General features: G+C 70.1%; 183 protein-coding genes, 1 tRNA gene, 3 rRNA genes and 2 pseudogenes (1 of these 189 only partly in view). 128 read left to right on the top strand and 61 right to left on the bottom strand.

The features are described from left to right. Positions 1-111: 111 nt before the first annotated feature. Positions 112-1,077 (top strand): thiamine-phosphate kinase, encoded by a 966-nt coding sequence (locus OG758_RS18100; RefSeq protein WP_266559630.1) that lies wholly within the window; start codon positions 112-114, stop codon positions 1,075-1,077. A gap of 5 nt (positions 1,078-1,082) precedes the next feature. On the opposite strand, the gene OG758_RS18095 is transcribed toward OG758_RS18100, so the two are convergent. The 3 genes from OG758_RS18095 to rpmB all read right to left on the bottom strand — a co-directional run bounded on the left by OG758_RS18095 (position 1,083) and on the right by rpmB (position 5,806). After that, on the bottom strand, positions 1,083-2,339 hold the full coding sequence (locus OG758_RS18095) for an FAD-dependent monooxygenase (protein WP_326710969.1): 1,257 nt from the start codon (positions 2,337-2,339) through the stop codon (positions 1,083-1,085). Positions 2,340-2,374: 35 nt separating this feature from the next. Then, on the bottom strand, positions 2,375-5,395 hold the full coding sequence (locus OG758_RS18090) for a BTAD domain-containing putative transcriptional regulator (RefSeq protein WP_326710968.1): 3,021 nt from the start codon (positions 5,393-5,395) through the stop codon (positions 2,375-2,377). 225 nt (positions 5,396-5,620) lie between these two features. After that, on the bottom strand, positions 5,621-5,806 hold the full coding sequence (gene rpmB, locus OG758_RS18085) for a 50S ribosomal protein L28 (RefSeq protein WP_003951095.1): 186 nt from the start codon (positions 5,804-5,806) through the stop codon (positions 5,621-5,623). 247 nt (positions 5,807-6,053) lie between these two features. Between rpmB and OG758_RS18080 the strand changes: the two genes are divergently transcribed. The 9 genes from OG758_RS18080 (at position 6,054) to mutM (ending at position 15,017) form a co-directional block, all read left to right on the top strand. Further along, positions 6,054-7,715, top strand: coding sequence for a DAK2 domain-containing protein (locus OG758_RS18080; protein WP_326710967.1), 1,662 nt, complete (start codon positions 6,054-6,056; stop codon positions 7,713-7,715). Between the two features lie 38 nt (positions 7,716-7,753). Then, a complete protein-coding gene (recG, locus tag OG758_RS18075) occupies positions 7,754-9,970 on the top strand; it encodes an ATP-dependent DNA helicase RecG (RefSeq protein ID WP_326710966.1) in 2,217 nt (738 codons plus the stop codon). Between the two features lie 52 nt (positions 9,971-10,022). Next, a complete protein-coding gene (rsmD, locus tag OG758_RS18070) occupies positions 10,023-10,622 on the top strand; it encodes a 16S rRNA (guanine(966)-N(2))-methyltransferase RsmD (protein ID WP_326710965.1) in 600 nt (199 codons plus the stop codon). A gap of 26 nt (positions 10,623-10,648) precedes the next feature. Continuing rightward, positions 10,649-11,128, top strand: coding sequence for a pantetheine-phosphate adenylyltransferase (gene coaD, locus OG758_RS18065; RefSeq protein WP_227300596.1), 480 nt, complete (start codon positions 10,649-10,651; stop codon positions 11,126-11,128). Positions 11,129-11,201: 73 nt separating this feature from the next. Continuing rightward, entirely contained in the window at positions 11,202-12,269 is a 1,068-nt protein-coding gene (locus tag OG758_RS18060) for an ATP synthase F0 subunit B (RefSeq protein ID WP_326710964.1), read from the top strand. Positions 12,270-12,421: 152 nt separating this feature from the next. Next, positions 12,422-13,057: a YceD family protein gene (locus OG758_RS18055; RefSeq protein ID WP_326715953.1), complete on the top strand. Its 636-nt coding sequence runs from the start codon at positions 12,422-12,424 to the stop codon at positions 13,055-13,057. A 2-nt stretch (positions 13,058-13,059) separates the two neighbouring features. After that, complete coding sequence (rpmF, locus tag OG758_RS18050; RefSeq protein ID WP_006139588.1) at positions 13,060-13,233, top strand: 50S ribosomal protein L32; 174 nt, start codon at positions 13,060-13,062, stop codon at positions 13,231-13,233. A gap of 19 nt (positions 13,234-13,252) precedes the next feature. Beyond that, entirely contained in the window at positions 13,253-14,053 is an 801-nt protein-coding gene (gene rnc / locus OG758_RS18045) for a ribonuclease III (RefSeq protein ID WP_100595043.1), read from the top strand. A gap of 97 nt (positions 14,054-14,150) precedes the next feature. Next, positions 14,151-15,017, top strand: coding sequence for a bifunctional DNA-formamidopyrimidine glycosylase/DNA-(apurinic or apyrimidinic site) lyase (mutM, locus tag OG758_RS18040; protein ID WP_326710963.1), 867 nt, complete (start codon positions 14,151-14,153; stop codon positions 15,015-15,017). Here the strand turns inward: mutM and OG758_RS18035 are convergent. Beyond that, on the bottom strand, positions 14,984-15,376 hold the full coding sequence (locus tag OG758_RS18035; RefSeq protein ID WP_266559609.1) for a winged helix-turn-helix transcriptional regulator: 393 nt from the start codon (positions 15,374-15,376) through the stop codon (positions 14,984-14,986). The two genes, mutM and OG758_RS18035, sit on opposite strands and share 34 nt — an antisense overlap. Positions 15,377-15,447: 71 nt before the next feature. Beyond that, complete coding sequence (locus OG758_RS18030; protein ID WP_326715952.1) at positions 15,448-16,545, bottom strand: CAP domain-containing protein; 1,098 nt, start codon at positions 16,543-16,545, stop codon at positions 15,448-15,450. Between the two features lie 153 nt (positions 16,546-16,698). On the opposite strand from OG758_RS18030, the gene OG758_RS18025 reads away from it, so the two are divergent. From OG758_RS18025 to OG758_RS18010, 4 genes are all read left to right on the top strand, one after another. After that, positions 16,699-16,980: an acylphosphatase gene (locus tag OG758_RS18025; protein WP_266559605.1), complete on the top strand. Its 282-nt coding sequence runs from the start codon at positions 16,699-16,701 to the stop codon at positions 16,978-16,980. 381 nt (positions 16,981-17,361) lie between these two features. Next, complete coding sequence (locus OG758_RS18020; protein WP_116509408.1) at positions 17,362-17,565, top strand: hypothetical protein; 204 nt, start codon at positions 17,362-17,364, stop codon at positions 17,563-17,565. Between the two features lie 267 nt (positions 17,566-17,832). Further along, the gene (locus OG758_RS18015) at positions 17,833-21,561 is read left to right on the top strand and encodes an AAA family ATPase (RefSeq protein WP_326710962.1); all 3,729 of its coding nucleotides are present in this window, start codon (positions 17,833-17,835) and stop codon (positions 21,559-21,561) included. Positions 21,562-21,861: 300 nt separating this feature from the next. After that, entirely contained in the window at positions 21,862-23,286 is a 1,425-nt protein-coding gene (locus OG758_RS18010; protein ID WP_326710961.1) for a sugar porter family MFS transporter, read from the top strand. 40 nt (positions 23,287-23,326) lie between these two features. On the opposite strand, the gene OG758_RS18005 is transcribed toward OG758_RS18010, so the two are convergent. Next, on the bottom strand, positions 23,327-24,307 hold the full coding sequence (locus OG758_RS18005) for an LLM class flavin-dependent oxidoreductase (RefSeq protein ID WP_326710960.1): 981 nt from the start codon (positions 24,305-24,307) through the stop codon (positions 23,327-23,329). Between the two features lie 65 nt (positions 24,308-24,372). Next, a complete protein-coding gene (locus OG758_RS18000; RefSeq protein ID WP_326710959.1) occupies positions 24,373-25,821 on the bottom strand; it encodes a cytosine permease in 1,449 nt (482 codons plus the stop codon). 213 nt (positions 25,822-26,034) lie between these two features. Between OG758_RS18000 and ftsY the strand changes: the two genes are divergently transcribed. Continuing rightward, complete coding sequence (gene ftsY, locus OG758_RS17995; protein WP_326710958.1) at positions 26,035-27,249, top strand: signal recognition particle-docking protein FtsY; 1,215 nt, start codon at positions 26,035-26,037, stop codon at positions 27,247-27,249. Positions 27,250-27,362: 113 nt separating this feature from the next. Here ftsY and OG758_RS17990 read toward each other — a convergent pair whose 3' ends face one another. Further along, positions 27,363-28,040, bottom strand: coding sequence for a bifunctional DNA primase/polymerase (locus OG758_RS17990; RefSeq protein WP_326710957.1), 678 nt, complete (start codon positions 28,038-28,040; stop codon positions 27,363-27,365). Between the two features lie 470 nt (positions 28,041-28,510). Between OG758_RS17990 and nsdA the strand changes: the two genes are divergently transcribed. From nsdA to ffh, 5 genes are all read left to right on the top strand, one after another. After that, positions 28,511-29,983 (top strand): transcriptional repressor NsdA, encoded by a 1,473-nt coding sequence (gene nsdA / locus OG758_RS17985; RefSeq protein WP_326710956.1) that lies wholly within the window; start codon positions 28,511-28,513, stop codon positions 29,981-29,983. A gap of 303 nt (positions 29,984-30,286) precedes the next feature. Further along, the gene (locus tag OG758_RS17980; protein ID WP_326710955.1) at positions 30,287-31,630 is read left to right on the top strand and encodes an ammonium transporter; all 1,344 of its coding nucleotides are present in this window, start codon (positions 30,287-30,289) and stop codon (positions 31,628-31,630) included. Beyond that, complete coding sequence (locus OG758_RS17975; RefSeq protein WP_116509391.1) at positions 31,627-31,965, top strand: P-II family nitrogen regulator; 339 nt, start codon at positions 31,627-31,629, stop codon at positions 31,963-31,965. The genes OG758_RS17980 and OG758_RS17975 overlap by 4 nt, the downstream gene beginning before the upstream one ends. A 21-nt stretch (positions 31,966-31,986) precedes the next feature. After that, complete coding sequence (locus OG758_RS17970) at positions 31,987-34,476, top strand: [protein-PII] uridylyltransferase (RefSeq protein WP_326710954.1); 2,490 nt, start codon at positions 31,987-31,989, stop codon at positions 34,474-34,476. A gap of 168 nt (positions 34,477-34,644) precedes the next feature. Then, positions 34,645-36,198: a signal recognition particle protein gene (ffh, locus tag OG758_RS17965; RefSeq protein WP_326710953.1), complete on the top strand. Its 1,554-nt coding sequence runs from the start codon at positions 34,645-34,647 to the stop codon at positions 36,196-36,198. Between the two features lie 66 nt (positions 36,199-36,264). On the opposite strand, the gene OG758_RS17960 is transcribed toward ffh, so the two are convergent. The 8 genes from OG758_RS17960 to yhfZ all read right to left on the bottom strand — a co-directional run bounded on the left by OG758_RS17960 (position 36,265) and on the right by yhfZ (position 43,971). Continuing rightward, positions 36,265-37,500 (bottom strand): phosphopentomutase, encoded by a 1,236-nt coding sequence (locus tag OG758_RS17960; protein ID WP_326710952.1) that lies wholly within the window; start codon positions 37,498-37,500, stop codon positions 36,265-36,267. Next, positions 37,500-38,663: a YhfX family PLP-dependent enzyme gene (locus OG758_RS17955; RefSeq protein ID WP_326710951.1), complete on the bottom strand. Its 1,164-nt coding sequence runs from the start codon at positions 38,661-38,663 to the stop codon at positions 37,500-37,502. The genes OG758_RS17960 and OG758_RS17955 overlap by 1 nt, the downstream gene beginning before the upstream one ends. A gap of 2 nt (positions 38,664-38,665) precedes the next feature. After that, positions 38,666-39,802 (bottom strand): aminotransferase class V-fold PLP-dependent enzyme, encoded by a 1,137-nt coding sequence (locus tag OG758_RS17950; RefSeq protein WP_326710950.1) that lies wholly within the window; start codon positions 39,800-39,802, stop codon positions 38,666-38,668. Positions 39,803-39,804: 2 nt separating this feature from the next. Beyond that, a complete protein-coding gene (locus OG758_RS17945; protein ID WP_326710949.1) occupies positions 39,805-40,755 on the bottom strand; it encodes a phosphotriesterase family protein in 951 nt (316 codons plus the stop codon). Positions 40,756-40,793: 38 nt separating this feature from the next. Then, positions 40,794-42,134 carry a YhfT family protein gene (locus OG758_RS17940; protein ID WP_326710948.1) on the bottom strand — a complete coding sequence of 447 codons (1,341 nt, stop codon included), beginning with the start codon at positions 42,132-42,134 and terminating at the stop codon, positions 40,794-40,796. A 40-nt stretch (positions 42,135-42,174) separates the two neighbouring features. Continuing rightward, positions 42,175-42,531, bottom strand: a complete 357-nt coding sequence (locus tag OG758_RS17935) for a DUF2620 domain-containing protein (protein ID WP_326710947.1) — start codon at positions 42,529-42,531, stop codon at positions 42,175-42,177. After that, the gene (locus OG758_RS17930; RefSeq protein ID WP_326710946.1) at positions 42,528-42,929 is read right to left on the bottom strand and encodes a PRD domain-containing protein; all 402 of its coding nucleotides are present in this window, start codon (positions 42,927-42,929) and stop codon (positions 42,528-42,530) included. Before OG758_RS17930 ends, OG758_RS17935 begins: the two co-directional genes overlap by 4 nt. Positions 42,930-43,032: 103 nt before the next feature. Then, entirely contained in the window at positions 43,033-43,971 is a 939-nt protein-coding gene (yhfZ, locus tag OG758_RS17925; protein ID WP_326710945.1) for a GntR family transcriptional regulator YhfZ, read from the bottom strand. Positions 43,972-44,064: 93 nt separating this feature from the next. Between yhfZ and ftsH the strand changes: the two genes are divergently transcribed. Continuing rightward, complete coding sequence (gene ftsH / locus OG758_RS17920) at positions 44,065-46,092, top strand: ATP-dependent zinc metalloprotease FtsH (RefSeq protein ID WP_326710944.1); 2,028 nt, start codon at positions 44,065-44,067, stop codon at positions 46,090-46,092. 6 nt (positions 46,093-46,098) lie between these two features. Here the strand turns inward: ftsH and OG758_RS17915 are convergent, their stop codons facing one another. Then, positions 46,099-46,962 (bottom strand): SAM-dependent methyltransferase, encoded by an 864-nt coding sequence (locus OG758_RS17915; RefSeq protein WP_326710943.1) that lies wholly within the window; start codon positions 46,960-46,962, stop codon positions 46,099-46,101. Between the two features lie 233 nt (positions 46,963-47,195). Here OG758_RS17915 and proS point away from each other — a divergent pair, with 233 nt between their 5' ends. The 18 genes from proS to OG758_RS17825 all read left to right on the top strand — a co-directional run bounded on the left by proS (position 47,196) and on the right by OG758_RS17825 (position 61,922). Then, the gene (gene proS / locus OG758_RS17910; RefSeq protein ID WP_326710942.1) at positions 47,196-48,611 is read left to right on the top strand and encodes a proline--tRNA ligase; all 1,416 of its coding nucleotides are present in this window, start codon (positions 47,196-47,198) and stop codon (positions 48,609-48,611) included. A gap of 270 nt (positions 48,612-48,881) precedes the next feature. After that, the gene (locus OG758_RS17905; RefSeq protein ID WP_266559563.1) at positions 48,882-49,478 is read left to right on the top strand and encodes a hypothetical protein; all 597 of its coding nucleotides are present in this window, start codon (positions 48,882-48,884) and stop codon (positions 49,476-49,478) included. 221 nt (positions 49,479-49,699) lie between these two features. After that, positions 49,700-50,137, top strand: coding sequence for a 30S ribosomal protein S16 (rpsP, locus tag OG758_RS17900; protein WP_116509370.1), 438 nt, complete (start codon positions 49,700-49,702; stop codon positions 50,135-50,137). 2 nt (positions 50,138-50,139) lie between these two features. Next, a complete protein-coding gene (locus tag OG758_RS17895; protein WP_014176063.1) occupies positions 50,140-50,379 on the top strand; it encodes an RNA-binding protein in 240 nt (79 codons plus the stop codon). A 101-nt stretch (positions 50,380-50,480) separates the two neighbouring features. Next, entirely contained in the window at positions 50,481-51,071 is a 591-nt protein-coding gene (gene rimM / locus OG758_RS17890; protein WP_326710941.1) for a ribosome maturation factor RimM, read from the top strand. Beyond that, the gene (trmD, locus tag OG758_RS17885; protein ID WP_326710940.1) at positions 51,071-51,892 is read left to right on the top strand and encodes a tRNA (guanosine(37)-N1)-methyltransferase TrmD; all 822 of its coding nucleotides are present in this window, start codon (positions 51,071-51,073) and stop codon (positions 51,890-51,892) included. Before rimM ends, trmD begins: the two co-directional genes overlap by 1 nt. 133 nt (positions 51,893-52,025) lie before the next feature. Beyond that, entirely contained in the window at positions 52,026-52,376 is a 351-nt protein-coding gene (rplS, locus tag OG758_RS17880; RefSeq protein WP_054235359.1) for a 50S ribosomal protein L19, read from the top strand. A 45-nt stretch (positions 52,377-52,421) separates the two neighbouring features. Further along, positions 52,422-53,120 (top strand): signal peptidase I, encoded by a 699-nt coding sequence (lepB, locus tag OG758_RS17875; RefSeq protein WP_326710939.1) that lies wholly within the window; start codon positions 52,422-52,424, stop codon positions 53,118-53,120. Next, positions 53,113-54,198, top strand: coding sequence for a signal peptidase I (lepB, locus tag OG758_RS17870; RefSeq protein ID WP_326710938.1), 1,086 nt, complete (start codon positions 53,113-53,115; stop codon positions 54,196-54,198). Before lepB (OG758_RS17875) ends, lepB (OG758_RS17870) begins: the two co-directional genes overlap by 8 nt. Next, the gene (lepB, locus tag OG758_RS17865) at positions 54,086-55,075 is read left to right on the top strand and encodes a signal peptidase I (protein WP_326710937.1); all 990 of its coding nucleotides are present in this window, start codon (positions 54,086-54,088) and stop codon (positions 55,073-55,075) included. The genes lepB (OG758_RS17870) and lepB (OG758_RS17865) overlap by 113 nt, the downstream gene beginning before the upstream one ends. Positions 55,076-55,134: 59 nt before the next feature. Next, positions 55,135-55,890 (top strand): signal peptidase I, encoded by a 756-nt coding sequence (gene lepB, locus OG758_RS17860; protein ID WP_326710936.1) that lies wholly within the window; start codon positions 55,135-55,137, stop codon positions 55,888-55,890. Next, positions 55,880-56,401, top strand: a complete 522-nt coding sequence (locus tag OG758_RS17855) for an NUDIX hydrolase (RefSeq protein ID WP_116509352.1) — start codon at positions 55,880-55,882, stop codon at positions 56,399-56,401. The genes lepB (OG758_RS17860) and OG758_RS17855 overlap by 11 nt, the downstream gene beginning before the upstream one ends. 55 nt (positions 56,402-56,456) lie before the next feature. Then, positions 56,457-56,765: a DUF2469 domain-containing protein gene (locus OG758_RS17850; RefSeq protein ID WP_003965949.1), complete on the top strand. Its 309-nt coding sequence runs from the start codon at positions 56,457-56,459 to the stop codon at positions 56,763-56,765. A gap of 151 nt (positions 56,766-56,916) precedes the next feature. Then, on the top strand, positions 56,917-57,300 hold the full coding sequence (locus OG758_RS17845) for a YraN family protein (RefSeq protein ID WP_266559537.1): 384 nt from the start codon (positions 56,917-56,919) through the stop codon (positions 57,298-57,300). Next, complete coding sequence (locus tag OG758_RS17840) at positions 57,300-58,919, top strand: YifB family Mg chelatase-like AAA ATPase (protein ID WP_326710935.1); 1,620 nt, start codon at positions 57,300-57,302, stop codon at positions 58,917-58,919. The genes OG758_RS17845 and OG758_RS17840 overlap by 1 nt, the downstream gene beginning before the upstream one ends. Continuing rightward, a complete protein-coding gene (gene dprA, locus OG758_RS17835) occupies positions 58,916-60,076 on the top strand; it encodes a DNA-processing protein DprA (protein ID WP_326710934.1) in 1,161 nt (386 codons plus the stop codon). The genes OG758_RS17840 and dprA overlap by 4 nt, the downstream gene beginning before the upstream one ends. 347 nt (positions 60,077-60,423) lie before the next feature. Beyond that, complete coding sequence (gene whiG, locus OG758_RS17830; RefSeq protein WP_326710933.1) at positions 60,424-61,260, top strand: RNA polymerase sigma factor WhiG; 837 nt, start codon at positions 60,424-60,426, stop codon at positions 61,258-61,260. A 104-nt stretch (positions 61,261-61,364) separates the two neighbouring features. Further along, a complete protein-coding gene (locus OG758_RS17825; RefSeq protein WP_326715951.1) occupies positions 61,365-61,922 on the top strand; it encodes a TetR/AcrR family transcriptional regulator in 558 nt (185 codons plus the stop codon). A gap of 256 nt (positions 61,923-62,178) precedes the next feature. Here the strand turns inward: OG758_RS17825 and OG758_RS17820 are convergent. Next, positions 62,179-62,676 (bottom strand): annotated as a pseudogene (locus OG758_RS17820) (M23 family metallopeptidase); the annotation flags it as partial. Between the two features lie 284 nt (positions 62,677-62,960). On the opposite strand from OG758_RS17820, the gene rpsB reads away from it, so the two are divergent. From rpsB to OG758_RS17795, 5 genes are all read left to right on the top strand, one after another. Next, positions 62,961-63,887 (top strand): 30S ribosomal protein S2, encoded by a 927-nt coding sequence (rpsB, locus tag OG758_RS17815; protein ID WP_326710932.1) that lies wholly within the window; start codon positions 62,961-62,963, stop codon positions 63,885-63,887. A 93-nt stretch (positions 63,888-63,980) separates the two neighbouring features. Further along, positions 63,981-64,817 carry a translation elongation factor Ts gene (tsf, locus tag OG758_RS17810; RefSeq protein ID WP_100595085.1) on the top strand — a complete coding sequence of 279 codons (837 nt, stop codon included), beginning with the start codon at positions 63,981-63,983 and terminating at the stop codon, positions 64,815-64,817. A 210-nt stretch (positions 64,818-65,027) separates the two neighbouring features. Beyond that, positions 65,028-65,801 (top strand): UMP kinase, encoded by a 774-nt coding sequence (gene pyrH, locus OG758_RS17805; RefSeq protein ID WP_266674649.1) that lies wholly within the window; start codon positions 65,028-65,030, stop codon positions 65,799-65,801. A gap of 126 nt (positions 65,802-65,927) precedes the next feature. Continuing rightward, the gene (gene frr / locus OG758_RS17800) at positions 65,928-66,485 is read left to right on the top strand and encodes a ribosome recycling factor (RefSeq protein WP_093780078.1); all 558 of its coding nucleotides are present in this window, start codon (positions 65,928-65,930) and stop codon (positions 66,483-66,485) included. A 7-nt stretch (positions 66,486-66,492) separates the two neighbouring features. Continuing rightward, complete coding sequence (locus tag OG758_RS17795; RefSeq protein ID WP_326710931.1) at positions 66,493-67,788, top strand: phosphatidate cytidylyltransferase; 1,296 nt, start codon at positions 66,493-66,495, stop codon at positions 67,786-67,788. Between the two features lie 436 nt (positions 67,789-68,224). Here the strand turns inward: OG758_RS17795 and OG758_RS17790 are convergent, their stop codons facing one another. Then, a complete protein-coding gene (locus OG758_RS17790) occupies positions 68,225-68,830 on the bottom strand; it encodes a hypothetical protein (RefSeq protein ID WP_326710930.1) in 606 nt (201 codons plus the stop codon). Positions 68,831-69,460: 630 nt separating this feature from the next. Here OG758_RS17790 and rlmN point away from each other — a divergent pair. The 5 genes from rlmN (at position 69,461) to OG758_RS17765 (ending at position 75,498) form a co-directional block, all read left to right on the top strand. Beyond that, entirely contained in the window at positions 69,461-70,567 is a 1,107-nt protein-coding gene (gene rlmN, locus OG758_RS17785; protein WP_326710929.1) for a 23S rRNA (adenine(2503)-C(2))-methyltransferase RlmN, read from the top strand. A 243-nt stretch (positions 70,568-70,810) separates the two neighbouring features. Continuing rightward, a complete protein-coding gene (locus OG758_RS17780) occupies positions 70,811-71,863 on the top strand; it encodes a thiamine ABC transporter substrate-binding protein (protein WP_326715950.1) in 1,053 nt (350 codons plus the stop codon). A gap of 107 nt (positions 71,864-71,970) precedes the next feature. Next, a complete protein-coding gene (locus OG758_RS17775; RefSeq protein WP_326710928.1) occupies positions 71,971-73,617 on the top strand; it encodes an ABC transporter permease in 1,647 nt (548 codons plus the stop codon). Next, positions 73,617-74,675, top strand: coding sequence for an ABC transporter ATP-binding protein (locus OG758_RS17770; protein ID WP_326710927.1), 1,059 nt, complete (start codon positions 73,617-73,619; stop codon positions 74,673-74,675). The genes OG758_RS17775 and OG758_RS17770 overlap by 1 nt, the downstream gene beginning before the upstream one ends. A gap of 10 nt (positions 74,676-74,685) precedes the next feature. After that, on the top strand, positions 74,686-75,498 hold the full coding sequence (locus tag OG758_RS17765) for a maleylpyruvate isomerase family mycothiol-dependent enzyme (protein ID WP_326710926.1): 813 nt from the start codon (positions 74,686-74,688) through the stop codon (positions 75,496-75,498). 52 nt (positions 75,499-75,550) lie between these two features. Here the strand turns inward: OG758_RS17765 and OG758_RS17760 are convergent, their stop codons facing one another. From OG758_RS17760 to OG758_RS17735, 6 genes are all read right to left on the bottom strand, one after another. Then, on the bottom strand, positions 75,551-76,690 hold the full coding sequence (locus tag OG758_RS17760) for an LOG family protein (protein WP_326710925.1): 1,140 nt from the start codon (positions 76,688-76,690) through the stop codon (positions 75,551-75,553). A 32-nt stretch (positions 76,691-76,722) separates the two neighbouring features. Further along, positions 76,723-77,130, bottom strand: a complete 408-nt coding sequence (locus OG758_RS17755) for a VOC family protein (protein WP_326710924.1) — start codon at positions 77,128-77,130, stop codon at positions 76,723-76,725. Between the two features lie 151 nt (positions 77,131-77,281). Then, positions 77,282-78,448, bottom strand: coding sequence for a hypothetical protein (locus OG758_RS17750; RefSeq protein ID WP_326710923.1), 1,167 nt, complete (start codon positions 78,446-78,448; stop codon positions 77,282-77,284). After that, on the bottom strand, positions 78,430-79,176 hold the full coding sequence (locus OG758_RS17745) for an ABC transporter ATP-binding protein (RefSeq protein WP_326710922.1): 747 nt from the start codon (positions 79,174-79,176) through the stop codon (positions 78,430-78,432). The genes OG758_RS17750 and OG758_RS17745 overlap by 19 nt, the downstream gene beginning before the upstream one ends. 194 nt (positions 79,177-79,370) lie before the next feature. Next, positions 79,371-80,750: an aspartate aminotransferase family protein gene (locus OG758_RS17740; RefSeq protein WP_326710921.1), complete on the bottom strand. Its 1,380-nt coding sequence runs from the start codon at positions 80,748-80,750 to the stop codon at positions 79,371-79,373. Beyond that, complete coding sequence (locus OG758_RS17735) at positions 80,735-81,232, bottom strand: Lrp/AsnC family transcriptional regulator (protein WP_100595184.1); 498 nt, start codon at positions 81,230-81,232, stop codon at positions 80,735-80,737. The genes OG758_RS17740 and OG758_RS17735 overlap by 16 nt, the downstream gene beginning before the upstream one ends. Positions 81,233-81,413: 181 nt before the next feature. On the opposite strand from OG758_RS17735, the gene OG758_RS17730 reads away from it, so the two are divergent. After that, entirely contained in the window at positions 81,414-82,853 is a 1,440-nt protein-coding gene (locus tag OG758_RS17730; protein WP_100595095.1) for a gamma-aminobutyraldehyde dehydrogenase, read from the top strand. Between the two features lie 198 nt (positions 82,854-83,051). Next, complete coding sequence (locus OG758_RS17725) at positions 83,052-84,245, top strand: polyamine ABC transporter substrate-binding protein (protein WP_326715949.1); 1,194 nt, start codon at positions 83,052-83,054, stop codon at positions 84,243-84,245. 42 nt (positions 84,246-84,287) lie between these two features. On the opposite strand, the gene OG758_RS17720 is transcribed toward OG758_RS17725, so the two are convergent. The 3 genes from OG758_RS17720 to OG758_RS17710 all read right to left on the bottom strand — a co-directional run bounded on the left by OG758_RS17720 (position 84,288) and on the right by OG758_RS17710 (position 86,659). Then, positions 84,288-84,677, bottom strand: coding sequence for a hypothetical protein (locus tag OG758_RS17720; protein WP_326710920.1), 390 nt, complete (start codon positions 84,675-84,677; stop codon positions 84,288-84,290). Between the two features lie 245 nt (positions 84,678-84,922). Next, on the bottom strand, positions 84,923-85,603 hold the full coding sequence (locus OG758_RS17715; protein WP_326710919.1) for a glycerophosphodiester phosphodiesterase: 681 nt from the start codon (positions 85,601-85,603) through the stop codon (positions 84,923-84,925). 21 nt (positions 85,604-85,624) lie between these two features. After that, positions 85,625-86,659 (bottom strand): adenosine deaminase, encoded by a 1,035-nt coding sequence (locus OG758_RS17710; RefSeq protein WP_326710918.1) that lies wholly within the window; start codon positions 86,657-86,659, stop codon positions 85,625-85,627. Between the two features lie 396 nt (positions 86,660-87,055). On the opposite strand from OG758_RS17710, the gene OG758_RS17705 reads away from it, so the two are divergent. Further along, entirely contained in the window at positions 87,056-87,793 is a 738-nt protein-coding gene (locus OG758_RS17705) for a DUF4190 domain-containing protein (RefSeq protein ID WP_326710917.1), read from the top strand. Between the two features lie 85 nt (positions 87,794-87,878). On the opposite strand, the gene OG758_RS17700 is transcribed toward OG758_RS17705, so the two are convergent. Beyond that, entirely contained in the window at positions 87,879-88,466 is a 588-nt protein-coding gene (locus OG758_RS17700) for an NADAR family protein (RefSeq protein ID WP_326710916.1), read from the bottom strand. A 206-nt stretch (positions 88,467-88,672) separates the two neighbouring features. On the opposite strand from OG758_RS17700, the gene OG758_RS17695 reads away from it, so the two are divergent. From OG758_RS17695 to OG758_RS17665, 7 genes are all read left to right on the top strand, one after another. Continuing rightward, positions 88,673-90,202 (top strand): gamma-aminobutyraldehyde dehydrogenase, encoded by a 1,530-nt coding sequence (locus tag OG758_RS17695; RefSeq protein ID WP_266559484.1) that lies wholly within the window; start codon positions 88,673-88,675, stop codon positions 90,200-90,202. A gap of 70 nt (positions 90,203-90,272) precedes the next feature. Next, positions 90,273-91,520, top strand: a complete 1,248-nt coding sequence (locus tag OG758_RS17690) for a polyamine ABC transporter substrate-binding protein (protein ID WP_326710915.1) — start codon at positions 90,273-90,275, stop codon at positions 91,518-91,520. A gap of 48 nt (positions 91,521-91,568) precedes the next feature. Beyond that, positions 91,569-92,723: an ABC transporter ATP-binding protein gene (locus tag OG758_RS17685; RefSeq protein ID WP_326710914.1), complete on the top strand. Its 1,155-nt coding sequence runs from the start codon at positions 91,569-91,571 to the stop codon at positions 92,721-92,723. Beyond that, entirely contained in the window at positions 92,720-93,652 is a 933-nt protein-coding gene (locus tag OG758_RS17680; protein WP_326710913.1) for an ABC transporter permease, read from the top strand. The genes OG758_RS17685 and OG758_RS17680 overlap by 4 nt, the downstream gene beginning before the upstream one ends. Further along, positions 93,652-94,449: an ABC transporter permease gene (locus OG758_RS17675; protein WP_266559476.1), complete on the top strand. Its 798-nt coding sequence runs from the start codon at positions 93,652-93,654 to the stop codon at positions 94,447-94,449. The genes OG758_RS17680 and OG758_RS17675 overlap by 1 nt, the downstream gene beginning before the upstream one ends. 13 nt (positions 94,450-94,462) lie before the next feature. Continuing rightward, complete coding sequence (locus tag OG758_RS17670) at positions 94,463-95,890, top strand: NAD(P)/FAD-dependent oxidoreductase (protein WP_326710912.1); 1,428 nt, start codon at positions 94,463-94,465, stop codon at positions 95,888-95,890. 116 nt (positions 95,891-96,006) lie between these two features. Continuing rightward, on the top strand, positions 96,007-96,474 hold the full coding sequence (locus OG758_RS17665) for a hypothetical protein (protein ID WP_326710911.1): 468 nt from the start codon (positions 96,007-96,009) through the stop codon (positions 96,472-96,474). Positions 96,475-96,492: 18 nt separating this feature from the next. On the opposite strand, the gene OG758_RS17660 is transcribed toward OG758_RS17665, so the two are convergent. Beyond that, positions 96,493-97,173 (bottom strand): phosphatase PAP2 family protein, encoded by a 681-nt coding sequence (locus tag OG758_RS17660; RefSeq protein ID WP_326710910.1) that lies wholly within the window; start codon positions 97,171-97,173, stop codon positions 96,493-96,495. 271 nt (positions 97,174-97,444) lie between these two features. After that, on the bottom strand, positions 97,445-98,779 hold the full coding sequence (gene gabT, locus OG758_RS17655; RefSeq protein WP_116509281.1) for a 4-aminobutyrate--2-oxoglutarate transaminase: 1,335 nt from the start codon (positions 98,777-98,779) through the stop codon (positions 97,445-97,447). A gap of 229 nt (positions 98,780-99,008) precedes the next feature. On the opposite strand from gabT, the gene OG758_RS17650 reads away from it, so the two are divergent. The 18 genes from OG758_RS17650 to OG758_RS17565 all read left to right on the top strand — a co-directional run bounded on the left by OG758_RS17650 (position 99,009) and on the right by OG758_RS17565 (position 123,590). Beyond that, on the top strand, positions 99,009-101,408 hold the full coding sequence (locus OG758_RS17650; RefSeq protein ID WP_326710909.1) for an ATP/GTP-binding protein: 2,400 nt from the start codon (positions 99,009-99,011) through the stop codon (positions 101,406-101,408). A 140-nt stretch (positions 101,409-101,548) separates the two neighbouring features. Next, positions 101,549-103,246, top strand: coding sequence for a PucR family transcriptional regulator (locus OG758_RS17645; RefSeq protein WP_326710908.1), 1,698 nt, complete (start codon positions 101,549-101,551; stop codon positions 103,244-103,246). 170 nt (positions 103,247-103,416) lie between these two features. Further along, positions 103,417-104,862 carry an aldehyde dehydrogenase family protein gene (locus OG758_RS17640; RefSeq protein ID WP_326710907.1) on the top strand — a complete coding sequence of 482 codons (1,446 nt, stop codon included), beginning with the start codon at positions 103,417-103,419 and terminating at the stop codon, positions 104,860-104,862. Positions 104,863-105,128: 266 nt separating this feature from the next. Next, positions 105,129-107,069: an acyl-CoA dehydrogenase family protein gene (locus OG758_RS17635; RefSeq protein WP_326710906.1), complete on the top strand. Its 1,941-nt coding sequence runs from the start codon at positions 105,129-105,131 to the stop codon at positions 107,067-107,069. 66 nt (positions 107,070-107,135) lie between these two features. Continuing rightward, positions 107,136-107,522: a hypothetical protein gene (locus OG758_RS17630; protein ID WP_326710905.1), complete on the top strand. Its 387-nt coding sequence runs from the start codon at positions 107,136-107,138 to the stop codon at positions 107,520-107,522. 105 nt (positions 107,523-107,627) lie between these two features. Continuing rightward, the gene (secA, locus tag OG758_RS17625; RefSeq protein ID WP_326715948.1) at positions 107,628-110,354 is read left to right on the top strand and encodes a preprotein translocase subunit SecA; all 2,727 of its coding nucleotides are present in this window, start codon (positions 107,628-107,630) and stop codon (positions 110,352-110,354) included. Between the two features lie 58 nt (positions 110,355-110,412). After that, positions 110,413-111,687: a 1-deoxy-D-xylulose-5-phosphate reductoisomerase gene (gene dxr, locus OG758_RS17620; RefSeq protein WP_326710904.1), complete on the top strand. Its 1,275-nt coding sequence runs from the start codon at positions 110,413-110,415 to the stop codon at positions 111,685-111,687. An 8-nt stretch (positions 111,688-111,695) separates the two neighbouring features. Continuing rightward, a complete protein-coding gene (locus OG758_RS17615; RefSeq protein WP_326715947.1) occupies positions 111,696-112,988 on the top strand; it encodes a M50 family metallopeptidase in 1,293 nt (430 codons plus the stop codon). Positions 112,989-113,176: 188 nt separating this feature from the next. After that, positions 113,177-114,331, top strand: coding sequence for a flavodoxin-dependent (E)-4-hydroxy-3-methylbut-2-enyl-diphosphate synthase (gene ispG, locus OG758_RS17610; RefSeq protein ID WP_326710903.1), 1,155 nt, complete (start codon positions 113,177-113,179; stop codon positions 114,329-114,331). Positions 114,332-114,582: 251 nt separating this feature from the next. Beyond that, on the top strand, positions 114,583-115,431 hold the full coding sequence (locus OG758_RS17605) for a GNAT family N-acetyltransferase (RefSeq protein WP_326710902.1): 849 nt from the start codon (positions 114,583-114,585) through the stop codon (positions 115,429-115,431). Between the two features lie 161 nt (positions 115,432-115,592). Then, positions 115,593-116,315 (top strand): DUF1684 domain-containing protein, encoded by a 723-nt coding sequence (locus OG758_RS17600; RefSeq protein WP_326710901.1) that lies wholly within the window; start codon positions 115,593-115,595, stop codon positions 116,313-116,315. Between the two features lie 59 nt (positions 116,316-116,374). Next, a complete protein-coding gene (locus tag OG758_RS17595) occupies positions 116,375-117,895 on the top strand; it encodes an ABC transporter substrate-binding protein (protein WP_326710900.1) in 1,521 nt (506 codons plus the stop codon). Then, entirely contained in the window at positions 117,895-118,860 is a 966-nt protein-coding gene (locus tag OG758_RS17590; RefSeq protein ID WP_326710899.1) for an ABC transporter permease, read from the top strand. The genes OG758_RS17595 and OG758_RS17590 overlap by 1 nt, the downstream gene beginning before the upstream one ends. Beyond that, on the top strand, positions 118,857-119,675 hold the full coding sequence (locus tag OG758_RS17585; protein ID WP_326710898.1) for an ABC transporter permease: 819 nt from the start codon (positions 118,857-118,859) through the stop codon (positions 119,673-119,675). The genes OG758_RS17590 and OG758_RS17585 overlap by 4 nt, the downstream gene beginning before the upstream one ends. Further along, the gene (locus tag OG758_RS17580) at positions 119,672-120,472 is read left to right on the top strand and encodes an ABC transporter ATP-binding protein (RefSeq protein ID WP_326710897.1); all 801 of its coding nucleotides are present in this window, start codon (positions 119,672-119,674) and stop codon (positions 120,470-120,472) included. The genes OG758_RS17585 and OG758_RS17580 overlap by 4 nt, the downstream gene beginning before the upstream one ends. Further along, positions 120,469-121,233 carry an ABC transporter ATP-binding protein gene (locus OG758_RS17575; RefSeq protein WP_326710896.1) on the top strand — a complete coding sequence of 255 codons (765 nt, stop codon included), beginning with the start codon at positions 120,469-120,471 and terminating at the stop codon, positions 121,231-121,233. Before OG758_RS17580 ends, OG758_RS17575 begins: the two co-directional genes overlap by 4 nt. Positions 121,234-121,273: 40 nt before the next feature. Then, complete coding sequence (locus tag OG758_RS17570) at positions 121,274-121,816, top strand: GNAT family N-acetyltransferase (RefSeq protein WP_326710895.1); 543 nt, start codon at positions 121,274-121,276, stop codon at positions 121,814-121,816. Between the two features lie 79 nt (positions 121,817-121,895). Next, positions 121,896-123,590 carry a proline--tRNA ligase gene (locus OG758_RS17565; RefSeq protein WP_326710894.1) on the top strand — a complete coding sequence of 565 codons (1,695 nt, stop codon included), beginning with the start codon at positions 121,896-121,898 and terminating at the stop codon, positions 123,588-123,590. An 86-nt stretch (positions 123,591-123,676) separates the two neighbouring features. Here the strand turns inward: OG758_RS17565 and OG758_RS17560 are convergent, their stop codons facing one another. The 3 genes from OG758_RS17560 to OG758_RS17550 all read right to left on the bottom strand — a co-directional run bounded on the left by OG758_RS17560 (position 123,677) and on the right by OG758_RS17550 (position 125,620). Continuing rightward, positions 123,677-124,570 carry an aminoglycoside phosphotransferase family protein gene (locus tag OG758_RS17560; protein ID WP_326710893.1) on the bottom strand — a complete coding sequence of 298 codons (894 nt, stop codon included), beginning with the start codon at positions 124,568-124,570 and terminating at the stop codon, positions 123,677-123,679. A 65-nt stretch (positions 124,571-124,635) separates the two neighbouring features. Next, a complete protein-coding gene (locus OG758_RS17555; protein WP_326710892.1) occupies positions 124,636-125,118 on the bottom strand; it encodes a ferritin-like domain-containing protein in 483 nt (160 codons plus the stop codon). Position 125,119: 1 nt separating this feature from the next. After that, positions 125,120-125,620 carry a hypothetical protein gene (locus tag OG758_RS17550; protein ID WP_326710891.1) on the bottom strand — a complete coding sequence of 167 codons (501 nt, stop codon included), beginning with the start codon at positions 125,618-125,620 and terminating at the stop codon, positions 125,120-125,122. 183 nt (positions 125,621-125,803) lie between these two features. On the opposite strand from OG758_RS17550, the gene rimP reads away from it, so the two are divergent. The 9 genes from rimP to OG758_RS17505 all read left to right on the top strand — a co-directional run bounded on the left by rimP (position 125,804) and on the right by OG758_RS17505 (position 137,535). Further along, positions 125,804-126,316, top strand: coding sequence for a ribosome maturation factor RimP (gene rimP, locus OG758_RS17545; RefSeq protein ID WP_326710890.1), 513 nt, complete (start codon positions 125,804-125,806; stop codon positions 126,314-126,316). A gap of 2 nt (positions 126,317-126,318) precedes the next feature. Continuing rightward, the gene (gene nusA / locus OG758_RS17540; protein WP_326710889.1) at positions 126,319-127,308 is read left to right on the top strand and encodes a transcription termination factor NusA; all 990 of its coding nucleotides are present in this window, start codon (positions 126,319-126,321) and stop codon (positions 127,306-127,308) included. Between the two features lie 79 nt (positions 127,309-127,387). Further along, positions 127,388-127,666 carry a YlxR family protein gene (locus tag OG758_RS17535; protein ID WP_266559427.1) on the top strand — a complete coding sequence of 93 codons (279 nt, stop codon included), beginning with the start codon at positions 127,388-127,390 and terminating at the stop codon, positions 127,664-127,666. Positions 127,667-127,812: 146 nt separating this feature from the next. Further along, positions 127,813-130,935, top strand: coding sequence for a translation initiation factor IF-2 (infB, locus tag OG758_RS17530; protein ID WP_326710888.1), 3,123 nt, complete (start codon positions 127,813-127,815; stop codon positions 130,933-130,935). A 141-nt stretch (positions 130,936-131,076) separates the two neighbouring features. Beyond that, positions 131,077-131,370: a DUF503 domain-containing protein gene (locus OG758_RS17525; protein ID WP_116509238.1), complete on the top strand. Its 294-nt coding sequence runs from the start codon at positions 131,077-131,079 to the stop codon at positions 131,368-131,370. Between the two features lie 33 nt (positions 131,371-131,403). Next, on the top strand, positions 131,404-131,865 hold the full coding sequence (gene rbfA / locus OG758_RS17520; protein WP_100595134.1) for a 30S ribosome-binding factor RbfA: 462 nt from the start codon (positions 131,404-131,406) through the stop codon (positions 131,863-131,865). After that, entirely contained in the window at positions 131,862-132,770 is a 909-nt protein-coding gene (gene truB / locus OG758_RS17515) for a tRNA pseudouridine(55) synthase TruB (RefSeq protein WP_227297573.1), read from the top strand. Before rbfA ends, truB begins: the two co-directional genes overlap by 4 nt. 226 nt (positions 132,771-132,996) lie before the next feature. Further along, on the top strand, positions 132,997-136,458 hold the full coding sequence (locus OG758_RS17510; RefSeq protein ID WP_326710887.1) for a serine protease: 3,462 nt from the start codon (positions 132,997-132,999) through the stop codon (positions 136,456-136,458). Positions 136,459-136,581: 123 nt separating this feature from the next. Next, complete coding sequence (locus tag OG758_RS17505) at positions 136,582-137,535, top strand: bifunctional riboflavin kinase/FAD synthetase (RefSeq protein WP_326710886.1); 954 nt, start codon at positions 136,582-136,584, stop codon at positions 137,533-137,535. 49 nt (positions 137,536-137,584) lie between these two features. Here the strand turns inward: OG758_RS17505 and OG758_RS17500 are convergent, their stop codons facing one another. The 8 genes from OG758_RS17500 to eccE all read right to left on the bottom strand — a co-directional run bounded on the left by OG758_RS17500 (position 137,585) and on the right by eccE (position 149,442). Next, positions 137,585-138,583: an ABC transporter ATP-binding protein gene (locus OG758_RS17500; protein ID WP_326710885.1), complete on the bottom strand. Its 999-nt coding sequence runs from the start codon at positions 138,581-138,583 to the stop codon at positions 137,585-137,587. Continuing rightward, positions 138,580-139,581 carry an ABC transporter ATP-binding protein gene (locus OG758_RS17495; RefSeq protein WP_326710884.1) on the bottom strand — a complete coding sequence of 334 codons (1,002 nt, stop codon included), beginning with the start codon at positions 139,579-139,581 and terminating at the stop codon, positions 138,580-138,582. Before OG758_RS17495 ends, OG758_RS17500 begins: the two co-directional genes overlap by 4 nt. Continuing rightward, positions 139,578-140,525 carry an ABC transporter permease gene (locus OG758_RS17490; RefSeq protein ID WP_326710883.1) on the bottom strand — a complete coding sequence of 316 codons (948 nt, stop codon included), beginning with the start codon at positions 140,523-140,525 and terminating at the stop codon, positions 139,578-139,580. Before OG758_RS17490 ends, OG758_RS17495 begins: the two co-directional genes overlap by 4 nt. Then, the gene (locus tag OG758_RS17485; protein WP_266559408.1) at positions 140,522-141,598 is read right to left on the bottom strand and encodes an ABC transporter permease; all 1,077 of its coding nucleotides are present in this window, start codon (positions 141,596-141,598) and stop codon (positions 140,522-140,524) included. The genes OG758_RS17490 and OG758_RS17485 overlap by 4 nt, the downstream gene beginning before the upstream one ends. Positions 141,599-141,675: 77 nt before the next feature. Continuing rightward, positions 141,676-143,580 (bottom strand): ABC transporter substrate-binding protein, encoded by a 1,905-nt coding sequence (locus OG758_RS17480; RefSeq protein ID WP_326710882.1) that lies wholly within the window; start codon positions 143,578-143,580, stop codon positions 141,676-141,678. Positions 143,581-143,910: 330 nt separating this feature from the next. Next, on the bottom strand, positions 143,911-146,925 hold the full coding sequence (locus tag OG758_RS17475) for an SCO5717 family growth-regulating ATPase (RefSeq protein ID WP_326710881.1): 3,015 nt from the start codon (positions 146,923-146,925) through the stop codon (positions 143,911-143,913). 337 nt (positions 146,926-147,262) lie between these two features. Beyond that, the gene (locus OG758_RS17470) at positions 147,263-148,081 is read right to left on the bottom strand and encodes a hypothetical protein (protein WP_326710880.1); all 819 of its coding nucleotides are present in this window, start codon (positions 148,079-148,081) and stop codon (positions 147,263-147,265) included. Beyond that, positions 148,081-149,442 (bottom strand): type VII secretion protein EccE, encoded by a 1,362-nt coding sequence (gene eccE, locus OG758_RS17465; RefSeq protein WP_326710879.1) that lies wholly within the window; start codon positions 149,440-149,442, stop codon positions 148,081-148,083. Before eccE ends, OG758_RS17470 begins: the two co-directional genes overlap by 1 nt. 179 nt (positions 149,443-149,621) lie before the next feature. On the opposite strand from eccE, the gene eccB reads away from it, so the two are divergent. From eccB to OG758_RS17450, 3 genes are read left to right on the top strand one after another with little or no spacing between them, the layout of a single operon-like run. After that, entirely contained in the window at positions 149,622-151,157 is a 1,536-nt protein-coding gene (eccB, locus tag OG758_RS17460; RefSeq protein ID WP_326710878.1) for a type VII secretion protein EccB, read from the top strand. A gap of 13 nt (positions 151,158-151,170) precedes the next feature. After that, positions 151,171-152,445, top strand: a complete 1,275-nt coding sequence (gene mycP, locus OG758_RS17455; RefSeq protein ID WP_326710877.1) for a type VII secretion-associated serine protease mycosin — start codon at positions 151,171-151,173, stop codon at positions 152,443-152,445. Positions 152,446-152,450: 5 nt separating this feature from the next. Next, positions 152,451-153,038: a hypothetical protein gene (locus tag OG758_RS17450; protein ID WP_326710876.1), complete on the top strand. Its 588-nt coding sequence runs from the start codon at positions 152,451-152,453 to the stop codon at positions 153,036-153,038. A 6-nt stretch (positions 153,039-153,044) separates the two neighbouring features. Here OG758_RS17450 and OG758_RS17445 read toward each other — a convergent pair whose 3' ends face one another. The 3 genes from OG758_RS17445 to OG758_RS17435 are packed head-to-tail and all read right to left on the bottom strand — an operon-like array spanning position 153,045 to position 156,399. Continuing rightward, positions 153,045-153,587, bottom strand: coding sequence for a hypothetical protein (locus OG758_RS17445; RefSeq protein ID WP_326710875.1), 543 nt, complete (start codon positions 153,585-153,587; stop codon positions 153,045-153,047). Positions 153,588-153,634: 47 nt separating this feature from the next. Next, positions 153,635-155,896 carry a hypothetical protein gene (locus OG758_RS17440; protein WP_326710874.1) on the bottom strand — a complete coding sequence of 754 codons (2,262 nt, stop codon included), beginning with the start codon at positions 155,894-155,896 and terminating at the stop codon, positions 153,635-153,637. Then, on the bottom strand, positions 155,896-156,399 hold the full coding sequence (locus OG758_RS17435; RefSeq protein WP_116509192.1) for a hypothetical protein: 504 nt from the start codon (positions 156,397-156,399) through the stop codon (positions 155,896-155,898). Before OG758_RS17435 ends, OG758_RS17440 begins: the two co-directional genes overlap by 1 nt. A gap of 410 nt (positions 156,400-156,809) precedes the next feature. Between OG758_RS17435 and OG758_RS17430 the strand changes: the two genes are divergently transcribed. The 9 genes from OG758_RS17430 (at position 156,810) to OG758_RS17390 (ending at position 166,372) form a co-directional block, all read left to right on the top strand. Further along, positions 156,810-157,292: a hypothetical protein gene (locus OG758_RS17430; RefSeq protein WP_326710873.1), complete on the top strand. Its 483-nt coding sequence runs from the start codon at positions 156,810-156,812 to the stop codon at positions 157,290-157,292. A gap of 10 nt (positions 157,293-157,302) precedes the next feature. Continuing rightward, positions 157,303-159,588 carry a DUF6571 family protein gene (locus OG758_RS17425; RefSeq protein ID WP_326710872.1) on the top strand — a complete coding sequence of 762 codons (2,286 nt, stop codon included), beginning with the start codon at positions 157,303-157,305 and terminating at the stop codon, positions 159,586-159,588. A gap of 14 nt (positions 159,589-159,602) precedes the next feature. Then, entirely contained in the window at positions 159,603-160,130 is a 528-nt protein-coding gene (locus OG758_RS17420) for a hypothetical protein (RefSeq protein WP_326710871.1), read from the top strand. Between the two features lie 346 nt (positions 160,131-160,476). Beyond that, positions 160,477-160,953, top strand: coding sequence for a hypothetical protein (locus OG758_RS17415; protein ID WP_326710870.1), 477 nt, complete (start codon positions 160,477-160,479; stop codon positions 160,951-160,953). Beyond that, a complete protein-coding gene (locus tag OG758_RS17410; RefSeq protein WP_326710869.1) occupies positions 160,950-162,680 on the top strand; it encodes a hypothetical protein in 1,731 nt (576 codons plus the stop codon). The genes OG758_RS17415 and OG758_RS17410 overlap by 4 nt, the downstream gene beginning before the upstream one ends. 122 nt (positions 162,681-162,802) lie before the next feature. Then, a complete protein-coding gene (locus tag OG758_RS17405; protein ID WP_326710868.1) occupies positions 162,803-163,975 on the top strand; it encodes a S8 family serine peptidase in 1,173 nt (390 codons plus the stop codon). Between the two features lie 97 nt (positions 163,976-164,072). After that, on the top strand, positions 164,073-164,411 hold the full coding sequence (locus OG758_RS17400; RefSeq protein WP_326710867.1) for a WXG100 family type VII secretion target: 339 nt from the start codon (positions 164,073-164,075) through the stop codon (positions 164,409-164,411). Between the two features lie 59 nt (positions 164,412-164,470). Next, the gene (locus OG758_RS17395; protein WP_326710866.1) at positions 164,471-164,770 is read left to right on the top strand and encodes a WXG100 family type VII secretion target; all 300 of its coding nucleotides are present in this window, start codon (positions 164,471-164,473) and stop codon (positions 164,768-164,770) included. Between the two features lie 117 nt (positions 164,771-164,887). Continuing rightward, on the top strand, positions 164,888-166,372 hold the full coding sequence (locus OG758_RS17390) for an outer membrane protein assembly factor BamB family protein (protein WP_326710865.1): 1,485 nt from the start codon (positions 164,888-164,890) through the stop codon (positions 166,370-166,372). A gap of 138 nt (positions 166,373-166,510) precedes the next feature. On the opposite strand, the gene OG758_RS17385 is transcribed toward OG758_RS17390, so the two are convergent. The 5 genes from OG758_RS17385 to eccCa form a co-directional block, all read right to left on the bottom strand. Then, positions 166,511-166,822: a DUF397 domain-containing protein gene (locus tag OG758_RS17385; protein ID WP_326710864.1), complete on the bottom strand. Its 312-nt coding sequence runs from the start codon at positions 166,820-166,822 to the stop codon at positions 166,511-166,513. Between the two features lie 76 nt (positions 166,823-166,898). Next, positions 166,899-168,992 carry a serine/threonine-protein kinase gene (locus OG758_RS17380; protein ID WP_326710863.1) on the bottom strand — a complete coding sequence of 698 codons (2,094 nt, stop codon included), beginning with the start codon at positions 168,990-168,992 and terminating at the stop codon, positions 166,899-166,901. 47 nt (positions 168,993-169,039) lie between these two features. Continuing rightward, a complete protein-coding gene (locus OG758_RS17375; protein ID WP_326710862.1) occupies positions 169,040-171,184 on the bottom strand; it encodes a protein kinase domain-containing protein in 2,145 nt (714 codons plus the stop codon). Positions 171,185-171,192: 8 nt separating this feature from the next. After that, positions 171,193-171,891, bottom strand: a complete 699-nt coding sequence (locus tag OG758_RS17370; protein ID WP_326710861.1) for a serine/threonine protein kinase — start codon at positions 171,889-171,891, stop codon at positions 171,193-171,195. Positions 171,892-172,058: 167 nt separating this feature from the next. After that, positions 172,059-176,030: a type VII secretion protein EccCa gene (eccCa, locus tag OG758_RS17365; protein ID WP_326710860.1), complete on the bottom strand. Its 3,972-nt coding sequence runs from the start codon at positions 176,028-176,030 to the stop codon at positions 172,059-172,061. Between the two features lie 315 nt (positions 176,031-176,345). Between eccCa and eccD the strand changes: the two genes are divergently transcribed. The 6 genes from eccD to OG758_RS17335 all read left to right on the top strand — a co-directional run bounded on the left by eccD (position 176,346) and on the right by OG758_RS17335 (position 183,549). Continuing rightward, complete coding sequence (eccD, locus tag OG758_RS17360; protein WP_326710859.1) at positions 176,346-177,860, top strand: type VII secretion integral membrane protein EccD; 1,515 nt, start codon at positions 176,346-176,348, stop codon at positions 177,858-177,860. A 191-nt stretch (positions 177,861-178,051) separates the two neighbouring features. Then, a complete protein-coding gene (gene rpsO / locus OG758_RS17355; protein ID WP_100595166.1) occupies positions 178,052-178,339 on the top strand; it encodes a 30S ribosomal protein S15 in 288 nt (95 codons plus the stop codon). Between the two features lie 364 nt (positions 178,340-178,703). After that, positions 178,704-180,920: a polyribonucleotide nucleotidyltransferase gene (locus tag OG758_RS17350; RefSeq protein ID WP_326710858.1), complete on the top strand. Its 2,217-nt coding sequence runs from the start codon at positions 178,704-178,706 to the stop codon at positions 180,918-180,920. Further along, positions 180,917-182,296 carry a M16 family metallopeptidase gene (locus OG758_RS17345; protein ID WP_266674804.1) on the top strand — a complete coding sequence of 460 codons (1,380 nt, stop codon included), beginning with the start codon at positions 180,917-180,919 and terminating at the stop codon, positions 182,294-182,296. The genes OG758_RS17350 and OG758_RS17345 overlap by 4 nt, the downstream gene beginning before the upstream one ends. Positions 182,297-182,332: 36 nt before the next feature. Then, positions 182,333-183,088: a 4-hydroxy-tetrahydrodipicolinate reductase gene (gene dapB, locus OG758_RS17340; protein ID WP_326710857.1), complete on the top strand. Its 756-nt coding sequence runs from the start codon at positions 182,333-182,335 to the stop codon at positions 183,086-183,088. A gap of 8 nt (positions 183,089-183,096) precedes the next feature. Beyond that, positions 183,097-183,549, top strand: coding sequence for a hypothetical protein (locus OG758_RS17335; protein WP_326710856.1), 453 nt, complete (start codon positions 183,097-183,099; stop codon positions 183,547-183,549). 72 nt (positions 183,550-183,621) lie between these two features. Here the strand turns inward: OG758_RS17335 and OG758_RS17330 are convergent, their stop codons facing one another. Continuing rightward, on the bottom strand, positions 183,622-184,182 hold the full coding sequence (locus tag OG758_RS17330) for a PH domain-containing protein (RefSeq protein WP_326710855.1): 561 nt from the start codon (positions 184,180-184,182) through the stop codon (positions 183,622-183,624). A 103-nt stretch (positions 184,183-184,285) separates the two neighbouring features. Beyond that, a complete protein-coding gene (locus OG758_RS17325; protein ID WP_326710854.1) occupies positions 184,286-184,525 on the bottom strand; it encodes a hypothetical protein in 240 nt (79 codons plus the stop codon). Positions 184,526-184,781: 256 nt separating this feature from the next. On the opposite strand from OG758_RS17325, the gene thyX reads away from it, so the two are divergent. The 8 genes from thyX to OG758_RS17285 all read left to right on the top strand — a co-directional run bounded on the left by thyX (position 184,782) and on the right by OG758_RS17285 (position 195,087). Beyond that, entirely contained in the window at positions 184,782-185,522 is a 741-nt protein-coding gene (gene thyX / locus OG758_RS17320) for an FAD-dependent thymidylate synthase (RefSeq protein ID WP_100595173.1), read from the top strand. A gap of 208 nt (positions 185,523-185,730) precedes the next feature. Next, positions 185,731-186,630 carry a 4-hydroxy-tetrahydrodipicolinate synthase gene (dapA, locus tag OG758_RS17315; RefSeq protein ID WP_326710853.1) on the top strand — a complete coding sequence of 300 codons (900 nt, stop codon included), beginning with the start codon at positions 185,731-185,733 and terminating at the stop codon, positions 186,628-186,630. A gap of 135 nt (positions 186,631-186,765) precedes the next feature. Further along, the gene (locus tag OG758_RS17310) at positions 186,766-188,451 is read left to right on the top strand and encodes a ribonuclease J (protein ID WP_326710852.1); all 1,686 of its coding nucleotides are present in this window, start codon (positions 186,766-186,768) and stop codon (positions 188,449-188,451) included. Positions 188,452-188,979: 528 nt separating this feature from the next. Further along, positions 188,980-190,506: ribosomal RNA gene (locus tag OG758_RS17305) — 16S ribosomal RNA — on the top strand. 317 nt (positions 190,507-190,823) lie between these two features. Continuing rightward, positions 190,824-193,946 (top strand): 23S ribosomal RNA (locus OG758_RS17300). Positions 193,947-194,035: 89 nt separating this feature from the next. Beyond that, positions 194,036-194,152 (top strand): 5S ribosomal RNA (rrf, locus tag OG758_RS17295). The 16S, 23S and 5S rRNA genes sit together here, the layout of an rRNA operon. Before the next feature lie 114 nt (positions 194,153-194,266). Next, positions 194,267-194,929 carry a DegT/DnrJ/EryC1/StrS family aminotransferase gene (locus tag OG758_RS17290; protein WP_266569136.1) on the top strand — a complete coding sequence of 221 codons (663 nt, stop codon included), beginning with the start codon at positions 194,267-194,269 and terminating at the stop codon, positions 194,927-194,929. Between the two features lie 85 nt (positions 194,930-195,014). Then, positions 195,015-195,087, top strand: a tRNA-Thr gene (locus OG758_RS17285). 52 nt (positions 195,088-195,139) lie between these two features. Here OG758_RS17285 and OG758_RS17280 read toward each other — a convergent pair. Further along, positions 195,140-197,764: a SpoIIE family protein phosphatase gene (locus tag OG758_RS17280; RefSeq protein WP_382060551.1), complete on the bottom strand. Its 2,625-nt coding sequence runs from the start codon at positions 197,762-197,764 to the stop codon at positions 195,140-195,142. Between the two features lie 325 nt (positions 197,765-198,089). Between OG758_RS17280 and OG758_RS17275 the strand changes: the two genes are divergently transcribed. From OG758_RS17275 to OG758_RS17240, 8 genes are all read left to right on the top strand, one after another. Continuing rightward, positions 198,090-203,600, top strand: coding sequence for a HAMP domain-containing protein (locus tag OG758_RS17275; protein WP_326710850.1), 5,511 nt, complete (start codon positions 198,090-198,092; stop codon positions 203,598-203,600). A 274-nt stretch (positions 203,601-203,874) separates the two neighbouring features. After that, positions 203,875-204,558: a response regulator gene (locus OG758_RS17270; RefSeq protein WP_326710849.1), complete on the top strand. Its 684-nt coding sequence runs from the start codon at positions 203,875-203,877 to the stop codon at positions 204,556-204,558. A 115-nt stretch (positions 204,559-204,673) separates the two neighbouring features. Continuing rightward, positions 204,674-207,442, top strand: coding sequence for a DNA translocase FtsK (locus OG758_RS17265; protein WP_326710848.1), 2,769 nt, complete (start codon positions 204,674-204,676; stop codon positions 207,440-207,442). A 278-nt stretch (positions 207,443-207,720) separates the two neighbouring features. Further along, a complete protein-coding gene (locus tag OG758_RS17260; RefSeq protein WP_326710847.1) occupies positions 207,721-208,599 on the top strand; it encodes a helix-turn-helix domain-containing protein in 879 nt (292 codons plus the stop codon). 78 nt (positions 208,600-208,677) lie between these two features. Further along, on the top strand, positions 208,678-210,138 hold the full coding sequence (gene rimO / locus OG758_RS17255; protein WP_326710846.1) for a 30S ribosomal protein S12 methylthiotransferase RimO: 1,461 nt from the start codon (positions 208,678-208,680) through the stop codon (positions 210,136-210,138). Further along, on the top strand, positions 210,135-210,815 hold the full coding sequence (pgsA, locus tag OG758_RS17250; protein ID WP_326710845.1) for a CDP-diacylglycerol--glycerol-3-phosphate 3-phosphatidyltransferase: 681 nt from the start codon (positions 210,135-210,137) through the stop codon (positions 210,813-210,815). The genes rimO and pgsA overlap by 4 nt, the downstream gene beginning before the upstream one ends. Continuing rightward, entirely contained in the window at positions 210,812-211,465 is a 654-nt protein-coding gene (locus tag OG758_RS17245; protein ID WP_326710844.1) for a CinA family protein, read from the top strand. Before pgsA ends, OG758_RS17245 begins: the two co-directional genes overlap by 4 nt. Before the next feature lie 109 nt (positions 211,466-211,574). After that, positions 211,575-211,949: a helix-turn-helix domain-containing protein gene (locus OG758_RS17240; RefSeq protein ID WP_100591071.1), complete on the top strand. Its 375-nt coding sequence runs from the start codon at positions 211,575-211,577 to the stop codon at positions 211,947-211,949. A gap of 693 nt (positions 211,950-212,642) precedes the next feature. Here OG758_RS17240 and OG758_RS17230 read toward each other — a convergent pair. The 3 genes from OG758_RS17230 to OG758_RS17220 all read right to left on the bottom strand — a co-directional run bounded on the left by OG758_RS17230 (position 212,643) and on the right by OG758_RS17220 (position 219,362). After that, positions 212,643-213,419: an SDR family NAD(P)-dependent oxidoreductase gene (locus tag OG758_RS17230; protein ID WP_326710843.1), complete on the bottom strand. Its 777-nt coding sequence runs from the start codon at positions 213,417-213,419 to the stop codon at positions 212,643-212,645. Positions 213,420-213,487: 68 nt separating this feature from the next. Beyond that, a complete protein-coding gene (locus tag OG758_RS17225) occupies positions 213,488-214,321 on the bottom strand; it encodes an Fpg/Nei family DNA glycosylase (protein WP_326710842.1) in 834 nt (277 codons plus the stop codon). A gap of 169 nt (positions 214,322-214,490) precedes the next feature. Beyond that, complete coding sequence (locus tag OG758_RS17220; RefSeq protein WP_326710841.1) at positions 214,491-219,362, bottom strand: ATP-dependent helicase; 4,872 nt, start codon at positions 219,360-219,362, stop codon at positions 214,491-214,493. A 101-nt stretch (positions 219,363-219,463) separates the two neighbouring features. Here OG758_RS17220 and OG758_RS17215 point away from each other — a divergent pair. The 3 genes and pseudogenes from OG758_RS17215 to OG758_RS17205 all read left to right on the top strand — a co-directional run. Then, positions 219,464-220,228: pseudogene (locus OG758_RS17215) on the top strand (AraC family ligand binding domain-containing protein); the annotation flags it as partial. A gap of 113 nt (positions 220,229-220,341) precedes the next feature. Continuing rightward, the gene (locus tag OG758_RS17210) at positions 220,342-221,163 is read left to right on the top strand and encodes an AzlC family ABC transporter permease (RefSeq protein WP_326710840.1); all 822 of its coding nucleotides are present in this window, start codon (positions 220,342-220,344) and stop codon (positions 221,161-221,163) included. Beyond that, positions 221,160-221,468: an AzlD domain-containing protein gene (locus OG758_RS17205; protein WP_326710839.1), complete on the top strand. Its 309-nt coding sequence runs from the start codon at positions 221,160-221,162 to the stop codon at positions 221,466-221,468. Before OG758_RS17210 ends, OG758_RS17205 begins: the two co-directional genes overlap by 4 nt. Positions 221,469-221,512: 44 nt before the next feature. Here the strand turns inward: OG758_RS17205 and OG758_RS17200 are convergent, their stop codons facing one another. Next, positions 221,513-222,814, bottom strand: coding sequence for an MFS transporter (locus OG758_RS17200; RefSeq protein ID WP_326710838.1), 1,302 nt, complete (start codon positions 222,812-222,814; stop codon positions 221,513-221,515). Then, on the bottom strand, positions 222,814-224,217 hold the full coding sequence (locus OG758_RS17195; protein ID WP_326710837.1) for an alkyl sulfatase dimerization domain-containing protein: 1,404 nt from the start codon (positions 224,215-224,217) through the stop codon (positions 222,814-222,816). The genes OG758_RS17200 and OG758_RS17195 overlap by 1 nt, the downstream gene beginning before the upstream one ends. Before the next feature lie 164 nt (positions 224,218-224,381). Between OG758_RS17195 and OG758_RS17190 the strand changes: the two genes are divergently transcribed. After that, positions 224,382-225,566, top strand: a complete 1,185-nt coding sequence (locus OG758_RS17190) for a PucR family transcriptional regulator (RefSeq protein ID WP_326710836.1) — start codon at positions 224,382-224,384, stop codon at positions 225,564-225,566. Positions 225,567-225,585: 19 nt separating this feature from the next. Here OG758_RS17190 and OG758_RS17185 read toward each other — a convergent pair whose 3' ends face one another. After that, positions 225,586-226,539: a hypothetical protein gene (locus OG758_RS17185; RefSeq protein ID WP_326710835.1), complete on the bottom strand. Its 954-nt coding sequence runs from the start codon at positions 226,537-226,539 to the stop codon at positions 225,586-225,588. A gap of 79 nt (positions 226,540-226,618) precedes the next feature. Here OG758_RS17185 and OG758_RS17180 point away from each other — a divergent pair, with 79 nt between their 5' ends. Both OG758_RS17180 and OG758_RS17175 read left to right on the top strand, forming a co-directional pair. Next, the gene (locus OG758_RS17180; RefSeq protein ID WP_116509123.1) at positions 226,619-226,813 is read left to right on the top strand and encodes a DUF3046 domain-containing protein; all 195 of its coding nucleotides are present in this window, start codon (positions 226,619-226,621) and stop codon (positions 226,811-226,813) included. A 59-nt stretch (positions 226,814-226,872) separates the two neighbouring features. Continuing rightward, on the top strand, positions 226,873-228,141 hold the full coding sequence (locus tag OG758_RS17175; protein ID WP_326710834.1) for an AI-2E family transporter: 1,269 nt from the start codon (positions 226,873-226,875) through the stop codon (positions 228,139-228,141). A 21-nt stretch (positions 228,142-228,162) separates the two neighbouring features. Here OG758_RS17175 and OG758_RS17170 read toward each other — a convergent pair whose 3' ends face one another. Beyond that, entirely contained in the window at positions 228,163-229,005 is an 843-nt protein-coding gene (locus OG758_RS17170; protein WP_326710833.1) for a hypothetical protein, read from the bottom strand. Between the two features lie 127 nt (positions 229,006-229,132). Then, on the bottom strand, positions 229,133-229,366 hold the full coding sequence (locus OG758_RS17165; protein WP_326710832.1) for a hypothetical protein: 234 nt from the start codon (positions 229,364-229,366) through the stop codon (positions 229,133-229,135). 6 nt (positions 229,367-229,372) lie between these two features. On the opposite strand from OG758_RS17165, the gene OG758_RS17160 reads away from it, so the two are divergent. Next, the gene (locus tag OG758_RS17160; protein ID WP_326710831.1) at positions 229,373-229,555 is read left to right on the top strand and encodes a hypothetical protein; all 183 of its coding nucleotides are present in this window, start codon (positions 229,373-229,375) and stop codon (positions 229,553-229,555) included. 346 nt (positions 229,556-229,901) lie between these two features. Further along, on the top strand, positions 229,902-230,686 hold the 5' portion of the coding sequence (gene recA / locus OG758_RS17155; protein ID WP_326710830.1) for a recombinase RecA. The gene runs 340 nt beyond the window's last position; only the first 785 of its 1,125 coding nucleotides appear in the window; its start codon is at positions 229,902-229,904; its stop codon lies beyond the right edge, outside the window.

Here is a 230,686-nt window from a genome sequence, read left to right as displayed (position 1 = left end):
CGGACGGCGGGCACCGGTCCACGGGACGGTCCCGCCGATGACAATGACCGTACCGATGACAGAGACGGCTCGCGACCGCAAGCGGACCGGGGCAGAAGGGGCAGTACGCGCATGAAGGGCACCGTCGGCGAGCTGGGCGAGTTCGGGCTCATCCGAGAGCTCACCTCCCGGCTCACCACCACCCCGGCCGTACGACTCGGCCCGGGCGACGACGCGGCCGTGGTGGCCGCGCCGGACCGCAGGGTCGTCGTGAGCACGGACATCCTCCTCGAAGGGCGGCACTTCCGCCGCGACTGGTCCACGGCCTACGACGTCGGGCGCAAGGCGGCCGCGCAGAACCTCGCGGACATCGCCGCCATGGGCGCCGTCCCGACCGCGCTCCTGCTCGGCCTCGTGGTCCCCGCCGAACTCCCCGCCAGCTGGCCGAACGAGCTGATGGACGGCCTGCGCGACGAGTGCCAGGTCGCGGGCGCCGCCGTCGTCGGAGGCGATGTCGTACGCGGCGACACCATCACCGTCGCGATCACCGCGCTCGGCGACATGCGCAACCACGAGCCGGTCACGCGCGCCGGCGCACAGCCCGGCGACGTCGTCGCGGTGACCGGCTGGCTCGGCTGGTCCGCGGCCGGGCACGCGGTCCTCTCGCGCGGTTTCCGCTCGCCCCGCGCCTTCGTCGAGGCCCACCGCCGGCCCGAGCCGCCGTACCACGCGGGCCCCGCGGCCGCCGGGCTCGGCGCCACCGCCATGTGCGACGTCAGCGACGGCCTCATCGCCGACCTGGGGCACATCGCGGAGGCCAGCAAGGTCCGGATCGACATCAAGTCCGGCAAGGTCGACGTGCCTTCGCAGATGAACGACATCGGGCAGGCCGTCGGCGTCGACCCGATCCAGTGGGTGCTCACCGGGGGAGAGGACCACGCGATCGTGGCCACGTTCCCGCCGGACGTGAAGCTGCCCGCCCGCTGGAAGGTGATCGGCGAGGTCCTCAACCCGTCGGCGCTGCCCCAGGTGACGGTCGACGGCGCCCCGTGGACGAACAAGGGCGGCTGGGACCACTTCGGGGACGTAGAGGGCTGACGGGCTCACCGGCCGCGTACCGCCGCGGCCGGTACGTCCAGCAGGGCCGGGTAGTCCTTCAGGTCGAGCGCCGTCGCGGCCTTCTCCGTCAGGCGCTTGAAGAACCCGGCCATCAGGCGGGAGCTGAGCAGCCGGTACATGCGGTCGCGGCTGCGGATCTTCCGCTCGGTGGGCGGGGCGAAGAAGGGGCCCGCGTTGCCCGAGATCTTCTGGCAGCCCTTCGCGAAGTCCCCGATCTGCGCCTCGTAGGCGGCGAACGCGGTGCGGTGTTCGCCGTCGGCCAGGGCCAGTTCACCCGCGAGGACATACGCCCCGACGATCGCGACGCCGGTGCCCATGCCGCCCATCGTGGCGCCGTACCCGGCGTCGCCGAGCAGGACCACGCGGCCCTTGGTGAGCCGGTCGACGTGGATCTGCGCGATCGCGTCGAAGTACAGGTCGTCCGCGTCCTCCAGCGCCTTGAGGACCCGCGGCGCCTCCCAACCCATCCCCGCGAACCGCTCCGCGAGGATCCGCTTCTGCCGGTCCACGTCCTTGCGGTCGTGGTAGAGAAGGTCGGAGCGGAACACCAGGAGCGCGCCCGCGCGGTCCGGGTCACCGTCGTAGTTGCTGACGCAGACCGCCCGGCCCGGGTCGCTGTACAGCCGGCCGGTGCGATCGAGGCCCAGGTGGTTGGGGATGCCGAAGCCGGCCACGTAGTGGTCGAGGAACCGCAGGTAGCGGGACTCGTCGCCGAACACGAGACGGCGGGTGGGGGAGTGCAGTCCGTCGGCCGCCACGACGAGGTCGAAGCGGCGGGGTGCCGCGCGCTCGAAGGTGACGTCGACCCCGCGGTCGTCCTCGGACAGGGTGGCGATCGAGTCACCGAAGACGTACTCCACGGTGTCCCTGCTGTGCTCGTACAGGATGTGGGCGAGGTCGCCGCGGAAGATCTCCACGTCGCCGCTCATCAGCTCCGCCGGCAGGTCGACGCGCGGGGTGCCGTCGGCGTCGACGACCGTCTGGCGGCCCATGCGGGTCTGGCGCGCGTGGATGTCGTCGTGGATGCCGAGGGCGGTCAGGACCGTGCGGTGCACCCAGCCGCGGAAGTCGACCGCGAATCCGCCCTCGCGCAGGTCGGCGGCCTTCTCGACGACGGTGACGCGGGCTCCGTGGAGGGACAGGGCGAGGGCGACGGCGGGGCCGGCGACGCTGGCGCCGGAGACCAGGACGTCGAGGTGGGACAGCCGGGCCGATGCGTACGGGGTGTGTGTGTTCTTCATGTCCCCGAGCCTCGCGGGCGCCCCTGACCACCCGCTTACGGTCGGCTGACCGCCGCTGACCGCATCGCCCGGCCCTCCTCGAACGCCTTCTCGTACGTCTCCGGAGTGAGCGCCGCACGGATCCGCGCCTCTACGGGGGCGACGTCCGGGTCCCCGGCGAGCGCGAGGCCGCGCAGGCCCGCACCGGCCCCGAGCAGCACCGCGGCCTCGCGCGGATCCCGCGCCACGGAGGCCAACGCCTCGGCCGCGTCGGCGAGTTCGAGGGCGCGCGTGGGTCCGTCACAGAGCGCGAGCCCCTGCTCGAACCAGTCGCGCGCCTCGTCGGGCCGTGACACGGCGAGCGCGACGCGGCCCAGACCGATGAGGGTCCGCACGGTCTCGCCGACGCTGAACCAGTTCGCCGCGCACAGTTCGAGAGCCGCTTCGTAGTGCACGCGCGCGTGCTCCGTGTCCCCGCCGATCCGTGCCACATCGCCGAGCCCGCGCCGCGCGCTCGCCACCTTGTCGGGGACGGCAGCCGTGCGGGCCATTGCGGCCGACCGCGTGAAGTGGTCGGCGGCGTCCCGGAGTTGGCCCTGGTGAAGCAGGACACACGCGCGCCGGTGCAGCAGATCGGCGGTCTCCTCCGGGGCTTCGAGCGCGGCCACGTGCGCGAGACCCTCGTCAAGCAGCGCCAGGGCCCGCCCCCGATCACCGCGCCAGTCCGCGAACATGCCCAGCGGATCAAGGCAGTTGGCCATGCCCCACCGGTCCCCGGTCGCCCGGAATCCGGCGAGCGCCCGCTCGAAATGCTCCTCCGACGTGACGGGGCGCCCCGCGAACCACTCCTGGAAGCCCAGGCCGACATCCAGCAGCGCGAGCCCCCAGGGCGCTTCGCCGACCTGCCGGCGCACCCGCTCCTTCACGGCGTACTGCGGCCCGTACGCCACCGACCACAGGACCACCACGAACGGCCGCCGCAGCGCGTGGTCCCGGGATGCGAGCACGGCCTCCGCGCGGGCCAGGCGCTGCGGTTCGCGCGGGTCGTTCCCGTCGCCCGCGACCGTGTTGATCACGCACAGGACGTACTCCTCGGCAAGGTCCTCCGGCGGCTCGTCCCCGAGCGCCGCGAGCAGCTCGCGGGCCAGCGGCACATGCGCGCCGTGCAGCCCGCGCAGCCGCCAGAACCAGGACAGGTCCGCCATCAGCCGCAGCGCCGCGCGCGGGTCAGCGCCCACGAGATGACGCAGGGCCGCCGACAGGTTGTCCCGCTCGGCCCCGAGCGCGGCCAGCCGCGGCAGCTGCCCGCCGCCGCGCAGATACGGCTCGGCCTGCGCCGCCAGTCCCCGGAAGTACGCGGCGTGCGCGTCCCGCAGCCCCGACAGCTCGCCCTCGTCGGCCAGATGCTCCGCGCAGAACGCGCGGATCGTCTGAAGCATCCGGTAGCGCCCGCCGGCCGCTTCCAGGAAGGACTTCTCCGTGAGCGAGGCCAGCAGGTCCTCCGGGTACGGCACTCCGCACACGGCCTCGACCGCGGCGAGCGTCGCGCCCCCGGACGACCCGCCGGCGAACACGGCCATCCGCCGCGCGAGATCCCGCTCCTCCTCGTCGAGCAGCTCCCAGCTCCACTCGACGACCGCGCGCAGCGTGCGGTGCCGGGGCGCCTTGGTGCGGTCGCCGCGGGACAGCAGCCGGAAGCGGTCGCCCAGACGGTCGGCGAGCTCGTCGACGGTGAGCGTGCGCAGCCTGGCCGCGGCGAGTTCGATCGCCAGCGGCAGCCCGTCGAGGGCCTCGCAGATCCCGTGAACGGCCTCCACGCGCGCGTGCAGATCGGCATCGGGCCGTACGGCTGCCGCCCGGTCCATGAACAGACGCGCCGCGGGTCCGGCCGCGAGTGGCGGCACCGGGCACAGTGCCTCACCCGTGATGCCGAGCGCCTCCCGGCTCGTGGCGAGGATCCGCAGCCCGGGACACGCGCCGAGCAGCACGCCGGCGGTGCGGGCCGCCTCGTCGACGAGGTGCTCGCAGTTGTCGAGCACGAGCAGCACCTCGCGTCCCTCCAGCGCGTCGATCAGCCGCTCGACCGGATCTCCCTGGGGCCCCCGGAACCCCTCACGCACCCCGAGCGCCGCGAGCAGCGCGTACGGCACCTGCTCGCCGCCGGCGGGAGGCGCCAGCTCGGCCCAGCACACGTCGGTCCTGTCCCGCGCGGCCTCGGCCGCGAGCCGGGTCTTGCCCGCCCCGCCCGGACCGGTGAGCGTCACGAGCCGCGCCCCGGCGAGCAAGGCGTCGATCCGCGAGAGCTCGTCGGCCCGTCCCACGAACCGGGTCAGCTGCGCCGGAACGCCCCGCCCGCGCGCGGGTTCCCGCCCCCGCAGGAGTTCCAGGTGCAGCGCCGAGAGCTCCGCAGAAGGATCGGCCCCCAGCTCGTCGGCGAGGACGCGCCGCACCTCCGCGTACACGGCGAGCGCCTCGGCGGGCCGCCCGTCCGCGTGGAGGGCGCGCATCAGCTGACCGTAGAGGCGTTCGCTGAGGGGATGGGCGGCGATCAGCTCCCGCAGCCCGGGTACGAGACCGCCACCCGAGCCGAGCGCGAGTTCCGCCTCGATACGGGTCTGGGCGGCGGTGAGCCTGATCTCGTCGAGACGGCTGCCGAAGGCGGCAGGCAGGTCGGCGAGCGCGGGACCGCGCCAGAGCCCGAGTGCCTCTCCGAGGAGCGCGGATGCCTGGGAAGGGTCCCCGGCCGTGAACGCCCGCTCGCCCTCGGCGGCCAGCCGCTCGAAACGGTGCACGTCCACATCGTCCGGACCGACGGCCAGCCGGTAGCCTGCCGGAGTGGCCTCGATGTCGAGGGAGAGCCGCTTGCGCAGCCTTGAGACCTGCGACTGCAGCGCGTTCGCGGCGCCGGCCGGCGGCTCGTCCCCGTACAGGCCGTCGATCAGGCGCTCCGCCGGGACGGTCCGGCCCGCCTCAAGGAGCAGCAGCGTCAGCAACGCCCGCGGGCGCGGACCGCCGGGGTCCAGCGGGGTGCCGTCGGGGGCGCGTACGTCGAGGGGGCCGAGGATGCCGAAGCGCATTGGTCAGATTGTGGCAGGGGTTACGGGGAGCATCCCGGGCCTGTGCCCTTGCGACTCTTCCTGGCATGAAAACGGCACGAAACAGCTGAAAACGTCATGAAGACGGCATGGAGACGGCATGGAGACGGCATGGAGACGTCATGAAGGCGGCATAAAAAAAAGGACCGGCCCCCGAGGGGACCGGTCCTTTAAGCAACCAGCTAGGTGGCCGCGCTACGCGTTACGTCAGCGCGAGACCTTGCCGGCCTTGATGCACGAGGTGCAGACGTTGAGCCGCTTCGGCGTCCGCCCGACCACTGCACGCACACGCTGGATGTTCGGGTTCCAGCGACGGGACGTACGGCGGTGCGAGTGCGAAATGTTGTTGCCGAAGCTCGGCCCCTTGCCGCAGACGTCGCAGTTGGCAGCCACGGGTCACTCCAAGACTTCAGATGCACTTACGGTTGATCCCGGCATGCCGGGATCGGATCGGAGGATCTGAGTGGCGGTGCCAGGGGAAGGCCCGATGGATATCGGGCAACCGGAGCAGCATACAACGGCTGCTTCGGTAGAACGAAACTACCATGGTTGCCCCGGTTGCCGTCCCGGGCCCTCTTCCGGAGGGACCCCCTCCGGGGTCTACGCTGCGATGCCAGTTCGGCTGCTCTAGGAGGCGCAGGTGCCGCAGGTGCTCGACGTCCACGCGGTGCGCGCCTGGTGCGCACTGGCCCTGGAGGCGCTCGGGCGGGACCGCGAGGAGATCGACGCGATCAACGTCTATCCCGTCGCGGACGGGGACACAGGCACCAATCTCTACCTGACCGTCGAGTCCGCGGTGCAGGCGGTCGAAGCGGTCTTCACGGGCCTCGAACCCGCACCGCCCGCGCTGCCCGACGTCGTCCACGCGATGGCTCACGGAGCCCTGATCGGGGCCCGCGGAAACTCCGGAACGATCCTCGCGCAGCTCCTTCGCGGCATGGCCCAGGTCCTCGCGGGCGACGCCGACGGTGAGGCGGATCACAGCGACAGCGCCGTCGGGGACACCCTGCGGCGCGCACTGCGCCGGGCCGCCGAGTCCGCCCGGGAAGCGGTCGCGCACCCCGTGGAGGGCACGGTTCTGACGGTGGCCGCCGCCGCTGCCGACGCCGCCGACGGTCACTCCGGAGACTGCGGTGACGTGGCCCGCGCCGCGTACGACGGCGCCCGTACCGCGCTCGACGCGACGCCGGGACAGCTCGCGGTCCTGGGGCGCGCGGGCGTCGTGGACGCGGGCGGGCGCGGGCTCGTGGCGGTGCTCGGCGCGCTGACGGAGGCGCTCTCGGGCGACCCGGTGGCACCTCCGGGCGGCCGGGGCGTGCACCACGCGCGCGTGGCCGCCGACCAGTCGCTGGACTGCGCGGACGGCGAAGGGCCCGCCTTCGAGGTCATCTACCTCCTGGAGGCCGACGACCAGGCCGTGGCTCGGCTGCGGACCCGGCTCGACGGCCTCGGCGACTCCCTCGTGGTCGTCGGCGGCGACGGACTGTGGAACGTCCATGTGCACGTCGACGACGCGGGCGCCGCAGTCGAGGCGGGCGTCGAGGCCGGCCGCCCGTACCGCATCCGCATCACGCACTTCGCCGCCGGCGACGCCCACACGACGCACCCCACGTCCGGCTCCGCGCCGACAGGGGAGCGCGCCCAGCGCGCGATCGTCGCCGTGGTCCCCGGGGAGGGGCTCGCCGGTCTGTACAGCGAGGCGGGCGCCACCGTCGTACCCGAGCGGCCCGGCGAGGTGCCCGGCAGCGGGGAACTGGTCGAGGCGATCCGGCGGGCGCACGCGCGCGAAGTGGTGCTCCTGCCGAACGACGCCGAACTGCGCCACACCGCCGCGGCAGCGGCCGAGCAGGCCCGCACCGAAGGCGTGCGGGTCGCGCTCATCCCCACCCGGTCCGCGATCCAGGGCATCGCCGCGCTCGCCGTCCACGAGAAGGAGCGGCGCTTCGACGAGGACGTCGTCGCGATGACGTCGGCGGCCGGCGCGACCCGCTACGCCGAACTGGCCGTCGCCGAGCGGCAGTCGTGGACGATGGCCGGCATCTGCCAGGCCGGGGACTTCCTCGGCCTCATCGACGGGGACGTCGCCGTGATCGGCGAAGAGGTGACCCGGACGGCCCGTACGACCCTCGACAGGATGCTGGCCGCGGGCGGCGAGATGGTCACCCTCGTCCTCGGCGACGAGGTGCCCGACGAGGTCGCCGAACGGCTCGAACGGCACGTACGCGAGACGTACCTGGCCGTCGACACCGTGGTCTACCGGGGCGGAAGGAACTCCGCGCTCATGCTCATCGGTGTCGAGTAGCCCACGGTGAGCCCCCTTTGTCAGTGGCGTGGTGTGCAATGGATCTCGTGCCCGCGCTCGAAGAACCGCTGAAGAAAGCGCTCGGTCCCGCCACCGCGAAGGTGATGGCCGAGCACCTGGACCTGCACACGGTCGGTGACCTGCTCCACCACTATCCGCGCAGATACGCGGAGCGCGGCGAGCTCACCCGCCTCGCCGACCTGCCCCTCGACGAGCACGTCACCGTGGTCGCCCAGGTCGCGAGCGCCCGCATCCTGAAGTTCAACGGAGGCACCGGCCAGCGCCTCGAAGTGACCATCACGGACGGCAGCGGCCAGCTCCAGCTGGTCTTCTTCGGCCGTGGCATCCACAAGCCGCACAAGGACCTCCTGCCCGGCACGCGCGCGATGTTCGCGGGCAAGGCCTCCGTCTTCAACCGCAAGATGCAGCTCGCGCACCCGGCGTACGAGCTGCTGCGGACCGACGCCCTGGACGCCGACGAGGCCGACGAGGCGATCGGCTCCTGGGCCGGCGCCCTCATCCCGATCTACCCGGCCACCGCCAAGCTGGAGTCGTGGAAGATCGCCAAGGCCGTCGACATGGTGCTGCCCAGCGCCCAGGAGGCCCTCGACCCCCTGCCGGACTCGCTGCGCGAGGGCCGCGGCCTCGTCCCGCTGCCCGAAGCGCTCCTGAAGGTCCACCGGCCCCACACGAAGGCGGACATCGCCGACGCCCGCGCCCGCCTCAAGTGGGACGAGGCGTTCGTCCTCCAAGTCGCCCTCGCCAGGCGGAGGTTCGCCGACGCGCAGCTGCCCGCCGTGGCCCGCGTCCCCCGCCCCGACGGCCTGCTCACGGCGTTCGACGCGAAGCTCCCCTTCACCCTCACCGACGGCCAGCAGAAGGTCTCCAAGGAAATCTTCGACGGCCTCGCCACCGAACACCCGATGCACCGCCTGCTCCAGGGAGAGGTCGGTTCCGGGAAGACGATGGTCGCCCTGCGCGCCATGCTCGCCGTCGTCGACGCGGGCGGGCAGGCCGCGATGCTCGCGCCGACCGAGGTCCTCGCCCAGCAGCACCACCGGTCCATCACCGAGATGATGGGCGAGCTCGCCGAGGGCGGGATGCTCGGGGGTGCCGAGCACTCCACCAAGGTCGTTCTGCTCACCGGCTCCATGGGCGTCGCGGCCCGCCGCCAGGCACTTCTCGACCTCGTCACGGGCGACGCGGGCATCGTCATCGGGACGCACGCCCTGATCGAGGACAAGGTCCAGTTCCACGACCTGGGACTGGTCGTCGTCGACGAGCAGCACCGCTTCGGCGTCGAGCAGCGCGACGCCCTGCGCGGCAAGGGCAAGCAGCCCCCGCACCTGCTGGTCATGACGGCCACCCCCATTCCCCGTACGGTCGCGATGACGGTCTTCGGCGACCTGGAGACCTCCGTCCTCGATCAGCTGCCCGCCGGGCGATCGCCGATCGCCACCCACGTCGTGCCCGCCGCCGACAAGCCGCACTTCCTCGCGCGCGCCTGGGAGCGCGTACGCGAGGAAGTGGAGAACGGGCATCAGGCGTACGTCGTCTGCCCCCGCATCGGAGACGAGGAGGAGCAGGGCAAGAAGGGCAAGGGGGCCAAGAAGGAGTCCGCCGAGGACGCGGCCGAGAAGCGGCCTCCGCTCGCCGTCCTGGACGTCGCCGAGGAGCTGGCCCACGGCGCCCTGCGCGGGCTGAAGGTGGAGGTTCTGCACGGCAGGATGCAGCCCGACGACAAGGACGCCGTGATGCGCCGCTTCGCCGCGGGCGAGACGGACGTCCTGGTCGCGACCACGGTCATCGAGGTCGGGGTGAACGTGCCGAACGCCACAGCCATGGTGATCATGGACGCCGACCGCTTCGGCGTCTCCCAGCTCCATCAGCTGCGCGGCCGCGTCGGCCGTGGCTCGGCGGCGGGCCTGTGTCTCCTGGTCAGCGAGATGCCGGAGGCCAGCCCCGCCCGCGCCCGTCTCGGCGCCGTCGCCGCCACGCTCGACGGGTTCGAGCTCTCCCGCATCGACCTGGAGCAGCGCCGCGAGGGCGACGTCCTCGGCCAGGCCCAGTCCGGGGTGCGCTCGTCCCTGCGCGTGCTCGCCGTCATCGAGGACGAGGAGATCATCGCCGAGGCCCGCCAGGAGGCGACGGCCGTCGTCGCCGCCGACCCGGACCTGGAGCACCTGCCGGGCCTGCGCACGGCCCTGGACGCGCTCCTGGACGAGGAGCGCGAGCAGTACCTCGACAAGGGCTGACAAACTGGAGGTCCCCGCACCTCCCTTCAGCCCCTTCTCCACTAGGACTCAGATGACCCGCGTGATCGCCGGCCGGGCCGGCGGACGTCGCCTGTCCGTCCCGCCGGGCAACGGCACCCGCCCCACGTCCGACCGGGCGCGCGAAGCCCTCTTCTCCACCTGGCAGTCACTGCTCGGCGGCCCGCTGGACGGCGAGCGTGTGCTCGACCTGTACGGCGGCTCGGGCGCCGTGGGCCTGGAGGCGCTGTCGCGCGGCGCGGGGCACGCGCTCCTGGTGGAGGCCGACGCCCGCGCGGTCCGCACCATCCGCGAGAACGTGAAGTCCCTCGGCCTCCCCGGCGCCGAGGTCAGAGCGGGCAAAGCGGAACAGATCGTCCGGGGCCCGGCCCCCGCCACCCCGTATGACCTGGTCTTTCTCGACCCTCCGTATGTCGTCCCGGACGACGATCTTCGGGAGATTCTGCTCACACTCGCTTCTGGGGGCTGGCTCGCGGACGAAGCGCTCGTCACCGTGGAGCGAAGCACCAGGGGCGGTGTTTTCCCGTGGCCGGACGGATTTGAGGCACTGAGGTCCCGTCGCTACGGCGAGGGAACGTTTTGGTACGGTCGCGCCGCCCTGAAGAGCACCGTCACGTGCGAGGAAGCACCGTGACCGGACCGGAGAGCGAGGGACTCGCGTTGCGCCGCGCCGTCTGTCCGGGGTCGTTCGACCCCATCACCAATGGCCACCTCGACATCATCGGCCGAGCGTCGAAGCTGTACGACGTCGTGCACGTCGCGGTGATGATCAACCAGTCGAAGAAGGGCCTCTTCGAGATCGAGGAGCGGATCGAGCTGATCCGCGAGGTCACCGCCGAGTTCGGCAACGTGGAGGTCGAGTCGTTCCACGGACTGCTCGTCGACTTCTGCAAGCAGCGCGACATCCCGGCCATCGTGAAGGGCCTGCGTGCCGTCAGTGACTTCGACTACGAGCTGCAGATGGCCCAGATGAACAACGGCCTAACGGGCGTGGAGACCCTCTTCGTCCCCACCAACCCGACGTACAGCTTCCTCTCCTCGTCCCTGGTGAAGGAGGTCGCGGCCTGGGGCGGCGACGTCTCCCACCTGGTGCCGCCGGCGGTCTTCGAGGCGCTCACCCAGCGCCTCCCCAAGAAGTGACATCCGGGCGCCAGTTGGCCGTACAGTCGTCCCGTCCGTCTCCAACACCCCTGTAGAGAGTGGCGAGCACACGGTGGACGTGCAGAAGAAGATCGACGAGATCGTCGCCGCGGTCGGCAATGCCCGGTCCATGCCCATGTCGGCCTCGTGTGTGGTCAATCGCGCCGACCTGCTCGCGATGCTCGAAGAGGTGCGCCAGGCGCTGCCCGGCTCCCTCGCGCAGGCCGAGGAGCTGATCGGCGGACGCGCGCAGATGGTCGAGCAGGCCCGCCAGGAGGCCGAGCGGATCATCGAGACGGCGCACGCCGAGCGCGGTTCGCTGATCTCCGACACCGAGGTCGCGCGCCGTTCCCAGGACGAAGGGGAGCGGATCCTCGCCGAGGCCCGCAAGGAGGCCGAGGAGATCCGGGCGGAGGCCGACGACTACGTCGACTCCAAGCTCGCCAACTTCGAGGTCGTCCTCACCAAGACCCTCGGCTCCGTGGGCCGCGGCCGCGAGAAACTCCTCGGCACCGGCCCGGGCGTCGACGACCAGGGCTACGAGGACGAGGACGCTCCCGAGCGCAGCCACGACCCCGAGACCCTGCGCCGCGACGCCGACTCGTACGTCGACGTGAAGCTCGGCGCCTTCGAGGCGGTCCTCGCCAAGACTCTGGAGGCGGTCGGCCGCGGCCGGCACACGCTCCAGGGCCGGGTCGCCAGCGACGAGCTCGGTGCCCTCGGCGACGGCACGGGCGCCCAGCACACCAGTGACGCCGACTACCTCGCCGGTCTCGCGGAGATCGGCAGCGCCCCCGCGGAGCCGGACCGGGAGATCCCCCAGGCCCCGCAGATCCCGGCCCAGCAGCCGGTGTACGCCCAGCAGCAGGACCCGCAGCAGGACGTGTACGGCTACCAGCAGCAGCCCTACGGCCAGCAGGACCCGTACGCCGTCTACCAGCAGGACCCGTACGCGTACCAGCAGCAGCAGGACCTGTACGCCTACCAGCAGCATCAGCAGCAGCAGGGCTACGACCAGGCCCAGGCGGGCTATGCGCAGCCGCAGATGGCACACGAGCCGGCGGCGCTCGACGAGACCAGCCTCTTCGACACCAGCATGATCAGCACGGAGCAGCTGAGGCAGTACGAACAGGGGCGCTGACTCCGGATTGGGCCGTGAGCGAAAGGTCCAGTATCCTGGTTCTTCGGTCGCGCGTACGTCCGCGATCTCAGCTGCCCGGGTTCATTCGGGACAGCGAACCCCTTGAGCAGCTTGAACAACCTGAGCATCGAAAACCGAAAGCAGGACCAGCCCTGAGTACGCACCTCGACCACCGCAACCCTCTCGTGTTCGATACGCACGAGCTGGGACGGCGTCCTGGTGCCCAGCAGCGGCTGACCCGCACGGTCGACGCCCCCAAGGACTTCGGTATCGAAGGGGTCATCGGAGTGCCGGAAGGCGCGCCGATGGAGCTCGAGGTCCGCCTCGAGTCGGTCATGGAAGGGGTGCTTGTCACAGGCACCGCCCGTGCATCGGCTCAGGGGGAGTGCGTAAGGTGTCTGGAGCCGCTCGGCCTCGAGGTCGACGCGGACTTCCAGGAGATGTTCTCGTACCCTGACGCCGACGACCGGGGCCGCACCGCGGAACCGGCCGACGACGCCGAGGAAGACGAGGACAGGCTCTTTCTCGAGGACGGCTTGTTCGACCTCGAGCCTGTGCTGCGTGATGCGGTGGTGCTCGCACTGCCGATGCAGCCGGTGTGCCAGGACGACTGCCCGGGTCTGTGCTCCCAGTGCGGAGCTCGGCTCGCGGACGATCCGGACCACCACCACGACGCCGTCGACATCCGTTGGGCGGCACTGCAGGGACTCGCCGGGACCATCCAGGACGGCGAGAAGGACGAGATGAGCGGCGCCGAAGCTGGCGTCGACGAGAAGCAGGAGAAGTAGCCGTGGCTGTTCCGAAGCGGAAGATGTCGCGCAGCAACACGCGCCACCGCCGGTCGCAGTGGAAGGCTGCGGTCCCCACCCTGGTTGCGTGCGAGCGCTGCCACGAGCCCAAGCTGCAGCACATCGCGTGCCCGGCTTGTGGCACTTACAACAAGCGCCAGGTCCTCGAGGTCTGAGCGGCTGGTGAGAGGCGCAATGTCTGAGTCGAACAAGACGGACAATGCCTCGTCCCACACGCTTCTGGAAGGGCGGCTCGGGTACAAGCTCGAGTCCGCCCTTCTGGTGCGTGCACTGACCCACCGCTCGTACGCGTACGAGAACGGCGGTCTTCCGACGAACGAGCGGCTCGAGTTCCTCGGGGACTCCGTGCTCGGCCTCGTCGTCACGGACACGCTGTACACCACCCACCCCGACCTGCCCGAAGGCCAGCTGGCCAAGTTGCGGGCCGCGGTGGTCAATTCGCGTGCACTTGCGGAGGTCAGCCGTGGGCTCGACCTGGGCTCCTTCATCCGGCTCGGCCGGGGCGAAGAGGGCACGGGCGGCCGGGACAAGGCGTCCATCCTCGCCGACACGCTCGAAGCGGTGATCGGCGCCGTATATCTCGACCAGGGTCTGGACGCGGCGGGCGAACTCGTCCACCGTCTCTTCGATCCCCTGATCGAGAAGTCCTCGAATCTGGGTGCGGGCCTGGACTGGAAGACCAGTCTCCAGGAGCTCACCGCGACCGAGGGGCTCGGCGTTCCCGAGTACCTGGTCTCGGAGACCGGCCCCGACCACGAGAAGACCTTTACTGCTGCCGCCCGCGTCGGAGGCGTCTCGTACGGCACCGGCACCGGCCGCAGCAAGAAGGAAGCGGAGCAGCAGGCCGCTGAATCGGCATGGCGCGCGATCCGCGCGGCTGCCGACGAGCGCGCCGAGGCGGCGAAGACGGCTGATGCCGTCGAGGCCACCGTGGCTGCCGAGGGAAACGCCGACTCCTCCTCGGCGTCTGCCTGACGCCCGCATCCGAACTGTCCGGTGCCGACCGTCCTGAGGGACGGTCGGCACCGTTCGTTTCGTTCCAGAGCTTCCAGAGCCCTCACAAGGAGACACCGTGCCCGAGCTGCCCGAGGTCGAGGTCGTACGGCGCGGACTCGAGCGCTGGGTCGCCCACCGCACCGTCGCCGACGTGGAGGTCCTGCACCCGCGCGCCGTGCGCCGTCACCTCGGGGGCGGCGAGGACTTCGCTAACCGGCTGAAGGACCAGCGCATCGGTGTACCCGAGCGGCGCGGGAAGTATCTGTGGCTGCCGCTGGAGCCGACGGGCGGCGCGGTCCTCGCGCACCTCGGCATGAGCGGACAGCTCCTGGTGCAGCCGGCCGAGGCGCCGGACGAGAAGCATCTGCGGATCCGCGTCCGCTTCGCCGACGAGCTGGGTACGGAGCTGCGCTTCATCGACCAGCGCACCTTCGGCGGCCTCTCGCTGCACGAGACGGGCCCCGACGGGCTGCCGGACGTCATCGCGCACATCGCGCGCGACCCGCTGGACCCGAAGTTCGACGACGCCGCGTTCCACGAGGCGCTGCGCAGGCGCCGTACGACCATCAAGCGGGCCCTGCTCGACCAGTCTCTGATCAGCGGCGTCGGCAACATCTACGCGGACGAGGCGCTGTGGCGCTCGCGGCTCCACTACGAGCGGCCGACCACCGGCTTCACGCGCCCGCGCACGGCCGAACTCCTCGGCCACGTACGGGACGTGATGAACGCGGCCCTGGCCGTCGGCGGCACCAGCTTCGACAGCCTCTACGTGAATGTGAACGGCGAGTCCGGCTACTTCGACCGCTCGCTCGACGCCTACGGGCGCGAGGGTGAGCCGTGCCGGCGCTGCGGCACGATCATTCGCCGGCGCCCCTGGATGAACCGCTCCAGCTACTTCTGCCCGCGCTGTCAGCGCCCGCCGCGCGCCCCGTCCGCGTCGTAGCGGGCGCGTGAGGCGAGCACGTCGTCCATCCGGCCCTCGACGAACTGGATGAGGGTCAGCAGCCGTTCGGAGATCTCGCGCCCGAGCGGCGTCAGCTCGTAGTCCACGCGCGGCGGGTTGGTCGGCTGCGCCTCGCGATGCACGAGGCCGTCGCGCTCCAGTGCGTGCAGGGTCTGCGACAGCATCTTCTCGCTCACGCCGTCCACCCGGCGCCGCAGCTCGTTGAAGCGGAAGCTGCCCTCGTGCAGCGCCCCGAGGGTGAGCGCACCCCAGCGGCCCGTCACGTGCTCGAGGGTGCCGCGGGACGGGCACTGCCGGGAGAACACGTCGTACGCGAGATCGCCGCCGCTCGATTCCATGCGGCAAGCGTACTCCGGCACAGCGCGAACCTCAGGGGTGCGCTAACTGATGGTTAGTGCGCGTAGGGGCTTCAGAAGCCGAAGTCCTGCGTCCACCACGGGCCGCCCGACCCGAAGTGCACGCCGACACCCAGCGTCTTGTAGTCGCAGTTGAGGATGTTCGCGCGGTGGCCCGGGCTGTTCATCCAGGAGTCCATGACGGACTGGGCGTTGGCCTGGCCGCGGGCTATGTTCTCGCCACCGAGGTCCGTTATGCCGGCCTTCTTCGCGCGGTCCCAGGGCGTTGCGCCATCCGGGTCCGTGTGGTCGAAGAAGCCACGTGCGGCCATGTCCTCGCTGAAGTTCCCGGCGAGGGAGGCGAGACCGCTGTCCGCGGCCACCGGGCTGCAGCCGACCTTGGCCCGCTCCGTGTTGACCAGCGCGAGCACCTGGGCCTCGGCCGACGCCTCGCCGGACGGGGCCTTCAGGCTGGGCGCGGCCGCCGGGGGCTTCGGCTTCGTGGTGGCGGTCTTCGAAGGGGTCGCAGTCCTGGGCGAGGTCGCCGTGCCGCCGGAACCGGAATGGGAAGCGGAACTCGAGGACTTGCTCGGTGAAGCCGTCTTCGACGGGGTCGAAGACGGCTTCGACGAAGATTGCGAGGGAGAGCCCGAGCGCTCCGCACCGCGGCTCGCGGAGGAGGGGGCGCGGTCGGCGCTGCCGTCCGTCCCGCCCTGCGTCTGGAGTCCCGAGGGGGAGTCGGCGGCGCGCACCTTGTCGGCGCCGCTGCCGCCGCCCAGCGAGTAGTTGTCCATGCCGGGGATCACCCCGGAGGCCACCGCGACGGCGCCCACCGCCACAGCGGCCGAGACTCCGAGGAGCCCCGCCCGCACCGGCCTGGCGACGTGCTTCCTGCGGCGGTGCGAGCTGCTGCCCGGGCTGCCGGAGGATGTGTACGCGGCCTGGGGCTCGCCCGGGTAGGTGTCGTCGAAGGCCCGACCCAGGTCGCCGTTTGCCGTGGCGTGCGGGCCGGCGAATCCGCCGGCGGCGTACCTCTCCTTGTGCGCGCCGTCGTACGCGCCGGTCTGCCCGGCCTCGTACACACCGTCGTGCCCGGCATACGAACCGGCCGTGCTGTCCGTGGCGCGACCCGTGGCGGCGCGGCCGGCGTCGGAGCGTCGGTGGCGTCCCATCTTGTGGCCTTCCTCGTCCTCGCTGTGGTCAATGCGACTCACCAGTTTCAATGCGACTCGCCCGTACGGGTGACGCACATTGGTCCGGGACGGTACCCCACGACGCAAGGGGGCGAAGTGCTCCGAGTGCAATTGGCCGGTTAGCGTGCCCCTATGAACGAAGACGTACGCATCACCGCCTGGGTGCGCGGACGCGTCCAACGTGTGGGTTTTCGCTGGTTCACGAGGGCGAAGGCTCTTGAGATCGGCGGCCTGAGTGGCTTTGCTCTCAATTTGGACGACGGCCGGGTCCAGGTCGTCGCGGAGGGTTCACGCGAGAGTTGTCAGGGCCTTCTCGACTGGCTCCGCGACGGCGACACACCCGGGAGGGTCGACGGAGTCACGGAGATCTGGGACGCCCCGCGCGGCGGATACGCCGACTTCGCCATTCGCTGAGAAGGACGCGCAGGCCAGGGCCCTGAGAGGCGTTCATGGCATGCCCCGGGCAACTGCGCGGGGCAGGAATGACCTGGTGGTTGCCAATAAGAGCTTGTCGTGGCAGGCTCGCGAAGTAAGGATGATCTCCACGCCCCCAGGGGCCCGAAGTGAGGCCGCGCCGAAGTTTTCACGGTGCCGAGCCCCCGGGCTCACCCGTCGATACGGGGTGTGATCGTGTTGACCGTCAAACTTTTTGGTGAGACTCTGGAAGCCCCGCGCACCTTAGCTGTTTGGCATGTATGAACGGCAGCAAGACAACGAGTGCCAGGCACCGCGGGTGCGAATCCCTCACGACCCACACCGCTTCGGTCGGTCACTCATTGTGGAGGACCATCCATCATGGCAAAGGCGCTTCTCGGTTACGTCGGCGGTTCCGACCCGCGACTCCTCGCCGAGATGCGACGGCTCCAGCAGCGCGTCCAGGACCTTGAGTCCGAACTCGTTCGGATCCAGTCCGAGAACGACGCGCTCGCGGCTGCCGCTTCTCACGAATCGCTCCTCGAGAGCATCGACGTACCCCAGGCGGAGCCTGCGCTCACCTGACCCCATCCCGCCCCCGACACCAGCGGTCAGGCAGCCTTTTCATCAAGCCGCTTGATCACATTTCTCAGATCTGCAAGGGACGCTTTCGCGTCCCTTCCTTCTGACTTTTCGCTCCGCGTGCGCCGCCCCGTACCGCGCCCCCTCGAATGCCCCGTCAATGCTCCGCGCGTCGACGCCTTTCTTTAACGTCTGATGTGCCCTGCACTTTCCTGGGCGAAACCGCGGGTTCATGGAGTGAGACACACGCGGCGGGTAGAGTCCGGCGGCGTGCACCTCAAGGCCCTGACCCTGCGCGGGTTCAAATCGTTCGCCTCGGCCACCACACTGCGGTTCGAGCCGGGCATCACCTGCGTCGTCGGCCCCAATGGCTCGGGCAAGTCCAATGTCGTGGACGCCCTCAGCTGGGTCATGGGCGAGCAGGGTGCGAAGTCGCTGCGCGGCGGCAAGATGGAGGACGTCATCTTCGCCGGCACGACCGGGCGCCCGCCGCTCGGCCGCGCCGAGGTGTCGCTGACCATCGACAACTCCGACGGCGCGCTGCCCATCGAGTACGCCGAGGTCACCATCACGCGGATCATGTTCCGCAACGGCGGCAGCGAATACCAGATCAACGGCGACACATGCCGGCTGCTCGACATCCAGGACTTGCTGTCCGACTCCGGCATCGGCCGCGAGATGCACGTCATCGTCGGCCAGGGCCAGCTCGACTCCGTGCTGCACGCCGACCCGATGGGACGCCGCGCCTTCATCGAAGAGGCCGCCGGTGTCCTCAAGCACCGCAAGCGCAAGGAGAAGGCGCTGCGGAAGCTGGACGCGATGCAGGCCAACCTCGCGCGCGTGCAGGACCTGACGGACGAGTTGCGGCGACAGCTGAAGCCGCTCGGGCGCCAGGCCGCCGTCGCGCGCCGCGCCGCCGTCATCCAGGCCGACCTCCGCGACGCGCGGCTGCGGCTCCTCGCCGACGACCTCGTACGCATGCGGGGTGCGCTGCGCGCCGAGATCGAGGACGAGGCGGCGCTCAAGGAACGCAAGGACGCCGCCGAGGCCGAGCTGAAGAAGGCACTCCAGCGCGAGGCGCTCCTGGAGGCCGAGGTCCGGCAGCTCACGCCGCGGCTCCAGCGTGCCCAGCAGACCTGGTACGAGCTGTCGCAGCTGGCCGAGCGGGTGCGAGGCACCGTCTCGCTGGCCGACGCGCGGGTCAAGAGTGCGACGTCCGCCCCCGCGGAGGAACGGCGCGGACGCGACCCCGAGGACATGGAGCGCGAGGCCGCCCGGATTCGCGAGCAGGAGGCCGAACTGGAGGCCGCCCTCGAAGCGGCCGAGCGCGCCCTCGACGACACGGTGGCCCACCGGGCCGACCTGGAACGGGAGTTGGCGGCCGAGGAGCGCCGGCTCAAGGACGCCGCCCGGGCCATCGCCGACCGGCGCGAGGGGCTCGCGCGGCTGAACGGGCAGGTCAACGCCGCCCGTTCGCGGGCCGCCGCGGCGCAGGCCGAGATCGACCGACTTGCCGCCGCGCGGGACGAGGCGAGAGACCGGGCCGTCGCGGCGCAGGAGGAGTACGAGCAGCTCAAGGCCGAGGTCGACGGGCTCGACGCCGGGGACGCGGAGCTCGGGGACCGGCACGACGCGGCCCGGGCCGCCCTCGCCGACGCGGAGTCCGCGCTGACGGCGGCCCGGGAGGCCCTGACGTCCGCGGAACGCAAGCGGGCGGCGGTTTCGGCCCGGCACGACGCCCTCGCGCTCGGGCTGCGCCGCAAGGACGGCACCGGCGCGCTGCTCGGCGCCCGCGACCGCCTGACGGGAGTCCTCGGCCCCGCGGCCGAACTGCTCTCCGTCACCCCAGGCTTCGAGGTCCCGGTCGCCGCGGCGTTCGGTGCCGCGGCCGACGCCATCGCCGTGACGACACCCGCCTCCGCCGCGGAAGCGATCCGCCTCCTGCGCAAACAGGACGCGGGGCGCGCGGCACTGTTGCTGGCGGGGGAGGAGGACGCGTCCGGTGTGGCCGGGGGCGTGCCCGCGTCGTCGGCTGGGGGGTCCCCTCTTGGCGGCGGGTTCGTGGGTGGTGGGGCTGGTGGTGACGGTGGCGTAGCCCATGCGGAGAGGGGTGCTTCGGCGGCCGGGGCGGTCGGTGACGGCGACGGGCTCGGTGGCTTCGGGAGTGCGTACCCGGGACGGCCCGCGCGGGGCGGGGACGCACCCCTCGTGGCCGATTTCGTGCGGGGGCCCTCCGAGTTGATGCCTGCCGTGCGGCGGTTGCTGCGGGGGATCGTGGTCGTCGGGACGCTCGAGGATGCCGAGGATCTCGTCTACGCGCGGCCCGAGCTGACCGCGGTCACCGCCGAAGGGGACCTGCTCGGGGCGCATTTCGCTCAGGGCGGTTCCGCCGGGGCGCCCAGTCTTCTCGAGGTGCAGGCCTCCGTCGACGAGGCCGCGGGCGAGCTGACCGAGCTCGGGGTGCGGTGCGAGGAGCTGGCCGAGGCGCAGCACAGCGCCGTCGCGCGGCGCGCGGAGGCCGCCGCGCTCGTGGAGGAGCTGGGGGAGCGGCGCCGGGCCGCCGACCGGGAGAAGTCGTCCGTGGCGCAGCAGCTCGGCCGGCTGTCCGGGCAGGCACGGGGCGCCGCCGGGGAGGCCGAGCGCAGCGCCGCCGCGGCCGCCAAGGCGCAGGACGCGCTGGAGAAGGCCGTACAGGACGCCGAGGAGCTGGCCGAACGGCTCGCCGTCGCCGAGGAGATGCCGGCCGACGAGGAGCCGGACACCGCGGTACGCGACCGGCTCGCCGCCGACGGGGCCAATGCCCGTCAGACCGAGATGGAGGCCCGGCTCCAGGCTCGTACGCACGAGGAGCGGGTGAAGGGCCTTGCCGGACGCGCCGATTCGCTGGACCGGGCGGCCCGTGCGGAGCGCGAGGCACGCGCGCGTGCGGAGCGGCAGCGCTCCCGGCTGCGCCACGAGGCGGCCGTGGCCGAGGCAGTGGCCGTCGGCGCCCGGCAGCTCCTCGCCCACGTGGAGGTCTCGGTCGGACGGGCCGAGCGGGAGAGGGCGTCCGCCGAGAGCGCCAAGGGTGAGCGGGAGCGGGAGCTCGTCGCCGAGCGGGCCCGGGGCCGGGACCTGAAGGCGGAGCTCGACAAGCTGACGGACTCGGTGCATCGGGGCGAGGTGCTCGGCGCCGAGAAGCGGCTGCGGATCGAACAGCTGGAGGCCAAGGCGCTGGAGGAACTCGGGGTCGAACCGGCGGGACTCGTGGCGGAGTACGGGCCGCAGCAGCCCGTACCGCCCTCGCTCCCGGCCGAGGGCGAGGAGCTGCCCGAGGACCCCGAGCACCCCCGCAACCAGCCGCGACCGTTCGTGCGCGCGGAGCAGGAGAAGCGGCTCAAGTCAGCCGAACGGGCGTATCAGCTGCTCGGAAAGGTGAATCCGCTGGCTCTTGAGGAGTTCGCCGCACTGGAGGAGCGCCACAAGTTCCTCAGTGAGCAACTCGAGGACCTGAAGAAGACGAGGAGTGATCTCCTTCAGGTGGTGAAGGAAGTCGACGAACGCGTCGAGCAGGTCTTCACCGAGGCGTACCGCGACACGGCCCGGGAGTTCGAGGGTGTCTTCAGCCGGCTCTTCCCCGGCGGCGACGGACGGCTGATCCTGACCGATCCCGACAACATGCTCACCACCGGTGTCGATGTGGAGGCCCGCCCTCCAGGCAAGAAGGTCAAGCGGCTGTCATTGCTCTCCGGTGGCGAGCGCTCCCTGACCGCGGTGGCGCTGCTCGTCTCGATCTTCAAGGCGCGGCCGAGTCCCTTCTACGTGATGGACGAGGTCGAGGCCGCACTCGACGACACCAACCTCCAGCGACTCATCCGCATCATGCAGGAGCTCCAGGAGGCCTCCCAGCTCATCGTGATCACGCACCAGAAGCGCACGATGGAGGTCGCCGACGCGCTCTACGGGGTGTCGATGCAGGGTGATGGCGTGTCGAAGGTGATCAGTCAGCGGCTGCGCTAGCCGCATGCAGGTCCGCCCGGGAATCGATCACCGTCCCGGCCGGATCCCGGTCACCGGTGCCGTGTCGGCTCCAGCGCCAGCCCCAAGATCAACCACAGCTTCATGTTCAATACTTGAACGATGCCCGCCACCAGGGCGTCTGAAGGTCACAGTTACCCCCCTCTTGACTTCGAAACTTGAAGGCATAGTCTCTGCAACGTTGCTTTTACCTTCAGGTGGTGGGCGGCGTGAAGTTGTGCGCCACTGGAAGGGCTCTCACCCCCACCCCCGGCACCGTTGCCGGTGGCCCGAGGAGTACACGTGACCAGCACAGCGAAGCCGCCAAGCGCCCGAGAGGCTCATCCCGACCATCTCGGCCACGTCATCTTCATCACGGCGGCGGCCGCGATGGGCGGCTTTCTCTTCGGCTACGACAGTTCCGTGATCAACGGAGCCGTCGAGGCCATCCGTGACCGGTACGACATCGGCTCCGGAACGCTCGCCCAGGTCATCGCCATCGCCCTGATCGGCTGTGCGATCGGTGCGGCCACCGCCGGCCGGATCGCGGACCGCATCGGCCGTATCCGCTGCATGCAGATCGCGGCCGTCCTCTTCACGATCAGCGCCGTCGGCTCCGCACTGCCCTTCGCCCTCTGGGACCTGGCCTTCTGGCGGATCATCGGCGGCTTCGGTATCGGCATGGCCTCCGTCATCGGCCCGGCCTACATCGCCGAGGTCTCGCCTCCCGCGTACCGCGGCCGCCTCGGCTCCTTCCAGCAGGCCGCGATCGTCGTCGGCATCGCCATCTCGCAGCTCGTCAACTACGGCATCCTGCAGGCCGCCGGCGGCGAGCAGCGCGGTGAGGTCCTGGGCCTCGAGGCCTGGCAGGTCATGCTCGGCGTCATGGTCATCCCGGCCGTCCTCTACGGCATGCTGTCCTTCGCGATCCCCGAGTCGCCGCGCTTCCTCATCTCGGTCGGCAAGGATGCCAAGGCCAAGGAGATCCTCGCCGAGGTCGAGGGCACGAAGGTCGACCTGGACGCCCGCGTCGCCGAGATCGAGCACGCGATGAAGAGCGAGCACAAGTCCACGTTCAAGGACCTGCTCTCCGGCAAGGGCAACGGCGGTCTCTACTTCAAGCCGATCGTCTGGATCGGTATCGGCCTCTCGGTCTTCCAGCAGTTCGTCGGCATCAACGTCGCGTTCTACTACTCCTCGACGCTGTGGCAGTCGGTCGGCGTGAACCCGACCGACTCGTTCTTCTACTCGTTCACCACGTCGATCATCAACATCGTCGGCACCGTGATCGCGATGCTCCTGGTGGACCGCGTCGGCCGTAAGCCGCTGGCCCTGGTCGGTTCCGCCGGCATGGTCATCGGTCTCGCGCTGGAGGCCTGGGCGTTCTCGTACGACCTGGTGGACGGCAAGCTGCCGGCCACGCAGGGCTGGGTCGCCCTGATCGCGGCCCACTTCTTCGTCCTGTTCTTCGCCCTGTCGTGGGGCGTCGTCGTCTGGGTCTTCCTCGGCGAGATGTTCCCGAACAAGATCCGCGCCGCGGCGCTCGGCGTGGCCGCGTCCGCGCAGTGGATCGCCAACTGGGCCATCACCGCGAGCTTCCCGTCGCTGGCCGACTGGAACCTCTCCGGGACGTACGTCATTTACACAATCTTCGCCGCACTCTCGATCCCCTTCGTGCTCAAGTTCGTGAAGGAGACCAAGGGCAAGGCGTTGGAGGAGATGGGTTAAGTCCCCGCTGCCATCTCCTCACCCTCGTCACTGCCCCGGCTCAGACCGCAAGGTCTTCGAGCCGGGGCAGTACGTTTTCGCAGAACAGGTGCAGGCTGCGCCATCCCTCGTCGACCGGCATACCGCCGGACAGCGGGTGCAGCACATAGCTGTCGAGGGCCTGCTCCACGCACTCGTCGGGCGTGAGGATCCGGTAGACGCCCTCGGCGCGCAGCTCGTCGACCGTCGTGGCCCCCGATTTCACCGCCGACTTGATGTCGCCGGACTGCCAGGACGCGTACGTCCGCGCCTCGTGCAGGAAGTGCTCTCCGTGCTCGGCCCACACGCGGTCCGGGTCCTCGGCGACGTGCAGCAGCGGGGTGACCGCCGCGGGCATCATGGTCCAGCCCTCGGTACCGTGCTCGACGAGCTGTTCCTTGTAGTACGCCTCGAGTTCGGGCAGATGCGCGCTCGGGAAGAACGGCAGGCCGAGGCGGGCCGCGCGCCGCGCCGCCGCCCGCGAGGAGCCGCCGACCAGGAGCAGCGGGTGGGGCTGGGTGAACGGGCGCGGCGTGACGCGGACCCTGCGGCCGCGGAAGCTGAACTCCTCGCCCGTCCATGCCTTGAGCAGGGTGTCGAGGAGTTCGTCCTGGAGCTTGCCCCGCTGCTTCCACTCGACGTCGAACTGGCCGTACTCCTCGGGCCGGTAGCCGATTCCGGCCACGGTGACGAGCCGGCCGCCGCTGAGCAGATCGAGTACGGCGATGTCCTCCGCGAGGCGCAGCGGATCGTGCAACGGGCCGATGATCGCGGAGACCGTGACGGCGATGCGCCGGGTCGCGCCGAAGACGGCGCCCGCGAAGGTGAAGGGGGACGGCAGCCAGTTGTTGGCGACGCCGTGGTGCTCCTCGGTCTGGACGGTGGAGATGCCGCGGTCGTCGGCGTACGCCGCCATCTCGACAGCCGCCCTGTAGCGGGCGCTCAGCGATTCGGGTGTCGCCGCGGGATCCACGAGATTGAAGCGCACGACCGTGACGGGCATGAGAAGTCCCCCTTCACAGGGCGGAGTTGGGCCGCTGGTGAAGGGGGACGGTAGCTGACGGAGCGTCAGACAGCCAGGGTCTCGCGCTCCTCTTCGTCACAGACCGCGGACGGGGCGGCGACGGCGGGCTTCGGCAGGACGACGTACAGCAGGCCGGAGATCACGATCGTGGCGACCCAGCCGAGGCCGTACTCGCCGATCGGGTTGTTCGCGGCGAGCGGGCCGGTGAACCAGTCGGACGTGGTGAACATCAGGCCGCCGATGAGGCCGATGGCCCAGGAGGCGACGGCCGCCGGACTGAAGCCGCCCTTGTACCAGTAGGCGCTGGTGCGCGTCGTGTCGACGAGGGCCTCGGCGTCGTACTCCTTGCGCCGCAGCATGTCGGCCCCGAAGACGCCGACCCAGGCCGAGAACGCCACCGCGAGCAGCGACAGGAAGGCGATGAACGAGCCCATGAAGCTGGTCGCGACGAGCATCAGGATGCCGCCGAAGATCAGCGAGATCAGCGCGTTGATCGAGACGGCCCAGTGGCGCGGGACCTTGAAGCCGAGGGTCTGGGCGGTGAAGCCCGCCGAGTACATCGACATCGAGTTGATCAGCAGCATGCCGACCAGGGCGATCAGGAGGTAGGGGACCGCGATCCACAGCGGCAGGATCTCGCCGAGGAAGGAGACCGGGTCGGCGGCCGAGGCCAGGTCGGGCGTGGAGACCGCCATGACGGCGCCCATCAGGACCATCGGCAGGACGACGATGCCGGCGCCGCCGACGGAGTTGCGCACGATCGCGACCGACGAGGCCGTGCGCGGCAGGTAGCGCGTGAAGTCCGGCGACGAGGGGATCCAGCTGACGCCGCCCGCGGCGATCAGTCCGATGCCGGCGACCATCAGCGACATCTTGCCCGCGGGCTGGTCGAAGACGCGGGTCCAGTCGGTGTTGGCGATCAGGTAGACCAGCACGAGGACCGAGAAGAGACCGAAGAGGTACGTCGCGTACTTGTTGCACTTCTGCACGGCGTTGATCCCGAGGCCGGAGATCACGAACGTCGTGACGACGAAGAGCAGCAGCGTGACGATCACCAGCACGTCGTTGCTCTTCACGCCGAAGAGGATGTCCAGGACGGTGAGTACGGCGTAGGCGCCGGTCACCGCGTTGATCGTCTCCCAGCCCCAGCGGGCGACCCAGATGAGCGAGCCGGGCAGCAGATTGCCGCGCTGACCGAAGACCGCGCGTGACAGGGCCATGCCCGGCGCACCGCCGCGCTTGCCGGCGATGCCGATCAGGCCGACGAGGCCGTACGAGACGATGGGGGCGGCGAACGCGACGACGAGCGCCTGCCAGAAGTTGAGCTTGTACGTGACGACCAGGCTCGCGCCCATCGTGAGCAGCAGCACACTGATGTTGGCGGCGACCCAGGTGGGGAACAGCTCGCGGGTCCTGGCGGTGCGCTCGGACTCGGGGACGGGCTCGATGCCGCGGGTCTCGAGTGCGCCTTCGGATTCGGCGGTCTTGCTCATGCGGTGGGGTTCCGTGCCTCTCGCTCGGCTCCGTGGGTGCTGGTGGGGAAGCCGGTGGGGGGTGTGGGGAGGGGACGCTGTGGACTCTACGCGCGTTGCATCATCCTCTTCCATCGTACTTTAGTCCGAGTAATCCACTCAAGTGGCTTATGTTCTTTGGAGGAAGCCACAGGCGGGGTGTCCCGGGGGTCCATGGCTGATACTGGACCCGTTATGGAAATCGTCATCCTTGCTGTAGTCATCGCCGTGGTCGTGATCGGCGCACTCGGCGGGCTCGTGGTCGGCAGCCGCAGAAAGAAGCAGCTGCCCCCGCCGCCCCCCTCCGTGCCCGACATCACCGCCCCTCCGGCCGAGCCGCACGTCGGCGAAGAGGCCGAGACGCCGCGCGACGAACCCCGCCGCACGATCGAGGAGGTCGACCTCCCGCTCGTCGAGCCGGAGCCGTCCGCGCCCATCGCGGTGGAGGAGCCCCCGGCTCCGGCCGCGCCCGAGATCGAGGTTCCGGAGCCGACCGCGGGGCGTCTCGTGCGCCTGCGCTCCCGGCTCTCCCGCTCGCAGAACGCGCTCGGCAAGGGGCTGCTCACGCTCCTCTCGCGCGAGCACCTGGACGAGGACACCTGGGAGGAGATCGAGGACACCCTGCTCACCGCCGACGTCGGTGTGCAGCCCACGCAGGAGCTCGTCGACCGGCTGCGCGAGCGCGTCAAGGTGCTCGGCACCCGCACGACCGACGAGCTGCGCGCGCTGCTGCGCGAGGAGCTGGTCCAGCTCCTCGTCCCGGAGTTCGACCGCTCGGTCAAGACCCACTCGAACCTCGACACCCCGGGCATCGTGATGGTCGTCGGGGTCAACGGCACCGGCAAGACCACCACCACCGGCAAGCTCGCCCGCGTCCTGGTGGCCGACGGCAGGAACGTGGTGCTCGGCGCCGCCGACACCTTCCGCGCCGCCGCCGCCGACCAGCTCCAGACCTGGGGCGAGCGCGTCGGTGCCCGCACCGTGCGCGGCCCCGAGGGCGGCGACCCCGCGTCCATCGCCTTCGACGCCGTCAAGGAGGGCATCGAGGAGGGCGCGGACGTCGTCCTCATCGACACCGCGGGCCGGCTGCACACCAAGACCGGCCTCATGGACGAGCTCGGCAAGGTCAAGCGCGTCGTCGAGAAGCACGCTCCTCTCGACGAGATCCTCCTCGTGCTCGACGCGACGACCGGGCAGAACGGCCTGGTCCAGGCCCGCGTCTTCGCCGAGGTCGTGGACATCACCGGCATCGTGCTCACCAAGCTCGACGGCACGGCCAAGGGCGGCATCGTCATCGCCGTGCAGCGCGAGCTGGGCGTGCCGGTGAAGCTGATCGGCCTGGGCGAGGGCCCCGACGACCTGGCTCCGTTCGAGCCGGAGGCGTTCGTGGACGCGCTGATCGGCGAGTAGCCCTACGGACGTGTCCGCGCACATGGAAGCGCCCGCCCCCTCAGGGGGCGGGCGCTTCCATGTGCGCGGACCGCCGCCAGGGCCTCCCGTTCGGACCAGGCGAACGAAAGGCCCTAGACCGCCGGTGAGCGATGGGCCACGTACGCCAGGGTGCCGAGGACGAGGCGTGCCTGCGGGGGCTGGGGCGCCGAGTCGAGTCCGGGGGAGCGCAGCCACCGGACCGGGCCGAGGCCGCCGCGGTCGGAGGGCGGGGCGGTGATGTGGGTGCCGGGGCCGAGCGCGTGCAGGTCGAGGGCCGCGTCGTCCCAGCCCATCCGGTACAGCAGTGAGCCGAGTTCGGTGGCGGAGCCCGGCGCCACGAAGAAGTGGGCGCGCCCCTCGGGGGTCGCCGTCACGGGGCCGAGCGGCAGCCCCATCCGCTCCAGGCGGACGAGCGCGCGACGGCCGGCCGCCTCGGGTACGTCGATGATGTCGAACGCGCTCCCGACGGGCAGCATCACCGCGGCGCCGGGGAACTGCTCCCAGGTTTCGGTGACCTCGTCGAGCGTGGCCCCGGCGGGGACGGTCGGCGCGTGGTCGATGGGGTGGGCGCCCGGCGAGGGGCAGCCCGCCTTGCCGCAGGAGCAGGCGCCGGCCGAGGCGCGTGTCCCCGGTACCGCCTCCCAGCCCCAGAGCCCGGTGAACTCGGCCACCGAGGTGCAGTCCGACGCGCGGCCCGCAGTGCGGCCGCGGCGACGCGCACCGGACCGGATGTCGAGAATCCCGCGGCTGCCGCCGATCGTGAAGCCCATGCCCCCTCCAACGGGTCCTGCGCACCGGTGGTTACGAGACGGAATCGGATCGTTACCCTCTGCTTCCGCAGGGCCGTGAACCACCGACTCCCGGGGCGGCGCTCGATAGCTTCGGGGGTGGTGCGCCCGGTGCGGCACGCCCCGGCGTACACCGCTCCGCCCACTTTCGGCCGTCCTATGTCAAGTGAATCGTGTGTGGCGCTCCCCTAGTTCATTCGAAGGGGTGGCGAATGGTGGCGTTTCCGGGTTCGCCATGGCCGGAGGGGTGATCGTAGGATTACTTTCAGTACACGAGCCCCTGGGGCGTATGCACTCTTGGGTATGCCGCAGGCAAGTCGGTTTCCTGTTCGAGGAGTGACAACCACCGGACGGGCGGCCGTCGTTGACGGCATGCTGGTAGGGCTTGACGCACATCGCACCCCGCAGCAGCGGGGTGGCGAAGAGGTGGCTTCAGGGATGGGGGCGTTCCAGTGGGCGGCAGCGACGGAAGCGTGACGAACGCTGAGAAGCGCCCCAATGAGCTGCTGAGCTCGTGGTTCCTGCGCAGCGGCTGGTCCAAGGGTGAGCTGGCGCGCCAAGTGAACCGCCGAGCACGGCAGTTGGGCGCCAACCACATCTCCACGGACACCTCGCGCGTGCGCCGCTGGCTCGACGGCGAGAATCCGCGCGAGCCGATCCCGCGGATCCTGTCCGAGCTGTTCTCCGAGCGCTTCGGCTGCGTCGTGGCGGTCGAGGACCTCGGCCTGCGCGCCGCGCACCAGTCGCCCTCCGTGTCCGGCGTCGACCTGCCGTGGACGGGCCCGCAGACGGTGGCGCTGATCGGTGAGTTCTCCCGCAGCGACCTGATGCTGGCGCGCCGCGGGTTCCTCGGCAGCGCCCTCGCGCTCTCCGCGGGCCCCGCGCTCATCGAGCCCATGCAGCGCTGGCTCGTGCCCACGCCCGGAACACCGGTGGCGGAGCCCGACCCGGCGGCCCTGCGCCGGGGGAACCGGCTCTCGAAGCCCGAGCTCGACCTCCTGGAGTCCACGACGGTCATGTTCCGTCAGTGGGACGCCCAGTGCGGCGGGGGGCTGCGCCGCAAGGCCGTGGTCGGCCAGCTGCACGAGGTGACCGACCTGCTCCAGGAGCCCCAGCCGGAGGCCACGACGAAGCGGCTCTTCAAGGTCGCGGCCGAACTGGCCGAGCTGGCGGGCTGGATGAGCTACGACGTGGGCCTCCAGCCCACCGCCCAGAAATACTTCGTCCTCGCCCTGCACGCGGCCAAGGAAGCCGGTGACAAGCCGCTCGGCTCGTACGTCCTGTCCAGCATGAGCCGGCAGATGATCCACCTGGGCCGGCCCGATGACGCGCTGGAACTCATCCATCTCGCGCAGTACGGCAGTCGCGACTGCGCCAGTCCGCGCACGCAGGCCATGCTGTATGCGATGGAGGCCCGCGCGTACGCGAACATCGGGCAGCCCGGCAAGTGCAAGCGGGCCGTCCGGATGGCCGAGGAGACCTTCCACGACGCCGACGACTGGGACGACCCGGACCCCGACTGGATCCGCTTCTTCTCCGAGGCCGAGCTGCACGGGGAGAACTCCCACTCGTACCGCGACCTCGCCTATGTGGCGGGCCGCAGCCCCACGTACGCCTCGATGTCCGAGCCCCTGATGCGGCGCGCCGTCGAGCTCTTCGAGAAGGACGCCGAGCACCAGCGTTCGTACGCGCTGAACCTGATCGGGATGGCCACGGTGCATCTGCTCCAGCGTGAGCCCGAGCAGTCCACGGTGCTCGCCGAGCAGGCCATGATCATCGCCAAGAAGGTGCGCTCCGAGCGGGTCAACACCCGTATCCGCAAGACCGTGGACACCGCGGTCCGTGAGTTCGGGGACGTCGCCGAGGTCGGGCACCTCACCGACCAGCTCGCGATCCACCTGCCGGAGACCGCCGAAGCGGTCTGAACCCATGTCCCCGGCCGCGGCCGGCCGTCCCGGACTGCCCGACCCGGCTCCCCCGTGCCAGGTCAACCGGATGGCCCGCCGCGGCCGGCCTTTCTTGGTTGCGTCACGATAACGATCGCCTCACCCGGTATCAGGCAGTTCATTGACGCGTAACACGCACGACCTCTTCGTCACTGCGGCGAAACATCGAGGGGCGTCCACGGAAACCGCGCTGCACCATTCTCTTGGCGCATAACCGGCCCACCCCTCATGACCGCACAGGCTTCGCCCGCACGGGGCCGTACCAACGACGAGGAGACGCCGATGCCCCCAGGCATCACGCTTGCCGCAGCCACGCCCACGCTGTCTGCCGCCAATACAGGGTTCATGCTGATCTGTTCCGCCCTGGTGATGATCATGACGCCGGGACTCGCCTTCTTCTACGGAGGCATGGTCCGCGTCAAGTCCACCCTGAACATGCTGATGATGAGCTTCATCAGCCTCGGGATCGTCACGATCCTCTGGGTCCTCTACGGCTTCTCCGCCGCCTTCGGCACCGACCACGGCAGCCTGATCGGCTGGTCCTCGGACTACGTCGGGCTTAGCGGCATCGGCCTGACGCAGCTGTGGGACGGCTACACCATCCCGATCTACGTCTTCGCCGTGTTCCAGTTGATGTTCGCGATCATCACGCCCGCCCTGATCAGCGGTGCGCTCGCCGACCGCGTGAAGTTCAGCGCCTGGGCGCTGTTCATCACCCTGTGGGCCACGCTCGTGTACTTCCCCGTCGCGCACTGGGTCTGGGGGACCGGCGGCTGGGCGTTCGACCTCGGCGTCATCGACTTCGCCGGCGGTACCGCGGTCCACATCAACGCGGGTGCGGCCGCTCTCGGTGTGATCCTCGTGATCGGCAAGCGCGTCGGCTTCAAGAAGGACCCGATGCGGCCCCACTCGCTGCCGCTGGTGATGCTCGGCGCCGGTCTGCTGTGGTTCGGCTGGTTCGGGTTCAACGCGGGCTCCTGGCTCGGCAACGACGACGGCGTCGGCGCGCTGATGTTCGTCAACACGCAGGTCGCCACCGCCGCCGCGATGCTCGCCTGGCTGATCTACGAGAAGATCAGGCACGGCGCGTGCACCACCCTCGGCGCCGCCTCCGGCGCGGTCGCCGGCCTCGTCGCGATCACCCCGTCCGGCGGCTCCTGCTCGCCGCTCGGCGCGATCGCCATCGGCGCCATCGCGGGTGTCCTGTGCGCCATGGCGGTCGGCCTCAAGTACAGGTTCGGCTACGACGACTCGCTCGACGTCGTCGGCGTCCACCTCGTCGGCGGGGTCATCGGCTCGCTCCTCATCGGCTTCTTCGCCACCGGCGGCGGCCAGTCCGACGCGAAGGGCCTCTTCTACGGCGGTGGCCTGACGCAGCTGTGGAAGCAGCTCGCCGGCGTCGGCGCGGTGCTCGCGTACTCGCTCATCGCCTCCGCGATCCTGGCCTTCCTGATCGACAGGACGATCGGCATGCGGGTCAGCGAGGACGCCGAGGTCTCCGGCATCGACCAGGTCGAGCACGCCGAGACCGCGTACGACTTCAGCGGCGCGGGCGGCGGCACGGCCCCCCGTTCGGCCGGCCCGGTCCAGGAGGCAGCAGCGCAGACCAAGAAGGTGGACGCATGAAGCTCATCACGGCGGTCGTCAAGCCGCACCGGCTCGACGAGATCAAGGAAGCCCTCCAGGCCTTCGGCGTCCAGGGCCTGACCGTCACCGAGGCCAGCGGCTACGGCCGCCAGCGCGGCCACACCGAGGTCTACCGCGGCGCCGAGTACACCGTCGACCTCGTGCCGAAGATCCGCATCGAGGTCCTCGTCGAGGACGACGACGCCGAACAGCTCATCGATGTCGTGGTCAAGGCCGCCAGGACCGGCAAGATCGGGGACGGCAAGGTCTGGGCCGTCCCGGTGGAGACCGCCGTCAGGGTCCGCACCGGTGAGCGCGGGCCGGACGCGCTGTAAACGGAACAGAGGAGTCGCTGGGTGACGAGTGTGGATGTGCAGACCGGAAAATCGGACGACGACGATTCAGCACCCAGCGGCTATGCGGCGGCCCGGCTGCGCCTCCTCCACGGGGAGGCGCGGTCCGGGCCGCCGCGCCGTTCGGCGCTCGCGGAGCTGACCGACGGCTGGCTCGGCGAGCTGTTCACCGCCGGGGCGCGCGAGCTGACCGGGGTGTCCCTCGTCGCCGTCGGCGGCTACGGACGCGGCGAGCTGTCCCCGCGCAGCGACCTCGACCTGCTGCTCCTGCACGACGGCAACGCCGGCCCCGGTGAGATCGCCTCCCTCGCGGACCACGTCTGGTACCCCGTGTGGGACCTGGGGCTCGCCCTCGACCACTCCGTCCGTACGCCCGCGGAGGCCCGTAAGACGGCGGGCGAGGACCTCAAGGTGCAGCTCGGCCTCCTCGACGCCCGGCACATCGCCGGCGACGTCGGCCTGACGGCGGGCCTGCGCACCGCCGTCCTCGCCGACTGGCGCAACCAGGCGCCCAAACGCCTGCCCGAACTGCGCGACCTGTGCGAAGAACGGGCCGAGCGCCAGGGCGAGTTGCAGTACCTGCTCGAACCCGACCTCAAGGAGGCCAGGGGCGGGCTCCGGGACGCCACCGCGCTGCGCGCCGTCGCCGCGTCGTGGCTCGCGGACGCCCCCAGGGAAGGCCTCGCCGACGCGCGGCGCAGGCTCCTCGACGTACGGGACGCCCTGCACCTGGCCACCGGCCGCGCCACCGACCGCCTCGCCCTCCAGGAGCAGGACCAGGTCGCAGCGGAACTCGGCCTGCTCGACGCCGACACCCTGCTCCGCCAGGTCTACGAGGCCGCGCGCACCGTGTCGTACGCCAGTGACGTCACCTGGCGCGAGGTCGCGCGCGTACTCACGTCGCGGGCCGTGCGGCCCCGGCTGCGCGCCATGCTGGGCGGCGGGAGCAAGCCCGTCACCGAGCGGACACCGCTCGCCGAAGGCGTCGTCGAGCAGGACGGCGAGGCGGTCCTCGCCCGCGCGGCCAGGCCCGAGCGTGACCCGGTGCTGCCGCTTCGCGCAGCCGCGGCCGCCGCCCAGGCCGGACTGCCGTTGTCCCTGCACGCCGTCCGCAGGATGGCCGCCGCCGCGCGCCCCCTGCCCACGCCGTGGCCCGCCGAGGCCCGCGAACAGCTCGTGACGCTGCTCGGCGCGGGCCGGCCGACCGTCGAGGTCTGGGAGGCGCTGGAGGCCGAGGGCCTGATCACGCGGCTGCTGCCCGACTGGGAGCGGGTGCGGTGCAGGCCGCAGCGCAACGCCGTGCACACCTGGACCGTCGACCGGCACCTCGTCGAGACCGCCGTGCGCGCCGCCGAACTCACGCGCCGCGTCGGCCGCCCCGACCTGCTGCTCGTCTCGGCGCTCCTGCACGACATCGGCAAGGGCTGGCCCGGCGACCACTCCGTGGCCGGCGAGATCATCGCGAAGGACGTGGCCGCGCGCATCGGCTTCGACCGCGTGGACGTCGCCGTCGTCGCCACCCTCGTACGCCACCATCTGCTGCTCATCGAGACGGCGACACGGCGCGACCTGGAGGACCCGGCGACGGTGCGGGCCGTCGCGGACGCCGTCGGCTCCGTGGGGACGCTCGAACTGCTGCACGCCCTGACGGAGGCGGACGCGCTCGCCACCGGGCCCGCGGCCTGGTCCTCGTGGCGCGGGTCGCTCGTCACCGACCTCGTCAATCGGGTCGCAGCCGTCCTCGCGGGAGAGGACCCCGACGGCGGCGACGGCCCCGCCGCGGCCGAGCCCACGGCCGAACAGGAGCGACTGGCCCTGGAGGCGTTCCGCACGGGCGGCCCGGTGCTGTCCCTGCGCGCGCAGACCGAGGCACCCGTCGACCGGGACGCGGAAGGCGCCGAGGCCGTGCCCGCCGACCCGGAGCCCCTCGGCGTCGAACTGCTCATCGCCGTCCCCGACCAGCCCGGCGTGCTGCCCGCCGTCGCCGGGGTGCTCGCCATGCACCGGCTCACCGTCCGCACGGCGGAGCTGCGCGCCCTCGACCTGCCCGCCCAGGTGCCGGGCTCGGTCCTGCTCCTCGACTGGCGGGTCGCCGCCGAGTACGGCTCCCTGCCCCAGGCCGCCCGGCTGCGCGCGGATCTCGTACGGGCCCTGGACGGCTCTCTGGACATCACCGCCCGGCTCGCGGAGCGGGACGCCGCGTATCCGAGGCGGCGCGGCACCGTGGCGCCGCCGCCCCGGGTGACGGTCGCCCCCGCCGCCTCGCGGCACGCGACGGTGATCGAGGTCCGGGCGCAGGACGCACCGGGCCTGCTGCACCGCATCGGCCGGGCGCTCGAGACGGCGGACGTACGGGTGCGGTCCGCGCATGTGTCGACCCTCGGGGCGAACGCGGTGGATGCGTTCTATGTCACGCGGGCCGAGGGGGAGCCGCTCCCCGCGGCGGACGCGGCCGCGGTGGCGGGCGCGCTGGAAGGGGCGCTGCGGGGGTAGCGGGGCCGAGGGGAGGGCGGCGGACGGGGGCGCCGGTCTCCCCGGGAGTGCTTCTCACGGCCTCGGGAACGCTTCGTACGAATGGGGTGGAGACCCCACTGGACACCTCCGGATACCCTGGAGGACGACCTGTCCGCCCGCCCTTCAACCCGAGGATTCGCGACCGCCGTGTTCGACACTCTTTCCGACCGCCTCGCAGCGACATTCAAGAACCTCCGCGGCAAGGGGCGCCTCAGCGAGGCGGACATCGACGCCACGGCGCGCGAGATCCGTATCGCCCTGCTCGAAGCGGACGTGGCCCTGCCCGTCGTCCGCGCCTTCATCAAGCAGGTCAAGGAGCGTGCGGCCGGCGCGGAGGTCTCCCAGGCGCTGAACCCCGCCCAGCAGGTCATCAAGATCGTCAACGAGGAGCTCATCGGCATCCTCGGCGGCGAGACCCGGCGCCTGCGGTTCGCCAAGAACCCGCCCACCGTGATCATGCTCGCGGGTCTCCAGGGTGCCGGTAAGACGACCCTCGCCGGAAAGCTCGGCCACTGGCTGAAGGGGCAGGGTCACGCGCCGCTGCTCGTCGCCTGTGACCTCCAGCGCCCCAACGCCGTGAACCAGCTGAGCGTCGTCGCCGAGCGCGCCGGCGTCGGCATCTACGCGCCCGAGCCCGGCAACGGCGTGGGCGACCCGGTCCAGGTCGCCAAGGACTCCGTCGAGTTCGCCCGGCAGAAGCAGTACGACGTCGTCATCGTCGACACCGCCGGCCGCCTGGGTATCGACCAGGAGCTCATGCAGCAGGCCGCGGACATCCGCGACGCCGTCTCGCCCGACGAGGTCCTCTTCGTCGTCGACGCCATGATCGGTCAGGACGCGGTCAACACCGCCGAGGCCTTCCGTGACGGCGTCGGCTTCGACGGCGTGGTGCTCTCCAAGCTCGACGGTGACGCCCGTGGTGGTGCCGCCCTGTCGATCGCGCACGTCACCGGCCGCCAGGTCATGTTCGCCTCGAACGGCGAGAAGCTGGACGACTTCGACGCGTTCCACCCGGACCGCATGGCGTCCCGCATCCTCGGCATGGGCGACATGCTCACGCTGATCGAGAAGGCCGAGCAGACCTTCTCGCAGCAGGAGGCCGAGAAGATGGCCTCCAAGCTGGCCTCCAAGAAGGGCCAGGACTTCACGCTCGACGACTTCCTGGCCCAGATGGAGCAGGTCAGGAAGATGGGCTCCATCTCCAAGCTGCTCGGGATGCTGCCCGGCATGGCGCAGATGAAGGACCAGATCAACAACCTCGACGAGCGTGACGTCGACCGTACGGCCGCCATCATCAAGTCGATGACCCCGGCCGAGCGCGCGGACGCCACGATCATCAACGGTTCGCGCCGTGCCCGTATCGCCCGTGGTTCGGGCGTCGAGGTCAGCGCGGTGAAGAACCTCGTCGAGCGGTTCTTCGAGGCCCGCAAGATGATGTCGCGCATGGCGCAGGGCGGCGGCATGCCGGGGATGCCCGGGATGCCGGGCATGGGCGGCGGCCCCGGCCGGCAGAAGAAGAAGCAGAAGCAGGCCAAGGGCAAGCAGCGCTCCGGCAACCCGATGAAGCGCAAGCAGCAGGAAGAGGAAGAGGTGGCGCGCCGCGAGGCCGCGGGCCAGAGCGGCAACGCGTTCGGCCTGCCCGCCGCCGACCAGGACAAGAACTTCGAACTGCCCGACGAGTTCAAGAAGTTCATGGGCTGACCGGCCACTTCGTAGACATGTGTAAGGGGCGCCCGCCATTGCGGGCGCCCCTTACGCATGGGCGGGTCAGGCTGCTCGCGCCGCCGCCCGGCTGATCTCCGTGCCGTTCGCGAGCCTTGCCGGATCGAGGCCGAGCGCCGCCGCGGCCGTCGCGCCCACGTCCGCCAGGCTGCCCGCGTCCGGCAGCAGTTCGACACCGGCCGCACCCGGGCGGTGGACGAGGACCGGCACGAACTCCCGGGTGTGGAAGGCATGGCCGATCGTCGGGTCGTTGCCGTGGTCGCCGGTCACGATCAGCCGGTCGCCGTCCGCGTCGAGCAGCGAGACGAGCGCCGCGAGCCCCGCGTCGACCTGCTCCAGGACGTGCCCGTAGCGCTCCACGTCCTGCTGGTGCCCGGCCAGATCGCTCTCCTGCACATTGGCCACGACCAGCGCCTCGCCCTCCGCGCGCACGGCTTCGAGCGTGTACGCGAGCACGTCCGCGGTCGGCACGGCCGGGCGCCGCACCGCCTCGTCGCAGGCCAGGATGTCCGCGGCCTTCCCGACGAGCGTGACGGGGATCCCGGCCCGCGCCGCGAGGTCCGGGAGCTGGCGCGTGTGGTCGAGGCCCGCGCCGAGATGCCGCACTTCGAGGCCACCGTTGCGATAGAAGCCGCTCGCCGGGGTGTCGAGGCCGACCGTGCCGCCGTCCCCTTCGCGTACGAAGTCGGAGAGCGGACCGCTCGCGTGGCCGCCCACCGCGATCACCCGCGCGACGGGCGCCACCGCGCGGACCGTGCGCGCGACGGAGAGGATCCCGTCGAAGCCCAGGTCGTCGAGGCGGCCCGAGGCGTTCCAGTTGATACCGGGGTCGGCCTCCAGGTTGTCGTGCACGAGCAGGACCCCGTCGACCACCAACAGGGGCCTGCCACCGAGGAGTTCGACCCGGTGGCCCGCGGCCTCCAGGGCCGCGGTGACCTCGTCGAGGTGGTCGCCGAGCCGCGCCACCGTCACCCGGCCGAAGTCGGCGCCCATCATCGTCTGGTGGCCCGCGTACGTGTCCGCGCCGGGGTAGCCGAGCCCGGCCCGGCCCGCCGCGACCGGCAGATGGGTGTGCCTTGCGAGGTCCGGGTGCGGGTGCACCAGGCCGAGCCCGAGCGCGCCGAGCGCGGGCAGTCGCAGCGGCCGCCCGAACGCCTCGCGGCACCTGTCGAGCACGTGTCCGCAGGTGTCCGCCGCCAGGTCGCCGGGGCGCAGGGCCCCCGCGTCCGGCATGGCGCCGACACCGAATCCGTCGACGACGACGATGACGGTCCTGCTCATCACAGGGCCCTTCCCTGCGCGTCGTACAGGCCGGTCAGGCGCGGCGACCCGGACGACAGGCCCGCCACCACCGCGACCGTCGAGCGGGTCACGAAGATCTGCGTGCGGAACGCGAGCAGCGCCGTGTCGCCCGCCGTGACGGCGTGGCCGGGGGTGGGCGCGTCGAGCAGCCGGTAGTAGTCGATGTTCTCCGCGGGCGCGTCCTGCACCGCGAGGCGCCGGCCCGAGTGGGGCAGCAGCGCCGAACCGATGTGCGCGCGGGGGTAGAAGCCGCCGCCGAACACGGCGGGCCGGCCGTCGGCGAGGGTATGGGCGACCTCGGTGACGTAGACGTACGCGGGCTTCTCGGGCTGGCCGGCGTCGCGGGCGTGCAGGGGTGTGGTGCCGGTGAGCGAGTGGCCCGGCTCGCCGTGGGTCGCGCCGTGCTCGGCGAGGAGGGGGAGACTGGCCATGGAGGTGGCGCTCGGGGCGCTCAGCTTCAGGCTTTCGTAGCCGCGCGAGGTGAGCAACTCCCTTGCCTTGACGGCGAGTTCGAAGTTGGCGGTGAGGTGTGGCGTGCCTGTCGCCGGGTCGCACAGGATGCACGGGAACGCGGTGACGCCCGCGATCCGCACTCCCGGCAACTGTTCGACGGCGGCCGCGAAGTCGTCGAGCGCGCCGAGCGGAAGGCCACCTTCCTGCCCGGGATAGACCGCGCCCTCCGCTCCTTCGAGGCGCACGAGGACGTCCTGGACGAAGCCCTGCGCTCGGGCCGCGTCCGAGACCGCGCGGGCGTTGTCGACGTCGAAGACGGTCACGGTCTCCGGGCGCCAGGCCAGCATCTCGGGCAGCGCGCGGCGCGGGATCTGCGCGAGGTGGCCGAGATTGCCCGCCCGCGCCCCCGCCGCGTGCAGGGTGCGTGCCTCCGGCGCGTCGATGGCCGCGTACTTCGGGATGTGCCGGGCGATCGCCCTGATCAGCTCGGGGTTGCGGCCGAGCTGCTTCACGACGAACCAGAGGGTGAGCCCGAGCCGGTCGGCCTCGGCGGCGAGCAGCGCGGCGTTCGACTCGATCGCGTCGAGATCCATGACGTACGTGTCGGGCGGGATCGCGCCCCGCCGGTGGAGGTCGGCCGCGGCGTCGACGAGCTCGGGGTTGCGGGTGAGCAGACTGTCGAGGAACACGGTCAGTCGTCCTTTGCGTGGTGCTTCAGTACGTCGAGGGAGCGGCGCAGGATGTCGATCACGAGGTCGGCGCCCGCCCGCATCGGATTGATCCGCACCGTCCAGTCCGCGAGCCCGGGGGAGTCGTCGAGGGACGAGCTGGACATGCGGTAGAACAGCGGCGCGATCTCGTAACGGGAGTTGGAGCCGACGGGATAGGGCGCGGCGCCGAACCGGGCGGCGACAGAGGGGAGTTCCCGCGCGACAGGTCGGTCGAGACGCACGAGCAGACACCGGTCCTGGGCGTTCGCGAGCCGCACCTCGGCGACGCCGTCCACCTCACCGGCGGCGAGCCGCTCGGCGACCTGGGCGCCCACCCGCGACTGCACCGCCCACATCACCGGCACGTGCGTCAGGGCGCGCAGCACGTCCAGCGCCTGATGGCCCTGGACCTGACCACCGCCCGAGTAGTTGTCCGCCCGGACCCGTGCGACGAGGTCACGCGCCCCGACGACGATTCCCACGCCTTCGGGCCCGTGCAGCTTGAACAGCGAGAAGCAGGAGGCGTCCGCGCCGAGTTCGACCCCCGACGCGGGCACGCGCAGCACGGCGTAGTTGTCGTCGACGACCGTGCGTACCCCGGCCACCCGGCACGCGGCGAGCACCTCGCCCGGGTCGTACGAGTCGCCGAGCCGCTGCCGGGTGTGCTGGACGTACGCCCACCGGAAGCGCCCCGACGCGAGGGCCTCGCGCAGCGCGCCCAGGTCGTTGAAGTCGACCTCTTCGGTGTGCACGCCGATGCCGCGCAGCGTGACCTCGGTGCTCCGGTACACCGGAGCCCTGTGGATCAGCAGTGGATCGCCCGGGCTCACGGCGGCGTTCAACGCGGCACGGATCGCTCCGGTGCCCGCGCCCTGGACGAACGCGGCGTCCTCGGCCCCGAAGAAGTCGGCGAGCACCGCCTCGGCCTTGGCGGTCGTGCGGGGCCGGCCGAGACCGGGCACGACGCCCGCGTCGGCGCTGAACAGTTCCTCGCCCGCGAAGTGCGCGGCGGTGCACTCGATCAGCCGGAACTGCCGGGCCATCGCCTCGTCGACCGGGATCGTGGCGAGCGGGAACGTCTCGGGGAGCGCGGGTGCGGCCGAGTGGGTGGGTGTCATCGTCAGATCTCCTCCACGCTCGCGCCGGTCAGGAAGCGCAGCGGATTGCGGCGCGTGATCAGGTCCACCAGGGCGTCGTCCACGCCCGCGGCACGCGCCCGGGGCAGGAACGACCGGAACAGATGCCCGTAACCCTGACCGCCCTCGCGCTCCAGATAGCCGTGGCGCGAGATGTCGCAGCTGAGCAGGACACGGTCGGCGTAGCCGGCCTCCAGGAGGGCGAGCAGCAGTCGGAGCCGGACGTCGTCGCTCCGGTAGCTCTCCTTGCCGACCGTGTCGAAGGCGACGTACGCGCCGCTCGCGGCCAGCTCCTTGTGCACGGCCGGATCGTCGAGGAGGTCCTGGTGGCCGACCGAGATCCGGTGCGGGGCGAGGCCCTCGGCCGTGAGCAGCTCCAGCTGGGCGAGCCCGCCGCGGCCGAGCTGCGCGTGCGTGGCGACCGACAGGCCCGTGGCGACGGCGGCCCGCGCCGCGGCGCGCAGCGCACGCGACTCCGGCTCGCTGGGCACGTCACCGTGGCTGCCGACCTCGCCGAGGACGCCCGGCCGGACGCCCGTGGACCCGAGACCGCCGTCGATCTCGAGGACCAGCGTGCCGGCCAGCTGCCCGACCCCCGCGCCGGCCAGCTCGGGCGTGTGGAACGGCTCGTAGTACCAGCCGGTGGCCGCGACGACGGCGACCTGCGCGTCCCGGGAGATCCGGGCCAGGGCGCGCGGGTCGCGCCCCATGCCGCGGCAGGTCAGCTCGATCACCAGGCCGAGGCCGAACTCCTCGCGCAGAGCGGCCAGTTCGGCCGTGACGGCCGGTCCGTGCACCTCGGCGTCGAGGACCGCGCCGCCGTCGCCGCGCCGGTCGAGATCGAGCACCAGATGCTCGTGGGCGAGGGCCGGGCCACGTACGGCAGCCGCGGGGAGCGGGCCGGTGACGGTGTGGATGAGGTGCGGGGTGTGCATGGTGCGGTGGGTTTCCTTCCTGGCGTACGTACCCGCCCTCAGCCCTTGACGGGGGTGAACAGGTCGAGCCAGTACAGGAGGTTGAGCAGGATGCCGCCGACGATCACCGCGGCGGGAGCTGCCGCCATCCGTACGATCGGCCGGCCCATCGCCTCGTTCAGCAGATAGAGCCCGCCGACGACGAGGATGCCGAGACCGGCGCCCATGGCGTTGGCCGCCATCAGCGAACCGAAGAGGATCGCCAGCTGGAGCGTGTCGGTGATGGCACTGCGCAGATGCTCCGACGAGTCGCGCACGCTCGGCAGCTTGCCGAGGAACTTGCCGATGTAGGAGAGGGCGAGCACCTCGACGGCGAACACGGCCGCGCCGACGATCGCCGCGAGGAACGGGTTCGGCAGCAGGTAGCCGATGGGATAGACGAGCGTGAAGCCCGCGATGCCGTACGCCCCCGAGGCGAGCGCCGTCGTCGCGATCAGCGGGATGAAGCCGAACACCCGGTAGAAGTCCACCTGGGCGGCCTCGCTGTAGTGCCCCTTCGCGATCAGGAAGCTGGTGGCCTCGCCACCGCCGAATATGTGCATCTGCGCGAGTACGCAGACACCCGCGCCGAGCACCATGAACAGCGGCAGGAACGTGCGCAGTCTCGCCGCGCTGGAGCTGAACAGCGACACCATCGGGTCGTCCGCGAGGACCACTTCCTCGACACCGCCGCCCTCGGCCCGGGCGGCCTTGCGCTCCCGGACGTCCTTGGCGATCGCGAGGCCGATGAGCATCAGGACACCGACCGCCATGGCGAGCGCGCCCGCGAACATGTTCGGCCAGATCTTCATGGTCATCACGACCAGAGCCAGTTCGAGGACACCCGCGACGCCGCCCCACACGCGCCCGAACTGCTTGGTGATCGCCAGCACCGGGAACAGCGTGAACAGGAACAGGATCGGCGTCGACATCTGCTGCATCGCGGTGAGGAAGTCGACCGGCAGGTCGTGGGCCACGTTGTTCGCGCCGTTCAGGCCGAACACGACGACGGCGCCCCAGGCACCGCCCAGGATCGGGGCGATCCACTTCTTCGGGGCGAGGAGCCCGAGGATGTCCGTGGGCAGGAACAGTAGCCACGGGTTGAGTACGCCGGTGGACAGGGCCATCGGCGCGCCGAGACCGAAGATGAACCCGGCGGAGAGCCCGAAGGAGACCGCGGTGGTGGCGCTGCGGGTGGACCGGCCCTGGATGAAGTCCAGCATGAACGGGCGTACACCGTCGTTGAAGACGGCCAGCGCCATGTGCGAGATGAACGCGGTCAGCGCGCACAGGGCGATCACGGTCAACTGCTGTGCGAGAGAGAAGTCGAGGTTCGCACCTGCGGCGAGAGTGGTGTTCACGGGATCTCCTTCGTGCCCGGGGCGGAGGTGCCTGGTGTGATCAGGCGCGCGCGGCGATGGCGCGGGCGATCAGCGGAGCGATGACGTCGATCTGGTCCATGGAGAAGCCGAAGACCTTCTTGCCCTGGTCGAGCAGGGAGTTGACCTGGTCCTCGGTCGGTACGGAACGTCCGAAGGTGTGGCACGCGGGCCGGCCCATGAGCCCGACGAGGACGCCGAGCGAGGCGCCGGCGCCGGTGTGACAGGTGCCGAGGTAGAAGTCGGCCTGGCCCGCGCGGAGCTTCATCGCGGCGTCCATGTCGCTGGAGACGACGATGTCGACGCCGTCGAGGGCGAGCGCCTTGACGGTCCCGGTGACCTCGACCTTGCCTACGCCGCCGGTGAGGATCTTCATCATGGGGTGGTCCTTGGGGGTTGGGAGTCGGTTGACGGCTGTCCCGCCAGCACCGCGAGATGCATGGCCAGGAAGTTGACCTCGGAGTCGGGCAGGGCGGCGCCGAGCTGTTCGCGGGCGCGGGCGGCGACCTCGCGGGCGCCGGCCACGGCGTGGGGGTGGCCGGCCAGTTCCGCGGCCACCTGCTCGTCGGTGAGGAACTGCTCGATCGGCTCCCCGTCGACGAGCCGGGTCAGCGCCATCATCAGATGGCTGGTGAGCATGCCGGCGGTCTGCTCGGTGACCTCGTTCCCGCGTTCCGCGAGGGCGGTGAGTTCGACGGTCACGAAGTCGGCGACCTCGGGCCTGACCTGGCCGCCTTCGCGGAACAACCGGATGCGGAGGGCGAGTTGGTCGTCCATGGGATCTCCTTCCGGGTTCCACTGAGAATTCGACAATAATCAGGATTCTGGATATTCAGGTCGGGGAAGGGTGGCGGGTTCTTCCGGCCCCACCCCCGCCGGCTCAGTACGACGGCACGCGCTCGCCCCGCAACACCTCGGCCTGCAGTGACGTCACGGTCGACAGGTCGACCGCGTCCCGCACCGCGGAGAGTGCCTTCGCGCCCTCGGTCCTGCCGATGATCGCCGCGCTGGAGTTGCGCAGGGACAGATCACGGGTGACCTCGTCGCCCAGCGGCAGCACCTCCCCGCCCATCCCTGTCCGGCCCTGCACCTCGTCGAGGTTCCAGACGGTGGCGTCGGCCAGCTTCTGCGCGAACAGGTCCCGCAGCTGCATGTACGAGGACTCGACCCACTCGATGTCGGTGCGTCCGGCGAACGCGCGCTCGGCGAGCATCCGCTGGTCCTCGGAGGTGGGGTCCACGGCGACCCGCAGGCCGGGCGCGTCGAGCGAGGCGCCCTCGCGCAGCAGCAGCCCGTGGGCACCGACATACGTGGCTGGGCCCAGGTCGGCGACAAGCTCCACCGGATGTTCCTCGATCAGCCGGTCGGCGGCGAAGCGCGACAGCACGACCAGGTCGACCTTGCCTTCGAGCAGGGCCGTGGTCCGGGCGCCCGCGCCACGCATGAACGTGATCGCGAACGGTGTGCCCGCCTCCTCGAAGGCGGTACGCAGACCGGTGGCCAGGCCCTCGTAGCGGCGGGAGTAGGGGAGGGGCATCGCGGCGAGCAGGGTGCCGAGGCCGGAGAGGCGCCACAGTGTGGAGCGCTCGGAGCGCACCAGGAAGGTGCCCAGGTGGCCGCGTGCGGCGGTCTCGATGGCGCCGGACTCCTCCAGGAGCCGCAGGGCGGCCTGAACCGTGCCGTTTCCGCATCCCAGTTCCTCGGCGAAGTCGCGGACCCGGGGCAGTCGTGTGTCGGGCTCGTGGTTGAGCAGCAGGACCGCGAGCTGGCGGGCCGCGAGGCCGTTGCGCGTAAGGAAGCGCTCGTCGAAACCGTTCACAGCCCGGACAGTAACCAGGATTCTGGATACTGGCAAGGGTCCCGGATGTGTGCGGTCATGGGCGGGAGGCGTGACGGCAGGAGGAGAGCAGGCGTGGCCAACCCCGTACCCCCGCGCGACCGGACAGACCAGCCGTGGCGCTCCGAGGGGGCGCCGCCTCCACAGCCCGCCAAAACGCCGCGGAAGAAGATGCCGGGCGGCTGGGGCGGCCTCATCCTCACCGCCCTGATCGTCTACCTCATCGCCAACCTCGTGCTCTCGTTCTTCAACCAGGGCAACGAGCCGACGATCTCGTACACCGAGTTCAGCAAGCAGGTCGCCGACAACAACGTCGACAAGATCTACTCCAAGGGCGACGCGATCCAGGGCCAGCTCAAGAAGGAACAGCCCACGCCGGACGGCAGTGACAGCTCGAGCAAGAACTACACCAAGTTCAAGACCCAGCGGCCGTCCTTCGCGGACGACAACCTCTGGGCGAACCTGGAGAAGCACAACGTCACCGTGACGGCCTCACCGGTCGTCCAGGAGCGCAGCTTCCTCGCCAACCTCCTCATCTCCCTCGCCCCGATGTTCCTGCTCGTCGTGCTGTGGATCTTCATCGCGCGGCGGATGCGGCAGGGCATGGGCGGCGGCATGGGGGGAGGCATGCTCGGGCGCAAGCAGCCGCCCAAGCCGGTCGAGCTGGAGCCCGGCATGCAGCGCACCACGTTCGCGGACGTCGCCGGCATCGACGAGGTGCAGGGCGAGCTCAGTGACGTCGTCGACTTCCTCAAGAACCCCGACGCCTATCGCGAGATGGGCGCGAAGATGCCTCGCGGCGTCCTCCTGTCGGGCCCGCCGGGAACCGGCAAGACGCTCCTGGCCAGGGCCGTCGCGGGCGAGGCCGGGGTCCCGTTCTTCTCCGCGTCCGCCTCCGAGTTCATCGAGATGATCGTCGGAGTCGGCGCCTCGCGCGTACGCGAACTCTTCGCCGAGGCCCGCAAGGTGGCGCCCTCGATCATCTTCATCGACGAGATCGACACCATCGGCCGGGCCCGCGGCGGCGGCTCCGCCATGGGCGGCCACGACGAGCGCGAACAGACCCTCAACCAGATCCTCACCGAGATGGACGGCTTCTCGGGCTCCGAGGGCGTCATCGTCATCGCGGCCACCAACCGCGCGGACGTCCTCGACCCGGCCCTCACCCGTCCCGGCCGCTTCGACCGCGTCGTGACCGTCAGCCCGCCCGACCGCGGCGGCCGCGAGGCCATCCTCAGGATCCACACCCGGCAGATCCCGCTCGCCCCGGACGTGGACCTGCTGCAGGTCGCCCGCACGACCCCGGGCATGACCGGCGCCGACCTCGCCAACCTCACCAACGAGGCCGCCCTCCTCGCCGTCAAACGCCAGCAGAAGGAAGTCACCCAGACCGACCTCTCCCAGGCACTGGAAAAGGTCCAACTGGGCGCCGAACGGCCCCTCGTCATGCCGGACGAGGAACGCCGCCGCACCGCCTACCACGAGAGCGGCCACGCCCTGCTCGGCATGCTCCAGCCCGGCGCCGACCCCGTCCGCAAGATCACCATCGTGCCGCGCGGCCGCGCACTCGGCGTCACCCTCTCCACGCCCGACATCGACAGATACGCCTACACGGAGGAGTACCTGCGCGGCCGCATCATCGGCGCGCTCGGCGGCATGGCGGCCGAACAGGTCGTATACGGGGTCGTTACCACCGGCGCCGAGAACGACCTCGAGCAGGTCACCAACATCGCGCGCGGCATGGTCGCCCGCTGGGGCATGAGTGACCGGATCGGCCGCCTCTCCGCCCTGCCGAGCGACGCCCAGCAGGCGTACGGGCTCTCCGCCGCACCGCACACCCTCGACACCATCGACCACGAGATGCGCCGCATCGTCGACGAGTGCTACGAGGAGGCCTGCGCCAAACTCCGCGACCACCGCGGCCAGTTGGACGCCCTGGCCGCGGCACTCCTCGCGAACGAGACCCTGGACGAGGCGGAGGCCTACCGCGTCGCCGGCGTCATCCGCCTCACCAAGGACGAGGAGACGCAGGGGACTCAGGGAACTGAGGGGACTGAGGGGACTCAGGACACCGACGGCCAGGGGGCGGCGACGGACCACTAGCGACCGTCACGGGGTGCGCGCGATCACGTAGCGGAACACGTTCGGCATCCACACCGTCCCGTCCTGCCGCTGATGCGGATGCAGCGCCTCCGTCATCTCCTTCTCGACCTGGGACCGGTCCGTCGCGCCGATCGCCGCGTCGAACAGCCCCGTCGACAGCAGCCCGCGCACGGCGCTGTCCACGTCCGCGTAGCCGAACGGACAGGCGACCCGGCCGGAGCCGTCCGGCCTGAGCCCGGCCCGATGTGTGACCTCCTCCAGGTCATCGCGGAGCGCGGGCCGCCAACTGCCCGCGCTGCGCAGCGGATCGGCGAGCTTCGTCGCGACCCGCAGGACCGACGACGTCGCGCACCGCTCCGGCGGACCCCAGCCGGCCAGCACCACGGGAGTACCCCGCTCGGCGAACGGCGACGCCGACTCCAGGAGCGCGCCGAGTCCCTCGGAGTCACCCGCCATGCAGCCGACCGGCTGGAACGCGGTGATCAGGTTGTACGGCGGATCGTCCGGTTCCGCCGCGTCCCCGGGGCCCCCTTCGGTCAGTCGCGTGTCGCCACGCGCGCGTGTGCGCCACGTCTCGCCCTGGAGACGCTCTCTGGCCAGTGCGAGCCGCTCGGGCGCGGCCGCCTCGACGCCCGTGACCGCCGCGCCCCGCGACGCCGCCATCAAAAGGGCGAGCCCCGAGCCGCAGCCGAGGCCGAGAAGCCGGGTGCCGGCCGCTTCGCCGACCTCCAGCCGTTCGTAGACCGCTTCGTAGAGCGGGACCAGCATCCGTTCCTGTATCTCCGCCCAGTCACGCGCGCGTGCGCACAGGTCCACCCGGGGCGCGCGCCCCGGGTGGGGGAGGTGCCGCTGCACGAGCGTAGGTGTCATCGAAAGCGCCCCAATCCGCCGAGAGTTACTGGTGTGGCGTGTTCCTGCGGTTCGTCCGCCCCCGTACATGTGCGCTCGCAGTTCCCCCGTATGCCAGAGAACTCCGCATCCGTCGTCCCGTCTAGGGGGTGTTCCCAAGGGCCTTCGCGCGCTGCGCGCCGGCCTGCGCCGCACGGCCGGACGGGGGTAAAAAGATTGCCGACCGGGCGTAATCGCGCCGTAGCATGCGCGCCATGGCCAAGACACCCGTTCTCACGCCTCAGGCAGAGGACTTCCCGCGCTGGTACCAGGACATCGTCAGCAAGGCCGAACTGGCCGACAACGGTCCAGTGCGCGGCACGATGGTCATCCGACCGTACGGCTACGGCCTGTGGGAGCGGATGCAGCAGGACATGGACACCCGCATCAAGGAGACGGGCACCCAGAACGCGTACTTCCCGCTCCTGATCCCGCAGTCGTACCTCCACAAGGAGGCCGAGCACGTCGAGGGGTTCGCGCCCGAACTCGCCGTGGTCACGCACGGCGGCGGCAAGGAGCTGGAGGAGCCCGCCGTCGTCCGCCCCACCTCCGAGATGATCATCAACGAGTACTTCGCCAAATGGGTGCAGAGCTACCGCGACCTGCCCCTCCTCATCAACCAGTGGGCGAACGTCGTCCGCTGGGAGCTGCGCCCCCGACTCTTCCTGCGCACCACGGAGTTCCTGTGGCAGGAGGGCCACACCGCGCACGCCACGTACGAGGAGGCGCGCGACTTCGCGGCCCGCATCCACCGGCACGTGTACGCGGACTTCATGCAGGACGTCCTCGCGATGGACCTCGTGCTCGGCCGCAAGACCGCCAAGGAGCGCTTCGCCGGCGCCATCAACACCCTCACGCTCGAAGGGATGATGGGCGACGGCAAGGCCCTCCAGCTGGGCACCAGTCACGAACTCGGCCAGAACTTCGCCAGGGCCTTCCACACCCAGTACCTGTCCAAGGAGGGCAAGCAGGAACTGGTCTGGCAGACCTCCTGGGGATCGACCACCCGCATGATCGGCGCGCTCGTGATGATGCACGGCGACGACAACGGCCTGAGGATCCCGCCCCGGCTCGCCCCCACGCAGGTCGTGGTGCTGGCCATCAAGGGGGACGACGCCGTTCTGGCCAAGGTCCACGAGATCGGCGGCGCCCTCGAGGCGGCCGGGATCCGCGTGCATGTCGACGACCGCACGGACACCCCGTTCGGCCGCCGCGCCGTCGACTGGGAACTCAAGGGAGTGCCCGTACGTGTCGAGATCGGCCCGCGCGACCTGGAGAACGGCACGGCGATGCTGGCCAGGCGCATCCCGGGCGGCAAGGAGCCGGTGGCCGTCGAGGCGCTCGCCACGCTGTTGCCCACCGTCCTGGAGGAGGACCAGGCGCTGCTCCTGAAGCAGGCCCGCGAGCGCCGCGAGTCCCGTACGGCCGATGTGACGACGGTCGACGAGGCCGTCGAGGCCGCCGCTTCGGGCGGCTGGGCCCGCATCCCGTGGGCCACGCTCGGCGAGGCGGGCGAGGCCGCGCTGGCCGAGCATTCCGTCTCCGTACGGTGTCTGGTCACCGAGGACGGGGCGGTGCCGGACGCGGATGACGCGGCGGGTAACGTCGCCGTCGTGGCACGCGCGTACTGAGCCACCGCACCTGCGAAGCGAGCGGCGCGAGAGAGGCCGAAAGGCCCCTTGCGCATCAGAGGGACACAGTCGCCCCGGCGTGCGGACATCGTCTACGCGCCGGGGCGTACGTATACCTACGCACCACCTTGGTGTGAGCTGTGAGGCTTCTCCGCAGATCAGCGCACCCGCCCTCGTCCGGACGCATGAGCGGCAACTGACTGGTACGTGCAAATTATTTGGGATGCCCCGGAATAGGAACACAGAGGCATCCCGGCTCGTTGTCACGACGTGAGCACGACACCACCTGTTCTCGCCGCAGAGCTGGCACAGGCGTGGGCCGACATTCAGCGGCACCACCCCGAGCTGCCAGATCTAGCCGCGCCCGAATCCCTGATCGGGGAGTCGTCGTCCGCCTGCGGACACGAACTCTCCTTCGAGCGACTCCTCCATGAGGCAGTCCATGGCATCGCCGCCGCCCGAGGAGTCCGCGACACCTCCCGCGCCGGCCGGTACCACAACCGCAGATTCCTCGCCATCGCCGAAGAGCTGGGCCTCGACCATCCCGAGGAACCGCACCCCAGCAGCGGCTTCTCGCTGGTGACGCTCAACCCCGAGGCGAAGCAGCGTTACCGGCCGACGATCGAGCGGCTCAAGAGCGCCCTCAAGGCGCACACCGTGGCCACGGCCGCGGACACCAAGCGCAGCTTCCGCGGCCCGGCCGCGCGGCACGGCTCCTCCGGGGGCGGCGTCCGCGTCAAGGCGGTCTGCGACTGCGGGCGCAATGTGCGCGTGGTGCCCTCGGTCCTCGCCCAGGCCCCGATCGTCTGCGGCGGCTGCGGCAAGCCGTTCCGCATCCCGGAGGCCGTCGGCGCGGGCGTCGGGTGATCTCCGGCCGGTCTTCGGTGAGGGTGCGCGACCTGCTGCGGGGAGTTCGGACCAGGTTCGGCCGCCCCGCCGGCGTATGGCACAATGGCTAGCTGTACTCGACAGCCGCATAGGAACCCTCTCGCCTCCGGCTGACGCGTCCATCGGGCACTCCGAGTACCGCAACCCCACGTGGCATCCCGTTGTGCCCAACCACGTCAAGACCAGGAGACACCACTCCAGTGGCAGTCAAGATCAAGCTGAAGCGTCTGGGCAAGATCCGTTCGCCTCACTACCGCATCGTCGTCGCCGACTCCCGTACCCGCCGTGACGGCCGGGCCATCGAGGAGATCGGCCTGTACCACCCGGTGCAGAACCCCTCGCGCATCGAGGTCAACTCGGAGCGTGCCCAGTACTGGCTGTCCGTCGGCGCCCAGCCGACCGAGCCGGTCATGGCCATCCTGAAGCTCACCGGTGACTGGCAGAAGCACAAGGGCCTGCCGGCCCCCGCGCCGCTGCTCGTCGCGGAGCCCAAGGACAAGCGCGCCGCGTTCGAGGCCTTCACCAAGGGTCTCGAGGGCGACGACGCCAAGGGCGAGGCCATCACCCCGAAGGCCAAGAAGGCTGACAAGAAGGCGGACGAGGCCCCGGCCGAGTCCACCGAGTCCACCGAGGCCTGAGCATGCTCGAGGAGGCTCTTGAGCACCTCGTGAAGGGCATCGTCGACAACCCCGACGATGTGCAGGTCGCCTCGCGCAACCTGCGCCGTGGGCGCGTGCTCGAGGTCCGGGTTCACCCCGACGACCTCGGCAAGGTGATCGGTCGCAACGGCCGCACCGCGCGTGCCCTGCGTACCGTCGTGGGCGCCATCGGCGGCCGCGGTGTCCGCGTCGACCTCGTCGACGTGGACCAGGTTCGCTGAGCCGGACCAACGGTTCGGCGACAGATGAAGCACCGGCTCGGGCCGGGGAGGGCCTCAGGGCCGTCCCCGGCCCGTGGCCGTATGACAGGAGAGTTGTTCACGTGCAGCTGGTAGTCGCGCGCATCGGCCGCGCCCACGGCATCAAGGGCGAGGTCACCGTCGAGGTACGCACCGACGAGCCCGAGCTGCGGCTCGGCCCCGGTGCCGTGCTCGCCACCGACCCCGCCTCCACGGGGCCGCTGACGATCGAGACCGGCCGCGTGCACAGCGGCCGCCTCCTGCTCCGCTTCGAGGGCGTACGCGACCGTACGGCCGCCGAGGCGCTGCGCAACACGCTCCTCATCGCCGAGGTCGACCCGGAGGAACTGCCGGAGGACGAGGACGAGTACTACGACCACCAGCTGATGGACCTGGACGTGGTCACCACGGACGGTGTCGAGGTCGGCCGGATCACCGAGATCTCGCACCTGCCCTCGCAGGACCTGTTCATCGTGGAGCGCCCCGACGGCAGCGAGGTGTTGATCCCCTTCGTCGAGGAGATCGTCACCGAGATCGACCTCGAGGAGCAGCGGGCGATCATCGACCCGCCGCCCGGACTCATCGACGACCGCGCCGAGATCGCCTCCAGCCGCGACGCGGGCGACGACTCCGGCGACGACTCGGGCAAGGGCTCCGAGGCGGGCGGCGTCTGATGCGGCTCGACGTCGTCACGATCTTTCCCGAGTACCTCGACCCACTGAACGTCTCCCTCGTCGGCAAGGCCCGCGCGCGCGGGCAGCTCGACGTACGGGTGCACGACCTCAGGGAGTGGACGTACGACCGGCACAACACGGTCGACGACACCCCGTACGGCGGCGGCCCCGGCATGGTCATGAAGACCGGCCCCTGGGGCGACGCCCTCGACGACGTGCTCGCCGACGGCTACGAGACCGGGTCCCACGGCCCCGCCCTCGTCGTCCCCACGCCCAGCGGCCGCCCCTTCACCCAAGAACTCGCCGTCGAGCTCTCCGAGCGCCCCTGGCTGGTCTTCACGCCCGCGCGCTACGAAGGCATCGACCGCCGCGTCATCGACGAGTACGCGACCCGGATGCCGGTCTACGAGGTCTCCATCGGCGACTACGTGCTGGCCGGCGGAGAGGCCGCCGTACTTGTCGTCACGGAGGCCGTCGCGCGACTGCTGCCCGGGGTCCTCGGGAACGCCGAGTCCCACCGGGACGACTCGTTCGCGCCCGGCGCCATGGCCAACCTCCTCGAAGGGCCCGTCTACACCAAGCCCCCCGAGTGGCGCGGCCAGGGCATCCCCGACGTGCTGCTCAGTGGCCACCACGGCAAGATCGCGCGCTGGCGCAGGGACGAGGCGCTGCGGCGCACCACCCGCAACAGGCCCGATCTCGTGGAGCGTTGCGACCCCTCGGTCTTCGACAAGAAGGACCGCGAGATGCTCTCCATCCTGGGCTGGCGGCCGGGCCCCGACGGCCGATTTGGGCGAGACCCCGAAGCCGTGGAACAATAGGCCGCTGCTGTACGTCCAGCGTGCGCCCCTGCCACAGGGGGAACGACGCCCGCCCGACGCGATCAGCTACCGAATCCTCATTTCGAACATTCCCGCCGATGACCTGTGGCATCGGTGAAGAAAGCAGACGATCATGTCTCACCTGCTCGACTCCGTCGACAGCGCGTCGCTGCGCAGCGACATCCCGGCCTTCCGCCCGGGTGACACCGTCAACGTCCACGTCCGCGTCATCGAGGGCAACCGCTCCCGTGTGCAGCAGTTCAAGGGCGTAGTCATCCGCCGCCAGGGCGCCGGTGTCCGCGAGACCTTCACGGTCCGCAAGGTCTCCTTCTCCGTCGGCGTCGAGCGCACCTTCCCGGTGCACACCCCGATCGTCGAGAAGATCGAGCTCGTCACCCGCGGTGACGTGCGTCGCGCGAAGCTTTACTACCTGCGCGACCTGCGCGGCAAGGCCGCGAAGATCAAGGAGAAGCGCGACAACTGAGCTCGCGCACGGGGTCACAGCCGGGCCGGATAACATCTGGGCTCGATGGACACCGAAGCACAGACAACGGAACGCGATCGCGCCTCCCAACCCTCCGTACACGAGGGCGGGGAGGAGCGGTCGCGTTTCGCGTTTGTGTCGTGGGCCGCGTCCTGGCTTCCCGGCGGCCGCCTGACCCTGTCGGCGCTGCTCGGCCTCGTTCTGCTGCTCCTGCTGAGCATCTTCGTGATGCAGCCCTTCCAGATCCCCAGCGGTTCCATGGAGCCCGCATTGAGGGTCGGGGACCGCGTTCTCGTAAACAAGTTGGCGTACCGTTTCGGTGCTGAGCCGCAGCGGGGCGACGTCGTGGTCTTCGACGGGACCGGGTACTTCGGTGACGCCGACTACATCAAGCGGGTCGTGGGCGTGGGGGGAGACCATGTGGTCTGCTGCGACAGCAAGGGGAGGATCGGGGTGAACGGCGAACCGGTGGACGAGAGCATGTTCCTGTACCCCGGCAACACCCCCTCCGAGGCCCCCTTCGACCTCGTCGTGCCCGACGGCACTCTCTTCCTGCTCGGTGACCACCGGGGCGACTCCCGGGACTCACGCGACTACCTGGGCTCGCCCGGCGGCGGCATGGTCCCCGTGGACGAAGTGATCGGCAAGGCCCAGTGGATCGCCTGGCCGACGGGTCACTGGGGCTCCCTGTCCCGTAACGACGTCTACGCGCGCGTGCCCGCACCCGGCGGTGCCCATGGGTAACCGCGGACGCTCCCACTCGCGCAGGGGCGGCGGCGACACCCGCCTGCCCACCGGGACGCGCCGCGCCGGCAGCCAGCCGCTGCCGGGCCGTGCCGAGCGGCGCAGGCTGGCGCGCAAGGTGAAGCGACGCCGGCAGCGCTCCGCGCTCAAGGAGATCCCGCTCCTCATAGGTGTGGCGCTGCTGATTGCACTTGTCCTGAAGACGTTCCTCGTCCAGGCCTTCGTGATCCCGTCCGGCTCCATGGAGCAGACGATCAGGATCGGCGACCGGGTCCTCGTCGACAAGTTCACGCCGTGGTTCGGCGCGAAGCCGCACCGCGGCGACGTCGTCGTCTTCAAGGACCCCGGTAAGTGGCTGGAACAGGAACAGGGCACGAAGAAGGACGCCCCTGTCGGAGTCAAGCAGGTGAAGGAAGGTCTCACCTGGATCGGCCTGTTGCCCTCGGACGACGAGCGCGACCTCATCAAGAGGGTCGTCGCGGTCGGCGGTGACACCGTCAAGTGCTGCGACAAACAGGGCCGCGTCACGGTCAACGGAACGCCCCTGAACGAGCCGTACATCCACCCGGGTGACGTGCCGTCAAAGTTCGAGTTCGAGGTCAAGGTGCCCAAGGGGCGGCTGTTCGTGATGGGCGACCACCGCTCCAACTCGGCCGACTCCCGCTTCCACCGCACCGAGGCCTTCAGCGGCACCGTCTCGGAGAAGTCGGTCGTCGGCCGGGCCCGCGTCATCGCCTGGCCGGTCGGTCACTGGAGCACGCTCCCGGAGCCGGGCACCTATGCGACCGTGGCCGCCGCGCAGAACAGGTCGGCCGCAGCCAGGCAACCGTCGCATAGGGTGGCCTCCGAGGATCTGAACGGATTGATCCCTCTCCCGAGCCCTGCGGAACTCCCGCTCGTTATGGGAGTGGTGGGCCTGCATCGCGTATGGGACGACAGGCGGCGGCACGGAGTGAGGAGTGGATGTGGGGGACTTGGCGGTCGGCGCACGGTCAGGGCACGGGCCCGACGAGCAGCCCGGGCGATCCGACGACGGAGCGGCAGCGGCCGCGACGGGCGCCGTGAACCTCGAGAGTGACGGCGCGGACGGCAACGGACACGGTGGTGGCCACGGCGACGGTCCAGGAGAAGGCGCCGCCGGCGACAGCAGGTCGGGCGGCCAGGCGAAGAAGCCCCGCTCCTTCTGGAAGGAGCTTCCGCTCCTCATCGTCATCGCGCTGGTTCTGGCGCTGGTCATCAAGACGTTCCTGGTGCAGGCGTTCTCGATTCCGTCGGCGTCGATGGAGAACACCCTGCAGATCGGCGACCGCGTGCTCGTCGACAAACTGACGCCGTGGTTCGGCTCCGAGCCCGGGCGCGGCGAGGTCATCGTCTTCCACGACCCGGACGGCTGGCTGAAGGACGAGCCGACGGCCGAGCCGAATCCGGTGCAGCGGTTCCTCGGCTGGATCGGCCTCATGCCGTCCACGAACGAGAAGGACCTCATCAAGCGCGTCATCGGCGTCGGCGGCGACACCATCGAGTGCAACGGTACGGGACCGCTCATGGTCAACGGCAAGGCGCTCGACGAGCCGTACGTCTACCCGGGGAACACCCCGTGCAGCGACGACAATGTGGGCGGCAAGTTCAAGGTCACCGTACCCATTGGCAAAGTTTGGGTCATGGGTGACCACCGCCAGGACTCCATGGACTCCCGGTACCACCAGCAGGACAGCAACCAGGGCTTCGTCCCCGTGGACAACGTCGTGGGCCGCGCGATCGTGGTCGCCTGGCCGCCCACCCGCTGGACGACCCTGCCTGTGCCGGACACCTTCGACCAGCCGGGCCTGAGCGCCGCGATGGGAGCGGCCCCCGGCGCGCTCGGGCTCGCGGGCGCCGCGCCGCTCGTGCTGTGGCGCAGGCGTCGGCTTACCCAGGGGAACACCAGGGTTTCTGAGGTGAAGACCGCCGGGTAGGGTGCCGTCCCAGATCGCCGATCTTCCGCGGCGAATCTCCGAGGCGGGGAGCAACTGGGATGAGCAGGACACGTCGTACGGACGAGGGCCAGGGTCGGCTCGGCAGCACGCTGTCGGGCTTGGCCGTGGCCCTCGGCTGTGTGCTGTTCCTGGGCGGGTTCGTGTGGGGCGCGATCGTGTACCAGCCGTACACCGTGCCCACCGAGTCGATGACGCCGACGATCGGCGCCGGCGACCGGGTCCTCGCGCAGCGCATCGACGGCAGTGAGGTCAAGCGCGGCGACGTCGTCGTCTTCACGGAGTCGGCGTGGGGCGACATGCCCATGGTCAAGCGCGTCGTCGGCATCGGCGGCGACAAGATCGCCTGCTGCGAGGCAGGCAAGCTGACCGTCAACGGCAAGGAGATTGCCGAACCGTATCTCCCCAAGGGGCAGGGCCCCTCGGCCACGGGCATCCCGACCACCACGGTCCCCGAGGGCCGTCTCTTCCTGCTCGGTGACGAGCGCAGCGGCTCCCTCGACTCCAGCGTCCACATCGGCGACTCCAGCCACGGAACGGTGCCGCGCAGCGCCGTGGCCGCCCGGGTCGACGCCGTGGCCTGGCCGATGGACGGCATGCTCGCGCGACCCACCGGCTTCGAGGCGCTGCCGGGCGGGCTCTCCCAGCCGGGCCCCCTGGGGCTGGTCCTGGCCGCCGTGGTCGCGGGCGCCGTCCTGGTGCTCGGCGGGGCCGCGTACGGGCCGATCGCCAAGCGCGCGAGCAAGGGCCGCGGCCGGTCGCGTGCGTCGGCGGGGGAACGGGCCCTTGCGGGCTGAGCCGCCCGGCGCCGGCCGGGAGTTGCGGAAGGTGGCACGGGTCGTACTGCTCGACCCCGATGACCGCATTCTGCTGCTGCACGGGCACGAGCCGGGGGACACCGCCGACGACTGGTGGTTCACCCCGGGCGGCGGCCTGGAGGGCGACGAGACCCGCGAACAGGCCGCACTGCGCGAGCTCGCGGAGGAGACGGGCATCACCGACGTCGAGCTCGGCCCGGTCCTGTGGCGGCGCACCTGCTCCTTTCCGTTCGACGGGCGGCGCTGGGACCAGGACGAGTGGTACTTCCTGGCCCGTACGACGGCTGCTGTGGCCGGGGCGGAGATCGCAGGGGCGGGCCTGACCGAGCTGGAACGGCGCAGCGTCGCCGGAGCACGTTGGTGGACGTGCCGGGAACTGACCGAGGCACATGAGACGGTGTATCCGACCAGGCTCGCCGGGCTGCTGGAACGGCTGCTCGACGAGGGTCCCCCGAGTCGTCCCCAAGTCCTCGACACGGAAATCGTCTAGAGGCGTACGGGGCTGACGCACAATAGGGGGACGCACGGCTGAAGGGGAACATGCCATGAGCGCCGAGGACCTCGAGAAGTACGAGACCGAGATGGAGCTGAAGCTCTACCGGGAGTACCGCGACGTCGTCGGTCTGTTCAAATATGTGATCGAGACCGAACGGCGCTTCTATCTCACCAACGACTACGAGATGCAGGTGCACTCGGTCCAGGGTGAGGTTTTCTTCGAGGTGTCCATGGCGGATGCCTGGGTGTGGGACATGTACAGGCCTGCACGGTTCGTGAAGCAGGTCCGGGTGCTCACGTTCAAGGACGTGAACATCGAGGAGCTGAACAAGAGCGATCTGGAGCTGCCGGGCGGGTGATCCGGAGCTGTTCGGCGGGTGATCCGGAGCCCTTGAGCGGGTCGAGCTCGCTGGTTCGGGTGGCTGGGTTGTCCACAACCCGTGAGTAGTTCACCAAGATCCACTTCTTCGGCGCCCATGCCTCAGCGTGGGCGTCGGAGGTGGTGCCGACATGAACGCGTCCAAGGCACGCAGCGCACTCGGAAAGTACGGCGAGGAGCTGGCCGCACGGCGGCTGGCCGAGTCCGGAATGACGGTCATCGAGCGCAACTGGCGCGCGGGCAGAACCGGTGAGATCGACATCGTCGCCCGGGAGGGCGACGCCCTCGTCGTCTGCGAGGTGAAGACCCGCAGGGCGGGCGGCCCGGCCGGGTCCTTCGAGCACCCGATGGCCGCGGTCACACCCGTCAAGGCCCAGCGGCTGCGCGACCTCGCGGAGCGCTGGGTGCAGGAACACGGGGGAGCGCCACCCGGCGGCGTACGCATCGATGTGGTCGGGGTCCTTCTGCCGGAGCGCGGCGCCCCCGTCGTCGAGCATGCGCGGGGGGTGGCCTGATGGGGTTCGCGCGCACCTGCTCCGTGGCCCTCGTCGGTGTCGAGGGCGTGGTCGTCGAGGTTCAGGCCGACCTGGAGCCCGGGGTCGCCGCTTTCACGCTGGTCGGACTGCCCGACAAGAGCCTGTCGGAGAGCCGCGACCGGGTCAGGGCAGCGGTCGTCAACTCCGGCGGGGAGTGGCCGCAGAAGAAACTCACGGTGGGGCTCAGCCCGGCGTCCGTACCCAAGAGCGGCAGCGGATTCGACCTGGCCATCGCCAGCGCGGTGCTGGGCGCGGCCGAGCGGATCGATCCGCGGGTCCTCTCCGAGATCGTGATGATCGGCGAGCTGGGGCTCGACGGCCGGGTCCGGCCCGTTCGTGGGGTGCTTCCGGCCGTCCTGGCGGCGGCCGACGCGGGCTACGAGCAGGTCGTGGTCCCCGAGTGCTCGGCCGGCGAGGCCGCGCTCGTCCCGGGTGTCTCGGTCCTCGGTGTACGGAGCCTGCTTCAGCTCATCGCGGTCCTCACGGACGAGCCGGTGCCGGACGAGCCGCCCGACGAGACCGGACGCCCCGACCCGATGCTCGCCGGCCTGAGCATCCCGGGCCAGGGCCTCGGTGTGGGCCTCGCCGGGATGCCGCACGACGCCCACATCCTCGATCTGGCCGATGTCGTCGGCCAGCGCGCCGCACGCACGGCGATCGAGGTCGCGGCCGCCGGTGTCCATCACGTCCTCCTCCAGGGACCGCCGGGTGCCGGCAAGACCATGCTCGCCGAGCGGCTGCCGCTGGTCATGCCGCCGCTCACCCGCGAGGAAGCCCTCGAAGTGACGGCCATTCACTCGGTGGCGGGCATGCTCCCGCCGGGCAAACCGATGGTCGACGCCGCGCCGTACTGCGCGCCCCACCACTCGGCGACGATGCAGTCGCTCGTCGGCGGCGGACAGGGGATGCCGCGGCCGGGCGCTGTGTCGTTGTCCCACAGAGGAGTGCTCTTTCTGGACGAGGCGCCGGAGTTCAGCGGCCAGGCACTCGACGCACTGCGCCAGCCGCTGGAGTCGGGCCACGTGGTCATCGCCCGCAGTGCCGGGGTGGTGCGGCTGCCCGCCCGCTTTCTGATGGCGCTGGCCGCCAACCCGTGCCCGTGCGGCAACCACGCGCTCGTGGGCGGCGGTTGCGAGTGCCCTCCGGCGGCGGTCCGCCGCTATCAGGCGCGCCTCTCCGGGCCCCTGCTCGACCGCGTCGACCTCAGGGTGGACGTGGAGCCCGTCACGCGTGCCGAGCTGACCGGGAGCGGCGCACAGGGCGAGACCACCGCCGTAGTCCGCGAGCGCGTGCGGGCCGCCAGGGAGCGGGCCGCGGCGCGGCTCGCAGAGACGCCGTGGCGGACGAACAGCGAGGTGCCCGGGCACGCCCTGCGCACCCGATGGCCCGCGGCGCCGGGGGCCATGGACGAGGTCGAGAACGACCTGGAGCGCGGCTTCCTGACCGCCCGGGGCGTCGACCGTGTACTGCGGGTGGCCTGGACCGTCGCCGACCTGTGCGGCCACGACCGGCCACGCGCGCAGGACGTGGGGCTCGCCCTTCAGCTGCGCACCGGGATCTCGCGCGGTGTGGCCGTGGCCATCGGGGGGTCGGGATGAGCGGGGCGGAGGTCTCCGACGGAATCCGGCTGGCCAGGGCCGCCCTCACCCGGATCGTCGAGCCCGGAGACGAGAGGGCGGGGCAGTGGCTCAGGGAGTTCGGTGCGGTGGAGGTCGTGCGGCGCATCGTCGAGGACGGGGAGCCGCTGCCCGGGGTGAGCGAAGGCCGCTGGGCGGGGCTGCGGGCCAGGGCCGCCGACGTGCTGCCCGAGCGGGACCTGGAGCGGGCGGCGGGCGTGGGGGCGCGGATCGTGTGTCCCGGGGACGCCGAGTGGCCGGCCCAGCTGGACGATCTCGGCGACGCGCGGCCCGTCGCCCTATGGGTGCGGGGGCGGCCCTCTCTGCGGATATGGGCGTTGCGGTCCGTCGGGGTCGTGGGGGCGCGGGCCTGCACGGACTACGGGGCGCGGGTGGCGGCGAGCCTCGGCGCGGGACTCGCGGAGCGCGGCAGCGTCGTCGTGTCGGGCGGGGCGTACGGAGTGGACGCTGCCGCGCATCGAGGGACCCTGGGCGCGAGCGGTGCCACCGTGGCGGTCCTTGCCTGCGGGGTCGACCGGGCCTATCCGCGCGGTCACGTCCAGTTGATCGAGCGGATCGCGGAACAGGGGCTCGTCATCGCGGAGTTGCCACCCGGTGATCATCCGACGCGGAGCAGATTCATTCTCCGTAACCGCCTGATCGCCGCGCTCACCCGGGGGACCGTCGTCGTGGAGGCCGCGTACCGCAGCGGTGCTCTCGGTACGGCGCGCTGGGCGCAGCGTCTCGGCCGTCACACGATGGGGGTTCCTGGGCCGGTCACGAGCACCCGTTCGGCGGGGGTGCACGAACTGCTGCGCGGGGAAGCCGTGCTCGTCACCGGCGCGGCGGAAATCATGGAGCTGGTCGGAGACATGGGGGAACTCGCGCCGGCGCGGCGCGGTCCCGTACTGCCGCATGATCTGCTCGCGCCGGACGCCGCGGCGGTCCTGGCGGCGCTGCCCGCCGGCGGAGCTGTCGGGGCAGGGGAAATCGCCCGGGCCGCGGGCACCGGAGTCGACGACGCAATCGCGAGATTGTACGAACTGCGCTCACTGGGGTTCGTCGAACGACACAGCGATGGCTGGCAGTTGACACGCCAGGCGATCCAGCCTGTCTTGCCGGAAGAAGATGATCGGTGACGGAGGGTGTTGCGCCGTCCGGATGACGGCCGAACCCCTTGGCATTACGGGGTGTTGGCGTTTGGCCCCGGTCACTTACAGCGACGGATGTGATCCCGCAAGTCACCCAACGGAACGTATCTGCGCACGTGCGATCCCATAGTCTTCGCACACTGCGACACTCCAGTCACGCTACGCTCACCAGGATTCCGGCTCCTTCGGTTCAATCCGGAATCAGCCCGGCAACGAAGAGCAACCACGATCAGATGGGCAACCGAGCATCAGACAGTTAACTTGGGATCTTTACCATCAGTCCGGCGCCAGGCGCACAAATCACCAGTTCACGGCAGAACGGCACAAGGCGACGAATGCCCCAGCACACCTCCGGGTCTGACCGGGCTGCGGTTCCCCCCGCTGCCCGTGGCAGCGTGCGGCCTCCTGCTCCCTCTTCGCTCGAGGAGCTGTGGAGGTCATACAAGGCGACGGGTGACGGGCGATTGCGCGAGCAGCTCATCCTGCACTACTCGCCGCTGGTCAAGTACGTCGCGGGACGCGTCAGCGTCGGGCTGCCGCCCAATGTCGAACAGGCCGACTTCGTGTCCTCGGGCGTCTTCGGACTGATCGACGCGATCGAGAAGTTCGACATCGAGCGCGAGATCAAGTTCGAGACGTACGCGATCACCCGGATCCGCGGCGCCATGATCGACGAGCTCCGGGCGCTCGACTGGATTCCGCGCTCCGTACGGCAGAAGGCACGCAACGTCGAGCGGGCGTACGCCACGCTCGAGGCGCAGCTGCGGCGCACTCCGTCGGAGAGCGAGGTCGCCGCCGAGCTCGGCATCAAGGTCGAGGAACTGCACGCGGTCTTCAGCCAGTTGTCCCTCGCGAACGTGGTGGCCCTCGAAGAGCTGCTGCACGCCGGCGGCGAGAGCGGCGACCGGCTCAGCCTGATGGACACGCTCGAGGACCAGTCTGCCGACGACCCTGTCGAGGTCGCCGAGGGCCGCGAGCTGCGGCGGTATCTGGCGCGCGCGATCAACACGCTGCCGGAGCGCGAGAAGACCGTGGTGACGCTCTACTACTACGAGGGCCTGACCCTCGCGGAGATCGGCAATGTGCTCGGGGTGACCGAGAGCCGCGTCAGCCAGATCCACACCAAGTCCGTCCTCCAGCTCCGAGCGAAGCTGGCCGGCTTCCGGCGCTGACGATGCGGAATCGTCCCTGCCGGGCCGTGCGTAGGGCGGGACGACTCCCGCGGCGCGCGTCCCGTCCGTAAAGTGGTGGCGTGCCAAGGATTCGAGCGGCCTCAGTGGCCGAGCACCGGTCGATGCAGCGCGGCGCCCTTCTGGACGCGGCGCGCTCCCTGCTGTCCGAGGGCGGGACGGAGGCGCTGACCTTCCCCGCGCTCGCCGAGCGCACCGGGCTCGCCCGGTCCTCCGTGTACGAGTACTTCCGGTCGCGGGCCGCCGTCGTCGAAGAGCTCTGCGAGGTCGACTTCCCCGTCTGGGCGGCGGAGGTCTCCACGGCGATGGAGCGCGCGGGTACGCCCGAGGGCAAGGTCGAGGCGTATGTGCGGGAGCAGCTCTCGCTGGTGGGCGACCGCCGGCACCGCGCCGTCGTGGCCATCTCGGCGAGCGAACTCGACTCAGGGGCGCGCGAGAAGATCCGCGCCGCGCACGGCGGGCTGGTCGCGATGATCGTCGAGGCCCTCGCCGAAATGGGCCACACGGAACCGCGCCTCGCGGCGATGCTCCTTCAGGGGGTCGTGGATGCGGCGGTCCGCCGGATCGAACTGGGCGCGGCGGAAGATCCCTCGGCGATCACCGAGGCGGCCGTGAACATGGCCCTGCGGGGCGTCAGCGGCTGATCCGGGGCGCGAGCCCTGGAGGGGGTAGCGGTACCGGCGACGGCGGAACCGGCCTCGGTACGGCGCCCAGCGCCGTACCGGTGCCAACGCCCGACCGGACCGGCAGCAGCGGGTCCAGTAGCGGTGGGTCAGCCCTCGGCGGGACCGGCAGCGGTGAGTCGGCCCTCGGCGGGACCAGGAGCGGTGAGTCGGCCCCCGGCGGGACCGGCAGCGGTGGGGGAACGGGCGGGACCAGCCCCGGTGCCGCAGCAGCAGGGGGTACCGGCAGCAGTCGCGACGGACCTCGTCGCAGCAGCCGCGGGGGCATTAGTGACAGCGGGTCCAGATAGGTGTCGCCCCGCAGCAAACCCCAGTGCAGGCATGACGTAGGGCCGCAGTGGTTCGTCGGGGGTTCCAGTGCGCCCAGCACCTCGCCCGGCGCTACCAGGGCGCCCTTCTTCACCGATGGCGTCACCGGTTCGTACGTGGTTCGCAGAGGCGCGTCGCCCGTTCCGGACAGTTCCACCGCCACCACCCCTCTGCCCGCCACGCGCCCCGCGAAGGACACCCGGCCGCGCGCCACCGCTCTGACCGGGGAGCCGATGGGCGCGGCCAGGTCCACGCCGCGGTGGCCCGCCCCGTACTCCGTCGCCGGCGGGGCCCAGCCCCGCACGATCGGGGGCCGCGTCCCCACCGGCCAGGCGGCTCCCACGGCGGGTACCGGCGGGGGTGGCACGAGGCCCGCCAGGGCCGCGGACATCGTCAGCATCAGCATCAGTCGCATGCGCTGAACGGTCCCGTCCCGACGCGATCCGCGGGGATCATGGACCGGAACTGTGGACTGCCGGCCGGTTGTGGACAGCGCCGTCACCCGGCACCCCCCGGGTCCCGTACACTTCTGATGGCGATCCGGGTCACCGGATCGACTTCGCACGCCCCAACACCAGTTCATTCGTGACGGTGTCCGCGCTCCTCGGTCCCTCGTGGCACAGCGCGCGGGGCGTCAGGCGCGACAGCAATCCTGCGGTCGCGGCAACCGAGAACCCAAGGAGTACGGCCATGGCCGTCGTCACGATGCGGGAGCTGCTGGAAAGCGGCGTCCACTTCGGTCACCAGACCCGTCGCTGGAACCCGAAGATGAAGCGCTTCATCTTCACCGAGCGCAACGGCATCTACATCATCGACCTGCTCCAGTCGCTGTCGTACATCGACCGCGCCTACGAGTTCGTCAAGGAGACCGTCGCCCACGGCGGCACGGTCATGTTCGTCGGCACGAAGAAGCAGGCGCAGGAGGCGATCGCCGAGCAGGCGACCCGCGTCGGCATGCCCTACGTCAACCAGCGCTGGCTGGGCGGCATGCTCACCAACTTCTCGACCGTCTACAAGCGTCTGCAGCGCCTCAAGGAGCTTGAGCAGATCGACTTCGAGGATGTGGCCGCGTCCGGCCTCACCAAGAAGGAGCTGCTCGTCCTCTCCCGCGAGAAGGCCAAGCTGGAGAAGACCCTCGGCGGTATCCGCGAGATGTCCAAGGTGCCCAGCGCCGTCTGGATCGTGGACACCAAGAAGGAGCACATCGCGGTCGGTGAGGCCCGGAAGCTCAACATCCCGGTCGTCGCCATCCTCGACACCAACTGCGACCCCGACGAGGTCGACTACAAGATCCCGGGCAACGACGACGCGATCCGCTCCGTCACCCTGCTCACCCGCGTGATCGCCGACGCCGTCGCCGAGGGTCTCATCGCCCGCTCCGGTGCCGCCACTGGCGACCAGAAGCCGGGCGAGAAGGCCGCGGGCGAGCCGCTCGCCGAGTGGGAGCGCGACCTGCTCGAGGGTGAGAAGAAGGCCGACGAGCAGCCGGCCGCCGACGCTGAGGTCCAGACCTCCGCCGAGACGGAGAAGGTCGCCGACGCCGAGGCCGAGGTCGTCACCGAGGTTGCCACCGAGGCTGTCGCCGAGGCTCCGGCCGCGGACGCCGAGCAGGCCTGAACCTCACCGGTTCGGTAGTTGACGGCGGGGGCCGAGTCGGCCCCCGCCGTTCACCCGTAGATCTTTCAGACTTCGAGAGAGAATTTCAGGATCATGGCGAACTACACCGCCGCTGACGTCAAGAAGCTCCGCGAGCTCACGGGCGCCGGCATGATGGACTGCAAGAAGGCGCTCGACGAGGCCGACGGCAGCGTCGACAAGGCCGTCGAGGCCCTGCGCATCAAGGGCCAGAAGGGCGTCGCCAAGCGCGAGGGCCGCTCCGCCGAGAACGGCGCCGTGGTCTCCCTCATCGCCGACGACAACACCTCCGGTGTCATCCTCGAGCTGAAGTGCGAAACGGACTTCGTCGCCAAGGGTGAGAAGTTCCAGGCCGTCGCGAACTCCCTCGCCGCCCACGCCGCCAAGACGAACCCGGCCGACATCGCGGCGCTCCTCGCGTCCGAGATCGAGCCCGGCAAGACCGTCCAGGCGTACGTCGACGAGGCCAACGCCAACCTCGGCGAGAAGATCGTCCTGGACCGCTTCGCCCAGTTCTCCGGCGCGTACGTCACCGCGTACATGCACCGCACCATGCCCGACCTGCCCCCGCAGATCGGTGTTCTGGTCGAGCTGGACAAGGCCGACGCCGACCTCGCCAAGGGCATCGCGCAGCACATCGCCGCCTTCGCGCCGAAGTACCTCTCCCGTGAGGATGTTCCGGCCGAGGTCGTCGAGTCCGAGCGTCGCGTCGCCGAGGAGACCACGCGCGCCGAGGGCAAGCCCGAGGCCGCGCTCCCGAAGATCGTCGAGGGTCGCGTCAACGGCTTCTTCAAGGAGGCCACCCTCCTCGGTCAGCCGTACGCGCTGGACAACAAGAAGTCCGTGCAGAAGGTCCTGGACGAGGCCGGTGTCACCCTGAAGCGCTTCTCGCGCATCAAGGTCGGCATCTGAGTCCGTACCGCGACAGCCGGAAGACACCGCTAGGGTCGACGAGATCCCAGTAGGGTCGACAGCAGTCTCCCGCGTACGCCGCCACGCGCGCGTGCGCGTCGGGCGACCGCAGATGTGACGAGGAGGCCATTGCCGAGTATGGGATGCGAACAACACCCCACCGGCAATGGCCTTCTTTGTATGTGTGCCAAGTAAAGAGGCGAGATCACCATGACCACCACCACCAAGGCCGACAAGGGCGACAAGAGCGACGACGGTAAAGGCGCGGGGCGCTTTTTGCTGAAGCTGTCCGGCGAGGCGTTCGCCGGTGGCGGGGGTCTGGGCGTCGACCCCGACGTGGTGCACAAGATCGCCCGTGAGATCGCGGCCGTAGTGCGCGACGGCGCGCAGATCGCCGTCGTCATCGGCGGCGGCAACTTCTTCCGTGGCGCCGAGCTCCAGCAGCGCGGCATGGACCGGGCCCGCTCCGACTACATGGGCATGCTCGGCACCGTCATGAACTGCCTCGCGCTCCAGGACTTCCTGGAGAAGGAGGGCATCGACAGCCGCGTGCAGACCGCGATCACCATGGGCCAGGTCGCCGAGCCGTACATCCCGCTGCGCGCCGTGCGCCACCTGGAGAAGGGCCGCGTCGTCATCTTCGGCGCCGGTATGGGCATGCCGTACTTCTCCACCGACACGACCGCCGCCCAGCGCGCTCTGGAGATCGACGCCGAGGCGCTGCTCATGGGCAAGAACGGTGTGGACGGGGTCTACGACTCCGACCCGAAGACCAACCCCGAGGCCGTGAAGTTCGACGCGCTCAGCTACGGCGAGGTCATCACCCGCGACCTCAAGGTCGCCGACATGACCGCGATCACCCTGTGCCGCGACAACAAGCTGCCCATCCTCGTCTTCGAACTGCTCGCCGAGGGCAATATCGCGCGAGCGGTCAAGGGTGAGAAGATCGGCACGCTCGTGGGCGACCACGGAACGCGGGCCTGACACGACCCCCCCCGCCAGGGGATGGACAATGTCCTGCCGGTCGGACACCGTGCAGGAAAGACACACGACGCAGCCGGCCGCCCTGGGCGCATGCCGGGCCTCACTCAAGACACGCAGGAGCAAGTGGTGATCGAAGAGACCCTCCTCGAGGCCGAGGAGAAGATGGAGAAGGCCGTCGTGGTCGCCAAGGAGGACTTCGCCGCGATCCGCACCGGCCGTGCGCACCCGGCGATGTTCAACAAGATCGTGGCGGACTACTACGGCGCGCTGACCCCGATCAACCAGCTGGCCTCGTTCTCCGTGCCCGAGCCGCGGATGGCCGTGGTGACCCCGTTCGACAAGAGCGCGCTGCGCAACATCGAGCAGGCGATCCGCGACTCCGACCTCGGCGTCAACCCGAGCAACGACGGCAACATCATCCGTGTGACGTTCCCGGAGCTGACCCAGGACCGCCGCAAGGAGTACATCAAGGTCGCCAAGACCAAGGCCGAGGACTCCAAGATCTCGATCCGCTCCATCCGCCGCAAGGCCAAGGAGACGATCGACAAGCTCGTCAAGGACGGCGAGGTCGGCGAGGACGAGGGCCGCCGCGCCGAGAAGGAGCTCGACGACACCACGGCGAAGTACGTCGCCCAGGTGGACGAGCTGCTCAAGCACAAGGAAGCCGAGCTGCTCGAGGTCTGAGGAATCCGTGAACGACTCTTCCTGGGGAGCGCCGACCGGAGCCGGGTACTGGGGGCCGCCCGACCAGGGGCCCTCCCAGGGGGCTTCCCCGGCGGGTCCCGCGTACGAACAGCATGCGGTTGAGGAGACTCGGCCCATGCCTGTCGTGCCCGAAATGCCCGACGTACCCGCCGGTGGTCGTGACCAGGACGACGATCGGGGGGCTGCTCGGCCGAGCGGTCCCCTGTTCCGCGACGAGTCGCCGGGCGGGACGCAGCACGAGCACCCTCAGAGGCCCCGGCACGAGCAGCCTCAGGGGACCCAGCACGAGCAGCCGCGCGGGAACTCTCCGTACGAGCAGCCGCGCGGGGCACAGCACGAACCGCAGCATCCGACACAGCATCAGACGCATCGCCAGACGCCGTATGTGACGCCGCACGAGGCGCAGCACGAGAGCCGGCAGGAGCCCATGCCAAGCGCCGCACAGCCCGCCCCCGCACCGCCGAAGAAGAGCGCGGGCCGTGACCTCGGGGCAGCCATAGGAGTCGGGGTGGGGCTCGGCGCGGTGATCGTCGCCTCGCTCTTCATCGTCAAGGCCGTGTTCATCGGCGTGATAGCAGTGGCCGTCGTCGTCGGCCTCTGGGAGCTCACCTCGCGGCTCGAGGAGCGCAAGGGCATCAAGGCGCCCCTCGTGCCGCTCGCGATCGGCGGCGCGGCGATGGTCGTCGCCGGATACGTCCGCGGCACCGAGGGCGCCTGGGTGGCGATGGCGCTCACCGCGCTCGCGGTCCTGGTCTGGCGCATGACGGAGCCCCCCGAGGGCTACCTCAGGGACGTCACGGCCGGTGTCTTCGCCGCGTTCTACGTGCCGTTCCTCGCGACCTTCGTGGCGCTGATGCTCACCGCGGACGACGGGCCGCAGCGCGTCCTGACGTTCCTGCTGCTCACGGTCGTCAGTGACACCGGCGCGTACGCGATCGGCTGGCGCTTCGGCAAGCACAAGCTCGCCCCGCGCATCAGTCCCGGCAAGACCCGCGAGGGCCTGGTCGGCGCGGTGACGTTCGCGATGGCCGCCGGCGCGCTGTGCATGCAGTTCCTGATCGACGACGGTGTCTGGTGGCAGGGTCTGCTGCTCGGGCTCGCGGTCGCGGCCAGCGCCACGCTCGGCGACCTCGGCGAGTCGATGATCAAGCGCGACCTCGGGATCAAGGACATGGGCACGCTGCTCCCCGGGCACGGCGGGATCATGGACCGCCTCGACTCGCTGCTCCCGACGGCGCCGGTGGTCTGGCTGCTCCTGGTGATCTTCGTCGGGGCCGGCTGACCGGCCCGGACATCCCGGCCGGCCCACGCGGATTCAGGTGACGGGCCCGTTGTCCACAGGGCGGCGGGCCCGTTGTCGTAGTCTGCGACACCAGAAGGGTTGTCTCTAAGCCCGGAGAGCCGGCGGCGATCCGGTGAAACAGGCTCTCTATCTGCGCGTTTGGTGTGTGGAGGGCCTGTTGCGTGTCACTGGGCCGTGTGGGCCGTCAAGCTCGCGCGGGGAGTGGGCGGGAACAGCCGGTCGACCGCGTTCCTCGTGCGCTCCTGACCCGACGGCATGAGGTGCGAGTGCATACACCCGCAGAGTCAGCGCCGGGTCGTGTGCCCCAGGTACTGACCGACGGCCTTGATGCTCTCGCCGGCGTCCAGCAGAGCGGACGCCAGTGGGACGAGGCCGCCATCGCCGGCCCGATTCCGACGGGCCGGCGATGGTGGTGTCACCACTCGCCGTGGTCGTGGATCACCCGGAAACTGCCCACGACTCCGTTGTCGACGAAGACGCCTCCCTGGCCGCCCTCTTGGCCGGTCCGGGGCACGACACCATAAGTAGCGCCGTAGGGGCCGACCGTGGCCACCGGCGCACCGTTGTCGCAGTTGAAACCGCGGTAGACCTCGACGGTCGCGTCGCTGTCGTTGTAGATGCTGAAACTGGTTGAGCCCAGCCCACTGGCAGCGGGGATGCAGCCCTCCATGCGGCCGGAGAAGGTCCGTTCGTTGAATTGGATTCTTCCCTCCCCCTTGCCGCCGTGGCCACGGTCACGGTCCTCGTGGCCACGGCCCTCGTTCCCTCTGCGGTCAGTGCCGTCAGTGCGGTCAGTGCGGTCAGTGCCGTCGGTACCGCGGGGAGCCGTCGCGGGGGCGGCCTGCTTGACGGGCGGGGCGGCCCGTTTGGCCGACGGTGCGGCATGTTCGGCCGACGGCGCGGCTTGTTTGGCCCGCGGGACGGCCTGGGCCGATTCGGATTGCGCGGCATAGGTGATGCCGGTGGCAAGGACCGCTGCGCCTGCCACGGCGGCGGACACGGCGAAGATTCGCGTGGGCATGTCACTCCTTCCTGTCGCAGAGATGCCAGCTGGACAGCCGACCTGCAACGAACGTAATAATCGGCTCATCGCCTGTCATTTCAGGGCATCTCAAGGTGTGACATCAGGCTGCTGAGCGAGTGGAATACCTGCACTTAGTGCATATCTCGGAGTTTTTTGACATAGCGCCAGAATCCGGGTCCAGGGGAGGCCGCGGCGCAGCCGGGGATGACAGCGGTACGGCCCGGCTGCCGTACATCTGACGGCAGCAGTCGGCTGGTGGCCGCGCGGCGGTGGCTCGCGGCCGCTCGGTCGGATGGCCGATCGCGACGGGTCTCCCTCGCCTCGGGCCCGCCGCCGTAGCTCCGCGGGGCTGAGGGGGTAGGCCGCCAGTCGCACGGAGAGGCGGTACAAGCGGAGTCGCAGTGCGATGCGGCCCGGTTGCCCGGCGCGCCGCTCGTATGTCACGGCCCACTCGCGCTGCGTGTTCAGCAGCGCGCCAACCTGCGCAGATGCTGCCGCGTGAGCCGAGAGGCCGGGCCGTCCCTGGGCCGTCCAAGGGTGGCCTACGACGGCCAATGACGACCAGCGACGACCCCTCACTTCTTGGCCTCCAGGTCACGCAAGTCGATCTGCGACACTGGAACGGTTATGCCTAAGCCCGGAGAACTCACTTTCGTTGCCCCGCGCGGAGCCAAGAAGCCGCCGCGGCACCTCGCCGACCTCTCGCCCGCCGAGCGGAAGGAGGCCGTCGCCGCGATCGGTGAGAAGCCGTTCCGCGCCAAGCAGCTGTCGCAGCACTACTTCTCGCGGTTCGCGCACGACCCCGCGGAGTGGACCGACATCCCCGCCGGCTCGCGCAGCAAGCTGCAGGAGGCGCTGCTTCCTGAGCTGATGACGGTCGTCCGGCATCTGTCGACCGACCAGGACACCACCCGCAAGACCCTGTGGCGGCTCTTCGACGGCACGCTCGTCGAGTCCGTACTGATGCGCTACCCGGACCGGGTCACCATGTGCATCAGCTCGCAGGCCGGCTGCGGAATGAACTGCCCGTTCTGCGCCACGGGACAGGCCGGCCTCGACCGGAACCTGTCGACGGGCGAGATCGTGCACCAGATCGTCGACGGCATGCGCGCGCTGCGCGACGGCGAGATCCCGGGCGGCCCGGCGCGCCTGAGCAACATCGTCTTCATGGGCATGGGCGAGCCCCTGGCCAACTACAAGCGCGTCGTCGGCGCCATCCGCGCGCTCACCGACCCCGAGCCGGACGGCGTCGGCCTCTCGCAGCGCGGGATCACCGTCTCGACCGTCGGTCTGGTCCCCGCCATGCACCGGTTCGCCGACGAGGGATTCAAGTGCCGCCTCGCCGTCTCGCTGCACGCCCCCGACGACGAGCTGCGCGACACCCTCGTCCCGGTCAACACCCGCTGGAAGGTCCGCGAGGTCCTCGACGCGGCGTGGGAGTACTCGGAGAAGTCGGGCCGCCGCATCTCCATCGAGTACGCGCTCATCCGGGACATCAACGACCAGGCCTGGCGTGGTGACCGGCTCGGCCGCCTGCTCAAGGGCAAGCGCGTCCACGTCAACCTGATCCCGCTGAACCCGACGCCGGGCTCGAAGTGGACGGCCTCGCGCCCCGAGGACGAGAAGGCGTTCGTCGACGCCATCGCGGCCCACGGCGTGCCGGTCACCGTCCGCGACACCCGTGGCCAGGAGATCGACGGGGCGTGCGGCCAGCTCGCCGCCACCGAGCGGTAACCTGACTGGCGTACTTACATCTTCATATTCCGACAGGGGAGCGCCACAGCGCTGAGAGTGCGGCATCGGCCGCAGACCCTCTGAACCTTGCCCAGGTCATTCTGGGTAGGAAGTTCGGTCGCCACTCAAGCTGTTGTGCCCTGCCCGGGAATTCGTCCGCGATCCCGGGCAGGGCCGCGTCTCTTCCTGGTCACCCAGGAGGGAACTCAAGTGAGCACCATCATCAAGGCCACGGCCGTCGCCATGGCGGCCGGTCTCGGACTCGTCACGCTCTCCGCGTGCGGGGGATCCGACTCCGGCAAGGACTCGGCGGACTCCAAGACCGTCACCCTCGTCAGCCATGACTCGTGGGCCGTGTCCAAGAACGTGCTCAAGGACTTCGAGAAGCGCTCCGGCTACAAGGTCACGGTCCTGAAAGACGGTGACGCGGGCGAGGCCGTGAACAAGGCCATCCTGTCCAAGGACAACCCGCAGGGCGACGTCCTCTTCGGCGTCGACAACACGCTCCTGTCGCGCGCCCTCGGCAACGGCCTCTTCCAGCCGTACGAGGCCAAGGGCCTGGACCAGGTGGGGACCGAGTACCAGCTCGACAAGGACAAGCACCGGGTCACCCCGATCGACACCGGCAACATCTGCGTCAACTACGACAAGAAGTACTTCGCCGATCACAAGCTGACGCCGCCCGCCTCGTTCGACGACCTCGCCAAGCCCGCGTACAAGAACCTGCTGGTCACGGAGAACGTGTCGACGTCGTCGCCCGGCCTCGGCTTCCTGCTGGGCAGCGCCGCGCAGTACGGCGACAACGGATGGCAGGGCTACTGGAAGAAGCTCAAGGCCAACGGCGTGAAGGTCGTCGACGGCTGGGAGCAGGCCTACAACGAGGAGTTCTCGGGCTCCGCCGGTGGCAGGAAGGCAGGCGGCGACCGGCCGCTCGTCGTGTCGTACGCGTCGTCGCCGCCGGCCGAGGCGATCTACTCGGACCCGCAGCCCAAGACCGCCCCGACCGGGGTCGCGACCGGCACCTGCTTCCGCCAGACCGAGTTCGCCGGCCTGCTGAGCAACGCGAAGAACGAGAAGGGCGGCAAGGCGCTCCTCGACTTCCTCATAGCGAAGCAGTTCCAGCAGGACATGCCGCTGAACATGTTCGTGGACCCGGTGACGAAGGACGCGGCGCTGCCCGCCGATTACGCGAAGTACGACGTCAAGGTCGATGCCCCGAAGACCATGGCTCCGAAGAAGATCGCCGACAACCGTGACGCCTGGGTCAAGTCGTGGACCTCACTCGTACTGAAGTGACACCCTCCGGAGGACCTCCGGCAGAGCGCCCGGTGGGGCACCCGGCAAAGCCTCCGGCGGAGCCCCGTAAGGGTCGTCGGCGCGGGAGCGCGGCGCGGCTCGGCCTGATGGCCGTGCCCGTCGCGTTCTTCGCCGTCTTCTTCGCCTATCCGGTCGCGGCGATCGTCTCCCGCGGCCTGAAGGCGGGCGGCCACTGGCAGTTCGGGCGGATCGCCGACGTGCTCGGGCAGTCCGACATCCGGCACGTCCTGTGGTTCACGACCTGGCAGGCGTTCGCCTCGACCGTGCTCACGCTGCTGATCGCGCTCCCCGGCGCGTACGTCTTCGCGCGCTTCGAGTTCAGGGGCAAGCAGGTTCTGAGGGCCGTCGTCACCGTGCCGTTCGTGCTGCCGACCGTCGTCGTCGGCACGGCGTTCCTGGCGCTGGTCGGCCGCGGCGGGCTGCTCGACGGCCTGTGGGGGGTACGCCTCGACACCACGGTGTGGGCGATCCTGCTCGCCCATGTCTTCTTCAACTACGCCGTCGTCGTGCGCACCGTGGGCGGACTGTGGTCGCAGCTCGACCCGCGGCAGGAGGAGGCCGCCCGGATGCTGGGCGCCTCCCGCTGGACGGCGTGGCGGAAGGTGACGCTGCCCGCGCTCGGGCCGGCCGTCGCTGCCGCCGCGCTGATGGTCTTCCTCTTCACGTTCACGTCGTTCGGCGTGGTCCAGATCCTCGGCGGGCCGACGTTCTCCACTCTTGAGGTGGAGATCTACCGGCAGACCGCGCAGATCTTCGACCTCGCCACGGCGGCGGTCCTCACGATCGTGCAGTTCGCCGCCGTGGGGATCATCCTCGCCGTGCACGCCTGGAGCGTGCGCCGGCGGGAGAGCGCACTGCGCCTCGTCGACGCGGCGCACACCGCCCGGCGCCCGCGCGGCGCGGGCCAGTGGGCGCTGCTCGCTGGGGCGGTCGCCACGGTCGCGGTGCTGATCCTGCTGCCGCTCGGGGTGCTGATCCAGAGGTCCTTCGAGGGGTCGGACGGCTTCGGGTTCGCCTACTACAAGGCGCTCACCTCGTCCGACAGCGGTGTGTTCCTGGTGCCGCCGATCGAGGCGATCGGGAACTCCCTCACGTACGCGCTCGCCGCCACCGCCATCGCGGTCGTGATCGGCGGACTCGCCGCCGCGGCCCTGACGCTCCCCGACTCTCGGCTCCGCTCGAGCGGGGGGACCCCCATGGCCGGACGTCTCGTTCGGGGCTTCGACGCGCTCCTCATGCTGCCGCTCGGCGTCTCCGCCGTCACCGTCGGCTTCGGCTTCCTGATCACTCTGGACAAGCCGCCCCTCGACCTGCGCGGGACCTGGATCCTGGTTCCGCTGGCCCAGGCCCTCGTCGGGGTGCCCTTCGTCGTCCGCACCATGCTGCCGGTCCTGCGCGCGGTCGACGGGCGGCTGCGCGAGGCCGCCGCAGTCCTCGGTGCCTCGCCGCTGCGGGCCTGGCGCGAGGTCGATCTGCCGATGGTGCGCAGGGCCCTGCTGATCGCGGCAGGGTTCGCGTTCGCCGTGTCGCTCGGCGAGTTCGGGGCGACCGTCTTCATCGCCCGCCCGGACCACCCGACTCTGCCGGTCGCCGTGGCGCGGCTCCTCGGACGGGCCGGTGACCTCAACTACGGCCAGGCGATGGCCCTTTCGACCATTCTCATGGTGGTGTGCGCGGTGTCGCTGCTGCTGCTCGAACGTATCCGCACGGACCGTACGACGGGGGAGTTCTGATGGCCCTGCTGACCCTGGACGACGCGACCGTGAGGTTCGGCGGTCCGTCCAGAACGGCGCATGCTGCGCTCGACCGGGTCGATCTGGAGGTCGCCGAGCACGAGATCGTGTGCGTGCTCGGCCCCAGCGGCAGCGGCAAGTCGACGCTGCTGCGGGTCGTGGCCGGGCTCCAGGGGCTCGACGGGGGCCGCGTGTTCCTCGACGGCCGTGACCAGTCGGGCGTGCCCGCGCACCGGCGCGGCGTCGGCCTCATGTTCCAGGACCACCAGCTGTTCCCGCAGCGCGACGTGGGCGGCAATGTCGCCTTCGGGCTGCGGATGCACGGCGCCGTACGCTCCGAACAGCTGGACCGCGTACGGGAGTTGCTGGCGCTCGTCGGGCTGCCCGGGGCTGATGGGCGCGCCGTGGCCTCGCTGTCCGGCGGCGAGCAGCAGCGCGTCGCCCTCGCCAGGGCGCTCGCCCCGCGACCCCGTCTGCTCATGCTCGACGAGCCGCTCGGCCAGCTCGACCGCTCGCTGCGGGAGCGTCTGGTCGTCGAACTCAGGGAACTTTTCGGCGAGTTGGGTACGACCGTGCTTGCCGTGACGCACGACCAGGGCGAGGCCTTCGCGCTCGCCGACCGCGTCGTGGTGATGCGCGACGGACGGATCGCCCAGTCCGGTACCCCACTTGAGGTCTGGCAGCACCCGGCCGACGAGTTCGTGGCGCGCTTCCTCGGCTTCGACAACGTGGTCGACGCCACGATCGTCGGGGAGGCGGCCGACACGCCCTGGGGAAAGGTGCCCGTGCCCGCGGGGTCCCCGCAGGGCCGCGGCGCCAAGATCCTGGTCAGGCCCGCGGGCGTACGCCTCGTGCCCGCCGCCGAGGCCCGGTCGACGTGCACGGTCACCGCGCGCACCTTCCGCGGCACGCATGTCGCCGTACACCTCCAGGCCACGGGAGCGCCCCGCCTCGAAGCGGCCTGCGCGCTGCGGGACGCGCCGGAGCCGGGGGACGAGGTCGGGGTGGCGTTCGACGCGGGCGAAATCGTGGTGCTGGACGGCCTGCCCGCCGCATAGAGTCCGCTCCATGACGACGGAGACCGCGGCATCCGGACAGCTCACCCATGACCGCTACTGCGACGAAGTCGTCGCGCAGACCGCCCTGTTGGCCGGGCATCTCGTCGGTGCCGACCTCACGGCGACCGTGCCGACCTGCCCCGACTGGACCCTGCGCGACCTCGTCGTCCACCTCGGCGGCGCGCACCGCTGGGTCGAGGCGATCGTACGGACCGGGGCCACCGAGGAGATCCCCGACGAGAAGGTGCTGGGCTTCGAAGGGCCGGGGAGCGACGACCCGGCCGAGCTCGCGGCCTGGCTCATGGAAGGCGCCGAGCTGACCGCGCGGACGCTGCACGCCGCCGGCCCCGACACCCGGGTATGGGCATGGTCCTGGCAGCACACCACGGGGTTCTGGGCGCGCCGCATGACGCACGAGACCGTGATCCACCGGGCGGACGCGGCGCTCACGGCGCGGGCCGCGTACGAGGTGGCACCCGAGCTCGCCGCCGACGCGATCGACGAGTGGCTGCAGATCGTCGCTCACGCCCAGCGGTCGGACCCGTCCGACACCGCAGCCGAGCTGCGCGACGGCGGGCGCAGCCTGCACCTCCACGCCACGGACGCACCGGCGGAACTGAACGCCGAATGGCTGGTCGAGCTGGGCGAGGACGGGTTCACCTGGCGCCGCGGCCACGAGAAGGCGACCGTCGCCCTGCGGGGGCCGCTGACCGATGTGCTGCTCGCGTTCTATCGGCGCGCGCCCCTCGACGGCGGGCGCGTGGAGGTCCTGGGGGAGCGGGAGCTGCTGGACTTCTGGCTGGCACGGGCGACGTTCGGGTAGCCCAGGCCCGGCGTCCGAGCCGTCCGCCAAGGAGTTCAGCCCGCAGAAGAGCTCAGTCCGGCTTCGCGAGCGCGTCCGCCGCTTCCTCCACCGTGTCCACCAGGGCGATCCGCGCGTCCATCGAGCGTTCGCGGGCCAGGGCGGTGAGCAGCGGCCAGGCCGGCAGGCGCTCCGTCCAGTGGGCGCGGCCGACGAGGACCATGGGGGTGGGCGCGCCCCGGGACTCGTAGTAGTTCGGCGTCGCGTTGTCGAATATCTCCTGGACGGTGCCGGCCGCGCCCGGCAGGAAGACCACGCCCGCGTTCGAGCGGGCCAGGAGGCCGTCCTCGCGGGTGGCGTTCGCGAAGTACTTCGCGATGTGCCCGGCGAAGGCGTTCGGCGGCTCGTGCCCGTAGAACCAGGTGGGGATGCCGACCGAGTCGCCGCCGTCCGGCCAGCGTGAGCGCACCTCGAAGGCGGCCGACGCCCACGCCGTGACGGACGGGGTGAACGAGGGGGCGGCGGACAGGAGCCGGAGCGCCTCGGTCAGCATCCCGTCGTCGAACCGTGCCGCGTACGCGCCCAGGTTCGCCGCCTCCATCGCGCCCGGACCGCCGCCCGTGGCGACGGTGACCCCGGACCGCGCGAGCGTCCTGCCGAGCCGCGCCGCGCCCGCGTACCCGTCCGTGCCGCGCGCCATCGCGTGACCGCCCATGACCCCCACCACCCTTGTGCCGACGAGGAGTTCGTCGAGGGCGTCGGAGACGGAGTCGTCGTGCACGGCCCGCAGCATCGACGCGAAGACGTCGTGGTCGGCCTTGGTCTGCTGGAACCAGTGGTACGCGCGGGCGTCCGGCGTCGACTCGTATCCGCCCTCCGCGAGCCCCGCGAACAGCTCGTCGGGGGAGTAGAGACGGCCCCGGTACGGGTCGAAGGGGAGGCCCGGGACCGGCGGGAAGACCAGGGCGCCGGTGGCGCGGATCCGCGCCGCGGCGTCGGGCCCCATCGGACAGCCGAGGAAGACGGCGCCCTCGGCGTCCAGGGTGAGCAGCTCGTCCGTACGTTCCGTCAGGTCGACGGCCTGCACGCGGCGTCCGGCGAGTGAGCCGTGAGCGGCCACGACCTCGTCGAACTCGTCGAGGGTCTCGATCTCACGGCCGGCGTCCGTGTGCGGGATCGCGGGCCTGCGCGGGGCGGGTTCAGGGGTCTGCACCCGCCCATGCTAGGGCGCCGCACTCCCGAAGATCAGCCCTGGACGGCCGCCGGGTCCATCCACATGATCTCCCAGGTGTGGCCGTCCGGGTCGTCGAAGGCGCGCCCGTACATGAAGCCGTGGTCCTGCTTCTCGCCGGTCTCGGTGCCGCCCGCGGCGATCGCCTTGTCGACGAGCTCGTCGACCTTCTCGCGGCTCTCGGCGCTCAGACACAGGAGCACCTCGGTGTTCTTGGTCGAGTCGACGATCGTCTTCTTCGTGAAGGCGGCGTACTTCTTCTTGGTGAGCAGCATGACCACGATGTGCTCGCTGACCACCACGGAGGCGCAGGTCTCGTCGGAGAACTGCGGGTTGATCGAGTACCCGAGCTCGGTGAAGAACTTCTTCGACGCGTCGAGGTCGTTCACGGCGAGGTTCGGGAAGATCATCTGCTGGTACATGGTGGGGCCGTCTCTTTCGCTCGCTGGTCTCGGTGTTGCGTCGCTGTGCCGTACGCAGGGTTAGACGTGCCGCTCGCCCGTAACTCATCGCCCGCCGCGAACTTTCTTTCGATCTTTTTCGGGGGCCGCAACGAGAGGGTGAGGGCCCCGCTCAGGGCGCGAGCGGCAGCGCCGCCAGTTCGGCGACGGCCCATGTCAGCAGCCCGAACACGGCGAGCAGTGCCGCCGCGCGCAGCCCGGCCGCGCCCCGGAGGAGACTCGTGGGGGCACCGAGCCGGAGCAGGGCGGCCGTGGTGTCGGAGCGGGCGTGCTTGGCCTCGATCGCGGCCGTCAGGAGCGTGGCGACCGTGCAGCCCATGACGAGGACGGCGCCGAGCGCGGACAGCGGGCCGAGGTCGGGCTGACGTCCCGACCAGAGGGTGAGCCCCGCGTACGCGCCGGAGGCCACCGCGCAGACCACGCCCAGGGGGCGGCCGATACGACGGGCCTCCTCCTGGAGCACCCGGCCCGCCAGGAGCCGTGCCGCCCCGGGCCGCACCGACTGAAGGGCCCGGCCGCACTGGTAGGTGAGTCCGGGACCCGCGAGCGCGAGGCCGAGGGCCGTCAGTGTCCAGCCGGCCAGCACACCCGCCGGGCTGCCGCCGAGACCGCCCGGCATGGGGAACCCCGCGGTGCCGTGCGCGTGGGAGGCGTATGTCTCCACGGCGAGGCCCATGGCCAGCAACGCCACGCCCCAGGGCAGGCCGGTCGGCGCGGGCACCGGGGGGGCGGGATCGCGTGGGTCCGGCTGGGGCTCGCCGGCCTTGGCGGCGCGCGGGCGCAGCACGAGGGCGGAGGCGCCGGACGCGGCGAGCGGGACCAGGGCGAGCAGGGTCAGGGTGGCGGGCAGGGGCAGGGGCCGGTCGGCGGCGAGGAGACCGCGTGCCGCGCCGTCGAAGGGCAGTCCGGAGAGGTCGCCACGCAGGTGCAGGAAGACCAGCAGCGCCAGCATCGAGCCGAGCGTGCAGGCGACCGCGGTGGAGATCGCCGAGATGAGCGTGAGGCGTGCCGGGCCGAGGCCGACCGCGGACAGTCCGGGACGCGGCCTGGTGCCCGGGTCGGTGCGGGCTACGGCGACGGCGAGGTGGACGGTCGCGGCGATCGGCACCACGCACCAGGCCAGACGCAGTACGGATCCGGTGGAGGCTTCGGGGTGGCCCATCGCGTAGCCGAGCGTGCACAGCAGGAGGAATCCGGTGCCGGCGGAGGCGGCCGCGACCAGGAACCTGCGGAGCTGGACGACGGGCTGGCCCCCGCGGGCTAGACGGAGAGCGAGCACGCGGCCCGGCCTTCCGCGTCGGTGCTGCCGGGTACCCCGGGCAGATGGACCGTGTTCACGCGGCGCCCGTCGAGGAGCGACATCGTGCTGTCGGCCAGGGCGGCCACCTCGGTGTCGTGCGTGGCGAGGACGACGGTGATGCCGTGCGAGCGGGACGCGGCCATCAGGGTGCGCAGGACGTGGGCGCGGTCGGCGCGGTGCAGGGGCGCGGTGGGCTCGTCGGCGAAGAGCACCGAGGGCGCGGTGACCAGGGCGCGGGCGATGGCGACGCGCTGGCGTTCCGACTGGATCAGGGCGTGCGGGCGCTTGCGGGCGCACATGCCGATGTCGAGGCGCTCCAGCCACTCCAGGGCGCTGGCCTTGGCGGCGCGGCGGCTGCCGCCGCGCATCATCAGGGCGAGTGCCGTGTTCTCCCAGGCGTTCAGCTCGGGCACGAGGTGGGGCTCGGGGTCGATCCAGGCGAAGCGGTCGCGGCGCAGCCGTTCCCTGACGAGCGGGCCCATGGTGTGCACGGGGGTGCTGTTGAACCAGACCTCGCCCTGCTGTGGCAGGAGCTGGCCGGAGAGGCACTGCAGGAGCGTCGTCTTGCCGCTGCCGCGCGGCCCTGTGACGGCGAGGATCTCGCCCTCGCGGACACCGAGCGAGACGCCGGTGAGCGCGGGCGAGCCGTTGTGGGAGAAGTGCAGGGCGCGTGCCCAGAGCACGTCGTTGTCCGGCGGGGCCACCATGGCGAACACCTCGTTCAGAGACTGCAGATCAGAAATGCCGTAAGACGAGCCGTCCCCCTTACGGGGGAACGAAGGCAGGGCCGATCGGTCACTGGGCACGCTAGGTATTCGCCGGCGCGGGTCGGGAAATGACGCGGCCCGGCCGCCCCCATCTCACTCGGATGGGCGCAGCCGGGCCGCGGGAGCCGTCAGGCTCAGATCTTGCTCCAGGCCTCCGTGAGGACCTGGCGGATGATGCCCTCGATCTCGTCGAAGGTGGACTGGTCCGAGATCAGCGGCGGCGACAGCTGGATGACCGGGTCACCACGGTCGTCGGCGCGGCAGTACAGGCCGTACTCGTAGAGCTTCTTGGACACGAAGCCGTAGAGCACGCGCTCCGACTCCTCGTCCGTGAAGGACTCCTTGGTGTCCTTGTCCTTGACGAGCTCGATGCCGTAGAAGAAGCCGTTGCCGCGGACGTCGCCGACGATCGGCAGGTCGTGCAGCTTCTGCAGCGTCTTGAGGAAGCTGGCCTCGTTGTCGAGCACGTGCTGGTTGAGACCCTCGCGCTCGAACAGGTCGAGGTTGGCGAGCGCCACGGCCGAGGAGACCGGGTGGCCACCGAAGGTGTAGCCGTGCAGGAAGGTGTTGTCACCCTGGTAGAACGGCGCCGCGATCCGGTCGGAGACGATGGTCGCACCGATCGGGGAGTAGCCCGAGGTCATGCCCTTGGCGCAGGTGATGATGTCCGGGATGTAGCCGAACTTGTCACAGGCGAACATCGTGCCGAGGCGGCCGAAGGCGCAGATGACCTCGTCCGAGACGAGCAGTACGTCGTACTTGTCGCAGATCTCGCGCACGCGCTCGAAGTAGCCGGGCGGCGGCGGGAAGCAGCCACCGGCGTTCTGCACCGGCTCGAGGAAGACCGCGGCGACGGTCTCGGGGCCCTCGAAGAGGATCTCCTGCTCGATCTGGTCGGCGGCCCAGCGTCCGAAGGCCACCGGGTCGTCGCCGTGGATCGGGGCGCGGTAGATGTTGGTGTTCGGCACCTTGTGCGCGCCCGGGACCAGCGGCTCGAAGGGGGCCTTCAGGGCCGGCAGGCCGGTGATCGACAGGGCGCCCTGCGGGGTGCCGTGGTAGGCGACCGCGCGGGAGATGACCTTGTACTTGGTGTGGTTGCCGTTGAGCTTGTGGTACTGCTTCGCAAGCTTCCAGGCGGTCTCGACGGCCTCGCCACCACCGGTGGAGAAGAAGACCTTGTTGAGGTCACCCGGGGCGTAGTGGGCGAGGCGCTCGGCCAGCTCCACGGCCTTCGGGTGGGCGTACGACCACACGGGGAAGAAAGCCAGCTCGGTCGCCTGCTTGGCGGCGACCTCGGCAAGCTCCCGGCGTCCGTGGCCGGCCTGCACCACGAACAGGCCGGAGAGCCCGTCGAGGTACTTCTTGCCCTGGTCGTCGTAGATGTAGGTGCCCTCGCCACGCACGATGGTGGGAACGGGCGCGTTCTCGTAGGACGACATGCGGGTGAAGTGCATCCACAGGTGGTCGTACGCGGTTCGGCTGAGGTCCTTGCTCACGGCTATCGGGTTCCCCACATATAGGTCTGCTTCTTGAGCTTGAGGTAGACGAAGCTCTCGGTGGAGCGCACGCCGGGAAGGGTCCGGATGCGTTTGTTGATGACGTCCAGGAGTTGGTCGTCGTCCTCACACACGACCTCCGCGAGGAGGTCGAACGAGCCCGCGGTCATGACCACGTACTCGACTTCCGGCATGGCCGTCAGCGCTTCGGCGACGGGGTCGAGGTCACCCTCCGCGTTGATGCCGACCATCGCCTGGCGTCGGAAGCCCACGGTGAGCGGGTCCGTGACGGCGACGATCTGCATCACGCCCTGGTCGAGCAGCTTCTGGACGCGCTGTCGCACGGCCGCTTCCGAGAGGCCCACGGCCTTGCCGATAGCTGCGTACGGCCTACGGCCGTCTTCCTGGAGCTGTTCGATGATGGCGAGGGAAACGGCGTCGAGCGGCGGGGTGCCGGTGCCGTTCCTCGATCCCTTTGGGTCTGCGCTGCGACTGGCCACGTCCCCCACCATGCACGAGGAGTCGACAGTTCCGCAAGCCCGGATCGATGAAATTCGTTGTTTGAGGGCTCGAAGTTCACGGATTTCGCAGATCCGGCAGGTCGGGGGGTGTTGAAAGCGTGGGACTACCGATTAGGGTGGTATCTCATCCAATGGACATCCGACCAGGAGGGCCGCCTCAGTGACCAGCGAGCTGCGTCGTCTGCGCAATTACATCGACGGTGAGTTCCGGGACGCCGCCGACGGACGGACCACCGAGGTGGTCAACCCGGCCAACGGTGAGGCGTACGCGACCGCCCCCCTGTCCGGCGACGCCGACGTGGACGCCGCCATGGCCGCCGCCGCGGCCGCGTTCCCGGCCTGGCGCGACCTCACCCCCAGTGAGCGCCAGAAGGCCCTCCTCAAGATCGCGGACGCGTTCGAGGAGCGGGCCGAGGAGCTCATCGCCGCCGAGGTCGAGAACACCGGCAAGCCGACCGGCCTGACCCGGTCCGAGGAAATCCCGCCCATGGTCGACCAGATCCGCTTCTTCGCGGGTGCGGCGCGCATGCTCGAGGGCCGCTCGGCCGGCGAGTACATGGAGGGCCTGACCTCGATCATCCGCCGCGAGCCCATCGGCGTCTGCGCCCAGGTCGCGCCGTGGAACTACCCGATGATGATGGCTGTATGGAAGTTCGCCCCGGCGCTCGCCGCGGGCAACACGGTCGTCCTGAAGCCGTCGGACACCACCCCGGCCTCCACGGTTCTGATCGCCGAGATCATCGGCTCCATCGTCCCCAAGGGCGTCTTCAACGTCATCTGCGGTGACCGCGAGACCGGCCGCGCGATGGTCGAGCACAAGACCCCGGCGATGGCCTCCATCACCGGCTCCGTGCGCGCCGGCATCTCGGTGGCCGAGTCCGCCGCCAAGGACGTCAAGCGCGTCCACCTGGAGCTCGGCGGCAAGGCCCCGGTCGTCGTCTTCGAGGACACCGACATCGCCAAGGCCGTCGAGGACATCTCGGTGGCGGGCTTCTTCAACGCGGGCCAGGACTGCACCGCAGCCACCCGTGTCCTCGTCCACGAGTCCATCCACGACGAGTTCGTCCAGGCCCTCGCCAAGGCGGCGGCCGACACGAAGACCGGCCAGCCGGACGACGAGGACGTGCTCTACGGCCCCCTCAACAACCCGAACCAGCTCGCCCAGGTCACCGGTTTCATCGAGCGCCTGCCCGCGCACGCCAAGGTCGAGGCCGGCGGCCACCGGGTCGGCGACAAGGGCTACTTCTACGCCCCGACCGTCGTCTCGGGCGTCAAGCAGGACGACGAGATCATCCAGAACGAGGTCTTCGGCCCGGTCATCACCGTCCAGTCCTTCGCGGACGAGGCGCAGGCCGTCGAGTGGGCGAACGGCGTGGAGTACGCGCTGGCCTCCTCGGTCTGGACGAAGGACCACGCGCGCGCGATGCGTATGTCCAAGATCCTCGACTTCGGCTGTGTGTGGATCAACACCCACATCCCGCTGGTCGCCGAGATGCCGCACGGCGGCTTCAAGAAGTCCGGCTACGGCAAGGACCTGTCGGCGTACGGCTTCGACGACTACACGCGCATCAAGCACGTCATGACGTCGATCGAGGGCTGAGCACCGGCACCGACTCGCTCCACCCGCCCCCGCGTGGCTCCGGCCGCGCGGGGGCGGTCGCGTGTCCGGGGCAGGCGGGTGTGCGGCGGGGTGCCGGGTGATCGACAGTGTGTCGGCTCTCACCCCGTCGGCTTGACGCAGCGTCCATTGTCCGGCCCCGCTGGTCACGGGCATCCTGCACAGGTGCGAGCGACCTCGATGAACCCCAAGCCGTCCCTGTCCCGCCGTTCCCTGATGCGTGCCCTGGGCGGAGGTGCCACGGCCGCGGCGGTCGGCGCGCTCGCCTCGGGATGCGGTGTGCCCGCCGCCTACGTCGCGCCGGGGGACCGCGCCGCGACCGACCGCTCCGGCAGCGACAAGCGGCTCGTCTTCGCCAACTGGCCGCTTTACATCGACGTCGACGACGACGATCCGTCGAAGCGACCCACGCTCGACGGCTTCCGGAAGCAGTCCGGGATCGATGTCAAGTACATCGAAGAGATCAACGACAACGACGAGTTCTTCGGCAAGATCAGCCCGTCCCTGATGAACCATCAGAAGACCGGCCGGGACCTCATCGTCATCAGCGACTGGATGTGCGCCAAGTTCGTGACGCTCGGCTGGGTCCAGGAGATGGACCGTGCCCGGCAGCCGCACGTCGCCAAGTACCTCGACCCGCTGCTGCGTTCACCGCATTTCGACCCCGGCCGCAAGTACACCGTGCCGTGGCAGTCGGGCATCACCGGCATCGCGTACAACAAGCGCAGGGTCGGGCGCGAGATCAAGCATGTGTCCGACCTGTGGGCGGCCGACCTCAAGGGCAAGGTCACGCTGCTGTCCGGGCTCGACGAGTCGTTCGCGCTGCTCATGCAGGGCAACGGCGTCGACATCACCCGGTGGACCCCGGACGACTTCCACCGCGTGTGCGACCAGGTCGAGAAGCTCGTCAAGAGCCATCACATCCGCCGCTTCACCGGAAACGACTACATCAAGGACCTCTCCAGCGGCGACGTCCTCGCCTGCCAGGCCTACAGCGGTGACGTCATCCAGCTCAAGGCCGACGACCCGGACATCGAGTTCGTCGTGCCCGAGGAGGGCGGCGAGCTGTGGGCCGAGTCGCTGATGATCCCCAACCTCGCCGACCACAAGCGCAACGCCGAGACCCTCATCGACTACTACTACCGGCCGGAGGTCGCCGCCGAGCTGGCCACCTGGGTCAACTACGTGAGCCCCGTGCCGGCCGCCCGCGAGATCCTCGCCGACTCGAAGGACAAGGACACGGCGGCACTCGCCGAGGACCCGCTGATCTTCCCCGACGACACGATGCGCCGACGCCTCGCGATCGCGCGCGACATCACGTCCGAGGAGCGCCCGGAACTCGCCAAGCGGTGGAACACGATCGCGGGGTTGTGAGATCGCGGGATGGTGCGAGGGGGCCCGCCGGTTCCGGCCCGCTCAGTTCCACAGTGGAGTGGTCGTGACCTGCTGGAACGCGTCCGGGTGGCCGTTCGGGTAGGTGAGCGTGATGCGGGAGTAGTGCTGGGTGTTCCGGTGCTTGGTCCAGGACTGCGGGTGGTCGAGGCGGACCGTGACGGGGTACGAGCGGAACTTGCCCGCGGCGCAGTACGGCTTGCAGTCGTTCACCCAGCTCGTGCCCGTGGCCACCGCCTTGCTCGGGCCCCACTGCGACCAGTGGAGCGAGGCGAGGCGGCTGTTGCCGTCCCCGCACGCGAGCAGGAAGTCCGTGGGTCGCACCTGCGGCTGCCAGGTGCAGCTGACGATCACGGGGGCGCCGGTCCCATGCTGCGGCTTCGGCGCCGCGGCGGAGGCGGAGGCCGGAGCCATGGCTGCTGCGAGGGACGCGGCTGCACAGAGTGCGAGCGCTGCCTTCAGTGAGTTGCTCCGCAAAATATGCTCCCGGCCGATCGGGGGGCCCTGGGCCCCGTGGTGCTCGTTCCGACGCTAAGGCCGTGGCGTGAGATGCGCCACTCGAACAGGCTAACGTCGCACGGACGGGTGCAAGCGGGCAGGTCAGCGCCTGATGACTGCCATGCCGAGGCCCCCGCGACAGGTCGCGGAGGGCCGGGCGATCAGTCGCCGCGCAGCCCGCACAGGACGTCGATGCGGTTCGTCGTGACCGAGTCGACGCCGAGGTCCAGGAGACGCCGCATCGCCGACTTCGTGTCCGGGGTCCACGCGGAGACCAGCAGGCCCTGGCGGTGCACATGGGCCGTCAGCTCCCGACCGACCAGCGGGAAACGGTAGTTGAGCCAGGTGGGCCTGATCGCTTCCAGCACGCCGGGCCGCGGCGGGGCCAGCGTCGTCCAGGTCAGCGCGATCTCGGCGGCCGGGTCCGCGCGCCGCACCGTCAGCATCGTCTCCGCGCCCGCGCAGTAGTAGGCACGCTCGCCGGCGCCGCAGTCACGGATGACGCCGATGACCGTACGGACCGTGCGCACGTCCGCGCCCGGCAGGTCCACCATCACCCGCCGCTCGGCCAGTACCTCAAGGGCCTGTTCGAGGGTGGGCACGCCGCCCGCGGTGACGCCGCGCACCTCGTCGTACGAGAGCGCGGAGAGCGGGCGGTCGTGGTCCCACAGCCGCTTGAGCGTGGAGTCGTGCAGCAGTACGGGCACGCCGTCGCGGGTCAGACGGACGTCGATCTCGACCGCGTCCGCCCCCCGCTCCAGCGCGGAGCGCAGGGAGGCGAGGGTGTTCTCGCGGACGCGGTAGGGGTCGCCCCGGTGGGCCACGGCAGTCACGGTACGCATGGCCCCATTGTGGTCAGCCGGTCACGCCCGGGCGAGCCACGTGTCCGTGTAGGTGTCGATCTCCGCGGCGATACGGGTCTTGCCCGGCTCGTCGAGGAACGACGCGTCCACCGCGTTCCTGGCGAGCGCGGCCACGCCCCGCTCGTCGAGGTCGAGGAGGCGGGCGGCGACGGCGTACTCGGTGTTGAGGTCCGTGCCGAACATCGGCGGGTCGTCGGAGTTGACGGTGACGACGACCCCGGCGTCGACGAACTGCCTGATGGGGTGCTCCTCGAGGGTCTTCACGGCGCGCGTCGCGATGTTCGACGTCGGGCAGACCTCGAGCGGGATGCGGTGCTCGGCGAGGTGGGCGAGGAGCTTCGGGTCCTGGGCGGACGTCGTGCCGTGGCCGATGCGTTCGGCGCCGAGGTGGACCAGCGCGTCCCAGACCGTCCCGGGGCCCGTCGTCTCGCCGGCGTGCGGCACGGAGTGCAGGCCCGCGGCGATCGCGCGATCGAAGTACGGCTTGAACTGGGGTCGCGGCACGCCGATTTCGGGACCGCCGAGCCCGAAGGAGACCAGGCCCTCCGGGCGGATCGTGTCGGTGGTCGCGAGCCGCACGGTCTCCTCGGCGGACTCGAGCCCCGCCTCGCCGGGGATGTCGAAGCACCAGCGCAGCACGGTGCCGAACTCGGCCTCGGCCGCCTTGCGGGCGTCCTCGATGGCCTCCATGAAGGCGTACTCGTCGATGCCGCGGCGGACGGAGGAGTACGGGGTGATGGTCAGCTCGGCGTAGCGCACGTTCTGCCGGGCCATGTCCCGCGCGACCTCGAACGTGAGGAGGCGGACGTCCTCCGGAGTGCGCACGAGATCGACGACCGAGAGGTATACGTCGATGAAGTGCGCGAAGTCCGTGAACGTGAAGTAGTCGGCCAGCGCCTCGGGGTCTGTGGGGACCTTGGAGTCCGGGTGGCGGGCCGCGAGCGTGGAGACGATCCGGGGGGACGCCGAGCCGACGTGGTGCACATGCAGCTCTGCCTTTGGCAGTCCGGCGATGAAGGCATGCAGATCGGTCACGGATTCCTCCCCAGGAACTTGGTTGATCGGCTGATCGGTGGGTCGCAGTCATCGTAGGCGTCCCCCGGCCACGCCCCGGCGGCGGCCGTAGCATGACGGGACGTCTGGGTGGGAGAAGAAGGGGACGAGCGAGCGATGTCCGAGGACACAGAGGGCAGAGAGGGCGCCGAGGGCGCCAACGGTCCGGCCACTTCGCCGGAGCGGGGGACAGGGCCGGGGGGCCGGGGTGCGGGGGACCCGCCTGACGGCAGGGTGTCTCTGGGGAAACGGGAATCGGACCCGTGGGCGGCCCCGGCGGACCCGGGCCCGCGGGACGCGGTGCCGCAGAACGCCGCCGGGCCGGCTGGTCCCGCGCCCGTGCACCCGTTCGCCCCGCCGTCGCAGGGGGAGACACAGGTGGACCCGTTCACGCCGCCGTCCCACGCCGAGACGCAGGTGGACGCCTTCGCCGCGCCTTCGCCCCCGTCCTCGCCCACTCCGCCCGGCGAGCCGTACAACCCGTTCGCCCCGCCGTCCCCGGGCGCCGCGCCGGCCCCCGGCCGCTGGTCACAACAGCCGCAGTACCCGTACTCACCCGCCCAGTCGCCGGGTGCCCCCTACGCGATGCCTCCCGGCTACCCGGCGACGCAGGCCGGGGCCCCCTGGGCGCCGGGGGCCAACCCCTTCGCGCCGCCCGGAGAGCCCGTGCCCCCGCCGCCCGTCTCGCCCGACGGGCCCGGGCAGATGCACTACGGCTACCCGGCCGCCGCGTACGGCTACGGACGCCACGCAGCGACCGGCCCGGCCCCGATGCCCTACGGAGGTCCCGGCTACGGCTGGCCCGGGATGCAGCCGCGGCCCGCGAACGGCATGGGCGTCGCCGCCCTGACGCTCGGGATCATCTCGGCCGTCGGCTTCATCCTGTGGCCGATCGCGATCGTGGTCGGGATCCTCGCCATCATCTTCGGCGCCATCGGCCGCGCGAAGGCGACCCGGGGCGAGGCCACGAACCGCGGCCAGGCGCTGGCCGGACTGATCTGCGGCATCGGCGGACTGGTGCTCGCGCTGGTCCTGATGTTCTTCGTCATCGCCGACAGCGGCTCGTCGAGCGGCAGCGACAGCAGCGACGACAGCGGCTACTCCGCCGCCCGGTAGGACGAAGACACGTAGGACACCGGCACGTAAGGCATCGACACGTAGGACACCGGCAAGCAGAACGCCGGCAACGGGGGCCGGGCCGTCAGGCCCGGTCCGCCAGCCGCTCACGCGCCGCCATCAGCGCGAACCCGAGCAGATTGGGCCCCAGCCACCGTCGCGGGTCGCCGGCGGCCTCCGCGTCGGCCGCGAGTCCGATGCCCCACACGCGGTCGAGCGGGCTGGCCTCGACCAGGACACGCTCGCCCGTCCCGAGCAGGAACTCCCGCAGATCCGCGTGCGCCGCGAACTTGTGCACGCTGCCCTCGACGACGATCCCGAACCGCTCTCGCGCCCAGGTGTCCTCGTCGAAGCCGCGCACGAGACGCCCCGCCTTCTTGGCCTGCGAGGGATGTGCCGCCCCGACGGCTCTGCGCTCGGCCTCCGCGTCCCCGAACAGCCGGGCCTTCGCGGCCATCATCCAGTGCTCGGCCGTCGCGTACTCGACCCCGTCCACCGTGAACGGCGCGACCCACCACTGACTGAGGCAGCTCGCCCCGACCGTGCCGTCCGCCCGCGGTGTGTGCCCCCAGAAGTGCAGGTACTTGACCCGTACACCCGCTTCCACCGCCCTGACCAGCGAGTCCCGGTCGTGGACGGCAGCGTTCCCCTCAAGTCTGTCGGTCTTCCCCATGCACGCGAGTCTGGCATGCACCACGGACACTCCGTCCTTGGTTCTTCAGGGGGACTCGACACCTGGTCGACAGATTCCGTCGCGTAACCAAAAGGCAACAACGGAATCACTTGTTGCAGTACATCGCCTCTGCCAGGATCGGCACTCAAATCGAGCTGGAGCTACGCCGGCCCCGCGGGACGGGGCTCCGGCGGAGGAGAGCGATAATGCACAACCCTGGCAACAGCACCCGCTTCCAGGCCCAGGACCGGTTCGCCGAAGGCGCCCAGTACATCGCGGGCCGTCTCACCAAGGGCACATCCGGCCGCACCCACGCAGTGGTCGACCCGGCCACGGGCCAGGACGTCTACACGTACGAGCTGGCCGGCACCGAGGACGTCGACGCCGCCGTGGCCGCGGCCCGCGAGGCCTTCCCCGGCTGGGCCGGCGCCACGCCGGGCGAGCGTTCCGACGCGATGCACCGCTTCGCGGGCGTCCTGGCCGAGCGCGCCGAGGACCTCGCACAGGCCGAGTCCCTGCAGTGCGGCAAGCCCCTCAAGCTGAGCCGCGAGTTCGACGTCCCCGGGACCGTCGACAACACCGCGTTCTTCGCGGGCGCCGCCCGGCACCTCCAGGGCCAGTCCGCCGGCGAGTACAGCGGCGACCACACCTCGTACGTGCGGCGCGAGCCCATCGGTGTCGTCGGGTCCATCGCTCCCTGGAACTACCCGCTCCAGATGGCCGCCTGGAAGGTCCTTCCGGCGATCGCGGCGGGCAACACCATCGTGCTCAAGCCCGCCGAGCTGACCCCGCTCACCTCCCTCCTGTTCGCGCAGGCCGCGACCGAGGCGGGCATCCCCGACGGTGTCGTCAACATCGTCACGGGCGCGGGCAGGGACGCCGGCGAGCACCTCGTCGGACACCCCGACGTCGCCATGACCTCCTTCACCGGGTCGACGGGCGTCGGCAAGCGCGTCGCCGAGATCGCCACCTCCACCGTGAAGCGGCTGCATCTGGAGCTCGGCGGCAAGGCGCCGTTCGTCGTGTTCGACGACGCCGACCTGGAGGCAGCCGTGCACGGCGCGGTCGCGGGTGCCCTCATCAACACGGGCCAGGACTGCACCGCCGCCACGCGCGCGTACGTGCAGCGCCCCCTCTACGACGCCTTCGTGCAGGGCGTGGCCGACCTCATGGAAGGCATCCGGGTCGGCGACCCGTTCGCCCCGGACACCGACCTCGGCCCGCTGATCTCGCACGCCCAGCGCGACCGCGTCGCCGGATTCGTCGACCGGGCCCGCTCCTACGCGCGCGTGGTCGCCGGCGGTGTCATCCCCCAGGGCGACCTCAAGCAGGGCGCGTACTACCGGCCGACCCTCGTCGCGGACGCCGCCCAGGACAGTGAGATCGTCCAGGCCGAGATCTTCGGCCCGGTACTCGTCGTGCTGCCCTTCGACAGCGACGACGAGGGCATCCGCCTCGCCAACGACACCCCCTACGGCCTGGCCGCCTCGGCCTGGACCAGGGACGTGTTCCGGGCGAACCGCGCCACCCGCGACATCAAGGCCGGCTGCGTCTGGGTCAACGACCACATCCCGATCCTCAGCGAGATGCCGCACGGCGGCTACAAGGCGTCCGGCTTCGGCAAGGACATGTCTGCCTACTCCTTCGAGGAGTACACGCAGATCAAGCACGTCATGTTCGACAACACCGCGGTCGCCCGGAAGGACTGGCACCGCACGATCTTCGGGGACCGATAGTCATCGGGCCGCCCACAGGGCGGCCGCACACCCTCCCGCAAGGGACCCTCCCGAAAGGGCATCCAAGCGCATGGAGCAGTACGAGCCCGACAGCCTGTCCCCGGTACAACTCGCCGCCATGCGGCGCAGTTTCCGCAACGGCAGGGCGGCCATGACCCGCCGTTCCCTGCTGCGCGCCTCCGCGGGCGGCGCGCTCGCCGTCGGCGGGATCGGGTCGCTGAGCGCCTGCGGCATCCCCGCGGCGGGCAAGACCCAGGGCGGCGTCTCGTCCGAGGACCACTCGGACAAGGAGAAGGTGGTCAACTTCTCCAACTGGACCGAGTACATCGACCTCAGCGACGACGAGAAGCACCGGCCCACCCTGGACGCGTTCACCAAGCGCACCGGGATCCAGGTCAAGTACACCGAGGACATCAACGACAACGTCGAGTTCTTCGGCAAGATCAAGCCGCAGCTCGCGGCGGGCCAGGACACCGGCCGGGACCTCATCGTCCTGACCGACTGGCTGGCCGCGCGGCTGATCCGCTTCGGCTGGGTCCAGAAGCTCGACCCCGCCAACCTGCCCCACGCGTACGCGAACCTGTCCCCGCAGTTCCGCAGCCCCGACTGGGACCCGGGCCGCGCCTACTCGTACCCGTGGCAGGGCATCGCCGTGGTCGTCGCGTACAACACCAAGGCCACGAACGGCAGGGAGGTCACCTCGGTCTCGCAGCTGCTCGACGACCCCAAGCTGAAGGGCAAGGTCGGCCTGCTCTCCGAGATGCGCGACACCGTCGGGATGATGCTGCTCGACATGGGCAAGGACCCGGGCACCTTCACCTCCGACGACTTCGACGCGGCGATAGCCCGGATGCAGAAGGCCGTCGACAGCAAGCAGGTCCGCCGCTTCACCGGCAACGACTACATCTCCGACCTGAGCAAGGGCGACCTCGCGGCCTGTCTCGCCTGGTCGGGCGACATCGTGCAGCTCCAGGTGGACAACCCCGACATCAAGTTCCACATCCCCGACAGCGGGTTCATGTACGGGACGGACAACATGCTGATCCCCAACAAGGCCCGTCACAAGACGAACGCCGAAAGGCTCATCGACTACTACTACGAGCCTCCGGTCGCCGCCGAGCTGGCCGCGTGGATCAACTACGTCACCCCCGTCGACGGCGTGAAGCCCGAACTCGCCAAGATCGACAAGAAGATCGCGAACGACCCGCTGATCGTTCCCGACAAGACCATGAGTGCCAAGGCACACGGCTTCCGCTCGCTCACGTCCAAGGAAGACAAGGCGTTCGAGGAGAAGTTCGCCCAGCTCACCGGCGCGTGAGAACCGCAGCACCGAGCCCCCTGACCCCACGACTCCCTGGACTGCACCATGACGACAGAAAACGGCGGCGACGTCCGCCTTGCCGGGATCAGCAAGACCTACGGCTCCTTCACCGCCGTCAAGCCGCTGGACCTGACCGTGCCGCAGGGCTCCTTCTTCGCCCTCCTCGGCGCCTCGGGCTGCGGCAAGACCACGACCCTGCGGATGATCGCGGGGCTCGAGGAGCCCAGCTCCGGCACGGTCATGCTCGGCGACCAGGACGTCACCGCGCTGCCCCCTTACAAGCGCCCGGTGAACACCGTCTTCCAGTCGTACGCGCTCTTCCCGCACCTCGACATCTTCGAGAACGTCGCCTTCGGGCTGCGCCGACGCGGCATCAAGTCCGTGAAGAAGCAGGTCGGGGAGATGCTCGACCTGGTCCAGCTCGGCGAGCAGGCCCGCAAGAAGCCGCACCAGCTCTCCGGCGGCCAGCAGCAGCGCGTCGCCGTGGCGCGCGCCCTGATCAACCACCCCAAGGTGCTGCTCCTCGACGAGCCGCTGGGCGCCCTCGACCTCAAGCTGCGCCGCCAGATGCAGCTCGAACTCAAGCGCATCCAGACCGAGGTGGGCATCACGTTCGTCCATGTCACGCACGACCAGGAGGAGGCCATGACCATGGCCGACACCGTCGCCGTGATGAACGCGGGCCGCGTCGAACAGCTGGGCGCCCCGGCCGACCTGTACGAGAACCCGGGTTCCACGTTCGTCGCCAACTTCCTCGGCACGTCGAACTTCATCGAGGCCGAGGTGGCCGGCCGCAGCGGCGAGGACCTCACCCTGAAGGCCGGCGGCGGCAAGCTCGTACTGCCCGCAGCCCGCTGTACGGCCGCCACCGCCACCGGCGGGAAGGTCCTCGTCGGCGTGCGCCCCGAGAAGATCTCCCTCACCCACGCCGACGACGCGGGCTCCATACCCGACGGCCGTAACCGCATCACCGGCCGCGTCGCGGACAGCAGTTTCATCGGCGTCTCCACGCAGTACGTCATCGACAGCCCGCTCTGCGACGCCTTCGAGGTCTACTCCCAGAACATCGAGCGCGACAGCAGGCTCGCCCCCGGCGCCGAGGTCGTCCTGCACTGGAACCCCGCGCACACCTTCGGCCTCGACGCCGCCCAGGACATTGAGGCGGGCGCCGCGAAGGTCGAGGAGGACGCTGCCGCATGACGACCGTCACCAAGACGCCGGCGGCGCCGATCGACGCCCCGGTTCAAGCACCCCGCAGGCCCCGCAAGCGCGGTCGCCTCGTCCCCTACTGGCTGCTGCTGCCCGGCCTGCTCTGGCTGGTCGTCTTCTTCGCCCTGCCGATGGTCTACCAGGCGTCCACGTCGATCCAGACGGGCTCCCTGGAGGACGGCTTCAAGGTCACCTGGCACTTCGCGACCTACTGGGACGCGCTCGGCGACTACTGGCCGCAGTTCCTGCGCTCGGTGCTGTACGCGGGCGCGGCCACGATCCTGTGCCTGGCGCTCGGCTACCCGCTGGCCTACCTCATCGCCTTTCGCGCGGGACGCTGGCGCAACGTCGTCCTCATCCTCGTCATCGCGCCGTTCTTCACCAGCTTCCTGATCCGCACGCTGGCCTGGAAGACGATCCTGTCCGACAGCGGCCCGGTCGTCAGCACGCTGAACGCCCTGCACATCCTGGATGTCACGAGCTGGATCGGCATGACGGACGGCGACCGCGTCCTCGCGACCCCGCTCGCCGTGATCTGCGGACTCACGTACAACTTCCTGCCCTTCATGATCCTGCCGCTCTACACCTCGCTGGAGCGCATCGACGGCCGGCTGCACGAGGCCGCGGGTGACCTGTACGCCACGCCCGCCACCACCTTCCGCAAGGTGACGTTCCCGCTCTCCATGCCGGGCGTCGTCTCCGGCACGCTGCTCACCTTCATCCCCGCCGCCGGTGACTACGTCAACGCGGACCTGCTCGGCTCCACCGACACCCGCATGGTCGGCAACGTCATCCAGACGCAGTTCCTGCGCATCCTGGACTACCCGACGGCGGCGGCGCTCTCCTTCATCCTGATGGCCGCGATCCTGATCATGGTCACCGTCTATATCCGCCGGTCCGGAACGGAGGACTTGGTCTGATGCCCTTCGTACGCTGGCTGCGCCGCAATCTCGTCGTCATCGCGGGTCTGGTCACCCTCGGCTATCTGCTCCTGCCCAACGTCGTCGTGACGGTGTTCTCCTTCAACAAGCCGAAGGGACGCTTCAACTACGAGTGGCAGCAGTTCTCGCTCGACGCGTGGACGAACCCCTGCGGCGTTGCCGACATGTGCGGCTCACTGTCGCTGAGCCTCCAGATCGCCCTGTGGGCGACCATCGGCGCCACCGTCCTCGGCACGATGATCGCCTTCGCCCTGGTCCGCTACCGCTTCCGCGCCCGCGGCGCCGTGAACTCGCTGATCTTCCTGCCGATGGCGATGCCCGAGGTCGTCATGGCCGCCTCGCTGCTCACGCTCTTCCTCAACATGGGCGCGCAGCTCGGCTTCTGGACGATCCTCATTGCCCACATCATGTTCTGCCTCAGCTTCGTCGTGACGGCCGTCAAGGCGCGCGTCATGTCGATGGACCCGCGCCTCGAACAGGCCGCCCAGGACCTCTACGCCGGTCCCGTCCAGACCTTCGTACGGGTCACTCTGCCGATCGCCGCGCCGGGCATCGCCGCAGGCGCGCTGCTCGCCTTCGCGCTCTCCTTCGACGACTTCATCATCACCAACTTCAACGCGGGCTCGACCGTGACCTTCCCCATGTTCGTCTGGGGATCGGCGCAGCGCGGTACGCCCGTTCAGATCAATGTCATCGGTACGGCGATGTTCATCGTCGCCGTGCTGCTCGTCCTTGCCGCGATGCTGGTCGGCAAGCGTAAGAACAAGGCAGTTTGAGGGAGTTGAAATCATGGCCGCACGTGCCATGAACCGTGGTACCGACTGGATCAAGTCACTGGCGGACGCCAAGCCGCTGTCCTACTGGCTGGACGACCCCGGCAGGCCCGAGGCCCGGCCGGCGCTGACCGGTGACGAACGCTGCGACCTGCTGGTCGTCGGCGGCGGCTACAGCGGCCTGTGGACCGCGCTCCTCGCCAAGGAGCGCGACCCCGGGCGCGATGTGGTCCTGCTCGAAGGGCAGGAGGTGGGCTGGGCGGCGTCCGGCCGCAACGGAGGCTTCTGCGCCGCCTCCCTCACGCACGGCGTCGCGAACGGACTGGCCCGCTGGCCCGGCGAGATCGGGAAGCTGGAGGAGCTCGGCAACCGCAACCTCGACGCGATCGAGGACGCGGTCGCCCGCTACTCCATCGACTGCGACTTCGAGCGCACCGGCGAACTGGACGTGGCCACCGAGCCGCACCAGGTCACCGAACTCCAGGAGTTCCACCAGGAACTGACCGAGGCCGGGCTCGCCGGCGGCACCGAGCTGCTCGACGCCGACGCGACCCGCGAACAGGTCGACTCGCCGACCTTCCTCGGCGCCCTGTACGACCGGCGCGGTGTCGCGATGCTGCATCCCGCCAAGCTCGCCTGGGGGCTCAAGCAGGCCTGCCTCGACCTCGGCGTGCGCATCCACGAGCACACCCCCGCGCTCAAACTCTCCTCGTCAGGCGCCGGGACCGCGGTCCGCACCCCCTACGGGCGCGTCTTCGCCCAGCACGTCGCGCTCGGCACGAACGTCTTCCCGTCCCTGGTCAAGCGCGTGCGCTCGTACACCGTCCCGGTCTACGACTACGCGCTCATGACCGAGCCCCTGACCGACGAGCAGCTGGCCTCCATCGGCTGGAAGAACCGCCAGGGCCTCGGCGACTCGGCCAACCAGTTCCATTACTTCCGGCTGTCCGCGGACAACCGGATCCTGTGGGGCGGTTACGACGCGATCTATCCCTACGGCGGCCGGGTGCGCGCCGAGTACGACCACAGGCCCGAGACGTACGCGAAGCTCGCCGGCCAGTTCTTCACCTGCTTTCCGCAGCTGGAAGGGGTGCGCTTCAGTCACGCGTGGGGCGGCGCCATCGACACGTGCTCCCGCTTCTCGGCGTTCTTCGGTACGGCCCACAAGGGCCGCGTCGCGTACGCCGCCGGATACACCGGCCTCGGCGTGGGCGCGACCCGCTTCGGCGCGGACGTGATGCTCGACCTGCTCTCCGGCGAGCGCACGGAGCGTACGGAACTGGAGATGGTCCGCACGAAGCCGCTACCCTTCCCGCCCGAGCCGTTCGCCTACACCGGGATCGCGCTCACCAAGTGGTCCCTGGCGCGCGCCGACGACAACGGCGGCCGGCGCAACCTGTGGCTGAAGGCGATGGACAAGGCGGGCCTCGGCTTCGACAGCTGACCCGAGTCCGCGACAACCAGTGGGCAGAACCCGCGTAATGCTCGCGGCCCGGCCTCCTCTCCCTGGTGACACGCACAGCTTTCGGCAACTGCGTACCAGGAAGAGGAGGTCCCGCCATGACTGGCTCGGGGGCGAAGTCGGCGGTCGAGTGGCTGGCGTCCGTGGCGCCTGACCCGGACGCCTGCCGCTGGGAATGGGAGCGCAACCCCCTCGGGGTCGCGCTCCTTCCCGCGGGCAGGCTCTGGGACGTACTGATCCTCCCCGGCGAGCTGGGGTATCCGACGCTGGACGTGCTCACCCGCGTCATAGACCGGCCGGGCCCCGTGCTCGCCGACTTCGGTGACGCCCGCATGGGCTTCTTCGTGCCCTCCGGCACGGCCACCCGCTGGCTCGGCACGGGGGTGCGGGGCGCCGGCCGCGGCACCTGGATCGTCGTGCCGCATCCCTTTCCGGGTCGCGCCGCCGGCGGGGTCCGCTGGCTGATCCCGCCCGACGGCTCGGGCACCCTCACCGACCCGACCGTCCTGGAACTGGCGATGCACGAGGCGGCGGCGCAGCTCGCGCGGGACGACCCGCACGAGTAGCCCGATGGGCCGGCCGGGTCAGCCGCGCGGCGCCCGGCCCGCCCACACCGCGCACATCACGTACAGCAGGACCACCGAGAGGCACCAGCCGCCGACGACGTCCAGCGGCCAGTGGTAGCCGCGCCGCACCAGGCCGAGACCGACGGCCGCGTTCAGGACGGTGTAGCCGATGACGAGTTCGCGGCGAACGTAGGCGCCGCGCACGTACGGCAGCAGGAGCAGCAGGCAGGCGCCGTACGCGACCGCCGCCGTCGTCGCGTGTCCCGACGGGTAGAAGCCGGTGCCGGGGCCCATCACGGCAGGGCCCGTCCGGGCGACGGTCTCCTTGATCGGGACGACCAGGAGCGGGACGGCGGTCATCGTGAGCGCGGCGGTGCCGGGGCGCGTCCACCAGCGGGGCACGCCGTCGCGGCGGGCGCGCCAGGCGGCGTAGCCGAGGACGGCGGCGAGGACCGGGAGGGCGACGGTGATGTTGCCGAGGTCGGCGAGGAGCTCGGCGGCCCGCTTCGACAGGCCGCTGGATCCGATCGCGTCACCGAGGCGTTCGTCCGCGCGGCGCAGCGCACCGCCGACGGCGATCTGCCAGGTGAGGAAGAGGAAGAACAGGGCGCTCAGAACGGCGGCCCACCGGAAAATGATCGGCCGCCCCGGAACAGGGGGGGTAGTTCCGAGACGGCCGATCTGACCGGTTTGCCGCACGCCCCGGGGGGTTTGGGGCGGGCGGCCATCCGATCGGTGAGGAGTTCCGGAGCCAGAAGCTCCGGGTGTGTGCGCGAGGGCACGACCAGGGCGGGGCTGGGGAGGCTCCGTCCCGGTTTCGCCCACAGTCCCCTGTGGGCGGGGTGTTTCTCTCATCTGCAGAAACCGTACGGCAGGGCGTGGGTGTCCGACAGCCGGAACGGCAACCCGTCATCGGCCCCGCACACGTTCTTCACACGCCCTGACCGTTGCCTGAAGTCGCCGGAGCGGCTCAGACGCCCGCGAACGCGGTCTCGATGATGTCCAGGCCCTCGTTGAGCAGGTCGTCACCGATGACGAGCGGGGGAAGGAAGCGCAGCACGTTGCCGTAGGTGCCGCAGGTGAGGACCAGCAGACCCTCGGCGTGGCAGGCCTTGGCGAGCGCGGCGGCGGCCGCCGGGTGCGGCTCCTTGGTGCCCTTGTCCTTGACGAGCTCGATGGCGATCATCGCGCCACGGCCACGGATGTCACCGATGATGTCGAACTTCTCGGCCATGGTGGCGAGGCGGGCCTTCATGATGGCCTCGATGTTCTTCGCCTTGGCGTTGAGGTCGAGCTCCTTCATGGTCTCGATGGCGCCGAGCGCACCGGCGCAGGCCACCGGGTTGCCGCCGTAGGTGCCGCCGAGGCCGCCCGCGTGCGCGGCGTCCATGATCTCGGCGCGGCCCGTCACGGCGGCGAGCGGCAGACCGCCCGCGATGCCCTTGGCGGTCGTGATCAGGTCGGGGACGATGCCCTCGTCCTCGCACGCGAACCACTGGCCGGTGCGGCAGAAGCCGGACTGGATCTCGTCCGCGACGAAGACGATGCCGTTGTCCGCGGCGAACTGGCGGATCGCGGGCAGGAAGCCCTTCGCCGGCTCGATGAAGCCGCCCTCGCCGAGGACCGGCTCGATGATGATCGCGGCGACATTGTCGGCGCCGATCTGCTTGGTGATCTGGTCGATCGCCTGGGCGGAGGCCTCGGCGCCCGCGTTCTCCGCGCCGGTCAGCCAGCGGTAGCCGTAGGCCACCGGCACGCGGTAGACCTCGGGCGCGAACGGGCCGAAGCCGTTCTTGTACGGCATGTTCTTGCTGGTCAGCGCCATCGTCAGGTTCGTACGGCCGTGGTAGCCGTGGTCGAAGACGACGACGGCCTGGCGCTTGGTGTACGCACGGGCGATCTTGACGGCGTTCTCGACGGCCTCGGCGCCCGAGTTGAACAGCGCGGACTTCTTGGCGTGGTCACCCGGCGTGAGCTCGGCCAGCGCCTCGGCGACGGCCACGTAGCCCTCGTACGGGGTGACCATGAAACAGGTGTGGGTGAAGTCCTGCAGCTGGGCGGAGGCGCGGCGCACGACGGCCTCGGCGGAGGCGCCGACCGAGGTCACGGCGATGCCGGAACCGAAGTCGATCAGGCGGTTGCCGTCGACGTCCTCGATGATGCCGCCGCCGGCGCGGGCGGTGAAGACCGGCAGCGTGGAGCCCACGCCGGCCGCGACCACGGCGGTACGTCGGGCCTGCAGCTCCTGCGACTTCGGACCGGGGATGGCGGTGACGACGCGGCGCTCCTGCGGGACTGCGCTCATGCGGGGCTCCTGGGGGTGTTTCGGGTGCTTTCTTCGCAGGTTAGGGGCGAGGGGCGGGGTGGGGCATGCTCCATCCGGGCGCGGTTCGCGGATTGCGTTGTCCGTGGTGGACATAGGGCGGCGCCGCCGGGATCGCCCCAGGTCCGGGCGCGTAACCGGTGAACTCCCCATGCCGGGGCACTAGATTGACCCGCGGACACACAGACCGGCAGGTCAGGGGGCAAGGGCAATGGACACCGACGGCACGCAGGGCACACACGACCCGGTCGGCGGGCGGCTGCGCGGGTCGGTGCCCCGCCCCGCGCAGCCGCCCCGCCCGGCCACGCCGCCGATGCCCCGGCAGGCGCCCGCCGCCGGCGGCGGTTCCGTGGCCGAGTGGCTTTCGGCGCGCCGCCCCAAGGCCGGTCCGGGAGTGTGGCGCTACGGGTACGTCCCGCGGCCGCCCGAGCAGAACACCGCCGCCGTCGGGCGTCGGCTGCTGGCCTGGATGGCGGGCTCGTTCATCGTCGGTGTGTTCCTGTGGGGCCTGTGGCGGGAAGGCACCCTCCCGTACCAGTGGGTGCCGCTGAAGGTGCTGACGCCGGACAGGTGGTGGTGGACCGGCACCACGACCCCCAAGGAGCAGGAGGCAGTCGACGCGCTGGTCGTGTACCAAGGCGTGGCCTTCGCGGCCATGGTCTTCCTGGTCGGACGCTTCGGCGCCTGGGCGGAGGGCATCCGGCACTTCGTGACCGACCGCCCCCAGCCCGCCCGCGCCGTCACGGCGTCGGTCGCCGCGGTGGGCGTGCTGATCTTCGTGTGGCCGGACGCCCTGGGGCTGGACTGGCGCCCCTTGCCGATCGCCGACCCGGTCCTCTCTCTCGTCGCCCTGGTCACGGGCGGCAGCGGGTTCTTCAAGGTCCCGGTCCTCGCCTACACGCTGTACGCCCTGATCACCCTGGCCGTCCTGTGGCCGTTCGCCCGTATGGGAGGCTGGCTCGACGCCTGGTCGGGGCGGCCCCGGAAGGGGTCGCGCAAGGCCCCGCCGCGGCCCGGCGCGTCGCCCCTCGCCCGCGCCCAGTGGGCCGAGGTGCGGGCGGCCGGGCAGGACCGGGCCGCCGACGTGCTCACGGCGGAGGTCGCGGGCGGCCGGATGAACGACGTCGATTGCGTCCGTGTCGCCCATGTGTGGCGGGATGCCGCGGCGCGGCCGGACGGCTCCGTCACTTTCACCGACACCGTGGTCAGGCAGGGAGGGGCTGCCTGGACGCACCCCTCCGGTCAGCGGGACCTTCCTGGCCGCGCCGCTGAGCACGACCTATTGGTCGGCCAGGTGCGGATCGGCCGGTACGCGCGCGACGAGCGCAATCCGTACGTCGTGCGCGGTGCCGGAGCTGCCCTGGACCCGGGCGTGCTCGGCACCTCAATGCTCGCCGTCGGCCCGTCCGGCGCGGGCAAGACCGTCGGCGTCGTGCAGCCGGTGGTCGAATCGCTCGCCCTGCAGGCACTCACCGGCCAGTGCGCCGTCATCGCCGTTTGCGCGGCCGGTACCCGACTCGGGCCCGACGACGCGTACGACGTTGTCGTCAAGCCCGGTGACCCCGCCTCGGTGCACGACCTCGACCTGTACGCCGGCTCCACGGACCCGGACGAGGCAGCCGGCTTCCTCGCTGAAGGACTGGTCGGCGACCTGGAGACCGTCGACACGCGCCGCGCCGCCATCGCGCTCGCTCAACTGCTCGGGCCGTATCGCACTGTGCACGGCAGGTTCCCCGCGGTACCTGTGCTGCGGGAGCTGCTGGAAGGGGAGCCGGGTGCGATCGCCGACCTCAGGACACGGCTCACGGGCGACCCTGAGGAGGACGCGCGACGCTCCGCGATGCGCCGCGAGCTGGAGGCCCGCCTGCGTCAGTCGGGCACCGTGAACGATCCGGGGCCGAGCCTCGCGGACCGGCTCGGCCTGCTGGACCGGCCGGTGTTCGCCGGCTTCTTCGACGTCGGCGACGCGGGACGCCCGTTCTCCGTCCGTGCCGTCACTCACCACCCGCTGCGGGTCCGCGTCGACCTGCCCGAGCAGGGCCACGAGGAGGCGTCGCGACTGCTCGCCCGACTGCTGCTCGCCCAGTTCACCTCCGTCGTGCGCAGTCGGCCGCAGCGCTCCCACTTCGCTTGCCTGATCCTCGACGACGCGTCGCGGACCCTGACCGCGGAGACAGTGCGGGCCATTCAGCGGCTCCGTTCGACGAACGCCGGAGTCGTGCTCGGCCTGCGGACGATCGGCGAGGTCTCCGAGTCCTTGCAGGGGCCCTTGTACGCAGCGGTCGGCTGCCGCATGGCGTTCTCCGGCGTCACCACATGGGACGGGCGGCGCTTCGCCGAGGCCTGGGGCACGGAGTGGGTAGAGGCCGAGGAGGTAGCCCAGCACACGGTCTTCGCGAACCAGCCGGTGACCCGCGCCCTGCACAAACTGCGCAAGATGGTCACCGGGAAAGCCGTGACGACCGACGCCGTCACCGTCCGCCAGGTCGAGCGCGAGCGCTGGTCCGCCTCCGAACTGGCGCACGCCGTGCCGCCCGGCCACGCCGTCCTGTCCCTGACGACGGTGCGGGGCGAACACGCGCCCCCGCTCCTGGTGGACCTGCGCGACTGAGGCGGCCCGCTGAGTGGGGGAGGCCGCAGACGTACGTACGGTGAGGCAGAATCGACACTGGTCGTTCATACGTACCGGCCAAAAGATCCACAGGATCCACCCCTCACCCGAGCACCACCTGTCGCACACCTGAAGGCCTCATGCCGCCCACGCTCGCCTCCCTCGTCCACCACTCCGCGCTCAAGCTGACCGTGCGCGCCGGGGAGGAACGGCTGGACACCGCCGTGCGCTGGGCCCACGTCAGTGAGCTCGCCGACCCCGTGCCGTACATGGAGGGCGGCGAGCTGCTCCTGTTCACCGCGCTCAAGCTGGACGCGGAGGACCCGGAGGCGATGCGCCGCTACGTGAAGCGGCTCGCGGGCGCCGGGGTCGTCGGGCTCGGTTTCGCCGTCGGCGTCAACTACGACGCGGTGCCGCAGGCCCTCGTCGACGCGGCGCGCGAGGAGGAGTTCCCGCTCCTCGAAGTGCCGCGCCGCACTCCCTTCATCGCCATCAGCAAGGCCGTCTCCGCCGCCATCGCCGCCGACCAGTACCGCGCCGTCACCGCCGGGTTCGCCGCTCAGCGCGAGCTGACCAAGCAGGCGCTGAGCGGCGGCCCTGAGGGACTGCTCGGCGCGCTCGCAGGCCAGGTCGACGGCTGGGCCGCGCTGTACGACGCCTCGGGCGCCGTGGTCGCCGCCGCGCCGGAGTGGGCCGGGCGCCGGGCGGCCCGGCTCGTCGCCGACGTCGAGCGGCTGCGCGAGCGGCCCGCCCCGGCCAGCGCCGTGGTGGGCGGCAGCGAACAGCACGGCGGCGGCGACGAGGACCGCGTGGAACTGCACTCGCTCGGCACCGGACGCAGACCCCGCGCCGCGCTCGCCGTGGGCACCGCGGCGGCCCTCGGCACCGCCGAGCGCTACGCGCTGCACTCCGCCATCGCCCTGCTCACCCTCACCACCGAGCGCTCCCGCTCGCTGCACTCCGCCGAGCAGCGCATCGGCGCCGCGGTCCTGCGGATGCTTCTCGCGGGGGAGCCCGAGCACGCCAGGACCGTCGCGGGGGACCTTTACGGGGGGCTCCTCGACGCGCCCTTCCGGATGATCGTCGCCGAGGTCGCGTCCGCGTCGGCGGGCCGTGCGCACGCCGACGGGCACGCGCGCGTGGCCCTCGACAAGCCGGAGCGGCCCGCGCCGGGCACGGGGGCGGCGGCCGTCGCCGCCTCCGGCGACCCGCTCACCGGGCTCGCCGACGTCGTGGAGGCCGCCGCGGCCCGCTCCGGCGAGGCCGTCCTCGTGGTGCCGGACGGGGACCGGCTCGTCCTGCTCGCCGCCGACGGCGGCGCGTCCACGGGCGCCTGCACCCAGTACGCCGAGGCCCTGGAGACCGCCCGCCTGACGCAGCGCGAGCAGGGCGGCACGGGCGAGGACGACGAACTCGTGGTGGGCCTGTCCGCACCGGCCGGGCCGATCGCCGCCGCGACCGCGTACAAGCAGGCCGAACAGGCCCTGTCGGTCGCCCGGCGCCGCGGGCGCGCCCTCGTCGAGCACGAGGAGGTCGCGGCGGGCTCCGTCGTGCCGCTGCTCGCCGACGACGCCGTACGTGCCTTCGCCGACGGCCTCCTGCGGGCCCTGAAGGACCACGACGCGACCGGCCGTGGCGACCTCGTGGCGTCGCTGCGCGCCTGGCTGTCGCGGCACGGCCAGTGGGACGCGGCCGCCGCGGACCTCGGCGTGCACCGCCACACCCTGCGCTACCGAATGCGGCGCGTCGAGGAGATCCTCGGCCGCTCGCTCGACGACCCGGACGTGCGCATGGAGCTGTGGCTGGCCCTCAAAGTGACGAGCGCGGGCGGCGAATAGGCCCACCCGGCCCGTACTTCCGGACGGAACCCGCACCCGGCTCTGCCAAAGAGGCGCGCCGCACTCGCGGACTCCGACACGTCGGACAAACACGGCTCCGGCCGTGCCCGCCTACCGTTGGTCCGGAAAGACCCCAGTACACACCCACTGCGGAAGGGCCGGGACCGACTATGACCGCCACTCACGCCTTCTGGCTCGCGGGCCGCGAGGCCACCGGTGACGCCACCTTCGACGTCACCAACTCCTACGACGGTCGGCTGGTCGGCAAGGTCAGCGTGCCCACGGACGCGCAGGTCGAGGAAGCCGTCGCCGCCGCGTACGCCGTCCGCGACGAGTTCGCCGCCACCCCCGCCCACGTTCGGGCCAAGGCCCTCAACCACGTGGCCGACCGGCTGACCGAGCGCACCGAGGAGATCGCCCAGCTGATCTCCGCCGAGAACGGCAAGCCCATCAAGTGGGCGCGCGGTGAGGTCGGCCGTGCCGTCTCCGTCTTCCGCTTCGCCGCCGAGGAGGCCCGCCGCTTCAACGGCGGCGAGGCCCAGCGCCTCGACACCGACGCGGGCGGCACCGGCCGGCTCGCCCTGACCCGCCGCATTCCGCACGGCGTGGTCCTCGGCATCGCGCCGTTCAACTTCCCGCTGAACCTCAGCGCCCACAAGGTCGCCCCGGCCATCGCCGTCGGCGCCCCGATCATCCTCAAGCCGGCCCCGGCCACGCCGATCTCCTCGCTGATCCTCGGCGAGCTGCTCGCCGAGACGGACCTCCCGGCCGGCTCCTGGTCCGTCCTCACGGTCCCGAACGACCGCATGCCCGCCCTGGTCCAGGACGAGCGCCTGCCGGTCATCTCCTTCACCGGCTCGGGCCCGGTCGGTTACGCGATCATGGACAGCGTGCCGCGCAAGCACTGCACGCTGGAGCTCGGCGGCAACGGCGCGGCCGTCGTCCTCGGTGACTGGGCCTCCGAAGAGGACCTGGACTGGGCGGCGACCCGCATCGCCACCTTCTCCAACTACCAGGGCGGCCAGTCCTGCATCTCCGTGCAGCGCGTCATCGCCGACGCCTCCGTGTACGAGCGGCTCCTGCCGAAGATCGTCGCGGCCGTCGAGGCGCAGGTCACCGGTGACCCCGCGGACGACGCCACCGACGTCGGCCCGCTGGTCAGCGAGGACGCCGCCAAGCGCGTGGAGTCCTGGGTCGACGAGGCCGTCGCCGCGGGTGCCTCGCTGCTCGCGGGCGGCAAGCGCGAGGGCGCCACGTACGCTCCGACCGTCCTCGCCGACGTGCCGGCCGACGTGACGATCTCCTGCGAGGAGGTCTTCGGACCGGTCCTCACGGTCAAGAAGGTCGACGGCGAGGCCGAGGCCTTCGCCGCGGTCAACGACTCCAAGTACGGCCTCCAGGCGGGTGTTTTCACGCACGACCTGCAGACCGCGTTCCGCGCCCACCGCGCCCTCGAGGTCGGCGGTGTGGTCGTCGGCGACGTCCCGTCCTACCGCGCGGACCAGATGCCGTACGGCGGCGCCAAGCAGTCCGGCGTGGGCCGCGAGGGCGTGCGCTACGCGATGGACGACTACACGTACGAGCGCGTGCTCGTCCTGACGGGCCTCGCCCTGTAGGACCCAGCAAGACCCCGGCGTACGCCTGATCCGTACGCCGGCCATGGACGGCCGGAGCCCACTGTGCGGGGGCTCCGGCCGTCCGCGTTCTCAGGCCTTCGTTTGACGAAAGGCCCGACGGACCCATGTCACCCGGATGCCGCCGCCGATGACCCGATCGGTGCGCGAGGGGTGGTCGGGTTGCCGGTTTTCGGGTACATACGACCGAGTAGCACCCGTCGGTAGTCGATGCCGAACGGCCCCTACTCGCGGCGAGGTGAGCCCACATGGCGGCCCCAACTTCCCAGCAGCCATCCGTGACGGAACGTGAGGCCCGGCAGGTCGCCGAGGCCGCGCGCGAACAGGGCTGGCGCAAGCCGAGCTTCGCCAAGGAGCTCTTCCTCGGGCGTTTCAGGCTGGACCTGATCCACCCCCATCCACAGCCGGCGGGCGAGGACGTCCGGCGCGGCGAGGAGTTCCTCGCCAAGCTGCGCGACTTCTGCGAGACGCGCATCGACTCGGCCCGTATCGAGCGCGAGGCGCGGATCCCCGACGAGGTGATCAACGGGCTCAAGGAGCTCGGCGCCCTCGGTATGAAGATCGACATCAAGTACGGCGGCCTCGGCCTCACGCAGGTCTACTACAACAGGGCCCTCGCCCTGGTCGGCTCCGCGAACCCCGCGATCGGCGCCCTCCTGTCGGCCCACCAGTCCATCGGTGTGCCGCAGCCGCTGAAGATCTTCGGGACGCAGGAGCAGAAGGACACCTTCCTGCCGCGCTGCGCCCGCACCGACATCACCGCGTTCCTGCTGACCGAGCCCGACGTCGGCTCGGACCCGGCGCGCCTCGCCACGACCGCGGTGCCCGACGGGGACTCGTACGTCCTCGACGGTGTGAAGCTGTGGACGACGAACGGCGTCGTCGCCGACCTGCTCGTCGTCATGGCACGGGTGCCGAAGACGGAAGGGCGCAAGGGCGGCATCACGGCCTTCGTCGTCGAGGCCGACTCCGAAGGGATCACGGTCGAGAACCGCAACGCCTTCATGGGCCTGCGCGGCCTGGAGAACGGCGTGACCCGCTTCCACCGGGTCAGGGTCCCGGCCGCGAACCGCATCGGCCCCGAGGGCGCCGGCCTCAAGATCGCCCTCACCACCCTCAACACGGGCCGGCTCTCGCTGCCCGCGATGTGCGTGGGCGCGGGCAAGTGGTGCCTGAAGATCGCCCGCGAGTGGTCGGCCGCCCGTGAGCAGTGGGGCAAGCCGGTCGCGTTCCACGAGGCGGTCGGCCAGAAGATCTCGTTCATCGCCGCCACGACCTTCGCGCTCGAAGCCGTCGTCGACCTGTCCTCGCAGATGGCCGACGAAAACCGCAACGACATCCGCATCGAGGCCGCCCTCGCCAAGCTCTACGGCTCCGAGATGGGCTGTCTGATGGCCGACGAGCTGGTCCAGATCCGCGGCGGCCGCGGCTTCGAGACCGCCGAGTCCCTCGCCGCGCGCGGCGAACGCGCCGTCCCCGCCGAGCAGCTCCTGCGCGACCTGCGGATCAACCGCATCTTCGAGGGCTCGACGGAGATCATGCACCTCCTCATCGCCCGCGAGGCCGTGGACGCACACCTGTCGGTCGCAGGTGACCTGATCGACCCCGAGAAGTCCCTGTCCGACAAGGCGAAGGCGGGCGCGAAGGCCGGCGGCTTCTACGCACGCTGGCTGCCGAAGCTCATCGCAGGTCCCGGCCAACTCCCCACTTCCTACGGCGAGTTCCACCCCGACGGCCACGTCGACCTCTCCGGCCATCTGCGCTACGTGGAGCGCTCGGCGCGCAAGCTGGCCCGTTCCACCTTCTACGCCATGTCCCGCTGGCAGGGAAAGATGGAGACCAAGCAGGGCTTCCTCGGCCGGATCGTCGACATCGGCGCCGAACTCTTCGCGATGAGCGCGGCCTGCGTGCGGGCCGAGCACCTGCGCGCCACCGGCGAACACGGCCGCGAGGCCTACCAGCTCGCCGACGTGTTCTGCAGCCAGTCGCGCGTCCGCGTCGACGAACTCTTCGGACGCCTGTGGAGCAACACCGACGAACTGGACCGCAAGGTCACCAAGGGCGTCCTCGGCGGGTCCTACACCTGGCTGGAGGAGGGCGTCGTCGACCCGAGCGGCGACGGCGTGTGGATCGCGGACGCGACCCCCGGCCCCTCGAAACGGGAGAACGTCCACCGCCCCATCCGCTGAACCGCGCCCCGGGACCCGCGGGTATCTTGCTCACCGCAAGGCTCACAGGCCCCGGGGGAGATGGCAGTGCGTGACGAGCGCAAGTACCGCAACGACCTGGAACGACGGTTCCTCGACAACGCGCTGAAGACGCGCACCCGCGGCTTCTGGCTCCTCGTCGTCGCCGCGCTCCTGTGGCTGTACGTCCTGGCCCGGCTCCTGCTGCCGCCGGGCTTCCTCCTCGCGTCGGGCGGTGAGCACGGCGCCGGCTGCGACGACCCGCTCCTCTTCGAGGAGATCCGCAGCGGCTACGACGACAGCATCTCCAACGTCTGTGTCCTCGAACCCTGGCCGATGATCTTCGCCGTCCTCGCGCTCTCCCTCCCCATCGGGATGGCCGGCGCGATCCTCTACGTGCGCGGTGTCCTCAGCGCCAACCTCAGTCACTACGTCCGGTCCATGACCGGGCGGTGAACCGGTCCCGCCTCCTTGCCTCAAAGGGCCACGAGGCGGACATTGGGTACAAGGGGGGAGGCTCCTGTGCCGGACACCGGATTGAACCGCATCACCTCAAGGATCATGCGCGCGGGCGAAGGCAGGATCCTGCGCAAGCTCCAGCGCGTCGCCGACCAGGTCAACTCGGTCGAGGAGGAATTCCGCGCGCTCACCGACGCCGAGCTCCAGGCCCTCACCGCGGAGTTCAGGCAGCGCCACACCGACGGCGAGAGCCTGGACGACCTCATGCCCGAGGCCTTCGCCGCCATCCGCGAGGCCGCGCGCCGCACGCTCGGCATGCGCCACTTCGACGTACAGCTCATGGGTGGCGCCGCGCTCCACCTGGGCAACATCGCCGAGATGCAGACCGGCGAGGGCAAGACCCTGGCCGCGACCCTGCCCGTCTACCTCAACGCGCTGGCCGGGAAGGGCGTCCACCTCGTCACCGTCAACGACTACCTCGCCGAGCGCGACGCCGTCTGGATGGGCCGGGCCTACCGGTTCATGGGCCTCACCGTCGGTGTGGTCAAGAACGACATGGACCCGGCCGACCGGCGCGCCGCGTACGCCTGCGACATCACGTACGGCACCAACACCGAGTTCGGCTTCGACTACCTGCGCGACAACATGGCCTGGTCGAAGGACGAACTGGTGCAGCGCGGCCACCACTTCGCGATCGTCGACGAGGCGGACTCGATCCTCATCGACGAGGCCCGCACGCCGCTGATCATCTCCGGACCGGCCGACCAGCCCACCCGCTGGTACGGCGTCTTCGCGGGACTGGTCCAGCACATGAGCGGCGTCAAGGTCCAGGACGAGCACTTCATCACCCAGGCCGACAAGGACCGGCTCGCCGAGCTCCGGGCCACGTACGACTACGAGTACGACCCGAAGAAGCGGACCGTGGCGATCCTGGACCGCGGGGTCGCCTATCTGGAGGACCAGCTCGGCATCGAGAACTTCTACGAGGCGGCCCACACCCCGCTCATCGGGCACCTGAACAACGCGCTCAAGGCCAAGGAGCACTTCAAGAACGACAAGGACTACGTCGTCATCGACGGCGAGGTCCTCATCGTCGACGAGCACACCGGCCGCCTCCTCCCGGGCCGCCGCTACAACGAGGGCCTGCACCAGGCCATCGAGGCCAAGGAAGGGGTGGACATCATGGCCGAGAACCAGACGCTCGCCACGATCACCCTGCAGAACTTCTTCCGCCTCTACTCCAAGCTCGGCGGCATGACCGGCACCGCCATGACCGAGGCCGCCGAGTTCCACCAGATCTACAAGCTGCACGTCGTGCCCATCCCCACCAACCGGCCGATGGTCCGGCGCGACGAACCCGACCTGATCTACCGCACCGAGCGCGCCAAGCTCGATGCGGTCGTCGAGGACATCGCCGTGAAGCACGCCGCCGGCCAGCCCGTCCTCGTCGGCACCACCTCCGTCGAGAAGTCCGAGCTCCTGTCCGAGCAGCTCAGCAGGCACGGCATCCGGCACGAGGTCCTCAACGCCAAGAACCACCGCGGCGAGGCCCAGATCGTCGCGCAGGCCGGCCGCAAGGGCGCCGTCACCGTCGCCACGAACATGGCGGGCCGCGGCACCGACATCATGCTCGGCGGCAACCCGGAGGCCATGACCGCCGCTGCGCTCGGCGAACGCGGCGTCGAGGACGACGACCCCGACCGGCGTCGCGCCGTCGAGGAGAGCGTCGCCGCCTCCGCCGCCGCCGAGCACGCCGAGGTGACCGAGCTCGGCGGGCTCTACGTCCTCGGCACCGAACGGCACGAGTCCCGGCGCATCGACAACCAGCTGCGCGGCCGCTCGGGACGCCAGGGCGACCCCGGGGAGTCCCGCTTCTACCTGTCCCTGGAGGACGACCTGATGCGCCTGTTCCGCGCCCAGCTCGTCGACCGGGTCATGGCGATGGCTGACGTCCCCGCATCCGTGCCCATCGAGACCAAGATGGTCACCCGCGCCATCGCCTCCGCCCAGTCCCAGGTCGAGCAGCAGCACTTCGAGTCCCGTAAGGACGTCCTCAAGTTCGACGAGGTCCTCAACCGGCAGCGCACCCTCGTCTACCGCGAGCGGCGCCGCGTCCTCGAGGGCGAGGACCTGCGCGCACAGATCCTCCTCTTCATGGACGACACCATCGAGGCGTACATCACCCACGAGACCGCCGAGGGTTACCCGGAGGAGTGGGACCTCGACGTGCTCTGGGCCGCCTTCCACGAGCTCTACCCGTGCGGCGTCACCCCCGACGAGCTCGACGACCGGGCGGGCGGGCGTGCCGGTCTGACCGCGGGTCTTCTCGTCGAAGCCGTCACCGACGACATCCACGCGCGCTTCGAGGAGCGCGAGAGCGAGCTCGGCGCCGACGCCCTGCGCGATCTGGAACGTGTCGTGGTCCTCGCCGTCCTCGACCGCAAGTGGCGCGAACACCTCTACGAGATGGACTACCTCCGCGAAGGCATCGGCCTGCGCTACACGCTGGGCCGCGAGCCGATCTTCGAGTACGAACGCGAGGGGTTCGACCTGTTCACGGCCATGATGGACGCCATCAAGGAGGAGTCCGTCGGCTACGTCTTCAACCTCGACACCACCGCCGACGCACCCCCCTCCGAGGCCCTCGACGCTGCCCGGCGCCCCGACCGTCTCCACTACAGCGCGCCCACCCTGGACACCGCCGGGGGCCTGCAGGAAGGCGACCTCGATGCCGCCCCCGCCGAGGTCGCACCGGGCGACGCGGAGCCGCCCGCAGGCTCCCCGCGGCCGCCCGACCCTCCGAAGGGCCGCCGCCGGCCCGGGCCATGACGAACCGCCGGGGGACGCGCTGTCCAGGAGGACCGGAGGCCACGCCACAATGGGGGGTATGAGCGACAGCGCATCCCCCCTCGCGGACCCGCACCTCGTCTTCGACCCCGCCGGCTCGGACGGCCCGCGGGACGTCGTCATCCTCGGCTCCACGGGCTCGATCGGCACCCAGGCCATCGACCTGGTGCTGCGCAACCCCGACCGGTTCACGGTCACGGCGCTGTCCGCCGCGGGCGGCCGGGTCGGCCTGCTCGCCGAACAGGCCAGGCGACTGCGCGTACGTACCGTCGCGGTCGCCCGCGAGGACGTCGTGCCCGCCCTGCGCGAGGCACTGAGGGCGCAGTACGCCGCCGACGAGCCGCTCCCCGAGATCCTGGCGGGCCCCGACGCGGCCACCCAGGTCGCCGCCTCCCCCTGCCACACGGTGCTCAACGGCATCACCGGATCCATCGGCCTCGCCCCGACACTCGCCGCCCTGGAGGCCGGACGCACCCTCGCCCTGGCCAACAAGGAGTCGCTCATCGTCGGCGGGCCCCTGGTCAAGGCACTCGCGAAGCCGGGCCAGATCATCCCGGTCGACTCCGAGCACGCCGCGCTCTTCCAGGGCCTCGCGGCCGGCAAGCGCGCGGACGTCCGCAAGCTCGTCGTCACCGCGTCCGGCGGCCCCTTCCGGGGACGGACCAAGGCGGACCTCGCACACGTCACGCCCGAGGACGCGCTCGCGCACCCGACCTGGGCGATGGGCCCGGTCATCACCGTCAACTCGGCGACTCTCGTCAACAAGGGCCTGGAGGTGATCGAGGCGCACCTCCTTTACGACATCCCGTTCGAGCGGATCGAGGTGGTCGTGCACCCGCAGTCGTACGTGCACTCCATGGTCGAGTTCACGGACGGCTCCACCCTCGCCCAGGCCACGCCGCCCGACATGCGCGGACCCATCGCCATCGGCCTCGGGTGGCCCGAGCGGATCCCCGACGCGGCGCCCGCGTTCGACTGGGCGAAGGCGTCGAGCTGGGAGTTCTTCCCTCTCGATACCGAGGCCTTCCCCTCGGTCGGGCTCGCCCGGCACGTCGGCGAACTCGCGGGCACGGCCCCGGCAGTGTTCAATGCCGCAAACGAGGAGTGCGTGGACGCGTTCCTGAACGGCGCGCTGCCGTTCAACGGCATCATGGACACCGTCACGAAGGTCGTCGAGGAACACGGCGTACCTTCGACCACGACGTCGGGAACTTCCCTGACCGTCGCGGACGTCCTCGAAGCGGAGACCTGGGCACGCGCCCGGGCCCGCGAACTGACGGCACAGGCGACATCGACCGCGGAGGCTCGTGCATGACGACCCTGATGATGATCCTCGGCATAGTCGTCTTCGCGATCGGACTCCTCGTCTCGATCGCCTGGCACGAGCTGGGGCATCTGTCGACCGCGAAGCTCTTCAAGATCCGCGTGCCGCAGTACATGGTCGGCTTCGGCCCGACCATCTGGTCGCGCAAGAAGGGCGACACGGAGTACGGCGTCAAGGCGGTCCCGCTGGGCGGCTACATCCGCATGATCGGCATGTTCCCGCCCGGCCCGGACGGGAAGATCCAGTCCCGCTCCACCTCGCCGTTCCGCAGCATGGTCGAGGACGCGCGGGCGGCGGCCTTCGAGGAGCTCCAGCCGGGCGACGAGACGCGGCTCTTCTACACGCGCAAGCCGTGGAAGAGGGTCATCGTGATGTTCGCGGGCCCCTTCATGAACCTGATCCTCGCGGTCGGCCTCTTCTTCACCGTCCTGATGGGCTTCGGCATCACGCAGCAGACCACCACGGTCAGCTCGGTCCAGCAGTGCGTGGTCAAGCAGAGCGAGAACCGCGACACGTGCAAGAAGTCCGACCCCGCGTCCCCGGCCGCCGCGGCCGGACTGCGGGCCAAGGACAAGATCGTCTCGTTCAACGGTGTGAAGACCGACCAGTGGAACACCCTGTCCGACGAGATCCGCGCCAACCCCGGCAGGACCGTCGACATCGTCGTCCGGCGCGACGGCCAGGAGAAGGTCCTGCACGCCAAGATCGCCACCAACCAGGTGGCGAAGAAGGACAGCAGCGGCCAGATCGTCCAGGGCGAGTACATCAACGCCGGATTCCTCGGCTTCAGCGCCTCGACCGGTGTCGTGCGCCAGGACTTCGGCGACTCCGTGACATGGATGGGCGACCGGGTCGGCGACGCCGTCAACTCGCTCGCCGCCCTGCCCGGCAAGATCCCGGCCCTGTGGGACGCGGCCTTCGGCGACGGCCCGCGTGAGCCGGACTCGCCGATGGGCGTGGTCGGCGCCGCCCGCGTCGGCGGGGAGATCTTCAACCTGGACATCCCGGCGACCCAGCAGCTCGGCATGGCCCTGATGCTGGTCGCGGGCTTCAACCTGTCGCTGTTCCTCTTCAACATGCTGCCGCTGCTCCCCCTGGACGGCGGGCACATCGCCGGCGCCCTGTGGGAGTCCCTGCGACGGAACCTGGCGAAGGTCTTCAAGCGGCCCGACCCCGGCCCGTTCGATGTGGCGAAGCTGATGCCCGTCGCCTACGTCGTGGCCGGAATCTTCGTCTGCTTCACCGTCCTGGTACTGATCGCGGACGTCGTCAACCCGGTCAAAATCACGTAGTTACCGACTGTTCATGGTGGCTGGGCATGCTCTGTGCCCAGCCACCTGCCTTTGGGTGGACTTCCGGACGTGATGTGCTCGCTGCCAGGCCGGTGCCGTAATCTCGAAGCCTGGAGCCCGCTCACCACGGACCCCGATCCGTGTCTCCTTCTCGGGTCTCGATTCCACACCTTGGGGTTGCACAGCAGATGACTGCGATTTCTCTCGGCATGCCGTCCGTTCCGACCAAGCTCGCCGAGCGCCGCAAGAGCCGGCAGATCCAGGTCGGCACCGTGGCGGTCGGCGGAGACGCACCGGTGTCGGTGCAGTCCATGACGACGACCCGTACGTCCGACATCGGCGCCACGCTCCAGCAGATCGCCGAGCTCACCGCGTCCGGCTGCCAGATCGTCCGTGTGGCCTGCCCCACGCAGGACGACGCCGACGCGCTGCCCGTCATCGCGAAGAAGTCGCAGATCCCCGTGATCGCGGACATCCACTTCCAGCCGAAGTACGTCTTCGCCGCCATCGAGGCGGGCTGTGCGGCGGTCCGGGTGAACCCGGGCAACATCAAGCAGTTCGACGACAAGGTCAAGGAGATCGCGCAGGCGGCCAAGGACCACGGCACCCCGATCCGCATCGGCGTGAACGCGGGCTCGCTCGACGCCCGGCTCCTGAAGAAGTACGGCAAGGCCACCCCCGAGGCGCTCGTCGAGTCCGCCCTGTGGGAGGCGTCCCTCTTCGAGGAGCACGGCTTCCGCGACATCAAGATCTCGGTCAAGCACAACGACCCGGTCGTGATGGTGAACGCCTACCGCCAGCTCGCCGCCGCCTGTGACTACCCGCTGCACCTCGGCGTCACCGAGGCGGGCCCGGCCTTCCAGGGCACCATCAAGTCCGCCGTCGCGTTCGGCGCGCTGCTCTCCGAGGGCATCGGCGACACCATCCGCGTCTCCCTGTCGGCCCCGCCGGTCGAGGAGATCAAGGTGGGCAACCAGATCCTGGAGTCGCTCAACCTCAAGCCGCGCCGCCTGGAGATCGTCTCCTGCCCGTCCTGCGGACGCGCCCAGGTCGACGTCTACAAGCTCGCCGAAGAGGTCACCGCGGGCCTCGACGGCATGGAGGTTCCGCTGCGCGTCGCCGTCATGGGCTGCGTCGTGAACGGACCGGGCGAGGCCCGCGAGGCCGACCTCGGCGTCGCCTCCGGCAACGGCAAGGGCCAGATCTTCGTGAAGGGCGAGGTCATCAAGACCGTCCCCGAGTCGAAGATCGTCGAGACCCTCATCGAAGAGGCGTTGAAGATCGCCGAGCAGATGGAACGGGACGGCGTCATGAGCGGTGAGCCCGAGGTCTCCGTCAGCTGACGCACGACGTGACGCAAGGGACCCGGGTGCCCCCTTTGGAGGTGGCGCCCGGGTCCCTTGCGTGCGGTGTGCTGCTCAGTTTCTCCGGCTAAAGTACGGAGATCAGCAGACCGTGTGACTCCGCTCCGAGGGGCTTCTCGCCGTGACGCGACGGTCAAGCCCTGACCGATGCTCGCGAGCGAGCACACGGCGACGCTAGCAGGGTGTTCGACGGGTTGTCGTTGCCCGCAAGGAGTGATGGAGCCGTCCCGTTGTTGACTCAGACCACCACCCGGGTCCTCGAACCGAGTGACCTCGACGCCGCGCTCGCCGTGCTGGACCGCGAGCCGGTTGCCAATGCCTTCGTGGCGTCCCGCGTCCAGGTGGCGGGCCTCGACCCGTGGCGTCTTGGCGGCGAGATGTGGGGCTGGTACGAGGACGGGATGCTCGAGTCCCTGTGCTACGCGGGCGCGAACCTGGTCCCGATCTGCGCCACCCCGAGGGCCGTGCGCGGGTTCGCCGACCGGGCGCGCAGGGCCGGGCGCCGCTGCTCCTCCATCGTCGGCCCCGCCGAGCCCACCGCCCAGCTGTGGCGCCTGCTCGAACCGAACTGGGGCCCGGCCAGAGACGTGCGCCCCCAGCAGCCCCTCATGGTCACCGACCGGCTCCCCGACGACATCGCCCCGGATCCGTACGTCCGCCGCGTCCGGAAGGACGAGATGGAGACGATCATGCCGGCGTGCGTGGCGATGTTCACGGAGGAGGTCGGCGTCTCGCCGCTCGCCGGTGACGGGGGCCTGCTGTACCAGGCGAGGGTGGCCGAGCTGGTCGGCTCGGGGCGCTCGTTCGCCCGGCTCGACGAGCACGGCAAGGTGATCTTCAAGGCCGAGATCGGTGCCACGACGACGCGGGCCTGCCAGATCCAGGGCGTGTGGATCGCCCCCGAACACCGTGGCCGCGGCCTCGCCGCCCCGGGCATGGCGGCGGTCCTGCGCTATGCGCTCGCGGATTTCGCGCCGCTGGTCAGCCTGTACGTGAACGACTTCAACACCCCGGCGCGGGCCGCGTACCGCCGGGTCGGATTCGAGGAAGTCGGCGCCTTCATGAGCGTCCTGTTCTGACGCGTCGGCGTGCTCCCTGTGGCACCTGTCTCACATTTCTGGCGCCATTTGACATTAGCGCTCCTTATGGAAGATAAAGAAGCTCCTTTGGTTCAAGCTTCACCCAGTGTGAGCAACCTCCGTGTGCACACCGGCGTGGATGCTGATGAGTTTCTACGCGAATGAGTGCCGCCATGCCCGACCGTGCCAGTGATCCCTCCCGAGCCTGGGAGGAGTGGCGTGCCGAGCGGCACCGCTCCGTCACCGGTCCCACCGGGAACCTCGCCCTCGCCGAGACCCGCTGGCTGCCCGCGGGCGAGCGCCCCGACCTCACGGCGGCCCGCGCCGGCCAGCGCGGCAGCGTGACCGTCACCACCGTCGAGCGCACCGACATGGTGACCGGCGAGCCCGAGTACGCGCTGCGGTTCTGGGACGCCGAGTCCCCCGCGATCCGGAACTTCGAGCGCACCGACGCGTTCCCGTTCGACCCGGCCTGGGTCCTGGACGCCACGTACACCCCCGTCGAGGACGGCCGCCGCGTCGCCTTCGAGCACATCCGGGACAACGGCGGCACCCGCGACCTCGCCGTCCCCGGCGACATCGCGCTCACCGTCGACGGCACCGACTACACACTCAGCGCCTTCGACGACGACGGCACGCTGCTGCTCGTCTTCGGCGACCCGACCAACGGGGCGGCCACCTACGGCGCGGGCCGGTTCCTCTTCGTCGAGCACACGGGAGAGGGGCGGGTGCGGCTCGACTTCAACCGCGCGTTCGTCCCGCCGTGCGGCTTCTCCGATCAGTACAACTGTCCGATGCCGCCGCGGCAGAACCGCTTCCAGCTGCCCGTGGAAGCGGGCGAGAAGCTCCCCGTCTTCCGCGACGGCTTCGCCGACCAGCACTGATCCCCGCGCTCCCCCTCCCTGCGCTCCCCCTCCCCGCGCCCCGCACGAAGGCAGCATCCATGAACCTCCCCAAGAAGCCCCTGTCCGCCGGTGTGCTCACCGTCGCCCTCGCCGTGACCCTCGCCGCGTGCGGCGGCTCCGGCGACAACAGCAGCAGCGGCGGCAGTGGCTCGTACGACAAGAACGCCACGGTCAACATCGGCTCCCTGTACGAGCCGCAGAACCTGGACAACACCGGGGGCGGCGGCCAGGGCGTCACCGAGGCGCTCAACGGCAATGTCTACGAGGGCCTGTTCAAGCTCACCGACGACGGCAAGGTCGAGAACCTCCTCGCCAAGGACTACAAGGTCTCCGGCGACGGGCTCACCTACACCTTCACCCTGCGCGACGGCGTGAAGTTCCACAGTGGCAAGGCGCTGACCAGCAAGGACGTCAAGTACAGCCTGGAGAAGGTGATCGCGCCGGACTCGCAGTCCGCGCGCAAGAGCAACCTCGAGGTCATCAAGGCGGTCGACACCCCCGACGCGAAGACCGTGAAGGTCACGCTGAAGCAGAAGTCGATCTCCTTCGTCTACAACCTCTCCTACGTCTGGATCATCAACGACCAGGCGAAGAACCTGAAGACGACCGAGGACGGCACGGGCCCGTACAAGCTGGGCAAGTGGACGCGCGGCTCCGCGCTCAGCCTCGACCGCTTCCCCGGCTACTGGGGCACCGCCGCCACGAACAAGCAGGCCGTCTTCCACTACTACAAGGACGCGACCGCGCTGAACAACGCGCTTCTGACGAACGCCGTGGACGTCGTCACCAGCGAGCAGTCGCCCGATGCCCTCGACCAGTTCAAGTCCAACCAGAGCTACAAGGTCAACGACGGCAACTCGACGACCAAGCTCCTGCTCGCCTTCAACGACAAGGCCAAGCCCTTCACGGACGTCAAGGTCCGCAAGGCCGTCTCGTCCGCGATCGACGACAAGAAGCTCCTCGAGTCCGTCTGGGGCGGATACGGCAAGGAGATCGGGTCGATGGTGCCGCCCACCGACCCCTGGTACGAGGACCTGACCAAGGTCAACGCGTACGACCCGACCGAGGCCAGGAAGCTGCTCAAGGAAGCCGGTTACGCGAAGGGCTTCAGCTTCACGCTGGACACCCCGAACTACGACCCGCACCCGACGGCCGCCACCTTCATCAAGTCGCAGCTCGCCAAGGTCGGCATCACCGTCAAGATCAACACGATCACGCCCGACGAGTGGTACACGAAGGTCTACAAGAACCACGACTTCTCGGCCACGCTCCAGGAGCACGTGAACGACCGTGACGTCGTCTGGTACGGCAACCCCGACTTCTACTGGGGCTACGACAACAAGCAGGTCGTCAAGTGGGTCGAGGACGCCGAGAAGGCGTCGTCGACCCGGCAGCAGACCGACATCCTCAAGAAGGTCAACCGCAAGACCGCCGAGGACGCCGCCAGCGACTGGCTGTACCTGTACCCGCAGATCGTCGTCGCCAACAGCAAGCTGTCCGGCTACCCGCTCAACGGTCTGAACTCGCAGTTCTTCGCGTACGACATAAAGAAGGGCTGATGACCGGCTATCTCCTGCGCCGCCTCGCCTTCCTCGTCGTCTCCCTGGTCCTCGCGAGCATCGTCCTGTTCGTGCTCCTGAGGATGCTGCCCGGCGACCCGGCGAACGCCCTCACCTCCGTGGGCGCCTCACCGGAGCAGATCGCGGCGGCACGGCACTCCATCGGATCCGACCGACCGCTGCCCGAGCAGTTCACCCACTGGATCGGGCAGCTCGCGACCGGCGACCTCGGCACGTCCTTCGTCAGCTCGCTGCCGGTCGGACCCGAGGTCGTCCAGCGCCTGAGCGTGACCGTGCCGCTGACCCTGTCCGCGTTCGTGCTCGCCGTGCTGATCGCGGTCCCGGCCGGCTTCGTCGCCGCCTACAAGCGCCGGACCTGGTACGGCGCACTGCTCAGCGGGGTGTCCCAACTGGGCATCGCCGTACCGGTGTTCTGGCTCGGCATGATCCTCATCGTCGTGTTCGCGCTGAACGCGGGCTGGCTGCCGTCCGGCGGCTTCCCGCAGGACGGCTGGTCCGACCCCGCACAGGCGATCCGCTCACTCGTCCTGCCCGTCGTCACCATCGCCCTGGTCATGTCGGCGTCCCTGATCCGCTACGTCAGATCGGCGACGCTCGACGTCCTCGACAGCGACTTCCTGTGCACCTCGCGCGCCCTCGGCTCGTCCTTCGGACAGGCCATGTGGCGCCACGGACTGCGCAACGCCTCCGTGCCGGTCATCTCGATCCTCGGCATCGAACTGGCGTCGACCCTGCTCGGTGCGGTCGTCGTCGAGTCCGTGTTCGCGCTGCCGGGGCTCGGCTCCCTGCTCGCCACCGGCATCGCCCAGCACGACTACCCCGTCATCCAGGGCGTCCTGTTCGTCTCCACCCTCGCCGTGCTGCTCATCGGCTTCGCCGCCGACCTCGTGCAGCGGATCATCGACCCACGGCTGCGCGACCGGCTCTCGGGAGGCGCCCGATGAAGCGTTCCGCAACCCTGTGGACGGGGTGCGTCCTCGCCGGACTCATCGCGCTCATCGCCCTCGTCTCCCTCTTCTGGCTGCCGTACGACCCCTCGGACACCTCCGGAGGACGGCTCGCCGGGCCGGGCGACGGACACCTGATCGGCACCGACAAGCTCGGCCGCGACCTGCTGACGCAGCTCATGACCGGGTCCAGGATCGCGATCGCGGCCGGTCTCGGGTCCGTCCTGATCGCGGCCGTCGTCGGCATCACGCTCGGCCTCGTTGCGGCGTTCGCGCAGGGCTGGTTCGACGACACCGTCTCGGCCCTGCTCGACATCCTCATCGCGTTCCCGACACTGCTGCTCGCCATGCTGATCGTCTCCGCCCGCTCGGCGACCCTCACCTCGGCGATCATCGCGATCGGCCTCGCCCAGAGCGCGATCGTCGCGCGCCTCACCCGGATCCTGGCCAAACGCGTCCTCGCGCAGGACTACATCACCGCCTCACGCACCTCCGGCACGTCCTGGCCGCGGATCGTCGGAGAGCACGTGCTGCCCAACATCTGGCCGACGCTCTCGGTCAACCTGGCGCTCCAGTTCGGACTCGCCGTCCTCGCCGAGGCGAGCCTGTCCTACCTCGGCCTCGGTGCCCCGCCGCCCAACGCCTCGTGGGGGCGCATGCTCCAGGAGGCCCAGGCGACGTTCACGACCGCGCCGGCGGGCGCCCTCGCGCCCGGCATCCTCCTCGTCCTGCTCGTCATCGGCGTCAACCTCGTCGCCGACGGCCTGCGCGACACCTTCGACCCGGCCCGGCGCAGGAGGACAGCGGCATGAGCCTGCTCGACGTACGCGACCTCACCATCCGCACCGGCGACGGCCGCGACCTCGTCTCCGGCCTCGGCTTCTCCGTCGACCGGGGCGAACGGCTCGGCCTCATCGGCGAGTCCGGGTCAGGCAAGTCACTCACCACCCTCGCCGTGCTCGGCCTGCTCCCCGACGGGATGACCGCCACGGGCAGCGTCGAACTCGACGGCACCCAGATCGTCGGCGCGAGCGAGAAACGGCTCGTCGGCGTACGCGGCCGCGCCGCCGCGATCGTCTTCCAGGAGCCGCTGACCGCGCTCGACCCGCTCATGCGCGTGGGCAGGCAGCTCGCCGAACCACTGCGCCGCCGCCGCGGCCTCAAGGGCGACGCGCTCCGCAAGGCCGTCGCCGAGGCCCTCGAACAGGTCAGGCTGCCCGAACCCGGGCGCATCGCCCGCGCGTTCCCGCACGAGATATCCGGCGGCCAGCGCCAGCGCGTGGCCCTCGCGATGGCGCTCGCCTGCGACCCCGCTCTGCTCATCGCCGACGAGCCGACCACCGCGCTCGACGTCACCGTGCAGTCCGAGATGCTCGTCCTGCTCGACACCCTCGTCGGCGAGCGCGGTATGGCCGTGCTCTTCGTCAGCCACGACCTGGCCGTCGTCTCGCGGGTCACCGACCGCGTCCTCGTGATGAAGGACGGGCGCGCCGTCGAGGACGGGACGGTACGCGACCTGGTGCGCGCGCCCCGGCAGGCGTACACGAAGGCGCTCGTCGACAGCGCGCGGAAACTCGAATCCGCCCTCGACCTGGGAGAGCCCCGATGACCGCCGTACTGGAACTCGACTCGGTCGGACACACCTACCGGGGGAGCGCGGCGCCCGTCGTCGAGGACGTCTCCCTCAAGGTCGACGCGGGCCACAGCCTCGCGCTCGTCGGCGAGTCGGGGGCCGGCAAGACGACCCTGCTCCGGCTGCTGCTCGGCCTCGCGGGCCCCGGCACCGGCACGGTCCGCTTCGACGGGGACCCGCTGCGGCTCGGCGACCGCGAGCAGATGCGGCGCTTCCGGCGCGCCGTGCAGTGCGTCTTCCAGGACCCGTACGCCTCCCTCGACCCGCGCCAGCGCGTCAGCCGCATCGTCGCCGAGCCGCTGCGCTCGCTCGGCGTGGCCACCGGCGCCGCCGCGCACGCGAAGGTCGCCGAGGCCCTCGAACAGGTCGGGCTCCCGGCGGACGCGGCGTCGCGCTACCCCCACGAGTTCTCCGGCGGCCAGCGCCAGCGCATCGCCATCGCCCGGGCCACCGTGTGCGACCCGCGCGTCCTGCTCGCCGACGAACCCGTCAGCGCGCTCGACGTCACCACCCGCGTCAAGGTCGTCGACCTGCTCGGCGAGCTCAAGCGGGAGCGGGGGCTGACCATCGTGATGGTCTCCCACGACCTGTCCGTGGTGGCCGCCCTGTGCGAACGGACCGCCGTACTCGAACGCGGACGCGTCGTCGAGCAGGGCGAGACCCGTGACGTGCTCGGATCGCCCGAACACCGCTACACGCGGAGGCTGCTCGACAGCGTTCCCCGGCTGCCCGTCTGATCAGATGAGGGCCGCCGGACGGCCCTGTAGTCTCCCCGTCATGACCCAGGACGACGTCGTCACCATCGGGCCTCTCGACCTCGCGGAACACGTGGACGAGGCACTGGCCGTGCAGGCGTACGCCTTCGGTCTGAGCGACGACGAGATCGCCGTGCGCCGCCAGATCGTGCTGCGGCACCTCACCTACCCCGGAGCACGCGCCCTCGGCGCCCACACCGAGGGCGGCCGACTCGTCGGCTTCGTCTACGGCATGCCGAACGACCGTGCCCACTGGTGGTCCACCGTGGTGGAGCCCTATCTGCGCTCGCGCTCGCTGGACGGATGGCTCGACGACTCCTTCGTGATCACCGAGCTGCACGTCCACCCCCGCTACCAGAACCGCGGGATCGGCCGGTCCCTCATCACGGCCATCACGGACAGCGCCGACGAGTCCAGGTCCATCCTCTCGGCCATCGACTTCGACAGCCCGGCCCGCGGCCTGTACCACTCGCTCGGCTACGAGGACCTCGCCCGGCAGGTCGTCTTCCCCAGCGCTCCCCGGCCCTACGCGGTCATGGGCGCACCGCTCCCGCTGCGTCGCTGAAGGCAGCCGATTTCCGGGCGCGGGACGGACCCGGCTAACCTCCTGCACATCCCTACCTTTCGCAGCAGGAGTCAAAATCATGGCCCAGGTCCAGCGCATGTCCCGGTTGATGGTCAAGACACTGCGTGACGACCCGGCCGACGCCGAGACGCTCAACCACAAGCTGCTCGTCCGTGCCGGGTACGTGCGCCGCACGGCCGCCGGCATCTGGTCCTGGCTGCCGCTGGGCAAGAAGGTCCTCGAGAACGTCGCCCGCGTGGTCCGCGAGGAGATGGACGACATGGGCGGCCAGGAGGTCCTGCTCCCCGCCCTGCTGCCCAAGGAGCCCTACGAGGCGACGGGACGCTGGGAGGAGTACGGCCCCGAGCTGTTCCGCCTCAAGGACCGCAAGGGCGCGGAGTACCTCCTCGGCCCGACCCACGAGGAGATCTTCACGCAGCTGGTCAAGGACCAGTGCTCGTCCTACAAGGACCTGCCCGTGGTCCTCTACCAGATCCAGGCGAAGTACCGCGACGAGGCCCGCCCGCGCGCCGGCATCCTGCGCGGCCGCGAGTTCCTCATGAAGGACTCGTACTCCTTCGACACCACCGACGAGGGCCTGGCCGAGTCGTACGCCCTGCACCGCGAGGCGTACATCAAGATCTTCGAGCGCCTCGGCCTCGACCACCGCATCGTCTCCGCCGTCTCCGGCGCGATGGGCGGCTCGGCCTCCGAGGAGTTCCTCGCCCCGGCCCCGGCCGGCGAGGACACCTTCGTCGACTGCCCGGCCTGCGACTACGCCGCCAACACCGAGGCCGTCACCTTCGCCGCCCCGGTCCCCGCGAGCGCCGAGCACCCGGCCGTCGAGGAGCTCGACACCCCCGACACCCCGACCATCGAGACCCTCGCCGCCCACCTCGGCGTCCAGGCCTCGGAGACCCTGAAGAACCTCCTGGTCAAGGTCGACGGCGAGATCGTTGCCGTGGGCGTGCCCGGCGACCGCGAGGTGGACCTCGGCAAGCTCGGCGAGCATCTCTCCCCGGCCGTCGTCGAGCTCGTCACGGCCGAGGACTTCGAGGGTCGCGACGACCTCGTACGCGGCTACGTGGGCCCGCAGGGCCTGGAGAAGGTCCGCTACATCGCCGACCCCCGCATCGCGGCCGGCACGGCCTGGATCACGGGCGCCAACAAGCCCGGCAAGCACGCGAAGAACGTCGTCGCGGGCCGCGACTTCGAGGTCGACGACTACCTCGACGTCGTCGTGGTCGAGGCGGGCGACCCCTGCCCCAAGTGCGGCACCGGCCTGCGCCTGGACCGCGCCATCGAGATCGGCCACATCTTCCAGCTCGGCCGCAAGTACGCCGACGCCTTCCAGCTCGACGTCCTCGGCAACCAGGGCAAGCCGGTCCGTGTGACCATGGGCTCGTACGGCATCGGCGTCTCCCGCGCGGTGGCCGCCCTCGCCGAGCAGACCGCGGACGACAAGGGCCTGTGCTGGCCCAAGGAGATCGCCCCGGCCGACGTCCACGTGGTCGCCGCCGGCAAGGCCCTCCAGACGGAGCTGGCGCTCGACGTCTCCCAGAAGCTGGGCGCCGCCGGAGTCCGCGTCCTGGTCGACGACCGCGCCGGTGTCTCGCCGGGCGTGAAGTTCACCGACGCCGAACTGATCGGTGTCCCGCAGATCCTCGTCGCCGGCCGCCGCTCGGCCGAGGGCGTCGTGGAACTGAAGGACCGCAAGACCGGCGAGCGCGAGGAAGTGACGGTCGAAGAGGCCATCGCGCGCCTCACGGCCTGATACGCGAGCACTGAGGGCCGGGACGTGATGTCCCGGCCCTCAGTCGTGTTCCGCGACGAGCCCGTCCGGCCCTCACGCGACAACCGTCAGAGCCAGCCCGCGAACTCCAGCAACAACTCCGCGTCCCGCTCACGCCCCACGCGCAGGGCCCGTACACCGGACTCCACCGCACGGAACAGCGTCCAGCCGCGCAGCCGCTCCTGGTCCACGTCGAGGGACTCCGCGAGCCGCTTCACGCGCCGCCGCGTCGTCGCCGCGCCGGACGGCGACGCGATCAGGTCCTCCACCCGGTCCCTGACGAGCCGCGCGAGATCGAAGGCGCACTCGCCGACGACCGGGTCGGGCCCGACCGCGAGCCACGGCGTCCGCTCCCCGGCCAGCACCTTGCTCTGCCGGAACGTCCCGTGCAGCAGCCGCACCTCCGGCGGAGCCACGAGCAGCTCGTCCCGCGCCGTGAGCGCCGCGTCGACCAGGGGCACGACATCCGGCTCCGCGGCGGCGGTGGCTCGCATCGCCTCGGCCTGACGGCCCGTCCGGTCGGCGACCGTCTCGCAGGAACGCCAGGACGGCGGGTTCACCCACAGCCTGCGCAGCGTGCCGGCCGCCTCCAACAGTGCCTTCGCCTCGGGCAGCGAGCGCACCGACACCTCGGGATGCAGCCGCTCCAGGAGCAGGCCGCCCCCGTCGCCGAGGAGCTGCACCGCCCCGAAGCCGTTCCAGTGGGTGAGAGCCGCGTGCTCGGCCTCCGGGCGGAAGCGCTCCGGCGCCAGTTTGAGGACGGCGGGCGACCCGTCGGCCCGCCGCACCAGGACGACGAGGCTGCTGCGCCCGCCCGGCACGTGCACCCGCTCGACCGTCAACTCAAGCCGCTCCACGGCCTCTTGAAGGATCTCCGGCAGCCTCGCAAGCCACGCGGACGCCCCGTCGTCCCGCACCTCGCCGAGCGCGTTGACCAGCCGCTTCGGCGGTTCGAAAGACATGCGTGAGTAACTCCCTTCCCCGTGACCGTCCCCGTGACCGCGGACCGTACGTGTGACCGTGCCGGCTACGCCTGCGGTGTCGCGGACGCTTCGGGCGCCGCGGACCGCTCGGCGAGACCAGGGAAGGCTACGCTGCCACCCCGCCACCGCACCGCCCGCACCGCCGCCTCGCGCAGCGCGTCCGCCGCCCCCCTGCGCCGTGCGCCCTCGGAGGCCCGCACCAGGTCCGAGTAGACCCCGGCGACGCGGTCCTCGATGTCCGCCGCGAGCCGCGCGGCCGCCGCCGGGTCCGGTACGGGGAAGGGCAGCGCGTAGGCGCCCGCGGACGGCTCGGGGTCGCCGCCGAGGTCACGGACCGTGCGCCGCAGGTCGTCGCGGCGCGCACGGTGGGAGTCGTACGCGGTGCGCGCCTCGGGCCTGCGGGCCTCGCTGATCCGGCCGCCGACGACGCCGTAGCCGTACACGGCCGCGTGCTCGGCGGCCAGTGCGGCCTGGACCGCGGTGAGGAGTTGCTTGTCGCTGTCGTCCTTGTCGCGCATGTCGGCCATGTCAGTCCTTCGTCAGCAGATACGCGTGGCCGGCGCCCGCGGCGGCCACCGAGGCCAGCAGGCGCGCCAGTTCGGCGGGGGCCTCGACCAGGGCGGCCGCACGGCGGTCGGCGAGATCCCGCTCGGCCTTCGCCAGTGCGCTCACCGTGTCCTTCTCGGAGGCCGGTGAGGCGGACGGCGAGGGAGAGGCCGGTGCGGCCGGGCGAGCCGGCGCACCGAAGGACTTCGCGTGCCGGGCCACCTCGTCGCGCAACGGGCCGAGCCGTGCGGCCAGGGCCGGATGGGCCCCGAGCGCGGCCTCGTAACGGTCGAGCAGGTCGCCGCTGTCGCGGGCGGCGCGCGCCTTGATCCGCTGTGTGGCGGAGGCGCTGCGGGCGCCCCTGGCACCGTCCGACGCGGGGTCCTCGGCGTCGGAACAGCCCGTCAGGAGCGCGGCCCCGGTCACCGAGGCCAGCAGGCTCCTTCTACGCGGCCCCGCGGGGGCCCCAGTGGTCAACGGCACGGCAGACGTCCTCGGCAGGAAGGATGGCAGGAAGGATTCAGCAGGAGCGGCGGGCGGCAGGCCCGGTGATCACCGTACCTTCGGCCCCTGCCTGGTGGACGGCAACACCCCCCTGGACCGGATACCCTTTGACCTGACGCACGACGAGACCACAACAGCACACGCGGCCGAGGAGTCACCCGGATGAGCACCACCCAGAGCGAGAGGCTGCGGTCACTACTGGAACCGCTCGTGAGCTCCCAGGGCCTCGATCTCGAAGAGATCGAAGTGGCATCGGTCGGACGTAAGCGAGTGCTGCGAGTCGTCGTCGACTCCGATTCCGGAGCCGATCTGGACCAGGTCGCCGATGTGAGCCGTGCGCTCTCGGCGAAGCTGGACGAGACGGACGCCATGGGTGAGGGCGAGTACGACCTCGAGGTCGGCACCCCGGGCGCCGAGCGGCCGCTGACCGAGCACCGGCACTACCTGCGTGCGGTCGACCGCCTGGTGAAGTTCCAGCTGGCCGACGACGCCGACACCGAGCTCGTCGCGCGGATCCTGAAGGTCGACGACGAGGGCCTGGACCTCGAGGTGCCCGGCGTGAAGGGGCGCAAGCCCACCGCCCGCAGGCTCACCTTCGACGACATCGCCAAGGCGCGTGTCCAGGTCGAGTTCAACCGTAAGAACAAGAACGAAGAGAATGCAGAGGAGGCGTAGCCGTGGACATCGACATGAGTGCCCTGCGGGGTCTGGTGCGAGAGAAGGAGATCTCCTTCGACCTGCTGGTCGAAGCGATCGAGTCGGCCCTCCTCATCGCCTACCACCGCACCGAGGGAAGCCGTCGCCACGCGCGCGTGCGCCTCGACCGTGAGAGCGGACATGTGACGGTGTGGGCGAAGGAGGACCCGGCGGACCTCGAAGAGGGCCAGGAGGCCCGGGAGTTCGACGACACCCCGTCCGACTTCGGCCGTATCGCCGCGACGACCGCGAAGCAGGTCATCCTGCAGCGGCTGCGCGACGCCGAGGACGACGCGACGCTCGGCGAGTACGCCGGCCGCGAGGGCGACATCGTGACGGGCGTGGTCCAGCAGGGCCGCGACCCGAAGAACGTGCTCGTCGACATCGGCAAGCTCGAGGCCATCCTGCCGGTGCAGGAGCAGGTCCCGGGCGAGGAGTACCAGCACGGCATGCGCCTTCGCTCGTACGTGGTGCGCGTGGCGAAGGGTGTGCGCGGTCCTTCCGTGACCCTGTCGCGCACGCACCCGAACCTGGTGAAGAAGCTGTTCGCGCTCGAGGTCCCCGAGATCGCCGACGGTTCCGTGGAGATCTCAGCAATCGCGCGCGAGGCCGGGCACCGCACGAAGATCGCGGTCCGCTCGACCCGCTCCGGACTGAACGCCAAGGGCGCCTGCATCGGCCCGATGGGCGGCCGTGTGCGCAATGTCATGGCCGAGCTCAACGGCGAGAAGATCGACATCGTCGACTGGTCCGACGACCCGGCCGACATGGTGGCCAACGCCCTGTCCCCGGCGCGCGTGTCCAAGGTCGAGGTCGTGGACATGGCTGCCCGCTCGGCACGGGTGATCGTGCCGGACTACCAGCTGTCGCTCGCCATCGGCAAGGAGGGCCAGAACGCCCGCCTCGCCGCGCGGCTCACGGGCTGGCGGATCGACATCCGTCCGGACACCGAGCAGCAGCCGGCGGAGTAGCCACCACAAAGATCACGACAACAACCGTTCGATTTTTGCCCCAAAGGGGTGAGGTCGGTGCGGGGAGGTAGACTTAAGCGTGTCTGGCCGGACGCATGCCGGTGCATGCCCAGAGCGCACGTGTGTGGGATGCCGGGAGCGAACGGCCAAGAGCGATCTGCTGCGCATCGTGGTGATCGAGGGTGAATGTGTCCCCGATCAGCGCGGTACGCTGCCCGGCCGGGGTGCGTACGTGCATCCCGCCCTGGTCTGTCTCGACCTGGCGGTCCGCCGCCGGGCGTTCCAGAGGGCGTTCAAAGCCCCTGGACCGTTCGATACGGAGGCACTGCGCCACCGCGTCGAGCAGGTAACACCGTAGAACGTGCCGTACGGGACCCCGTGCGGTCCTGGTACCCCCGCGAGTTGGAAGTAGGTCGAGATTGCGATGAGCACTCGATGAGCACGCGATGAGTACGCCCATGAAGTAGCGACGGTCCGGCGTAACCCGGACCTAAAAGGAGCGAAGTGGCTAAGGTCCGGGTATACGAACTCGCCAAGGAGTTCGGGGTGGAGAGCAAGGTCGTCATGGCCAAGCTCCAAGAACTCGGTGAATTTGTCCGTTCGGCGTCCTCGACGATCGAGGCGCCTGTAGTACGCAAGCTGACTGACGCCCTCCAGCAGGGCAGTGGCGGCGGCAAGCCCGCCGCCCGCAAGGCCGCGCCCGCGAAGCCCTCGCCGGCCCGTCCGACCCCGTCTCCGGCGCAGGCCGCAAAGCCTGCTGCTCCGCGCCCGCCGGCTCCCAAGCCTGCCGCCGCGGAGAAGCCCGCTGCCGCCGCCCCGGTGACCCCGGCCGCCGGTCAGCGTCCGACGCCCGGCCCGAAGCCGGCTCCGCGTCCCGCGGCTCCGGCCCCGGCCGCGCCCGAGTTCACGGCGCCGCCCGCGGCTCCGGCCGCTCCCGCTGCCCAGGCCCCCGCGGCCTCCCCGGCAGCCGGTGCGCGTCCGGGTGCCCGTCCCGGTGCCCCCAAGCCCGGTGGCGCCCGTCCGGCCGGTCCCGGCCAGGGTGCTCAGGGTCAGGGTCGTGGCGACCGCGGTGACCGTGGTGACCGCGGCGACCGTCAGGGTGCCCCGCGCCCCGGCGGCCAGGGTCAGGGCCAGCGTCCCGGCGGTCGTCCCGCCGGCCCGCGTCCCGGTAACAACCCGTTCACCTCTGGTGGCTCCACCGGCATGGCGCGCCCCCAGGCGCCCCGTCCCGGCGGTGCCCCGCGTCCCGGCGGCGGCCAGGGTGGCCCCGGCGGCCCGCGCCCGCAGGGTGGCCCCGGTGGCGCCCCGCGTCCGCAGGGTCAGGGCGGCGCCCGTCCGACTCCGGGCGGCATGCCCCGTCCGCAGGCCGGCGCTCCGCGTCCGGGTGGTGCCCCCGGTGGTAACCGTCCGAACCCGGGCATGATGCCGCAGCGTCCCGCTGCCGGCAGCCCGCGTCCCGGTGGTGGTCCCGGCGGTGGCCGTGGTCCCGGCGGCGGCGGTCGCCCGGGTGGCGGCGGCGGTCGTCCCGGTGGCGGTGGCGGCTTCGCCGGCCGTCCGGCCGGTCCCGGTGGCGGCGGTGGCGGTTTCGCCGGTCGTCCCGGTGGCGGCGGTGGCGGCTTCGCCGGTCGTCCCGGTGGCGGTGGCGGCTTCGCCGGTCGTCCCGGTGGCGGTCGTCCCGGTGGTCCCGGTGCCCGTGGTGGCACGCAGGGTGCGTTCGGCCGTCCCGGCGGGCCCGCCCGTCGTGGCCGTAAGTCGAAGCGGCAGAGGCGCCAGGAGTACGAGGCCATGCAGGCCCCGTCGGTCGGCGGCGTCATGCTGCCTCGCGGCAACGGACAGTCCGTCCGTCTGTCGCGCGGTGCCTCCCTCACCGACTTCGCGGAGAAGATCAACGCCAACCCGGCGTCGCTCGTCGCCGTGATGATGAACCTCGGCGAGATGGTCACTGCCACGCAGTCCGTCTCCGACGAGACGCTGAAGCTCCTCGCGGATGAGATGAACTACATCCTCGAGATCGTCAGCCCCGAGGAGGAGGACCGCGAGCTGCTCGAGTCCTTCGACATCGAGTTCGGCGAGGACGAGGGTGGCGAGGAGTTCCTCGTCGCGCGTCCGCCGGTCGTGACTGTCATGGGTCACGTCGACCACGGTAAGACCCGACTGCTCGACACCATCCGCAAGACGAATGTCGTCGCGGGCGAGGCCGGCGGTATCACGCAGCACATCGGTGCGTACCAGGTCTCCACCGAGGTCAACGAGGAAGAGCGCCGCATCACCTTCATCGACACCCCGGGTCACGAGGCGTTCACCGCCATGCGTGCCCGTGGTGCGAAGTCGACGGACATCGCGATCCTCGTGGTCGCGGCCAACGACGGCGTCATGCCGCAGACGATCGAGGCGCTCAACCACGCGAAGGCGGCCGGCGTGCCGATCGTCGTCGCGGTCAACAAGATCGACGTCGAGGGTGCCGACCCGACCAAGGTGCGCGGTCAGCTCACCGAGTTCGGTCTGGTGGCCGAGGAGTACGGCGGCGACACGATGTTCGTCGACATCTCCGCCAAGCAGGGTCTGAACATCGACTCCCTGCTCGAGGCCGTGGTCCTGACCGCGGACGCCTCGCTCGACCTGCGGGCCAACCCGGAGCAGGACGCGCAGGGTATTGCGATCGAGTCCCACCTCGACCGTGGCCGCGGTGCCGTTTCGACCGTCCTGGTCCAGCGCGGCACGCTGCGCATCGGTGACACGATGGTCGTCGGCGACGCGTACGGCCGTGTCCGCGCGATGCTCGACGACAACGGCAACAACGTCGAGGAAGCGGGTCCCTCGACCCCCGTCCTCGTGCTCGGTCTCACCAACGTCCCGGGTGCCGGCGACAACTTCCTGGTGGTCGACGAGGACCGTACGGCCCGTCAGATCGCCGAGAAGCGTGCCGCTCGCGAGCGCAACGCCAACTTCGCGCGGCGTGGCGTCCGGTTCTCCCTGGAGAACCTGGACGAGGCCCTCAAGGCCGGTCTGGTGCAGGAACTCAACCTCATCATCAAGGGCGACGCGTCCGGTTCGGTGGAGGCTCTCGAGTCCTCGCTGCTCCAGCTCGACGTCGGCGAAGAGGTCGACATCCGCGTCCTGCACCGCGGCGTGGGTGCCGTCACCGAGTCGGACATCGACCTGGCGACCGGCTCCGACGCGATCGTCATCGGCTTCAACGTCCGCGCTGCGGGCCGCGCGGCCCAGATGGCGGACCGCGAGGGCGTCGACGTCCGCTACTACTCGGTGATCTACCAGGCCATCGAGGAGATCGAGGCGGCCCTCAAGGGCATGCTCAAGCCGGAGTACGAAGAGGTCGAGCTCGGCACGGCGGAGATCCGCGAGATCTTCCGCTCGTCCAAGCTGGGCAACATCGCCGGTGTGCTCGTCCGGTCCGGCGAGGTCAAGCGCAACACCAAGGCGCGCCTGCTGCGCGATGGCAAGGTCATCGCGGAGAACCTCAACATCTCCGGTCTGCGTCGCTTCAAGGACGACGTCACCGAGATCCGCGAAGGCTTCGAGGGCGGTATCAACCTCGGAAACTTCAACGACATCAAGATCGACGACGTCATCGCGACGTACGAGATGCGCGAGAAGCCGCGCGCCTGATCCGCGCACGGTGAAGGTCGGGGCCGGTCGGCGGGACGAAATCCCGTCGATCGGCCCCGGCCGTTGCGTGTACGGTTCTGGTGTCCCTGCCAAGTGGTTGGCGGGGCCACGAACCCGAACCGGCGGGACATCCGGACACACATGTATGTGGGGACTCTGTCCTTTGATCTGCTCCTCGGCGACGTTCACTCGCTGAAGGAGAAACGCTCCGTGATCCGCCCGATAGTCGCCGAACTCCAGCGCAAGTACGCGGTGAGTGCGGCGGAGACCGGGAACCAGGAACTTCACCGCAGGGCCGAGATCGGCCTGGCGATGGTCTCCGGGGACACGGGGCACCTCACCGACGTACTGGACCGGTGCGAGCGTCTGATCGCCGCCCGTCCCGAGGTGGAGCTGCTCTCCGTTCGACGCAGGCTCCACGGCGACGAAGACTGACTTTAAGAGCAAGGCGAAGAAGGAGACGGCGCAGTGGCCGACAACGCGCGGGCGAAAAGGCTGGCGGACCTCATCCGAGAGGTGGTGGCCAAGAAGCTCCAGCGCGGGATCAAGGACCCGCGGCTCGGTACGCATGTGACCATCACGGACACCCGGGTGACGGGTGACCTGCGGGAGGCGACCGTCTTCTACACGGTCTACGGCGACGACGAGGAGCGTGCCGCTGCCGCGGCCGGCCTCGAGAGCGCCAAGGGCGTACTCCGTTCGGCGGTGGGCCAGGCGGCCGGTGTGAAGTTCACGCCGACCCTGGCCTTCGTGGCGGATGCCCTGCCGGACAACGCCAAGGCCATCGATGACCTCCTCGACAAGGCCAGGATCTCGGACGCGAAGGTCCGGGAGGCGTCCGCCGGCGCCGAGTTCGCCGGGGGTGCGGACCCGTACCGCAAGCCCGAGGACGAGGACGGCGCGGACGAGGACGGCGAAGCCTCGGAATGACGCAGAAGAACACCCCGACGCCCGACGGTCTTGTCATTGTCGACAAGCCGTCGGGCTTCACTTCGCACGACGTGGTGGCCAAGATGCGCGGGATCGCGAAGACCCGCCGCGTCGGCCACGCGGGCACGCTCGACCCCATGGCGACCGGTGTCCTGGTCCTCGGCGTGGAGCGAGCGACCAAGCTGCTCGGCCATCTCGCGCTGACCGAGAAGGAGTACCTGGGCACGATCCGGCTCGGCCAGAACACGCTGACCGACGACGCCGAGGGCGACCTCACGTCGTCCACGGACGCGTCCGGCGTGCGCCGCGACGCGATCGACGCCGGGGTCGCCAAGCTGACGGGCGCCATCATGCAGGTGCCGTCCAAGGTCAGCGCCATCAAGATCAACGGTGTGCGTTCCTACAAGCGGGCCCGTGAGGGCGAGGAGTTCGAGATCCCGGCGCGGCCGGTCACCGTCTCGTCCTTCACCGTCTACGACATAAGGGACGCGGTCGCCGAGGACGGCACCCCGGTCCTCGACCTGGTCGTCTCGGTGGTCTGCTCGTCCGGGACGTACATCCGGGCCCTCGCCAGGGACCTGGGCGCGGACCTGGGCGTCGGCGGTCACCTCACGGCGCTGCGGCGCACGCGGGTCGGCCCCTACAAGCTGGACTCCGCGCGTACCCTCGACCAGCTCCAGGAGGAGCTGACGGTGATGCCCGTCGCGGACGCCGCCACCGCCGCTTTCCCCCGCTGGGACGTGGACGCCAAGCGCGCCAAGCTGCTGCTCAACGGGGTCCGTCTGGAGGTGCCCGGCGAGTACGCGGGCGCCGGGCCCGTCGCCGTGTTCGACCCCGAGGGCGTGTTCCTCGCGCTCGTGGAGGAGTCGAAGGGCAAGGCGAAGAGCCTCGCCGTCTTCGGCTGATCTCTTCGCCGCCCCCCGCCGTGGAGCGGCGCGCGCAGTCAGCTGCGTGCCGCTCCACGGACCCCCCTCCAAGGGTCTATCCATCACCCCCGATCTGTTCACCCCTTCGGGCGGGCGCTCGGAGTGAACCGAGGGAGTGGAAGGGGGCGCGTTCGCTCTGGCGCCTGTTCCGCTGATCACCGCGCGCCTACCGTCGGTCCTACGGGGCGTGGCGGGAGGTTCGACGATGGCGGGACGTGGCCTCCGGGCCGGCGACGGGGACGCGACGGATCCCGGGACCGGGCCGCCCCTCGTCCATGTCTTCGATCTGGCCGGACGCCCGCGCGGCGCCGGCTTCGTCGCCGACGACCACGGCACCGTCGTCACCAGCCATGAAGTGGTCGACGGACTCGGCCGTGTCGTGCTGCACGCGCCCGGCGGGATCACCTGTGTCGTGGGCGCCGCCGACGTCGTCCCGCTGCCCGAATCGGCCCTCGCGCTCATCCGCACCGACGCGACGGAGGGCCTTGGGATGCGCCCGCTGCCGGTGGCCGTCCGGGGCCCGGCCGGAGCGGGGGCCTATGTGCGGATCGCCGCCGGCGGCTGGCGCGAGGCGCGCGTCCTCGGCCATGCCGACGTCACGTACACCGCGACCGACCGCTTCCATATCGTTCCCGGGGTCATGGAGCTGGCCATCGGCACGGACGGCCGCGACGCGCTGAGGCTCGGGGGAGGGGCGGCCGGGGGACCCGTCGTCGACGCCGCTTCGGGCGCCGTTCTCGCCGTTCTCGGCACGGCGCTCGAAGCCGGGCATCGGGCCGCCGCCGGATTTGCCGTGCCGCTGCGGGAGGCCGCTGCCGCCGACCCGGAGGGGCCGCTCGCCGCGCTCCTCGCGCGGAACGCGGCCACCGTGCCGGTGTACGGGGACGACCTCAATCCGGCGGGCGCGCTCCAGCTGACGGCCACGTCGGTCGGGTCCGACGGGCCGGGTGCGGTCCTCGACCCAGAGCTGGTCGAACGTCCCGAGGTGGCAAGGGAGTTCGCCGCGTTCGAGGCGTCCGGCGCGGCGGTCCTGGCCCTCGTGGGAGCGCCGGGCAGCGGCCGTACGACGGAGCTCGCCGCCTGTGCCGCGCGACGCGGCCGCGGGGCCCACCCCGCCCCCACCCTCTGGCTGCGCGGCGCGGACCTGAACGGCGACGACCGGAGCGTGGCCGACGCCGCGAGGCGGGCGCTGGTCAGGGCCGGACGCATCGTCGCGGCGTCACTGACCGGGGCCGTCCCCGGCGTGACCGGCGAGCCCGGGGGCCCGGAGCCCGGCGGTGCGGGTGTCGGCGATGTGTCGCCGGAGCGGATCGCGGCGCTCGCACGCGCCGCCGGCCGGCCCCTCGTCCTGCTGCTCGACGGGCCCGAGGAGATGCCGCCCGTCCTGGCGCACCGGCTGGCGGAGTGGACCGAGGGCACGACGCGCTGGCTGCGCGAGACCGGCGTGCGGCTCGTCGTGGCGTGCCGGGGGGAGTACTGGGAGCGCGCGGGCGAGCTGTTCCCGCCTGGTGTGCTGTACGGACGGAACGGGCGGCTGCCCGCCTGTGTCCCGCTGGGGGAGCTGACCGGCGACCAGGCCCGCGTGGCGCGGGAGCGGTACGGGCTGCCCGAGGACGCGCTCGCCGGCCGGGACGCACGGCATCCGCTCGCGCTGCGGCTCCTCGCCGAGGTGCGGGCCGCGCTGCCCGGGCCCGTGCCGGGCAGCGCCGACCGGGACGCCGTCTTCGCCGCGTATCTCGACCTCATGTGCCTGCGGGTGGCGGTGCGCATCGCCGCTGTGAACGGGCTGCGCGGCACGGCCGTGCGCAGGCTCGCCGCCCGGGTTTCCGGTCAGGTCCACGAGGCGGCGCGGCGCTGTCTGGGGCCGGGGCAGGGCGAGTTGGACCGGGAGGCGTTCGAGGAGGTGTTCCCCTGGGGCGCGCTGCCGGGGCGGCGCGGCGGGGGCGTCACGGCGTGGGCCCCGGCCGTCCTCACCGAAGGCGTACTCGTCCCGGCGGGGCGCGGCTACCGGTTCGCGCACGAGGAGGTCGCCGACTGGATCCAGGGCATGCACCTGGACCTGGACGAGGCGCTGCGGGCGCTCGTCCACCGCGACCGGGACGCCGGCCGGGCCGCGCCCACGGTGCCCGTGCCCCGGCACCGTGCGGGCCCCGTCGTCCAGGCCCTCCTCCTCGTCGAACGCCAGCAGGGACCGGCCCAACTCGGCGCGCACCTGACCGAGTTGGCGCTCAGGTCCCTCACGCCCGGCGACGCCGACGCCTCCTGGTGGGCGGCCCACCTCGTCGAGGAGGCGCTCCTGCGGGTGCCCGACGCCACTCCCTATCTCGGGGTGCTCGAACCGCTCGCCGACCGCGGACGCCTCGACCCCTCGTTCTGGCGCCGGATCCCCGTCACGGACGCCGACCGCCTCGGCCTCCTGCGCCGCCTCGTCGTGCACGATCCGCCGCCCGGGAGCCAGGACCGCCACCTGGACACCGTCGCCGACCTGCTCACCGCGGACCCGGCCGGCGTCCAGGTCCACCTCACCCGTTGGTTCGACGACGCGCGGCCACTGCCCGCCCTGCCCGACGCGACCGTCGCCACCGCGGCCCAGGCACTCCTGCACACCCACCGGCACCGCGCCGTCGACGACCTCACCGAGGCCCTCGCCGACTGCGCGCACCCGCACGCCGACGAACTCCTCGCCGTGCTCGCCGACGAGGAGCCGTCCGCGCTGTGCCGCGCCGTCGACCGCTGGGCCCACGACGAGCGACCCGCCCGCCGCGCGTCCGCCGTCACCTACGCGTTGCGGGTCGCCCCGCACGTCACCACCGACGCCGATCGCGGGCTGCTGCGCTACGCCGCGCTCGCCCTGCTCGCCCGCACCACCGACAGCGCCCGGCACGGCGCCGCGCTCGCCCTCCTCGTGCGCGACCCGCAGACCCGCGACACCTATCTGGCACGCGCCCTGGAGCGGTTCGCGGAGGGCGATGCCCAGTTGCCCGTGAGTGCGCTCGCCGTCGCGCTTGCCACGCACCCGGAGCCGGTTCTCCGCGCCTTCCGGGCCCGTGTGCGGGAGCCGGGCGGTGCGGCCGACGTGCTGGGGGCACTCGCCGGCGTGACCGCGCCCGCGCTCGCGCGGCGGGCGGCCGCTCTCGTCGCGGACCTCTCGGCGGACCGGCCCGACACCGCTCAGGACGTCGCCGCGTACGTCGATCGGTGCCTGGAGCACGGGCCGGCCGGGCGGGCGGTGCTCTTTCCCCTCGTCACAGGGCTGCTCCGGACCTGCCCGGCCGCCGGACGGGCGGCGCTCGCGCCCGTCCTCGCCGCACCCGGAACCGGCGCCTCGCGCGCCCTGCGCGGCGAGCTCCTCGACGTACTGCTCGCCCGCGAGGACGACCCGGACGTGCTCGACGCCGTTCTGCGGACCGCCGCTCGCAGCGCCGGGGGCGCCGGAGCGACCCGCACCCGTGACCTTGTGCGGCGCACCGGACAACGGCTCGTCCGCACCCCGGAGGGAGCCGCCCGCTTCGACCGCGCCCTCGTCGAGTTCGCCGACTCGGTGCCTGGGTTCGCCGCCCTTCTCGTCCAGTGGCTGGCGGGGGCGCCGCGCGAGTGGGCCGCCCTCGTCGGGCCGAGCGCCCGCCGCGTGATCGGGGGTCTGGCCGGGGTGCGCGTACCCGCCTGACCTGCCCCGGCCGGTACGGCGCCTCCCGATGCGGGGCGTGGGCGCTCGGCATGGCACTCTTAGACCTGCGTATTCGGCAAAGAGACGTAACAGTCGTACACAGGTTCGCGAGGAGCAATCACCGTGCAGCGCTGGCGTGGCTTGGAGGACATCCCCCAGGACTGGGGGCGCAGCGTCGTCACCATCGGCTCCTACGACGGAGTGCACCGCGGCCATCAGCTGATCATCGGCCGGGCCGTCGAACGGGCTCGTGAGCTCGGTGTGCCCGCCGTCGTGGTCACCTTCGACCCGCACCCCAGCGAGGTCGTGCGCCCGGGCAGCCACCCCCCGCTGCTCGCCCCGCACCACCGGCGCGCGGAACTGATGGCGGAGCTCGGCGTCGACGCCCTGCTGATCCTGCCGTTCACCACCGAGTTCTCGAAGCTGTCGCCGGCCGAGTTCGTCGCGAAGGTCCTGGTCGACAAGCTGCACGCGCGCCTCGTAGTCGAGGGGCCGAACTTCCGCTTCGGCCACCGAGCCGCGGGGAATGTCGCGTTCCTCGCCGAGCAGGGCGCGACGTACGACTTCGAGGTCGAGGTCGTCGACCTGTACGTGAGCGGCTCGGCGGGCGGCGGCGAGCCCTTCTCGTCCACGCTGACCCGTCGGCTCGTCGCCGAAGGTGACATGGAGGGCGCGCGCGAGATCCTCGGCCGCCCGCACCGCGTCGAGGGTGTGGTCGTGCGCGGCGCCCAGCGCGGCCGTGAGCTGGGCTTCCCGACCGCCAACGTGGAGACGCTCCCGCACACCGCGATCCCGGCGGACGGCGTCTACGCGGGCTGGCTGCACGTCGGGGACGAGGCGATGCCCGCCGCGATCTCGGTGGGTACCAACCCGCAGTTCGACGGCACCGAGCGCACGGTCGAGGCCTACGCCATCGACCGCGTGGACCTCGATCTGTACGGGCTGCACGTCGCCGTCGACTTCCTCGCCTATGTGCGCGGCATGGCGAAGTTCGACTCGATCGAGGCGCTCCTGGTCGCCATCGCGGACGACGTGAAGCGGTCCCGGGAACTGGTCGAGGCGTACGAGGGGGAGTAGGCGGGATCGGCCGAGGTCGCGAGGGCTCTGCCCCCGCGACCCCCGAACCTCACACGCCGGACCGGCCGGCCTGGGCCGACGCCCAGTGGCAGGCCACCTGGGTCGTGCTCGCGCCCGACAGCACCGGCAGGTCCTCCCCGCGACAGCGCTCCGCCACGCCCGAGCGTTCCGCCTCGCCCGACGCCAGGATCTGGCAGCGGGCGTGGAAGCGGCACCCGGACGGGATGCGCGACGGGTCCGGCGGCTCGCCCGTGAGGACGACCGGATCACCCGGCGCCTCCGGCAGGACCGACAACAGGGCCTGCGTATACGGGTGTTGAGGCGCCGTCAGGACCTCCTCCACCGTTCCTGTCTCCACGATCCGGCCCAGGTACATCACCGCGACCCGGTCCGCGATGTTCCAGGCGAGACCCAGGTCGTGCGTCACCACCAGGGCGGACAGGCCCAGTTCGTCGCGCAGCCTGAGCAGCAGCGCGAGGATCTCGCCGCGCACCGAAGCGTCGAGGGACGCCACGGGCTCGTCTGCGACGATCAGTTCGGGGTCGAGGACGAGCGCGCCCGCGATCACCACGCGCTGCCGCTGGCCGCCCGACAGCTCGTGCGGGTAGCGCAGGAAGAAGCGGTCCGGCGGGCGAAGTCCCGCTCGTGACAAGGCGTTCGCCACCGCCTCGCGCTCGTCGCCCGCGTACCCGTGGATGCGCAGGCCCTCGGCCACCGCGTCGTACACCGTGTGCCGCGGGTTCAGCGAACCGCTGGGGTCCTGGAGGACCAGCTGCACGCGCTTGCGGTACGCCTTGAGGGCGCGCGAGGAGTAGTCGAGGGGCTTCCCGTCGAACGTGACGCGGCCGGACGTCGGCGGTACCAGGCCGAGCAGGGAGCGGGCGAGCGTCGTCTTGCCGCAGCCCGACTCGCCCACCAGCGCCACGATCTCGCCGGGCGCGATGTCGAGGTCGACGCCGTCCACGGCGCGCGCGGGGTCCGCGCCACGGCGGCCGGGGAAGGTGATGTGTAGCGCGCCGGCCGTGAGCAGGGGGGACGTACTGGTCATGCTGTGGTGCTCCTTGCCTCGGCGCCGGCGGCGTCGTCCGGATCGGTGGCGCCGCCCACGTGCACACAGGCCGCCCGCCGGTCCGTGGCCGCGGCCCGTAGTTCCGGGTCCTCGGTGATGCAGCTGTCGAGCGCCACCGGGCAGCGCGGGTGGAACGTGCAGCCCGTGGGCAGCGCCGACGGGTCGGGCGGGTCGCCGGGCAGACCGCGCGGCGCGAACCGGGACGCGGGGTCGCCGATCCGCGGGAACGCCGCCGACAGGGCCTTCCCGTAGGGATGTTGCGCGTTCTCGTAGACCTCGGAGGCGGGGCCCTCCTCGACGACGCGGCCCGCGTACATCACCGCGAGCCGGTCGCAGGTGTCCGAGAGGACCGCGAGGTCGTGGCTGATCATGATGAGGCCGAGGTCCTGATCGGACACGAGCTGCTCGATCAGGCGCAGGATCTGCGCCTGGATCATCACGTCGAGCGCCGTCGTCGGCTCGTCCGCGATGATCAGGCCCGGGTCGCAGGCGAGCGCCATCGCGATCATCACGCGCTGGCGCTGGCCGCCGGACAGCTCGTGCGGATACGCGTCAGCGCGCGCGGCGGGCAGGCCGACGTGCTCCAGGAGCTCCGCGACCCTCTTCTTCGCGCCCGCGGGCGTCGCCTTCTTGTGCAGCAGGATCGGCTCGGCGATCTGGTCGCCGATGCGGTGCACCGCGTTGAGCGAGTGCATTGCGCCCTGGAACACGATCGAGGCGCCGGCCCAGCGCACGGCCCTGACCTGGCCCCACTTCATCGTGAGGACGTCCTCGCCGTTCAGCAGGATCTCGCCGGAGACCTTCGTGCCGGCCGGCAGCAGACGCAGCAGCGCGAGCGCGAGCGTCGACTTGCCGCAGCCGGACTCGCCGGCGATGCCGAGCTTCTGGCCCGCGTCGACGCTGAGGTTCACGCCGCGGACGGCCCGTGCCCCGCCCGCGTACGTCACTTCGAGGTTTCTGACGTCGAGAAGGCTCACCTGGCCACCCCCAGTTTCGGATTGAGGACGGCTTCGATGGCGCGGCCGCACAGCGTGAACGCGAGCGCGACCAGCGCGATGGCGAGTCCGGGAGGCGCGAGATACCACCAGTCGCCCGCGCTGACCGCGCCCGCCTCGCGCGCGTCCTGGAGCATGCCGCCCCATGACGTGATCGTCGGGTCGCCGAGGCCGAGGAAGGCGAGGGTGGCCTCGGTGAGGATCGCGCCGGAGATCACGAGCGTGGTCTGCGCGAGGACGAGCGGCATCACGTTCGGCAGGACGTGGCGCAGCATGATGTGCCGGTGCCCGCCGCCGAGCGCGCGGGCCCGCTCGATGTACGGCCGCGACTCCACGGCGAGCGTCTGGGCGCGGACCAGGCGGGCCGTCGTCGGCCACGTCGTCACGCCGATCGCCAGGATGACCGTCCAGATGGAGCGGGACATCACGGTGGCGAGGGCGATCGCGAGGACCAGCGTCGGCATCACCAGGAACCAGTCGGTGACCCGCATCAGGACCGTCGAGTACCAGCCACGGAAGTGACCGGCGACGATGCCGACGACCGTGCCGATCGCCACGCACAGGAACGCGGCCAGCAGGCCCACGGTGAGGGACACGCGCGCGCCCCACACCAGCAGGGCGAGCACGCTGCGGCCGAACTGGTCGGTGCCGAGCGGGAATTCACCGCTGGGCGCCTCAAGGGCGCCGCCGGGCGCGTCGGTGACGCTCTGCGAGTCCGCGCCGACGAGCAGGGGCGCGCAGATCGCGATGAGGGCGATCAGGATCAGCCCTGCGAGACCCCACAGTCCGCTCCGGTGGGTGCGGTACTCGCGCCAGAAGCGGGCGACGGAGCGGCGCTTGCGGGCGCGCGCCAAGGCCCGCGCGCTCTTCTCGGCCGGCGGCGGGAGCTGCGCGGTGTCGAGGTCGGTGTTCGTGTCGGCAGTCATCGGCCCACCCGGGGATCGAGCAGCGGATACAGCACGTCGGCGAGGGTGTTCGCCAGGATCACCGCGGTGGCGAAGACGAAGAACAGCCCTTGGACGAGCGGCAGGTCGGGCACGCTGAGTGCCGAGTAGAACAGGCCACCGAGGCCGGGCCAGGAGAAGACCGTCTCGACGAGGATCTGACCGGCCACGACGTGCCCGAGGTTCACGAACATCAGCGTGAACGTGGGCAGCATCGCGTTCGGGACGGCGTGCTTGCGGCGTACGACGTCGTCACGCAGACCCTTCGCGCGCGCCGTCGTCAGATAGTCGCTGCCCATCTCGTCGAGCAGCGAGGAGCGCATCACGAGGAGCGTCTGCGCGTAGCCGACCGCCACCAGCGTGACCACCGGCAGGACCAGATGGTGCGCGACGTCCATGACGTACGCGAACCCGCTCTCGCCGCCCGACTCCAGGCCGCCCGTCGGGAACAGGCCCGGGATCGGGCCCAGCCCCACCGAGAAGACGATGATGAGGAGCAGACCGAGCCAGAACGACGGGATCGAGTAGAGCGTGAGGGCGAACGCGGTGTTGAAGCGGTCGCTGCGTGATCCGTTGCGCCAGGCGGTGCGCGTGCCCAGCCAGATGCCGAGCGCGGTGTAGAGGACGTACGCCGTGCCGGTCAGGAGCAGCGTCGCCGGCAGCGCCTCGGTGATCTTGTCGATGACCGGGGTGTGGAACTGGTACGACGTGCCGAAGTCGCCGGTCAGCGCGTCACCGATGTAGTTGGTGAACTGCTGCCACATCGGCAGGTCGAGGCCGAACTGGTGGCGGAGCGCTTCGAGCTGCTGCGCCGAGACACGGCGCCCGCCGGTCATCTGTTTCACCGGATCGCTGGGGATCAGGCGGAACAGGAAGAAGCTGGTGACCAGGACCGCGAAGAGCGACACGATCGCCCCCGCGATCTTGCCCGCCACGTACTGGAGATAGGCCTTGGTGTTGCGCGCACGTGGACCGCGGGCCGCCGACGGCCCGGCTTGCGCCGGGCCGTCGGTGTCCGCACTCTGCACGAGCGCCGGAGTGCTCTCTGCTGTCATGTGGAACTCTCGTTACTCGTGCGGTGCTTGCGACGCCTGCGGACGGACGTGACGCGTTCTCTCCTGACCGGGTGCTGCTACTCGCGGTCGTCCGCCGAGGTGCGGCGGCGCCGCGCGAGGAACAGCCCGCCGCCGCCCAGGACGACGACGGCCGCGACGATACCGATGATCACGCCGGTCGAGCCGGAACCGCCGCCGCCACCGCCCTTCGAGTCGCTCTTGCCGTCCGCCGGAACGGCCGACCACCAGCTCCAGTACCCGTCCTGGCCGTAGATGTTGCCGGCCGCGGTGGGCATGGTCCGGATCGACTTGATCTGGTCGGTGCGGTAGGCCTCGACGGCGTTCGGGTACGCGATGACGTTCATGTACCCGGAGTCGTACAGCCAGGACTCCATCTGCTTGACGATGTCCGCGCGCTTGGCCGGGTCGTACTCGGCGAGCTGCTTCTTGTACAGGTCGTCGTACGTCTTGTCGCAGATGAAGTTGTCCGTCTGGGCGCTCTCCTTGGCCTTGGCGGGGAGCGCGGCGCAGGTGTGGATGCCGAGGACGAAGTCCGGGTCGGGGTTGACCGACCAGCCGTCGAACGCGAGGTCGTACTCACCTGCGTACCAGGGCACCGAGACGTCGTCGAGACAGTCGACCTTCAGGCCGATGCCGAGCTTGCCCCACCACTCCTTGAGGTACTTGCCGATCGCCTTGTCGTTCGGGTCCGTGGCGTGGCACAGGATGCGGAGGTTCAGCGGCTTGCCGTCCTTGCCGACGCGCTCGCTGCCCTTCATCTTGTAACCGGCCTCGTCGAGCAGCTTGCCCGCCTTGTCGGGGTCGTACCCGAGGGCCTGGCTGCCGGACGGCTTCCAGAAGTAGTCGCCGAAGCGCGGCGGGATGTAGCCCTCGCCCTCGACGGCGTGGCCCTGGAAGACCTTGTCGACGATCGTCTTGCGGTCGATCGACAGGAACAGCGCCTGGCGCACCTTCTGGTCGAGAAGGGCCTTGTTGCCGTTGCCGAACTTCTTGTGGTCCTTGGTCTGCGCGCCCGGGTTCGTGGCGAGCGCGAAGAAGCGGCGGCCGGGGCCCTCGTTGACCTTGATGTTCTGTTCGCCCTTGAGCGACGCCGCCTGAGCGGGCGTCAGGGCGGGCGAGCCGGCCACGAAGGAGACCTCGCCCTTGCGCAGGGCGGCGACCGCGGCGTCCTGGTCCTTGTACGTCTTGAAGACGACCTCGTCGAACTTGGGCGCGCCGCGCCAGAAGTCCTTGTTGGCCTTCAGCTTCACGTACTGGTCGACCTTGTAGTCGGTCAGCACGAACGGGCCGTTGCCGACGATCGGGAAGGTCTTGTCGTTGTTGAACTTCGAGAAGTCCTTGACGTTCTTCCAGATGTGCTCGGGCACGATCGGGACGTCGAGCGCGGCCATCGTGGCCTGCGGCTTCTTCAGCTCGATGACCAGCTTGGTGGCGCTGGGAGCGGTGACCTTCTTGAAGTTGGAGACGAAGCTGCCGTTCGCGGTCGCGGCGCCCTCGTCCGTCATGATCTTGTTGAAGGTGAAGGCGGCGTCGGCGGCGGTGGCCTGCTTGCCGTCGGACCACTTCGAGTCGGACCTGATGGTGTAGGTCCAGGTGAGCTTGTCCGCGGACGGCTTCCATTCGGTGGCGAAGCCCGGGACGGCGTGGTTGTCCTTGGGGTCGTAGTTGGTCAGGTACTCGTACATCATCCGGTGGATGCTCGTACTGACCAGTCGCTGGGCGAGGAACGGGCTCAGCGAGTCGACGCTCTGGGCGAGGGCGACGGTGAGGACCTTCTTGCCGCCGTCGGCCGCCTTGGCCTCTTGGGGTGCGGGGTTGAGCGGCGTGGCGAGGCCGGCCGTCAGGGTGAACGCCGCGGCGCCGGCCGCCAGGAGGACCCGCAGGGTCCGGCGGGGCGCGCGCCGTGGGGAACGGGAGAAGAGTGGAGCGTGTGCTCTCTTGGGCTGATCTTTTGTGTCCATGGGTCGGTGACCTCGCGTCGTTGCTCGCGCAGGAGTGGCAGGTTGATCATGGGACGCCAGCTGGTTGATGTGTGTGTCTATCAGCGGCAGTCTGCGCACGTCAACGGCACATGAACCCCATGTGGCCTGCGGAAATAACGAGTTGACCTGCATTTCACGCACATTGGTCGAGTCCTCTGACGCTTTGCAGGCCAGGGCGTGATGCCCGTTGCGCTCGACTATGGCCGCCTGGTGGCTGTTTGACGGAATTTCGGCAGGCGCGGAGAAGGCCCGCACCGTGGTGTCGGTGCGGGCCTTTCGTGTGGCCAGGGGGCCGGGATGTCAGCGTTGTTACTGCTGAGGCGGCTGGGGCTGTGCGGTGTACGGGGGGAGGGGCTGGCCGGGCTGACCGGACGCGGCTTGGCCAGGGGCGGGCGGCTGACCGGGCGCGGCTTGGCCAGGGGCGGGCGGCTGACCGGGCGCGGGCTGGGCCGGGGCGGGGGGCTGCTGCTGCCACATCTGCGGGGGGCCGGGCTGACCCGGCTGTGAGGGCTGACCGGGGGTGCCGGCCTGTGCCTGGCCGGGCTGCTGCGGATACGGCTGGCCGGGGTAGGGCTGGCCCGGGAACTGCTGCCCCGGTGCGGGCTGTTGACCCGGCGCGGGCGGCTGGGGCGCACCCGGCTGCCCCGGATACGGCTGGCCCGGGTAGGGCTGCCGCGCGGGGTACGGCTGCTGCTGGTGACCCGGCACCGGGGGAGCCATGGTGGGCGGAGGGTTGCCGTCCGACGTCCACAGGCCCTGCTGCTGCTGGGCCCGCGGGAAGTCCTCCGCGACCATTGCCGAGAGGTTGAAGTACGCCTCGCGCACCTTGGGCCGCATCATGTCGAGGTCGACCTCGGCGCCGGCTGCGAGGTGCTCGTCGAACGGCACCACCACGACGCCACGGCAGCGCGTCTCGAAGTGCGACACGATGTCGTCGACCTTGATCATCTTGCCGGTCTCGCGGACCCCGGAGATGACCGTGATGGAACGCGACACCAGGTCCGCGTACCCGTGCGCCGACAGCCAGTCGAGTGTCGTGCTGGCGCTGCTCGCGCCGTCCACGGACGGCGTCGAGATGATGATCAACTGGTCGGCGAGGTCGAGTACTCCGCGCATCGCGGAATACAGCAGGCCGGTGCCGGAGTCGGTCAGGATGATCGGGTACTGCTTGCCGAGCACGTCGATCGCGCTGCGGTAGTCCGTGTCGTTGAACGTCGTCGAGACAGCCGGGTCCACGTCGTTCGCGATGATCTCCAGGCCGGACGGCGCCTGCGAGGTGAACCGCCGGATGTCCATGTACGAGTTGAGGTGCGGGATCGCCTGCACCAGGTCTCGGATGGTCGCCCCGGTCTCACGGCGCACGCGGCGGCCGAGCGTGCCGGCGTCCGGGTTGGCGTCGATGGCGAGGATCTTGTCCTGGCGCTCAGTGGCGAGCGTCGAACCGAGCGCCGTCGTCGTGGTCGTCTTGCCAACGCCGCCCTTGAGGCTGATGACGGCGATCCGGTAGCAGGAGAGGACCGGCGTGCGGATCAGGTCCAGCTTCCGCTGCCGCTCGACCTCCTCCTTCTTGCCGCCGAGCTTGAAGCGCGAGTTGCCGCCGCCGGGGCGGGTGCTCTTCGCCTTCTGCTTCTTGTTGTTGAGCAGCCGGTCGGCCGACAGCTCCACGGCCGCCGTGTAGCCGAGCGGTGCACCGCCGACGTTCGTGGGCGTGCGCTGGTCGTGCTGAATGGGCTGCGGCCAGGCGCCGCCTGCGCGGGGGTCGGCGGGGGGCACCTGTCCGGGGAAGGGCTGACCGGGCTGGCCCTGGAACTGGCCGGGCTGACCCTGGACCTGCTGATCGGGCTGGCCGGGGTGGGGGGCCGGGGCCTGCGGCGCGGGCGGCTGCTGGTGCGGCTGCGGCTGCTGTGCGACCGGGGGTTGGGGGCCCGGCTGCTGTGCGTGCGGGGCCGGCGGCTGCTGGGGGTTCTGCTGCGCCGGGAGGTGCGGGGCGGGCGGAGCCGGGGTGTTGGGCCCGCCCGGGTGTCCCTGAGCGGGGGCTCCGGGCTGCGGCTGCGGGAAACCGTAGCCCGTGCCCGGCTGGGGCTGTTGCGGGAACCCGTAACCGCTCTGCGGGGCGGGCTGGTTGGGCGTGCCCGTGTGGGGCTGCTGCGGGAACCCGTAACCACCCTCCGGGGCAGGCTGGTTGGGCGTGCCGGGCTGGGGCTGTTGCGGGAATCCGTAACCGCCTTGCGGGGCGGGCTGGTTCGGTGCGGCGGGTGCCGGCGGCGTCGGCTGCGGGAAACCGTAGCCCTGCTGCGGCGGTACCGGAGGTGCGGGCTGCTGCGGGTCGCCGGGGGCCGACTGCTGCGGGAAGCCGTAACCACCCTGCGGCGCGGGCGGGGTGTTCTGCGCGGGCCAGGCCGGCGGCGCGGCCTGGGCCGGAACCGGCGCGCCGGGCTGCGGCTGCTGCTGCGCGGGCCACTGCGGGGCGGACGTGGGGGCGGCGGGCTGGAACGCCGGGGGCAGCGGGGGGATACCGTCCTGCGGCACGGGCGGCGGGGCCCAGGCAGCGGGGGCGCCCTGCGCGTCCGGGGTTGCGGGCGTGCCGGTGTCGGTGGGGGTACCGGTGTCAGCACCCGTCTCGGCCGATGCCTCCGTAGTAGCGGCTTCGGTGGTGTCGGAGCCGGTGTCGTCCGAACCCTCCGAGCCCGCCGAGCCCTCCGACCGGGACGCGCCGTCAGGGGCGGCCTCGGAGTCGGTGCTGTCGGCCGAGGCCTGAGCGGTGTCGGTGTCCCTGTCCTCCGCGGAGTCCGCGGAGGCGCTCGCCACCTCGTCGCCCCCGGCGGGCCCGGTCGCGGCGACCACAGCGAAGTCACCGGAGTCACCGGAGCCGGTCGAGTCGGAGCTGCCGGACGCGGCGTCCCCGCCCTGCTCCTCGGCCGTCGGCTCGGCCTTCTGCTCGTCCTGCGCGGCCAGTTCGGCGAACTCCCGCTTCAGCGCGGCAGCGGAGAACCGCATCGTCGTGCCGCTCTCCAGGTCCCCGTTCCCGGAACCCGCGTCCGGCTCAGGTGCCGAAGCGGCGGGCATGTACGGCGTGTAGGGCGCGGGCGGAGCCGGGGGCGTCACCGGCGCGGGAGCGGGGGCCGGAGGCACCGGCGGCGGAGGCGTGACGGGTGCGGCCGAGGGGGTCTCGCCCGTGCCGGACGACGCGTTCTGCGTGTACCAGGCCGGTGGGGCGTAGTCGATGGTGAACTCGCCCGTCGTCTCAGTGGCGGACTCCGCGTCGGAGTGATCATCGACGGGTGTGTCCCAGCCCCCGCGGATCTCGTCCCGATCGCTGTTCACAATGCCTCCTGGTGTGGTCGAGCACCCTCGTGCCGTGGTGGGGGGCGACCGTTCCTGTCGTCCGATCCGCCGCGCTCTTCCCCTGGGACGCGTACGAGCCGCTCGTGGGTTCTCGCGCGCGTCCTGGTCCCAGCCTAATCACCAAAACCACGAGCACGGCAGGCCCGTCCGTCCCGCCGACGCCGTCCGGGAGATCACACCCGGCCAACAAGTGCTGTCCAAGCGATACGGAAGTGACGAACACCCCTCAGTCCGTCACGCGCAAACTGCCCGAATAAGCCGCAAAGAGGACCGAGTTCGATCGCTGGAACGCTCCGCGGCGGGCTCCGGACCGGTCTCAGTCCATCCGGCGGGCGTTACCCAACAATCCGGTCTCGGCGTCCGTCGCCCGGGTCATCACGTACTGCCGGTCGCGGTCGGTGCACCACAGGGTGACGCCGTCCGCGAGCGTCGGCAGGGACTCCCACTCGCCGCGCGGCAGTCCGATGACACGGCCGATCTCCGCCGCCTCGTCCGGCGAAACCCGCTGGACCCCGACGAGCCGCGCCTGGCGCATCAACCGGGGCGCCACGGGGCTCAGATAGGGCAGCAGCGTCAGCACGGACTGCCACGGCGCGGAGGCCACCCGCCCGCGCGGCGGCCGCATCCCACAGTCCCGCACCACGAGCACCGGGCCACCGGCGGACGCGCCCTGCGGCGGCACCCGCCCGACGTCGTGCACCGTCATCCCGGACTGGCCGCCACCGACCGCCTGCACCAACTGCGCCCAGGCCTGCGCCCGCCCGGTCTCCACCGCGACCCGCGCGCCCGTCGCAGCGGCCCGCAGCGCGAGCACCTGAGCCGTCCACAGGCCACCGATGAGCACCATGTCGTAGGGCGTCGGCCGGTTCACCCCGAGCACGGCGGGCTGGCCGTCGGCATCGACGCCGACGACGACACCGTCGTCGCCGATGGGCAGCGCGAGAGAGTCCAACTGCTCCACGGGGAGGGTGTGGCGCTGGTGCCGGGGCCCGAAGAGACCGAACCCGGTACGGGGCCGGTCACCGGCGGCGGGCGCGTGAGCCGCGCCCCCAGTGCCGCTTCCGTTCCCATTGCCGTTCCAGGAGTTTCCGTCCCAGGATCCTGCCCCGGCCGGGGGAGATGACGTCATGGCCATCAGCGCGCACCTCCGAGGGGCAACGTGGCGAGAACTCCGGGCAGTTGTTCGCGGTCGAGCCGGACAAGACCCGTCTTGGCCTGCCGGGCGGTGGTCTCCAGGGACCGCCGCGCCGTGGTCAGCTCGCTCTCGCTGCGTCCCGTGATCCGCATGTGACCGCAGAGCTGGACGTCCCGCTGGTCACCGCGGGACAGCGTCAGGCTGAACGTCGTGGCCAGCGCGGGCACCGTGGTCAAGAGTGCGACCAACTGGTGCAGGGCGGGCCCGGATCCGCCGAGCTGCGGCCAGCGCCGCACCCAGTACGTGGTGTGTCTGCGGTTGTCGCAGCGCCAGCTGCGGCCGGACTCCTCGGTCCTGCGCTGCGGCAGCTCGCTCCGCCCGGCCTGCGCCGTCACCATGGGGTTGGCGCACGCCGACGTGGCGACGGCGGCCGTGAGCTCCTCCTCCGTCAGCACGCTGGCGCGGAAGCCCGCGCCGGTCAGCCGGCTCGCCAGATGCTGGGCCGCGCGGGCCACGCACTTCTGCGCTCCCGCGGTGCCGCCACCGCGCGCGGCCACGGCCTCCGGGCACAGCTCCGGGTCGAGCTTCAGGGCGATCCATGTGATGCGGACGGCGGGGGAGCCGGTCTGGGCCTGCAGCGGGGCGTAGTTGCTCACCGCCACGGACTGCTGCGGCAGGTGCAGCGCGGGCGCGGGCTGCGTGTGCAGCACGATCTGCGCCGATTCGAGCTGGATCCCGTCGACATCGAGGGCGTCCCGCACGATCCCTATCGGCAGCGGCCGCCGGGAGCGCTCGGCCCGCAGAGCGGTGGCGTCCGACTCGACCTGGAGCACGGCGGTCAGGAAGCCGCCGTCGCCGACCATGCCGATGGGCCGCTGGTCGCGGTCGTCACCGCGGCTGTAGCTGTACGTCCGCAGCGAGGGGTCGCACTCGACGGCGGGCGCGAGGCCCGGCTCCGTGCCGGGCGGGACCGGTGTGCTCGCCGCACGGCGCTTGCGCGCGCGCAGCGCCAGGACGGTGCCGAGCCACTCGGGCAGCGACCGCCCCCGACGGCGTACGACGGCGAACAGGACGAGGATCACGGCGACGACGCCCGCGGGCACCATGGCCAACTTGTCGACTACCGCGGCGCCGACGACCAGCGCGGCGGCGACCTCGATCATCACCATCTGCTGGAGCCGGAACGACCCGGCCCGTCCGGAACGCGACTTCAGATGAAGCGAGACCGGACCGGCGGGCGCCGCCGGAGAGCCGGCCCCACCGCCGGACCCAGCCGCCGGCGCACCGTCTCCCGGTCCCGGCCGGCCACCCGACCGCGACCGGGATTGCGACCGCGACCGGGTCCGCGTTGCGGAAGCCATCACTCCAAACCCCCCGAACTCTCCCGAAAATCCCTGACGCACAGGGTCTTTGAAGGCCCCAGCACCCTACCCGTCCCACATGCACAACCACGCAACAGGCATAGTAGGGGCCGGGTCTGACAACGGAGGGCGGGGGACGCAGATGCCCCCGAGTGCTGCACGGGGAGAAGCGGACACAGATGGCATCACGGCGGGACGAACTCAACGCCTACACCTTCGCGAAGCGTCGTACGCTCGCGTCCTTCCTCCAGCCCTCACCCTCCGGTTCGGAGGAAGGGGCGCCGAAGCCGCTGCGTGCGGTGCTGCCCGGCGTGATCGTCGGCGTCGTCGTCCTCGCCGTGTTCGGGGCGTGGGGGATGTTCAAGCCGACTGCACCGCCCAAATGGGATGAACTCCACAAGAACGTGATCGTCGCGAGCAAGTCGACGACGCGGTACGTGGTCCTGAAGACGGACGGCAAGAAACAGCTGCACCCCGTCCTCAACATGGCGTCGGCCAAGCTCCTCGTGGACCCGAGCGACAACCCCCCGGTGACGGTGTCCGAGGACGTGCTCGACAGCGGCAAGATCCCGCACGGCGCCACGATCGGCATCCCGTACGCCCCTGACCGTCTGCCGCCGGACTCCGAGGCGGAGTCCGCGAAGCGCTGGGCCGTCTGCGAACGCCCGGGCGAGGGCGGCCGCGCCATCCAGAAGGCGGCGTTCGTCCTCGCGAAGCGGGACCTGGGCAAGACGGAGGGCCGCGAGTCGAAGCTGAGCGGCGGCGACCTGATGTACGTCGTCGGCCCGGACAAGGCCAAGACCGAGTACGTCGTCGACGCCCACGGGACCGCCTATCCCATCGAGGAGGGCACCGACAAGGAACAGCTTCTGCGTGCCCTGGGCATCAACCTCCCCGCCGGCCAGAAGCCGGAGCGCGTCTCCAGGGACTGGCTGGACACCCTCAACAAGGGCACGCAGATCTCGTTCCCGAAGCTCAGCGGCAACCTCGGCGCCGCCGCCCGGACGAACAGCACGCTGGACGGCACCGCGAACCGCGTCGGCATGGTCCTCAAGACGCCGGACCAGTACTACGTCGTCCTGTCCGGCACGGTCGCCCCGATCACCGACTTCACCGCACACTTGCTCCTGTACAGCCCCGACCTCGACCGCCGCCTCGGCCAGAAGGGCGAGCCGCTCAAGGTGGGCCCCGGCGCCATCGTCGCCGGCCAGAGCTTCGGTCCCGCCAACTGGCCGAAGTACGAGCCGAAGACGGTCAACGAGGCCACCACCGCAGCCGGCAGCCGCAACACCGTCTGCAACGTGCTGGACAAGGTCGACAGCGGCAACGGCCGCACCACCCTCAGCACTTGGGCCGGCAAGAACTTCCCCGCCCCCCTGCCCGTCGGCTCCTCCAGCGCTTACGTCACCGCCGGTTCGGGCCAGCTCTACCGGCAGTTCACGGGCACCGAGACCAACGTGGGCCCCGTCTTCCTGGTCACCGACACGGGCCTTCGCTATGCGATGCAGTCCAACAGCGACAGCGGCGCCGACGACGCGGGCATCGGCACCACCGCGAAGGAGCGCAAGGCACGGCGTGAAGAGGCCAAGCAGGCGGTGACCAGGCTCGGCTACGACAAGGTCGACCCGGCGCCGATCCCGCTCGCCTGGTCGCAGTTCCTGCCCACGGGCCCGCGCCTGTCCACGACAGCGGCCAGCCAGCCGCAGGGCTCCTAGGGCGGGGGACACGATGGCGTACACATCAGGGAAGTCCGCGGCGACGTGGACGCGTAAGGCGGCGCTCGTCGGCGCGCTGGCCGTGACGGTGACCACCACCGTGATCCTGCCCGGGAGCCCGGCGGCGGCCGACAGTGAGCAGTGCACCTTCGGCCCGAAGAACCCGAAGTACGCGGGCCGCCCCTGGTCGCTCCAGCGCGTCCTCCTGGACGACCTGTGGAGCGAGACCAAGGGCAAGGGCGTCAAGGTCGCCGTCATCGACACTGGCGTCGACGTCAAGAATCCGCAGCTCACTCATGCCGTGGACACGTCCAAGGGCGAGAATCTCCTGCCCAAGGGCCTCAAGGACGACAACGGCGACAAGATCGCACGCGGCAAGGAGAACGGCACCACCGACACCGTGGGTCACGGCACGCGTGTCGCGGGCATCATCGCCGCGCGCCCGGCCAAGGGCACCGGCTTCGTGGGCCTGGCCCCCGAGGCCACGATCATCCCGTTCCAGCAGAACGACGCGGAGGGCCACGGCACGGCCGAGACCCTTGCGACGGCCATTCTGCACGCGAAGGCCGCGGGCGCTCAGGTCATCAACATCTCCCAGGACACGGCGAACGCGGTCAGGCCCGCCCCGGTGCTGGAGGACGCGGTCAACGCGGCCCTCGCCGCCAAGATCGTCGTCGTCGCCTCGGCGGGCAACGACGGCCTGGACGGCAAGGTGCAGAAGACCTACCCGGCCTCGTTCCCCGGCGTCCTGGCGGTCGCCGCCTCCGACCGCAACAACGAACGCGCCTCGTTCTCCCAGCAGGGCTACTTCGTGGGCGTGGCGGCGCCGGGCGTGGACATGGTCTCCACGGTTCCCGGCGGCGGCCACTGCTCGGACAACGGCACCAGTTTCTCCGCCCCGTACGTGGCCGGAGTCGCCGCCCTCGTCAAGGCGAAGCACCCCGACTGGACGGCGGCCGAGGTCGTCGCCCAGATAGAACAGACCGCGGAACGCTCGACCGCCGGCCACGACCGCCTCGTCGGCTGGGGCGTCGTCGACCCGCTGCGCGCCGTCACGGAGGACCCGGATCACCCGATCGAGACCCCGTCGCCCCATGAGGGTCTCACCCGGGAGAAGGCTCCTACGGCGGCGAAACTCCACTTCGGCGAGACGGCGGAACAGCGCAACACGCGCCTGGCCACGTACACGGTCGTCGGGACCGCGGTGCTGGTGGCGGGCCTGGGAGGGACTGCCGTCGCGGTACGGGACGCGCGGCGCAGGGGCCGGAACATGGCCCGCGGGGCATGAACGCGATGAGCGTGATCAGCTTCGCGCTCGCCGCCGTACTCCTGCTGGCGGCCTGCGTGAAGGCCGATCGCGTACGCGCCTGGCGGCACGCCTTCAACCCTTCGGGGGACGAACTCCCTGACGCCGCCTTCACCGTCGGACGCGTCGTCTTCGTGGTCCTGGCGGGAGTCGTGGCCTTCTCCGGATTCCAACTGCGGGCCGTCGCCGCCGACTCGGTGTGGAGCGACGACGAACTGAGCCACGCTGTCGAGTACGCGACCGGGGATCTGGACGGGCACTCCTACTTCGGCATGGACGTCCCCTCCGACAGCGACTACGAGTCGATGGTCGAGGACGCGGTCGTCCGGCGGGGCGGCGGCGGAGCCCCCGGGAGCGGTGTCTCCGCCACGCCCTCGGGGACGGGCACAACAACACACGGCGCCTTCACGGTCCAGGCCGACGGTGCCGACGCGTCCTTCTGCGTGTCCGTCACGCGTACGAAGTCGAAGGACGGCGGCTACGACGCTCCGGGCATCGCGGGCGGTCCTTCGGGGACGGCGGACATCGTCCCCCTGTACGAACTGGCGGCGACGAGCCGCAAGGGGCCCTGCTGAGGGCCGTCACCCCTCGGCGCAGGCCCCTGAACCAGCGGCCGCCGTCGCGTACTCCTTGATGAACCTGAGCATGTCCGCCGCATCCGAGTCGTCCGAGACACGTGCCGTCACCCAGAACGAGCTGTCCGCACCGGCCGACTTCGGGCACTCCACGCGCCCGACGGCCCCGGTCTTCGAGTAGATGAACCGGCCGTTGTCCGCGCCGGCATCGTTCGGATTGACGCCGATCGCGGACGTGGCGACATCACGGGCAGAGCTGTCGGCACCCCGCTTCTCCACACTGGTGGAGAACACGACCTTCCCGTCGACCTCAAGGCGACAGCGCTTCACGCCGACCGCCGACGTGGGCTTGGCCGCGATTTTCTTCCCCGGCGGCAGCAGCGGCTCCAGGGAACCGGCGGACACCTCGGTGCCGCACAGCTCCTTCGGAGTGGCGTATGCACGCTCGGGCCCGGACGACGAACAGCCGGCCACCGAAGCGACGAGCAACGCCGCACCGATCGCCGCCGCCAAGCCCGAACGTGCTCTGCCCCGCGGGAGTGCCTGCATGACGTCTTCCATCGCCTTCGGTGATCGTGCCGGTGAGTCGTGACGCATCAGTCGGGGATCTCGGTGTCGAGGTCCTTGGCCATCGCGTGAATGTCGGTGTTGGCGTCGTTGAAGCCTGTCGCGGTGCCCTCACTGACCCAGGTGTCGATCTGGTCCGAGTAGCCCGCGTGATGCGCCTTGGCGGCCTCGGTGGCCGCCGCGTAGTTGACGTTCGTGGTGGTGTCCTTGATCGTCTCCCACCGCGTCGCGATGTCGTGGCCGGCTTCTGAGCGGTACTGGCCGGAGTCGTCCTTGAAGAACGCCTCCATCACCACCGATGTCACGGTGCCTGCGGCGCCGCCCGCGGCCGCGCCGACCACAGGAGAGGCGATGAAGCTCGTACCGATACCGACACCCGTACCGACGATGCCCGAGATGACGTTCTTCTTCTGGCTGACGGCGTAGTCGAAGTCGCCGTCCTTCTCGTTCGCCGGGCCGAGCACCGCTTCCTGCCGGCCCTGGGCGAGCAGACCGCTGAACTCCCCGGACTTGCGCGACAGACTCGTGATCGTGTCCTTCGCGTCGTGCGGGTAGCGCTGGTCCTCGGGGAGGTCGGGGTTCAGGTGGTAGTCCATGAGGTTGGCGGTGTACGCCTTCTCGCCGACGCTCAGCGCGCTGTACCCCTCCGGGTTCTGGCTCGCGGTGACCAGGAAGCGGGACACGGCGCTGTGATCGAGCTTCGCGTCCGCGCCGTCGTTCGGGTACAGCAGGTTCCATCCGGACTTGTCGCCGCTGCCGACCGTGGGGCCGTCGGCCATCGCCCGGTGGATGTCGGGCAGGTACTCGGACCCGATCTGCCCGATGCTGTCCGACATGTATTCGTGGTCCTTGAGGCGGTTCGGGTCCTCGGAGATCGAGTTGACGAGGTCCCGCATCAGCCCGGCCTGATCGGCGGTGTGCGCCGGAGTGTCCGCCGTCGGCAGCTCGCCCGCCGGATGCCCGGTCGTTCCGGCCTCCAGCGCCAGGGCGAGGTTGTTGCGCCCGGTGTTGAGGTCGTCGCCGTGCATGTCGGACTCCTGCGGCCACTCCCGGTCCTCGAAGAGGTACTTGAAGTTGCTGGCCGCCGCCTTGTCGCCGTCCTTCGGCGTGTACTCCTCGTTGAAGAACGAGGTAGCCGCGTCAGGGCTGTTGGACAGGCCTTTCAGGTAGCCCGTGAGCGGATCGGAACCGCTGTCCTCGCCGATCCGGTTGAGCCAGGGGTCCATGCCCATGTGCTGCCACGCCAGGTTGCGGTGCTCGCCGTCGCCGGTGAGCTTGCGCTCGGTGGCCATGAGCTTGGTGCCGTAGTCCTCCATGAACCGGTCGTCGTAGTCGCCGGTCCGCATGAGGTTGCTCATGACCTGGAAGCCCATCGGTCCGCCACGATCGCCGTAGAGCGGCTTGTCGCCCAAGTCGATCATCTTGGACTTCCAGTCGTACATCGCGGTCGAGTCGCTCTGCGTCGCGTGGGCCAGCGACATGCCGAGGTTGCGCTGGAGGTCGTCGAACTGGTCGAGCCGCTCGTGCCCCAGCTCGTAGTTGCCGCGAGCCGGGTCGTTGATCCCCGTCCAGAACTCGAGGACCTTCTGCGGGCCGACCTTCGTGGCGAACTCCTCGGAGAACAGCTCGTCGTTGGCGTACTTCTTGAACCCGGCGTTGAGCCGGTCGAACTCCTCGACCGACAGGTCCTTCGGGTCCTTCTGCGCGAGCTTCGCCAGCTCGTCGGCTTCCTTGACGGCGGCGGCCGCGGAGTCGCGGTCCGAGTAGTTCGCGTCGGAGAAGCCCATGGACGTCTGGTTGACCAGCAGCTTCAGGACCGTGGTGGCCGTGCTGTCGCTCTCGCTCGCCCCGTCGACGATCTTCTGGATCTCGTTGCGGACCCCGGTGACGTCGCCGTCGGTCGGCTTGGGGTCCTTGGCGTCGTCCTTGGCGCGGACGGTGAAGCCGCCGTTGCCCGACGCCGTGACGCTGATGTCCCTCCTGCCCGCGTTCTGTATCGACGTCGTGAGATTGCCGTGGTACGTCCTGAGTTCACTCGCGGTGTCCCGGAGAATGTCGTAGATCGACTTCGCCTGGGTGTGCGCGTCGTCGAATTCACCGACCGTCTTGCCGATGAATTCCTTGGAGACCGTGGCATTCGCGCCGGCCCAGACGGCCTTGCCCGCGGACGCCTTCATGCCCGTACGAGCTTCCTTCGCGAGCGCGTCGAGATTCTTGACCATCATCGACCAGTCCTCGACGGCGTCGTCGAGGAGCTTGAAGTTGGCGTGGAGGAGCGCCTCGAATTGCATCAGTCGTCCTTCTTCTTCGGCTCGCCGTACACCGGGTTCTTCTTGCCGGGGTCACCGACGCGCTCGTCGAAACCGGCGTCGAGCATGTCGATGCTGCTCATCTGGCGCCGGATGAAGTCCTCGTCGTCCCCGTGCAGCTTCTTGGTGCGGTGCATGTGGTTGGCGATCTGCGCGGTGGCGTCCATCAGCGAGCGGAGCTGCTCCTCCCAGCGGTTCGACACCTCCTGCAGGCCCCCGCCCAGCGAGAAGCCCTGCTTCGTGAGGTCCGATGCCGCCGAGTCGCTGCTGGGTACGGCCACGCGGGCCTTGTCCCACATCTGGCTGTACAGCTTGTGGGCATCCGAACCGACCTTCTCGAGGTCGCCGTGCCCGACCGCGAGGTCGCCGTACTGGGAAGGGGGCGGCCCGCCGCCCTCGTCGTCCGGTACGCGGTTCAGCTGCATCTGCGTCGACTGACGCCCCGCCGCCTCGGTCTTCAGCTGCTCCCACTCGTCCCACGCCATGAGTGAGCCCCTTCCCCCGCATGCGTACCGGATACTGACGTCGGACGACAGTCGTCCGGTCAAGTTAGCAACTCGGCCGCGAAGAGTGGCCACTCGGACCGGCGCTCGAGATGCTGTGCAAGTGAAGGTCTTGTGGACGACGTGAGTTGTAGTCGTGTGTCCGTAATGGCGGGCCTTGCGCGTTCGGTCCCCATCCGCTTCAATCCGCTCCCGTCCGGATCTTCGGCAATTCCCGCGATCGCGATTTTGACGACGTGCACGCCACTCAGAGTTGTGGAGATTTTTACCCGTCGTCATCTCTGCCCGGGCAACTCTTCTGTAGGAAACTCGAGCCGCACATTGATCCGTTGGAACGGAGCCTTTTCCGTCCGAGCCGACGGGTGCCGGGTTACGGGGGAAGAGGTCACGGCATGGCTTGGGACGAATGGGAGCAGCTGAAGTCCGACGCTGCCGCCCGCCAGAGCGAGAAGATGCAGCTCAATCAGCTGGCCCCGGAACCCGGCGGCGGTGGCTCCACGGGCGGCGCCGACCTGGTGGTCAACCAGGATGATCTCGGCGCCGTGGGCCACGAGGCATTCATCCTCCACGACCATCTGCACACGCAGGCCGACATCGCGGGAGCCGGCGCCGACAAGCACGGCTCGGGATCCACGATGCAGGCCGCGACGGCCCTCAAGGTCAGCAACTTCGAGATGGGACCGGCCCTCGAGACGACCGTCAGTGTCTGGACGACTCAGGTCACAACGGTCCTCCAGGCCTGCGCGCACATCTCCAACCACCTGGACTACAGCAAGAAGCTGCACGCCCAGGACGACGCGACCATCGCGGTCGACCTCCACCAGCGAGACGGCTCGGCCGTGCCCGTGTCCCGGCTGAACGACCTGCTCAAGTAGGGGGCAGGCGATGACGCTCAAGTACACGGATCTGACCGAGGTCGACCTCGCGAAGCTCGGCGCATCCGTTGCCGACTGGAAAGCGGCCGTCGATCACCTCAAGGCCCTGGCGGAGAACGCCAGGACGGGAATGCAGGCGAAATCGGACGGGGCCCGATGGGCCGGCCAGAACGCCGACGCCGTGCGTGTACTCATCGGCAAGACCACCAAGGAATTCGAGGACCTGCACGGTGAGGCCAACAGCATCTTCCAGGTGCTCGACGACGCCCACCAGGAGCTGACGCAGCTCCAGCGCAACACAAAGACACTCGTCTCGGAGGCCATCGGCAAGGGATACCGCGTATTCGACAACGGCGACACCAGCGTCTCCGTCATCGAATACGTCGGACCCGGCGAACCCCCCAAGGGCGTCCCGGAAAAGGAACTCCAGCACTACGCCGACCAGATCACGGCCGACGTCGGCCGCGCCAACGACATCGACCAGTCGGTCAAGCTGGCCCTCACCCGCAGCCACGGTAACGACCCGAACAACGCCGGTCACAAGGAATACGGATCACTCAACGACGCCCAGGTAGAGCGCGCGCTCGAACTCGCCAAAAAGGGTCACAACATGAGTGACGTCGAACTCCGCGAATTCAACCGCATCATGAAGTTCAACGGCGGAGAGAAGGACGGCCAGTTCGCCACCGCGTTCTACAAGGGCCTCGGCGGTCCCGAGAAGGCGCTCGAATTCTACGCGGACATCACCACGGACGGCACGGAGAAGGACGCGGGCAACGTCCGTCTCGACGCCGTCAAGGACTTCCAGCAGGTGATGGGCCCGGCCCTGGCCAATGCCACGGACCCGGACACGAAGAACCATCTCCCCGCCAGCTGGGGCGACGAGTTCCGCAGGCTGGGCACGCAGCAGATCTCCTGGATGCCGCACCAGATGACGAAGCCCTACGGCTATCAGGTGCTCGGCGGCCTGATGCGGTACGGAAACTACGACCCGTCGTTCATCAACCCGATCGCCGAACACCTCACGCAACTCCACAAGGAAGACCCCGACAAACTCCTCACCCACGTCGGCCAAGACCAGGGCGAACACTACGGATTCAATCCGTCGGGAAAGCTCGGCTCCGGCGAGGACCCGCTGAACAGCGTCCTCGAAGCCCTCGGCCACAGCCCGGAGGCCTCGGAGAAATTCTTCACCGACCCTCCCACCGCGTACAACGAGGACGGGACGGTGAAGCAGGACGGAAAGCTGGGCTTCAAGTCCTATCTAGACGTCTTCACCGACAAGGACTTCCTGTGGAACGCCGACTCGAACGACGCGTACCTCTACGGCAACGAGGACGCGAACCGGGCCGCACACAACGTAGGACCTGAAGCACTCGGCCACGCCCTGGAATCCGCCACGACGGGGCGGCCGTACGACAGTGACGACATGAGCGACGCGGTCCGGCACACACCGGAGCGCGCCGGCCTCGTGCACGACATCGTCGACAAGTTCGGCAGCGACCCCGAACTGCTCAAGCACAACGGCGACTCGGGTGAGAGCGGCCCGCTGTACGCCATGAAGGACAGCCTCGGCGACATCACCTCCGAATACATGGGCGACTTCCAGCAGGCCATGTACGAGGAGAACGCCGGCAGCGACATGTTCCCGACGTTCGGCTCGGCCGCGGGCCTCGACCCCGGGCACGCCCAGAAGTTCCTCAGCGAAGTGGGCCAGGACCCGCATGCGTACGCGGCCATCACCGCCGCGCAGCAGGCGTACACGGCGGACGTGGTGAACGGCGTCGTCAACGACCCCACCACGTCGACGACGTCGATGGACGGCCGCGTGCGCGACGCGGTGGCGCCGGGAGCGGCCATCGCGGGCATCATGAGCGACTCGCGCGCGGACGCCATTTACCAGTACCACGCGGCGTCCGACGCGGATTTCAACGAGGCCGCGGCCGACAAGGCGAAGTGGGTGAGCCGCATCCTGGGCATGGGCGTCGACAAGGCGGCCGAGCACGTTCCGATCCTGGGCGCGCCCATCGGGTGGGCGTCGGAGGACATCCAGGAGAGCGTCATGAAGAGCATCGAACAGGACACGACGACGGACGCGGAGCACGCGGCCGGCGGCGAGTACTCGCACGGCCGCTCGGAGGCGATCCGCTCGGCCCAGGACGCCGTCGACAACGCCGTGCGCCACAACTCGAAAATCGACATGCAGACGGCGGACGACCTGCAACGCGCCGCACGCACCGCAGCCGGCATCAGCCATTCGGACGGAGCGCAGTGGAACTCGGAAAGCCATCACTGAGGCCGGCCCGCGGGGTGCCGCTCCTGCCTCTGGCCGCCGTCACCGCCGTGATGGCGGCGGCGGCAGCGGGATGCGGCGACTCGGCCGAGCGGGAGTACGCCGTGCCGTCCTCGCTGTGCGGCATTCACATCAAGGCGGCAACGCTCACGCCGTTGCTGCCGCCCGGGAAGCACGTCGCCGTGAAGCCGGACAACCCTGTCCCCGACGCCATCACGACCTGCGAGGTCGCCGTGGACAAGAAGGTCGTGCTGTCCGTCGAACGCGAGCGACGCGAACCGGGCGCGGCGGCGCGCGACATCGCCGTGGACCAACTCTCCGCCCACGACCCCAAATCCGCGGCGGCCCGCACGATCGCGTACACGGACTCGGCCGCCGTATCCATCACCCGGTGCACCGCCCAGGACGTGGTCAAGGAGGACATCTCCACCGTCATCAGGGTCTTCGAACCGGGACGCAAGGATGAATCGGCGCTGAAGAACTTGATCACGGAATACACGGAGGCGCTGAAGAAGTCTTCGCCGTGCGAAGTGAAATCAGGCTGAATTGTTGAACGCCGTATCTCCTGCCTTCCTCCCCGTAGTCACGACGGTGAAGATTTCATGGAGGAATGTTCGCCTCCCGGAGAGTGCGCCGGGCTCCCGTGCGGGCAGTGCCTGCGCACGAGCGTCACGACCTCCGACCGGGCGCCGAGCGCCCGTCGGCGAGATGAGAAGATTGCACCCGGAAGCGCGATACGGGAAGAGCGTTTCGTAACTGACTTAACACATAGGTCAGTTGGTTCGGTTGTACCGGGTGACTACAGTGGTAAAGGCGCGATGAGGGACGCTCGCGCCACCGCGCTCCGGGCGCGGACTGAAGGACCGACGGGGAACGGGGAGGGGACACGTCATGCTTCCTGCGGACATGGCGATGGGCGGGGTGTCGGCTGCGGCTGCGGCGGACCTGAAGGTCGGCGCGGGAGTACTCAAGACCTTCAAGCAGCGTGTCGACACGCTCTTGAGCGAGTTCGAGGGCTCGGACGGAGCGCCGTCCAAGGTCGGTGGCCAGCGGATCGCGCAGACCTCCCTGCGTGGCGCCGGTACGAAGTTCCCCGAAGCCGACGGTCTCTACGACCAGTACAACGTCGTTCACGAACGGCTCACCTCGCTGGCGAAGACGCTCAGCCTGCAGATCGAGGCGATGGGCATCGCCGCGCATGGCGCGGAGGTCGGCTACGACAACCTCGAGGACGAACAGCGACGCCGGTTCTGGGCCATCCAGTCGAAGATCGAGCATGACCATCAGGCTGCGGAGCGCGAGAAGGCCGGCGCGCCTGAGCAACCGCGGAACGACAAGAAGCAGTCGAAGAAGGGATTCGGGCTGTGACTGGGAAGGACGACTGGGACAAGCTGTCCGGCCAGGAACAGAGCAACGTCCAGGTCGGCGTCACCGATATGACCAGTCGGGTGTCCGAGCTCATGCACGACGCGTTCGGCTTCGGCAGGGTCCGTGCACACGGTCAGAAGTCGAACTTCGAGGACCATGACCTCAACGACATGATCGACATCGTTGAGAACACGAACCCTTCGGACCTCGAGGGCGCCGGTGAGGCCTTGTGGAAGGCACAGCAGGCCATCTCGGACGCTGCGACCGAACTCCGCGGTCACTTGACGGCCGCCGAGGACGACTGGAAGGGCGAGGCGGGCAAGGCCTTCCAGATCTGGGGCAAGGGACTCGCCGGACACGCGGACGCTCTCGCCGACTACGCGAAGGCCGCAGGCGTTCAGATCACGTCCGCCGGCACGGGCCTGGCATCCGTTCGCAGCGCCATGCCGCCCCGGGACAGCCGTCTGGTGCGGAAGTCGGTCGGCGACATCCCGGAGGTTGCGCGGGTCGAGACCAACGAGGAGTACACCGCGGCCACGAAGGTTGAGGGTCATCGCCAAGAGGCCATCAACCAGATGAACCGGCTGTCGTCGTACTACGTCGTCTCCGAGGAGTCGCTCAAGGGGCTGGAACCTCCCACGTTCGAGGCAATGCCTAATGTGGGGGTGCCGAAGCCGTCGGGGCGCGGCTCCGCGCCGACGGACTGGTCCGGAAACGAAACGTCCGGTACGACGCAGCGGCATGCGGCAGTGACTGAAGGCGTGGTCGCACACGGTCGCACGATCGCCCCGCACACGGACGTCACTACGACGCCCGTCAAGGACGTCCACGGCGATGTCACTCTCCCCGACCGACCTGTCGGCACGACAATCGACAGCGTCGACACGCTTCCTCAGCAGACGCCGACGACCCCCGTGACAAGCACCACCAACCCGACCACGACGCCGACGACCGGCCCTCAAGGACTCCCGCTTCCGTCCTATGCCCAGGGTGTTCCGAATCCTATGGGCAAGGGACCTCTGGGGCGGGCGCTCGGTACGACCGGCGTGCCGAGGAATCCCGCGACCGCACAGGGGCGAGCCGGAACCCCCGGACCCGCGTCGGCTCGCGGCCTCGGCCAGGGCGGCACGAACTCGATGGGGCGCCCGAACGCGACCGGGCAGCCGGGTGTCAAGGGCGGCATGCCGGGCGGCCGTCCGACCTCCGGAGTCACCGGAGGAACGCCCAAGCAGGGCGGCGCGCAGGCCGGTCGCCAAGGCCTGGGACCAAGGGGCGCGGGCCGGAGCAACGGCGGTGTCATAGGGGGAAGGCCCACTTCGACCGGTGCGTCCGCAAAGTCGGGTCCCAAGGTGCCGAGAGGCACGGTCATCGGCGGCGAGGGAGCTACCGGTTCACGGACTTCGAGCGGCGGGATCAGCCAGCGGGGAGTCATGGGGGCGCCGAGCACGACGAACGGCACCGCCAGGAACCAGACGCCGGGACGCGGTGCCATCGGTAACTCCGACGGTGTGACGGGTGCTCCCGCAGGACGCAACTCCGCCTCGCGTGCTGGCAGGAACGGCTTCACCGCCGGCGGCTCCGGCCTCGTGCGAGGTTCCGAGGGCAGCCAGTCCGACCATGAAGAGGGCGATTGCGTACAGCGGCCCGACTACCTTGTCGAGGACGAACAGAGCCATCTCCCCAAGAAGCCGCAGCGCGATGTGCCCCCGGTGATCGACCAAGCATGAGCGAGGACGTACGAAGCATGAAGTCAGGGACCAGCCGACGCGGCAGATGGACTGTGCCCCTTCTGAGGCGGGTCGGAAGACGGGTGTCCGCGGTGGGCGCAGTGGTTGGCGCTCTTGCCGTCATGTCCACCGGGCTGGCCCCGAGCGCCGTTGCCGACGACGTGCACGCCAAGCAGTGGTACTTGGACGACATGCTGGCCGAGCGGTTGTGGAAGGTGAGCACGGGCAAGGGCATCAAGGTCGCGGTTATCGACTCAGGAGTCAATCCTGCGACGCCTTCCCTGAAGGGTAAGGTCCTGACGGACGATGTTCCTGCTGCCGCATCGTATGGAGCGACACGTGACTACGGCGGTCACGGCACATCCATGGCGGAACTGATCGCCGGGTCCGGGGCCGGAGGCGGACTCCAGGGGCTCGCCCCGGGAGCCAGGATCATTCCGGTGCGGACGGTGCTCACCACGTTGACGGACAAGGCCGAGCGCAAGAAGACCGCCTCGATTCCCCAGGCGATCAGGGCTGCTGCCGACTCAGACGCACAGATCATCAGCATGTCCTTCGGTGCCGAGTACCCGGATGACGAAGAGACGAGCGCGATCAAGTACGCGGCCAAGAGGGGCAAGCTCATGTTTGCCGCGGCTGGGAACTCCGGCGACAAGGACAACTTCATCGGTTTCCCGGCCGCACTCCCCGAAGTGGTTGGGGTCGGTGCTTCCGATGCGACTGGAACGGTAGGCAAGTTCTCCCAGTCCGGTGACTACATCGACTTGGCGTCGCCGGGTGTGAACGTCCCCACCTGGTGCGACGCGACCTTCAAGCAGTACTGCCAAGGCAAGGGAACAAGTCAGGCCACTGCCATCGCCTCGGCCTCCGCCGCCCTCATCTGGTCGGCGCACCCCAAGTGGACGGCCAGCCAGGTCCTCCGGGTGATGATCGATACTGCCGGTCGTGACTGGCCCAAGAACCAGCCGAGCAAGTATCTCGGCTACGGACTGATCAGGCCCGCCCAGATCTTGATCGCCGGCAAGGGGAATCCGGGTGCCCCCGACATCGATCCGATCACCAACGAAAAGACGTCAGTTGCCGGTTCTACTACCGGCCCTACCCCCTCCGCTTCCGTACCAGCCTCGTCACAGCCCCCGAAATCCACTTCAGGTGGCGAGACCTCGGCGGCAGGATCTAGTGCGAAGTCCTCGGACGGCAATGACCAGTTGTGGATTGTCCTCGGAGCCGCTGCCGCGGTGGTGGTGATCGGGGGCGGGGCGTTCGCGGTGCTGCGAGCTCGACGCTCCGGCTGAGCGGCAGTTACACGACGTTGTCGAGCGAGGGAACAGTCATTCCCTGCGAGACAGCATTCGAAAAGTTCCAGTAGTAATCCAGGAGAGGAAGGCCGAAATGGCAGACGGACAGCGGCTCTCAGACGATCAGATGGTTGCGCTCGAGCGCAAGATCGCCGATAAGTTCGACAACATCAAGTCCACGGTGCACCGCCTTCAGGGGACTATCGACAGCCTGGAAGGCAACTGGAAGGGCATCGGTGCCAACGCCTTCAACACGAAGCAGCACGAGATCAACACGTCGATGAAGAACATCGGCAACATCCTCGTGAAGTTCCTCGACGCGATGACCGGTACTCGGAAGATCAAGGATGACTCCGAGGACCAGGTGCGTCAGCAGGTCAACAAGATCAACGTGTATGACGGCGCTCCGAAGTCCACGCTCAGCGGCTACTAAGCGCCCGGGTTGTCGCGCGTCAGTAGTTAATGAAACCAAGGGAGATGGAGAAGTAGATCATGGCTCTGAACCACGACGAGATGGTCGTCAAGTACGGCGCTCTCGACACCGCGGCCACCGAAATCGGAAACATGGCCAAGCAGCTTGAGGCCGACCTGCAGGAGATCAAGCACCTGGTCGCGGGCACGGTCGCCTACTGGGAGGGTGAAGCCCAGAGCAAGTACGGCGAAGAGCAGCAGAAGTGGGACAAGGAAGCCCGCGACATTCATCAGGCTCTCCAGAGCATCGGCCAGGTGGTGCACCAGGCCGGCGGTGACTACATGGGCGGCGACAAGAAGGCCGCCAGCTTCTTCCTGTAGAACGAAAAGTACGGATGCTGGGTGGGCGCGCGCGGGAGGCGCCCACCCTGTCTTATGGGTTCGACGGGTGGAACATGAAGAATCGGTTCTCGCTCGTCGTTGAAGGGAAAGCAGTTCATGTCGTTCGGGCCGGCGCCCTCTCCGTTCACGCAGTCCCTGCGTGCGGCAAAGGATCGCAAAAAACAGCGCGTGAAGCGGTTGCTGTCAATTTGCGGCGCTCTCATCGTCGTGACCGGCGTTGGCTCATGGTTTATTTGGGGTGGAAGCCCAGCGGCGAATGACGCTAAGTCGAGCAACGGGTCCAGTTCTGCCCGGCAAGCCCCGGATGAGGTGAGCGAGGCTGATGGAAAGACTCCGGTCAACCCTGAAGCCCGCATGGCGGTCGAGTACAACGACAAGAAGCTGAAGCCGGGCAAAAGCTCCTATCTGCCGGGCGGTTGGGCTACCTCCAAGACTTTTGCCATGGCGCAGGGAAGTACACTCACAGGGTACCGATTCAGACAATGGGACCCCATCTGGAGTACCAGGTTGAGCGGTGCCATCTGCGCGACGACGCGGCATGTGACAGTCGATGGCCGCACTGCCGTCGTTGCTCAGTCTGGTCGTGGGGGCAAGGTAAACGCCAAGTCCGCCTGTAACTTGCTTGTGGTATTCAACGTGGACACCGGCAAGAAGATGTGGGAAGTGACGCTGCCCCACTCCGACAATGCGTACGCGACCAATATGAATGTGACGCTGACGCGAGGCGTCGCCGTGACGGCATGGGGATCGGGGTCGGCAGCGTACGACCTGCGTCAGGGCAAGAAGCTCTGGGAGGCGCCCGGCAGGGAAGCCTGCAACGACAGCGGTTTCGCGGGCGGACGTGACTTGCTGGCGCTACAGACCTGTGGAAGCGGTGGTGACGACACCTCATACCGCGTCCAGAAAATTGACCGACGTACAGGAAAGCCCGAGTGGACGTACCAGGTGGCCCGGGGTGTCGGGGCAACCTACTTGGTGTCGTCGAATCCACCGGTAATCGCTGTCGCTGCAGGCGCGGAAACAGTGACGGACCTCATCGTTCTTGACGCGCACGGCAAGCACAGATCGTCGATGGCGCTGGGAGTTGACCGCTATGTCACCGACTGTGGTGGTTCGCTTTTCGGGACTGTAGAGTCCTGCGACTCGGTGATTGTGGGGGGCCGTCAGGTATTCGTGGGCGGAAAGGGAGCCATCGAGGACCTCTTCACCGACCGTCCCGCGAACTCGATTACTGCTTTTGACCTGGATTCGGGGAAACCCGTGCGTAAGTTCAAGTCTCAGGCCCGCCGTCCCATGTATCCCATCCAGGCGAGCGGTGACCAGCTCCTGGTATTCAGAGCAAGTAACGACGGCCGAGCGCCGGCGGCGGTCGTGAGTATCGACCCGAAGACAGGCAAAGAGCGTCCCTTTCTCCTGTTCGAGATGCCTTCCGAGTCGTTGGCGCTCGGAGAGCCAGAGTCGGCAGTCATGACCGTCAGCCACGGACGGGTCTTCTTCAGGCTCAAGGAGATTGACGCGCCAACCAAGGCCGACGATTCAGGTCTCATTCCAGGCGTTGTTGGTTACGAAAGCGCTGGCTAGGAGCGAGGTGCTTGGCTGTCATCTCCCTGCGCTGGAGCGTAGGGAGACGCGAGGGGATCAAGCGCGCCGGGCGGGCAGAGGACCGGCAAAGCGGACCCCAAAGCCCGGACTCCTCGACCCCGCTTTAGTCGTAGGCCTCTACCCCGCGTCCGACCTCGGCGCGTCCTCCAAATCAAACTCCCCGTCCCGAGCCCCCAGCACGAACGCCGTCCACTCCGCCTCCGTGTACCGCAGCACCGTCTCGGGCTCCACCGACGACCGCATCGCGACGGCGCCCGCCGGCAGGTACGCGATCTCGACGCGCTCCTCGTGGTCCTCGGTGCCGGGGGCGCTGTGCCATGTGACGTCGGAGATGTCGAGGGCGTAGAGCTCGTTCTTCTCCCGCTCCTTGCGCGCCTTGACTTCCTCGTCCTGCTCGCGGGAGACCTGCGCGTCCTGTGCCTCGGCCATGTGGGGCGGCCCCTTCTCGACGTACGAACAAGCTGTCCACTCAGCGTACTTGGAAGTGCGCCGCGGCAGGTGGCCGTCAGAAGACCGGCATGGCCACGGCGTCCCCCGCATTCAGCAGGAAGACCCGATTCCCGGTGGCCGTCATGCGCCATGTGCCGCCGCGAGTGGGCCGGTAGGTCCAAGCGGCGTGCCCCGTGCTTCTGCCGAAGACGGTGACGCCCTTGGCGTCGCCGCCCTCCGCCAGCCACAGTGAACTGCCCTGGAAGACGGGCGCGGCGAGAGGCGCGGCATCGCCCTCTGGCACTGCCAGCCAGGAACTGTCGTAGTCACCGGTGGCGGTGTCGTAGCTCATGAGGCGCGGGTGCGGCGCGCCCCAGTCCTGCGCCGTCATCGCCAGGAGGTCTGCGCCGTCCAGGACCGGAGGCCCGTACGTGCCGATCTCCCGCCAGATCTCCTTCCCGTCCGCGAGACCGCAGGCGCACAGGGAGGCTCCGCCCAGGTACACGACCCCTGAGTCGACGAAGGGGTGCAGCGCTCGTCCGTCGCTGGTCTGGCCGGTCCGGTGCCAGGCTTCCTTGCCTGTGGCGGACAGCAGGGCCGTCACGCTGCCGTCCTGGCTAGTCACCACCAAGTGTCCCTCTGCAGCGACCGCTTGGGCTGTGGTGTCGACCGGTGCCGCGTACGCAAGCGGTTTGGTCCAGCGCACCTTGTGTCCGTCCGCCGTGGCTACGGCCCGGATCGTGTCGTCGGCGGTGCCGACGTACACCGTGGTCGCGTCGGCGGCGAGTACACAGGTTGCTCCCGCCGATGCGCTCCACAGCCGTTCACTCGTGGACGCATCGTGGATGTGTACGTTGCCCTGGCTGTCGGCGGCGGCGAACCGGCCGTCGGCCATCGCCACATACCGGGCCGTCGCATCGATGTCGGGGAGGACCCACTTCTCCTTGCCGTCCGTCACCTTCCGTGCGGTCAGGCCCCCACCCTTGGCCGCGAAAATGACGACATCGCGCAGGACGATCGGTGGCGGCGAGCCCTCGGCGGCGACGGGCAGCGGTCCCCACAGGGGCTTTGGCGCCTTGTCGCTGGAGGACCCGCCCTCGACGGGGGAAGCGAGGAGTCTGGCGGGCGGCGGTGTGGCGCCGGCCTCGGGAAGATCCTCGCCGCGTAGCCACCACGCCGTCGCGCCGCCGCCCGCGAGCAGAACGGCTCCGCCTGTGGCGAGGGAGGCGAGGAAACGACGGCGGGAAGGTCGTCGCTGTGCGGGGACTCCGACGACGGTTGTGTACTGCTTCGTCTGTGCCTCGTGCTCCTTGATCTCCTCAGCGAGAGCCCCGTGCTTCCATACGCGCTGCGCACCCCGGGGTGGGGCGAAGACCGCGGCGATCTGCTCCGGCGACGGCCGCAGGGCCGGATCCTTGGACAGACAGGGACGGATGAGGGGTTGGATGAGGCCGGGTACCGCTGTGAGATCCGGCTCGCCGTGCACCACCGCGTACTGCAGGGAGGCGACATGGGGGCCGTCGTACGCCCTGCGGCCCGAGGCCGCGTAGGCGAGCACCGCCCCCAGCGAGAAGACGTCGGCCGCGGGGCTGACGCGCTGTCCGGTGACCTGCTCGGGGGCGCCGTATCCGGGCGTCGCCGGCACCTGGCCGGTCGTGGTCAGGGTCAGCCCGTGCTCGGGGCGGGCGATCCCGAAGTCGATGACACGCGGGCCCGTCGACGTGAGGACGATGTTGGCGGGCTTGAGGTCGCGGTGGATCAGCCCGGCCGCGTGGATGTCCCGCAGCGTGCCGGCAAGCGAATGAGCCAGAGCGCGCAGGGCCGGCTCCTCGAGCGGGCCGCGCTGGGTGACGGCCTGCTCCAGGGTGGGGCCCGACAGGAACTCCGAAGCGATCCAAGGGCGTCCGCCGTCAAGTTCCGCGGCCAGGACCCTGGCGACGCCCCCGCTCTCCACGGACCGCGCGGTCTGGGCCTCGCGCAGGAAGCGCTGCGCCAGATTCGGGTCATGGGTGAGCTCAGGATGCAGGACCTTGACGGCAGTCACGGCACCGGCGGAGTCCTGACCGACGTACACCTTGCCCATCCCGCCTTCGCCGAGCACTCCGAGGAGACGGTAGGGGCCGAGCCGGAGCGGGTCGCCGAAGCCGAGCGGGGTCATGAACTGCGCCATCCTTCTTCTGTGGTCTTCGCGGTGGGCCGTCGCGGGCTGAGCTTCCGCTATTCCAGCGGCAGGGCGACGAGGGAGCGGTCCGCAACGGCGAAGAGCCGTGACTTCGCGCGCTGGGCGGTGAGTGAGGTCGCCTCCGCGCGCACGGTCCACGCCGGGGTGCGGCTGCTGGAATCCACTGCGCAGATCCCCGTACCGGAATGCTTGTAGACGTACTTCTTGCCCACGACCGGGGCAACATCGAGGCTGCCCGCGGAGGCGTTCGAGTCCTTCTCCCGCCACAGCAGCTTTCCGGTGGCCGCGTCGACGGCGACGAGCGGACGTGTTGCGTCGGCCTCGACGGCGTACACCACACCGTCCTGCACGACCGGGGCGCCGAACGCCGCGCGGCCGCGGTACGTCCACAGGGTTCGGCCGCTGGTGAGGAGCTGTGCGCGAAGTACCTCCCCACCCCAGAAGACTCGCTTGTCGTCCGTGGCCAACTCGCTGCGTCCGCTGTGGAGTTCGGCCTTGCCGGCCCTGCGCGTCCACGCGGTCGAGCCTGTCACGGCGTCGTACACCGTGACGGCGGGACCGAACCCGGCGTCGCTGCTTACGACGAGATGGTCGCCCACGGCGCGGGCGCCGCTGAAGCGCTGTTCCGACGCAGGGGAGTGTGGGAGCGTCTCGTCCCAGAGGGCCTTGCCGGTCGAGAGATCGATGGCGATCAGACTCCATGACTTGGGGTTCGTGGTTGCCTGACTGCCCCTGTTCGGGTCTGTCTTGACTCCGGCGACGGCGAAGGCCTGCCCGTTACCCACGGCGAGGAGTTGCTCGTTCTTCAGCCCTCCTGCCCAGCGGTCGAGGAGGATGGCGGAGCCCTGGGCGGAGCCATCGCGCGGGTTGACCGCCGAGACGGTGAATCCGTACGGGTGTGAACCGACCGGGGCGAGGGCGTACAGCCGCTCACCGTCCGTGGCGGCCCGCCAAGGGCCCGACGTGTCGGTGGTGTTCCAGGCGTCGTCGCCTGTGTCGGCGCGGAAGCCGCGCACTCCCACCGCGCTGTCCACCACGATGGTGTCGCCCACCACCATGGGCGGGGTGTGCCGGGGTGCGGTGGGTGCCTGGAACGCCGTACGCCAGAGGGCCACGGGGGCGGCCCTGTCCGGTCCGGAACGGGCCCATGCCCAGGCGCCCGCACCGGCGGCGGACAGAGCCAGCAGGGAACCTCCGCCGATGAGCAGCTTCCGGCGCGACGGGTGGACGGAACGCGCGGAGTGGACTGTGGTGTCGTACGCCTGCCCTGAGGAAGCAGGACGGGGCAGCCGGTGGGCAGCGGTTCGCCAGACCTCCGTCGCCCGGCGGCCGATCTCGAGGAGCAGCGGGTCCGGGAGCTGGGAGGCGAACTCTCCCTGGGGCCCGGCAAGTTGTTCCCGCAGTTCTGCGGTGGACGGACGCCGGACCGGCTCCTTGCTCAAGCACCTGGCGAGTACCGACGCCAGGGCCGGCGGCACTCCCGCCAGATCCGCCTCCGCGTAGCGCACCCGGTACAGCAGGTCCGCCGCCTGACCCGAACCGAAGGGCGCACGGCCTGTGGCCGCGAACACCAGCACGCCCGCGAGGGCGAAGACATCGCCCGCGGCCGTGTGTTCGACGCCGGTGGCCTGCTCGGGAGACATGAAGGCCGGTGTGCCGGCTGCCGCGCCAGTTCTGGTGAGCCGGTCGTCGCCGATGGCGCGAGCGATGCCGAAGTCGATGAGTCGCGGACCGTCGGCAGTGACCATGATGTTGGACGGCTTGAGGTCGCGGTGCACGACATCCGAACTGTGCAGCTGGGCCAGTGCCTCGCACAACGCCGCACCCAGCGCGCGTACCGCTGCCTGTGGCAGCGGACCGCTCGTGGTGACGGCCTCGCCCAGCGGCGGTCCGAGCACGTACTCCGTGGCGAGCCAAGGAGTGGCGGCCATTGCGTCCGCGTCGAAGACCTGGGCGCCGTACCGTCCCCCGATCACCCGCGCCGCATCGATCTCGAGCCGGAAGCGCGTACGGGACTCCGGATCGGCAGCGATCCGGGCGTGCATGGTCTTGAGCGCGGCGGTACGGCCCGACGCCGTACGGGCGAGATAGACGGTGCCCATGCCGCCGCTGCCGAGCCGCGCGACGAGGCGGTATGCGCCGATCTCGGCGGGGTCGTCGTGTGCGAGAGGGGAGAGCATCGGGCCGGTCACCTCGGAGCGAGTGGGGGATCCGCGGCGAGCACCGAGGCCGACTGGCGGGCCAGCGCGGCGATGATGCCGGCAGGGAGGGGGAGAGCCGCGGTGGTGTCGAGGACGGTGGCCTGCGATGCCACAGCCGTGGGCGTGAACCGGTGCACCAACTCGGCGGCCTGCGGACGTCGTGCCGGGTCGCGCGAGAGGCAGGCGGCGACGGCGGCGCGCAGGGAAGCGGGCAACTCGTCGCGCTCCGGGGTGGTGTGTCCCGTTGCCGCAAACGCGAGCACCGCGCCGAGCGCATGGACGTCACCGAGCGGCCGGGGGCGTCCGCCCGCGGCCTGCTCGGGCGCGACGCAACCGGCCGTCAGCCACGGGATGCCATCGCGCGCCTCGCCGTCGGGTCCGGCGGCGCGCACCGCGCCGAAACTGCCGATGCGTGGCCCTTCGGTCGAGAGGAACACCGCCGACGGGGACAGCCCGGCGTGCACCACGTCCTTCGCGTGTGCTGCCGCCAGGGCGTCCGCCAGAGACGAACCCAAGGCCAGGACGGTGCGCTCCGGGAGAGGACCTCCGTGAGCGGCCAGCGCCTCGGGCAGGGTGAGCAGAGGGACGTACGGCGTCGCGTACCAAGGGAGTTCCGCGGTCGTGTCCGCCTCGGTGACGGGCAGGAATCCCGGCACCGTCAGGCTTGCGGCGGTAGCCGCCTCCACCGCCCATCTCCCGTGATCCGAATCGGGAAGGGGCACGCAGACGAGGACGGTGCGCTCACCGTCACCCGACCGTGCGAGGAACCGGCTTTCCGCTACGGGCAGTCGGCCGAGGGCCGCCTGAAAGGGAGCGATGACCCGGTACGGCCCTACAGTCGCCGGAGCTTGGCTCACACGTGCTCCTCGCCCATCCATCCCGTCTGGACCAACGGCTTCCCCCGCTTGCGCGAGACGAAGACGCCACGGCCCGCCGGCATCGGGCGTGGCCGCACGCCGCCGAGGAGGTCGCCCTCGCCCGGGTCGCCGGCCAGGACGAGGCCCTGGGCGCCGAGCTCCTTCATGCGCTGGATGAACGGCTCGTACGCGGCCCGGCCGCCGCCCGCCGAGGAGCGGGCGATGATGAAGCGGACGCCGACGTCCCGCGCGAACGGGAGCAGTTCGGTCAGGCCCGAGAGCGGGTTGCCGCTCGACGTGGACACCAGGTCGTAGTCGTCGATGACCACGAAGACGTTCGGGCCGCGCCACCAGTTGCGGTCCCGCAGCTGCTGCGCCGTCACCTCCGCCGTCGGCGTACGCCGCTGCATCAGGTCGGCGAGCGCGTCCATGTGGTGCCCCATCGAGTTCGACATGGGGATGTACTCCGCCAGGTGCGAGGGCGGGGTCACGTCGAGCAGGGCTCGGCGGTTGTCGACGACGAAGAGCTTGCAGGAGTCGCCGTCGTAGCGCTCGGTGAGGCGCTTGATGAGCAGGCGCAGCAGGTTCGACTTGCCGGACTCGCTCTCTCCGAAGATGAGGAAGAACGGGTCCGATTCGAAGTCGAGGAACACCGGCTCGAGGTTGTCCTCGTCGAGCGCGAAGGACACACCGCGGTCCGGGAACAGGTTCCCCGGGGGCAGCCGGTCCGCCGCGAACTCGCGGGGGAGCAGCCGGACTTCGGGGGCGCCGGGCGCCGTCCAGTGCCGGGTCACCTCGGCGGTCAGCGCCGCCGTGGCCTCGGCCAGGTCCGTGTCCGACGTGAGGCCGTCGATCCGCGGGACCGCCGCCATGAAGTGCTGCTTCTGCGGCGACTGGCCGCGGCCGGGCACGCCCGTCGGCACGTTCGCCGCGACCTTGCGGTCGAACTCGGAGTCCATCGTGTCGCCGAGCCGCAGCTCGAGGCGGTTCATGAGGTGGTCCTTCATGTTCGCCCTGACCTCCATGGACCGCGAGGCCGTGAGCACCAGGTGGATGCCGTAGCCCAGGCCGCGGGCCGCGATGTCGAGCACCGCCGGCTCCAGACCCTCGTAGTCCGTACGAAAGTTGCCCCAGCCGTCGATGACGAGGAAGACGTCACCCCACGGCTGGTCGGTGACCGAGATGTCGCCGCGTGCCCTGCGGGCGCGGAAGTCGCCGATGGAAGCGATGCCGGAGGAACGGAAGTACTCCTCGCGGCGCATCATCACGCCGTAGACCTCGGCGACCGTGCGTCGCACCTTCTCGGGGTCGAGGCGCGAGGCCACCCCGCCGACGTGCGGCAGCCCCGCGACGGCCGACAGGCCGCCACCACCGAAGTCGAGCCCGTAGAACTGCACTTCGTGCGGGGTGTGCGTCAGCGCGAACGAGGCGATGAGCGAACGCAGCAGCGTCGACTTGCCGGACTGCGGGCCGCCCAGGATCTGCATATGGCCGGCCGCACCCGAGAAGTCGCACCACAGGGGGTCGCGCCGCTGCTCGTACGGCTTGTCGACGAGGCCTGCCGGGACGATGAGGCGTCCCGCGCCCTCGTAGCCGGGCTGTGTGAGGCCGCGGCCCTGCACGGCGGCGAGGCCGGGAAGGAGACTGTCGAGCGACGGAGGGCTGTCCAGGGGCGGCAGCCACACCTGGTGGGCCGCCGGACCCTGGGCCTCGAGGCGGCGCACGATCACGTCGAGCACGGTGTCCGAGAGCGCGTCATCGGTCGTGGGCGCGGCCTCGGGGCGCTGCTGGGGCACGGCCACGTACTGCACCGGCACCTCCGCCGCAGTGAACAGCACCGGCCGCCGGTCCATCGGAAGCGGCCCGCCCGCCACCGCCGTCTGCGCGGAACCGGAGCGGTAGGTCCCGGACACGTACGCCGCCTTGAAGCGGACCATCTCGTCCGTGCCGTACTTCAGGAAGCCGGAACCCGGCACGTTCGGCAGCTCGTACGCGTCGGGCACGCCGAGCGCCGCGCGAGACTCGGCGGCGGAGAACGTCCGCAGACCGATCCGGTACGAGAGGTAGGTCTCCAGGCCACGCAGCCGGCCCTCTTCGAGGCGCTGCGAGGCGAGAAGCAGATGCACGCCCAGCGAACGGCCGATGCGGCCGATCTGCACGAACATCTCGATGAAGTCGGGCTTGGCCGTCAACAGCTCGCTGAACTCGTCGATCACCAGGACGAGCGACGGGATCGGCTGGAGCGGGGCGCCGGCCGCGCGCGCCTTCTCGTAGTCGTGGATGTTCGCGTAGTTGCCCGCGTCGCGGAGCATCTCCTGGCGGCGGTTGAGCTCACCGCGGATGGAGTCACCCATGCGGTCGACAAGCGTCAGGTCGTCCGCGAGGTTGGTGATGACGGCCGCGACGTGCGGCATCTGGGCCATGCCCGCGAATGTCGCACCGCCCTTGAAGTCGGCGAGTACGAAGTTCAGCGTCTCGGAGGAGTGCGTGACCGCGAGGCCGAGGACGAGGGTGCGCAGGAGCTCCGACTTTCCGGAACCCGTCGCACCGACACACAGGCCGTGCGGGCCCATGCCCTCCTGGGCCGCTTCCTTGAGGTCGAGCATGACGGGCCGGCCGTCCTCGCCGACGCCGATCGGCACACGCAGCCGCTCCGCCTGCGAGCGCGGGCGCCAGGTGCGCTTGGTGTCCACGGACGCGGCATCGCCGAGGCTCAGCAGATCCGTGAAGTCCAGGTTCGCCAGCAGCGGTTCGTCGTCGTCGCCGCCCGAGGCCATGCGCAGCGGCGCCAACTGCCGCGCCAGCGCGTCCGCGGCCTCGTAGGAGAGCAGGTCGGGCGTGCCCTCGTAGACCACGCCGTGCGCCGACTCCAGCGTCAGGGAGCGGGGCTGCACGACGATCGAGAGGTCGCCGCGACCCGTCGTCAGCTCGCCGGGCACGACCTCGACGACGGACACACCCTGCAGGCCCTCGGGGCTGGCCAGCATCGACACCGGCGGCAGGGACACGCCGTCGAGCACGACGACGAGGTGCGGCTGCTCGGGGACGGGCGCCCCACCGGGGTGGAAGCGCGGACGGCCCTGGAGGCGCGTGGTCAGCATCGCCTCCAGCTCCATGGGGTCGGTGGTGATCAGACGGCGGCTGCCGGCGCCGTCCGTCTGGCCCGCGGCCTGGCTGTGCGGCAGCCACTTGGCCCACTCCCACTGCGGCGCGGCCTCCCGGCCCGTCGCCACGGCGATCACCAGGTCCTCGGGGGAGTGCAACGACGCGAGCGAGGCGACGACGGCGCGGGCCGTGCCGCGCACCGTCTGCGGCTCACCGCTGACCGTCACGTGGTAGAAGGCCCGCAGCGAGACCGCCATCGGCAGGTCCTCGAGCGTGCCGTGCGCGGCGAGGAAGCGCTGCATGGCGCCCGCCGTCAGCGGCTCCAACTCGTCCACGGGCGCGGTCTGCGGGGGCACCAGCGGAGTGGCGAGCCCCTGCGGGCCGAGGCCGACGCGCACCTGCCCGAAGTCCTCGTCGCCCGTGCGCCGCTCCCAGACGCGGCTGCCCTCGGCGACGAGCGCCCACAGCTGCTCGGGGGAGGGGTGCAGGTAGTACTGCGCGTCGCGCTGCTTCCTCGCGGTCTTCGTGGCATCGCGCCGGGTTTGCGACAGATAACGCAGATAGTCGCGGCGCATGTCCGACATCTGACCCTGCGAACCGCGCCGGTAGCGGACCAGCATCGAGATGCCCATGCCCAGGGTCGACGCGATCATCACCATGCCCATGATCTTCATGAACGGCTGCGCGCTGGGATTGAAGAAGAACACGACGGATCCGCCCATGCCGAGCATCGGCAGGAGCTGCATCATCGCGCCTTCCTGCTGCCCGCGTGGCAGCTCGGGCGGAGGCTGCAGGACCACCTCTTCCGTGGGCACTTCGGACGGCAGCGCCCGAGGCGGGCGCTTCACGACGATGTGACTCACTTCGCACCAATTCCCTTGCCAGACCGAGGCGTTCCGTCCGCCGCCCCGTGTCAGGCGGACGTCGATCGTGATTTGCGATCCTACTGACGGTCACTGACAACGGTGGGCGGTAGGGTGCCGGAGGTGCAGTCGAGCACCGCGGATCCGCCCGGGGAAACAGGGCATTTCACGCGGTCGGGAGCGAGCGCGGCCGCGAACGCCGGTCCTGGAAGCCTCGTTGACAGGCGGCGGGGGCGCGCGCGAGCGACGTACACAACACCTCCACATCCGGCTGCATCACCGGACACACCAACCGAGGGGGAACAGCAGGTGAGCATGACGGCTTCCGCTTCCGCGACGGCCGGCGCGACCGGCGGAGCGGGCACCGGAGCCCCTTCGGGGGCCGGCACGGGCCTCGGCTTCTGCCGCGTCACCATCGTCGCGCCCGACAGCCGGATCGATGTCGCACTGCCCGACGACGTCCCGGTCGCCGACCTCAACCCGGAGATCCTGCGGCTCTCCCAGCAGAGCCCCGCCGAGGGCGCGCCGGTCGGCTACCACCTCGTACGCCGCGACGGCACCGTCCTCGACAGCGCCCGGTCCTTCGCCGCGCAGCGCATCCTCGACGGCGAGCTGCTCACCCTGCGCCCGTTCTCCGAGTCGCTGCCGCCGGCCGTCTTCGACGACGTCTCCGAAGCGGTCGCCTCGGCCGTCACCCGCGACCGCACCCTGTGGAACGGCGACCTGACCCGCGGCGCCGGACTCATCGGCGGCGGCGTCCTGCCCGCCCTCCTGGCCTTCGTCACGTGGACGGCCGAGCCGCACCACGACATGAACAGCCTCCAGGGCGTCCTCGCCGCGGTGGCCGGCCTCCTCCTCGTCGTCCTCGCCTGCGTGCGCGCCAGGGTCTACGACGACCGCGGCTCTGCCGTCGCCCTGGGACTCGGCGCCCTGCCGAACGTGGCGGTGGCGGGCTCCGGTCTGCTGCCCCTCGCCGACCACCAGGGGATCGGACGGCTCCAGTTCCTGCTGGCGTGCACGGCCGTACTGCTCGCCTCCGTGGTCCTCACCCTGGTCTCGCCGGGCGGCGACGGTCCCTTCGTGGCCTTCGTCTTCGCGTCGGCCATCGGGGTGCTCACGACGTTCATCGCCATCCTCACGGACCTGACGGCCGTGGAGACCGCCGGCCTGTGCGCGCCGCTCTCCGTTGGGGCCCTCGCCTTCCTGCCGGGCCTCTCCATGCGCTTCGCCCGTCTCCCCATCGGCTTCGAGCCCCCGAGCATGGCCCGCGGCGAGTACGGCAACGACCCCGCGAACCAGGAGCCCGTCGAGGCCGACCGCATCGCGGCCCAGGCCCGCCGCGGCCACGAGCTGCTCGTCGGCCTGGTCGGCGGCTGCGCCCTGGTGTCCGTCGGCGCCGCGGCCGTCCTCGGCTTCTCGCACGACGTGTGGGGCCAGCTCCTCGCCTTCGCCACCGGCGTCGCGATGCTGATGCGCGCGCAGCTCTTCCGTTACACCGCGCAGGTCGGCCCCCTCCTCGCCGCCGGTCTCGCCGCCCTCGTCCTGCTGGGCCTCGGCCTCTCCCTCCACCCGCCGCTGGACTACCTGGACGACTTCTTCAGGAAGGGCGACCACACGGCCATCAACATCCGCACGGTCTGGCTCGTCGCGGTGATCGCGGTGGCCACGGCGCTGATCACGTCGATCGGACTGATCACGCCCCGCCGGGGAGTCAGCCCCTTCTGGGGACGCTTCATGGAGATCGCGGAGACGTTCGTCCTGCTCACGCTGGTCCCGCTGACGCTCGCCGTCTTCGACGTGTACGCACAGGCCCGCGCGATGACCGGCTGACCGGACGGTCGGGTGCACACGGAGCGGCTGGTACGCTGTGTGACGGCCGTTTGTGTACGCGCCCTCAGGTCTCCGGTTCTCCGGAATCTGAAGACTGCGCCCAACGGACCTCGCCTCCCGAGTAACGGAAGCTCCCCTGAGATGTGGACCAGGGGCACTCGGTGGCCACGAAAAGACTACGAGGAGTACGCGTGTCGCTCGACGCCGCTACGAAGAAGCAGATCATCACCGAGTTCGGCCAGAAGGAGGGCGACACCGGCTCCCCCGAGGTCCAGGTCGCCATGCTGTCCCGCCGGATCTCGGACCTGACCGAGCACCTCAAGACGCACAAGCACGACCACCACTCCCGTCGTGGTCTGCTGATCCTGGTCGGCCAGCGTCGCCGCCTTCTGCAGTACCTGGCCAAGAAGGACATCCAGCGCTTCCGTGCGCTGGTCGAGCGCCTCGGCATCCGCCGCGGTGCGGCCGGCGCCCGCTAAGACGCCGTGAAGGGAGCGGTTCCCACCGACAGGGGGCCGCTCCCTTTGCTGTACGTGCGAAGTGTCACAGACGCTTTGTAGTCTGGACACACGACAAAAGCACCACCGCACGCATCACCACTGCATGCACCGCTTCGATGTACCGCACCCAGTTGCACCGCATCACGCGACGCATCACCGCACGAGGAGAAGCGCACCCTCGCCGCCGCCGGTCCTCGGTAGTGGCCCCCGGGAGACGGATCCCGTCCACCCCGGGTGCTTCGATCGAAGACCGGCCCGCACACAAGGCGCGCTTCTCCGGCCCCGTCCCTCCGCCACACGGGCGGAACGGGACAAAAGACGAAAAGTAACGGAGAAAACGCTAGTGGAGAACGAGACCCACTACGCCGAGGCCGTCATTGACAACGGCACCTTCGGCACCCGCACCATCCGCTTCGAGACGGGCCGTCTGGCCCGTCAGGCCGCCGGCTCCGCCGTGGCGTACCTGGACGACGACACCATGGTGCTGTCGGCCACGAGCGCTTCCAAGAAGCCCAAGGACCAGCTCGACTTCTTCCCCCTCACGGTGGACGTCGAGGAGCGGATGTACTCGGCCGGAAAGATCCCCGGCTCCTTCTTCCGCCGTGAAGGCCGTCCCTCCGAGGACGCGGTCCTGACCTGCCGCCTCATCGACCGCCCGCTGCGTCCGTCCTTCAAGAAGGGCCTTCGCAACGAGATCCAGGTCGTCGAGACGGTCATGGCGCTCAACCCCGACCACCTGTACGACGTGGTCGCCATCAACGCCGCCTCCTGCTCCACGCAGCTGGCCGGCCTGCCCTTCTCCGGCCCGGTCGGCGGCACCCGTGTCGCGCTGATCAAGGGCCAGTGGGTCGCGTTCCCGACGCACACCGAGCTCGAGGACGCCGTCTTCGACATGGTCGTCGCCGGTCGCGTCCTCGATGACGGCGACGTCGCGATCATGATGGTCGAGGCCGAGGCCACCGAGAAGACCATCGAGCTCGTCAAGGGCGGCGCCCAGGCGCCGACCGAAGAGGTCGTCGCCGCCGGTCTCGAGGCCGCGAAGCCCTTCATCAAGGTGCTCTGCAAGGCCCAGTCGGAGCTGGCCGCCAAGGCCGCCAAGCCGACCGGCGAGTTCCCGATCTTCCTCGACTTCGAGGACGACGTGCTCGAGGCCTTGACGGCCGCCGTCAAGACCGAGCTCGCCCAGGCGCTCACCATCGCCGGCAAGCAGGACCGCGAGGCCGAGCTGGACCGCGTCAAGGGTCTGGCCGCCGAGAAGCTGCTCCCGCAGTTCGAGGGCCGCGAGAAGGAGATCTCGGCGGCGTACCGCGCGCTGACGAAGTCCCTGGTCCGCGAGCGCGTCATCAAGGACAAGGTCCGCATCGACGGCCGTGGCGTCACGGACATCCGTACGCTCGCCGCCGAGGTCGAGGCCATCCCGCGCGTGCACGGCTCGGCGCTCTTCGAGCGTGGCGAGACCCAGATCCTGGGCGTCACCACCCTCAACATGCTCCGTATGGAGCAGCAGCTGGACACCCTTTCCCCGGTGACCCGCAAGCGCTACATGCACAACTACAACTTCCCGCCCTACTCGGTCGGCGAGACGGGCCGCGTCGGCGCCCCGAAGCGCCGCGAGATCGGCCACGGCGCGCTCGCCGAGCGCGCCATCGTGCCGGTCCTGCCGACGCGCGAGGAGTTCCCGTACGCGATCCGTCAGGTCTCCGAGGCCCTCGGTTCCAACGGCTCGACGTCCATGGGCTCGGTCTGCGCCTCCACCATGTCGCTGCTGAACGCCGGTGTGCCGCTGAAGGCTCCCGTCGCCGGTATCGCCATGGGCCTGATCTCCCAGGAGATCAAGGGCGAGACGCACTACGTCGCCCTCACCGACATCCTCGGTGCGGAGGACGCCTTCGGTGACATGGACTTCAAGGTCGCCGGCACCAAGGACTTCGTCACCGCTCTCCAGCTCGACACCAAGCTGGACGGCATTCCGGCCTCCGTCCTGGCCGCGGCCCTCAAGCAGGCCCGCGACGCCCGCCTCCACATCCTCGACGTGATGATGGAAGCGATCGACACGCCGGACGAGATGTCCCCGAACGCCCCGCGGATCATCACGGTCAAGATCCCCGTGGACAAGATCGGTGAGGTCATCGGCCCGAAGGGCAAGATGATCAACCAGATCCAGGAGGACACCGGCGCCGACATCACGATCGAGGACGACGGCACCATCTACATCGGTGCCCAGCAGGGCTCGCAGGCCGAGGCCGCGCGCGCCACGATCAACTCGATCGCCAACCCGACCATGCCGGAGGTCGGCGAGCGCTACCTGGGCACCGTCGTGAAGACGACGACCTTCGGTGCGTTCGTGTCCCTGCTCCCGGGCAAGGACGGCCTGCTGCACATCTCGCAGATCCGCAAGCTGGCCGGCGGCAAGCGCGTGGAGAACGTCGAGGACGTTCTCGGCGTGGGTGCCAAGGTCCAGGTCGAGATCGCCGAGATCGACTCCCGCGGCAAGCTCTCCCTCATCCCCGTCGTCGAGGGCGAAGAGGGCGACGAGACGAAGGACGACACCGACAAGTGACGTCCCGTAGCTCCAAGGCGACGGCCCGCACCTCCTCGGAGGCGCGGGCCGTCGCCCGTACCCAAACCCTGATCAAGGGCGAGAACGGCATCGGTACGGTCCGCAGGACCACCCTCCCCGGCGGTCTGCGGATCGTCACCGAGACGCTGCCCTCCGTACGCTCCGCGACCTTCGGGATCTGGGCGAACGTCGGCTCCCGCGACGAGACCCCCACGTTGAACGGCGCGACGCATTACCTCGAGCACCTCCTCTTCAAGGGCACCTCCCGCCGGAGCGCCCTCGACATCTCCTCGACGATCGACGCGGTCGGCGGCGAGATGAACGCCTTCACGGCGAAGGAGTACACGTGCTACTACGCGCGCGTGCTCGACACCGACCTCCCCCTCGCGATCGACGTCGTCTGCGACATGCTGACCGGCTCCCTCATCGAGGAGGCGGACGTCGACGCCGAGCGCGGCGTGATCCTCGAAGAGATCGCCATGACGGAGGACGACCCGGGCGACTGCGTGCACGACCTGTTCGCGCACACCATGCTCGGCGACACCCCGCTCGGCCGCCCGGTCCTCGGCACGGTCGACACGATCAACGCGCTGAACCGCGGCCAGATCGCCCGCTTCTACAAGAAGCACTACGACCCGACGCACCTCGTCGTCGCGGCCGCGGGCAACGTCGACCACAACAAGGTCGTACGCCAGGTACGTGCCGCCTTCGAGAAGGCCGGTGCCCTCACGCGCACCGACGCCGTCCCCATGGCCCCGCGTGACGGCCGCAAGCCCGTGCGCGCAGCGGGCCGCATGGAGCTCCTCGGCCGCAAGACCGAGCAGGCCCACGTCATCCTCGGCATGCCGGGCCTCGCCCGCACCGACGAGCGCCGCTGGGCCATGGGCGTCCTCAACACCGCCCTGGGCGGTGGCATGTCGTCCCGCCTCTTCCAGGAGGTCAGGGAGAAGCGCGGCCTCGCCTACAGCGTGTACTCGTACACCTCGGGCTTCGCGGACTGCGGCCTCTTCGGGGTCTACGCGGGCTGCCGGCCGAGCCAGGTCCACGACGTGCTCAAGATCTGCCGCGACGAGCTCGCCCACGTCGCGGAGCACGGTCTGTCCGACGACGAGATCGGCCGCGCCATCGGCCAGCTCTCCGGCTCCACGGTCCTCGGCCTCGAGGACACCGGCGCGCTCATGAACCGCATCGGCAAGAGCGAGCTCTGCTGGGGCGAGCAGATGTCCGTCAGCGACATGCTGGAGGAGATCGCCTCGGTCACCCCCGACGAGGTGCGCGCGGTGGCCCGCGACATCCTGGGGCAGCGCCCCTCGCTGTCGGTCATCGGCCCGCTCAAGGACAAGCAGGCGGCGCGCCTGCACGAAGCGGTGGCATAGCCCACCCGTTCGCAACTCGCGTAAGGAACGAAGAAGATGAGCAAGCTGCGCGTGGCGGTCCTCGGCGCCGGGGGCCGCATCGGCTCCGAGGCCGTACGGGCCGTCGAGGCCGCCGACGACATGGAACTGGTCGCGGCCCTCGGCCGGGGCGACAAGCTGGAGACCCTCGCCGAGTCCGGCGCCCAGGTCGCGGTCGAACTGACCACGCCCGACTCGGTGATGGACAACCTCGACTTCTGCGTACGCCACGGCATCCACGCCGTCGTCGGCACCACCGGCTGGACCGACGACCGCCTCGCCAAGCTCACCACCTGGCTCGCGGACTCCCCGCGGACCGGTGTGCTCATCGCCCCGAACTTCTCCATCGGGGCCGTCCTCACCATGAAGTTCGCCGAGGCGGCGGCGCCGTACTTCGAGTCCGTCGAGGTCATCGAGCTGCACCACCCGAAGAAGGTGGACGCGCCCAGCGGCACGGCCGCCCGTACGGCGCAGCTCATCGCGGCGGCCCGCGAGAAGGCCGGCAGCGCCCCTCAGCCGGACGCCACGGCCACCGCTCTCGAAGGCGCCCGCGGCGCGGACGTCGACGGGGTCCCGGTCCACTCCGTGCGCATGCGCGGCCTCCTCGCCCACCAGGAGGTCCTCCTAGGCGGCGAGGGCGAGACGCTGACCATCCGCCACGACTCGCTGCACCACAGCAGCTTCATGCCGGGCATCCTGCTCGGCGCCCGCCGCGTCGTGACCACTCCCGGCCTCACCTTCGGCCTGGAACACTTCCTCGACCTGAACGTCTGACGGACCTCATGCGCGCAAAGCTCACCTACCTCGTCACCGCCCTCGTCCTGGTCTTCTACTTCGTCCTGGTCGGCAGTCGTGGCCTGCTCCTCATCGAGCAGGGCACCCTGCTCACCGTCACGTTCGGCGTGGCCGTGCTGATCCTGCCTGCGATCGGCCTCTGGTTCCTCTGGGCCAACACCCAGTTCGTCCGCAAGGCGAACCGTCTCGCCGAGCTCCTGGAGGCCGAGGGCGGCCTGCCCGTGGACGAGCTGCGCCGTGACCAGTACGGCCGCATCGACCGCGACTCCGCCGACGAGGTCTTCGCCCGGCGCAAGGCGGAGACCGAGGACACACCGGGGGACTGGCGCTGCTGGTTCCGCCTCGCCGTGGCCTACCGCGACGCCCGGGACACCCCGCGCGCCCGCAAGGCGATGCAGCGCGCCATCGCGCTCCATGAGGGCAGGACGGTCACCGCCTGAGGACGCGTGCGTCCCGAGTACGCGTGAAGGGCCGCGCCGGTGATCCGGCGCGGCCCTTCACGTATGCCTGGTTCAGGCCTGGTGCGGCCGGTACTCCTCGGCCCACACCTCGATGGCGTCCGAAGCCCGGTCGAAGGCCTCGGTCCGCGCGAGGAAGTCCGCACCGTGGCTGGTGACCAGGGCGGACCTCTCATCGGCCTTGTCCCGCCGTACGAGGAGCAGCGCCTGCCCCTGCACCGTCCGGGGGAGTCCGAGCCAGCGGACCGGCTGCTGGACGGTACGGACCGTCACGACCTGGGCCCACGGGACCGTCTGGGTCTGGAAGAAGGCCACACGGCGCAGGCCGTGCGCGCTCACCCACGTACCCACCCGCAGCAGGCGCAGGGCCGCCCCGATGATGAGCAGGGCGATGATGCCGCACACCGCGCCGCCGCCGAGACCACCCGTGAAGGCGATGATCACCGCGGCGAACATGACGTACGAGGCGAGCAGCAGGAGCAGCGCGGCGAATCCCACGCGCCACGGCCCCGGCCGGTAGGGACGCCGCCATTGGTCGCGATCGTCGAAAGGCAGCGCGACATCGTCGGCCACCTCGTCAAAAGCGCGGTCGGCCGTCAGGAAGGGCAGGGGCACGACTGGTCCTCACTCAATCCACGCTGTATTCGGGCTGTGCCCGGTGAGGCTACCTAGGCGTGCGCCCGCCTTCCACCCTTGGGGGCCGGACGGAGCAGAGGCGTCAGCGGCCGTCGGACGCTTCGGAGTGCTGCGTGTGCGCCGGTGCCTGACCTGACGACAGGGCGGGCATCCCCAGGAGCAGAGCGCCCACGAGCCCGGCGACGACGGTGAGACCGACGAGCGAGCGACCTGCGATCTGGCCGGCCGACGCGCGTTCGCGCGGGGGTGCAGTGACGTTACTGCGGAACTTGTCGGCTTCGGCGATGAAGGCGAACGGAACTGGCTCGCGCCGACGGAACATAGGTACTGCTTCTCCTCGTCAAGATCGAACGTTCAGGTCATCGAAGCGCTGAGAGCGCGGAGAGCGGCGAACGAACCGCCCCGTTACCCATACAGACGCACGGATGCACCAAAAGGTGCCCTGTTTCGCCGAATTCACTGAAGTTCGGCGATGTTCGGATCGGAATGTCGCGAGGCACGACCGAATGCCCCGTTGTCAGTGCCTGCCCGTAGAGTGGGCGCCGCCCGAGCGAAGTGATGGAAGGACCCCTCGAACCGTGACCGAAACCCCTGCTGACGACCTCAAGCCGACCTTCCGCGGCGACGTGACGGTCGAGCTGGTCAAGCACACCGCGAGCGACACCGACGTGCTGTTCGCCGCCCGCGTCTCCACCGCGGGAGAGCAGTCCCTCGACGAGCTGACCAAGGACCCGGAGCGCTCCAAGGGCCTGATCAACTTCCTGATGCGGGACCGTCACGGCAGCCCCTTCGAGCACAACTCGATGACGTTCTTCATCAACGCCCCGATCTTCGTGTTCCGCGAGTTCATGCGTCACCGCGCGGGCTGGTCGTACAACGAGGAATCGGGCCGCTACAGGGAGCTCCAGCCGGTCTTCTACGTCCCGGAGGCATCCCGCAAGCTGGTGCAGCAGGGCCGCCCCGGCAAGTACCAGTTCGTCGAGGGCACGCAGGGCCAGCAGGAGCTCACCGGGCGCGTGATGGAGGACTCGTACCGCCAGGCGTACGAGGCGTACCAGGAGATGCTCGCCGCTGGCGTCGCCCGCGAGGTGGCCCGTTCGGTCCTCCCGGTAGGCCTCTTCTCCTCGATGTACGCGACGTGCAACGCGCGCTCCCTGATGCACTTCCTCGGCCTGCGTACCCAGCACGAGCTGGCCAAGGTCCCGTCCTTCCCGCAGCGGGAGATCGAGATGGTCGGCGAGAAGATGGAGGCGGAGTGGGCCAAGCTCATGCCGCTCACCTACGCCGCGTTCAACGGGAACGGTCGCGTCGCTCCTTAGCCGGAGAAGCGTGGATGCGGCACAGATGTACGGTTCAGCCGTGTGAAGTGTCCGTATTGCGGCATTTCGGAAAGTTCATCTAGCCTGATCAAACGGACCCGGCACTGCTTGAACCCCCGAGCAGGCAGTGCCGGGATCCATCCCCGCCACACCTCCTGGCATCCCCCGAGGGGGGACCGCGCGCTGAGCAGCGAGTAGCGTATTACCCATGGCTCCGACCTCCACTCCGCAGACCCCCTTCGGGCGGGTCCTCACCGCAATGGTCACGCCGCTCTCGGCGGACGGCGCACTTGACCTCGACGGCGCGCAGCGACTCGCCGCCCATCTGGTGGACGCAGGCAACGACGGACTCGTCGTCAATGGCACCACCGGCGAGTCCCCGACCACCAGCGACGCGGAGAAAACGGATCTCGTACGAGCCGTACGACAGGCGGTGGGCGACCGCGCCCACGTCATCGCAGGCGTCGGTACGAACGACACCCACCACAGCATCGAGCTCGCCCGCGCCGCCGAAAAGGCCGGAGCGCACGGTCTGCTCACGGTGACGCCGTACTACAACAAGCCCCCGCAGGAAGGCCTCCTGCGGCACTTCACCGCGATCGCCGACGCCACCGAACTGCCGGTGATGCTGTACGACATCCCGGGCCGCAGCGGCGTACCCATCAACACCGAGACGATCGTCCGTCTCGCCGAGCACCCGCGCATCGTCGCCAACAAGGACGCCAAGGGCGACCTCGGCCGCGCCAGCTGGGCCATCGCCCGCTCCGGCCTTGCCTGGTACTCCGGCGACGACATGCTCAACCTGCCGCTGCTCTCCGTGGGCGCGGTCGGCTTCGTCTCCGTCGTCGGCCACGTCGTCACCCCCGAGCTGCGCGCCATGCTCGACGCGTTCGTCAGCGGCGACGTGCAGAAGGCCACCGAGATCCACCAGAAGCTGCTCCCGGTCTTCACCGGCATGTTCCGCACACAGGGCGTCATCACGACCAAGGCGGCACTCGCCCTCCAGGGTCAGCCCGCCGGACCGCTGCGCCTGCCCCTCGTGGAGCTGACGCCCGACGAGACCGCCCAGCTCAAGATCGATCTCGCCGCCGGCGGGGTGCAGCTCTAAACACAGACTTCACAACTGAATAGGCACGACCGCAGGACACAGCTCCTGCACCTACACAAGACAACTGCTACTGCACGAACGTCACGCGCGCCACGTGCCTTACAGGTACGTGGCGCGCGTGGTCAGGAGAGTCTTTTGAGTCATCCGCATCCTGAACTCGGCGCCCCGCCGAAGCTCCCGAAGGGTGGCCTGCGCGTCACCCCGCTCGGCGGCCTCGGTGAGATCGGCCGCAACATGACGGTCTTCGAGTACGACGGCCGTCTGCTCATCGTCGACTGCGGCGTGCTCTTCCCCGAGGAGGAGCAGCCCGGTATCGACCTGATCCTGCCGGACTTCACGTCCATCAGGGACCGCCTCGACGACATCGACGGCATCGTGCTCACGCACGGCCACGAGGACCACATCGGCGGCGTTCCGTACCTCCTGCGCGAGAAGCCGGACATCCCGCTGATCGGCTCCAAGCTGACGCTCGCCCTCATCGAGGCGAAGCTCCAGGAGCACCGCATCCGCCCGTACACGCTCGAGGTCGCCGAGGGCGACCGCGAACGCCTGGGCCCCTTCGACTGCCAGTTCGTGGCGGTCAACCACTCCATCCCTGACGCGCTCGCGGTAGCCATCCGCACGCCGGCCGGCATGGTGGTCCACACGGGCGACTTCAAGATGGACCAGCTCCCGCTGGACCGCCGCCTCACCGACCTCCCCACGTTCGCCAAGCTCGGCGAGGAAGGCATCGACCTTCTCCTCACCGACTCGACGAACGCCGAGGTCCCGGGCTTCGTCCCGCCCGAGCGCGACATCTCGAACGTGATCCGCGGCGTCTTCGCGGGCGCGCAGAAGCGCATCATCGTCGCCTCCTTCGCCAGCCACGTGCACCGCATCCAGCAGATCCTGGACGCCGCCCACGAGTACGGCCGCCGGGTCGCCTTCGTCGGCCGCTCGATGGTGCGGAACATGGGCATCGCCCGTGATCTCGGCTATCTGAAGGTCCCGCCGGGCCTGGTCGTGGACGTCAAGACGCTCGACGACCTCCCGGACAACGAGATCGTCCTCGTCTGCACCGGCTCGCAGGGCGAGCCGATGGCCGCGCTGTCCCGCATGGCCAACCGCGACCACCAGATCCGGATCGTCTCCGGCGACACGGTAATCCTGGCGTCGTCCCTGATCCCGGGCAACGAGAACGCGGTCTACCGCGTCATCAACGGCCTGACCCGCTGGGGCGCGAACGTCGTCCACAAGGGCAACGCCAAGGTCCACGTCTCGGGCCACGCCTCGGCCGGCGAGCTGCTGTACTTCTACAACATCTGCAAGCCGAAGAACCTGATGCCGGTCCACGGCGAATGGCGCCACCTGCGCGCCAACGCCGAGCTCGGCGCCCTCACCGGCGTCCCGCACGACCGCATCGTGATCGCCGAGGACGGCGTCGTCGTCGATCTCGTCGAGGGCAAGGCCAAGATCGTCGGCAAGGTCCAGGCCGGTTACGTCTATGTGGACGGCCTCTCGGTCGGCGACGTCGGCGAACCCGCGCTCAAGGACCGCAAGATCCTCGGTGACGAGGGCATCATCTCGGTCTTCGTGGTGGTGGACTCCAGCACCGGCAAGATCACCAGCGGCCCGACCATCCAGGCGCGTGGCTCCGGCATCGACGATTCGGCGTTCAGCGCCGTCATGCCGCGGGTCCAGGAAGTCCTGGACAAGTCGGCCCAGGACGGTGTCGTCGAACCCCACCAGCTGCAGCAGCTCATCCGCCGCACGCTGGGCAAGTGGGTCTCCGACACCTACCGCCGACGCCCGATGATCCTCCCGGTCGTCGTAGAGGTCTGAAGCACCTGAGGAGCGGGGCGCCGCGATTTGCATCGAGGCGCCCCGCTCCAGTAGGTTTACGGCTCCGCCCAAGGGGAACCCGGCGCACTCACGTGCCCGATTGGAACTCCCCGAGTGGGCCGGAAATTCCGACTCAGAATCTCTGATAAAGTCGGAACCGCCGGAAAGGGAAACGCGGAAAGCCGAAAGGCCGGAGCGGAAACCTGAAAGGCACCGAGGAAATCGGACACGAAAGAGTCTGATAGAGTCGGAAACGCAAGACCGAAGGGAAACTGCCCGGAGGAAAGCTTGAGAGAGTCTCTCGGGTGAGTACAAAGGAAGCGTCCGTTCCTTGAGAACTCAACAGCGTGCCAAAAGTCAACGCCAGATTGACAACCCCGGCCCACCTTTGGTGGGTTGGAGGTTCCTTTGGAAAAGTCCTCACTCCGACACCGGGGTGAGGCGCACTAGCGAGGACGCAGTGAATCGTGGGGATTATTCCTCCCGACGGTTCCGCTCTCGTGGTGTAGTCCCGATTACGGGAAAACATTCACGGAGAGTTTGATCCTGGCTCAGGACGAACGCTGGCGGCGTGCTTAACACATGCAAGTCGAACGATGAAGCCTTTCGGGGTGGATTAGTGGCGAACGGGTGAGTAACACGTGGGCAATCTGCCCTGCACTCTGGGACAAGCCCTGGAAACGGGGTCTAATACCGGATGACACCCCCTCTCGCATGGGAGGGGGTTGAAAGCTCCGGCGGTGCAGGATGAGCCCGCGGCCTATCAGCTTGTTGGTGAGGTAGAAGCTCACCAAGGCGACGACGGGTAGCCGGCCTGAGAGGGCGACCGGCCACACTGGGACTGAGACACGGCCCAGACTCCTACGGGAGGCAGCAGTGGGGAATATTGCACAATGGGCGAAAGCCTGATGCAGCGACGCCGCGTGAGGGATGACGGCCTTCGGGTTGTAAACCTCTTTCAGCAGGGAAGAAGCGAAAGTGACGGTACCTGCAGAAGAAGCGCCGGCTAACTACGTGCCAGCAGCCGCGGTAATACGTAGGGCGCAAGCGTTGTCCGGAATTATTGGGCGTAAAGAGCTCGTAGGCGGCTTGTCACGTCGGTTGTGAAAGCCCGGGGCTTAACCCCGGGTCTGCAGTCGATACGGGCAGGCTAGAGTGTGGTAGGGGAGATCGGAATTCCTGGTGTAGCGGTGAAATGCGCAGATATCAGGAGGAACACCGGTGGCGAAGGCGGATCTCTGGGCCATTACTGACGCTGAGGAGCGAAAGCGTGGGGAGCGAACAGGATTAGATACCCTGGTAGTCCACGCCGTAAACGGTGGGAACTAGGTGTTGGCGACATTCCACGTCGTCGGTGCCGCAGCTAACGCATTAAGTTCCCCGCCTGGGGAGTACGGCCGCAAGGCTAAAACTCAAAGGAATTGACGGGGGCCCGCACAAGCAGCGGAGCATGTGGCTTAATTCGACGCAACGCGAAGAACCTTACCAAGGCTTGACATATACCGGAAAGCATCAGAGATGGTGCCCCCTTGTGGTCGGTATACAGGTGGTGCATGGCTGTCGTCAGCTCGTGTCGTGAGATGTTGGGTTAAGTCCCGCAACGAGCGCAACCCTTGTTCTGTGTTGCCAGCATGCCCTTCGGGGTGATGGGGACTCACAGGAGACTGCCGGGGTCAACTCGGAGGAAGGTGGGGACGACGTCAAGTCATCATGCCCCTTATGTCTTGGGCTGCACACGTGCTACAATGGCAGGTACAATGAGCTGCGATGCCGCGAGGCGGAGCGAATCTCAAAAAGCCTGTCTCAGTTCGGATTGGGGTCTGCAACTCGACCCCATGAAGTCGGAGTTGCTAGTAATCGCAGATCAGCATTGCTGCGGTGAATACGTTCCCGGGCCTTGTACACACCGCCCGTCACGTCACGAAAGTCGGTAACACCCGAAGCCGGTGGCCCAACCCCCTTGTGGGGAGGGAGCTGTCGAAGGTGGGACTGGCGATTGGGACGAAGTCGTAACAAGGTAGCCGTACCGGAAGGTGCGGCTGGATCACCTCCTTTCTAAGGAGCACTTTGGCTGCCGGGTTTCACCTGGTGGTCCAAGAGCCATTTCGTCGGCAAATGTCCGACGGTGGTTGCTCAAGGGTGGAACGTTGACTATTCGACCGGGTTCACGGGTCGGAGGCTGTGAGTACTGCTCTTCGGGGCGTGGAAAGCATGATCTCCGGGCGGGACCGGGTCGGGCACGCTGTTGGGTGTCTGAAGGTACGGCCGAATCGGTCGCCTTCAGTGCCGGCCCCGGTAAAAATCTGCTTCGGTGGGTTGTGACGGGTGGTTGGTCGTTGTTTGAGAACTGCACAGTGGACGCGAGCATCTGTGGCCAAGTTTTTAAGGGCGCACGGTGGATGCCTTGGCACCAGGAACCGATGAAGGACGTGGGAGGCCACGATAGTCCCCGGGGAGCCGTCAACCAGGCTTTGATCCGGGGGTTTCCGAATGGGGAAACCCGGCAGTCGTCATGGGCTGTCACCCATACCTGAACACATAGGGTATGTGGAGGGAACGCGGGGAAGTGAAACATCTCAGTACCCGCAGGAAGAGAAAACAACCGTGATTCCGGGAGTAGTGGCGAGCGAAACTGGATGAGGCCAAACCATATGCGTGTGATACCCGGCAGGGGTTGCGCATGTGGGGTTGTGGGATCTCTCTTTCACAGTCTGCCGGCTGTGAGACGAGTCAGAAACCGTTGATGTAGGCGAAGGACATGCGAAAGGTCCGGCGTAGAGGGTAAGACCCCCGTAGTCGAAACATCAGCGGCTCGTTTGAGAGACACCCAAGTAGCACGGGGCCCGAGAAATCCCGTGTGAATCTGGCGGGACCACCCGCTAAGCCTAAATATTCCCTGGTGACCGATAGCGGATAGTACCGTGAGGGAATGGTGAAAAGTACCGCGGGAGCGGAGTGAAATAGTACCTGAAACCGTGTGCCTACAAGCCGTGGGAGCGTCGCGCAAGGAACTTGTTCCTTGCGTCGTGACTGCGTGCCTTTTGAAGAATGAGCCTGCGAGTTTGCGGTGCGTTGCGAGGTTAACCCGTGTGGGGAAGCCGTAGCGAAAGCGAGTCCGAATAGGGCGATTCAGTAGCGCGCTCAAGACCCGAAGCGGAGTGATCTAGCCATGGGCAGGTTGAAGCGGAGGTAAGACTTCGTGGAGGACCGAACCCACCAGGGTTGAAAACCTGGGGGATGACCTGTGGTTAGGGGTGAAAGGCCAATCAAACTCCGTGATAGCTGGTTCTCCCCGAAATGCATTTAGGTGCAGCGTCGTGTGTTTCTTGCCGGAGGTAGAGCACTGGATAGGCGATGGGCCCTACCGGGTTACTGACCTTAGCCAAACTCCGAATGCCGGTAAGTGAGAGCACGGCAGTGAGACTGTGGGGGATAAGCTCCATGGTCGAGAGGGAAACAGCCCAGAGCATCGACTAAGGCCCCTAAGCGTACGCTAAGTGGGAAAGGATGTGGAGTCGCACAGACAACCAGGAGGTTGGCTTAGAAGCAGCCACCCTTGAAAGAGTGCGTAATAGCTCACTGGTCTAGTGATTCCGCGCCGACAATGTAGCGGGGCTCAAGCGTACCGCCGAAGTCGTGTCATTGCGATATATACCCCCAACGGGGATCGTGATGGGTAGGGGAGCGTCGTGTGCCGGGTGAAGCAGCCGCGGAAGCGAGTTGTGGACGGTTCACGAGTGAGAATGCAGGCATGAGTAGCGATACACACGTGAGAAACGTGTGCGCCGATTGACTAAGGGTTCCTGGGTCAAGCTGATCTGCCCAGGGTAAGTCGGGACCTAAGGCGAGGCCGACAGGCGTAGTCGATGGATAACCGGTTGATATTCCGGTACCCGCTGTGAAGCGTCAAACATTGAATCAGGCGATGCTAAGTCCGTGAAGCCGTTCCGGACCCTTCGGGGAAAGGAAAGTGGTGGAGCCGACGGACCAGACTTGTAGTAGGTGAGTGATGGGGTGACGCAGGAAGGTAGTCCAGCCCGGGCGGTGGTTGTCCCGGGGTAAGGGTGTAGGGCGTTGTCCAGGTAAATCCGGACAGCATGTGCCTGAGACCTGATGCCGAGCCGATTGTGGTGAAGTGGATGATCCTATGCTGTCGAGAAAAGCCTCTAGCGAGTTTCATGGCGGCCCGTACCCTAAACCGACTCAGGTGGTCAGGTAGAGAATACCGAGGCGTTCGGGTGAACTATGGTTAAGGAACTCGGCAAAATGCCCCCGTAACTTCGGGAGAAGGGGGGCCATCACTGGTGAGAGGACTTGCTCCTCGAGCTGGGGGTGGCCGCAGAGACCAGCGAGAAGCGACTGTTTACTAAAAACACAGGTCCGTGCGAAGCCGTAAGGCGATGTATACGGACTGACGCCTGCCCGGTGCTGGAACGTTAAGGGGACCGGTTAGTGCACTTTCGGGTGTGCGAAGCTGAGAACTTAAGCGCCAGTAAACGGCGGTGGTAACTATAACCATCCTAAGGTAGCGAAATTCCTTGTCGGGTAAGTTCCGACCTGCACGAATGGCGTAACGACTTCTCGACTGTCTCAACCATAGGCCCGGTGAAATTGCACTACGAGTAAAGATGCTCGTTTCGCGCAGCAGGACGGAAAGACCCCGGGACCTTTACTACAGTTTGATATTGGTGTTCGGTTCGGCTTGTGTAGGATAGGTGGGAGACTTTGAACTCTGGACGCCAGTTCAGGGGGAGTCGTCGTTGAAATACCACTCTGGTCGTGCTGGATGTCTAACCTGGGTCCGTGATCCGGATCAGGGACAGTGTCTGATGGGTAGTTTAACTGGGGCGGTTGCCTCCTAAAGAGTAACGGAGGCGCCCAAAGGTTCCCTCAGCCTGGTTGGTAATCAGGTGTTGAGTGTAAGTGCACAAGGGAGCTTGACTGTGAGACCGACGGGTCGAGCAGGGACGAAAGTCGGGACTAGTGATCCGGCGGTGGCTTGTGGAAGCGCCGTCGCTCAACGGATAAAAGGTACCCCGGGGATAACAGGCTGATCTTCCCCAAGAGTCCATATCGACGGGATGGTTTGGCACCTCGATGTCGGCTCGTCGCATCCTGGGGCTGGAGTCGGTCCCAAGGGTTGGGCTGTTCGCCCATTAAAGCGGTACGCGAGCTGGGTTTAGAACGTCGTGAGACAGTTCGGTCCCTATCCGCTGCGCGCGTAGGAATATTGAGAAGGGCTGTCCCTAGTACGAGAGGACCGGGACGGACGAACCTCTGGTGTGCCAGTTGTCCTGCCAAGGGCATGGCTGGTTGGCTACGTTCGGAAAGGATAACCGCTGAAAGCATCTAAGCGGGAAGCCTGCTTCGAGATGAGTATTCCCACCCCCTTGAGGGGTTAAGGCTCCCAGTAGACGACTGGGTTGATAGGCCAGATCTGGAAGCCCGGTAACGGGTGGAGGTGACTGGTACTAATAGGCCGAGGGCTTGTCCTCAGTTGCTCGCGTCCACTGTGTTGGTTCTGAAACCACGAACAACCCCACGTTTGTCACAGAGCGTGGTGCGGTTGACAGTTTCATAGTGTTTCGGTGGTCATAGCGTGAGGGAAACGCCCGGTTACATTCCGAACCCGGAAGCTAAGCCTCACAGCGCCGATGGTACTGCAGGGGGGACCCTGTGGGAGAGTAGGACGCCGCCGAACTCCTTTTATAGAGCTGGTCCCTGAACTTCGGTTCAGGGACCAGCTCTTTTTTGTTTTGCGTCACTTGTCGTTCACGTTGTGCGGCCAACATCCCGTGTCATGGGGACAGTTGCAATGCTGAGGGCCGCCGGTATCGGAACCGGTGACGAGGTCATCGTGCCCGCCTACGGGAACGTCGAGGTCGCGGAGGCCGTCGAACTGGCCGGTGCCAGGCCGGTGTTCGCGGACATAGATCCGGACACGTACTGCCTCGCCCCCGCATCGGTCGAGGCCGGCGTCAGCGCGCACACCGCGGCGATCATCGCCGTACACCGCTTCGGGCAGCCGGCCGATGTGGCGCGGCTCCGGGAGATCGGTGGGCGGCGCGGGCTTCTCGTCCTGGAGCAGGGCGAGTCGGAGCAGGCGCACGACGGGCTCGCCAAGCGGCGGGCGCACGCCGGCTATCTGAACGCGAGGCTCAGTGGCGTACGGACGCCCGCCGGGAGCGAGCGGCACACCTACCAGCAGTACGTCGTCCGGGTGCCCGGCAACGGGCGGCCCGACCGGGACGCCTTCGCACATGCCATACGGGCCAGGGGAATTGACTGCCGCGTGCCGGTGAAGACGCCCGTGCACCGGCTGCCGCAGTTCCGGCGTGACGTCGCGTTGCCGGAGACGGAGCGGGCCGCCGACGAGACGCTGGCGCTGCCCGTCAGTGCCACGCTGTCGCGGCGCGAGCTCCACAAGGTGGTATCCGCGTGCAATGCGCTCGGTGGGCTGCTGCAGCCCGCTTTCTGACGCGCGGGCGGGGCGGTGAGAACCGAGCTGAAGTTCGGGTATGCTTAATTCCGTTGCTGCGGGGGAAACCCCGGGAGAGCAACAGGCCCCTATAGCTCAGTCGGTAGAGCGTCTCCATGGTAAGGAGAAGGTCAGCGGTTCGATTCCGCTTGGGGGCTCAGACATAAAGGCCTCCGCCCTTTCGGGCGGGGGCCTTTTGCGTTGGGGCTCTCAGTCCTTCTGGAGTTCCGGGACGCGCATGGTCAGGATGGCCATGTCGTCCGAAGGGGCGTCAGACGCGAAACGCTCGACCGCGCGCATGATGCGGGCCGCCACCGCGCCGGCCGTCAGGCCCGTACAGGTCGTCAGGACGTCCGCCAGGCCGTCGTCGCCCAGCATGCGGGTGCCTTCCCGGCGTTCGGTGATGCCGTCCGTGACACAGAGGAGGACATCGCCCGGGTCGAGCGTCATCGTCTGCTCGTAGAGCTCCAGGTCCTCCATGACGCCGAGGAGCGGCTGCGGCTCCGCGTACGGCTCGACCGTGCCGTCCTGGCGCAGGCGGAGGGGGAGCGGGTGGCCGGCGCAGACCATCTTCAGGACCGCCGAGCCGTCCTCCTGCGGCCACAACTCGCCGTAGAGGAGCGTGAGGAAGCGGCTTCGGGCGCCCTCGTCGAGGATCGCGGCGTTCAGACGCTCCAGGACCGCTGGGCCGCCGAAGCCTTCGCGGGCCAGGAGGCGCAGGGCGTGCCGGGCCAGGCCGGTGACCGCTGCGGCCTCCGGTCCTGTACCGCAGACGTCGCCGATGGCGAAGCCGTAGGCGCCGTCGCGGATCGGGAAGAGGTCGTAGAAGTCGCCGCCCACCTCGTTTCCCTCGCCGGCCGCGCGGTAGATGACCTCGACCTCGACGCCCGGGATGTGCGGGAGCTCCGGTGGAAGCAGGCTTCGCTGGAGGGACTGGCTGATGGCCATGCGCTCCGAGTAGAGGCGCGCGTTGTCCAGGGCGAGGGCGGCACGGCGGCTCAAGTCCTCGGCCAGCTCCAGGATTTCCTGGCGGAAGTGTTCGTCGGACGGCTTGCCGAGCGTGAGCATGCCGATGACACGGTTGCGGGCGACCAGGGGGAGGACGACCGTCTCGCCGCCGACCGCGGAGGCCGTGGCGAGCGTCGTGCCGATGCCCGAGCTGACGCTCGCCGGTGCGCCGAGGCCGAGACTGCGCTTGGACGTCCGTAGAGCCGCCTGGTGGGCCGCTTCGGCGGGTGCCGCCCAGACGCGGGCTCCGGGAGTGGGGACCGGGTCAGGTGGGGCGATCTTGGAGAGAAGCGCCTTGACGCCGTCGATGCGCTCCTCGTCCTCGTGCAGGACGTACGAGAGGTACGGCTCCGAGGACTGGTCGGCGATCGTGTAGACGGCGCACCAGGTGGCGAGCGTCGGGACCGTCATCTGGGCCATGAGCGCCAGGGTCTGGTCGCGGTCGAGGGTGCCGGCGAGGAGGTCGGATGCCTCGACGAGGAAGCTGAGGGAGCCGCGGCGGAGCTTTTCGAGCTCGCCGAGGCGGGCCGACTCGACGGCCAGGGCGATGCGGTCGGCGGCGAACTGGAGACGCAGGGCCTCCTCGTTCGAGTAGCGGTCGGGTGCCTCGGCCGCGACGCCGAGGGAGCCGGTGAGGCGGCCCTCGACCTTGAGCGGGACCGTGACGACCGAGCGCATGCCCGTGCCGTTGAGGAGGGGGACGGCGCCGGGGACGACCGTGAGGTCCTCGTGGACGGCCGGCATGCGGGCCGAGCCGTAGCGGCCGGGGCCCACCTCCACAGGGACGCGGGCGAAGCGCTGACGGGCCGACGGAAGGCCCGTGGAGGCGCGGACCTCCAGCTCGGTCTCGTCATCGGTCGCGAGGAGCAGGAAGGCGGAGTCGCCGTCGAGCATGTCGCGGGCGCGTTCGACCGTGCGCTGGAGCAGGCCGTCGAGGTCGTCAGGGGCGGGTGAGCCGATGAAGACCTCGAACGGGTCGGACGCGTTGCCCTCGGACAGGGTGCCGCTCTCCGAGGTGGTCTGGCCGCGCAGCGGGGTCTGGAGGACGGCGCGCTCGTGGTCGCGTACGAGCAGGCAGACCGTGGAGGGATCGCCGTCGGCATCGCGGACGCGCAGGTGGGAGGCGTAGACGGGCGTCACGCGGCCGTCGGCGCCGCGGATGCCGTAGCTGCCCTCCCAGCGCGAGAACTGCAGCGCGTCAGCGATTCCCGTGCTCGTGCCGGGAGTGTGCGGCCAGGCCGCGAAGTCGGTGAGGGGTTTACCGATGACCTGTTCGGCGACGTATCCGAAGAGGTGTTCCGCGTCCTCGCTCCAGGCGGCGACGGCTCCGGTGCGGTCGATCTGGATGACGGCGACCCGCACTCTGCTGTCGGCCAGCGGGAGGAGGTCGATGGGGAGGGCGGGGCCCGCGGTGCGGGTGCCCACCGAGCGCTGGGGAAGGGCGAGTTGGAACCAGACGAGTTTGTGCGTCGGCGTGTAGTCGACGCCCCAGCGGGCGGCGAGGGCTGCGCAGAGCTGGAGGCCGCGGCCGCCCTCGCGGTCGGGGTTACCCATGTTGATCGCGGACTGCTGGAGCGGGATCTCGCGCTCCGGATAGCGGTCGGCGACCTCGACGCGTACGCCGTCGTCGGTGCGCAGGCACAGGACCTCGGCGGAGGTGCCGGCGTGCACGACGGCGTTCGTCACGAGTTCACTGGTGAGGACGACCGCGTCGTCGATGATGTCGGGGAAGCCCCACCCCTGGAGGGTGTCGCGCACAAAGGCGCGGGCGGTCGCGACGGACCGCCCGACGGGGTCGAAGGTGGCAGCCGCGCGCGCGGTGATCACAGAACTCCCTGTATCAGTCATACGAGTCTCGACGCCCATGTCTCCCGAACTCATGGCGCGGCCGCCCCCTCCGATGCCCGTCGTCCTCGTGCCACCGCCCTGGCCGGGCGGACCGGGGTGGGTGGACAGCCGCATGCAAGGTTACTTACCTTCGCCGTCCATGCGGATGCCGGTCGCTTGTGTTTCCGCCCGGAGGGTGTGCGGACGGTGTGCGAAGCTGCCGAACTGTTATGGCCTGGTTCTGCCATGGTGAAACACTGGGCACGCTTCCGAAGAGAACCCGAGCAATCCGAGCAGTACGGCCGACCCTTGCGGGAGGGACACAGTGGAGTCTGGCGCAGCGTCGCGAGGCACGAATACGCGCGCAAAGGGCGGACAGTCCCTGGCGAAACAGCGTAAACCGCGCGATGGGACCACAGCGGTGGACACCGCTGCCCTGAACAGACTGCTCGCCGGTCTTGTGGCGATGCGGGACGGTAACTTCCGCAAGCGCCTCACGGTGTCGGGCGACGGCCTCATGGCCGAGATCGCGGCGGTCTTCAACGAGGTCGCGGACCGGAACCTGCACCTCACCGGCGAGCTGTCGCGGGTGCGGCGGATGGTCGGGCGTGAGGGAAAGCTCACCGAGCGGCTTGAGACGGGCGCCTGTGAGGGCTCCTGGGCTGCGGCGATCAACGCCTCGAACGCCCTGGTCGACGACCTCGTACGTCCGGTCTCGGAGGTCGGACGGGTGCTCACGGCGGTCGCGGAGGGCGATCTGTCGCCGCGCATGGAGCTGCGTTCGCAGGTGCCGGACGGCAACGGTCATCCGCTGCGGGGCGAGTTCCTCAAGGTCGGACGCACCGTCAACAACCTGGTGGACCAGCTGTCGACGTTCACCGACGAGGTCACGCGGGTGGCCAGCGAGGTGGGCACGGAGGGCAAGCTGGGTGGCCAGGCCCGGGTGCGCGGTATGTCCGGTTCGTGGAAGGACCTCACGGATTCGGTCAACACCATGGCGTACCGGCTGACGGCTCAGGTGCGTGACATTGCTCTCGTGACGACCGCGGTGGCCAAGGGCGATCTCTCCCGGAAGGTCACGGTTCACGTCGCGGGCGAGATGCTCGAACTGAAGAACACCGTCAACACGATGGTGGACCAGCTGTCGTCCTTCTCCTCCGAGGTGACCCGAGTGGCCCGCGAGGTGGGCACGGAGGGCGAGCTCGGCGGCCAGGCGCAGGTGCCGGGTGTGGCGGGTGTGTGGAAGGACCTCACCGATTCCGTAAATCTTATGGCCGGCAACCTGACGGCCCAGGTGCGCGGGATCGCGCAGGTCACGACGGCGGTCGCCAACGGTGATCTGTCGCAGAAGGTGACGGTGTCGGCACGCGGCGAGGTCGCCCAGCTCGCCGAGACGATCAACCAGATGACCGAGACGCTGCGCACGTTCGCCGACGAGGTCACGCGCGTGGCCAACGAGGTCGGTGCGGAAGGGCAGCTCGGCGGACAGGCGAATGTGCCGGGTGCGGCGGGGACGTGGAAGGACCTCACCGATTCGGTGAACACTGTCTTCCGGAACCTGACCACGCAGGTGCGCGACATCGCGACCGTCACGACGGCGGTGGCGAACGGTGATCTCTCGCAGAAGGTGACCGTCGACGTCGCCGGCGAGATGCTCGAGCTCAAGAACACCGTCAACACGATGGTGGACCAGCTGTCCGCGTTCGGCTCCGAAGTCACCCGCGTGGCGCGGGAGATCGGTGTCGAGGGTGAGCTGGGCGGCCAGGCGCACGTGCAGGGCGCGGCCGGCACGTGGAAGGACCTGACGGACTCCGTCAACACGGCCTTCCGCAACCTGACGGGCCAGGTCCGCAACATCGCGCAGGTGACGACGGCGGTGGCGAACGGCGACCTCTCGCAGAAGGTCACCGTCGACGTGTCCGGCGAGATGCTCCAGCTGAAGAACACCGTGAACACGATGGTGGACCAGCTGTCCTCGTTCGCCGACCAGGTGACGCGCATGGCGCGCGACGTGGGCACCGAGGGCCGGCTCGGCGGTCAGGCGCGGGTCGACGGCGTGTCCGGCACCTGGAAGGAACTCACCGACTCCGTCAACTTCATGGCGGGGAACCTGACTTCGCAGGTGCGGCAGATCGCACAGGTGACCACGGCGGTGGCGCGGGGTGACCTGTCGCAGAAGATCGACGTGGACGCGCGCGGCGAGATCCTCGAACTCAAGAACACCATCAACACGATGGTCGACCAGCTCTCCGCGTTCGCCGACCAGGTGACGCGGGTGGCCCGTGAGGTGGGTACGGAAGGCCGGCTCGGCGGTCAGGCGCAGGTGCCCGGCGTCGCCGGTGTGTGGCGCGACCTGACCGACTCCGTGAACGGCATGGCCGGCAACCTCACCGCCCAGGTGCGCAACATCGCGCAGGTCGCCACGGCGGTGGCGCGGGGTGACCTGTCGCAGAAGATCGACGTGGACGCGCGCGGCGAGATCCTGGAGCTGAAGAACACCCTCAACACGATGGTGGACCAGCTCTCGAACTTCGCCGAGCAGGTCACGCGGGTCTCGCGCGAGGTGGGCACGGAGGGCATCCTCGGCGGGCAGGCCGAGGTGCAGGGTGTCTCCGGCACCTGGAAGGACCTCACGCAGTCCGTGAACGGCATGGCCAACAACCTGACCCTTCAGGTGCGCAACATCGCCGAGGTCACCACGGCCGTCGCCCGCGGCGATCTGTCCAAGAAGATCACCGTCGACGCGAAGGGCGAGATCCTCGAACTCGTCACGACCGTCAACACGATGGTGGATCAGCTGTCGTCGTTCGCCGAGCAGGTGACCCGCGTGGCCCGTGAGGTGGGTACGGAGGGCCAGCTGGGCGGTCAGGCGCGCGTGCGGGGCGTCACGGGCATCTGGAAGGACCTCAGCGACAACGTCAACCTGATGGCCAACAATCTGACCAGCCAGGTGCGCAACATCTCGCAGGTCGCGGCGGCCGTCGCCAGCGGCGACCTCACCAAGAAGGTCACGGTCGAGGCGCGCGGCGAGGTCGCGCAGCTCGCCGACACGGTCAACACCATGGTGACGACGCTGAGTTCGTTCGCCGACCAGGTGACCCGCGTGGCCCGCGAGGTGGGCACCGACGGCATCCTCGGCGGGCAGGCCCGCGTACCGGGAGTCTCCGGTACGTGGAAGGACCTCACCGAGTCCGTGAACGGCATGGCGTCGAACCTGACCGGACAGGTCCGCAACATCGCGATGGTCACGACCGCCATCGCCAAGGGCGACCTGACCAAGAAGATCGACATCGACGCCCGGGGCGAGATCCTCGAACTCAAGACGACCATCAACACGATGGTCGACCAGCTGTCGTCGTTCGCCGAGCAGGTGACCCGGGTCGCCCGTGAGGTGGGTACGGAGGGCCAGCTGGGCGGTCAGGCCCGCGTGCGCGACGTCGACGGCACCTGGCGCGACCTGACCGAGTCCGTGAACGAGATGGCCGGGAACCTGACCCGTCAGGTGCGCGCCATCGCGGCCGTCGCCACGGCGGTGACCCGTGGCGACCTGAACCTCAAGATCGACGTCGACGCGGCGGGCGAGATCCAGGCCCTGCAGGACAACATCAACAAGATGATCTCCAACCTCCGCGACACCACGGTGGCCAACGAGGAGCAGGACTGGCTGAAGGGCAACCTCGCCCGTATCTCCGGCCTCATGCAGGGCCGCCGCGACCTGGAGGACGTGGCCTCGCTGATCATGAGCGAGCTGACGCCGGTCGTCTCCGCCCAGCACGGCGCGTTCTTCCTGGCGCTGCCGACGGACGAGGCCGAGGCCGGTTCCGCGCCCGAGGACGCGTACGAGCTGCGCATGCTCGGAAGCTACGGCTACTCGATGGGGTCCATGCCGACCTCGTTCCGGCCCGGTGAGACGCTCATCGGGACCGCGGCCCAGGAGAAGCGCGCGATCCTCGTGGAGAACGTGCCGCAGGGGTATCTGAAGATCGCTTCCGGGCTCGGGGAGGCGCCGCCCGCACACGTCATCGTGCTGCCGGTGCTCTTCGAGGGGACGGTTCTCGGTGTGATCGAACTGGCGACGTTCCAGCCGTTCACGCAGATCCAGAAGGACTTCCTGAACCAGATCGCCGAGATGATCGCGACGAGTGTGAACACCATCTCCGTCAACACGAAGACGGAGGTGCTGCTCAAGCAGTCGCAGGAGCTCACCGAGCAACTGCGGGAACGGTCCGCGGAGTTGGAGAACCGTCAGAAGGCGCTCCAGGAGTCCAACGCGGAGCTGGAGGAGAAGGCCGAGCTGCTCGCCCAGCAGAACCGCGACATCGAGGTCAAGAACACCGAGATCGAAGAAGCCCGGCAGGTCCTGGAGGAGCGCGCCGAGCAGCTCGCGGTCTCCATGCGGTACAAGTCCGAGTTCCTGGCGAACATGTCGCACGAGCTGCGTACGCCGCTCAACTCCCTGCTGATTCTGGCCAAGTTGCTCGCCGACAACGCGGACTCGAACCTGACCCCGAAGCAGGTCGAGTTCGCCGAGACGATCCATGGCGCCGGTTCCGACCTGCTCCAGCTGATCAACGACATCCTCGACCTGTCGAAGGTCGAGGCGGGCAAGATGGACGTGTCGCCGACCCGCATCGCTCTGGTGCAACTCGTCGACTACGTAGAGGCCACTTTCCGCCCGCTGACCGCAGAGAAGGGCCTCGATTTCTCCGTACGGGTCTCGCCCGAACTGCCCGCGACGCTCCACACGGACGAACAGCGCCTGCTCCAGGTGCTGCGCAACCTGCTGTCCAACGCGGTCAAGTTCACCGACTCCGGAGCCGTCGAGCTGGTCATCAGGCCGGCGGGCGCGGACGTGCCCGACGCCATCCGTGAGCAGCTCCTGGAGGCGGGCTCCCTGCGGGAGGCGGACGGCGACCTGATCGCCTTCTCCGTGACCGACACCGGTATCGGCATCGCGGCCGGCAAGATGAGGGTGATCTTCGAGGCGTTCAAGCAGGCCGACGGGACGACGAGCCGCAAGTACGGCGGTACGGGCCTCGGCCTGTCCATCAGCCGTGAGATCGCGCGGCTGCTCGGTGGTGAGATCCACGCGCAGAGCGAGCCCGGGCGTGGCTCCACGTTCACGTTGTACATGCCGCTGCACGCGAGCGAACTGCCGCCGCAGGGCTACCCGCAGCTCGCGCCCACCATCGAGCCGGGGATGCACGCCGTGCCGATGGAGGTCATGCCGCCCGAGGCGTCGATGCCGCCGGAGGTCAGGTCGTACCAGGACACCCAGCACGGTCCCGCCGCGCTCTTCAGGCGGCGCCGCAGGCAGGTGGCCGCGCCCGAAAAGCGGCCGGCGCTGCCGGGACAGCCCGGGCAGCAGGGGCCGGCGGCGCCTGCGCAGGAGCGCGCCCAGGAGCAGTGGGCGGGCACCGGTCAGGAAGGGGCGCCGCAGGAGCGACGCACGTTCCTCTTCGGTGGCGAGAAGGTGCTCATCGTCGACGACGACATCCGTAACGTCTTCGCGCTCACCAGCGTCCTGGAGCAGCACGGCCTGTCCGTGCTGTACGCCGAGAACGGCCGGGAGGGGATCGAGGTCCTCGAACAGCACGACGACGTGACGGTCGTCCTGATGGACATCATGATGCCGGAGATGGACGGCTACGCGACGACGACGGCGATCCGCAGGATGCCGCAGTTCGCCGGGCTGCCGATCATCGCGCTCACGGCGAAGGCCATGAAGGGCGACCGGGAGAAGGCCATCGAGTCCGGGGCCTCCGACTACGTCACGAAGCCGGTCGATCCGGATCATCTGCTTACGGTGATGGAGCAGTGGATGCGCGGGGAGTGACCGGGTAGGTGTGCGTTGCTGAGCAGTTGTAGACCGAGTGTGGCCGAAGCCGTGTAGAGCTGCGGTATTCGGGGAACCTTCTGGTCTCCCACTGCGTTTGTGCTACGTGCACAGTGACATCGCGGTGACAGGGTGTGGCGACAGGCGGGGTGCGGCTACCATGACCGGCACAAGGACGGGCGACGCAAGGGAGTCGCCCTCTGGGGCGGCTTCCGGAGCCGTCCCAAGTCCTGCGGACAGGGGCGGCCCCATGCCGGGGCGAGGAGGGCGGGCCATGGTGCAGAAGGCCAAGATCCTCCTGGTCGATGACCGGCCGGAGAATCTGCTGGCGCTGGAGGCCATCCTCTCCGCGCTCGATCAGACACTGGTGCGGGCATCGTCCGGGGAGGAAGCACTCAAAGCGCTGCTCACGGACGATTTCGCGGTCATTCTGCTGGATGTCCAGATGCCAGGAATGGACGGTTTCGAAACCGCGGCGCACATCAAGCGGCGGGAGCGGACACGCGACATCCCGATCATCTTCCTCACGGCCATCAACCACGGACCGCACCACACGTTCCGTGGGTACGCGGCCGGTGCGGTGGACTACATCTCGAAGCCGTTCGACCCGTGGGTCCTGCGCGCGAAGGTCTCGGTCTTCGTCGAGCTGTACATGAAGAACTGCCAACTGCGGGAGCAGGCGGCCCTGCTGCGGCTCCAGCTCGAGGGCAGCGGGAAGTCCGACGTCGGCGACTCCAAGGAGCCGGCCGGGCTGCTGGCCGAACTTTCCGCGCGGCTCGCGGCCGTTGAGGAGCAGGCCGAGGCGCTCTCGAAGCAGCTCGACGATGAGTCGGCGGACGCTGCCGCGGTCGCCACGGCCGCGCATCTCGAACGCAAACTCACGGGGCTGCGCCGCGCTCTTGACGCCCTGGAGCCCGGTACGGGAAGCGGCGCACCGTCACTTCCTTCGCAGAACTGAGCAGCAGCCCACCATTTGAGGAAGCGTCACTTCCGGGCACACCGATCCACGACACGGACGGGTGAAGCAGTGGGCACACGTGTCCGCAGTGGTCTCCACCGGTAACCTCGCACCCATGGCCTCACGTCCCGCAGCCAAGAAGACGCCCGCGAAGAAGGCGGCCGCGCCGACCAAGGCTCCGGCGAAGAAGGCCCCTGCCAAGAAGACGGCCGCGAAGAAGTCCGCGGCCAAGAAGGCGCCCCCGAGGAAAGCCGCGGCGAAGAAGCCCGCGCCCAAGCCGGTGCCCAGCCCCACCGGGGGCGTGTACCGGCTCGCACGCGCGCTCTGGCTGGGCGTCGCGCACAGCGTGGGCGCGATGTTCCGCGGTATAGGCCGTGGCGCCAAGGGGCTCGACCCGGCACACCGCAAGGACGGCCTCGCACTCCTCCTCCTCGGGCTGGCGCTGATCGTCGCGGCGGGCACCTGGTCGAATCTGCGCGGCCCCGTCGGCGACCTCGTCGAAATGCTCGTCACGGGCGCGTTCGGCCGCCTCGACCTGCTCGTACCGCTGCTGCTCGGCGGCATCGCCGTACGCCTCATCCGGCACCCCGAGAAGCCCGAGGCCAACGGGCGCATCGTGATCGGCCTGTCCGCGCTCGTCATCGGCGTACTCGGCCAGGTCCACATCGCCTGCGGCTCGCCCGCCCGCACTGACGGCATGCAGGCCATAAGGGACGCCGGAGGGCTCATCGGCTGGGGAGCCTCCACCCCGTTGAGTTTCACCATGGGACAGGTGCTCGCGGTACCGCTCCTCGTCCTGCTCACCGTCTTCGGGCTGCTCGTGGTCACCGCGACGCCCGTGAACGCGATTCCGCAGCGACTGCGGCTGCTCGGCGTGAAGCTCGGCGTCGTCCATCCGGACCCCGAGGACGACGCGCTCGGTGCGGCGGACAACGACGAGCGCTACGACGAACAGTGGCGCGAGTCGCTGCCCGCGCGCTCCAGACGGCGCCCGGTGGAGTCCGAGACGTACGACCCCGACCAGGCGGAGCACGAGGCGCTCTCCAAGCGGCGCAGGCCCCGGCGCACCCCTGTGCAGCCCGTCGTGACCCGGCCCATGGACGCGGTCGACGTGGCCGCGGCGGCCGCCGCGGCGCTCGACGGGGCCGTGCTGCACGGCATGCCCCCGTCGCCGCTGGTCGCCGATCTGACGCAGGGGGTCGGTACGGAGCGGGTGAGCGCTCCGGAGCGCACGGCGCCGGTGCCTACCGCGCGGGCGAAGGCCCCGGCGAAGGAGGCCAAGGAGCCGGAACCTGAGCCCGCGGCCGCAGCCGCGGCGGCCAAGGCCGGCGTGCCCGACCTGACGAAGTCCGCCCCCGACGCCCCGCGCGACCTCCCGCCGCGTGCCGAGCAGCTCCAGCTGTCCGGCGACATCACCTACTCACTGCCGTCGCTCGACCTTCTGGAGCGCGGCGGCCCCGGCAAGTCACGCAGCGCGGCCAACGACGCAGTCGTCGACTCGCTGTCGAACGTCTTCTCCGAGTTCAAGGTCGACGCCAACGTCACGGGCTTCACTCGCGGCCCGACGGTCACCCGCTACGAGATCGAGCTCGGCCCCGCCGTGAAGGTCGAGAAGATCACGGCGCTGGCCAAGAACATCGCCTACGCCGTCGCGTCCCCGGACGTCCGGATCATCTCGCCCATCCCCGGCAAGTCCGCCGTGGGCATCGAGATCCCGAACACCGACCGCGAAATGGTCAACGTGGGTGACGTCCTGCGCCTCGCCGACGCGGCCGAGGACGACCACCCGATGCTCGTCGCGCTCGGCAAGGACGTCGAGGGCGGTTACGTCATGGCCAACATGGCCAAGATGCCGCACATCCTCGTCGCCGGAGCCACCGGCTCCGGAAAGTCCTCCTGCATCAACGGCCTGATCACCTCGATCATGTGCCGGGCGACCCCCGAGGACGTGCGCATGGTCCTCGTGGACCCCAAGCGCGTCGAGCTCACCGCGTACGAGGGCATCCCGCACCTGATCACGCCGATCATCACCAACCCCAAGCGGGCCGCCGAGGCGCTGCAGTGGGTCGTGCGCGAGATGGACCTGCGCTACGACGACCTCGCGGCGTTCGGGTACCGGCACATCGACGACTTCAACCAGGCGATCCGCGACGGCAAGCTCAAGACGCCCGAGGGCAGCGAGCGCGAGCTGAAGACGTACCCGTATCTGCTGGTCATCGTCGACGAGCTCGCGGACCTGATGATGGTCGCGCCGCGGGACGTCGAGGACTCGATCGTGCGTATCACGCAGCTCGCGCGCGCGGCCGGCATCCACCTGGTGCTCGCCACCCAGCGCCCGTCGGTCGACGTCGTCACCGGCCTCATCAAGGCCAACGTCCCCTCCCGGCTCGCCTTCGCCACCTCCTCGCTCGCCGACAGCCGCGTCATCCTCGACCAGCCCGGCGCCGAGAAGCTGATCGGCAAGGGCGACGGGCTGTACCTGCCGATGGGCCAGAACAAACCCACCCGTATGCAGGGCGCCTTCGTCACCGAGGACGAGATCCACGCCGTCGTCCAGCACTGCAAGGACCAGATGGCGCCCGTCTTCAGGGACGACGTCACCGTTGGGACGAAGCAGAAGAAGGAGATCGACGAGGACATCGGCGACGACCTGGACCTGCTGTGCCAGGCCGCTGAGCTGGTCGTTTCCACGCAGTTCGGCTCCACGTCGATGCTTCAGCGCAAGCTGCGCGTCGGCTTCGCGAAGGCCGGGCGGCTCATGGACCTCATGGAGTCGCGGAACATCGTGGGACCGAGCGAGGGTTCGAAGGCGCGTGATGTTCTTGTGAAGGCTGACGAACTGGATGGAGTGCTCGCCGTGATCCGCGGGGAGGCTCAACCCTGAGGTACGCGTCCCAGGGACGGCGCGCACCCCGCAAGTCGAACGGACGGCTCACACTCGCGATCGACGCTCACTCGTTAGGGAGCGTGAGGCAACCGTTTCCCCTCCGCGTACGTCAAGTTGAGGGAGGGGACAGGTAGGTGTTCCAACATCGGGGCGACCGGCCTTCGTGTCCGGCCATTCCGATGGCGTAAAGGTCTGACCGCCCAGTTGCCCCACCCTTTCGTACCCCCCCTAGACTGAACCTCCAGCAGGTGGTTACACGCTCGAAAGGCGCCCCCGTGTCCATCGGCAACTCCCCTGAAGACGACCGTCCTTCGGATGACGTTCGCGCGACGACCCCGCCGGCCGTCGAGCAGGCGCCCACGCCCTCGGACGACCGCCCCTCGATCGGACGCGTCCTCCGTCAGGCGCGCGAAGACGCCGGGATGACCGTCGACGAAGTCAGTACGTCCACCCGGGTGCGCATCCCCATCGTGCACGCGATCGAGGAGGACGACTTCTCGCGGTGCGGCGGCGACGTCTACGCCCGCGGTCACCTCCGGACCCTGGCGCGCGCCGTGGGCGTCGATCCCGAGCCGCTGCTCGCCCAGTACGCCGACGAGCACGGTGGGCGGCCCGCGCCGACTCCGGCCGCTCCGCTGTTCGAGGCCGAGCGGATCAGGTCCGAGCCGCGCCGGCCGAACTGGACGGCGGCCATGGTCGCCGCGATCGTCGCGGTGATCGGCTTCGTCGGGTTCACCGCGTTCGGCGGCAGCGACGACGGTGCCAAGCAGCAGGCCGCCGAGGGTGCGACACCGGCCAGCGGCAAGCCCAAGCCCACGCACACCCCGAAGGCCACCAAGCCCACCGACCCCAAGCCCGACCCGACCGACAGCGCGATCGCGGCCGCGCCCCGTGACAAGGTCACTGTCAAGATCAACGCGTCGGACGGCCGCAGCTGGATCTCCGCGAAGGACCACAACGGACGGATCATGTTCGACGGTCTACTGGAACAGGGTGAGTCGAAGACCTTCCAGGACAACCAGAAGGTCGACCTCGTTCTCGGCGACGCGGGCGCCATCCAGCTGTACGTGAACGGCAAGCAGGTGGACAACGAGTTCGAGCCCGGACAGGTCGAGCGCCTCACCTACACCAAGGGTGATCCCGAGGTCGGATGAGCGGGAGGTTGCCCGGCGATGATCTCCGGGTAACCCTCGCGGGCTGTGCTGTCGGTGGGACGAAGTAGTCTTGAGCCCATGCCCGAACGCCGTACCGTCGCCCTTGTCACTCTTGGCTGCGCCCGTAACGAGGTGGACTCGGAGGAGCTCGCAGGCCGCTTGGAGGCGGACGGCTGGGAGCTCGTCGAGGACGCCGAGGCCGCAGACGTCGCTGTCGTCAACACCTGTGGCTTCGTCGAAGCCGCCAAGAAGGACTCCGTCGACGCCCTTCTCGAAGCCAATGACCTCAAGGGTCATGGCAGAACCCAGGCCGTCGTGGCCGTCGGCTGCATGGCCGAGCGGTACGGCAAGGACCTGGCCGAAGCCCTCCCCGAGGCCGACGGCGTGCTCGGCTTCGACGACTACGCCGACATCTCCGACCGGCTCCAGACCATCCTCAACGGCGGCATCCACGCCTCGCACACCCCGCGCGACCGGCGCAAGCTGCTGCCGATCAGCCCTGCCGAGCGGCAGGACGCGGGCGCCGGGGTGGCGCTCCCCGGACACGCCCCCGTGGACCTGCCCGAGGGGCTCGCGCCCGCGTCCGGCCCCCGCGCCCCGCTGCGCCGTCGCCTCGGGACGAACCCCGTCGCCTCGGTGAAGCTGGCGTCCGGCTGCGACCGCCGCTGCTCGTTCTGCGCCATCCCGTCCTTCCGCGGCTCCTTCATCTCGCGCCGGCCCAGCGATGTCCTCGGTGAGACGCGCTGGCTCGCCGAGCAGGGCGTCAAGGAGGTCATGCTCGTCTCCGAGAACAACACCTCGTACGGCAAGGACCTCGGCGACATCCGACTCCTGGAGACGCTGCTGCCCGAGCTGGCCGCCGTCGACGGGATCGAGCGGGTACGTGTCAGCTATCTGCAGCCCGCCGAGATGCGCCCCGGCCTCATCGACGTCCTCACGGGCACCGACAAGGTCGTTCCTTACTTCGATCTTTCGTTCCAGCACTCGGCGCCCGCCGTGCTGCGCTCCATGCGGCGCTTCGGGGACACCGACCGCTTCCTCGACCTGCTCTCCACGATCCGTGGCAAGGCGCCGCAGGCCGGTGTCCGGTCGAACTTCATCGTGGGCTTCCCCGGCGAGAGCGAGGCCGACCTGGCCGAGCTGGAGCGCTTCCTCACCGGCGCCCGCCTCGACGCGATCGGCGTCTTCGGCTACTCCGACGAGGAGGGCACGGAAGCGGCGACGTACGAGCACAAGCTCGACGAGGACGTCGTCGCCGAGCGCCTCGCGCGTGTGTCGCGGCTCGCCGAGGAGCTGGTCTCGCAGCGCGCGGACGAGCGCGTCGGCGAGGCGGTCCACGTGCTCGTCGAGTCCATCGACGACGAGGACGGTGCCGTCGGGCGCGGAGAGCACCAGGCGCCCGAGACGGACGGGCAGGTGCTGCTCACCCGCAGCGAGGGCCTGAGCGTGGGCCGTATCGTCGAGGCAAAGGTGATCGGCACCCAGGGCGTCGACCTGGTCGCCGAGCCGCTCGAGTGTTCTGAGGAGGCGGGCAGATGACCGGAGTACCGGCATCCGCCACGGGCGGTTCCGGTAGGCCGGCGCCCGGCGGCAAGCTGGGCGCTGCGGCCGTCAACCAGGCCAGCCTGTGGAACATCGCGAACATCTTGACCATGCTCCGGCTCGTCCTCGTGCCGGGCTTCGTGGCGCTCATGCTCGCCGACGGCGGCTACGTCCCCGTCTGGCGCGCCTGGGCCTGGGCGGCCTTCGCCGTCGCCATGATCACGGACGTCTTCGACGGACACCTGGCGCGCACGTACAACCTGGTCACGGACTTCGGGAAGATCGCCGACCCCATCGCCGACAAGGCGATCATGGGGGCGGCGCTCATCTGTCTCTCGAGCCTCGGCGACCTGCCCTGGTGGGTGACGGGAGTGATCCTCGGGCGTGAGCTCGGGATCACCCTGCTGCGCTTCTGGGTCATCCGGTACGGGGTGATCCCGGCCAGCCGCGGCGGCAAGATAAAGACCCTCGCCCAGGGCACGGCGGTCGGGATGTACGTCCTGGCGCTGACCGGCCCGCTGGCGACCTTCCGATTCTGGGTGATGGCGGTGGCGGTTGCGCTGACCGTGCTCACCGGTCTCGACTACGTGAAGCAGGCCGTGGTGCTGCGCCGGCAGGGCATGGCGGCCGAGCGTGCCGCCCGCGACGAACGTGAGGCGGCGGCGGAGCAGTGACGTCCGGAGCGGTCGGCGGTGGCGGGGCGGACGGCCTCGCCACCGCCGCCGTGGTGCTCCGGCTGCTCACCGAGCGCGGCGAGACCCTCGCGGTCGCCGAGTCGCTTACCGGCGGCCTCGTGGCGGCGGACATCACCTCGGTGCCGGGCGCCTCGCGCGTCTTTCGCGGGTCCGTGACCTCGTACGCGACCGAGCTGAAACGGGACGTCCTGGGCGTCGATGGCACTCTCCTGGCGGAGCGCGGGGCGGTGGATCCCGAGGTCGCCCTGCAGATGGCGACGGGGGTGCGCAGGGTCCTCGGCGCGGACTGGGGGATCGCGACCACAGGCGTCGCCGGGCCCGACGAGCAGGACGGGCAGCCGGTGGGGACGGTCTTCGTGGCCGTCGTCGGTCCGGGGAATTCCATTGCCTTCGATGCGGGTTCCGGAGGGGCTGACGCGGGAGCCGGCGCCGGGGTTGAGCGGTCCGGGGCTCTAGGCGGCAGTTTCGCTCGTAGCCGGAAAGTGGCCGCGTTGCGGTTGAACGGCGACCGTTCGGAAATCCGTATGGAGAGTGTACGGAGTGTGCTTGAGCTGCTCCTTGAGCAGGTCTTGAGCGAACGCGCAGAGAATGAGCGGGCACAGGATACGGAACAGAACGGGGGGTTTTGATGTTTACAGCCCTGAGTGAACACGACATCGCTCCCCGCACGGCCGCGGCGCAAGGCGGTACGGTGGGGCGTGAAGGATGCGGCTACGCGGTCCGAGGAGGGAGCCACCGATGATTCTGCTCCGTCGCCTGCTGGGTGACGTGCTGCGTCGGCAGCGCCAGCGCCAGGGCCGTACTCTGCGCGAAGTCTCCTCGTCCGCCCGAGTCTCGCTCGGCTATCTCTCCGAGGTGGAGCGGGGGCAGAAGGAGGCATCCTCCGAGCTGCTGTCCGCTATTTGCGACGCGCTTGACGTACGGATGTCCGAGCTCATGCGCGAGGTGAGCGACGAGCTCGCTCTCGCCGAGCTGGCCGAGTCGGCAGCGGCTACTGATCCGGTGCCCGCACCGGTTCGCCCGCGGCTCAATTCTGTCTCCGTGGCCGGTGTCCCACCGGAACGGGTGACCATCAAGGCGCCTGCGGAAGCGGTGGACGTCGTCGCTGCGTGATCCCACGCGGCGTGACGCCTCGTGCAGGTGTCACTCATAAGTGTGTGAAAGCCCCGGCCGGGAGATCGGCCGGGGCTTTTGCATGGGGAGCTCTCGCATGTGGAGGCTCTCGCATGTCGAGTGGTGCGCGGGCGGCGGGCGGCGGGCCGCGGGCTGGAGGGCGGGGCGGGGCGCCTGGAGTGGCGGGCCAGGGGCGGCGCCGGGCGGCGCTCGACATGCCCGCATCAGAGCATTCGTGCCATGGTGAAGGGGATTTCGACGTGCGCGGGAGCGCCTTCGGTGTGCGGGAACGCCGCCCGGGGCGCCCTGCCGCCGGGTGGCGCCGGCGTTCGGGTTCGATCCGATCCGGCATCGGGCAGGAGGTGGCGGCCGTGGCGTGGCGGACCGTGCGCGGAATACCGGCCGGGGTGTGGCGGACCGCGCGCTGGATACCGGCTGTGGCCTTCGGGGTGCTGTGGTGGTGGGGCCTGCTGCGTCTGGCCTTCTCGCCGGACGCGGGTGCCTTCGAGGGGGCTGTGGCGGCCGGTGGGTGGGGGCTGAGCCTGCTGCCGGTGCACACTGCGCCCAAGTCGCGGGCGGCGGGGGCGGTGGGATCTGTGCGGCCGGGTGGGACTTCTGCGGGGGGTGCGGGGCGGGGCGGTACTTCTGCGGGGGAGATGCGGTCCGCAAGAGCCGGGGGCGCGGGCGGGTGGCTTACCAGGGCATGGCGACGCCGCCGTTCGGGCGGAGGATCTGGCCCGTCGTGAACGATGACGCGTCCGATGCCAGGTGCAGGACGGCGTGCGCGATGTCGTCCGCCTCGCCCACGCGGCCCAGCGGGGACATGCGGACCATCAGGGCCTCCGTGTGCGACTGCTCCGACGCGTCGTGCCGGCCGGTCATGGGCGTACGGATCCAGCCGGGAGCGACCGCGTTGACGCGGATGCCCTGCGGACCGACCTCGGTCGCCAGGGTCTTCGTCAGCTGGACGACGGCGGCCTTCGAGACGCCGTAGCAGAGCAGTCCGGGGCCGCCGGTGTCCACGGCGCCCGACGCCATCGTGACGATGCTGCCGCGTGTGCCCGTCGCGATCATGGCTCGGGCGGCCTCCTGGCAGGCGTACAGCACGCCCTTGAAATTGATACCGAGGACGCGGTCGAGATCCTCGTCGCGGGTCTCCAGGACGGGGCTGCTGTGCATGATCCCGGCGATCGCGGCCATGACGTCGAGGTGGCCCGTCGCGTCGACGGCCGCCGCCACCGCCTCGGCGAGCTGGCTGCGGTCCGCGACGTCGAGGGGGTGCGTGCGGGCCGTGCCTCCCCTGGTCTTGATCAGCGTCGCCGTCTCGTGCAGGCCCTGCGCGTCGCGGTCGGCGCAGTGCACAGTGGCTCCGGCGTCGGCCAGGAGCAGGGCGGAGGCGCGTCCGATGCCGCTCGCGGCGCCGGTGACGAATGCGGTGCGTCCGGTGAGGTCGTACGCGGTGACGGGCATGAGGGGACCGTACGAGCACTTCTGACGGATCGTCAATTAGCTGGTACGGGCTATCTGGTGAGGCGGTGTCATCGAATGGTCGGGGGCTGCTTGGCGTACGGGCGCGGGGCCGGGCCGTGTTGGCAGGAGGGGCACCAGTAGGTGGGACGTTCGCGGGAGCCGTCGCCCTGGTCTGCCACGCGGATCGGGGTGCGGCAGCGCAGGCAGGGGCGGGGCGCCCGGCCGTAGACGTAGAGCCGCTGGCCGGGGCGGCCGCTGCCGGTGGTGACGCGCGCGGGGCGGTCGCGATTGGCTTCGAGGAGCTTCTTGGCGAGTTCGGGGAGGCGGGCGGCGGTTTCGGCGGGAAGGTCGCCGACAGGCAGCCATGGGGTGACCTGGAGGAGGAAGCACAGCTCGGACTTGTAGACGTTGCCGATGCCCGCGAGATTGCGCTGGTCGAGGAGTGCCTCGCCGAGGGGGCGGGCCGGATCGCGCAGGAGGTTGAGGAGGGCTGTGCCGGCGTCCCAGTCCGGGCCGAGCAGGTCGGGGCCGAGGTGGCCGACCACCTTGGTCTCGTCGGCCGTGCGCAGGAGTTCGAGGACGGGGAGGCGGTAGCCCACTGCGGTGCGGGTGGCGTTGCCGAGGACCGCGCGGATCTGGTGGCCGGGGCCACCGGTCCACCGCTCGCCCGGTGCGTACACCTTCCAGGAGCCGTCCATGCGCAGGTGTGAGTGAAGGGTGAGGCCGCCTTCGATGCGGGTGAGGAGGTGCTTGCCGCGCGGGGTGACGTCGAGGACGGTGCGGCCGGTCAGGTCGGCCGTGGCGAAGCGGGGGACGCGCAGGTCGGAGCGGATGAGCACCTGGCCCGCGAGGGCGGTGTGCAGACGCCGCGCGGTCTGCAGGACGGTGTCTCCTTCGGGCATGGGTCAAGGGTGGCACGGGTCGCTGAGGTGGGGTGGTCGGCGTGGGCCGGCACAGCGGGCAGAGGCGGGCCGGTGCGGGCTCGGGGTGAGGTGGCGGGGAGGGGGCCCGGTGCGGGCTCGGAGTGAAGTGGTGGGGGTTGGGGTGGGCGTGTTCGGTGACGGGTCGGGGCTACGCGCGCAGGCGTAGGCCTCGTGGGGTTGCGTGGAAGCCTGCGGTTTCCAGGAGGGACGAGAACGGGGAGGTCAGAGCAGCCGAGCCGTTGATCCGCTCCACGGTGATCGTGCCGAGGGAGCCCGCCTTGGCGGCATCGGCAAGCACCTCCGCCGCGGCGGGCAGCCGGGAGTCCTCGGCCACGTCGGCGGCGGTGAGCGCGCCGGCATCGCCTTCGGACGCCGGCCAGGCGAGCAGGGTCTTGCCGCCGCGCTCCATGTACAGGGTCAGCTCGCCGTCGACGAGCACGACCAGGGAGCCCGCCTTGCGGCCCGGCTTGTGTCCGGCGCCGGTGGGGGAGTCGGGCCAGGGCAGGGCCGCCCCATAGGCGTTCGCCGGGTCGGCGGCGGCGAGGACGACGGCTCTGGAAGCGGCCCTGCGGCGGCGCGGGGCGCGACCGGGGCCGGAGTCGAGGCCGGGGTGGCCGGGTGCGGGCCAGGCGTCGTGTTCCGCGAAGTCCGGGGGGAAGTCCGGGACGGCGTGTGGTCCGGTGGGCGGTGGCCATGACGGGTCCCAGGCCGCCGATGCGTCGGTCGTGGGGTTCGCGGGCGAGCCGGGCGGGCCTGCGTAGGGGTCGGGCGGGGCGTCGCCGCGATCGCGGGCGTTCGCGGCCGCGCGCAGGCGGTCCACCGCGCCGTCCATCGCGAACTGCGCGGCGCCGAGGCCCTCGACGACGTACCCCCGCCGGGCCTGGCCGCTGTCCTCGAAGGCGGACAGGATGCGGTACACCGCGGAGAAGCCGCCCTCGACGCCTTCCGCGGCGACGGCGCCCCGGGTCACCACGCCGTGCCGGTCGAGGAGCGTGCGGGCCAGGGCGTGGGCGCGCACCGTCGGGTCGGGGTCGACTGCGGGCAGCAGCGACCAGCGGCCCGCGACGGTCGGCGGGCCCGATCGGGAGGCGGTCCGCGCGGCGGCGGTGAGGCCTCCGTAACGCCCGCGAGGGATCGCGCGGCGGGCGCGATGGGCCGTGGATCCCGCGGTGCGGCCCGACCCCAGGAGCGAGCGCATCGGGGCCAGCGTGTCGTTCGTGAGCCGCCCGGACCAGGCCAGATCCCAGAGCGCGTCCGCCAGTTGGGGATCGGTGGCATCTGGGTGCGTCGTCGCGCGGACCTGGTCGGCGATCTGACGGAAGAACAGGCCGTAACCACCGGAGAGCGTGTCCAGGACGGACTGGTGGAGAGCGGTGAGCTCCAGGGGGTGCGGCGCGGGGAGCAGGAGCGGTGCCGTGTCGGCCAGGTACAGGGAGACCCAGCCGTCCTTGCCGGGCAGGGAACCCGCACCGGCCCACACGACCTCGCCCGACGCCGTGAGTTCGTCGAGCATCGCGGGCGCGTAACCCGAGACCCGGGACGGCAGGACGAGCTTCTCCAGGGCGGATGCCGGAACGGACGCGCCCTGCAACTGCTCGACCGCACGCACCAGGCCGTCCACACCGCGCAGCCCGTGCCCGCCCAAGTGCTGCCACTGGGGCAGGAACTGGGCAAGGGCGGCGGGCGGGACCGGCTCCAGCTCGTGCCGCAGGGCCGCGAGCGAACGCCGGCGCAGACGTCGGAGCACCGTCGCGTCGCACCACTCCTGGCCGATGCCCGCCGGATGGAACTCGCCTTGCACCACCCGCCCGTTCGCCGCCAGGCGTTGCAGGGCGCCGTCCGTGACCGCCGCGCCGAGACCGAAGCGGGTGGCGGCCGCGGCGGAGGTGAACGGGCCGTGCGTGCGTGCGTACCGGGCGAGAAGGTCGCCCAGGGGATCCTTGACGGGCTCCGTGAAGGCCTCGGGTACGCCGACCGGCAGCGCTGTGCCGAGCGCGTCCCGCAGCCGGCCCGCGTCCTCGATCGCCGCCCAGTGGTCGGCTCCCGCGACACGGACCCGGATGGCGCGGCGGGCGGACGCCAGCTCCCGGGCCCACCCCGGCTCGGCGCCCCGCTCCGTCAACTCGGTGTCCGTGAGCGGCCCGAGGACGCGCAACAGGTCAGCGACGCCCTCGACGTCCTTGATGTGGCGGTCGTCGGTGTGCCACTGGAGCTCCTGCTCCAGCTCGGCGAGCACGTCCGCGTCGAGGAGCTCGCGCAGCTCGGCCTGGCCGAGCAGTTCGGCGAGCAGCCGCGAGTCCAGCGACAGAGCCGCGGCACGCCGCTCGGCGAGCGGGGAGTCGCCCTCGTACAGGAACTGGGCGACATAGCCGAACAGGAGGGATCGGGCGAACGGGGAGGCCTCCGGGGTGGTCACCTCGACGAGGCGGACCTTGCGGGACTCGATGTCACCCATCAGCTCGGCGAGGCCGGGCACGTCGAAGACGTCCTGGAGGCACTCCCGTACGGCTTCGAGGACGATCGGGAACGAGCCGAACTCGCTGGCCACCTGGAGGAGTTGGGAGGCGCGCTGGCGCTGCTGCCACAGGGGGGTGCGCTTGCCGGGGTTGCGTCGGGGCAGCAGCAGGGCGCGGGCCGCGCACTCGCGGAAGCGGGCGGCGAACAGGGCCGAGCCGCCGACCTGGTCGGTGACGATCTGGCTGACGTCGCCCTTGTCGAAGGCGACGTCGGCGGCCCCCAGGGGCGCCTGGTCGGCGTCGTACTCCGAACCGGCCTTGGAGGGCTCCTGGTCCAGGAGGTCGAGGCTCATGAGATCGGCGTCGGGAAGGCGCAGCACGATGCCGTCGTCGGCGTGCATGACCTGGGCATCCATGCCGTACTTCTCGCCGAGCCTGGCCCCGAGGGCGAGCGCCCAGGGGGCGTGCACCTGCGCGCCGAAGGGGGAGTGCACGACGACCCGCCAGTCGCCCAGCTCGTCACGGAACCGCTCGACCACGATGGTGCGGTCGTCCGGGATGTGGCCACAGGCCTCGCGCTGCTCGGACAGATAGGCCAGCACATTGTCTGCGGCCCACGCGTCGAGGCCCGCAGTGAGCAGCCGGAGCCGGGCGTCCTCCGGGGACAGGGAGCCGACCTCGCGCAGGAACGCGCCCACCGCGCGCCCCAGTTCGAGCGGCCGGCCGAGCTGGTCGCCCTTCCAGAACGGGAGCCTGCCCGGGACGCCGGGCGCGGGGGAGACCAGCACGCGGTCGCGCGTGATGTCCTCGATGCGCCAGGAACTCGTACCGAGGGTGAACACGTCGCCCACCCGGGACTCGTAGACCATCTCCTCGTCGAGCTCGCCCACCCGGCCGCCGCCCTTCTTGGGGTCGGATCCGGCCAGGAACACCCCGAAGAGGCCGCGGTCCGGGATCGTGCCCCCGGAGGTGACGGCCAGGCGCTGGGCACCGGGGCGTCCGGTGATCGTGCCTGCGATGCGGTCCCACACCACGCGTGGACGCAGCTCGGCGAACGCGTCGGAGGGATAGCGTCCGGCGAGCATGTCGAGGACGCCGGTGAACGCGGACTCCGGCAGCGATGCGAAGGGGGCGGCGCGGCGGACGAGCGCGAGCAGGTCGTCCACCTGCCAGGTGTCGAGCGCCGTGATCGCGACGAGCTGCTGGGCCAGCACGTCCAGGGGGTTGGCGGGGATGCGGAGGGACTCGATGGAGCCCGTGCGCATCCGCTCGGTGACCACGGCCGCCTGGACGAGGTCGCCCCGGTACTTCGGGAAGACGACGCCTGTGGAGACCGCGCCCACCTGGTGTCCCGCACGGCCCACGCGCTGGAGGCCGGACGCCACGGAGGGCGGGGACTCCACCTGGACGACGAGGTCCACCGCGCCCATGTCGATGCCCAGCTCAAGGCTGGACGTGGCGACCACGGCGGGCAGCCGGCCCGCCTTCAGGTCCTCCTCGACGAGGGCGCGCTGCTCCTTGGAGACCGATCCGTGGTGGGCGCGGGCGATGACCGCCGGCGCTCCGTTCGCCGCGCCCGAACCGCCCATCAGCTCGGCCGGTGCGTGGTCCTCGGGGAGGGCCTCGCCCGTCGCCCGCTCGTACGCGATCTCGTTCAGCCGGTTGCACAGGCGCTCGGCCAGGCGGCGGGAGTTGGCGAAGACGATCGTGGAGCGGTGCGACTGGACCAGGTCGGCGATGCGCTCCTCGACATGCGGCCAGATGGACGGCCGCTCCGCGGCCTGGTCGGAGTCGGCGACGGGCGAGCCACCGAGCTCGCCCAGGTCCTCCACGGGGACGACCACCGAGAGGTCGAACTCCTTGCCCGAGTGCGGCTGGACGATCTCCACCTTGCGCTGCGGCGACAGATAACGCGCCACCTCGTCGACAGGACGGACCGTCGCGGACAGGCCGATCCGGCGGGCGGGCCGGGGCAGCAGCTCGTCGAGCCGCTCCAGGGACAGTGCGAGGTGGGCGCCGCGCTTGGTGCCCGCGACCGCGTGCACCTCGTCGAGAATCACCGTCTCGATGCCCGTGAGCGCGTCACGCGCTGCGGACGTGAGCATCAGGAACAGCGACTCGGGCGTCGTGATCAGAATGTCCGGCGGCCGGGTCGACAGGGCGCGGCGCTCGGCCGGGGGAGTGTCCCCGGAGCGGATGCCGACCTTCACCTCGGGCTCGGGCAGTCCCAGGCGCACCGACTCCTGGCGGATGCCGGTGAGCGGGCTGCGCAGATTGCGCTCCACGTCGACCGCGAGGGCTTTGAGGGGCGAGACGTACAGGACGCGGCAGCGCTTCTTCGGGTCGGCCGGTGGCGGCGTCGACGCCAGCTGGTCCAGGGCGGCCAGGAACGCGGCCAGGGTCTTGCCGGAACCCGTCGGCGCGACGACCAGCACGTCCGAGCCCTCGCCGATGGCCTGCCACGCCCCGGTCTGCGCGGACGTGGGCGCGGAGAACGCCCCCGTGAACCAACTGCGGGTCGCGGGGGAGAAACCGTCGAGCGGGCTGCGTGCGGACCTGACCATGCACCCATCGTGCACCTCCCCACTGACAACGGCCCGGACCTGCGCAAACGCTCCGCGCCCGGACCCCGGCGCCGGGTGGCGTGGCCAGCTCGTGGCGCAGAATGGAACGCATGGCGGGGTCGGGAACGAAGGAATGGGCCAGGCACTGGCGCTACGAACAGCTGCCGGGCCTCGACCTGCTGCGGGCGCGTTACGTCCGCCACACCTTCCCCCGCCACAGCCACGACGGGTACGTCTTCGGCGCGGTCACCAGCGGCATCGAGGACGTGGGACTGCCGACCGGCACGGTGCACGCGGGACCCGGCACCGTCGTCATGATCAACCCCGAGGTGGCGCACACCGCGCGGGCAGGTGAGCCCGGCGGCTGGGCGTACCACACGCTCTATCCGTCGGCCGATGTCATAGCGGAGATCGCCGGCGAGACCACGTCGGTCCGCGGGACGGCCGGGTTCGCCGAACCGATCGTCGGTGACCCGCACGCGGCCCACCTCATCCGCGAGGTGCACCGGGCGGCGGAGGAGGGCAACGCACTCGCCGCCGACAGCCTGCTGCGCATCGTGGTCGCCCGGCTGCTGCGCGATCACGGGCAGCCCATGACCGCCCGCCCCATGCGGTCCGCCGGCGCCACGATCGCGGCGCGCGCACGTGCCGTGCTCGCCGAACGGATGGCACAGCCGCCGTCGCTGGAGGCGCTGGCCACCGAACTCGGCACCAGCCCGTTCGCCCTGCTGCGCGCCTTCAGGGACGCGTACGGGATGCCGCCGCACACCTGGCTCACCGACGCGCGCGTGCGAACCGCCCGCCGCCTCCTGGACGGCGGCACGGCACCGGCCGACGCCGCCGTGACGGTCGGCTTCACGGACCAGCCGCACCTGAACCGGCACTTCACGCGGATCGTCGGCGTACCGCCCGGCGCCTACCAGCGGGAGCGCAAGAACGTACAAGACCCGGCCGCGCGCTTCCTCGTACCGTCACAGGCGTGGCAGAACAGACAACATCCGCGGCGAGACGCGCCGGATCAGCACGGGACGGGCAAGCAGGACGGCCCGGCGACGGAAGGCCTGAGAAGGCCGATTCCGCCGTCGTCCGGGACGCGCTCGGCGTCGGCGTCGCCGTCGGGCTCTCCGGGTTCGCCTTCGGCGTGACCTCGGCCGGCAGCGGCCTCAGCGTGCTCCAGACCTGCGCGCTCAGCCTGCTCGTGTTCACCGGGGCCTCGCAGTTCGCCCTTGTGGGCGCGATCGCGGCCGGCGGCAACCCGCTCACCGCAGCTGCGGGCGCCTTCTTCCTCGGCGTGCGCAACTCGTTCTACGGGCTGCGCCTGTCCCAGTTGCTCGCCCTCCCGCGCGTGGTGCGCCCTTTCGCCGCGCACTGGGTCATCGACGAGACCACCGCCGTCTCGCTCGCCCAGCCCACGCGGCGCAGCGCCCGTATCGGCTTCACCGTCACGGGACTGACCCTGTACGTGCTGTGGAACCTCACGACCCTCCTCGGGGCGCTCGGTGCGGAGGCCATCGGGGACACCGACGCCTGGGGGCTCGACGCGGCCGGACCGGCGGTCTTCCTGGCGCTCCTCGCGCCGATGCTGCGGACATCCACAGAACGGGCCGTGGCCGGTATCGCCGTCATCCTCGGCCTCGGGCTGCTGCCTGTCCTGCCGGCCGGTGTTCCGGTCCTGGTGGCCGCGCTCGCCGCGCCGGCCGTGCTCTGCGCAGAGGGGCGCCGGGCGGCACGGAGAGCGACCGGAAAGAACCCACAAGAGGACCCGCAGAAGGCCGACGGCCGACAGGGAGAGGGCCGATGAACATCTGGGTCGCGGTCGCGGTGACCGCAGTCGGCTGCTACGCCGTCAAGCTCATCGGCCTCCTCGTACCCGCCGGTGTCCTGGAACGGCCCGTGGTCCGACGACTGGCGGCGCTGCTCCCCGTGGCCCTGCTGGCCGCGCTCACGGCCCAGCAGACCTTCGCCGACGGCACCACGCTCGTTCTCGACGCGAAGGCGGCCGGGCTGGCCGCGGCAGCGGTCGCGCTGATCCTGCGTGCGCCGTTCCTGGTCGTCGTCGCGGCGGCCGTCGTGGTCACGGCCGGGCTGCGCGCCGTCACGGGATGAGCCCCCACGCGCGCGTGGACCCCTTGCACATCTACCACCCGCACTCAGTGAGCCACCGGCACCTGCGGCACCGACCCCGCCGCGGGTTCCGGTAGGCCGAGTCGCCGGGCGGTTGCCTCCGGGCGGCAGAAGAGCGCCGCCAGGACCCCCGCTGTCACCAGCAGCCCAGCGGTGAGGAGCCAGCCCTCTTCGTAGCCGGCCGACACCGTCCTCGCGCGGTCCACCATGCCGCCGAGCACCAGGGGCGACAGGATGCCGCCCAGCGCGTAGACGAAGGTCAAGGTGCCGAGGACGACGCCGCGTTGGGCCGGAGGAGCGATGCGGGCACAGGCCGTGGATGCCACGGTCAGCATCACCATGGCGAGCGCCATGGGGCCGAGCATCAAGGGCACCTTGACCGCCAGGAAGTCCGTCGTGCCGTACACGGCGGTGGCACAGCCCGCGACGATGACGAGAAGACCGGCACCGGACCCTGGGGGCAGGCGCCGAGGTGTGCCCTTGCGGGCGGAGCGCCGGGCGATCAGGCCGTGGCCGAGGATGACCGCCCCGTTGGCGAGGGCGCCCAGGCCGACCATCGTGCCTGCCTGGTGAAGGTCCCAGCCGACGACGCTCTCCAGGTAGTCGGGTGCCCACGTCAGCATGGTGCTCATCGACCAGTAGGCGGCGAACGAGCCGAGCGCGGCGGTCAGGAACGTGCAGGAGAGCAGGATGGCGCGCAACGGCACCGTGTCCGTCGTGGACGTCTGCTCCGCGGCCTGGGACGGCTTCCTGGTGAGCGGCGGGGCCAGCGGCCCGTCCGTGCCCCACAGCCGCCAGCAGAGGGCCCACAGAAGGCCCGCCAGACCGACGACACCGAACGACCAGCGCCAGCCCCAGTGTGTGATCACCCAGGTGAGCACCGGCGAGGCGACGGCCACTCCTGCCGCCGCGCCGACCAGCAGGACCGCGGTGGGCAGGGCCCGCTCACGCTGCGGGAACCAGCCGTGGACGTGGTGCATGGCGACGGGGGAGGCGGGCCCCTCCGCCGCACCGAGGAGCACGCGCGTGGCCAGTAGCGTGCCGAACCCCGCCGCTCCCCACAGCATCGGCAGTTGCGCCACCGACCACAGCAGCGCGAGCACCAGCAGGAGGGTCGTCGTCCGCACGCGCCGTGTGAGGGCCGAGACGCCGAGCGCGGCCAGCGAGAACAGTGCGAAGAACGCCGACTGCGCCGTGCCGAACTCCTGCCTCGTGATGCCGAAGTCCGCCCGGATCTCGGGGCCCGCGAGCCCGAGCACGGCCTTGTCCGCGAAGTTCACGAGCATGAAGGCGAGCAGCAGCCACGTGGTGCGCCACGCCCGGCTCATCAGCAGCAGCCGTCTTCGTCGTCGACAACACCGACGCTGATCGCCCCCTCGGCCCGCCTGCGTCCCTCCGGGGAGCGCGTCAACTCCGTCTGCACGTCCGTGCCGGCGGCCAAGGCTGCCGATTCGGCGGCGGCCCAGTGGAAGACACCGCGCGCCATGGTCGACGTCTCCTGGAGGGCACGTCGTGCGAACACATCGGCACGCACGCGTGCCACCTCCTGGTCGGCGGGCGCCGCGAGGGCCGCGATCTCCGCCAGATGCGAGGCGAGGCGCAGTTCCCCGGCGGCGAGCAGCTCGGAGGCGCGGAGCGCCAGCGCGGACGCGCCGCCCGCGGCGCGTGCGAACTCGGCCGCGACGTCCGCCTCCGGGGCGGGCTTGAGGTGCGCGGGGTTCTGGTCGTACCAGCCGCCCCACAGGCGCCACAGGTTGCGTACGACGAACTCCGGCTCGTCGTAGGCCGGGTGGAGGTACGGCTTCGCCAGCAGCTCCTCGGGGACCTTCACCCCGTGGATGACCGCGTCGAGGCGGTGGCCCGCGTTCATCAGCTCCCTGGTCTGCTCGCACAGCGACTCCAGGAGGCGCGCGGTGTCGTCGAGGGCCTGGTGCACGCGGCGGGAGCCGACGACGGGAACGCCGTGTCCAGGCAGCAGGAGTTCGGCGCCGAGCTCCTGCATCGCGCGCAGAGCGCGCGCCCAGTCCTCCGGATAGCGCTGCACCTTCTGGGGGTTGCCCGCGTTCGGCGTGTTCCAGATGAACAGGTCGCCCGTGCACAGCGTCCTGAGTTCGGGGATCCATACGTAGGTGTGGTCGTCGGTCTCCCCGCGCGCGTGCACGAGCTCGAACGTCAGCTCCCCGCGCCGCACGGTCAGACGGTCCCTGTAGACGACGTCCGGATAGCGGTACGTGGTGGGCCACTCCAGGGAGGGCACTCCGAACTGCCGGCGATTGATCCAGGAGTTGTAACCCGCCGTCCTGATGTAGCGGTCGAACCGCGCGGGGACGGCCTCGTGGGCGATCACCTCGGGACGCGGGCCGCCGCTCTTGTCGGCCTCCTGATCGAAGGGGGCCACTCCGAAGACGTGGTCCACGTGACCGTGCGTGTACACCACGGAGCGCACCGGCCCCGCACCGAACCCGGAAACCGCCTCGTGCAGTTGGGCCGCCGTACGGAAGTCGCCCGAGTCGACGAGGACCACGCCGTCGCCCGTGTCGAAGGCGGCCACGTTGGCGAATGCCGGGAAGAAGCCCACGCGGTCACGCAGGCGCACCAGTTCGCTCCCGGAGTACGTGCCCGTCAGATGAGGCAGCAGCGTCTCGGTGCCCTGCCAGACCCGGTCGATGTAGTCGCCGTACGGGCCGTACGCGGAGTGCTGGGCGTGGTCCTGCTCTTTGTGTCCGGTCATGTCCTCGGCTCCTCGTGTGCAGTGCGGTCGATCGCCACCGGCCACGAGTTTCGGCCCCCGATGTGAGATCGAACACCGCCTCGCGTCACACGTCCCGCCCGTGGGTAATGTGACGCGTCACAAACGCAGTGCCCCGTCCATGTCCATGGGGGAATGGAGGAACAGTGGCCCTGTCGCCCGAAGCCCGCTCCCTGGCCGCGCGCTGCGAACCGAGAGTCAACGAACTCGCCCGCCGCATGGCTCGCGAGGCGTTCGAGGAACTGCCCGGATACGCCGAACTCCCGGATGATGTGAAGGACTTGGAGGTCGCCGCGACCGTCCGGCACGGCGTACGGCTCTTCCTGCGACGGGTCAGCGAGCCGGACCTGGCACAGCCCGGCAGTAACCGGCTGTTCCGCGAGCGTGCCGCTCAGCGGGCCGAGGAGGGCATGCCGCTGCACCTCCTCCTGCGCACCTACGCGCACGGCCTGTACGCCCTGTGGCAGGCCTTGCGCGACGTCGCGGGCCCCGGAGAGGAAGGCGCGCTGGTCGAACTCGCCGACGTCCTGCTGCAGTCGCACCCGGGGATCGTGGGCGCCGTGGCCGAGACGTATCTCGACGAGCGCTCCGCCCTGGAGGCCGAGCAGCGGGCCCAGGTCCGCTCCCTCGTGCGCGGCCTGCTCGACGGGATGGTCCCGCCCGGGCACGTCCTTTTGGACCAGCTCGGCCTCGAAGGGCCCGCTCTCGTACTGGCCCTCGGCCTCGACGCGGATCCCGCCGAGGGGCCGGTCGCCGTGCGGCGCAGGCTGCGGCGGCTGCAGACCGCCCTGGACCACACCTTCGGAGTGGAGGTGCTCGCGCTCCTGGAGGCCGACGGCGGGCGGGTCATCGTGCCCAAGGACTGCCCGGCCCCGGACGATCTGGCCGGCCGTCTCGCCAAGGCCGGCGGGTTCGAGGTCCGGGTGGCCGCCGTGCGGACGGCCGGCCCTGAGGAGGTGACCGCGGCGGCCCGCACCGCCACCGAGATCCTGCGCATCACGCGCGCGTGCGGCATCCCGGCCGGGCTGCACCGCCTGGACGACGTGCTCCTGGAGTACCACCTGTCCCGCCCCAGCGAGACGAGTCACCGGATAGCGGCCCTGCTCGACCCGGTGGCCGGCCGGCCCGAGCTCCTGGAGACCCTGCGCACTCATCTCGCCCACCAACAGGACCGCCGGGCGACAGCCGCCGCGCTCGGCCTGCACCCCAACACGGTCGACAACCGGCTCGCCCGCATCGGCGAGCAGACGGGCATCGACCTGGCGGCTCCGCGCGGGACGGCACTCGCCATCGCCGCGCTTCTACTGAGGGACGCGGTCGACGCCTCCTGAGGCGCCTCCCACGAAGACGTCAGGCGATCGGCCGCCCATACGCCCGCAGGGTGCGCAGCGCCTCGACCGTCACCACGGGGCGCGCCTCCAGCGCGATCACCGGAGCCCACTGGCGCCAGCGGATCGGCCACCCGCCGTCGTCCTGCTGCTCGCCCGTGAGGAAGTCCAGCGAGCGCGCCATCTCCTCATCCGTGAACCACGCGCGTGCCAGCGACTCCGGAGTCTTCGCATAGTCGTGCGGAAGATGGTGCTCACCCGGCGCGTACCCGGCCGCTACGGGGTACGCCTCCGGCCGCCCGGGATCGAGCAGCGCAAGCCGCTGCTCGCGCACGAGCCGGCCGAGCCGGTCGGCGGCCGCCTGCGCGCGCGGGCGGTCGGGGGCGCCGTCCAGGAAGGCCACGGCCGCCTCGATCTCGTAGGGATGGGACTTCTTCAGGGACTCGACCGCGGCCCAGCAGAAGTCGGTCGCCCGGAACAGCCACGCGTGCCACACCTGGTTGCGGTGCAGCAGGCCGACCACGGGGCCCGTGGCCAGCAGCTCGCTCGGTGGGTCGTCCACCACCGGCACGAAGGGCGCGCAGGGGTAGCCACGCTGGCTGGGATGGATCGCCGGGAGAGCGCCCTCGGCGGTCGACACGGACGTCAGATAGCGGCACACGCGCTCCACCCGCTGGCCGCTGCAGCGGCCGATCGAGTCGAGGACGCGCAGCGCCTGCCCGGTGTGCAGGGGCTGGCTCACCGGGCCGCGGAGATCGGGTTCGAGGGCGTGGCCGTAGCCCTCGTCCTCGTTGCGGTAGGCGGAGAGGGCGGTCTCGACGGCGTCTGCGCCCGCCCGGCCCGCGCCGAGAAAGTGGTAGGCGAAGCGTCGCTGTTCCAGCACGCGCGCGGTCAGCCAGACGAAGTGCTCGGCACGGGAGAGCGGGGAGGGCGCCGAGCTGGTCTGAGGGAGTGGGGATGCTCCGTTTTCGGCCATGCACCGACCGTAGGACGGAAAGCGTTCTCGGTGAGCCTTCCGTGCCGGGCTGCACTCTCAGGGGCGGGATACTGGTGTCATGCGGTTGACGGTCTTCTGGCAGCGGATGGCGGATCACTTCGGTCCTGGCTACGCCGACACATTCGCGCGTGATCATGTGATGACGGAACTCGGTGGGCGCACCGTGCACGAGGCGCTCGACGCCGGCTGGGAGGCGAAGGACGTGTGGCGTGCGGTGTGCGGCACGATGAATGTTCCGTCGGAGAACCGCTGACCTGCTCGAACGAGCGGGGGCGGTGACCGGCTGTCGGTGGCGTGGGCGAGACTGGCTCCGTGGCACCCACAGACGAGACCTTGCTGGCGACATCCGACGCCTCTCCGCCCGGCCGGACGCCCCCTGAGGGCGGGGCCGCGCGAGCGCGGATGCCGGGCTGGCTGCCGCGCGCCATGGTGCTCGCCCTGGCCCTCATCGCCTGTTTTCAGCTGGGCAGTTGGGCGTTCCACCAGCTCACCGGGCTGTTGATCAACGTATTGATCGCGTTCTTCCTGGCGCTCGCCGTGGAGCCTGCCGTCAGCTGGATGGCCGGGCGCGGCATGCGCCGGGGGATGGCCACCGGGGTCGTCTTCCTGGGCGTCATGGTCGCCGGCGCGGGTTTCGTGGTCCTGCTCAGCTCGATGCTCGCGGGCCAGATCGTCAGCATGGTCGAGGACTTTCCCGAGTACCTCGACTCGGTGATCAACTGGATCAACCAGACGTTCCACACGGACCTGAGCAGGGTCGCCGTCCAGGACAGTCTGCTCCACTCCGACTGGCTCCAGAAGTACGTGCAGAACAGCGCGAGCGGCGTCCTTGACGTGTCGGGGCAGGTCCTCGGAGGCCTGTTCCGGCTGCTGACGATACTGCTGTTCTCGTTCTACTTCGCCGCCGACGGCCCCCGGCTCCGGCGCGCCCTGTGCTCGGTGCTGCCGCCCGCCAAGCAGGCGGAGGTGCTGCGCGCCTGGGAGATCGCGGTCGACAAGACCGGCGGCTATCTCTACTCGCGCGGCCTGATGGCACTGATCTCCGGGATCGCGCATTACATCCTGCTCGAGGCCCTGGGCGTGCCCTACGCGCCCGTGCTCGCCGTCTGGGTCGGCCTGGTGTCCCAGTTCATCCCGACCATCGGCACGTATCTGGCGGGCGCCCTGCCCATGCTGATCGCCTTCACGGTCGACCCCTGGTACGCGCTGTGGGTGCTGATCTTCGTGGTCGTCTACCAGCAGTTCGAGAACTATGTGCTTCAGCCCAAGTTGACGGCGAAGACCGTGGACATCCATCCGGCGGTCGCCTTCGGCTCCGTCATCGCGGGCACGGCGCTCCTCGGCGCGGTCGGCGCGCTGATCGCCATCCCCGCGGTGGCGACGCTGCAGGCCTTCCTCGGGGCGTACGTGAAGCGCTACGACGTCACGGACGACCCGCGGGTGCACGGCCACCGCACCAGATCCGGTTCGTCACTCCTCGGGCGCATGCGGGCCGCCCTGCGCAGGCCGGACGATCCGCGGGCCGAAGTGGTGCCGGGGCCGGGAGCGGACGGGGAGAATGCTCGGGACGGCTCCCGGTAGACGGCTACCGACAGAGGGTGCTCAGTAGGTGATCGCCGCCCAGATCCCGGCGGCGGCGACCGCGGCCGCGTAGCAGGCGACCGCACCGCGCATCACGCCGTTCCTGGTCCTCTCGCTCCATGCCGTACGGGACATGAGCCAGGCCAGTGCGGGCAGGACGAGTACGGCGTGCAGGCTGACGCCGTGCAGCGGCTTGAGAGGCGCGGTCGAGTGGTAGGCCGCCTCCTGGTGGCCGGTCTTGGTGAGGATCACCCCGCGCGCGATCATCGCGGCGCCGGACGCCAGGGCGACGAGCAGAATCGCGAACCCCCACCGCAGTGCGAGCCGCATCCCCGTGGGCCCCGACGGCCGGCGCCGGAACGAGGCGACCGCGAACACGGAGAGCAGCACGACCAGGATCCCGCCGCCCACCGCGAGGGACATGGACACGGCGGTGTCGAAGCCGGACTCCATGTTGAGATGCGACGGCACCCGCCGCCAAGCCTGGAGGGTGATCCCGCCGACCTCCAGGACACAGTCGGCGGCGAACACGACGAGCAGGACGTTCCTGGTGCGGGCGCCGATCCGCAGATACGACGTCACCCAGGTGAGCGCGATCAGCGTCAGGCCGAAGGAGACCCCGAACGTGACCGGCTTGCGCCACGAGACGGGTCCGTCCCACGGCCCTCCGTCGACCGCGAAGACCAGCAGATGGGCGAGGCCGGAGAGGGTCAGAACTGCGCCGGTGGCGTAGCAGAGGCGCTCGGAAGGGCGGGTGGCGCGCCACAGGTCGCGTACCGCGCCGGACAGGGGGCGGCGGTCCCGTGGGTGCTCCGGGAGCTGGTCCTGCGGGATCCCCGGGCGGTGGTTCTGCACGTTCTCCATGGCACAAGCCTCGCGATCGGGGACCGTGCCGTCGTCCCCCGGCCGAAGGCACCGCTCGTACGCCGGGGGGAGTACCCGCCGGGCAGCAAGGCAGGTATCCGCGGGACTGTCGGTGATGGGCCGGGCTTCAGAGGGCGGCCGGGCCGGGCTCAAGAAGGCTGCCGGGTGGAGGCCGGGCTCTCGGTATGTCCGGCCCGGACGTCTCCAGGACGGTCAGGCCGAGAGCGGTGAGCTTCGACAGCTCGGCAGCGGCCTCGTATTTCTGCCACGACTTTCCGTCGTAGTGGAGGAAGAAGGTCGAGTGCCGCCGGTCTTCTCGGTGGCGGTGCTCACATGGGCTCTGTCGCGATCGATCGCCCATCCGTCGGTGGCACAGGCGGCGGCGACGTCCATGATCTCGGTGTCGTCGGACTCGCTGACGTACGCGCTGCGCCGGCTCTCCCCCTCCGGCAGGCCGGCGGACGGCGAGGCCGGGATGGGCGAAGCGGGCGTGGGCGAGGCCTTCCCGGAGCGCTCGTATCCCGCCCGCACCCCGCCAGAGAGAGGATGAGGGCGAAGGACAGCACCGCGGTCCTTGCGGTGCAGGGGCAAGGGCATCTACGGACCTCCAGGCCCCTCGGGGAGCCCCGGAGCCGCCTCGGGGAGCGCCAGAGTCCACGAGCCCCGCATCGCAGGGCGCGTGGTGTGCGTGGTGCGCTTGACACCAAAATCGAACATCCATTCTTATGGAGTGTCCGGCGGCTCTCTCCCCAGTGTTTTCGGGGATCTCGGTGGGAGTGGCCGGGCTGTGAGCCTCGAGTTATCCACAGGCGGACGGGCGTCGAGGCCGATTGTCAGTGGCAGGCGTTAGCGTCTTTGACGTGAAGCGATCGACTCAAGCAAATCGGGTGGAACCCATGGCAGGAACTGACCGCGAGAAGGCGCTCGACGCCGCGCTCGCACAGATTGAACGGCAATTCGGCAAGGGCGCAGTGATGCGCATGGGCGAGCGGCCGAATGAGCCCATCGAGGTCATCCCCACCGGGTCGACCGCGCTCGACGTGGCCCTCGGCGTCGGCGGCCTGCCGCGGGGCCGTGTGGTGGAGGTGTACGGCCCGGAGTCCTCCGGTAAGACGACCCTGACGCTGCACGCAGTGGCGAACGCCCAGAAGGCCGGCGGCTCGGTGGCCTTCATCGACGCCGAGCACGCGCTGGACCCCGAGTACGCCAAGAAGCTCGGCGTGGACATCGACAACCTGATCCTGTCCCAGCCGGACAACGGTGAGCAGGCGCTCGAGATCGTCGACATGCTGGTCCGCTCCGGCGCGCTCGACCTGATCGTCATCGACTCCGTCGCCGCCCTGGTGCCGCGCGCGGAGATCGAGGGCGAGATGGGCGACTCGCACGTGGGTCTGCAGGCCCGTCTGATGAGCCAGGCGCTCCGGAAGATCACCAGCGCGCTCAACCAGTCGAAGACCACCGCGATCTTCATCAACCAGTTGCGCGAGAAGATCGGCGTCATGTTCGGCTCGCCGGAGACGACGACCGGTGGCCGCGCGCTGAAGTTCTACGCCTCGGTGCGACTCGACATCCGCCGCATCGAGACGCTGAAGGACGGCACCGACGCGGTCGGTAACCGCACGCGCGTCAAGGTCGTCAAGAACAAGGTCGCGCCGCCCTTCAAGCAGGCCGAGTTCGACAT

The organism is Streptomyces sp. NBC_01474 (genome assembly GCF_035918215.1).
In the GTDB taxonomy this organism is placed as follows: Bacteria; Actinomycetota; Actinomycetes; order Streptomycetales; family Streptomycetaceae; genus Streptomyces; species Streptomyces aureus.
The sequence above is the reverse complement of the archived record's forward strand: the minus strand, read 5'-3'. Positions and strand labels throughout refer to the sequence as shown.

Excerpts from the sequence above, each read along its gene's own strand:
- OG758_RS18100 (WP_266559630.1), top strand. The coding sequence starts at position 112 with ATGAAGGGCACCGTCGGCGAGCTGGGCGAGTTCGGGCTCATCCGAGAG.
- OG758_RS18095 (WP_326710969.1), bottom strand. The coding sequence starts at position 2,339 with ATGAAGAACACACACACCCCGTACGCATCGGCCCGGCTGTCCCACCTC.
- OG758_RS18090 (WP_326710968.1), bottom strand. The coding sequence starts at position 5,395 with ATGCGCTTCGGCATCCTCGGCCCCCTCGACGTACGCGCCCCCGACGGC.
- recG (WP_326710966.1), top strand. The coding sequence starts at position 7,754 with ATGGATCTCGTGCCCGCGCTCGAAGAACCGCTGAAGAAAGCGCTCGGT.
- rsmD (WP_326710965.1), top strand. The coding sequence starts at position 10,023 with ATGACCCGCGTGATCGCCGGCCGGGCCGGCGGACGTCGCCTGTCCGTC.
- rnc (WP_100595043.1), top strand. The coding sequence starts at position 13,253 with ATGTCTGAGTCGAACAAGACGGACAATGCCTCGTCCCACACGCTTCTG.
- OG758_RS18035 (WP_266559609.1), bottom strand. The coding sequence starts at position 15,376 with ATGGAATCGAGCGGCGGCGATCTCGCGTACGACGTGTTCTCCCGGCAG.
- OG758_RS18030 (WP_326715952.1), bottom strand. The coding sequence starts at position 16,545 with ATGGGACGCCACCGACGCTCCGACGCCGGCCGCGCCGCCACGGGTCGC.
- OG758_RS18025 (WP_266559605.1), top strand. The coding sequence starts at position 16,699 with ATGAACGAAGACGTACGCATCACCGCCTGGGTGCGCGGACGCGTCCAA.
- OG758_RS18020 (WP_116509408.1), top strand. The coding sequence starts at position 17,362 with ATGGCAAAGGCGCTTCTCGGTTACGTCGGCGGTTCCGACCCGCGACTC.
- OG758_RS18005 (WP_326710960.1), bottom strand. The coding sequence starts at position 24,307 with ATGCCCGTCACGGTCGTGCGCTTCAATCTCGTGGATCCCGCGGCGACA.
- OG758_RS18000 (WP_326710959.1), bottom strand. The coding sequence starts at position 25,821 with ATGAGCAAGACCGCCGAATCCGAAGGCGCACTCGAGACCCGCGGCATC.
- ftsY (WP_326710958.1), top strand. The coding sequence starts at position 26,035 with ATGGAAATCGTCATCCTTGCTGTAGTCATCGCCGTGGTCGTGATCGGC.
- OG758_RS17990 (WP_326710957.1), bottom strand. The coding sequence starts at position 28,040 with ATGGGCTTCACGATCGGCGGCAGCCGCGGGATTCTCGACATCCGGTCC.
- OG758_RS17980 (WP_326710955.1), top strand. The coding sequence starts at position 30,287 with ATGCCCCCAGGCATCACGCTTGCCGCAGCCACGCCCACGCTGTCTGCC.
- OG758_RS17975 (WP_116509391.1), top strand. The coding sequence starts at position 31,627 with ATGAAGCTCATCACGGCGGTCGTCAAGCCGCACCGGCTCGACGAGATC.
- OG758_RS17960 (WP_326710952.1), bottom strand. The coding sequence starts at position 37,500 with ATGAGCAGGACCGTCATCGTCGTCGTCGACGGATTCGGTGTCGGCGCC.
- OG758_RS17950 (WP_326710950.1), bottom strand. The coding sequence starts at position 39,802 with ATGACACCCACCCACTCGGCCGCACCCGCGCTCCCCGAGACGTTCCCG.
- OG758_RS17945 (WP_326710949.1), bottom strand. The coding sequence starts at position 40,755 with ATGCACACCCCGCACCTCATCCACACCGTCACCGGCCCGCTCCCCGCG.
- OG758_RS17935 (WP_326710947.1), bottom strand. The coding sequence starts at position 42,531 with ATGATGAAGATCCTCACCGGCGGCGTAGGCAAGGTCGAGGTCACCGGG.
- OG758_RS17930 (WP_326710946.1), bottom strand. The coding sequence starts at position 42,929 with ATGGACGACCAACTCGCCCTCCGCATCCGGTTGTTCCGCGAAGGCGGC.
- OG758_RS17915 (WP_326710943.1), bottom strand. The coding sequence starts at position 46,962 with ATGACACCTACGCTCGTGCAGCGGCACCTCCCCCACCCGGGGCGCGCG.
- proS (WP_326710942.1), top strand. The coding sequence starts at position 47,196 with ATGGCCAAGACACCCGTTCTCACGCCTCAGGCAGAGGACTTCCCGCGC.
- OG758_RS17895 (WP_014176063.1), top strand. The coding sequence starts at position 50,140 with ATGCTCGAGGAGGCTCTTGAGCACCTCGTGAAGGGCATCGTCGACAAC.
- trmD (WP_326710940.1), top strand. The coding sequence starts at position 51,071 with ATGCGGCTCGACGTCGTCACGATCTTTCCCGAGTACCTCGACCCACTG.
- rplS (WP_054235359.1), top strand. The coding sequence starts at position 52,026 with ATGTCTCACCTGCTCGACTCCGTCGACAGCGCGTCGCTGCGCAGCGAC.
- lepB (WP_326710939.1), top strand. The coding sequence starts at position 52,422 with ATGGACACCGAAGCACAGACAACGGAACGCGATCGCGCCTCCCAACCC.
- lepB (WP_326710938.1), top strand. The coding sequence starts at position 53,113 with ATGGGTAACCGCGGACGCTCCCACTCGCGCAGGGGCGGCGGCGACACC.
- lepB (WP_326710936.1), top strand. The coding sequence starts at position 55,135 with ATGAGCAGGACACGTCGTACGGACGAGGGCCAGGGTCGGCTCGGCAGC.
- OG758_RS17850 (WP_003965949.1), top strand. The coding sequence starts at position 56,457 with ATGAGCGCCGAGGACCTCGAGAAGTACGAGACCGAGATGGAGCTGAAG.
- OG758_RS17845 (WP_266559537.1), top strand. The coding sequence starts at position 56,917 with ATGAACGCGTCCAAGGCACGCAGCGCACTCGGAAAGTACGGCGAGGAG.
- OG758_RS17840 (WP_326710935.1), top strand. The coding sequence starts at position 57,300 with ATGGGGTTCGCGCGCACCTGCTCCGTGGCCCTCGTCGGTGTCGAGGGC.
- dprA (WP_326710934.1), top strand. The coding sequence starts at position 58,916 with ATGAGCGGGGCGGAGGTCTCCGACGGAATCCGGCTGGCCAGGGCCGCC.
- whiG (WP_326710933.1), top strand. The coding sequence starts at position 60,424 with ATGCCCCAGCACACCTCCGGGTCTGACCGGGCTGCGGTTCCCCCCGCT.
- rpsB (WP_326710932.1), top strand. The coding sequence starts at position 62,961 with ATGGCCGTCGTCACGATGCGGGAGCTGCTGGAAAGCGGCGTCCACTTC.
- tsf (WP_100595085.1), top strand. The coding sequence starts at position 63,981 with ATGGCGAACTACACCGCCGCTGACGTCAAGAAGCTCCGCGAGCTCACG.
- pyrH (WP_266674649.1), top strand. The coding sequence starts at position 65,028 with ATGACCACCACCACCAAGGCCGACAAGGGCGACAAGAGCGACGACGGT.
- OG758_RS17790 (WP_326710930.1), bottom strand. The coding sequence starts at position 68,830 with ATGCCCACGCGAATCTTCGCCGTGTCCGCCGCCGTGGCAGGCGCAGCG.
- rlmN (WP_326710929.1), top strand. The coding sequence starts at position 69,461 with ATGCCTAAGCCCGGAGAACTCACTTTCGTTGCCCCGCGCGGAGCCAAG.
- OG758_RS17780 (WP_326715950.1), top strand. The coding sequence starts at position 70,811 with ATGGCGGCCGGTCTCGGACTCGTCACGCTCTCCGCGTGCGGGGGATCC.
- OG758_RS17775 (WP_326710928.1), top strand. The coding sequence starts at position 71,971 with ATGGCCGTGCCCGTCGCGTTCTTCGCCGTCTTCTTCGCCTATCCGGTC.
- OG758_RS17770 (WP_326710927.1), top strand. The coding sequence starts at position 73,617 with ATGGCCCTGCTGACCCTGGACGACGCGACCGTGAGGTTCGGCGGTCCG.
- OG758_RS17765 (WP_326710926.1), top strand. The coding sequence starts at position 74,686 with ATGACGACGGAGACCGCGGCATCCGGACAGCTCACCCATGACCGCTAC.
- OG758_RS17755 (WP_326710924.1), bottom strand. The coding sequence starts at position 77,130 with ATGTACCAGCAGATGATCTTCCCGAACCTCGCCGTGAACGACCTCGAC.
- OG758_RS17745 (WP_326710922.1), bottom strand. The coding sequence starts at position 79,176 with ATGGTGGCCCCGCCGGACAACGACGTGCTCTGGGCACGCGCCCTGCAC.
- OG758_RS17725 (WP_326715949.1), top strand. The coding sequence starts at position 83,052 with ATGAACCCCAAGCCGTCCCTGTCCCGCCGTTCCCTGATGCGTGCCCTG.
- OG758_RS17720 (WP_326710920.1), bottom strand. The coding sequence starts at position 84,677 with ATGGCTCCGGCCTCCGCCTCCGCCGCGGCGCCGAAGCCGCAGCATGGG.
- OG758_RS17715 (WP_326710919.1), bottom strand. The coding sequence starts at position 85,603 with ATGCGTACCGTGACTGCCGTGGCCCACCGGGGCGACCCCTACCGCGTC.
- OG758_RS17700 (WP_326710916.1), bottom strand. The coding sequence starts at position 88,466 with ATGGGGAAGACCGACAGACTTGAGGGGAACGCTGCCGTCCACGACCGG.
- OG758_RS17695 (WP_266559484.1), top strand. The coding sequence starts at position 88,673 with ATGCACAACCCTGGCAACAGCACCCGCTTCCAGGCCCAGGACCGGTTC.
- OG758_RS17690 (WP_326710915.1), top strand. The coding sequence starts at position 90,273 with ATGGAGCAGTACGAGCCCGACAGCCTGTCCCCGGTACAACTCGCCGCC.
- OG758_RS17685 (WP_326710914.1), top strand. The coding sequence starts at position 91,569 with ATGACGACAGAAAACGGCGGCGACGTCCGCCTTGCCGGGATCAGCAAG.
- OG758_RS17680 (WP_326710913.1), top strand. The coding sequence starts at position 92,720 with ATGACGACCGTCACCAAGACGCCGGCGGCGCCGATCGACGCCCCGGTT.
- OG758_RS17675 (WP_266559476.1), top strand. The coding sequence starts at position 93,652 with ATGCCCTTCGTACGCTGGCTGCGCCGCAATCTCGTCGTCATCGCGGGT.
- OG758_RS17670 (WP_326710912.1), top strand. The coding sequence starts at position 94,463 with ATGGCCGCACGTGCCATGAACCGTGGTACCGACTGGATCAAGTCACTG.
- OG758_RS17665 (WP_326710911.1), top strand. The coding sequence starts at position 96,007 with ATGACTGGCTCGGGGGCGAAGTCGGCGGTCGAGTGGCTGGCGTCCGTG.
- gabT (WP_116509281.1), bottom strand. The coding sequence starts at position 98,779 with ATGAGCGCAGTCCCGCAGGAGCGCCGCGTCGTCACCGCCATCCCCGGT.
- OG758_RS17650 (WP_326710909.1), top strand. The coding sequence starts at position 99,009 with ATGGACACCGACGGCACGCAGGGCACACACGACCCGGTCGGCGGGCGG.
- OG758_RS17645 (WP_326710908.1), top strand. The coding sequence starts at position 101,549 with ATGCCGCCCACGCTCGCCTCCCTCGTCCACCACTCCGCGCTCAAGCTG.
- OG758_RS17640 (WP_326710907.1), top strand. The coding sequence starts at position 103,417 with ATGACCGCCACTCACGCCTTCTGGCTCGCGGGCCGCGAGGCCACCGGT.
- OG758_RS17635 (WP_326710906.1), top strand. The coding sequence starts at position 105,129 with ATGGCGGCCCCAACTTCCCAGCAGCCATCCGTGACGGAACGTGAGGCC.
- secA (WP_326715948.1), top strand. The coding sequence starts at position 107,628 with ATGCGCGCGGGCGAAGGCAGGATCCTGCGCAAGCTCCAGCGCGTCGCC.
- dxr (WP_326710904.1), top strand. The coding sequence starts at position 110,413 with ATGAGCGACAGCGCATCCCCCCTCGCGGACCCGCACCTCGTCTTCGAC.
- OG758_RS17615 (WP_326715947.1), top strand. The coding sequence starts at position 111,696 with ATGATGATCCTCGGCATAGTCGTCTTCGCGATCGGACTCCTCGTCTCG.
- ispG (WP_326710903.1), top strand. The coding sequence starts at position 113,177 with ATGACTGCGATTTCTCTCGGCATGCCGTCCGTTCCGACCAAGCTCGCC.
- OG758_RS17600 (WP_326710901.1), top strand. The coding sequence starts at position 115,593 with ATGAGTGCCGCCATGCCCGACCGTGCCAGTGATCCCTCCCGAGCCTGG.
- OG758_RS17595 (WP_326710900.1), top strand. The coding sequence starts at position 116,375 with ATGAACCTCCCCAAGAAGCCCCTGTCCGCCGGTGTGCTCACCGTCGCC.
- OG758_RS17590 (WP_326710899.1), top strand. The coding sequence starts at position 117,895 with ATGACCGGCTATCTCCTGCGCCGCCTCGCCTTCCTCGTCGTCTCCCTG.
- OG758_RS17585 (WP_326710898.1), top strand. The coding sequence starts at position 118,857 with ATGAAGCGTTCCGCAACCCTGTGGACGGGGTGCGTCCTCGCCGGACTC.
- OG758_RS17580 (WP_326710897.1), top strand. The coding sequence starts at position 119,672 with ATGAGCCTGCTCGACGTACGCGACCTCACCATCCGCACCGGCGACGGC.
- OG758_RS17575 (WP_326710896.1), top strand. The coding sequence starts at position 120,469 with ATGACCGCCGTACTGGAACTCGACTCGGTCGGACACACCTACCGGGGG.
- OG758_RS17570 (WP_326710895.1), top strand. The coding sequence starts at position 121,274 with ATGACCCAGGACGACGTCGTCACCATCGGGCCTCTCGACCTCGCGGAA.
- OG758_RS17565 (WP_326710894.1), top strand. The coding sequence starts at position 121,896 with ATGGCCCAGGTCCAGCGCATGTCCCGGTTGATGGTCAAGACACTGCGT.
- OG758_RS17560 (WP_326710893.1), bottom strand. The coding sequence starts at position 124,570 with ATGTCTTTCGAACCGCCGAAGCGGCTGGTCAACGCGCTCGGCGAGGTG.
- OG758_RS17555 (WP_326710892.1), bottom strand. The coding sequence starts at position 125,118 with ATGGCCGACATGCGCGACAAGGACGACAGCGACAAGCAACTCCTCACC.
- rimP (WP_326710890.1), top strand. The coding sequence starts at position 125,804 with ATGAGCACCACCCAGAGCGAGAGGCTGCGGTCACTACTGGAACCGCTC.
- OG758_RS17525 (WP_116509238.1), top strand. The coding sequence starts at position 131,077 with ATGTATGTGGGGACTCTGTCCTTTGATCTGCTCCTCGGCGACGTTCAC.
- truB (WP_227297573.1), top strand. The coding sequence starts at position 131,862 with ATGACGCAGAAGAACACCCCGACGCCCGACGGTCTTGTCATTGTCGAC.
- OG758_RS17510 (WP_326710887.1), top strand. The coding sequence starts at position 132,997 with ATGGCGGGACGTGGCCTCCGGGCCGGCGACGGGGACGCGACGGATCCC.
- OG758_RS17500 (WP_326710885.1), bottom strand. The coding sequence starts at position 138,583 with ATGACCAGTACGTCCCCCCTGCTCACGGCCGGCGCGCTACACATCACC.
- OG758_RS17490 (WP_326710883.1), bottom strand. The coding sequence starts at position 140,525 with ATGACTGCCGACACGAACACCGACCTCGACACCGCGCAGCTCCCGCCG.
- OG758_RS17485 (WP_266559408.1), bottom strand. The coding sequence starts at position 141,598 with ATGACAGCAGAGAGCACTCCGGCGCTCGTGCAGAGTGCGGACACCGAC.
- OG758_RS17480 (WP_326710882.1), bottom strand. The coding sequence starts at position 143,580 with ATGGACACAAAAGATCAGCCCAAGAGAGCACACGCTCCACTCTTCTCC.
- OG758_RS17470 (WP_326710880.1), bottom strand. The coding sequence starts at position 148,081 with ATGGCCATGACGTCATCTCCCCCGGCCGGGGCAGGATCCTGGGACGGA.
- eccE (WP_326710879.1), bottom strand. The coding sequence starts at position 149,442 with ATGGCTTCCGCAACGCGGACCCGGTCGCGGTCGCAATCCCGGTCGCGG.
- eccB (WP_326710878.1), top strand. The coding sequence starts at position 149,622 with ATGGCATCACGGCGGGACGAACTCAACGCCTACACCTTCGCGAAGCGT.
- mycP (WP_326710877.1), top strand. The coding sequence starts at position 151,171 with ATGGCGTACACATCAGGGAAGTCCGCGGCGACGTGGACGCGTAAGGCG.
- OG758_RS17450 (WP_326710876.1), top strand. The coding sequence starts at position 152,451 with ATGAGCGTGATCAGCTTCGCGCTCGCCGCCGTACTCCTGCTGGCGGCC.
- OG758_RS17445 (WP_326710875.1), bottom strand. The coding sequence starts at position 153,587 with ATGCAGGCACTCCCGCGGGGCAGAGCACGTTCGGGCTTGGCGGCGGCG.
- OG758_RS17440 (WP_326710874.1), bottom strand. The coding sequence starts at position 155,896 with ATGCAATTCGAGGCGCTCCTCCACGCCAACTTCAAGCTCCTCGACGAC.
- OG758_RS17435 (WP_116509192.1), bottom strand. The coding sequence starts at position 156,399 with ATGGCGTGGGACGAGTGGGAGCAGCTGAAGACCGAGGCGGCGGGGCGT.
- OG758_RS17430 (WP_326710873.1), top strand. The coding sequence starts at position 156,810 with ATGGCTTGGGACGAATGGGAGCAGCTGAAGTCCGACGCTGCCGCCCGC.
- OG758_RS17425 (WP_326710872.1), top strand. The coding sequence starts at position 157,303 with ATGACGCTCAAGTACACGGATCTGACCGAGGTCGACCTCGCGAAGCTC.
- OG758_RS17415 (WP_326710870.1), top strand. The coding sequence starts at position 160,477 with ATGCTTCCTGCGGACATGGCGATGGGCGGGGTGTCGGCTGCGGCTGCG.
- OG758_RS17405 (WP_326710868.1), top strand. The coding sequence starts at position 162,803 with ATGTCCACCGGGCTGGCCCCGAGCGCCGTTGCCGACGACGTGCACGCC.
- OG758_RS17400 (WP_326710867.1), top strand. The coding sequence starts at position 164,073 with ATGGCAGACGGACAGCGGCTCTCAGACGATCAGATGGTTGCGCTCGAG.
- OG758_RS17395 (WP_326710866.1), top strand. The coding sequence starts at position 164,471 with ATGGCTCTGAACCACGACGAGATGGTCGTCAAGTACGGCGCTCTCGAC.
- OG758_RS17390 (WP_326710865.1), top strand. The coding sequence starts at position 164,888 with ATGTCGTTCGGGCCGGCGCCCTCTCCGTTCACGCAGTCCCTGCGTGCG.
- OG758_RS17385 (WP_326710864.1), bottom strand. The coding sequence starts at position 166,822 with ATGGCCGAGGCACAGGACGCGCAGGTCTCCCGCGAGCAGGACGAGGAA.
- OG758_RS17380 (WP_326710863.1), bottom strand. The coding sequence starts at position 168,992 with ATGGCGCAGTTCATGACCCCGCTCGGCTTCGGCGACCCGCTCCGGCTC.
- OG758_RS17375 (WP_326710862.1), bottom strand. The coding sequence starts at position 171,184 with ATGCTCTCCCCTCTCGCACACGACGACCCCGCCGAGATCGGCGCATAC.
- eccD (WP_326710859.1), top strand. The coding sequence starts at position 176,346 with ATGACGGCTTCCGCTTCCGCGACGGCCGGCGCGACCGGCGGAGCGGGC.
- dapB (WP_326710857.1), top strand. The coding sequence starts at position 182,333 with ATGAGCAAGCTGCGCGTGGCGGTCCTCGGCGCCGGGGGCCGCATCGGC.
- OG758_RS17335 (WP_326710856.1), top strand. The coding sequence starts at position 183,097 with ATGCGCGCAAAGCTCACCTACCTCGTCACCGCCCTCGTCCTGGTCTTC.
- OG758_RS17325 (WP_326710854.1), bottom strand. The coding sequence starts at position 184,525 with ATGTTCCGTCGGCGCGAGCCAGTTCCGTTCGCCTTCATCGCCGAAGCC.
- dapA (WP_326710853.1), top strand. The coding sequence starts at position 185,731 with ATGGCTCCGACCTCCACTCCGCAGACCCCCTTCGGGCGGGTCCTCACC.
- OG758_RS17290 (WP_266569136.1), top strand. The coding sequence starts at position 194,267 with ATGCTGAGGGCCGCCGGTATCGGAACCGGTGACGAGGTCATCGTGCCC.
- OG758_RS17270 (WP_326710849.1), top strand. The coding sequence starts at position 203,875 with ATGGTGCAGAAGGCCAAGATCCTCCTGGTCGATGACCGGCCGGAGAAT.
- OG758_RS17265 (WP_326710848.1), top strand. The coding sequence starts at position 204,674 with ATGGCCTCACGTCCCGCAGCCAAGAAGACGCCCGCGAAGAAGGCGGCC.
- rimO (WP_326710846.1), top strand. The coding sequence starts at position 208,678 with ATGCCCGAACGCCGTACCGTCGCCCTTGTCACTCTTGGCTGCGCCCGT.
- pgsA (WP_326710845.1), top strand. The coding sequence starts at position 210,135 with ATGACCGGAGTACCGGCATCCGCCACGGGCGGTTCCGGTAGGCCGGCG.
- OG758_RS17240 (WP_100591071.1), top strand. The coding sequence starts at position 211,575 with ATGATTCTGCTCCGTCGCCTGCTGGGTGACGTGCTGCGTCGGCAGCGC.
- OG758_RS17230 (WP_326710843.1), bottom strand. The coding sequence starts at position 213,419 with ATGCCCGTCACCGCGTACGACCTCACCGGACGCACCGCATTCGTCACC.
- OG758_RS17225 (WP_326710842.1), bottom strand. The coding sequence starts at position 214,321 with ATGCCCGAAGGAGACACCGTCCTGCAGACCGCGCGGCGTCTGCACACC.
- OG758_RS17220 (WP_326710841.1), bottom strand. The coding sequence starts at position 219,362 with ATGGTCAGGTCCGCACGCAGCCCGCTCGACGGTTTCTCCCCCGCGACC.
- OG758_RS17205 (WP_326710839.1), top strand. The coding sequence starts at position 221,160 with ATGAACATCTGGGTCGCGGTCGCGGTGACCGCAGTCGGCTGCTACGCC.
- OG758_RS17200 (WP_326710838.1), bottom strand. The coding sequence starts at position 222,814 with ATGAGCCGGGCGTGGCGCACCACGTGGCTGCTGCTCGCCTTCATGCTC.
- OG758_RS17195 (WP_326710837.1), bottom strand. The coding sequence starts at position 224,217 with ATGACCGGACACAAAGAGCAGGACCACGCCCAGCACTCCGCGTACGGC.
- OG758_RS17185 (WP_326710835.1), bottom strand. The coding sequence starts at position 226,539 with ATGGCCGAAAACGGAGCATCCCCACTCCCTCAGACCAGCTCGGCGCCC.
- OG758_RS17180 (WP_116509123.1), top strand. The coding sequence starts at position 226,619 with ATGCGGTTGACGGTCTTCTGGCAGCGGATGGCGGATCACTTCGGTCCT.
- OG758_RS17170 (WP_326710833.1), bottom strand. The coding sequence starts at position 229,005 with ATGGAGAACGTGCAGAACCACCGCCCGGGGATCCCGCAGGACCAGCTC.
- OG758_RS17165 (WP_326710832.1), bottom strand. The coding sequence starts at position 229,366 with ATGGGCGATCGATCGCGACAGAGCCCATGTGAGCACCGCCACCGAGAA.